Below are 221,390 nucleotides of genomic sequence, written 5' to 3'. Positions count from 1 at the left end.
GCCGCGGGGCTCGTGTCGCCGGGCTCTGTGGTGCGCAACGCCACGCGCATTACGCTGAACGGTAACGCCAGCGACGAGGAGGTGAAAGCCTTCGCCAAAGCCGCCGACGCCGCTTTTCCGCAGGCAGGCTGGGATTTGCGCACGCGCGACGCGGTCTCGCCGCAATTCTCGCGCAACCTCGATCGCTTCACCCAATTGCTGACGCTGGTCGCGCTGACGGCGCTGGTCGCGGGCGGCGCCGGCGTCGCCAACGCCGTGCAGGGCTTCGTCGAGCGCAAGCGCATGCAATTCGCCGTTCTGAAGGCGTTGGGCGCGACGGGCTCGCATGTCTTCGTCATCGCGCTCGCGCAGGTGCTGGCCGCGGCGGTTTTCGCGATCCTGCTCGGCCTTGCAGTGGGCGCCGTTATTCCTGTCGCCGCGGCGGAGACATTGAAGCAGCTTGCCGAGCTGCCCGTATCGGCGTCTCTCGATCTGCGCGGCGCGTCTTTCGGCGCGCTTTATGGGCTGCTCGTGACGCTGATCTTCGCGCTCGTTCCGCTGGGACGCGCGCATGAAGTCCCGGTCGCGGCGTTGCTGCGCGACGACACGCGCAGCATAAAGCTCACCCGCTACCGCGCCGGCGCCTGGGCGGCGGCGGCGTTGCTGGCCGCGCTGATCATCCTCTCCTCTCCCGATCTCAAGCTGGGGCTCGCTTATGTCGGGGCCGCCGCCCTCGCCTTCGGAGCCTTACGCGGAGCCGCCTGGCTCACCATGCGCGCGGCCCGCGCCGTGCCGCGTCCGCGCGATGCGCGTGTGCGTTTCGCCCTCGCCAATATCTGGCGGCCAAAGAGCCTCACGCCGGCGCTCGTCGTCTCGATCGGCCTGACCCAGACCTTGCTCGTCGCCCTCGCGCTCGTCGAAGGCTCGATCCACAATGAGCTCGCGCGCGCCGACGCCGGGGAAATCCCCAATTTCTATTTCATTGACGCGCCGAAAGCGGAGGCGCCGGCTTTCGCCGCCTTTCTGGCCGAGCAGGCGCCGGGCGCCAAGATCGAGCATGTGCCGATGATGCGGGGCCGCATCATCGAGATGAAGGGCGTTCCCGTCGAGAAAATAACCGTCGCGGAGGACGCCAAATGGGCGCTCGACGGCGATCGCGGCGTGACCTTCTCGACCGACCTACCGGCAAATTCTCGCCTCGCCGCGGGCGAATGGTGGCCGGCGGATTACAATGGCCCGCCGCTGGTCTCGCTCGAGGAGCGGGTCGCGGAGGGGCTCGGACTTTCGCTGGGCGACGAGATCAAGGTGAATGTGCTGGGCCGCGAGACAGTCGCGAAGATTACCAGCCTGCGCAAAGTCGACTGGCGCAGCTTCGGCATCAATTTCGTGATGGTGTTTTCGCCCAGCACTTTTGCGGCGGCGCCTTACATGGAGCTTTTCACCATCTCCTATGGCGCGCCGAGCGTCGCCGCGCGCGACGCGATGGACGCGCGCCTCGCGCGCGAGGCGGCGAAGCGCTTCCCAATGATCGTGTCGGTGCGCGTGAAGGACGCTTTGCAGGCGGTCGATAAAATCGCCGGGCAATTGGCGCTCGCCGCCCGGGCGGCGGCTGGGCTCGCGATCGTCACGGCTATTCTCGCCCTCGCCAGCGCCGTTGCGAGCGGTCAGCGGGCGCGGCTGCATGACGCCGTGGTGCTGAAGACCCTGGGCGCGACGCGTGGATGGCTTGCGACGACCTATGCGCTGGAATTCGGCCTCGTCGGGCTCGTCGCCTCGCTGATTGCGCTCCTTGCGGGCGCAGGCGCGGCCTTCGCCATGACGACCATGCTGATGAAGATCGACTTCGTTTTCCCGGTGGGCGCCGTGGCGGCGACAACCGCGGCGGCGCTCGCGGTCACGATCGCGCTCGGCCTTGCGGGCACCTGGCGCGTTCTGTCGCGTCGCCCGGGACCGGAGCTACGGGAGTTGTGAGCCTCAGGCGTCGACGAGCCGGAATTTGAAATCCGGAACGGCGGCGCTGCGGAGAACCTCTTCCGGCGCCTTGCGAGTCACGCTGCCCCAGCCCGTTTCGCTCGGGCCAAGATGGACGAAGGCCACGCGCTCATTGGCGTCGATGACCCAATATTCGCGCACGCCATGGCGCGCGTAGAGTTTGGCCTTCAAGTTGAGATCATAGGCGAGGCTGGAGGCGGCGACTTCGATGGCGAGCAGAATATCGGGGCCGCGAACGTCCTGGGTCCGGAGTCTCTTGGAATAGACCGCGATGTCCGGTTCGACGAAAGTGCTCGCAGACAAGAAGAAGGAGCTTTCGAAGCCGATCCTCAAAGTGTCCGGACACGATTTGGAAAGCGCCATGCCGAGCTCGGATTTGATCAGCTCATGCGCAGAATACTTCGGCCCCATGGGGACAATTTCCCCCTCGATCAGCTCAAAATTCTCATCTTCGGAAATGATGCCGGCGTCCTGCATGGCGACAATCTCGTCGACCGTGAAGGCGCGGCGGTAATATCCCTCGGCGGCTTTGGTGATGGTCGACGGCATTGAGCGACGGCTCCTCGCGCGTAACCTATCATAGGACAGGGCGCGCGGCGAGGAGCCGGCCGGCCGCCTCAACTTTGCGGCCGCTCATCCTGGAAATCCCGCGCCGGGTCCGCCGCGGCGCGCACCACGAAATCTACCTTTCCTTCCACAATATCGCCGTCGGTCGATAGCACCCGGTAACGAATTTGATAGGGCCCCGGCTTCAGCGCCGGCGCTGGAAGGGTCATTTCTCGCGAGGCTGTTTGCTGCGTCGTCTCGGCGATCACGGCGCCCTTGTCGTCGGTGAGCTTCACGACCGAGAAATGCGCGTCGGCCGTTGCCGAGAAGGCCAGCTTGATCCGCGACAACGGATGCATCACCTCCTGCCTCTTCGCCGGAACCGAGTCGATCAGATAAGCGTGAGCCAGAGCTGAAACCTGCGTTGCAGCCAAGGCGAGCGCGGCAATGGCGACCGTCTGCGGCAGCATCATGAGCCTTCCTCCTGCAAGGCCGCCACCTATCGCGGCCCGTGTGATTCAAACGTCTGGGCTGAGCCGTTGTTCGCTTCCAGTTTTGAATTTTTCTAAAAGGCGACCGCGACGCTCGCCCTTGCCCTTCCGCCCGCGCCGGACTAAAAGCACGCGATGCGTCGCCGGCCGAGAGGCCGTATCGGCGCTTTTTGGCTTGACCGCGCCGTATCCCGCGGGCGGGCCGCGGACTTCGACCCGGAAGCTGACGCCCGTGCCAGACAAGAGCGTGTTTTCGCTGCAGAATATCGGCGTTTCGATCCTCGCTGGCCTCGCCGCCGCGACGATCGCGCTCGTCGTCACGCGCGGCGGCGTCGGCGGGCTGATCTTCGCCCATCTCGCGCCGCTGCCGATCCTCATCGTGGCCTTTGGCTTCGGAATCATCCACGGCGCGACCTCGGCGATCCTCGCGACGCTGATCCTCTCGATCTACCCCCACCCTATCGTGGGCATGGGCTATGGCTTGCTGGTCGCCGGCCCGGCCTGGCTCGCCGCCTATGCGGCGTCGGGCGCGCCGCGAGGCGGCCGCGATCTGATCCGGGCGAATTTTTCGAGCTGGGCCTGTCTCGCCGCCGGGGGCGCGATCGCCTTCGCCGTCATCCTGTGGCTCGTCGTCGCCTCCGTCAGCAATGGCTCGCTCGACGAGGCTCTGAACCCGATCCGCGCCCGCGCCTTCATATTGCTCGACAATATGCGGCGCGACCAGCAGCTTCCCGAATCCTTGAACCCGACCGAGCTTTCAGGCCAGGTCGCCCTCGCCGTGCCGGCCTTTCTGGCGGGTTACGGGCTCTTTGTGCATGTCGCCAACATCTGGCTCGGCGCGGCCATCGCCCGCGCCTCCGGGCTTCTGACGCGTCCCTGGCCCGACATCGCCATGGAGTTCCGCCTTCCCCGCAGCGTGGGCGGGCTTTTCCTGACCGGCCTCGCGCTGACGTTTTTCCCTGGCCCGTCGGGAGCGATCGGCCTGGTTCTGGCCGCCACCATGGGCATGCTGCTGATGCTGCAGGGCCTTGCTGTCGTTCACATTTTCGTGCGCGGCTCCAAGTCCAGCGCATTGGTCCTCGCGATTCTCTATTTCATGCTCGGCTTCCTCGGATGGCCGATCGTGCCTCTCACTGTGCTCGGCGGCGCCGACACAATCTTCAACTATCGCGACCGCAAGACGGCCGCGGCGCCTGAAAATCCGGCGAAAAGCGATTGACAGAAGCCGGATTTTCCTGACAAAGGCGCCAACTCTCGGAGAAGAAGAAAATGGAAGTCATTCTGCTCGAACGCGTGGCCAAGCTCGGCCAGATGGGCGACACGGTGCGCGTGCGCGACGGCTACGCCCGCAATTTCCTCCTTGCGCGCGGCAAGGCGCTGCGCGCCACGGAAGGCAATAAGGGCCATTTCGAGACCCAGCGCGCTCAGATCGAGGCCCGCAATCTCGAGGCCAAGAAGGAAGCCGAGGCGGTCGCCGAGAAGCTCGACGGCCAGACCTTCGTGATCATCCGCCAGGCGGGCGAGAGCGGCCATCTCTATGGCTCGGTCGCCACGCGCGACGTCGCCGAGGCCGCGACGGCCGGCGGCTTCTCGCTCAACCGCAACCAGATCGTGCTGACCCATCCGATCAAGGCGCTGGGCCTGCACAGCGTGCCTGTGCATCTGCACCCGGAAGTCGACGTCAAGATCACGCTCAACGTCGCCCGTTCGGAAGAAGAAGCCGAGCGCCAGGCGCGCGGTGAATCGGCCACGGCGCGCGAAGAGACCTCCATGGACGATCTCGGCCTCGAGATCGGCGCGGCGCTGGCGGAAGCCGGCGACGTGGAGCTGTAAGAAGCTCTTCCGCTTTTTGGTTTTCGGCCCGGCGCTCGCAAGATCGCCGGGCTTTTTTCCTTGTCCGCCGAACCCGTCATTGCGAGCGCAGCGAAGCAATCCAGAGCCCCATCGCCGCCCTGGATTGCCGCGTCGCTGCGCTCCTCGCAATGATGATCGCGAAGCGATTCGCGCGGGCTGCAAGCCCTACAGCTTCCCCACAGCGTGATTCTTTTCTCCTCTGTGGAAAAGACTCGCAACTGGCGCCGCTAAACCATCGCTTAAGAGTCACGTCTGGCGCCCTTGCCTCGTTCATGCGAAGGTCACACTCGAACCGGCCGGCTTCCGCGTCGCGTGTTTGAAAGCTCCGGAATTTCATTCGCAATAAACGAGCCTCTATGCCGCCGATCGAACAATTGGCGGGCCGCCGCGCCTTTCAGGTCGCGCAGCCCGAGACGCCCGCCTATCGCACGCCGCCCCACAATATCGAGGCTGAACAAGCGCTGCTCGGCGCGATTCTCGTCAACAACGACGCCTTCGACCGCGTCTCGGATTTTCTCAAGCCCGAGCATTTCTCCGAGGAGCTGCACCGCCGCATCTATGAGACGACGGGTCAGCTCATCCGCGCCGGCAAGCTCGCGACCGTCGTCACCCTGAAGACCTTTCTCGCCGACATCGAGCTGCCGGCCGGCGTCACCATACAGGCCTATCTCGCGCGCCTCGCGGCGGAAGCGACGACCATCATCAACGCCGAGGATTACGGCCGCATCGTTCACGACCTCGCGACGCGGCGCGACCTCATCAGCATCGGCGAAAGCATCGTCAACACCGCCTTCGACTCGCCGGTCGACGCGAGCCCCCGCGCCCAGATCGAAGAGGCCGAGCGCAAGCTTTATTCAATCGCCGAGACAGGTCGATATGAGGGCGGCTTCCAGCGTTTCTCCGACGCGCTCACCATCGCGATCGACATGGCGTCGAGCGCCTATATGCGCGACGGCCACCTCTCGGGCGTTTCCACGGGGCTTGCGGATCTCGACGAGAAGATGGGCGGCCTGCAAAAGTCCGACCTCATCATCGTCGCCGGCCGCCCCGGCATGGGCAAGACGGCGCTGGCGACCAACATCGCTTTCAACATCGCCAAAGCCTATCAATATGAAACCGAGCCGGACGGCTCTCATAAGACCATCAATGGGGGAATTGTCGGCTTCTTCTCGCTCGAAATGTCGGCCGAGCAATTGGCCACCCGCGTCATCGCCGAGCAATCCGGCGTCGCGAGCTACAAAATCCGCCGCGGCGATCTCAACGAAGAAGACTTCCGTCGCATTGTCGACGCCTCGCGGGAGATGCAGAGCATTCCCTTTTACATCGACCAGAGCGGCGGCATTTCCATCGCGCAGCTTGTCGCCCGCGCTCGGCGCCTGAAACGCCAAAAGGGACTCGATCTGCTCGTCGTGGACTATTTGCAGCTCCTCTCCGGCTCGAAATCGCGCGGCGACAATCGCGTGCAGGAACTCACCGAAATCACCACGGGCCTGAAGGCGCTCGCCAAGGAACTGAACGCGCCGGTGATCGCGCTCTCGCAGCTCTCGCGTCAGGTCGAGTCGCGCGACGACAAGCGCCCGCAGCTCTCGGACCTTCGCGAGTCCGGCTCGATCGAGCAGGACGCCGACGTCGTGCTCTTCGTCTATCGCGAGGAATATTATCTGAAGAACCGCGAGCCGCGCGAAGGCACGGAAGAGCATATCCAATGGCAGGCCGAGATGGAGCGCGCTTATGGTCGCGCCGAGGCGATCATCGGCAAGCAGCGTCACGGCCCGACGGGCACGGTGGCGCTGGCCTTCGAGGCCGAGGTGACCCGCTTCTCCAATCTCGCGGACGAGGACAAGCTGCCGGCCCCGATGTAAATTAGCCTTGAAGAATACGGCAGTCTGCCGTATTCTTCATCCCATGCCCAAGAACGACACCGCCCGCCTTGAAGCCCGCCTCCCGGCAAGCGTCTACGCGACATTGAAGCGCGCCGCGGAGCTGCGAGGCCGGACGCTAACCGATTTCGTCGTATCGGCCGCGCATGAGGCCGCGCGTAAGGCAATTGAGGAAGAGGAAATTATTCGGCTTTCCGCGCAGGACCAACTCGCCTTCGCGCACGCCTTAATAAACCCGCCGGAGCCGAACGCAGCCTTGGAAAAGGCCAAGCGGGCGCATGCCAAAAATGTCGAAATGCGGTGACCCGCTTCTATTCGACGGCGCTCGGCGCCCGAGATCGCAGAGGCTTCTCGAGCGGCAACGCCAGGATTGACCGGTATTTCGCAAACGGCCTCGGACAGGACGTAAGGCGCAACTATGCGGCCTGCTACGTTCTCGTCGAAAAGTCCGATGAGAAGATCGCAGGATTTTATACCCTTTCATCAAGCGGCGTCCCGCTGCTCGAGGTTCCGCCCGACCTCGCCGGCAAGCTCCCCCGCTATCCGACCGTCCCCGCTGTGCTGATCGGCTGGCTTGCGCGAGATAAAGCCTACACTGGAGAGGGCGTAGGCGGCTTGCTCCTCTTCGACGCCTTCGCGAGAATTTGCGCGTCACCCATTGGCGCGCATGCGATTATCGTCGACGCCATTGATGATGCGGCGGCTGCATTCTACCGAAAATATCTCTTCAAGCCCTTCGCCAACAAACCTGACAGCCTGTTTCTACCGCTTACGACTGCTCGCCGCCTGATCGAAGCGGATCAGTAAAAAGGCCCCGCCAAAGAGCGAGGCCCAATGTCACAGCGCAGCGTCTGTCGCAGTCAGCGTTCCGCGACCGTCCACGTCTGTTTCGACCGATCGTAGCGGAAGCCCGGGGCCGAGCGGAGCTGATCCTTGTTGACGTTCATCGCGAGCCAGAACTTATTCTCGCGCTGCGTCGGCGTCACGGCGTCGAACGAAACGGCGACGTCCTTCTCGCCCATGCCGAGGAAGCCGCCGACCGACACGATCACCGCCTGCACCTTGCCCTCGCGATCGAGGAGCATGTCCTTGATCTCGCCGAGCTTGTTATCCTGCTGGTCGTAGACGTTCTGATCGTACCAATTGGAGACCGCCGAGGCGTGCTGCGGCAACGTCGTCATCAATTGCGCCGGGGCGCCTGTCGTCCCCATGGTCGCATTCGGTCCGCGCGTGCTCGATCCGGCGCCCGGCCCCATGGTCGTGCCGGAGGTTCCGCCGGTCGTGCCGCCCGTCGCCTGTGCATAGACGGCGCCGGCCCCCGCCGTCGCCAGCGCAGCCGCGAACATAATCGCTTTCAACATGTCTGTTACTCCGTCGTCGCAAGCGCGAGCCGCGAGCGTGCGATGTCGCGCGCCCGTTTCATGACTTCACGCTCTTCGAGGCTCTAGGCACGTGAGACTAGTGTCACGTGCCCCTACAACAGACGGGCTCGGGCGTTGTTCCTAGCTTGGCGGGGAGCGGGAGACGAAGCGATCTTGCAACTCGTCATTGCGAGCGCAGCGAAGCAATCCAGGGCAGCTACCGAGGTTCTGGATTGCTTCGTCGCTTCGCTTCTCGCAATGACGGTCTGGCGTGTAACCGCTTACCGCGGCAGCACGGCCCAATAATCGAGGTCGAGCAGCACCGCCGGGTCCGGCTTGCCGTCGGAGCCGTTCAGCGGGAACTCGGCGCAGGGCTTGTCCTTGGACGCGACGAGGCGCAGGCGCAGCGCGCCAATGTCGGTGCGGCCGGGGATCTCCGCCTTATCCAGCACCTCGCTCCAGGCGAAGATGGTGCCGCCGGCGAAGAGCGGATTGACATGCTTGCCGCCGTTCACCGCCGAGACATGGAAGACATTCTCCAGCCCGTTGAAGGACAGCGCGCGCGCCATGGAGATCACATGGCCGCCATAGATGATGCGTTTCCCGAAGCGGCCCTGCGATTCGTAATATTGGTTGAAGTGCACCTTGGAGTTGTTCTGGTAGAGGCGCGTCGCAAGCATATGCTCGGCCTCCTCGACGGTCATGCCGTCGATATGGTCGATCTTCTCGCCCACCTCATAGTCGCCCCAGAAGAAGGGCGAGCCGGCGAGCGCCTTGTCATAAGCCGCGACATTGAGCGACGGGACGGCCTTGCCGAGCTCGGACGGCGTTACGGCCTTGGGGAGGTCCGGCACGACGGTCGGGCCAACGGGCGCATCCTTGTCGCGCTTCTTCACCATCACCCAGCGGGCGTAGGAGAGCACCGTTTCGCCACGCTGATTCTTGCCTGTCGTGCGCACATAGACGACGCCGGTCTCCTTGTTGGAATTCTCCTTGAGGCCAATGACCTTGGAGGTCGCGTCGAGCGTGTCGCCCGGATAGACCGGCGCGAGGAATTTGAAATCGGCGTAGCCGAGATTGGCGAGCGCGTTGAGCGAAACGTCGGGCACCGTCTTGCCGAGCACCAGATGGAAGACCAGCATGTCGTCGATCGGCGCTTCTTGATAGCCGATCGCCTGGGCGAAAGCCTTGGACGACTGCACGGCGAAACGCGGCAGATAGAGCGCCGTATAAAGCGCGACCTCGCCGACTGTGACAGTGCGCGGCGCGGCGTGGCGCAGCACCTGGCCGATCTTGAAGTCCTCGAAGAAATTGCCGACGTTGATTTTCGACTTGCTCATTTCCCTAGCCGTTTGTTGGCGCCAGCTTTGCCAGCGCATCGAGGTAGCGCGCGGGGTCGCCCGCGACAAAAAGCTTCTTCACGCGGCTCGTTTCGCCGGAGCGAATCGTCACCGCTTTTTTGGGCGCCGACAGCGCCTTGGCGATCAGCTCGATCAGGGCGGCGTTGGCGCGTCCGTCCTCGGGCGCTGAGCGCACCCGCGCCTTGAGAACGCTTTTGCCGTCCGAGAGCGTCTCGATCCCGTCTATGGCGTCGCGCCCGCCCTTGGGCGTCAATCGCAGCCAGAGCGTGACGCCGTCGGGCTCAACCGTCCAGGGCGGCTCAGCCATAGACCAGGGTGCGGGAAATAATGTCGCGCAGGAACTGCAGGGCGAGCAGCAGAATCAGCGGCGAAATGTCGAGGCCGCCGAACGCCGGCACGATGGAGCGGATCGGCCGCAACGCCGGCTCGGTGAGGGCGTCGATCGCGCGCCAGATCGTCTGCGCGGCCTGGGAGCGCATATTAATCACGTCGAAGGCGGCGAGCCAGGACAGGATGACAGAGATGATCAACACCCACCAATAGAGGTCGATGATGGTGAGAAGCAGATTCGCAACCGCGTAAGACATGCCTTCGTCCCGCAAATGATGGGCTCGGCGCCTTCCTAGCCTCCCCGCCCCCGCGCGGCAACCTTTTGCGACGCCGCAAGCTTATGTGCGAAAAATGACGTTCGGCGTCGATCGGCGATTGACAGAGAAAGGCGCGACCTTTATCCACCCGCCTCGGAGCGGGGCTGTAGCTCAGATGGGAGAGCGCTGCAATCGCACTGCAGAGGTCGGGGGTTCGAATCCCCCCAGCTCCACCAAAAGACCCCAACGAAATCATAGGCAAAGAAAGAAGCGCCTCAAGGCGGCGGGGAAGTGCGCGCGAACGCGTCGTTGCGAGCGCAGCGAAGCAATCCAGAGCCCCGTCCCTGCCCTGGATTGCCGCGTCGCTTCGCTCCTCGCAATGACGATCGCGCGACAATTGCCCTCGCCTCCCACCTCGCCGGCTACGCGATCCAAGTTCGAAAAGACCACTGCTCTGCCAGGCAGGCGTCTAGTTCACCAGGAATGGCGAGGACCGGTGTGAGCGCTCTTATCGTCGCACTCATCATGGTTTGCGTCGGCGGAATTTGCATGCGCCGCGCCCTGTCTCGCGCCTGGCGCCCGGACGAGCAAGAACGCTGGGCTTTCCTGCTCTTTTGCGGACTCTTCGGCGCCGGGAGCGTCATTCAGGGCTTGGCGACGAGCAGCGACGCGCCACTGCTTTCGGTGCGGGTCTTCGCCGGTCTTCTGCTTCTGGCGAGCGCCGGTATCGCGATTAAACGCGGTAACTAACCTCTGCGGCTGTCTGCCTTAGCGGCTGCCGCGCTCGCCAAAATACGGAGGCTCCGGCGGGCAGTCGGGCGTCGCGCACCTCGGCTTGTAGGCATAAGGGATCATCGCGACGATAAACATCGCGACGCCCAGGACGATGATCGCAAGTCTGTAATTCATGGCGGCCCTCTTCGTGATCTGTTTGGGCCCAGGGCGCCTTTGCGTCCGTGACAATGTCGCTCAATCGCCGGGCGAGCGTCCGCCTGCCTTTGGCCAGCGTCCATCAGCCACGTCATGCCCGCGCTTGTCGCGGGCATCCACGCCAGGACATTGCGACACGCGAGGAAAAGAAACGGCGTTGTTCCGCTCATCTTTTTAGGCTTTTCCGCGTGCGCGGCGTGGATGGCCGCGACAAGCGCGGCCATGACGTCGGGATAATCCGAATTCGGAGCCCTGCGTCAGCGTCGCCTTCAGTGACGGCGCCGCAGACGGCAATTTGAATTTAGGCAGGGTTGATTACGGCCAGCGCCCACCGATTTCCCCTCGCATGCTTGTCGGGAAAGCGCAGGCGAGAAATGGCCCGTATCCAGTTTTACAAATTAGCGATTGGCGGTGGCGTTGGGCGCCTCGTGGGGAGCGTCTCCATGCCGCCATTCGCCGATGAACCGGCGTTCGTTGCATGGGCGCAGGAGGAGCTTCCTGACAGACGCGCAAGCCCCAATATCTGGGAATGGCCCGAAGCGGTTCGCGCGATTGACGAATCCGGGGCCGAGCTATTCCGCTGGACCATCTGGATCAGATCCAAGCTGGGAAGCCGCTTACCAAAGCGAATTGAACTAGAAACGGGTCAGGACGAGCGCCGCACCGTCTTGATCGCCGCCATCGGCTGTCCCGAGCGCTCGGCGATCTCCCGGTCCTGCGCTTCGAGGGCTGCGCGCGCGGGCGCGTCGCCGTCGAGCCCGCCGAGAATTTCCTTCGGAACGCGGCGATTGGAGCGCTGGCTGCCGTCTTCATAGATCACATCGAAAAGGACGAATTCGCTCTTCGAAGCCGGTTTACGAGCCATGGCTGAGCTCTCCTTTGGTGCAATTAGCGCGCTTTCTCATCGCTCGCATGTTTCCATGCGAGCGGAAAGCGCGCTAGCAGCCGGCCACGACCGTGGCCGGCGTGAGCGTCAATTGGCCTGGGCTGCGGGCGCAGGCGCCGCCGGACGCGGCTTCGTGGGGCGGGCCTTGCTCTTGGGCGCCGGCAGGAGCCCCTCGCGCTGCGCCTGCTTGCGGGCAAGCTTGCGGGAGCGGCGAACGGCTTCCGCCTTCTCTCTCGCGCGCTTCTCCGAAGGCTTTTCGTAAGCGCGGCGCAGCTTCATTTCCCGAAACACGCCTTCGCGCTGCAACTTCTTCTTGAGCACACGAAGCGCTTGATCGACATTGTTGTCGCGAACCAGAACCTGCACGAGTTCTCCGATCTGAAAGTGAGGGACGGCCCCCCTACTGAGACGCCACATGACGCGCCCCGATGCTCCGGCATCGAAGCGAAAGCTGCGAGAACTCGGATATCGGGAAGATCTCAGGGTAGGGACTTCACGTTCGACCGCCGAACGACCCTGTCCCCTCTCCTGTATGGTACTGCGCCGGCGAGCGCCAGTCTAACAGCGCCTAACCGGGATAATTGGCGGCGTTTTCCCGGCGCCCGCTCATTTTGGGCCGGTCGCACGCCACCCAGGCCGGGGACCGCCGTTGGCGAGAGCGTGCAAAGACCGCGGTTGCGCGAATGATCAAAGCGTGCTCCAAAAGGGCAAAGCCTAAAATGGCCTTGACCAGCATGCGGCTGCGCCGCAATTTCCTGGTTTTCCGCGCCCCTGACGCTCTTGTCACCGCAGACTGACGGTGATTCGCCCCTATCCGCGCACGACAGAAGCGCCCTGTCGGCGAGACACTCAACTTTCCAGGCCCCTCACGCAATGACTTTCTTCGACGCGAGCCCCGCGCTCGCCCGTGCGCTCGAAGAGCGCAACTACACAGCGGCCACGCCCGTTCAGGCCGCGGTCCTGGCGCAGGCGCGCAGCGGCGACATGCTCGTGTCGGCGCAGACCGGCTCGGGCAAGACGGTCGCCTATGGATTGGCCATCGCCCCCACGATTCTCGGCGACACCGGGCAGATCGCCGACGCGCGCGCGCCCATCGCGCTCATTGTCGCGCCGACGCGCGAGCTCGCGCTTCAGGTCGAGCGCGAGTTGAGCTGGCTCTACAAATATGCGGGAGCGCGCATCGTCGCTTGCGTCGGCGGCATGGATGCGCGCCTCGAAAGACGCAAGCTGTCGGAGGGCGCCCATATCGTCGTCGGGACGCCGGGACGTCTGCGCGATCACATCGAGCGCGGCGGATTGAATGCGTCGATGCTCAAGGCGGTCGTACTCGACGAAGCCGATGAAATGCTCGACCTCGGATTTCGCGAGGACCTCGAGTTCATCCTGGAAGCGTCGCCTGTCGAGCGACGCACCTTGATGTTCTCGGCCACCATGCCGAAAGGCATCGCCGCGCTCGCCCGGCGCTATCAGCGCGACGCGCAGCGGATCGACGTCGCCGGCGGTTCGCGCGGCCACTCCGACATCGAATACAGGGCGATCCGCGTGGCGCCGCACGAGACGGAGCTGGTGACCGTCAATCTCTTGCGCTACTTTGAGGCGCCGACCGCGATCGTCTTTTGCAACACGCGCGAGTCGGTCAGGCATTTACACGCAACCTTGCTCGAGCGCGGGTTTTCAGCGGCGCTTTTGTCGGGCGAACTCAGCCAGCACGAGCGAAACCACTCGATGCAGGCGCTACGCGACGGGCGGGCGCGCGTCTGTGTCGCCACGGATGTGGCGGCGCGCGGCATCGACCTGCCGAATCTGGATTTGGTGATCCACGCAGACCTTCCGCACGACGTCGAAGCCCTGCAACATCGCAGCGGGCGCACCGGCCGCGCCGGCCGCAAGGGCGTCAGCGCGCTTCTCATCCCCGCCTCGCGGCGCCGACGCGCCGAGCGGCTACTGGCCGACGCGGGCGTGGGAGCGCATTGGAGCGGGCCGCCAACCGCCCAGCAAATCCTGGATTTGGACCAGGACCGGATGCTGAAGGATCCGCTTCTGACGGAAACTCCAACGGAAGACGACTTTCACATGGCGGAATTGCTTCTCGCCGAACGTACGCCGGAGCAGATCGGCGCGGCGCTGGTCCGACTCTACCGCTCCCGTCTTCCGTCGATCGAGGAGGTCGTGGATCCCGGGGAGGAACCTGCCCGCCGCGATACGCGCAGCAAGCCGCGTCTCTCCGCCACTCAAATGTGTGAAGAGGCGCGCAAACGCCCGCCTTCGGTCAGCCTGTCCGAACCCGGCGTGTGGTTCCGCCTCGATATCGGCCGCAAGAAGAACGCCGATCCGAAATGGCTGTTGCCGATGCTCTGCCGGAAAGGCGACGTTGCAAGGCAGGATATTGGCGTCATTCGTATTTTCGACCATGAAACGAAAGTCGAAATCTCGTCGCGCGCGGCGGCGCAATTCGCCGCGAACATGCGCCGTCCTGGCGGCGACAATATTCGCGTCGAGAGATTGAGTGGTTCGTCTGAGGGCAAGTCGCGCAATGACGCGACGCCCAAAAGGCAAAAAGAACCAAGAAGCAAAAGTCAAAAAACTGGTCAGAACCGAACGCGGTGACAATCGGACCGGCGGAGAATCGACTGCCCGCTCTTGAGCATCTTTTAATAACCAATCGGATACTTATCTTTGGCTGCATGGCCGATATTTGGCTTGGAAGCGCCGGAACGGGGCGAGACGCCCGGAGCGTCTTCCGGTTCGGGCTTACACAGGAACAGGAGAAACGAGTGGCTAGAGTGACAAACAAGCGGTCGTCTTATCTTTACGGCTTCAACGAGTATCGCCGCGGCGATGCGTTCATTTATCTCGGCGTTCCATTCGAGCGCGTGCGCAACGCGGCCAAAATGTACGGCTCTCGCAATAAAATGCGCTTCGAGATCACCGAGACAAAAAAAGGCGCGAGGGTCGAGCGCATCGCCTAACGCGCCTGTCTGAAGGCGGCGCATCAAAAGTTGGACAGATTTGGCATCAAGCGTCGGCTGAGTTGCTTCGACACAGCGGCGAGCAGGCGCTTTATCTGCAATCGATCGTGTGCGCTCATACGAATATCGCTTGGCGCGATGCGCAGATCCGCCAGCAGCGCCGCTGCTAGCCGATTGCCTGCAAAGCGGGTAATCGCGTAGCGTCGAGCCATAGCAAACGCCTGGAAGTGGCGCAGCAATCATGCTCGATCGAATGCTGTGGCCATTCGATACTCCCGCTCTTGCGACGCGCGCGAGGGCGCCATCGGCCTTGCCCTGGGAAGTTCAACAAACAGGCCCCGAAGCAGCGCGCAACGGGGCCGGCGTATTTCCGTAAATAAAGTGACGGTGCGCCGATCGCCGCGCGTCTACTTGCCCATGCGCCTACTTGCCCATGCGTCTACTTGCCCATCATGACCGCCATCGCGTCCTTGATGTCCTCGACGGTCACGAAGCCTTTGCGACCCTTGTCGATCTTCTCGAAATTTGCCGAAACGCGCGGCATGCCGGCCTTGGCCTCTTCCGCGGTGAGCTTGCCGTCGCCGTCCTTATCGGCGGCGGCGAATTTGCTCTCCATGGCGGCGAGCTGTGCGGCGTTCTGCGCCTGCGCGGCGCCCAGTCCGATAAAGATCGTCGCACCAACGGCCATTGACAGGCCGGCGTATCCTTTCCTCATCTCGTCATTCCTCCCTAACGCCCAGATTCAAAAGCTGGAGCGCATTCCTTTCGCAAGAGTCTACCAACTTTTGCGGAATGCGCTCTAGCGGCGATGAACGAGCGAGTGTCGCGCATGGCCGCCACGGCGTCAAAAAGGGGCCGATTCGCGCCCGGAGGCGCTTTTGGCCGATCGGAAAAAGCGCGCAGGGCGTTTGAGACGCCAACGGCGCCGCCCGCCGGGCACGGCGCCCGCGTTCGACGAAAGCCATGAAAATCCAGGGTGAAAGGCCACTCGTCGGCTGGCGGCGGCAAGGGCCTGAAACCGCTTGGCGTCCACAAACAAAGTCTCAGAATTGCTACGATCCTCCAATACACGTATCTGTGAGGCTGCTTGACACGGCAGCATGAGCACAGCGATTTTTTGGGAGGAACGCATCGAATGGCGCGTGTTTTATCGACCATTGTGACGGCTCTCGTCGCAGGCGCGATCGGCTTCGGCCTCGGCGTCTATGCGGCGCCGAGCGAGGGCGTCGCCTCTCTGAGGGCGGCGATCGAGAAATTGACGGCGCCGAAGACCGAAGAGGCGCCTGCTGGAACGGCCCCTGCGGAGCCCGCCGCGGCGGAGGAAGCGCCGAAGGAGTCGGACGTTTCGACCGCCCCCGCGGCCGAGTCCGCCCCCGCCGAGACGCCGGCGGCCGTCGAGGCGCCCGCGCCGCAGGAGCCGCAGCCTGCTCCCGCCGCTGCCGAGACCTTTACCCCCGCGCCCCTTCCCGCGCCTGCCGCCGCGCCGCTTCAAAGCGAGCCGGCCGCCGCCGAGGCGCCCGCGCCGGAAGCCGCTCCTAAAGCCGAGGCGAAGCCGAAACCCAAGCCGAAGCCCAAGCCCAAGCCCAAGCCGAAGGCCAAGCCCAAATCGGCTCCCGCCGACGCGCCGGCCGAGGCACCCGCGCCGCAGCAGTAATCGGCTAAAAATATTTTCGGCCGGCGCCCAGCGCCGGCCGTTTTGCCAAGCTTGTCGGAAGCAGCCTGAACCGCGCGCGGCTTACGCGCCCCTGCGAAACTTCGGCGACCGGCAGGTGACGTTCAATTCATCGAACGATCATCGCAGCTCCACAAAACTCTCATGGCTCTCTCACATGACGCCGCTAGCAATCTGGCGATGCGGTGCGATCGCGCGCTTTCTGGGCACCCGGAAATCGCGCCATTCCAACAATCGGGGGAATGTCATGGCGAATGAGACGACGCGGAACGCCGGAGCCGGTTCGGCGGAAAAGAAAGAAAGCTACACGGGCAAGATCGCCGGCGGCCTGGTCGGCGCCGTAATTGGCGGCGCAATCGGCGCCATCCTGCTCGGCGCTTACGCCGTCCTCCCGATCGCCGTCATGGTCGGCGTCGTCGGCGTGGGACTTGGCTCGGTCTTCGACTGAAAACAGTCGGAGGGCGTTTTCAGGCGTAAGCATTTGAGCGCGTGTTGCTCGAAAAATAACTTATCGTTTTCTGCGCGTAATCGCCTACTTGAGGCCTCGCTCCCGCGGCGGGGCCTTTTTTGTCCGGCCATGGACCGCGAGCCTTCAGGCTCGCTCGAGGAAATGCGAGCCTGAAGGCTCGCGGTCCTGCCACTTGACGCCGGGAGAAAATGTCTAGAACATTAGGAGAACAAAAATCTCCGTCCACGCCATGCCGCCGCCCCGTTACGCAGAGCTTGCGACCACCACCAATTTCTCCTTCCTGCGCGGCGCGTCGCATCCGGAAGAGATGGCGGCGACGGCGTTGGCGCTCGGGCATTGCGGCATTGGCGTCGCCGACCGCAATTCGCTCGCGGGCGTGGTGCGCGCCTTCGCCTATTTGCGGGCACATCAGGAAAGCATCGGGGATTTTCGCCTTGCGGTCGGCGTGCGGCTCGTTTTTCGCGACGAGACGCCGGACATTCTCTGCTACCCCAAGGACCGCGCCGCCTATGGGCGCCTGTGCCGGCTGCTGACGCGCGGCAATATGCGAACCGAGAAGGGCGACTGCGCGCTTTTTCTCGCCGATCTTCTCGACTTCGCCGAAGACCAGCACTTCATCCTCATGGAGAATGGCGCGCCGCCCCCCGCCCTGTTGGAGGCGGCGCGGGGCCGCGTCTGGCTGGCGGCGACCGCCCTTTTCGGCCCGCGCCCGCGCGCGCGGCTGCTCGGCCGCATCGAGCTTGCGCAAAATCTCGGCCTGCCGCTCGTCGCGGTGAATGACGCGCATATGCATGTCGTGGAGCGCCGCCCGCTCGCCGACGCGCTGACCTGCATCCGGGAGAAGACGACGCTCGACGAAGCTGGTTTTCTCCTCGTCGCCAACGGAGAGCGGCATTTGAAAAGCGCCGCCGAAATGGCGCGGCTCTTCATTGACGCGCCAGGCGCCGTCGACGAAAGCGCGCGCTTTCTGCAAAGGCTCGACTTCCGCCTCACCGATCTCGCTTACGAATATCCCAGCGAATTGCGCGAGGGCTTTGCAAGCGAGCAGGAAGCGCTCGAAGCGCTCTCGCGCGACGGCGCAAAGGCGCGCTACCCGCAAGGCGTTCCCGATCATGTCTCGGCATTGCTCGAACGCGAGTTGAGGCTCGTCGCCGAGTTGAAATACGCAGCCTATTTCCTCACCGTGCACGACATCATGCGCTTCGCGCGAAGCAAGGGAATCCTCGCGCAGGGGCGCGGTTCGGCGGCCAATTCCGTGATCTGCTTTTGTCTCGGCGTCACGGAAGTCGATCCAACGAAGCACGACCTGCTCTTCGAGCGCTTCGTTTCCGCCGCGCGCAACGAGCCGCCCGACATCGACGTCGATTTCGAGCACGAACGGCGCGAGGAAGTGATCCAATATATCTACAGCCGCTTCGGCCGCGAGCGCGCGGGGCTCGCCGCCGCCGTCACCACCTATCGCGGCAAGAGCGCTATTCGCGAGATCGGCAAGGCTTTCGGCCTGTCGAATGATCTCGTCGGCCGCCTGTCGTCGGCGGCCTTCGGGCGCGGCAGCGAGCGCGGTAAGCGCGGAGAGGATATTACGAAACTCGGCCTCGACGCATCCGAGCCGCGCTTCGCCAAGGCGCTGGCGCTCGCCGAGGAGATCGAAGGCTTTCCGCGTCATCTGACGCAACATTCCGGCGGCTTCGTCATCACGCGCGAGCGCCTCGATGAAGTCGTCCCCGTGGCGCCCGCCGCCATGGAGGGCCGCAGTACGATCGAATGGGACAAGGACGATCTCGATGCGCTGGGCCTGCTCAAGATCGACGTGCTGGCGCTCGGCATGCTCACCTGCCTGCGCAAGGGGCTCGATCTTCTCGCGCAGCATTACGGGATCGCGCATCGCCTCTCGTCGATCCCCGCCGAAGACGAGCGTGTCTACGCCATGATCTCGCGCGCCGATACTGTGGGCGTCTTCCAGATCGAAAGCCGCGCGCAAATGTCCATGCTGCCGCGGCTCAGGCCCGCTTGCTTTTACGATCTCGTCATCGAGGTCGCGATCGTGCGCCCCGGCCCCATTCAGGGCGACATGGTGCACCCCTATCTGCGCCGCCGCATGGGCAAGGAGCCGGTCTCCTATCCTTCCAAAGAGCTCGAGCAGGTGCTCGGCAAAACCCATGGCGTGCCGCTGTTTCAGGAGCAGGCGATGCGCATCGCCATTGTCGCGGCGGGCTTCACGCCCTCGGAAGCCGACCAGCTTCGCCGCGCCATGGCGACCTTCAAACGCGCCGGCCTCATCGGCGGCTTTCGCGACAAGATGATCTCCGGCATGACGCAGAAGGGCTATGCGCGGGAGTTCGCCGAGCGCTGCTTCAGCCAGATCGAGGGCTTCGGCACTTACGGCTTTCCGGAAAGCCATGCGGCCTCTTTCGCGCTGCTCGTCTACGCCTCGGCCTGGCTCAAATGCCGCTACCCGGACGTCTTCGCCTGCGCCTTGCTGAATTCGCAGCCCATGGGTTTCTACGCCCCCGCGCAGATCGTGCGCGACGCCAAGGAGCATGGGGTCGAGGTGCGCGAGGTGGATATTAATGCGTCGGATTGGGATGCGACGTTGGAGGCGGGTGAATCCCAAGGAGCAAATGACGGTCAGGGGAGCATGGCGACCAATACCTCCCCTTTACGGGGAGGTCGGCGGCCGCAGGCCGCCGGGTGGGGTTCGAGCCGCAACGACGCTGATGGGGCCTTACCCCACCCGTCGCAGCTTCGCTGCGCCACCCTCCCCGTAAAGGGGAGGGATGAACTCACCCCCAGCGTCCGTCATTCCCCCAAGTCTCTCCACCCCCGCCACGCCGAGATGGAAGGCGACATTATCGGCGACCGCGCCATCCGCCTCGGCTTCCGCCAGATCAGGGGCGTCGCGGAGGAAGACATGCGCCGTCTCGTCGCGCGGCGTGGCAAGGGCTACGATTCCGTTCGTGACGTCTGGCTGCGCGCGGAACTCTCCCCGGCGGCGATCCAACGCCTCGCCGAAGCCGACGCCTTCGCCTCTCTCGGCCTCTCGCGCCGCGATGCGCTCTGGGCGGCGGCGGGGCTCAATCGCGTCGGCGACAAGGACGATCTGCCGCTTCTGCGCGCGCTCTCTTTCACGCCGCTGGAGCCCGACGCGCATCTGCCGCCCATGCCGCCGGGAGAGGAAATCGTCGAGGATTATCGTTTCCTCTCCCTCTCGCTCAAAGGCCATCCCGTGGCCTTCCTGCGCTCCCGGCTGGAGGCGCGCGGCGCCCTGCCCTGCGAGGCGCTCTCGCGCTTCCCCGACGGCGACGGGCGGCGGGTCACGGTCGGAGGGCTCGTGCTGCTGCGGCAGCGGCCGGGCACGGCCAAGGGCGTTGTCTTCATGACGATCGAGGATGAGACGGGCCAGGCCAATATCATCGTCTGGCCGAAGCTTCTGGAGCGCCAGCGCGCCGAGATCATCGGCGCCCGCTATGTCGCCGTCACCGGCCGGCTGCAGAAGGAATCGGGCGTGATCCATGTGGTCGCGCAGCGCGTCGACGACCTCTCCGCCGATCTGCGCCTCCTGGAGGCGATGCGCGTCTCGAAAGGCGAGGCGATGCCCAAGGCCCGCAACTTCCACTGAAACGCAAGCGAAACCTTTTCACATTAAAAGCATTATCACTCGGCTGCTTGGCCGAAAACCAAAACAAATTTCGAAGGGAGTATTCGAATGCGACTCAACAAAAGCCTCGCTCTTGCTGCTATCTCTTTGTCTCTCGTCGCGGGCGCCGCCTCGGCTGCGCCCGTCACAAGCCCCGTCAATGTGCGGTCAGGCCCGAGCCCGAAATGGCCCGTCATCGCCACCATCCCGGCCGGCGCCGATGTGCAGGTCCTGCAATGCGGGGGCGGCTGGAAGCGCGACTGGTGCAAGGTCTCCTTCGGGCAAATCAGCGGCTATATCGCGGCGGGCGTGCTCGCGCCGTCCGGCAATAATGTCGAGATCGCGCCGGTCGTCACCTCGGAGCTCGCCAATCTCTATAAGGGCCCGGGCATGAAATATAAGGTCATCGGCGCGGTGCCGGGCGGTTCGAGAGTCAATAAGGGCGCCTGCTATGCGGGCTGGCAGGCGAACTGGTGCCAGGTCAATTACAACGGCACGGTCGGCTATATGATGGAAAGCCTGCTGCAGCGCGAAGGCGCCCTCTTCCCGATGTGAGCCGGGCGGCATCCGCCTTTTGAAAGACTGGCGCGAAACTTCTATCTTCCCCCCGATCCAGGGAGAAAGATGATGAACGCGCCAGTCGAACATGCCGCCGAGCGCGTCTCTGCGCTGCTGCGCCGCGTCGTCGCGCCGAACGGCGGGCCTTTCACCTATAAGGGAACCTGCAGCTATATCGTCGGGCACGGCGAGGTCGCCATTATCGACCCCGGCCCCGCCGATCCGCGCCACCTCGACGCCCTGCGCGCCGCGATCACGGGCGAGCGGCTGAAATATATTCTCGTCACCCACACGCATCGCGACCATTCGCCCGCCGCCCGCGCCTTGAAGGAAGCGACCGGCGCGACGATCGCCGGCTGCGCGCCCTATACCCCCTCGCCCAACATCGCCATCGTCGGCCCCGGCCTCGACGCCTCGCATGACGCGGCCTATGCGCCCGATCTCATTCTCAGAGAGGGCGACCGTCTCGATCTTCCCGACGCGACGATCGAAACGCTGGAGACGCCCGGCCATACGGCGAACCATCTCTGCTTCGCCCTGCTGGAGGAGAAAGCGCTTTTCACCGGCGACCATATCATGGGGTGGTCGACCACGGTGGTGGCGCCGCCGGACGGCTCCATGGCCGATTACATGGAATCGCTCGAAAATCTGCGGCTGCGCGACGATCGCATTTTCTGGCCGGGCCATGGCGAGCCGGTGCGCGATCCCACCCGCTATCTGCGCGCCCTCGTCCACCACCGCCACGCCCGTGAGGCGGCGATCCTCCAACGCCTGGCCGAGGGCGACGACACCATCCCCCAGATGGTCGCGCGCCTTTATGAGGGCGTCGACAAGCGACTCCACGGCGCCGCTGCCATGAATGTCTTCGCGCATTTGGAGGATTTGGTCGGGCGCGGATTGGTCGAAAGCGAGGGCCCGCCGCGACCTGCGGGACGATATTCGCTCAGGTGACACGAGATCCGCTTGATTGGTCGAGCGTCGTTCGGACACACAGGAATCACCGCCGTCATTGCGAGGAGGCGGAGCCGACGAAGCAATCCAGGGCCGCATCGCCGCCCTGGATTGCTTCGCTTCGCTCGCAATGACGGGCGTTGAGCAAAACCGGCGCTCTTGTGGCTCTGGATTCCCGGTCGGGCTTTCAATGACACGCGCCCGATGCGAGCTGTTCAAACGGAAATGGTAGGAGCGGACTACGGCGTCTCGCCTTCCGGGAGCAATATCACCACCTCGTTCTTGTGCACGCGTCCGAGGCTCTTGCGCGTTTCCTCGTCGAGAATATCGGCGTCGATATTCTCTCCCTTGATAAGCGCGATTCTGGCTTCCCATTGCATGCGCTGCAGCTTCAGCATGTCGCGTTCGAGGCGGAGCTGCGCGAGCTTCTGCTCATATTCTTCGCCGGTCTTGAGACCGCGCTGGCCGTGGACGCCATGCCAGACAAAATAGCTCGCGACCGCGCCGGCCGCACAAAACAGCGTGACGGGCAAGATCAGCGAGCGAAGAAACAGGCGGAGTCGGTGCATGAGCAAAACGCTAGCGCCGACTCCTATCGTTATCGTTAACGGGCCGTCAAAGCCGGGCCCGCTTTATCGGCGCCCGCCTCTCGCCACGCGCTCGATCTCGGCGCGCACCAGCCGCTCGACGATGACCGGAAGATTGTCGTCGAGCCATTGCTTGAGCATCGGGCGCAGCATCTCCTGCGCATATTTCTGAAGGAGGCCGCTGTCGTTGAGGATCATGCTCGCAGCGAGCGTCTGGAATTGCGAAGCGACCGAGGAGGCGGCCTCGGCCGAGACCAACGGCGCGTCTTCGGCTTCATATTCGACGAGGTCGGCGCTGTCGTCGTCGACGTCGTCCGCCGGGGCTTCGGGGGCGAAATCCACCGGCTCGGAAAGCTCCGGCTCCTCGAGATAATCGTCTTCTTCTTCCGCGTCCGTCTCCTCGACCAGTTGGACGGGTTCCGGCGCGCGGTTCAGACGCAGCGGCAGCGATCTGATCTTGGCCGCGGAAGCGAGATGCGGCTCTTCTTCGGCGGCAGGCGCCGGCTGCAGGGCGGCTTCCGGCGCAACAGCCTCCGGGACGAGAGCGGCGGATTGCTCTGCGATGGCGCGCTCGGCGTCGCGGCGGCGGCGCTCGTCACGCTCGCGCCGCGCGCCCGGAAGCGTGTCGTCGTCGGCGATGATGCGGCGGATGGAAGCGAGAATTTCCTCCATCGACGGCTCGTGCGCGCGCATCTCTTCATGGATTGAGGGCGACGGGGCGGAAGCGTTCGCTGCGCTCATGGAGTGCTTTCTCGAAATGGTTAGCGTTGTGTTCTAGGACGCAAAGGTCGATTAATCAGTGACCCTCGCCCGCCTCCGAATCAACACGGCGTTACCGAATTCCACACCTTTCGGGTCACGCTGTCACCATTTCAGATCATCGCCCGTCCGGCGTGTCCGTTCCGATCCACTTCAATTTGACTTGTTCGTAGTGGACGCCAGGGTCGTAAAGCGCCACGTCGAGATTGATCTCCTGCGCCGACAAACGGCCAATGGAGCCGAGCGCGGCGTAAGACGCCACCACGCGATCACGCTGCGAAATCACCAGCCCCACGCGCGCATTGAGCAACGCCTGCTGGGCGTTGAGCACGTCGAGCGTCGTGCGCTGGCCGACCTTCGCCTCCTCGCGCACGCCGGAAAGCGCGGTCTCCGCCGCCTTTACAGCCGCCTGCTGCGAGATGATGGAGGCCTTCGCCGTCTCGAGCAATCCGTAGCTCGACACCACGCTAGCGCGCACGCTGTCGCGTTGCAGGTCCGCGTTCAAGCGCGCCTGGCCGAGCTGCTCCTTGGCCTGGCGGATCGAGGCGTATTCCGCGCCGCCCTGATAGAGCGGCACGTTGAGCTGGCCGGTCGCCGCCGCCGAAAACTGCCGCGATCCGGGAAAGCCGAGGAACGAGTCATATTGGTTCGAGACCTGCGCATTGACCGACAGGGTCGGCGACAGCGCGCTCTCCGCGACCTTCACGGCGAGCTCCGCCGCATCGACCTGATGCAGCGCCGAAACGACGCCCGGGTGCTCCGCGAGCGCGATGGCGATGGCCTCGTTCAGCGATTTGGGAAGGAGCGGCTCCAGCGAACGGCCGGGCTCGAGATGGCTCGGGTCATTGCCGATGAGCTGATGATAATTGGCGATGCTCGTCTTGAGCTGCGCTTGCGCAGCGTAGAGATCGGAGCGCGCCTGGGCGAGCGAGGCTTCGGCCTGCGCTACGTCGGTGCGCGTCACCTCGCCGACATCGAATCGGTCGCGGGTCTGCTTGAGCTGCTGTTCGAGAACCGAAATGTTGTTCTTGCGCAGATTCACCACCGCCGTGTCGCGCAGCACGTTCATATAGGCGGTGGCGCCGTTTTGCAGGATCGCCTGCTCGGTGAGACGCATCGTGGCGCGCGCGGCGAAGACGCCGGACTCGGCCTGGCGCATGGAGTTCGCGGTGCGTCCGCCGTCGAAGACATTCTGCGTGATGTTGAGCGTGGCGCCGCGCGGCCAGCCGACGAATTCGTCGCCGAAATATTGCCGCTGGCCGGTCGTCGTATTTCGCCCGCCGGGGATGCGCAGATTACCGTATTGGGGGCCGGCAGAGGCCTGGATGTTCGCTTTCGGCCGCATGCCGGCGGCGGCCTTGGGCGTCTCCTCGTCGCGCACGCGCACATTCGCGCGGCTCTGATTGAGATCTGGATTGCCGGCGTAAGCCCGCGCGAGCGCCGAGAGAAGCGATTCGGCCTGTGCGTCGCTGATCGAAGCCGAAATCAGCGCCGCCGCGATGAGGGCGCTCTGCGCAACAGTCGCAAGGCCCTGCCCCGGCGACCGTTTAGACGCCACATCCATACTGAACGCTCCTCATCACAATCCGGCTTCCGCCAGAAGCACGACAGCGAGAACGCCCTGCCCAGCAGGCGATTCTCCACAAGACGCGGCACAAGGAACGCAAGGTACGCGAAAAAGCTGAATGTAGACGCGTCAGAAGACGAAAGACGGCGCCTTCGCAAAACCCTCGAGAACCGGCGCATTCGCGCTGAGCAATGAGATTCGTCCGGCGAGCTGGCCGTCCTGACGCTCGAACCGCACAACATGCTGTCCGGCGCCCGTCTCCGGCGTCACGATCGCAAGAAGGCGGCCGTTCGGCGTCAACTGAGCGAAGAGCGTGTCGAGACCCGCCTCGACCGCGCCATGGACAAAGATGACGTCATAAGGCGCAGCGGCGGCGAAGCCCTGCTGATGCGGACCCGTCACGACGCGCGCATTGGCGGCGCCGAGCGCCGACAGGCCATCCTTGGCGCGCGCGGCGAGTTCCGGATCGGATTCGAGCGCGACCACCTCGCCGACAAGGCCGGCAAGAAGCGCCGCCGAATAGCCGGCGCCGCCGATGTCGAGCGCCCTCTCGCCCGGGCGGGGTTCGCCCCCTTGCAGGAGGCGGGCGAGAATGAGCGGCGGCAACAGCGTGCGCTTGTTTCCGCCAGCGCCGTTCACCGTGATGGCGAGGTCCGAATAGGCCAGCGGCGCCTGGCTCGCAGGCAGGAAGAGCTCTCTGGGAATCTCGATGAAGCGCGCGAGGAGCGGCACGTCCGTGACATCGAAGGGACGAAGCTGACGCTCGACCATCGTGCGGCGCAACGCAGCCGCCGCTTGTCCCTGCTCCGCATCCCGACGAACCGTCGCCACCGCTGCTTCCGACATTCAATTCCCGGCGTCAGGCCGGCCTCTAATTTCGCAAGATCGCCCGGCGCGAAAAGCCGGCGCGGGCTTTATAGGTTCAGCCTCACGCCATGTCCATGGCCGCAGCCGGCGCGGATTTCGCCGCTTTGCCTTCGGCCGGGGCCAAACCCGCCTCTCCGAGCGCGCGCATTTGAGCGAGCGAGGTGTTGTCGAGCACCTGAGCGATGGCGTCGCGCGCTTTGAGCATGACCAGGCGGACGGGGCAGCGACACTCGTCCGGACAGTCGTCGCATTTGCGATAAAGCCGCTTGCTGGCGCATTGAATCGGCGCGAGCGGCCCGTCGAGAACGCGCACGAGGTCGCCGACGGCGATCTGCTCCGGCAGGCGGGCGAGCATGTAGCCGCCGCCCTTCCCCTTCTTGGAATGGACAAAGCCCGCGTTGCGCAATTCGCTGAGGATGGCGTCCAAAAATTTCTTGGGGATTTGATTGCTGGCGGCAATATCCGCGACAAGGGCCGTCTGGCCCGGCTCAACCCCAGCGAGATAGGACATCGCCTTCAGTCCGTATTTTGCTTTTTTCGTGAGCATTCGACAGCTTACCACAGATTTCGCGCCAGGCGCGGCCCCCGCCGCGTCGGGAGGCTTACCCTATTCTCCCGCTCGGCGGCGCGACTAAATCACATATTCGACGCCTTTCATATAAGAGCTTGACGGCCTCCCTCCAGTCACTCTAGCTTTCAACTAGAACAGTAGACATTTGACGCGACAAACTTTTCCGACAATATACATTAGAAGATGGTGGCTCCCGTGTTTGCACGGGATGTGGATGTGAAATAGAAAGGAGCCCATCCCAATGGTCTCGGTCGCCGATGCGCTCCATGCCTTCAACCCTCTGTATTCGCTGTCAGGATTCGTCGTCGGCTCGCTCGTCGGGCTCACTGGCGTCGGCGGCGGATCCTTGATGACGCCGATCCTCGTGCTGCTTTTCGGCATTGCGCCGACGACGGCGGTGGGGACGGACCTGCTCTACGCCGCCGTCACCAAGAGCGGCGGCACGATCGTCCATGCGCGCAACGATACGGTCGATTGGCGCATTACGCGGCGGCTCGCCTGTGGCTCGGTTCCGACGACGATCGCGTCGCTCCTCCTGCTCTCCTGGCTCGGCAAGACGGCCGGCCATGCGGCGAACGGCCTCATCACATCGGCGCTCGGCGTCGCCTTGCTGCTGACCGCCGTGGCGATTCTCTTCCGTGGCTGGATCCTCAATTACATCGCGCGCCACACCGACAATCTGACCGACAGCCGCGCACGCTTTCTGACAATCGCGCTCGGCGCGTTCATTGGCGTGCTGGTCTCGGTCTCCTCGGTGGGCGCCGGCGCCGTCGGCATGACGGTGTTGCTCGCCCTTTACCCACGCATGCCGACGGTGCGCCTCGTTGGCTCCGATATTGCTCACGCGGTGCCATTGACGCTGGTCGCCGGCTTCGGGCATTGGCTGATGGGCGGCGTCGACTGGCTGTTGCTGTTCTCCCTGCTCGTGGGCTCGCTGCCCGGCATCTGGCTGGGAAGTCATCTGGCCGCTCGCGTTCCCGACCACTATTTGAGGCCCGCGCTTGCGACAATGATGGCGGCGGTGGGGGCCAAGCTGTCGATCTGAAACTCGTTCCGGAGCAAGACATGTCGAAAGACACGCCGTTCACGCCGCCCGCAAAGCCGGGCCGCGGCCGCATTTACGACTCCATCACCCAGACGATCGGCGACACGCCGCTCGTGCGGCTCGACCGACTGGCCAAAGAAAAAGGCGTGAAGGGCAACCTTCTGGCCAAGCTCGAATTCTTCAATCCGATCGCCAGCGTGAAGGACCGTATCGGCGTCGCCATGATCGACGCGCTGGAAAAGAGCGGGAAGATCACCCCCGGCCAATCCGTGCTCATCGAGCCGACCTCCGGCAATACGGGCATCGCGCTCGCCTTTGTCGCGGCGGCGCGCGGCTACCGGCTTATCCTCGTCATGCCGGAATCGATGTCGATCGAGCGGCGCAAGATGCTCGCATTGCTCGGCGCCGAGCTGGTGCTGACGCCCGCCGCCCAAGGCATGAAGGGCGCGCTCGCCAAGGCGTCGGAGCTCGCCGCCGAAACCCCCGGCGCGGTTATTCCGCAGCAGTTCGAAAACCCCGCGAACCCCGAGATTCACCGCGTCACCACGGCGCAGGAGATCTGGAACGACACCCAGGGCCACGTCGATTATTTTGTCTCGGGCGTGGGCACCGGCGGCACGATCACCGGCGTCGGCCAGGTGCTGAAGCAGCATAATCCGGCGCTGCGCGTGGTGGCGGTGGAGCCGGAGGATTCGGCGGTGCTCTCCGGCCGCCCGCCGGGACCGCACAAGATTCAGGGCATCGGCGCCGGCTTCGTGCCGCCGATCCTCGATCGCGGCGTCATCGACGAGATCGTCACCATCGGCAATCAGACCGCCTTCGACACCGCGCGCCTGCTCGCGCGCGTGGAGGGCATTCCGGTGGGCATTTCCTCGGGCGCGGCCGTGGCCGCGGCGCTGGAAATCGCCGGCCGTCCGGAGGCCGAGGGCAAGAATATCGTGCTGATCATCCCCTCCTTCGCCGAGCGCTATCTTTCCACGGCGCTGTTCGAGGGGCTGTAAGCAAACCTAGCTGCCTCGCCGTCATTGCGAGGAGCGTAGCGACGAAGCGATCCAGAGCAGCTATCACGGCCCTGGATTGCTTCGCACCGCTCGCGATGACGGACTAAACTCGAGCGATCCCTCTCCGGCCATCTCCTTCATTCGCGTTCGCCAAGTGAGCGGGCGCACGGAACTCTCTGGACGCCTGGCTACCATTGCGAATTGCGCAGTGGAATTGCGCGGTCAGGAGTTGGTTATGCGCAAATCATCTTCAGCTTTCTTTGCGGCGATCATCGCCACGGGGAGTCTCGCCCCGAACATTTCTCATGCCTCGGGCGCGCTCCCGCGCGCCTGGGCGTCGGCACAGTTCGGCGCCGACAGCGCGAGCTGCGGCGCCCTCACGAGCCCCTGCAAGACCTTCCAATATATGCACGACGCCATCGTCGCCGTCGGCGGGACGATTCTGGTGCGCGATCCGGGCGCCTATGGGCCGGTCGTGATCAAGAATGCGCTGTCGATCGTCAATGCGAACGTCGGCGACGCCAGCGTGTCGGTCTCCTCCGGCGACGCAATCGCCGTCCAGGCCCCGACGACGGCGTCGATTCTCATCAAGGGTCTCGTCATCGACGGGGGTGGAACCGCCACCAATGGCGTCAACGCCACGGGCTTCGGCAACATCGCCATCCAGGACTGCACGGTCATCGGGTTCAAGGGCAATGGCCTCGCCATCGTCCCGCAGGCGGGCCCTGGCCTCTTCGCTGTCGCCGAGACGCTCGTGCGCGACAACGGGACTGGCGTTCTCGTGCAGGGCAATATCGCAAACGCGCAGAATATGAACTATGTACAGCCGACCGGAACGCTGACGCGCGTGAAGGCGAACGCCAACGGGGTCGGCGTGCTCGCGACGAGCCTCGCCTATGTCGAAATCGACCAGGTCGACGCGACCGCGAACGCGACCACCGGTCTTTCGGTCACGAATAACGGCTTCATCTATCTCACGAAATCGACTGCCGTTGGAAACCCGACCGGCGTCAAAGTCTCAGGCGGTTTCGCCTCCACTTATGGCGACAACAGCTTCATCCGGAACGGCGTCAACGTCAGCGGATCGCTGACGGCAATCGCTCACAATTGAGCGCGACAGGCAACGCAAATCTCGCCGTCATTGCGAGGAGCGTAAGCGACGAAGCAATCCAGAGCCACATCACGGCCCTAGATTGCTTCGCTTCGCTCGCAATGACGGCTGGGAGAAGGTCACTCCTTCGCGGCCGCCGCCGTGACGCGCTTGCGCTGGTAATGGCGCCCATAGGCGCCGACGATATAGCCGACCGCGCAGATCACGAAATACACGACGATCAGAAAGCCGCCGCGCTGATTGGCGGAATGCGCCTTCTCCAAAAGCCCGGTGACAGAGTCCTGATCGAGCAATTTGTCTGAAACGACGCCGCAGACGACGGCGAGAATCGGCACCGACCACGACGGCAACCGAAAATAGCCGATCGCCGCCGCCGCCGCGAAGGCGACGAAGCCGAACACATGAGCGAACTGGATCATGATCGACTGAGACACTAATCCGATGAAGCGGATCAATTTGAGCATTTCGCGCCCCTTTTTGGTTCTTTTCGACCGATCTTACACATTGGGCAGGTGCTGCGCGAGGGCCTCCAGAACGGCCATTCGGACGGCGACGCCCATTTCGACCTGCTCGCGGATCAAGGAGCGGCCGCTGTCCGCGACGGCGGAGTCGATCTCGACGCCCCGGTTCATCGGGCCCGGGTGCATGACCAGCGCGTCGGGCGCGGCAAAAGCGAGCTTTTCCTCGTCGAGACCGAAGAAATGATAATATTCCCGGGCGCTCGGCGTGAGCGCGCCGGCCATGCGCTCGCGCTGCAGCCGCAGCATCATCACGATGTCCGCGCCATCGAGCCCGCTGCGCATGTCGTGATGGACCTCGACCCCGAGACGGGAGAGGCTGTCGGGGGCCAGCGTCGACGGCCCCACCACCCGGAGCCGCGCGCCGAGCGCCGACAGCAGCAGAATATTCGAGCGCGCCACGCGCGAATGGAGAATATCGCCGCAGATCGCGACAATGAGCCCCTCGATGCGCCCCTTGTTGCGGCGAATGGTCAGCGCGTCGAGCAGCGCCTGGGTCGGGTGTTCATGCGCGCCGTCGCCGGCGTTGACGACCGAGCAGTCGACCTTTCGCGCCAGAAGATGCGCTGCGCCGGCCTGGGCATGCCGCACCACGATGATGTCCGGGCGCATGGCGTTGAGGGTCATCGCCGTATCGAGCAGCGTCTCTCCTTTGGATTCCGACGAGCGCGCCACCGACATGTTCATCACATCTGCGCCGAGGCGCTTGCCGGCGATCTCGAAGGAGGCCTGCGTGCGCGTCGAGGCTTCGTAGAAGAGATTGATCTGCGTGCGCCCGCGCAGGATCGACCGCTTCTTCTCGACCTGCCGCGACACTTCGACCGCCTGCTCGGCCATGTCGAGAAGCATTTCGATCGTCGGCCTCGACAGGCCTTCGATGCCGAGGAGATGGCGGCGCGGGAAAACAGTTGGGACATCTGGCTGCATGGCCATGTCTATAGCGGGGTTTGACCGCCGCCGCGACCCCTCGAAATATCCGCGCGGTCACCCCGCCGCAGCGAGGCGTCCGGGCTCGTGCTGGGACGTCGGCGCTCGCGCCTCCTCGACGATCGGAAAGCCGCCGAATAGGTCGCCGATCTGCCGCACCGGGCGCGGCGCGCTGAACAGATAGCCTTGAACCTCGCGGCAGCCGAATTCGCTGAGCATTTTCAGTTGGCGCGCGGTTTCGACGCCCTCGGCGGTGACCGAAAGCGAGAGGGAGCGCGCCAGCTCGATCGTCAGCTTCACCACCGAGGCGCACATCGGATTGGTTTCCAGATTGGCCACGAAAGAGCGGTCGATTTTCAGCCTGTCGAGCGGCAGGCCCACGAGATTGGCCAGGGAGGAATAGCCTGTTCCAAGATCGTCGAGCGCCGTCTTCACGCCGAGCTGGCGCAGGTTGGCGAGCATGTCGTAGGCTTTTTCGCCGTCGAGGATCATCGCCGTTTCGGTGAGCTCGAGCTCCAGCCTGCCCGGCTCGAGGCCGCTCGCATTCAGCGCCTCGCGGACAATCTCCTCGAAATCATGTTTGCGCAATTGCAGCGCGGAAACATTGACCGCGAGCCTGAGATGCGACGGCCATTCTTGCGCCGCGGCGGTCGCTTCCCGCAGCGCCCAGGAGCCGACCCGCTCGATCTGGCCTTCACGCTCGAAGAGCGGCACGATCTCCGCGGCGCTGAGCACGCCGCGCACCGGATGGCGCCAGCGCAAGAGCGCTTCGAAGCCCGTTGTTTCGCAGCTCTGCGAATCGACGAAGGGCTGATAGACCATGAAGAGTTCGTGCTCGGCGAAGGCGCGGTCGAGCTCGGCGCCGAGCGTGTTTCGCTCGGCGATGAAGCCGAATCGGTCGCGAAACAGCGTATATCCGCAACGGCCCGCCTGCTTCGTCGCATACATTGCGCTGTCGGCGTTACGCATGATGCTCTCCGGATCGACGCCGTCGCTCGGCGCGATGGCGACGCCGATGCTGGTGGAGATTTGCAGGCTGCGTCCCTCGACCTCGAATGGCGCGCGAAAGCTGGCCAGGATGCGTCGCGCGATCGTCACCGCGTCTTCGACGTTGCGAATATCGACCGCAATGAGCGCGAACTCGTCGCCGCCGAGGCGCGCGACAAGATCGTTTTCGCGCGTGGACGCCTTCAACCGACGCGCGGCTTCGACAAGAACGAGGTCGCCCGCCTCATGTCCCATCGAGTCGTTGACGTTTTTGAAGCCGTCGAGATCGAGGCACATCAGCGCGAAGCGTTCGTCCTTGCGCGCCAAACGCGCGAAGGACCGCGCCAGCTCTTCACGAAAAGCGACCCGGTTGGGCAAAAGGGTGAGCTCGTCACGAAGGGCCCCTTCCTGCGCCGCCGCCTCGGCCGCGCAACGCTGCGCCGCCGCCTCCGCGCGTTTGAACGCGCCGTTGATCATCACCAGGCTGTAGAGCGTCGTGGCGAAGCCGACAACGTCGAACACAGGATCGTGCTTGCTCAAGAGCGCGACGGCGAAGCCCGCCCAGATCGGCGCGACATGGGCCAGCAAGGCGCCGGGGATCATGCACAGCGCAAAACCGCCGCCGAACAAGGTCGACAAGACAAATCCGACGATGACAAGTTGCTGCGGCAGCGGCGAGTCGGCGAAGAAAAAGGCCGGAAAAACGCCCCATAGCGCGCCATGCAGAAACGCATTCGCCGTGGCCCGCCACACGCCATTCGCGGAAACGGCGCTGCGGTGACGCTGCGGCGCGCTCACCCGCCGGGCGTAAACGATTCCCGCAAGGCAAAATACCAGCGCTGTCCAGACTTCGACCTGCCCGGCGACGGGGGTTTCCCACATCAGCAGCAAAAAGGTCAGCGCGCTGAAACAGGAAACGAGCAAAATGACCGGCGTCCCCCGTTCGAGATCGGTGAGTTGCTCGGCGCGGAAACGCCCCCGAACGGAAGGCGAGAGCGGACAAGCCTCGAAAGCCAGCGGGTCGCCCTCGAGAAAATGGCGTAGACGCGCGAGGCATGATTTGTCGGAATCGAAAAAGTAAGCGCGCAGGCGCGACAGCGCGCCAGAAAATGCGGATAAAAACATCATGCCATCCCGCGGCCCATTTTTCCCTCGGCGTCATGCCGGGAGAGAATCCGATCGGATGTTCCGCCGCAGACGTTGACAATTGTTAAAGCTGTGCCGGGCGCGCGCCTGAAAAGGAGTTAATGTTTTCTTTTCCGGGGTCTGGCCTTGACTTATGCTCGCCGCGAGAACATGTGTCGGATTGCTAGGGTTGCGGGTGCGGACAAGTATCATTAAGCTCTGGCGAATGAGCGCTCCGGGCGGGGTTCGCCGCGGAGTTTTTGTAGGGCCACCTTATACTCACTTTGAGTATATAGGCCGCGTAGACGTCGACTACTGTGAGGGGCAAGCGAGCCATGACGTCCCAAACCGCCGAACTGACGAGAGACCTCGCGCCCGCGCCGACGATCCGTCCGCGCGCGCTGGGCCTGGGGCCCGAAAGCCGCTTTCCGATCCTTCCCCGCCCCAATCTGGAATGGACCCCGGAGGTCGAGGCGGCGACGGCGCATCTCTATGAGCGCGTCTCCAAGGTGATTCCGGCGATCGAATGGCCGTTTCACGCGCCTTACGTAAAGGCGATCAATGACATCAAGAAGACGCGCAATGCGGTGATTCTGGCGCATAATTACCAGACGCCGGAAATCTACCACTGCGTCTCGGACTATATCGGCGACAGCCTGCAGCTCGCCAAGCTTGCGGCGAAATCCGACGCCGAGGTCATCGTCCAGGGCGGCGTCTATTTCATGGCCGAGACGTCGAAGATCCTGAACCCTGAAAAGACGGTGTTGATCCCCGACGCCGAAGCCGGCTGCTCCCTCGCCGCCTCGATCACGGCTGCCGACATTCGCGCGCTGCGCCGCAAATATCCGGGCGTGCCGGTGGTCGCCTATGTGAACACCTCCGCCGAAGTGAAGGCCGAGGTCGACATCTGCTGCACCTCCTCCAACGCCGTGAAGGTGGTGGAGAGCCTCGGCGTCGACCGCGTCATCATGGTTCCCGACCGTTTCCTGGCGCAGAACGTCGCCGCGCAGACGAAGGTAAAAATCATCGCCTGGAACGGCGCCTGCGAAGTGCACGAGCTTTTCACCGCCGACGAAATCCTCGGCTTCAAGGCCGATCATCCGGGCCTCAAGGTCATCGCCCATCCCGAATGCCCGCGTGAGGTCGTCGAAGTATCGGACTTCTCCGGCTCCACGGCGGCGATGATCGATTATGTGCGCACGAAAAAGCCGGCGCGCGTGCTGCTCGTCACCGAATGCTCCATGGCCGACAATATCGCGGCGGAGACGACGGGCACGCAATTCGTGCGGCCCTGCAATTTCTGCCCGCATATGAAGCGGATTACGCTGCCGAAGATTCTCGACGCGCTGCTCGACATCCGCGAGGAGGTCTTGGTAGACCCGGCCGTGGCCGCCCGCGCGCGGCAAAGCGTGCAGCGGATGATCGATCTGGGGTGAGGCCCCTCCCTGTCCCTCCCCCGCAAGCGGGAGAGGGGACGCTCACGATCGGCGCTGTCGATGAAGGCCTCAACCTGCTCCCTCTCCCGCAAAGCGGAGGAGGGTTGGGGAGGGGGCGCAACGGGAAAACCACATGCCCTCTCTCGACGCGGCCCTCGCCGCCATCGACGCCGCCAACGCCGAAGATCCCCGCAAAGTCGACGGCCGCGCCGTCGAGACAGTATATGCAGAGCGCATGAGCGCGCGGCTCGCCGCGCTCTACCCCAACGCCTCTGACCTTTTGAAAATCGCCGCCCGCGCGCAGCATCTGCGCCGCTGGGAGATTGCGCGCGGCGACTACCCCGAAGGCCGCAAAGGCTACAACGACTGGCGACGCACGTGCCGCGCTCATCACGCCGAGCTCGCCGGCAGGATCATGCGCGCGAGCGGCTACGACGAAGCGGCGATCGCCCATGTCGGCGCGCTGATCCGGAAGGAACAATTGAAAAAAGACCCGGAATCGCAGGCTTTGGAGAATGTCGCGGCGGTCGTCTTCCTCGAACATTACTTCGAGGAGTTCCTCGCCAAATACGACGGCTACTCCGACGACAAGATCGTCGATATTCTCGGCAAGACCCTTTGCAAGATGTCCCCCAAGGGCCATGCTGCAGCGCTTGCTTTACCCCTGCCCGAGCGCGCCCGCGCGCTCGCCGCCGCCGCCGTGGCGCGCGAAGCCGCCGCGCTCGAACGGCTCGCGGCCGTCTCACTCGATTAGCCTATGCCGAAAAAGCTTCCTCCCATCATCATCGTCGGCGGCGGTCTCGCCGGGGTTTTCTGCGCGCTGAAGCTCGCGCCGCATCCCGTCGCCATTCTGGCGCCGACGCCGCTCGGCTCGAGCGGCTCCTCCTATTGGGCGCAGGGCGGCATCGCGGCGGCGGTCGAGGAGGGCGACACGCCGGAACGGCACGCCGAGGATACGATCGCGGCAGGCGCCGGCGTCGTGGACGCTGAAATTGCGCTCGGCATGGCGCAGGAAGCGCGCGCGCGCGTCGAGGATCTCGCCGCCATGGGGGCGCCCTTCGATCGCAAGGATTGCGGCGCTTTCTCGCCCTCTCGCGAGGCCGCCCATTCCCGACGCCGCGTCGTGCGCGTCATGGGCGACGGAGCCGGCCGCGCCATCATGGAGACGCTGGAACGAAAGGTCGCCGAGACCCCGTCGATCACCGTCGTCGACGGCTATTCCGCGCAGGAGATCATCACGCGCGACCGTCGCGTCGTCGGCGTGCGCGCGCGCCATGCGTCGGGGCGCATCTGCGACATCCCCTGCTCCGCGCTGGTGCTCGCGACCGGCGGCGTCGGCCATCTCTACCGGCTCACCACTAATCCCATCGAGTCGCGCGGTGGCGGCCTCGCCATGGCGGCGCGCGCCGGCGCCATCGTCGCGGACGCGGAATTCGTGCAGTTCCACCCCACCGCGATCGATATAAACGCCGACCCGGCCCCGCTCGCGACCGAAGCGCTGCGCGGCGAAGGCGCCATCATCGTCGACCGGGACGGGCGGCGCTTCCTGCTCGACGTCGACCCGGCGGGAGAGCTGGGCCCGCGCGACATCGTCGCCCGCAGCGTCTTCGCCAGCGTCAAGGCGGGACGCGGCGCCTTCCTCGACGCCCGCGCCGCTGTCGGCGCCGAATTCCCCGCGCGTTTCCCGACCGTTTACGCGAGCTGCAAGGCGGCGGGAATCGACCCGGTGCGCGAACCCATCCCGATCGCGCCCGCGGCCCATTACCACATGGGCGGCGTGTGGACCGACGCGCGCGGCCGCACCAGCGTCTCCGGCCTCTGGGCGATCGGCGAAGTCGCCTCGACAGGCGTGCATGGGGCGAATCGTCTCGCGTCCAATTCTCTCCTGGAGGCCGTCGTCTTCGGCGCGCGCGTGGCCGCCGACATCGCCGCGACGCCTTTGCAGGACATCGATTCGCGCGTCGCCGCGGAGCGCGCCGAGGCTTCAGCGCGCGAGAGCGATTTTGCGATCATCGAGGAATTGCGCGACCTCATGTCCGCTAATGTCGGCGTCATCCGCGATGCGGCCGGGCTTTCCGGCGCGATCAAAGCGATCCGCCGGCTATCGAGCCGGGCGCGGGACATCGAGGTCTCGAATATGCTGACCACAGCGCTGATGATCTCCGCCTCGGCGCTGATGCGGCGCGAGAGTCGCGGCGCGCAATTCCGCTCGGATTATCCACAGCCGGACCCCGCCTTCGCACGGCGCTCACAGATGACGCTCGCCGAGGCCCTGCGGATCGCCGATGAGGCGGGGACGTGACGGCGCGCGCTAATCTGCGTCGTGATCCCCATCCCTCCCCCTCGCGGGGAGGGTGGCCCGGCGAAGCCGGGACGGGTGGGGCCCGAGCCCGATCACGCCCGAGATTGTCGCCCCCCACCCCTGCCCCTCCCCGCAAGGGGGAGGGAGGGATGCTGCGGGCGCCGGCGATGCATAACTTGGACGCGCGAGCGAGAGACGCTCTTCGCAAACGCGCCGAGGACAATCTCGCCCGCGATCCCCATCCCTCCCCCTCGCGGGGAGGGTGGCCCGGCGAAGCCGGGTCGGGTGGGGCCCGGCCGCATTCACGCCCAAGATTGTCGACCCCCACCCCTGCCCCTCCCCACAAGGGGGAGGGAGGGATGCTGCGGGCGCCGGCGATACATAACTTGGATGCGCGTGCGAGAGATGCTCTCCGCAAACGCGTTGACGACCATCTCGCCCGCGATCCCCATCCCTCCCCCTCGCGGGGAGGGTGGCCCGGCGAAGCCGGGTCGGGTGGGGCCCGGCCGCATTCACGCCCGAGATTGTCGACCCCCACCCCTACCCCTCCCCGCAAGGGGGAGGGAGAGATGCGGCCAGTCATGTGGCTCATTGGAGACGGCGCATGAGCTTCGACCTCTCTCCTCTTCTCGTCGACGACGCCATATCCGCCGCTCTGGCGGAGGATCTCGGCCGCGCCGGTGATATAACGACGCAGGCCACGATCCCCGCGCGCGCCACGGCCCGCGCCGTCATCGCCGCGCGGGAGACGGGCGTCGTCGCCGGCCTGCCCTTGGCGCGCGCGGCCTTCCGGCGGATGGATCAAAATATCGGCTTCGAAGCGTGGCTCGAGGACGGCGCCAATGTGGCCCCCCGCGCCATCGTCGCGCGCATCGACGGGCCGGCGCGCGCCATTCTCTCCGCCGAACGCGTCGCGCTGAATTACCTGGGCCGGCTCTCCGGCGTCGCCTCGCTCACGGCCCAATATGCCGCCCGTGTCGCGCATACGAAAGCCAAGGTCTGCGACACGCGCAAAACGACCCCGCTGCTGCGCGCCTTCGAGAAATACGCCGTGCGCTGCGGCGGCGGCGCCAATCACCGCTTTGGGCTCGACGACGCCGTGCTCATCAAGGACAATCATATCGCGGTCGCCGGCGGCGTGGTCCCCGCCCTGCGCGCGGCGAAGCGCTTCGTCGGCCATCTCGTCAAGATCGAGATCGAGGTGGACACGCTCGCTCAGCTAAAAGACGTCCTCGCCGAGGGCGCCGACGCCGTGCTGCTCGACAATATGACGCCCGACGATCTGCGGCGCGCCGTCGAGATGGTCGGCGGCCGAATGATCTGCGAAGCCTCGGGCGGCGTCACGCTCGACACCGTCGCCGAGATTGCCGAAACCGGCGTCGATCTCATCTCGGTCGGCGCGCTGACGCATTCGGCGAAAGTGCTCGATCTCGGGCTCGACATAGAAATAGCCTGACCGCTGGACCGCGCGCCTTCAGGCGCGCTCAAAAAAATGCGCGCCTGAAGGCGCGCGGTCCATTCGATCACCTCAACGCCGCGCTCAGCCGCCCGAGTTTCAGCCCCCGCCTCTCCAGCATCTCCGGCATGCGCGACGACAAGAGAAAGGCCAGCTCCTGCTCGCGCGTGATCGTCACCGGGTCGAGCGCCTTCAACTCGTCGTCCACGTGGCCGGGATGGCACATGATGAGGTGACGCCGACCCGGCGCGCGCAGAAATGTCTCGAAAGCCTCGGCGTAATCCTTCCCCGGATCGAAATCGGAAAAGCCGGAGAAGCCGTCATTGACCGCAAAGCCGCGCCATTTCGCGGCGCGCCGCAGACCCGAGGTCAGCGCGCGCACGGCGAGCGCCTTGCCGATATGCGCGCGGCGCAGCGCGATGCGGTGCGGCCCGTCGGCGGCGTCGCGCACCCAGGCGCGGCCGGCGAGCTTACGCGCGGCCATGGCGTCGAGCAGCGCTTCGCGAATCCCCGGCAGCCCATGGATATGTTGATGCCCGTCGACGAAATCGGGCCGGCGCTCCATCACCGCCTCGAAACGGTCGAGCTGGCGCTCTATTTCACTGCGAATCTCCTCCATGGGGAGCTTGCCGCCCATAGCGAGGCCGATGAGCTGCCGGACCGCGGGAAACGCCCCAGTCGGCGCAAGCTTCGGCATGGGCGAGAGCGGGCGGCCGAGCGTGAGGTTGAAATGCAGGCCCACGTCGGCGTTTTCGCAATGGCGCAGGAGATCGCGGCCCATCGCCGGCCAATGCGATCCGTTGACCAGCGCCGAGACGGCCGTCAGCCTCCCGGCGTCGAGCGCTTTCAAAATGCCGACCGAAACCCCTTGGGAGAGGCCATAATCATCCGCGCAAAGCGCGACGATCCGCTCATTTGCCTTGGCCATCCCGCCTCCCATCTATGCCGCGCCACGAATTTCTGCTTGAAGCCTGCGTCATGAGCGACACCATCGAGACCCCTGATATATCGGTCGTCATCCCTGTCTTCAACGAGCGCGCCAATTTGCGCCCGCTTGCGGCGCGGCTCACGCATGCGCTGGCGCAGGCGGGCGTGAGCTTCGAAGCGATCTTCGTCGACGACGGCTCGCATGACGCCAGCATGGAAGAATTGCGCGCCCTGTGCGCGCAGGAGCCGCGTTTTCGCGCCCTCTCCTTCTCGCGCAATTTCGGCAAGGAGGTCGCGATTGCGGCGGGTCTCGACGATGCGCGCGGCCGCGCCGCCGTCATCATGGATTCCGACCTGCAGCACCCGCCCGAAGTCATCATCAAATTCGTCGAGAAATGGCGGGAGGGTTATAAAAACGTCTATGGCCAACGCGCCGACCGGACGAGCGACCCGAAGATGCGCACCATCTTCACGGAGGTTTTCTACCGGCTGCTGGCGAAATTCGGCGACGTCTCGCTGCCGCCCGGCGCCGGCGACTTTCGTCTGCTCGATCGGCAGGCGGTCGACGCCTTGCTCTCCATGCGCGAACGCGCCCGTTTCAATAAAGGCCTCTACGCCTGGATCGGCTTCAAATCGATCGGCGTGCCTTTCGAGGTCGACGCGCGGGCGAGCGGCGTATCGAAATTCAACTTCACCCGTCTCGTCAGCTTCGCGCTGGACGGGCTGATGTCGTTCTCCTCGATTCCCCTCAAGGTCTGGACCTATGTAGGGCTCGCGATCTCGATCTTCGCGCTCGGCCTCGCCGGCTATTATTGGGTGCGGACGATGCTTTTCGGCGTCGATACGCCCGGCTTTCCGACGCTTGTCGTCTCGATCGCCTTCTTCTCGGGCGTCCAGCTCATCTCGCTGGGCGTGCTCGGCGAATATGTGGCGCGCATTTTCAACGAGGTGAAAGGACGTCCGCTTTATCTCGTGGCGGAGCGGGTGGAATCAGACAAGCAATCTGGACGCGCCAAAGAATGAGGAAGGCGCGCCGCGCCTTCACCCACGCAATTGCGTCTCGCGGCTCAAGCGGCGGCCTTGTCGCCGCTGGATTGATCGGCACCGTTCGGGCCAGGAATTCTGTCGAGCACGGATAGGGCTTCGATTCTGGCCAGTTGAAGAAGATGGGCGACCGTCGGCAACTGGGACCGTATCGCCATGTCGGCGAGCTCGGCGCTCATGTCGCTGATATAGATTACAGAGTCTTCCTGAAATTGCGGCTCGAGGCTAACGTCGGACATATTTCAGCTCCTGGCGACATATCTGAAATGGAAACTACGAGACGTCGAACAACGCATCTGTCTGATCCGTAATTTTCCCAGACCGGGCATCCGCCCTGGGATTTGCGTGGCTCCTCCTGCTCTCGCGCCGACCCACCGCCGCGCCCCGGCCTGATTGTGCCTCGAGCCGACGTAAGCTTGGCCATAATGCCTGATCAGCGGTCCAAGACTATTGCGAAAACGCGCCCGTATTGTGTTTCGCGCGGATAAACCGATTGGATTTCACATGTTTGCCGGTTTGGTTTCCCCTTCCTTACCCCGGAGCGGCGCTCGGTCGGTTGGCCGGAAGGACAGTCGCTCTCCGGATAGAAGGGTGATATTTTGATCCGATCATGACGATCGCAGCGCGCCCCGCCGGCTCTCGGCTGGGAATTATTCTCGGTTTCTCGGCCCTGCTTTTCCTGGCCTTCGCCTTCGGGCTACGCCTCGTCTGGTTCGGGGCCGAAGCGCCCTTGCCCCCGCTTCTCGAAAATCTGCCGGATTCGAAAACCGAAGCGGATCAAGAACTCTTCCTCGCCCGCCTCGATCGCGCCTTTCCCGCGGGCTTCGCCGAATCGGACCTTCTGGATGCGCTGGCCGCGCAGGGCTTCACCCGCGCCGCCGCGCCGGAGCGCGTCGCGACTTACGATCGCGGCGCGGGGTTGAACGACAAATGCCGACGCAGTGGAAACCTGCGGTGGAGCGCCGACGCCGCCGGGCGCGTGACCAAGCTCACGGGCGGCTATTATCAGCATTGCCCAACTCATTAGCGCTTGCTTAACAAGAGCGCGATAAATCCCCGTTTTGGGGATGGCCTTGAAATGGAGCGTCAGCTTCCAGCAAGGCTACCGATCCATCCTCGCCGATGCTTCCCGATTCCTTCCTGCAGTCGGGAAGCGGACGCCGGCGTGTCGGGTCGGATCCCCATGCGTCGGCCTTCTTCTTTCTTTTGGTTGTCGAGCGAATTGGAAGCCCCGTGAGATCCCTACGGTCCATCGCCCCCTTACTTTCGATTTTCGCGCTCATTTTCTGCGCGGCGTTCTTCGCTGGAATGACGGTGAAGGCGCAAGCGCAAGGCGCGTCGGACATTTCGAGCCTTTGGTCGTGGGCGGTCCAGTCCTGGACGACCGAAACCACAGCCGACGGCAGGATCATCAAGGTCGTTCACGAGCCTTTCGCCTTGACCCGGAATCTCGCCCTGATCGCGCTGACGATGATCGGCGGGACGATATTGGTGACGGAAAAATCGAGCGCCTCGAAGATCACGCCGGCCAAGCTTGCGATCATGCGGGGCCAGCTCGACGAGGGGATCGGCGCCATCATCGATCTCCTCCAGGGCTATGCGGAACGCAATCAGAAATTTGCGGATTCCGTGCTCAGAGGCAGCGCCGAGCTCGCGAAAGCGAGCAGCCCGGATCGCCTGAGATCCGCCATCGAATTCCTCATCTCCGAAAACCAGAAGATGTTGAAGGAGACCGAGGCCTATCAGGCAAGCCTGCGCAACTCGCGCGATCAGATCAGCAAGCTTCGCTTCGAGCTGGCGGAAAAGCAGGCCGAGACTCAGAAGGACACTCTGACGTCGGCCTTTAACCGGCGATATTTCGACGCCAAGCTCGCCAATGTCCTGGCGGACGCCAACCGGCGCGCAACATCGATCAGCTTGATCCTGGCCGATCTCGATCACTTCAAGAGCATAAATGACGAGCATGGGCACCTTGCGGGCGACGAGGTGCTGAAGATGTTCGCCGATCAGATGCAGAAGCATGTGCGCGCGGAGGACACCGTCGCCCGTTTCGGCGGCGAGGAATTCGCAGTCATCCTTCCCCACGCCAACATCGAGGCCGCCGTCGCGGTCGCCGAGAAAATGCGGCGATGGCTCTATGGCAATAATTGGAAGATCGCCGGCAAGCCGCAGACCCAGAAAATAACGGCGTCGTTCGGCGTCGCCCAGTCGCGCGCCAATGATACGCCCGACGAACTCATCAAACGCGCCGACTCCTGCCTCTATGCGTCGAAATCCTCGGGCCGCAACCGCGTCACCCCCAGCCACGTCTGAGGCGGCGCGCGGCTATCTCCCGTAGCCGAGCGTCTCGATCTTGATAAGACGGCCGTTCTCGAAGGTGAGCGTCGGCATGAGCCGGGTCGGGCCGAAATTATAGACCCATTGCTCGATCCGCACTTCGCGCGCCACGGGAAGCGGATAGGTTTGCTCGAACGAGTCGAGCGGCCTCGGTATGGTCGGGTTCGTCCCGCCGGCCCGATATTCTGTATGTTCATCCGTATAGGCTGGCGCGCCGCAGCGCTGCAGCACCTCGAATTTGGACTGCCCCTCGACGACAAGCTCCGAGCCGCAGCGTAGCGCCGCGGCGGGGACAACACTCGCCGCAAGCAAAGGGATGGCAAGGAGCAGGTTTAATCTCATGTTATACTTATTCCCATTTGAGCAGCTTGCATTGGGGCTTGTCATTCCCGGCGGGCTGAAAGCCCGACCGGGAATCCAGAGCCACAGAAGCGCTGGTCTTGCTCTGGATTCCCGATCGCTCGCTGCGCGAACGTCGAGAATGACACCGAACCGATCAAGTGGATCTCGTATTACTGGCCCAGTCGACGCGGCGCGCTTAAGAACCGCGCCAGAGAAACGCCCGATCCGGAAATTAGAGATTCTCCACGCGGCGCGCCACCGGCAGCGGAAGAGACGCTGATTTTGAGAATGATCCTGTTAAAAGGCAGGCAATGATTCGCAATCTTCTCTCGGTCGGCGGTTTCACCCTGCTCTCGCGGCTCACGGGCTTTCTGTCGCTCGCGATGCAATCGGCGATCATGGGCGCGGGCGTCGTCTCCGACGCTTTCTTCATCGCCCAGCGCCTGCCCAACAGCTTCCGCAGCATTTTCGGCGAGGGCGCTTTCAACGCCGCTTATATCCCCTGCTACGCCAAGGCGCTGGAACAGGACGGCCCCGAGCCGGCCGAGGAATTCGCCGGCGAGGTCTATACGCTGCTCCTCGTCTCGCAGATCGTGCTGCTAGCCCTCGTCTGGCTCTTCGCGCCGCAATTCGTCGGGCTGCTGGCGCCGGGGCTCGGTGATCGGCCGGAAAAATTCGCCCTGGCCGTGAGCCTGACGCGCATCACCTTTCCCTACCTCGTCTTCATGACGCTCTTCGCGCTGCACATGGGCACGCTCAACGCCCATGGCCGTTTCGCGCTGCCGGCCTTTGCGCCCAACCTCATGAATCTCACTGTGATGGCGGCGCTCGCCGTCGCCTTTCTGTTTCCGAACGCCGGCTATGCGGCGAGCTGGGGCGTCACGATCTCGGGCGCACTGGAGCTGGGCCTCCTCATGTGGGGGGCGCGGCGCATCGGCGTGTTGCGCGGCCTGCGCAAGCCGCATTGGCCGCGCGTGCGCGAGTTTTTCATCAATCTTGGCCCGGCTGTGATCGGCTCGGCCAGCCCGCAGATCGCCGTCTTCGCCGACACGATTCTTTCCTCCATGCTCGCGGATGGCGGCGTATCGGCGATCTCCTATGCCGAGCGGCTGTATCAGCTTCCCATTGGCGTTATCGGGATTGCGGCAGGCACGGTGCTGCTCCCCGAGATGAGCCGCCGCATCGCCGCCGGCGACGTCGACGGCGCGCATCAGGCGCAGAGCCGGACCATGGCGCTGACCATCGCGCTCGCCGCGCCCTTCTTCATCGCCTTCGTGACAATCCCCGAGCTCATCGTCGCCGGGCTTTTTATGCGCGGTAGATTTACCGCCGCCGACGCCATCGCCGCCGGCGACGTGCTCGCCGCTTACGGCGGCGGGCTGATGGCGCTGGTGCTGATCGCGTCTGCAAAGGCGAGCTTTCAATCGCGCGGCGACACGGCGACGCCGATGAAGATCGCGCTCGCGGCGCTCGCCGTGAATGTCGCGCTCAAAATTGTGCTCTTCCAGCCGCTCGGCGCCGTCGGGCTCGCGACGGCGACCTCGGTCCAGGTCTGGGTCAATCTCGGCGCGCTCCTGGCGATCGCCATCGAGCGAGGATTTGTCGACTTCGACCGCGCTTTCGCCAAGACCCTGGCGGCGACCGTCGTCGGCTGCGCGCTGCTGGCGATGGTCGCGGCTTTCGGCCGGGCGCCCGCGCTGGCCTTCGGGGCGCATTTCGGCTCTCAGGCCAATCTCACGGCGCTGGTCGTTTTGGGAGCGGCGGGGGGGATCATCTATGGCGCGGCGCTCGCGGGCGCGCTGCACCTTATGGGGATCAAAATCGGCGCCCTGCGCGCGCGCGCGAAGCGATCGCCGGCTTTAGTCTGACGCTCGACCCTTCTGCGCCTCCAGCTTGGCGAAGCGGACCAGCACCTCGGCGCCGTCTTCCGGCGGCGACGCAAGGCGGGCGCGGAACGCGATCTTCTCGCCGGCGTCCAGCCGCGACTTCGGCGCCGAAGTCGTCCAGCGGTAGCGATCGAGCCCATTCGCCCCCCGCACGGCGAGCGAGATGGCGGGAACGGCGTTGCGCTCGCGGCGGATATTGACGATCTCGCCTTCGGTGACGAGCACCCGGCGCGCGCCGTCCATCACGATGCGCGAGCGCACCTCGCGCAGCTCCAGCCCCGCGAGATTGACCGGCATGCCGAGCGCGCGATAGCTCGACGCGAGTGGCGGGGCGATGCGGACGATCCGCTCCCGCATGGCGATCATCGCCGTGGCGCCCATGATGATCGCGATGATGGCGGCCACGATTGGCGCGCGGTCCCGCTTGACCTGCCGCGCCTGATGGGCGACGGGACACGAGGGCCTGCCCCACATCTCCTCATAGCTTGGAGCGTGCGGGAACTCGCTCGAGGCTTCGGCCGCGATTTCCCGCCGCGCGCTGCTCCGGTGGATGTCCTCTCGAGTAAAGCTCATTTCAGGTTTCCGCTGTCGCAACGCTGATCGGCGAGCCGTCGCCACCGGCAGGGCAACCGGATGAATGCCGGACGTCAGCCGATCCCTCCCCTTTACGGGGAGGGTGGCCCCGCGTAAGCGGGGTCGGATGGGGCAAAGCCCCACCGCTACCGTTGCGGCGCGAGCCCCACCCGGCGGCCTCCCCGTAAAGGGGAGGTATCTGGGCTAACGATACCAGAGCGCCATTCACCCGATGGCCCTGCGTCCATTAGGCGCTGTTATGGTTAAGAGCGCGTGAACTGCTATCCTTCGACGCTGATTCCCAGCAACCCAACCGCCGCTTTTGACGCGGCTCGATCGCCTGGAGCGGCAAACCGGTGCTGAGCTTCGAGAATGTCGGCTTGCGCTATGGCGTCGGCCCGGAAACCCTACGCGACCTCACCTTCCAGATCGCGCCGCGGTCCTTCCAGTTCCTTACCGGCCCGTCGGGCGCCGGCAAGACGACGCTGATGCGGCTCATCATCATGGCGCTGAAGCCGACGCGCGGTCTTATCAATATTTTCGGCCGGGACGCGGCGACGCTCGAGACGGATGAGATCGCCGACGCCCGCCGGCGGATTGGCGTCGTCTTCCAGGACTTCCGCCTTCTCGACCATTTGACCGTCTATGAGAATGTCGCGCTGCCGCTACGCGTTCTGGGGCGCGAGGAGGCAAGCTATCGCTCGGAGGTCATCGAACTCCTGAAATGGGTTGGCCTCGGCGAGCGCAAGCATAGCCTGCCCACCGTGCTCTCGGGCGGCGAGAAGCAGCGCGCCTCCATCGCGCGGGCGCTGATCTCGCAGCCAAAGCTCCTGCTCGCCGACGAGCCGACCGGAAACGTCGATCCGACTCTCGCCCGCCGCATTTTGAGGCTCTTTGTGGAGCTGCATAAATCCGGGACGGCCGTGGTGATCGCGACGCATGATCTGAGCCTGATGGACCAATATGAAGCCGCGCGGCGCCTCGTGCTCGCGGACGGCCGTCTGCATATTTTCGAGTGAGGCGAATGGAGCTGCCGCCTTTCGTCGCCGATCTCCTCGCGCGCGCCGGCGTCCTGCGCCCGCCGGCGCCCGCCGCCGAGGAGGACGCCGCCGCCTTCCGCTCGCCGCTCGTGCCGACCGATTCTGTCGCGGGCCGCTCGCTCGTCATCGTCATTGCGATCATGACCTTCCTCGCGGCCCTCGCCGCCGGCGCGGCGCTGCTCGTCTCTCAGGCGAGCGTCGAATGGCGCGCCGAGGCGTCGAGCGAAGCCAGCGTCCAGGTACGGCCCACGCCGGGTCGCGACATCGACGCCGATCTCGCGACGGCGGCCGAACTTTTGCGAAAAACCCCCGGCGTGCGCGAGGCGCAGGTCTATACGAAGGCCGAGTCGGAATCGCTGCTGTCGCCCTGGCTCGGCGAGGGCCTCGACCTCTCCGAGCTTCCCACGCCGCGCATGATCGTGGTGAAGCTCGATCCCAAGCAGCGGCCCGATCTCTTGGTTCTACGCGCGGAGCTGACCGAGGCTGTCCCCAACGCCGTGCTCGACGATCACCGTCTGTTTCTCGAACGTCTCGGAGATATGGCGCGCGCGGCCGTCGCCGTCTCGACGATGATTTTCGTCCTCATCCTCGGCGCCATGGGCATCGCTGTTGCATCAGCGACGCGCGCAGCCGTCGCCACCAACCGCGAGATCGTCGAGGTGCTGCATATCGTCGGCGCGGCCGACACTTTTATCGCGCGCGAGTTCCAGCGCCGCTTTCTCGCCTTGGGGTTCCGCGGCGCGCTGATCGGCGGCGGCGCAGCGATCGGCTTTCTCTTTCTGGCGCGCGCCTTGACGCATCATTGGCGCGCGACGGCGGGCGGGGAACAAATGGAGGCGATGTTCGGGGACTTCTCCATCGGCGTCGACGGCGTTGTCACGATCCTTTTGCTCGCGGGCGGCATTGCGCTTCTCACCGGCTTTCTGTCCCAGGCGATCGTGTTCCGTTACTTGAGGCGGCTGGGATGACGGCGATCATCCGGTACGCCGCCTTATGACCATATATCTGTCCAGAAACCGCGCCTCGATGCGCGGTCGACGAAACCGGCGGGAGGGAGGCAGGGTGGCGGGGCCAGCGCGTCAGGCAGGCACGGGACAGGCCAATATCGGGCGCGCCGTCGGCCTCGTCGCACTCGGCGGCCTTGCGTTCGGATTTCTGCTTTTTGTCGCGGGATATGTCTGGTTCGCGCTCTCGCTGGCGCGCAACGAGCCGCGCCTGACGGTCAGGGCGGAGGGGATCGTCGTCTTCACCGGAGGGTCCGACCGCGTGCAGGAGGCGGCCGAGCTTCTGGCGCGCGGCCAGGCGAACCGCATGCTCATCACCGGCGTCAATCGGGCGACCCGCAGCTCGGTTCTGGCGAGATTGCTGCCCGTCTCACACAGGCTGTTCGATTGCTGCGTCGATCTTGGCTATCAGGCGCAAGACACGATCGGCAACGCTCGGGAAACGCGCGAGTGGGCGCAGACGCGCAATATCTCCCATTCGCTCATCGTCGTGACCTCGAATTACCATATGCCGCGCGCCCTCGCCGAGCTCTCGGCCGCGCTGCCGGAGGTGACGCTGCACCCCTTCCCGGTTGTGAGCGATCATGTAAACGTCGCCGGCTGGGCGAGCGACGTTGGCGTCATCAGGCTCGTGGGCGGCGAATATCTCAAATATCTCGGCGCCCTCGCGCGCATCACCCTGCGCCAGAACGAGACCGGCCCCGATATGACCGCGCTGCGAGGGGAGCCGGCGTCGCCGTAGGACCGCGAGCCTTCAGGCTCGCTCAGACTGTTTGACAAAGTGGCGATGACGCCCCTCGTGCTTCGAGACGGCTGCTGCGCAGCCTCCTCAGCATGAGGGACTTCTGCTTCTAGGCCAAACACTTAGGCCTCATCCTGAGGAGCGAGCGAAGCTCGCGTCTCGAAGGACGAGGCCGCCTCGGAGGTTTGCCAACAAACGGCGCGCGCCTTCAGGCTCGCTGGTAGAATGCGCGCCTGAAGGCGCGCGGTCCATTTTCCGGCGGCTTGTTAAGCCGGGCGCCGCTGGCGTAAAAGGCGCGGGTCTGCCGCAAGGAAGCGCCGCCCCATGATCTATCTGCGTTCGCTGGTCTTCCAGATTCTCTTCTTCCTGGCCATGGTCGCGCTGATGCTGATCTGGCTGCCGGGCCTTTTCATGGGCCGGCAGGTCTCGCAGGAGCTCGGACGCACTTGGGGCCGCGTGTCTTTGTGGCTGCTCGACAAGATTTGCGGCACGAAGGTCGAGTTCCGCGGGCTCGAAAACAAGCCCAAAGGCGCGGTGATCGTCGCCTCGAAGCATCAGTCGATCTGGGACACTTTCGTCCTGCCGACCCAATTCCCGGACTTCAGCTACATCCTCAAACATGAACTGGTCTGGCTGCCTTTCTTCGGCTGGTATCTGCTCGCCGCGGAGCAGATCGCCATCGACCGCGCCAAGGGCGGCAAGCTGCTGCCGCAGCTCATCGAGAAGTCGAAGACGCTCTTTGCACAGGGACGCCAGCTCTTCATCTTTCCGGAAGGCACGCGCCGCCCGGCTGGCGCGCCGCCAGCCTATAAGATCGGCGTCGCCCATCTCTACGCCGCCGCCAATGTGCCGGTGCTGCCCGTGGCGCTCAACGCCGGCCTGTTCTGGCCCCGGCGCTCATTCCTGATCTATCCGGGCACGGTGGTGATCGAATTCCTGCCGCCCATCCCGCCGGGTCTGCCGACGCGCGAATTCTTCGAGAAGCTGCAAAACGACATCGAGACGGCTTCCGACCGGCTGATTGCCGAGGCCGTCGCCGCCGATCCGAGCCTCGCGCCCCGCGTCGCGGAGAACCGGGCGAAGGCAATCGCCAAGGATAAAGCTCGGGCGGAGAAAAAGGCGGCCGGACGCGGCCGAAGCTCCGCGACGGGCGAGGCGTAAGCGGACACGCAGCCCTGTGACGAATGGCCCTGTCCCAGCGGCGGGACGCCTCCTAGATAAAGGGGCGTCGCGAAGAGCGTCGTCTCTCAGGGAGGCATTTGATCATGGGCTTATTGGATTTTCTTACCGGCAAGAGCAAAGCAGCCCCCGCTCCCGCGGGCGCGACGGAAACCTCGGCCGCGTCGGCCGAGGCGTTGACGAAGGAATTGGAAGCCCACGGCTTCGACGTATCTGGCGTCGACATCGAGGTTGACGGCGGCAAAGTGACGCTGAACGGCGCGGTGGATTCACGCGCCACGCTCGAGAAGATCGTCCTGGCGGTCGGCAACACCAAGGGCGTGGCGCAGGTCGAGAACAATCTCATCGCGCCCGACGCCGACCCGGAAGCCCCCTCGGGTCTTTATGTTGTGAAGCAAGGCGATACGCTCTGGAAGATCGCCGCGGAGAATTATGGCGACGGGGCGCGTTACAAAGAGATTTTCGAGGCCAACAAGCCGATGCTGAAGGACCCCGACAAGATCTATCCTGGCCAGCGCCTGCGCATACCCGGCGTGAGCGGGCCAAGCGCCGCGAGCGCAATCGTCTGGGCGCCGCCGGCGGAGATCGCCGGGAAGAAAGCCTGACGCGCTCTCCTCGGCAGTCCGCCGGAGCGATCGCTCGCTCCGGCGTTTTTAGAATTTACGCCTTCGTCGCCTCGAAGGCCGGCGCGCACGCCGAGAAATCCGCAAGCCAGGCGACGAGCTTGGGATATTTCGCCCGCCATGCGCCTTCGAAGCGCAGATCGAGATAACCGAGCGCGCAGGCGACCGCGATCTGACCGATCGTGATGTCGCCGACCGGCGGCGTCGCTTCGAGCGCCGCAAGCGCGCGGTCGATTTTGCCCTGCTGCAGGTCGATCGCCTCCTGATCGCGCAGCTCGGGGCGGCGCATGGCGGTTTCGTAGCGCATCAGCAGCGCGGCGTCGTTGATCCCGTCTCCGAGCGCCTGCAGGCGCAGCGCCTCGAAGCGCCGCGCGGGATCGCTAGGGAAAAGCTTTCCGCCGCCGAGATGGTCGAGATATTCGGCAATCACGCGGCTGTCGTAGAGCGCCGTTCCGTCGGCCAGAATAAGCGTCGGAATTTTGCCCAGTGGATTTTGGCTGCGCAACGTGTCGTCCGGATCGGTCGTGCTGGCAGGCACGACGTCGATCTGCGCGGTAAGTCCAACCAGATCGGCGACAATGCGGATTTTGCGCGCATAGGGCGAGGCGGGGGAATAACGAAGGATCATCATTTGCGGACCACCGCCGTTTTGCTGAACGTCGGCGCGTTCCTTATCCCGACCGCGCGCCCCTGCGCAAGGAAGTCAGGGATGGCCCTCCCCGGCTACTTTTAGCTCGGTAAGCTTTTCCGCTTTGGCGCCGTCGTCCGGTTGGAGGGAAGGCAATGTGCGCTCCAGGCTGAGAAGGGCGTCGCGTTTTTGCCGTGGGAGGCGCGAATCGGCCAAGGCGACAAAATCCTCATCGCTGTGCGGGCAGCCGATGCGGCCTCGGAATATCAAAATCCCCGTTGGCGTCACGACGCTATCGCCCGCCCGCAAGGTTGCGTCGTGCAAGCGCAGAAGGGATTTATCCGCAGCGGCGGGCTGAAGCGGCTCCGCCCCGCAAAATAAGGGTTTTGACAGCCTGGCTCCCGTCGAATCAGAGCCTTCGGCGGTTTCCATCGCGTGAGCGCGCTCTCGCGCATTCTTTTTTGGAGAATTGTCGAAGCGCAAAGTGAAAGAATGACGTCGCGTGGCGCTGTGCTGGACGCGCGCTTGCGGCCGCGGCGCGCCGCGCGCCTCATCGGCGCCGCCCAGGCCGAAAAGCTCTTCAAAGAATCCGGCGTTAGCTGGAGTGGCGAGACTCGCGAAGAAGAGTGCGCGCATAAAAAAACGGGCGATCTTTTCGACTGGGCCACGCTTGTGAATGCTCATGGAATACATACGAAATGCCTCCACAATAATGCATCCGAGTATAACGATGACAGGTCGCGCTAATGACGGATTGACCCGTTCGCGAGAGACACACTCTCGCAACGACAGGTAAACAATCGAGATGAGAATTCGTTTCATCTTATGTATTGGGCGCGACATCTTGTCCCGCGATGAGGCTCCCTCGTTCCGGCGAATGATTCACCTCAGCCCTCAAATCGCGGTTCGTTGTCATTCCCGACGCTCGCGCAGCGAGCGATCGGGAATCCAGAGCGAAACCAGCGCTCTTGCGGCTCTGGATTCCGATCGGGCTTTCAGCCCGCCGGGAATGACCCTCCCCCAATGCGAGCTTTCAACCGGAAATGGCGTTACTCCCCCGTCAAGCGATCGATCTCGAAGCCCGCGCCTTCGGCCTGGGCCAGTTTCGGCGCAAGGAAAGCGAGAATTTTCCGCGCCTCCTCTTCGAAAACGAAAGGCGGATTGACGACAACCAATCCCGTCCGCCGCAGACCTTCGCCCCCGCGCGCAACCGCGAGCGACAGGCGTAGCGCGCGCTTCACGCCCTCGCGCGCAAAGCGATCCAGAAATGCACGCTCGGCAATGGCGTCCTTCGACGGATGCCAGAGCGCGTAAACGCCGTTCGGCCACTTGCGATAGGCGCGCAGAAAGGCTGAGAACATCGCGTCGAATTCATCGGTCCGCTCGAAAGGCGGATCGATCAGCACAAGGCCCCGCTTCTCCTTGGGCGGCACATAGGCGCTGAGCCCGGTGTAGCCATCGATATGGATCGTCTTCACCCGTGCGTCGCGTCCGAAGCGATAGCGCAGCGCTTCGAAAGCGTCGGGGCGCAACTCGCAAAAAATGGCGCGGTCCTGCTCGCGCATCATCCGCGCGGCGATGAGCGGCGAGCCGGGATAGAGCCCCGGCCGCCCCTCGGCGTTGAAGACGCCGACGCAATCGAGATAGGGCGCGAGAAGCGCGCGCGTCTCTTCGTCCGCGCCGGAGAGATCGGCAAGGCGCCCGATTCCGCCGCGCCACTCCAGCGTGCGCTCGGCCGCGTCGGCGGAAAGGTCATAGGCGCCCTCCCCCGCATGGGTGTCGATGACGCGGAAGGGCGCGTCCTTGCGCAAGAGATAGGCGAGCAGGCGCGCGAGCAGCGCATGCTTGAAGACGTCGGCGAAGTTGCCGGCGTGAAAACCGTGGCGATAGTTCATGCCGTTCTATCGGCCGGTTGCCGCCGAGCCGCAAGCGCCGCCGCGGGCGCGCGCGTCAATCCACGCGCGCGTCATGTCTGCCCTGGATTCCCGCTTTCGCGGGAATGCCATTCACAAAGGCGCCGGCACCGAAATCTCTCGCTGGCGGCAGCCGTGCTGCACGACCTCGGGACAGGCGCGGAACTCGCGCAGATCCTTCGACAAGCAGATGCGCACTTCCTCGAAGACATTGCGACGGCAGGAGACCGCCATCATGCCCGGCCGCAGCCGCGGATTGGCGTCGTAAAAGGCGCGCTCGACGTCGATGGGCGTGAAGGTCTGGTCTCCCTTGGGCCTCACGAAAGCCGCGGGGATCGTCACCGCCTCGCGCGCGCGGGCCACGTCGCCGAAATAGTCGCTCGGGCTTTTGCCGCTGCAGGTTCCGTGCTTGCGCCATTCGTAGCGCGCAAGGCGCTCGTCGGGGAAGAGCCCGTCGGCGCGCTGCAGAGCGATGCGAGAGGGCGTGCGCGGACCGTCGCAGTCGCTGGGGAAGCCGTGCTCATATTGCGGCCACAGCCCATGCACGACGAAGCCCAGCCCCTTCCCCGGCTCGCATTGATCATGCGAGCCGCCGACGCTGTCGCAAAAGCCGGGAGACCAGCTCAAGGCGAGCACATAGAAATCAAAATCCTTGGAGGGCGCGCCGCCCCGGAAGCCGGCGTCGCGCTTCGCTTCAGGCGTAGGCGCGGGCGTTGTGTCTTGCGGCTTCGGCGGAAGCCGATCGGCGCAATGGTCAAGGATACAATCGTCGTCCTTGGCGCTCGCGGGCGCCAGAAAGAGGAAAGCAACGCAAAACGCCGCCGCGCGCGCGGCAGTCAAAAAAATGCTGGTCATCGGAAAACCTCGGAGCCGCTTTGTTGAGCGGTCGGGCTCAAGGTCCGGCCGCGCGGCAATTCGGACTGAAGGCGTGGTTGCGGTCAAGCCCCTCGACGCACCAGGTGACGCCCGAACCAATGCCGATGAAGCCCAGATCCTCGCCGATATTGTAGACGACGCGGCGGCGCTTGCCGTCGTTGAAATAGGCCTCGGCGCGGCAGTAGCGGCGCGGAATATAGCTCAGCCCATCCGTGCGATAGCCAAATTCGGCGGCGCTTTCATAGCCCTCGATCACAAGGCCGGAATTCCAATATTCGGCCTCCCGGCTGCCAAAGCTCGAGGTGATTTCCGTCAGCACCAGTGGGTCCGAGCACAAAGGCAAAATCCCGCTGTAGGGCGGCACTCGGAACTCCGCCGGCTGGTCGTGCTCGCGCGGCGCGGCGAAGGCCGAGGTTGCGCCGAGGAGCCAAAATAACGCCAGGTGACAAACAACGCGGCGAAAAACGGAGCCTGTCATGGGAATCCCCTCGATCGAGTCGGCCGAATTGGGGCGAATGCGCGCCCGCGCGTCAAGCGGCGATTTGCGAAGCTGCGAAAAAGCCCTTTATACTTTCCACATGGTTGACGCACGCAACGCTCGTCCCGTCACGCTGCGCCGCGCCCTGGCGCTCGCTGTGATCGCGCTCGCCGCGCTCCTGGCGAGCCCGGGCGCCTCACTGGCGCAGGACCCCTTTTCCGATTTCTTCGGCGGCCTGTTCGGCTTCAAGCGCGCGCCGGTTCAGCGCCCCGCCGACGAGCCGCGCGTGCGCCGGATCATGCCGCACCAGGAAAACCGGCCGCCGACCTATTGGCGCGGCGGCGAGGCGGCGCGCTCCACGCCGAAACGCGCCGTGAAGCGCAGCGAGCCGTCGCCGGGCGCGGGCGAAGCGGCAAAGCGCGAGACGCCCGAGGTCGCGGCGACTTATTTCGTCGCCGTGATGGGCGATACGCTGGGCATATTGCTCGCTAATGGCCTGGAAGAGACGTTCGCCGACAAGCCCGAGATCGGAATATTGCGCAAGGGCAAGGAAAGCTCGGGCCTCGTGCGCAGCGATTTCTACGACTGGCCGAAGGCGGCGAAAGACATCGCCAACGGGTCGCAGAAGATCGACGTCGCCGTGATGATGATCGGCTCGAATGACAGGCAGTCGCTACGCGAGGGCGCGCAGAGCGACGAGCCCTTCTCTGCGCATTGGCGCGAGACCTACGCAGCCCGCATCGACGCGGTGATGGCGCCGTTCCGGGAAAAGAAAATTCCGGTGGTCTGGGTCGGCCTGCCGATGATGAAGAACGAGAGTTTTTCCGCCGACATGGGAAAGCTCAACGATCTCTTCCGGGTGGAGGTCGCCAAGAACGACGGGATTTACGTCGATCTTTGGGAAGCGCTCGCTGACGAGCGCGGCCGGTTCAACGCCTTCGGCCCCGACATCAACGGGCAGATCGTCAAGCTGCGCACGGCGGACGGCGTGCATTTCACCGAGGCCGGCGCGCTCAGCGTCGCGCATTTCGTCGCCACTGAAATCAAGAAGCTTTACGACGAGCGCAAGCAGCCGGAACTGGAAGCCGCTCCTGACGCGCCGGCGGTAAAAGCGCAGCCGCCCGCCTCGGCGGCCGCCCCCTCGGCCCCGCTCATCTTCCGCTCGCCGGAAAAGCCTCTCTCGAGCGAGGCCCCGGCGCTTCCCGAGCGCCCCGCCATCGGACCTGTCCAGACTTTGACTGGCGCGCCGGCTCCGGCCGGGGCGCCGGAACTGGCGCGACGCGCGCCTGCCTCTGCCCCGGCGCCCGCCGGCGCCGACGCGCAGGCGCTCGCGCGGCATGTGTTCATCGAGGGAGGCGATCAATCGCCGCGTCCCAATCGAGCGGACGATTATTCGTGGAAACCCGCTGCGCCCTGACGCTCGATTGCGCTTTTACGCGATCGAGCGCGATTTCGATTTTTTGAAGGAAATTTTACCCTATCGGCCAATGTGCGCAGGCATATGGAACGCTTTGCCAGGCTCCGGCATTTTCCTGCCCAGATAAGTCTGGGGAGCTATTCAAATGCATCTTTTCGATTTCCGGCCTCTCGCCGCCGCGGCCTTCATGCTGACTGCCGGCGCCTTCTCAACAGGAGCCTCGGCGCAAGACCGTAGTTTCCTGGCGCTTTTCGAAGAACCGAGTCCCACCGCGGCAGGAAATGAGGATGCCTCTTACGGCCGCCAACAGGCCTCCTACGAGCAGCAGGACGACATGCGCGTGCAGCGGGACTATCCCACCGTAACGCGCGAGATGGTCTCCGACCCGACGAAGGAACGCCCCGGCACGATCACCGTCGATACCGAAAACCGTTATCTCTATCTCTCGCTCGCCGATGGACAAGCGGTGCGCTACGGGATCGGCGTGGGCCGTGAAGGATTTACCTGGAAGGGGCGCGTCCGCGTCGGCCGCAAGGAAACCTGGCCTGGCTGGACGCCGCCGAAGGAAATGCTGAAGCGCCGTCCCGATCTGCCGCGCCACATGGCCGGCGGCGAAGAGAACCCCCTCGGCGCGCGCGCCATGTATCTCTACTCGGGCGCCAAGGACACCATGTTCCGCATCCACGGCTCGAACGAGCCTTGGACGATCGGACAGGCAGTCTCCTCCGGTTGCATCCGTATGACCAATGACGACGTCACCGACCTTTTCAGCCGCGTGAAGATCGGGACGAGTGTCGTGGTGCTGTGATACGAGATCCGCTTGATTGGGTCGGCGTCATTCTCGACGCTCGCGCCGTTTGGACACACAGGGGCTCACCGCCGTCATTGCGAGGAGGCGGAGCCGACGAAGCAATCCAGGGCCGCATCGCTGCCCTGGATTGCTTCGCTTCGCTCGCAATGAGGGCTCTGGGCAAAACCAGCGCTTTTGTGGCTCTGGATTCCCGATCGGGCCTTCGGCCCGTCGGGAATGACAAGTCCCCACGCGAGCTATTCAACCGGAAATGGTATGAGTTATTTCTCCTCCGAAACGACAAAAGCCCCGGAAATCCGGGGCTTTTTTTGACTGTCGTCTGGCTGGACGCTTATTCCATATTGCAGTCGAAGACGAAATTGGTCAGCCCCGACAAGGTGATTTGAATGACGACCCAGGCCGCGATCAAAATCCAGGCGATTTTCTTCTGGTCACGCCCGTAGAGAAAGGCGCCCGCCAGCGGCAGGACCAGAAAGAAGAACTGCCACGGCTGGGTGACGAATGTGTCGCAGTACCAAAGGTTCAATTTTTCGCTGACCATTTTTTTCTCACCTTGGCAGATTTGTTTCGCCCATCAAATGCAGGTCGACCGCATGGGCGCATTGGCGCCCCTCGCGAATAGCCCACACCACGAGCGATTGTCCGCGCCGCATGTCCCCGCACGCGAAGACTTTTTCGCGCGATGTCTTATAGGCGCGCGTATCCGCCGCCACATTGCCGCGACCGTCGAGATCGACGCCGCTTTGTTCGAGGAGCCCTTCCTTGATCGGCGAGACGAAGCCCATGGCGAGCAGCACCAGATCGGCCTTGATCGTGAAGGCGCTGTCGGGAATCTCCTGCATCTTGCCGTCGACCCGCACGCAGCGCAGCCCCTCGACCGCGCCGCCCTCGCCGATGAACTCCTTGGTCAGCACGGAGAACTCGCGCGCCGAGCCCTCCTCATGCGAGGAGGAGGTGCGCATCTTCAGCGGCCAGTCCGGCCAGGTCAGGAGCTTGTTTTCCTTTTCCGGCGGCTTGGGCATGATTTCGAGCTGCGTCACCGACAGCGCGCCATGGCGCACCGAGGTGCCGATGCAGTCCGAGCCCGTATCGCCGCCGCCGATGACGACGACATGCTTGCCGGTCGCGAAGATCGGCTCATTGGTCGTGAGCGGCTCGCCGGCGACGCGACGATTCTGCTGGGTCAGGAAATCCATGGCGACATGCACGCCGCGCAGCTCGCGCCCGGGGATCGGCAGCTCGCGCGGCTGCTCGGCGCCGCCGGCGAGAACCACCGCGTCATGGCTGGCGACGAGGTCGCGGACGTTCATGTCGACGCCCACGTTGACGCCGTAATGGAAGACGACGCCCTCGGCCTCCATCTGTGTGACGCGGCGGTCGATGAGATGCTTTTCCATCTTGAAGTCTGGAATGCCGTAGCGCAGCAGACCGCCGGCCTTGGCGTTCTTCTCGTAGAGATGGACGTCATGGCCCGCCCGCGCGAGCTGCTGCGCGGCGGCGAGGCCCGCGGGGCCCGAGCCGACGACGGCGACCCGCCTCCCGGTCTTGCGCTTCGGCGGCTCGGGGACGACCCAGCCCTGCTCGAAGCCGCGGTCGACGATCGCGCATTCGATCGTCTTGATGGTGACGGGCTGGTCCTGGAGATTCAGCGTGCAGGAGGCCTCGCAGGGCGCGGGGCAGATGCGGCCGGTGAACTCGGGGAAGTTATTGGTCGAGTGGAGATTGGCGAGCGCGCGCTTCCACTCGCCGTGATAGACGAGGTCGTTCCAGTCGGGGATCTGGTTATTGACCGGGCAGCCATTGTGGCAGAACGGGATGCCGCAATCCATGCAGCGCGCGGCCTGGCTTTTGGTCGCCTCTTCGGAGAGCGGGATCACGAACTCGTCATAGTGACGAATGCGATCGGCCGCCGGCTTATATTTGCGGTCCTGCCGGTCGATTTCGAGAAAGCCCGTGACCTTGCCCATATCGCATCCCACCTTTCGCATCGGGCTCCGGCTGGTCGAGACCCGCCGGATCAGCTCGAATTCCGCCAGTCCGCCGTCTGTTCAGCCCACTGCGTGATTTCGTGAGGAGTTCTAAACGCTTTCGCTTCGGCCCCGTCAAGCGAGTAAGCCGCGCTAATTTGATGCTATGCAAGACACACGCGGAGATATACATTTTGGAAAGCGTATATCCGGAGAACCCAATGCGCGTCTCACGATGGGGAAATAGCCTTGCCGTGCGCCTGCCCGCCGACCTCGTGCGGGAGAAGGGCCTGAAGGAAGGCGACGAGGTATCGATCACGGTCGAGTCGATGATCGACGAAAAAGCCCGCGCTCGCGCCGAGGCGATCGCTGCTCTCCGGAACCTTCGCGGGATGATCCCGGCCGATTACAGGTTCAAACGCGAAGACGCATATGACGACGAGGAATAGAAGCTTCTTCGATACGAACGTCCTTCTATACGCGGTCGCGACCTCCGGCGCCAAAGCGGATATCTCCGAAGAGTTGATTGCGCTCGGCGGCGTCGTCAGCATTCAGGTTCTGAACGAGTTCGCCGCCGTTTCTCGGCGCAAACACAATGCTTCGTGGCAGAATGTGAAGGCGAGTTTAGAATCGTTTCGAGCGACGCTCGACATCGTTCCCCTTACCCTTGAAACGCACCAGACCGGCGTCGCTCTTGCCGAGCGCTACAATTTTGCAATCTATGACGCCATGATCGTGGCGGCAGCTAAATTAGCGGGCTGCCGGACGCTCTATACGGAGGACCTGCATAATGGGCAGATCCTCGATCAACTAAAAATCGAGAACCCGTTTGTCTGATTTTAGGCGCGGGGGCTAAGCCCCCGCCCTCTTACTCGCCCGCAGCCTTCAACCGCCCAGGCTGCGCCTTCTTGGCCATCTCCGTCAGCGCGCGGCGGTATTCGATCGGCATCACCTTGCGGAACTTGCCGCGATAGTTCTCCCAATCGTCGAGAATCTGCCGCGCGCGGGTCGAGCCCGTGTAGCGCAGGTGCCGCTCGATGAGCTGGCGCAGGCGCTCGGCGTCGAAGCGCGTCATGTCCGACATCACATCGACCTTGCCATGCGTCTCAAGATCGCCGGTCTGATGATAGTTCTCGGTCATGAGCGTCTCTTCGGCGCTCACGGGTTCGAGATCGACCATCGCGAGGTTGCAGCGGCTCGCGAAGCTGCCGTCTTCGTCGAGGACATAGGCGATGCCGCCGGACATGCCCGCTGCGAAGTTGCGTCCCGTCTGGCCGAGCACAACCACGACGCCGCCAGTCATATATTCGCAGCCGTGGTCGCCCGCGCCCTCGACCACCGCGACGGCGCCAGAGTTACGCACAGCAAAGCGCTCGCCCGCGACGCCGCGGAAATAGCACTCGCCCGCGATCGCGCCGTAGAGCACCGTATTGCCGACGATGATCGAGTTCGAGGGATCGATCTTCTTGGCCTCGCGCGACGGATAGACGATCAGCTTGCCGCCCGAGAGGCCCTTGCCGACATAGTCGTTCGCTTCGCCTTCGAGCTGCAGCGTCACGCCGCGCGCGAGGAAGGCGCCGAAGCTCTGCCCGGCCGTGCCGACGGCGCGGATGTTGATCGTATCCTCCGGCAGGCCCGTGTGACCATAGATACGCGCGACCTCGCCCGAGAGCATGGCGCCCGTGGTGCGGTCGACGTTCTTGATCGAGGTCTCGATCGACACTTTCGCGCCGCGGTCGAGCGCCGGCCGCGCCTCCGCGATGAGCTTGTTGTCGAGAACCTTGTCGAGGCCGTGGTCCTGGAATTGCGAATGGCGAATCGCCGCGCCCTCGCCTTCCGGCTTGTAGAAGAGCTTCGAGAAGTCGAGGCCCTGCGCCTTCCAATGAGCGAGAGCCTTGGTCTTGTCGAGCATCTGCATCTGGCCGACGAGCTCGTCGAAGCTGCGGTAGCCCATCTGCGCCATCAGCTCGCGCGCTTCTTCGGCGACAAAGAAGAAGTAGTTGATGACATGCTCCGGCTGGCCGGCGAAGCGCTTGCGCAGCACCGGGTCCTGCGTCGCGACGCCGACGGGGCAAGTGTTGAGATGGCACTTGCGCATCATGATGCAGCCGGCCGCAATGAGCGGCGCCGTCGAGAAGCCGAACTCGTCCGCGCCGAGCAGCGCGCCGATAATGACGTCGCGGCCCGTGCGCAGGCCGCCGTCGACCTGCACGGCGATGCGCGAGCGCAGGCCGTTCAGCACCAGCGTCTGATGCGTTTCGGCGAGGCCGATTTCCCAGGGCGAGCCCGCATGCTTGATGGAGGTGAGCGGCGAAGCGCCCGTGCCGCCATCATAGCCGGAGATCGTCACATGGTCGGCGCGGCCCTTGGAGACGCCCGCCGCAACCGTGCCGACGCCAACCTCGGAGACGAGCTTCACAGAGACGCCGGCCTTCGGGTTCACATTCTTCAGATCGAAGATGAGCTGCGCCAAATCCTCGATCGAGTAGATGTCATGGTGCGGCGGCGGCGAGATGAGGCCGACGCCCGGCGTCGAGTGACGCACCTTGGCGATCACCGCATCGACCTTGTCGCCGGGTAGCTGGCCGCCTTCGCCGGGCTTCGCGCCCTGCGCCATCTTGATCTGGATCATATCGGCGTTGACGAGATATTCCGTCGTCACGCCGAAGCGGCCCGAAGCGACCTGCTTGATCGCCGAACGCATCGTGTCGCCATTCGCGAGCGGCTTGAAGCGATCCGGCTCCTCGCCGCCCTCGCCCGTGTTCGATTTGCCGCCGATGCGGTTCATGGCGATGGCGAGCGTGGTGTGCGCCTCGCGCGAGATCGAGCCGAAGGACATGGCGCCGGTCGCGAATCGCTTCACGATCTCGGAAGCGGGCTCCACCTCATTGAGCGGAACCGGCTTGCGGCCGTCTTCGTCGGCGCTCTTGATGCGGAACAGGCCGCGCAGATTGAGCAGCTTCTCGTCCTGCTCGTTCAACGCCTTGGCGAAGGCGCGATACTGCTCCTGCGCATTGCCGCGCACAGCGTGCTGGAGCAGCGAGATGGTCTGGGGCGTCCAGCTATGCGCTTCGCCGCGCGTGCGGAAGGCGTAATCGCCGCCAACGTCCAGCGCGTCGCGATAGACCGGCGCGTCGCCGAAAGCGAGGCGATGGCGACGCACCGTCTCCTTGGCGATCTCGTCGAGGCCAACGCCCTCGACGCGCGTCGTCGTGCCGGTGAAGAACTCGTCGACGAAGCTCTGCGCAAGGCCCACGGCGTCGAAGATCTGCGCGCCGCAGTAGGACTGATAGGTCGAAATGCCCATCTTGGACATGACCTTCAGCAGGCCCTTGCCGACCGCCTTGATGTAGCGCTTGATCGCCGTATCCGCATCGACGTCGGCCGGGAATTCGCCGGCCGAGGCTTCCAGCGTGTCGAAGGCGAGATAGGGGTTGATCGCCTCGGCGCCGTAACCCGCGAGGCAGGCGAAGTGATGCACTTCGCGCGCTTCGCCGGTCTCGACCACGAGGCCGACCGAGGTGCGCAGGCCCTTGCGGATCAGATGGTGATGCACCGCCGCCGTCGCGAGCAGCGCCGGAATCGGAATGCGATCCGGCCCCGCCATGCGGTCGGAGAGGATGATGATGTTGTAGCGGCCGGAAACAGCTTCTTCCGCGCGCTGGCACAGACGCTGGATGGCGCTGCCCATACCCGCCGCGCCTTTGCTGGAATCATAAGAAATTTCCAGCGTCTTGGTGTCGAAGCTGTCCTCCACCATGCCGATCCAGCGGATCTTTTCCAAATCCTCATTGGTGAGGATCGGCTGGCGCACTTCGAGCCGCTTCTTATTGGCCGAGCCCTCGTGATCGAGAATGTTCGGACGCGGGCCGATGAAGGAGACGAGGCTCATGACCAGCTCTTCGCGGATCGGGTCGATCGGCGGATTGGTCACCTGCGCGAAGTTCTGCTTGAAATAGGTGTAGAGCAGCTTCTCCTTGTCGGAGAGCGGCGACACGGGCGTGTCTGTGCCCATGGAGCCGATGGCCTCCTGACCGGTGACGGCCATGGGGAACATCAGCGTGTAGAGGTCTTCCTCGGTGTAGCCGAAGGCCTGCTGGCGATCGAGCAGCGTGACGTCGGCGCGCGCCGGACGCGCCTCGACGGGCCGCAGCTCCTCGAGTTGAATCTGCGTGCGCGCCAGCCATTCCTTATAGGGATGCGAGAGCGCGAGCTCTTTCTTGATCTCGTCGTCGGAGATGATGCGGCCCTGCTCCAGATCGACGAGCAGCATCTTGCCCGGCTGCAGGCGCCATTTGGTGACGATCTTCTCTTCCGGAATCGGCAGCACGCCCATTTCGGAGGCCATCACCACGAGGCCGTCGTCGGTCACGAGATAGCGCGCCGGACGCAGGCCGTTGCGGTCGAGCGTCGCGCCGATCTGGCGACCATCGGTGAAGGCCATGGCGGCTGGGCCGTCCCACGGCTCCATGAGCGACGCATGGTGCTCGTAGAAGGCGCGGCGGTCGTCGTCCATCAGCGGATTGCCGGCCCAGGCCTCGGGGATCAGCATCATCACCGCATGCGCCAGCGAATAGCCGCCGCGCACCAGGAATTCGAGCGCGTTGTCGAAGCAGGCGGTGTCGGACTGGCCCTCATAGGAGATCGGCCAGAGCTTGGTGATGTTGTCGCCGAAGAGCGGCGAGGACACCGACGCCTGACGCGCCGCCATCCAGTTGAGGTTGCCGCGCAGCGTGTTGATCTCGCCGTTATGCGCGACGAAGCGGTAAGGATGCGCGAGGCGCCAGGACGGGAAAGTGTTGGTCGCGAAGCGCTGATGCACCAGAGCGATCGCCGAGACGAAACGCGGGTCCTTGAGGTCGCGGAAATATTCGCCGAGCTGCGAGACCAGCACCATGCCCTTATAGACGATGGTGCGCGTCGAGACCGAGACCGAATAGAATTCGCGGCCGTTCTCGAGCTTGTAAATCTCGTTGGAAGACGACTTGCGCGCGAGATAGACGCGCCGCTCGAAATCCGCTTCGTCCTTCACATCGGGACCGCGGCCAACAAAGAGCTGCATGTGGTGCGGCTCGACGGCCTTCACCGCCTCGCCGAGGTCGCTCGAATCGACCGGCAGATCGCGCCAGCCGAGCACGACGACGCCCTCGTCCTTCATCTGCGCGTCGAGAATCTCGCGCGCCTTGGCGCGCACTTCCGGATCGCGCGGCATGAAGAACTGGCCGATGGCATATTCGCCCGCGCCCGGAAGCTGAAAGCCGAGCTTGGCGCATTCGGCCTTGAAGAACTCGTGCGGGATTTGGACGAGAATGCCGCAGCCGTCGCCGAGCTTCGGATCGGCGCCCACCGCGCCGCGATGGTCGAGGTTGAGCAGGATCTGCAGGCCCATCTCGACGATGGCGTGCGACCGCTCATTGTGCATATTGGCGACGAAGCCGACGCCGCAAGCATCGTGCTCTTTCGACGGATCGTAGAGCCCCTGCGCGGCCGGCAGGGCCGGATCGCGCCCGATGGCGATCTCTTGGCCCAGGGCCTCTTGCACGGCGTTATCAACGACCTTCGTCATGGCGGCGTCTCCTCGACGCGGCGCGGCGTGTTTCTGCGGCCGGCGCCTCGTCACATTCGTTTTCCAAAAACTGCATAGAGCAAGTTCGCGGTGGATTGAAGCGCGCTTGCGCCCCCTCCAGCGCCTGCTTGCGCGCGCATTCTTGCGCCTTCCCTTCGGCCAGGCCGCCGCGCCTCAGGCAAGAGGCGCGCCAAACCGTCTCGATCGTCGGTCGTTCGGCCCGCGCCGCCGGCTCTGACCGCGGCGCGATGGAAAATGGCGACTATCGAAGGGCGACGGCGCCGAAAGGTCAGCAGCACTGACATATCGACGCCCATGATTTTTGCCAGATTTATGCTCCGGTGACAAGCAACCGCCTCCCGCGAGCGCCGTTCTTACCGGCAATTAATGTTGCGCGTCCAAGGCTCGCCGCAATCCCGGAGAAGATGGTAAGCGTGAGGGGGCGACGGTTTAAGGAAAAGTGTGCATGTCTTCTACCCGGCCGAAATGGGGAACCCCTCTTGCCCTCGGGCTCGCGCTGGCCTGCGGGTTCGGCGCCGACGCCGCGACGGCGCAGTTCTTCTTCCGCCCTTTCGCCTATAGCTGGAGCTATCAGCCGCCGCCTGACGACGAGGATTTCGGCGAACCGCGCTTCGCCTCGCGCGGCGCCGTGGCGCGCATCCTCGCCCGCGAGGGTTTCCAGCTCGTAGGGCCACTTGGCCGGCGCGGCGATCAGATCGTCGCCACGGGCGTAAGCCGCCGCGAAGGCGAGACGCGCTTTTTCATCGATCCTTACGAGGGCGCGATCCTCCACGCCATGCGGATTGGCCCGCCGCCGGCCGCCGAGCGTCCTCGCCCGGACGATAACGGATTCGTTCCGCAGCTTGGGGGCTCCCACCCGGTCGTCAAGGAGATCGGCAAAAACCGAGCGCCGCTCGACGAAGGGCGCGGGAATGGGCGCATTATGCGCCTGCCGCAGCCCGCCCCGGAGGCGCCCGCCGCCCAACAGACGCAGCGGCCCGCCAGCGGCGCGGCGCGTCCCACACCCACACCGCCGGCAGTCGCACTACCGACTCCGACCGCCAAACCCGCCGAAACGCAAAAGCCGATCGAATGGGCGAAGCCGGCCGAGATTGCGAAGCCCGCCGAACCGGCCAAGCCAACGGAACCGCCCAAGGGGCCAGAAGCCGCCAAGGAGGCCCCTAAGCCGGCGGAGGCGCAAAAACCGGCTGCGGCCACGCCGCCTGAGGCGGCTCCTGCCCCAGCAAAACCGGCTCCGGCGCAAAAGCCGGTCGAAACCAAGGCGGAGGCCGTCAAGCCGCCGCAGCCGGGGCCGCTCGCCGACCCCGCCAAATCTCCGACCGCAGCGGCAAAGGCGCCGGCGCCGCGCGCTGTCGCCGCGCGCTCGACCGCCGCCTCGCATCGCGCCATCGTCCCGCCGAAGGCGACCGAAGGCGCCGCCGCCGTCACCCCATCGGCGCCGACGACCGCCACGGCTCATGCGGCGCCCAGCGCCAAGACGCCACAGAAAACGCCGTAAGAGTATCGCGCCCCGGCAAAATAAAAGAGGCGCCCGAGCGGGCGCCTCTGCAGGACCGATCGACGAACGGCCTTACGCGGCCTTGGACTCGACAACCTTGGCGGTCGGAGCGCTGCCGCCGATCTCGATGCGACGCGGTTTCTGCGTCTCGGGGATTTCCCGCACCAGGTCGACATGCAGCAGGCCGTTGACCAGGCTCGCGCCCGTCACGACCACATGGTCGGCGAGCTGGAACCGTCGCTCGAAGGCGCGGGCGGCGATCCCTTGATGCAGCATCTCACGACCCTGGGCGGGCGGAGTCTGATCCTTGGAGCCTTTGATCGACAGCGTATTTTCCTTGGTCTCGATCGTCAGCTCCTCGCGGGAGAAGCCGGCAACCGCCAGCGTGACGCGGTAGGCGTTCTCGCCGGTGCGCTCGATATTATAAGGCGGATAGGTCGACGCGCCGTCGACGCCGCCGCCCTGGTCGAGAAGATTGAAGAGACGATCGAAGCCCACGGTCTGGCGATAGAGGGGCGAAAGATCGAAGTGACGCATGACATATCCTCCGTATGAAGCGACATGCGGCGCGCTGCGTATCGCGCCGCGCCTATTCGCGCGTCCAGTGCGGCCCGCGCTGAATTCGATTTGGGAAGCGGCTCGAGGGAGTTCAAGGGCCGGCTTTTTGTTGCTGGCCGAAAATAGGGTTGCCGAAAAGACACAGTTGAAGCAAATACGACTCTTATATGACCTAAGTCGCTAGCTAAGCCACGAACGCCTTAGCATAAATCCGCGACATGCGGATTCGAGGCCACATTTCCCGCGCGAATAGGAGCGGCGTCGTCATTGCCGGCTGGGCGCGTCACGCGCTCGCGCTGGCGATGACGCTGTTCCTTGTCGTGCAGGCTGGCTCCCCGCAGTGGATGCGCGGCGGCTCCGGGCACGGCTCGGCAATGGCCGCTGCGGAGTGCCAGCGTCCCGGCGTCGCGCTGGGCGCGGGCGCGCCGCATCTGCCGGGGACAAGCGCTGACCATGATTGCAGCGCGTGTCTGGCCTGCGTCTTTTCAGCGATCGACGCGCGCCCGTCCGCTCAAGTCGCGCCCGCCATTACGAGCCGGCTCGTCTTCTTCTTGCCCAGCGGCGTTGCGACGCCTCACGCGCGGCGGCGTGCAGCCCATCCCGCGCGCGCGCCGCCGCTTTTCTCCTGACGGAACCAGCCAACGCGAATCCAGTCTAACCGCCGTCATCCGGCGGATCAGGAGAAATTTGTCCCATGTCACGTCTTGTCTTGGCGCGCGGCGCATCCGCCGGCGCGATCGCTCTTGCCTGGTTCGGCTACGCCCAAGCGCAAACGCCCCTACCCGCAATTACGGTGGGCGCGGCCAGCCGCGGCGCCGCCGCCGCCGCGCCGCGGCCCAACACGGTTGTCGCCCAGCCCGACAAGCTGCAGGACGCGACCGTGATCGGTCCGCGCGAGATCGCCAATGAGCTGCCGGCCGCCGCCGACACAGTGCAGCTCCTCCAAAATGCGCCGGGCGTGAATTGGTACGAAGCGGGCGGCGTCTCCCGATTGCCGGTCATTCACGGCATGGCCGACGATCGGCTGAAGATCCTCGTTGGCGGCGTCGAGGCGACCTCGGCCTGCGCCAACCATATGAATCCGCCGCTCTCTTATATCGATCCGAATAACGTCCAGAATATTGAAGTGCACTCCGGCGTCATGCCGGTGAGCAAAGGCGGCGATTCGATCGGCGGCTCCATTCTCGTGACGCCGCGGCAGCCGGCCTTCGCGCCAAGCGCCGCCGCCGCCCCGGGGGTCGTGGAACCCACGGGCCCGTTCCTGCTCGGCTCGCCCTATCCGCCCTTTTTGCCTTTCCGCGGCCAGGGCCTGCGCTTTGGCGCCCAGAACGAAATCCTCGCCACGGGCGCCATCTCGGCCTTCTTCCGCACCAACAACAATGGCATCACCGTCTCGGGCACGGCGAATGTCGCCAATGAGCATTGGAGCGTGCTCTACAACGGCGCCTGGTCGCGCGCGACGGATTATCATCAGGGCGGCGACGGCAGGAAGGTGCTGTCGACCAACTTCATCTCCGAGCAGCATTCGGTCACGGCGGCCTATCAGAACAACGGGCACCTGTTCTCGCTGCGCGGCGCCATCGAGAACATTCCCTATCAGGGCTTCCCCAATCAGCGCATGGATATGACCGGCAACCGCGCCTATACCGCGGACGCCAAATATCAGGGCGCATATGATTGGGGCGCGGTCGACGCGCGCGCCTTCTATCACTATGTCGCGCATACGATGGGCTTCCTGCAGGACAAGCAGCCGTCGAACATGCCGATGAACACGATCGGCAAGGATTTCGGCTATTCGATCAAGACGGAAATCCCCTTCACGCAGCTTTCCGGCCGCGACCTTCTGCGGCTCGGCAGCGAATATCACGGCTTCCGGCTGAACGATTGGTGGGAGCCCATCTACCGCTCGATGATGATGGGCCCCCTCACCTTCTGGAACATCAACAACGGCGATCGCAACCGCGTCGGTCATTTCGCCGAATGGGAAGCCAATTGGACGCCGCAATGGTCGACCTTGCTCGGCGTGCGAAACGACGTCGTGTGGATGGATACGGGCAATGTCTCGCCCTACGATCCGCGCGCGCGCATTCCGATGGGCATGATGATGGGCATGCCCATGTATATGAATAACCCGGACGCCATCACGGCCGGCATTTTCAACAGCCGCAACCGTTCGCGCACCGACGTGAACTTCGACATGGTGGCGAAGGCCCGTTACCAGCGCGACGAAACGAGCGCCTATGAGGTGGGCTATTCGCGCAAGACCCGCTCACCCAGCCTCTATGAGCGTTACGCCTGGCCGGTGGCGATGGGGACCACGATGAACAATTGGTTCGGCGACCTCAACGGCTACACCGGCAATATGGACCTCAAGCCCGAGGTCGCCCACACGTTCGGCGTCACCGCCGAATGGAAGGACCCGAGAGGCAATTGGGAAGCGCGCGCCAATCCCTATTACACCTATATCGAAAACTTCATCACCGCCGAGCGCTACGGCAACACGACCGGCCCTGCGGGCCTCGTCTTTCCTGTGCTGCAGTTCCGCAATCACAAGGCCCAGATTTATGGTTTCGACATCTCGGGCCGCGTGAAATTGTGGGAGACGCCGGAATACGGGCAGTTCTTCGCGTCCGGAAACATCAACTACGTCTTCGGCCGTGACTTCGAAATGCCGGATTACACGGCCTGCGGCCTCTCGGGCTTCAATTGCTATATGCTGGCGAAGAATGCGCGCAAGGGCGATGGCCTTTATCACATCATGCCGCTCAACGCGCGCGGCGCCATCGAGCATCGCCTGGGCGGTTGGTCGAATGTGGTGGAGCTGCAACTCGTCGACAGCAAGACGCATATCTCCGTTGCGCGCAATGAGCTGAAGACCGGCGGCTACGCCTTGCTCAATCTGCGCACGGCCTATGAGTGGGGCAATGTGCGTTTCGACCTCGGGTTAGAGAATGTCTTCGACCAGAAATATTTCTCGCCGCTCGGGGGAAGCTATTTCACTTTGGCCAAGGTCACGAACAACGCGGCTAATTACGGGCCTGTCCCGGGCATGGGCCGTAATTTCGTGGCCGGGATGACGGTGAAGTTCTGAGAACGGGGGCGGCGCGAAAGCGCCGCCCCAATTTTTTGGCGCTGTTACGCCGCATATCGAGAGACGAAGTCCTCACATCTCTCCGGGGTTTGACGCAGATGCAGAAGCCCCTCATTCTGTGGCTGCTGCGACGCAAAAGCGTTGCTCAGTTCGTTGACAAACCTCCGAGGCGGCCTCGTCCTTCGAGACGCGAGCGTCGCTCGCTCCTCAGGATGAGACCTAAGTGTTTGGCGAAGTTGCAGAAGCTCCTCATGCTGAGGAGCCTGCGCAGCAGGCGTCTCGAAGCACGAGGGGCATCACCGCCACTTTGTCGGCAATCTGAGCGGCGCGAAAGCGTCGCCCTTTCGTTACGGAAGCGGCCAATGATATTCCGGATTGCGTTCTTTCTTATTTTTGCCTGCGCCGCCACTTTTGCCCGCGCGGAGCTCCTTGGCATGCAGGTCGAACGCTCGGTGACAGAGGCGGAGATGAAAGCCTCCTTGCGGGAGGTCGCGCTCGTCGACGAAAAAGGCGCCCCGCTCGATCTGCGCGCGCTCATGGCGAATGGCAAACCGACGCTTGTTTCCCTTTGGGCCTATTGGTGTCCCAATTGCCTCGGGGAGGTCTCCGGCTACAAGGCAATTGCCAAAGCCTGTCCGCAACGCTGGAACATCGTCGTCGTTTCGGCGATCGCAAAGGACTTCCCCAAGGACCTCGCGAAGTTCAAGAGCTACGGTCTGCCCTGGCAAATCTACCGCGTCGGCGATTCGAGCAAAACCGACCTCGCCAAGGCGAAGGCCGCGCGCGCCTTCTACGGCGAGACCAAAGCGGGCGGCGTGGCGACGCCCCTGCATTATTTCCTCGACGCCTCCGGCGCCGTCTCCGCCATTGTGACAGGCAAGATGAACTTTGCGGAGCCTGACCGGCTCGCGGCGCTCTGCTCGATGTGACAGCTTTCCGCCTGTTCCGGCGCCGCGCGAAAATGCACTATGGTCGCGCCGTTGGATTCGGGCCGCCATCGCCATGGAGGACACATGCTCGAGCTGGTCGCGACGTCAGATAATCCCATTCCCGACGGCGCCATCGTTCAGCAGTTGAAGGCCTATGATGGCAGACGCCTGCGCGCCGCGATCTTCCCCTGCCCGACGACGGCGCGCGGCACGGTCGCCGTTTTCCAGGGACACAACGAGTTCATCGAGAAATATTTCGAGACGATAGAGAATCTGCGCAAGCGGGGCTTCGACGTCGTCGCACTGGATTGGCGCGGACAGGCGGGCTCGGAACGCGAACTCGCCGATCCGCGCAAAGGCCATGTCGACGATTTCTCGCAATATCAGCGCGACCTCGACGTCTTTGTCGCAGAAGTGCTGAGCCCCCGGCCGCAGCCCTGGTTCGCGCTCGCCCATTCGATGGGCGGCGCCATCATGCTCGATCTCGCGCATTCCTCCCGCCCGCCTTTCGAGCGCATGGCGCTCATCGCGCCAATGGTCGACCTCGCCAATCTGCCTTTCCCGCGCGGCGCGCGATGGCTCGCCGATACGCTCGATATGCTCGGCCTCGGCGCCCAGTTCATCCCTTTCGGCGGCGGGCGCAACTATCTCGAATTAGCCTTCGAGGGAAACAAGCTCACGACCGATCCAGTCCGCTTCGCCCGCAATGCGCGCATTATCGCGGCGGCGCCGCAGCTCGTCATCGGCGATCCGACGATCGGCTGGGTCAACGCCGCCTTCCGCCTGATGAAGCGTTTCGAGGCGCCGGAATTCGCGCGCGCCATTCGCACGCCGACGCTGATTTTCGAGGCCGGGCGAGAGAAAATCGTATCGAACGCCGCCATGGAGCGCTTCACGCAAAATCTCGACACGGGCGCGCTGCTCACCATCGCAGGCGCCAAGCACGAGATTTTGATGGAGCGCGATGAGTTGCGCGGGCAGTTTTGGCGGGCGTTCGACGCGTTTATTCCGGGGTCGGGAGCCATCTGACACCATTTCCGTTCGAACAGCTCGCATCGGACGCGTGTCATTCCCGGCGGGCTGAAAGCCCGACCGGGAATCCAGAGCCACAACAGCGCTGGTTTTGCGCAGAACCCGTCATTGCGAGCGAAGCGAAGCAATCCAGGGCAGCGATGCGGCCCTGGATTGCTTCGTCGGCTCCGCCTCCTCGCAATGACGGCGGTGATTCCATGGGGGTCCAAATGGCGCGAGCGGCGGGGATGGCGCCGAACCAATCGAGCGGAACTCGTTTGATTTTTGTGATGTCCCGCGCCGCGTCGACAACGCGTACGATGTGAGGCGCCCGCAAGCGCGCGCCTACTGGCTAAGCAACCTCATCGCCGCCTCGTGCAGCGCCTTGTCGCCCGCCGCGACAATCGCGCCGCCTTTGGCCGGATCGCCGCCATCCCATGTCGTGACGACGCCCCCGGCCCCTTCGACGATCGGGATAAGCGCGACAATGTCATAAGAATTGAGCCCCGCTTCGATCACGAGATCGACATGGCCGGCGGCGAGCGCGCAATAGGCGTAGCAATCGCCGCCATAGCGCGAGAGGCGCACTTGCGATTCCACGCGGTGGAATTTATCGCGCAGCGCCGGCTCGATGAGCAGCGGCGAGGTTGTCATCAGCGTCGCCTGGGCGAGCGTCGGGCAAGGGCGCACGACGAGTTTGCGCCGCTCCTCCGCTGCCTTGCCATGGCGCGCCGGCCCGCGCCAGAAGGCGGCCTCGCCGTCGCCGTGGAAACGCTCGCGCGTGAAGGGCTGATGCATCAGGCCATAGCAGGGGCGCCCGCGATGTGAGAGGCCGATGAGCGTGCCCCATGTCGGAAAGCCGGAGATAAAGCTCTTCGTTCCGTCGATCGGATCGAGCACCCAGACATATTCAGCGTCCTGGTTCTTCGAGCCGAATTCTTCGCCGATGATTCCGTGACTCGGGAAGGTCCGCTCGATCAGCCGACGCATCGCGATCTCGGCGGCGCGATCCGCCTCCGTCACCGGATCAAACGCCCCGCCATGCGCTTTATCGTCCGCGGCGATCGCCGTGCGAAAGAACGGCATGACGGCCTCGCCGGAAACGTCGGCGAGCTCTTCCACGAATTTTTCGAAATCGACGACTGTCATAGATGCTCCAGCGACGAGAGGCCGCGTTTATTCTGCGGCCATCCTGCGCGGGCCGCCAAAGGATTCGCCCAGTTCGACATCTTGAGCAAGCCCGGCGACGACCTCTGCGAGGTCGGCGGCGACCGACACAAAGCGGTCGTTCTTTTCCAGAGTCGCCTCATTCATGTAAAGCCCGCGCGAGACTTCGATCTGCAGCGCGTGCCAGCCGGCGCGCGGGCGGCCGAAATGCTCGGTGATGAAACCGCCGGCATAGGGGCGGTTGCGTTGGACATTGTAGCCCCGCGCGGAAAGCCGCGCCTCGACGCCGTCGACGACGCTCGGCGCAACGCTCGCGCCATAACGATCGCCAATGACGAAATCGACCCGCTTCTTTTCCGCGCCGGCGAGCGGCGACGCGCCGCGCGCGCCGGAGGATGGCATGGAGTGGCAATCGACGACGATGGCGACGCCGAAGCGGCGGGCGGCGCGCTCCACAAGCGCGCGCAGCTCCGCGTGATAGGGCTTATAGAGCGCTTCGATCCGCCGCAGGCCTTCATCGAGCGATATGCGGCCAGCGTAGATTTCCCGAGCGTCGGCCGCCACCCGCGGAACGGTGCCGAGCCCCGCCGCGACCCTGAGCGAGCGCGTATTGGCGAACTGCGGCAAAGGCCCCTCGAACAGCTTCGGGTCGAGTTCATAGGGCTCGCGGTTGAGATCGAGATAGGCGCGCGGAAACAGCGCGCGCAGCATCGGAGCCCCGACCGACCGCGCCGACTCGAATAATTCGTCGACATAGGCGTCTTCGGAACGGCGCAGGGAAAGGGCGTCGAGTCTTGCGGCGTCGAGGAAGCGCTGAGGATAGACCCGCCCGGAATGGGGAGAGGAGAAAACGAGCGGCGACAGGAGTTCGTCCGGCTCGATCACCTGGAAAGGCGGCGACAGCTCGGGGTCGAGAGGCGACTCTTCGCGCGCGCCCTCTTCCCCTTGTGCTAAGTTTCGGCCATCCATCGAATCGTCCCGGCCCGCTCCGACCCGCCTGGCGCGCCGCCATGGCGCGCCGCAAGCTTTGAAAGGTTCTATCGTCCAGCCTTCTAAGTTACCCTCACGCGGCCGGGTTTTCACCCGATATTTACAGGCTGGGGTTCATATGGAAAAAACCCCCTCGAGAGGACTGAGATGAACGAGAGCCCGACGGCGAAGATCCTGCTCGCCGAAGACGACAACGACATGCGTCGCTTCCTGGTGAAGGCGCTACAGCAGGCGGGTTTTTCGGTGACCTCCTTCGATAATGGGCTCTCCGCCTATGACCAGCTCCGGGTCGAGCCTTTCGAGCTGCTGCTGACCGACATCGTCATGCCGGAAATGGACGGGATCGAGCTCGCCCGCCGCGCGACGGAGCTCGACCCCGACATCAAGGTCATGTTCATCACGGGCTTTGCCGCCGTCGCGCTGAACCCCGACAATCAAGCCCCGCGGCAGGCGAAGATTCTCTCCAAGCCCTTCCATCTGCGCGACCTCGTGACCGAGGTTCAACGCATGCTCGCCGCCTGACGCGCGGACTCCTCGGCCGTCATCTCGCGAAAAGAGCTTCATAGACCCGGCGCGACAAAGATGGCGGCCGGTAGACCATGATTCCGGCGATCTCCAGCGTCTGCTCCTCGAAAGGAACATGCGCGGGCCCCTCCATCAAGGTGAGATCGCCGGGAAGCCCCATCAACGCCGCTTCCGATTCCGGCATGTCGAACACGACGCTTTCGCCCGCTGGGAGCGCTTGCGCGACGTAATGGAGAATAATCAGATTCTCCACAGCCTCGCGCGCGAGCGACTGGGCATTTTTGCGGATCGTTCGATCGCCAGCCCTAATCGCATAGCAACCGCTTTGTTCGGTCGACCGCAGAAGAGCGGCGACGAGGCGGCCGCGAATATTCCATTGGCATCCGCCGCCCCGGGCGATCTCAACGAATGCCCCCTCGAACACGGTTGCGCTGCGTTGCAGACGGGAGACCGGCCCCGAAATCGACGCCTGCGTCGCATCGGCGTAGCAAAAGCGCATGTTGAGCGCCGCTCCCCGCGGCGTCGGGATCGGCTCACGCAGACGCTCGGCGACCGCTTGCGCAACGCGGCCGAAAGAAGCGGCGTCGAGATGCTTGTGGTCGACAAACTGACTCGCATCGATATGGCCGAGTATGTCGGAGAGAAAGAGGCAGGCTGCGCCCCGCTTTTCCGCCGCAGTCCTGTAGATATTGTCGAGGAACAACGATCCTTCAGCCTCGCCCTGCCCTTCGTGGGGCCGCAGACAAAGGCAGAGGAACAAAACCGCGATCCGTTCGCGCGCGCAGAAGGTCAGGACGTCGGTGAGCGTATCGGCGATGATCCGGGGATCGAGGCTCTCGCCCGCCAGCCAAACAGTGTCGTTCAGCGTATATTCGAAAATGATCGCGTCAGGCCTCGGATCGCCGTCCCGCGCCATTTTGAGCAGGCGCAGGAGCCCGAAAAGCGAGCCGACCGCCCCGAGGAACTTGTTGTCGAAAACATGCTCGGGCGCAATCTTCGCCAGCTCCGCCGCCCAGCCGTGCTTCGGACTGGAATTGGAGCCGCCGAGAATCATGATTCGCAAGGTCTAGCCTCCGTGCGCTGGCCATGTCCGACGCACTCTTTATGGTGAAGCGTCGAGGCCCGCCAGACTTGAGTCAGAAGGGCTTCTCGGATAGAGGACATCGAAACCAGGGATTGGCCGGGAATCGTCGCGATCTTCTCCCGGATGCCGCCGACAACGCTTCCTGATAGCCAGCCAGAACGCCCCAAATATGCATTTTATTATTGACGCCGACACCGGTGATCAGATCGTAGGTTGGCTCGCGCCGGATAATCCGTCGGAGATACCGAAATTCATTATTTCGATCCCCGGACGCGATGACATCGAGATCTCGGCAAATTTGCTCAGAGCCGACATCCGCGACTTCGGCCTCCATTCGACGGGTCAATGCGGCTTCTCCATCGGCCCGGATATCGTGCCCGACCTCGCGCATCTGCCCGAGGTCGAGATCATCGAAGGCGACAACCATCTGCCAATCTACCGGCGGTTTCAGCCGGACCACGTCGAGCGCAAAATATTCCTGTTCGACTGCACGCTCATTCCACAGCGCCGTATCCTGCAGGAAATCAACAATCGATTCAGCCTCAGCTACTTCAATTCCGAGCGCAACGGTCTCGAAACGACCATCGCGCTCATCGCCAACCCCTTCTGCAAGTCCATTTTCATCTCGGGTCGATCCCTGCTGCTGCGCTACAACGACCTTCTGAAAGAAAAGGGCTATCTGCGGATGGCCCTGCTGCGCGAGCCGCATGAGGAGCTGGCGGAGCGGCTTTATTTCCTGAACTTCCTCGTCAAGGAGGGAAGCGCCGACTCCTCCTTCGCCGGCTATACGACCGGCGTGAAGTCCCTTCTCGAATTCGCCGCCAACCTGCCCTTCAACGATCAGAAGGCCCTGACCAGCGCGTTTCGTGGCACGACCGAGCAACAACGCCGCGAGCTCATGAGCCCGATGACCAAAGTCTTTGGCTGCGACGTCGATGAAATGCCCAAGAACGCCAATGTTTCCCGAGCGCTCGACGCCCTGGCGGACTTCGACGTCGTCGGCACGCGCGAGCGCTTCCCGCTTTTCAAGGATCTCGTGACAGCCGCCGCCGGGGCGAACATTTTCGGGGACGAAGAGCCCGTCTTTTTCCAGAGCGTGAAGACTTTGGCCGAATCTCTCGCAAAGATCGGCATCGTGAACGACCTTCTCGCCGACGATCTCGCGCTCTTTAAATATGTCGACGAAGCGATTGGCGAGAGCCTGAGTGACCCCGATATGCTCATGCAGGGCGGGAGCTAGGTTGAGCCGCCGCTTTTTTGCCCGGAAACCTTGCCGACGACCAAGCATTGCGCTATGAGCGCACCAAATCGTCAGCTTCGACCGGCCGCCCCGCGCCGACAGGCGTCTCGGGGTCGTGACCGTTTCAAATCGCAGGAAGGACGCGTTCGATGAAAAACGAAATCCACCCCGACTATCACACCATCAAGGTGGTGATGACCGACGGCAGCGAATATTTGACGCGCTCGACCTGGGGCAAGGAAGGGGACACGATGAATCTCGACATCGATCCCAAGACCCATCCGGCCTGGACCGGCGGCTCGGCCCAGCTCCTCGACCGCGGCGGCCGTCTCTCCCGCTTCAACTCGCGCTTCGGCGGCCTGAGCTTCGGCAAGAAGTAAGCTTCTGCCTGCGTCTATTTAGACAGATCAAACGCCGGAGCGCCCTGCCGCTCCGGCGTTTTTCTTTTGATCCCAAAAATAAAAACGGCGGGACTGCCGTCCCGCCGCCGGAATTTCGACAAACCTACCGAGGCGGCCTCGTCCTTCGAGACGCGAGCTTCGCTCGCTCCTCAGGATGAGGCCTAAGTGTTTGGCCTAGATGCAGAAGCCCCTCATGCTGAGGAGGCTGCGCAGCAGCCGTCTCGAAGCGCGAGGGGCGTCGACCCCACGTCGATCTGGCGGAGCCGGCTTCTCTATTGGGCGAAAGCGTCGCGCAGCTTGGCCAGTTGCTCCTGGACCGGGCTTGGCGCGGGCGTCGCATTGGCGGGCGCAGCCTCGGGGCCGGCGTAAATCAACTGATCGAGGTGGATGATCCGGGCCTGCAGGCGCAGCGAATGCAGCGCGAGGTCGCGCAGACGCTGCGGGAGGCGCTGGAAGACATCCGGCGCCGACGCCAGCTCCTGCTGGTGCAGCTTGACGCGATGCCGGTCGCTTGCCGCCTGGCTGCGGGTGAGTTCGCCTTGGTTCACCGCGCGCTGCAAGAGGAGCCACGAGGCGATCTGCATCAAACGGGTCGTCAGCCGCATGCTTTCGGCGGCATAGGCCAGCGCTTCGGTGCGCGGCAGCTCTTTCGCTTCGTCGCGGCCCGCGCCGTCGAGATAGGCCGCCGCCTCTTCCACGAGGCCCATGCCTTCTCTGAACATCATGCCGAAAGCTTCGGAGCCCGCGAGCTTTTCGACGAAGGATACGGGCTGATTCTGTTCACCCCGACTGTCACTTACACGACCCATGATACGCTCACGCCCATGCCGGTCTTCGAGCCCCGGCGAAATTCGATATATGGGACCTTAGCTCAATTGACAGAGACGCGCTTGCTTAAGCGTTTTTTAACCTTAACAGTGACGCCTATTCCACGGCGATAAAAAGCGCCCCGGCGCTACACCGGATTCACCATAGGCAAAGCTCGTTCGACGCGAGAGGCGCCTTCGATAAATCAATCACTTGCAATGAGTAGCGCGCACTCTCTCCTCAAAAATTGATAGACTTTTGCGGAGAGAAAGCGCTCCAGCCTTTATAAATCCGCGCACGTCCTCATCGCTCGCATGATTGCGAACGGAGAACGCGCTAGCGCATGAAAAACGCAGTGGCGTCGAGCTTTTCGTGCTGCGCCTTTTCGGCGCGCGGGAGCTGCAAAGCGCCAAAGCAGAGGGCGAGAAGAACAACCGTCCGGAGAAATTGGCCGGCGTCGATACGCGTATATTTCGGCGTCGCTTTCGGCTGCCGAAAAGCCGGGGGCTGGCTGCGGAGCGCGGAACGATAGAGCGCAATCATGGCCTGAGGCCGATCGTGACGCGTCATTCCGAAATCGACGTCCATGTTCGCCATCGGCGATGCTCCGTTCAAACGCGATTATGTAAAGAATTTGACTAAAATGCTTAACACACAGTTAAGACCCTGCCAGCCCCCATGCTAATCCCTCGCAAATGCTTGACGTATGGACCAGCGAAAGGCATGTCGTGGCTCCCCCCTGCGCGCCCCGAGGCTTCTTCCGATGATTCGCTCCGCTTTGATGAATGTGATGACCGCCGCCGCCATCAAGGCCGGCCGCGGCCTGAAGCGAGATTTCGGCGAAGTCGAAAATCTCCAGGTGTCGGTGAAGGGACCGGGGGACTTCGTTTCCGCCGCCGACAAGCGCGCCGAGAAGACCCTTTTCGAGGAGTTGTCCAAGGCCCGCCCCGGCTATGGCTTCATCATGGAGGAAGGCGGGACGGTCGAAGGCTCGGACAAAAGCCACACCTGGCACATCGATCCGCTCGACGGCACGTCGAACTTCCTGCACGGCGTCCCCGTCTTCGCCGTCTCGGTGGCTCTGGAGCGCGACGGGCAGCTCGTCGCCGGGCTGGTCTATAATCCCGCGACGGACGAGATGTTTGTCGCCGAAAAGGGCCAGGGCGCCTATTTCAATAATCGGCGCATGCGCGTCGCCGCGCGCCGGTCTCTGGCGGAGTCGATGGTCGCCTGCGGCATCCCGCCCCTCGCCCGCGCGCGCGACCATGAATCCTTCAAGAAGGAGCTTTCGGCCGGCATGGCCAAGATCGGCAATATCCGCCGCATGGGCGCCGCCGCCATGGATCTCGCCAATGTCGCCTGCGGCCGTTTCGATGGCTATTGGGAGCGCGGCATCAATTCCTGGGATGTCGCGGCGGGCATTGTGCTCGTGCGCGAGGCCGGCGGCTTCGTGAGCGACCTCTCGGGCGGGTCCGACATGCTGACCAAGGGCGAAATCTGCGTCGGCAACGAGGCGATCCACCGCCAGCTTCTCGACGTGATGAGGAAGGCGTGAGCGCCTGCCCGGGTCCGGACGCGGCGGCCTGCGCGCCGCCCGCGCCGCGCCTGCGCCGTCGCGAGGACGCCGATCTGGCTGAGATGCTCGATCTTTGGGTCGCCTCTTGGCGCGCGGCCTATCCGGAGATCGATTTCGACGCCCGGCGGGATTGGCTGACGCAGCAAATCGCAGCGCTGGAGGCGAAGGGCGCCGCCACCCTCTGCATTTTCGCTGAGGACGGAGGGCCGCTCGCGGGATTTGTCGTGATCGACCCCGAAACCGGCTGGCTCGACCAGATTTGCGTTGGTCCCGCCTATCAGGGCGACGGCTATGCGGACGCGCTGATGGCGGCCGCCCGCGCGCTGTCGCAGGGTGTCATACGTCTCGACGTCAATGCGGACAATATGCGCGCGATCCGTTTCTACGAGCGCCGCGGCTTCGCCGAGATCGGCCGCGGCGCCAACACGCTCTCAGGCCGCAAGACGATCATGATGGAGTGGCGGGCCGCGGAATAGGCGGCCCTTCTTCCGATCAGGGAGCGTCCTCGTCGGGGATCGCCGCCTCTTCGCCCAGATGCGCGATGCGAATCATATTGGTCGCGCCGGGTGAGCCGAACGGCATGCCGGCGACGATGATGACGCGGTCGCCGTCCTCGCCGAAACCCTCGCCCTTGGAATATTCGCAGGCGCGCTTCACCATATCCTCGATGTCCGTGGCGTCGCGCGTCTCGAGCGCGTGAACGCCCCAGACCAGCGCCAGCCGCCGCGCGGTGTCGCGCTTCGGCGTCAGGGCCAGGATCGGCGATTGCGGACGTTCGCGGGCGATGCGCAGGGCTGTCGTGCCCGACGACGTCCAGGCGCATATCGCCTTCGAGTGCAGCGTCTGCGCGACGTCGCGCGCCGCCACGGCAATGGCGTCGGCATAGGTCGGATTGGCCAGCTCGCCGCGCTGAGCGTTGATGATCGAGCGGAACACCGCATCCGTCTCGACCTCTTCCGCGATGCGGCTCATGGTCGCGACGGCGTCCTGCGGATATTGGCCGGCGGCGCTCTCCGCCGAAAGCATCACGGCGTCGGCGCCCTCGAAGACCGCCGTGGCCACATCCGAGACCTCGGCGCGCGTCGGCAGCGGCGACAGGATCATCGACTCCAGCATCTGGGTCGCGATGACGACCGGCTTGCCGAGCCGGCGCGCCGAGCGGTTGATGCGCTTTTGCAGCCCCGGCACGCGCTCGAGCGGCACCTCGACGCCAAGATCGCCGCGCGCCACCATCAGCGCGTCGGAGACCTCGATCACCTCGTCGAGGCGGTGGATCGCCTGCGGCTTTTCGATCTTGGCCATCACAAGGGCGCGTCCCTTGGTGATCCGCTTCACCTCGACCACGTCCTCCGCCCGCTGGACGAAGGAGATGGCGACCCAATCGATGCCCTGCTCCAGCGCCGCGTCGAGATCGGCGCGGTCCTTCGTGGTCATCGAGGTGATCGGGATTTCGGTATCGGGCAGGCTCACGCCCTTGCGGTTGGAGAGCCGGCCCGCGACGTCAACAACGGCGTGGGCGCGGTCCGGCGCAGCCTCGACCACATGCATCCGCACGCGGCCGTCGTCGATCAGCACGGTGTCGCCCACTTTGAGCGCCGCGAGGATTTCAGGATGCGGCAGACGCACGCGCGTGACGTCCCCGGGGGTGGGGTCGGAGTCGAGGATGAAAACGTCGCCCTTACGCAGATGGACGGAGCCCTCCTCGAAAGCGCCGATGCGCAGCTTCGGGCCCTGGAGATCGACCAGAATGCCGATCGCCTGCGACATCTCCGCCTCGATCTCGCGGATGACGCGGACGTAATTGGCGAGAGCCGCATGGTCGGTGTGGCTCATGTTGATGCGGAATACGTCGGCGCCCGCGCGCACGAGACCGGCGATGACCGCCTTGTCGACCGTCGCCGGTCCGAGCGTCGCGATGATCTTGGTCCGCCTGAGCCTTCTCATTTTCGTTCCTGAATCCTTTTGTCGTGTCCGCTATAGCGCGGCTCTATGTCATTGGGCGGACGGCGCGGCGTTTGGATCGGTGAGCTGCACCGTCCAGCTTTTGGCGTCTCGTCCGGTGTCGATCTCGAAGAAACCCGTCCGCTCGAAACCTCGTGCGAAGCAATCCTCGCGTCCGTCGATTCGGAATTCGCGGTCGCGGGTGCACATGAAGGCCTTGCCCTTCCACTCGCCGCCGCGCTCGTCCATCGCATAGACATAGTAAAATTGCGCGGCGAGGGGCCCGCGCAGCAGGGTCTCGCAGATGGTGGGCCTCAGGTTCCACCAGCCTTCCGAAAGCCAGTTTTTCCCGTCCGTATAGGCAATTGCGACGCTCACCCTGACATTCGTGTTGTTGCACAGGCGAAAATCGGCGCGCGCCGGCGCCGTCTGGGCCAGGCCCATTGCAACAACGGGGAGCAGCAGGCGTCTCATCATCGTCGGGGCTGAACCGGAGAGGTTGGCGCATGACGGCGATCAAGCGCCGTCTTTGGCGAACAGGCAAACCACGCGCGGCAGGCTTTGGCAACCCCGTTCGGCGCCGAAACGCCCGGACGACCAGACGGGACCGCTCTGGTTTCCCGACGGCGCCCCGTTCGCGCCCTGCCCTGGCCTGCGCGCGGCTCCCGAGACGCTGATCGGCTTCGCCAGAGGAGCGGCGCGCGCGAATGCAGAGATTGGCGCGAGACGATCGAGGCTCCCGGCGCGCGGCGCGCTGATCGCCGGAACAAAGCCTCTCGCCTCTTGTTTCCGTCGCACGCGAGACCCAACGGCAGGAGGCGCGCGATGGAAAACAAAGAAGTCATTCAGACGCTCAACAATCTCGTCGAGATCAGCCGCGACGGCGAGAAAGGCTTTCTCACCGCGGCCGAGCAAGCGCGCGACCCTCAGCTCAAAACCGTCTTCCAGAGCGCGGCCCAACGCTGCGCGACCGGCGCGCGCGAGCTCGAGTCGGAGATCGCGCAGCTCGGCGGCACGCCGGCGCAGTCGAGCTCCATCACGGGCGCGCTGCATCGACTCTGGACCAATCTCAAATCCTTCGTCACCGCGCGGAGCGACAAAGCGATACTGGAAGAGGTCGAGCGCGGCGAAGACGTCGCCAAATCTGCGTATGAGATCGCCGTCGCCAAGCCGCTTCCGCCGCGCGTGCACGCAATCATCGATCGGCAATATCGCGGCGTGCGGGAAAACCACGACCGCGTGCGCGATCTGCGCGATCGCGCCGCCTGATCCTCATTTCGCGTCCCGCAAAAGCTCTGCCGCGCGCGGCGCGAAATAGGTGAGCACGCCAGCCGCGCCCGCGCGCTTGAAAGCGAGCAGGCTCTCCATCATCGCGCGCTCCTCGTCGAGCCAGCCGTTTTGCCCGGCGGCCATGATCATCGCATATTCGCCGGAGACCTGATACGCGAAGGTCGGCGTGTGAAAGGTCTCCGCGATGCGATGCACGATGTCGAGATAAGGCATGCCTGGCTTCACCATCACCATATCGGCGCCCTGCTCCAGATCGAGCGCCACCTCGCGCAACGCTTCGTCGGTATTGGCCGGGTCCATCTGATAGGCGCGCTTGTCGCCGCGCAACGTCTTGTTGGTGCCGATCGCGTCGCGGAACGGTCCGTAGAACGCCGAGGCATATTTCGCGGCGTAGCTCATGATCTGTACATTCTGAAAGCCTTCAGCGTCGAGCGCCGAGCGGATGGCGCCGACGCGCCCGTCCATCATGTCGGAAGGCGCGATGATGTCCGCCCCGGCGCGCGCTTGCGTCACGGCTTGCGCCGCGAGCACGGCGACGGTCTCGTCGTTGAGGATTTCGTCGCCCGAGAGAAGCCCGTCGTGGCCGTGACTCGTGTAAGGATCGAGCGCGACGTCGGTGATGACGCCGATGTCGGGCGCCGTTTCCTTGATGGCGCGACAGGCCCGGCAAACGAGATTATTCGGATCGAGCGCGACGCTCGCCTTCTCGTCGCGCAGCTTCGGATCGGTGTTGGGAAAAAGCGCCACCGCCGGCACGCCGAGCGCGGCGGCCTCTGCGACCGCCTGCGCGGCAAGATCGATCGACTGCCGAAAAACGCCGGGCATGGAAGAAACGGGTTCTCGCCGGCCCTCGCCTTCGATCACGAAAATCGGCCAGATGAGATCGGAGGCGTCGAGCGTGGTCTCGCGCACGAGGCGGCGCGACCAATCGCTTTTGCGATTGCGCCGGGGTCGCTGAACCAGCGGCAGCCGCGTCGAAGAAATCTCCCTGTCCGTCATTCATGCCTCCTCTTGTCGCGGACGCCTTATCACGCGGGACGGCGCCATTCGACTCCGCTATAGACAGATATGGCGCGTGAGCCTTGCGCGCATTGGAACATGCAATGATCGCCGTGGAACGCCTCCGGCCAACGCTCTCCACCAGTCCCGCCGCCATTTTTCGTTGCGCCATTCTCGGTGCCAGCCTCCTTGCAGCCGCGCCGGCATTTGCGCAGCAGACGCAGCCCACGCAGCCTGCTGCGCCCCGTCAGCCGAAGAGTCAGGCGGCGAAGCCCAAGGCGCCTGCGACTGCCGTACAGAAGTCGCCGGCGACGAAACCGGGAACAGCGAAACCGTCGACGCCCACGACGCCCCAAGGCGTCGTGAAGCAACCGCCGGCGGCGCCGCCAGCCGATGCGGGCGCCCCATTGGCGCCGCTGCCGCCGGTCGATACGTCGACGCCGCCGCCCATGCTGCCGCGCGCCGCGCGCGAACGCATGCGCATCTGCGCCGAGGAATGGGAAAAGCACAAGCGCGCGTCGCGCGCCGCTCAGCCGCTGTGGCGCGAATTCGCGACAGAATGTCTGACGCGCTGAGCGCCGAAAGCTGGCCGCAAAAACAACTTCGCCCGGGCCGCGCGATAAAACGCGCGCCCGGGCGATTGCGATCTTGCGCAAAAAACGCATTCGTGACGCGCGACCCTCTTCCGATCGCGCATGACGAACACGCCTTTAGGCGGCGCCTTCGGTCGGCGTTTCCGGCGGAGCGATCTTCACCTTGCGGGGAGCGCGCTTCTTGGCGGCCGCCTTCTTGACCGTCGACTTCTTGACAGTCGATTTCTTGGTCGCGCGCTTTTTCGTCGCCACCTTCTTGGTCGCGGCGCGCTTCTTCGTCGCTACCTTGCGGACAGCCTTGCGAGCAGTCTTCTTCACGGCGGTCTTGCGGGCGCCCTTCTTCGCGGCCGTCTTCTTCGTCGCGCGTTTTTTGGTTGTCGCCTTCTTGGTGGCGGCCTTGCGCGCACCCTTCTTCGCCGCTGCCTTCTTGGCCGGCTTACGCTTCGTTGTAGCTCTCGCCATAATAAGTCCCCTTGATCCGAATTGCCGGAATTATGGTCGACCGACAATACGCGCAATTAGCGTAACGTGGTTAATTGCTGGTTCAAGTGGCGCCACCGGACAAGTAAGCGTTACAACGCCTTTCGCATCGCCGCATTGGATGATCGACAATGAAGATGAGCGCTTCCGATGTCTTATCGAAACGCAATCTGAATGCTTTCGCCGACGTCGTCGCATTCGAAATTCGCGCGCGTTTTCGCGCTTCACAGCACGCAGGCGACAAGCGATCCAACGGCGAACCAAGACGACAAAGCGAGACGCTAATGTATTTCAATTATTTGTTTTTCTTCGAAGTCGCTTGCGTCGAGATGCATTTTGTCAAGGCAGCGCGCAACGCTCGAGCGGCTCCTGAAATACATCGACGCAGCGGATCGCACGCGATCTGCGGCGAATGATTTGGAGCGCAGAACTCGGCGCGTTCGCCAACGGCTGAGTCGCGTTATCAGATGCATTGTCGCTTGAACGACACAACGAAAAAAAATTGTGCGAAGGCCGCCCAACAGCAAAAAAATATCGGCTTCGGCAGTGCGCTAAATGAAAAATCGCGCAAGCCGAAGCCGATTGTGATTCGATTCAGATCGAAAAGGGCGTCGCTCAGATGCCCAATTTCTGTTTCAGCAGATCGTTCACGGCTTGCGGATTCGCCTTGCCGCCGGTCTGTTTCATCACCTGTCCGACGAACCAGCCGAGCATGGTTGGCTTTGCCTTCGCCTGTTCGACCTTATCGGGGTTCGCGGCGATGACGGCGTCGATCGCGGCTTCGATGGCGCCCGTATCGGTCACCTGCTTCATGCCGCGCGTCTCGACGATCTCGCTCGGATCGCCGCCTTCGGTCCAGACAATCTCGAAGAGGTCCTTGGCGATCTTGCCCGAGATGACATTGCTCGAAATCAAATCGACGATGGCGCCGAGCGCCTGCGCCGACACGGGCGAACGCGTGACGTCGAGACCTTCCTTGTTGAGCCGGCCGAAGAGCTCGTTGATGACCCAGTTCGCCGCGAGCTTGGCGTCGCGACCCTTTGCGGTCTCCTCGAAGAAGTCGGCGCTGGCCTTCTCCATCACCAGCACGCCGGCGTCGTAGGGTGGCAAACCATACTGCTCGATAAAGCGCGCGCGCTTGGCGTCGGGCAGCTCGGGCAGCTCCGCCTTCAGCGCATCGACGAATGCCTGGTCGAATTCGAGCGGCAGCAGATCGGGGTCGGGGAAATAGCGATAGTCATGCGCTTCTTCCTTGGAGCGCATGGAGCGCGTCTCGCCCTTGCCGGGATCGAAGAGACGCGTCTCCTGATCGATCTTGCCGCCGTCTTCGAGAATGCCGATCTGGCGGCGCGCCTCGACCTCGATCGCCTGACCGATGAAGCGAATGGAGTTGACGTTCTTGATCTCGCAGCGCGTGCCGAGCGGATCGCCGGGACGGCGCACCGACACATTGACGTCGGCGCGCAGCGATCCCTGCTCCATATTGCCGTCGCAAGAGCCGATGTAACGCAGCAGCGCGCGCAGCTTGGTCACATAAGCGCGCGCTTCTTCGGCCGAACGCAAATCGGGCTTCGACACGATCTCCATCAAGGCGACGCCGCTGCGGTTGAGATCGACGTGGCTTTCGCTGGGCGAGAGATCATGCAGCGACTTGCCGGCGTCCTGCTCGAGGTGCAGGCGCTCGATGCCGACGGTGATGCGCTCGGTCGGCGACACGTCGACAATGACCTGTCCCTCGCCGACGATCGGATGCTTGAACTGCGATATCTGGTAGCCCTGCGGCAGATCTGGATAGAAATAATTCTTACGGTCGAAGACCGAGCGATGATTGATCTGCGCCTCGAGGCCGAGCCCGGTGCGGACCGCCTGCTTGACGCATTCCTCGTTGATGACGGGCAGCATGCCCGGCATGGCCGCGTCGACCAGGGAGACGTGGTCGTTCGGCGCGCCGCCATATTCCGCAGAGGCGCCCGAGAAGAGCTTGGCCTTGCTCGTCACCTGCGCATGGATTTCCATGCCGATGATCACTTCCCAGTCGCCGGTCGCGCCTTTAATGAGCTTCGAAGGAGCCGCCTGTGTCGCCATATTTTCCTCACTAGACCTTTGGCCTTTCATATAGACCACGGCGCGCGCGAGCGGAACGGGCGAGAAGGCGCACATGGGAGACTGGCGCATGGCGAAAAACAACGAGCAGCCTGCGAACCGCAAAAACGGCCTGATCGCCCGCTTTCGCGACGCGCCGCCTCATATTGCCGTGCCGGTCGGCGCAGGCCTCATCATCGGCGGAACATTGCTGTCGCCGCTGCCATTCTTTGGCCTCTGGATGGCGCCGGTGGGGCTGGCGATCTTGGCCCCGCATTGGCGCGCGGCGGACAGGCTGTCGCGGCGACTTCTGAGATGGTCGATCAAGAATGGCTTCGTGCGGATCAAGCGGACGCCGCGCCAAGGGAAAGAGGAGCCGCCTGCGACGGAGGGCTAGAGCGCATTCCGGAAAAGGTTGACAGACTTTTGGAAAAGAATGCGCTCCGCTTTTTGAATCTGCCGAGCTTTCTCATTACTGGCATGATTCCGTTCGAGCGATGAGAAAGCGCGCTAGAGACGCGCAATCAGGCGGTGAAGGGATCGACCAAAGCGACGTCGAGGCCGTCGAAATCGCTGGTATTGCGAGTCGCGAGCGTCATTGTGTGAGCGGAGGCGATTGCGGCTATCATAATATCGACCACTGCAAATGAGCGCCCGCGCCTTTGCCGGTCAGCGCGAAACACGCCATATCTATGGGCCGAGGGTAGATCAAAAACGAGGATCCGACCTCGGAATATCTCCTGTTCGAGGCGATCGAAGCTTTCTTCGAAGGCCTTTTTTCTCCTGCCCGCCGCCAATAAAGCCGCGCCGTAACGCAGCTCGGCCAAAACGGGGGTGCAAAGGAAGAAATGTTCAAGGGGGCGGGAGTCCAGCCACGCCTCGACGCGCGCGTTCGGCGTGGGCTTGATGAACTCCGAGACAATATTGGTGTCGAGCAGGATCATTCGACAAACGGTGGCGGCCGCTCCGTTGGGTCGCGGAGAGACACAAAATCGTCGCCGCGATATTTGACGGGAAACAACCCAGCCAAGAGTGCGCCGAGCCGCTGCCGGGGCTCCGCTTCTGAAGATTCTGCCTCCGCCAGAGCGCTCTCCAAAAGCCGTTCAGCCTCGTCGGCGAGAGTGCGCCTGTGGGCGCGCGCTCTTTCTTCGAGCTTTCGTCTCAGATCGTCTGAGACGTCATGCAGAAGGATGTCCGACATGGAGCGCGCCTCCGGTTATCCGAAATGAAGATAACGAGCAGGCGACCTCTCTGCAACGCCGGGCGTCAGTCGCAGGGGCTCACTCCCCCTTCGGCGCCCGATCCCCCATCAGCCGCTCCTCATAGGAAATCGACCACTCGATGATCGCCGTCCATAGATTCATGGCGACCTCGACCGAGAGCCCCTCGCGCCGCGCGGCGCCGAGCACGCGCGCCAGCACTTCGTCCACACGGTCCGGCACGCGCGCCGGAACGCCGAGCGCCGGCTTTACTTTCGCGGCGCGCTCGATCTGGCGCTGGCGCTTGGCGAGCAGCGCGACGAGTTCATCGTCGAGCGCGTCGATGACACGGCGCACGTCGGACATTTCGTCCCGCATCGCGTCGATGTTTGGCTCCGCGGCGGCCTTGTTCATTAGCGCCACCACGGTTCGGGGAAGTCGAATTTCGGCGCCGCCTGCTCGAGCGCATGCGCGAGCGAGAACAACGTCTCTTCGTCGAACGGGCGGCCGATGAGCTGCAGACCGAGCGGCAGGCCGTTGGCCGCGAGCCCGCCCGGCACGGCGATGCCCGGCAGTCCCGCCATGTTCACCGTCACCGTGAAGACGTCGTTGAGATACATTTCGACCGGGTCGGTCGAGCCCTGCTCGCCTTGCGCAAAGGCGGTCGATGGCGTCGCCGGCGTCAGCACGGCGTCGACCCCAGCCGCGAAAGCCTGATCGAAATCGTGCTTGATGAGGCTGCGCACCTTCTGCGCGCGCACATAATAAGCGTCGTAATAGCCGGCCGACAGCACATAGGTGCCGATCATGATGCGCCTGCGCACCTCCGCGCCGAAGCCCTTGGCGCGGGTCTTCTCATACATGTCGATGATGTCGCGGCCCTGCTCGCGCAGCCCGTAGCGCACGCCGTCGTAGCGCGCGAGGTTCGACGAGGCTTCCGCCGGCGCGATGATGTAATAGGTCGGGAGCGCGTATTTCGTGTGCGGCAGAGAGATTTCGACAATCTCGGCGCCCGCGTCCTTCAGCCATTGGACGCCCTGGTCCCAAAAGGCGGCAATCTCGGCCGAGATGCCGTCGAGGCGATATTCCTTCGGCACGCCGATGCGGCGGCCCTTCACCGAGGCGCCGATCGCCGCTTCGTAATCCGGCACAGGCGCATCGACGCTCGTCGTGTCTTTCGGATCATGCCCCGCCATGGAGCGCAGCATGATCGCCGCATCGCGTACCGTGCGCGTGATCGGCCCGGCCTGATCGAGCGACGACGCGAAGGCGACGATGCCCCAGCGCGAGCAGCGGCCATAGGTCGGCTTGATGCCGACCGTGCCGGTGAACGCCGCTGGTTGGCGGATCGAGCCGCCCGTGTCGGTCGCCGTGGCGCCGAGGCACAAACGCGCCGCGACAGCCGCGGAAGAGCCGCCCGAAGAACCGCCGGGAACGATCTTGGCGTCGGGATCGCCCTTGCGTTTCCACGGCGATATCACCGGACCGAAAGCGCTCGTCTCATTGGACGAGCCCATGGCGAATTCGTCGAGATTGAGCTTGCCGAGCGTCACCGCGCCGTCGCGCAGCAGATTGGCCGAAACCGTCGATTCATAAGTGGGCGTGAAATCATCGAGGATGCGGCTCGCCGCCGTCGTGCGCACGCCCTTCGAGCAGTAGAGATCTTTTATGCCGAGGGGCAGACCTTCGAGCGGGCCTGCTTGGCCCCCCGCAAGCCGCGCGTCGCTCGCCTGCGCCTGCTTCATCGCGAGATCGGGCGTCTCGGTGATGAAGCAGTTGAGAAGCCGCGCGCTCTCCATGGCGGAAAGATGCGCCTTGGTCAGTTCGACGGCCGAGATTTTCTTCGACTTCAGCGCATCGCGCGCGTCGGCGAGAGTGAGATGGATGAGATCGGACATCGAGTCTCTTTATATATAAGGAGCGGGACGTTTCGGCCGGGGCGACGATTTTACTCGATCACCTTGGGCACGACGAAGTAGTGATCTTCCTTGGCCGGCGCATTGACGAGAACGTCCTCAGCGATGCCGCCGTCCGTGACCACGTCGACGCGCTTTTTCATTTGCATCGGCAGAACCGACGCAATCGGCTCGACGCCTTCGACATCCACTTCGCTCAGCGTCTCGACGAAATGGAGAATGGCGTTGATCTCGCCGCGCAGGCGCTCGACCTCGTTCTCGTCGACGGCGATGCGCGAAAGATGGGCGATGCGGCGAACCACCGCGGAATCGACAGACATTTGAGAGCTCCGCCGGGATGAACCTGTTACGGCGCTATAGCGCTTGGGGCGCAGGGGCGCAATGCGGGTGGATAAAGAGAGGGGCGGGAGTTTATCCTGAGCCGACGGCATGGTAGCGCGGAGAGCATGAGCAATAAGATCGCGACGATCGAAGAGCTGGGAGGCGCCCTGCCCCCAAAAGGCCGGCTGATGGGCCTCGATCTCGGGACCAAAACCATCGGCCTTGCGCTCTCCGACGTCGAGCGCCGCCTCGCCTCGCCGCTCGACACCATCCGGCGGGTGAAATTTTCGACCGACGCGGACGCGCTCCTGAAACGCGCCGCCGACTTCGACGTCCAGGCGCTGATCTTCGGCCTGCCCCTCAATATGGACGGCACGGAGGGTCCGCGCGCCCAGGCGACCCGCGCTTTCATGAGAAATCTGCGTAAGCTGACGTCCCTGCCCTTCGCCTTCTGGGACGAGCGCCTCTCCACCGCCGCCGTCACCCGCGAGCTTATCGCCCAGGACGCCTCCCGGGCCAAGAGAGCCGAGGTCGTCGATCGCATGGCGGCGGCCTATATTCTGCAAGGGGCGCTCGACCGGCTGTCGCGCCTCGACTGAATGTTTACGCTCGCGGCGCTATTGCAGGCCAAAGGTCGAGCGCTAGAGTTTATTCAAGACGCGACCCCGATTGTATGTATGCAACTCTTCCGCGAAAACTGAAACTTGACATCCATAGGCTGCGCTTTAAGAAAAAGACACGTCAAGGTCGAGTTTTAATTACCTTCGCAGAGGCGCTGCGTCGGCGGGAGGCAAACTGAATGGCTCGTTCTACTGCGCCTATCCCGCCCGCATCCCATGCAGGGAAAAAGGCGGGCGAAGCCGAAACGCCCGAGCGGCGCGCCGAGGAAGACGCGGCCGCATTGGCGAGCTATATCGCCGACATGGCCTCCGAGCTTTCGCAATTGGCCGGACGATCCGAAATGCCGATGGTCGCCTATTTCCTGAACCTCGCCCGCGTCGAAGCCGAGACGCATTCGCGCGAGATTGGCGAGCGCGAGCGCGCGATCGAGCCGGAAGAGTAGCTCCTACTTTCGGTTGCCGACGAGCGCGACGCAATTCGCGCCATGCCGCTCCAGGCGGCCTTCAAGATCGAGTTCGACCAGCGCGCCCTGCACGTCGCGCGCCGATAGGCCGGCGGTCCGAATGAGGTCGTCGATCGCCACCGGCGCCGGTCCGAGAAGCGACATAACGCGCTCACGCGGGTCGGTGAGCTCAGCATAATTCGCGTCCGCGTCCGGCAAATGCTCGCGCGCGTCAGCAGCGGGTTGGCTAAGCGCGAAATTGCCAGAAGCAATTTGCTCCTGCTCGAACAAGGCCTCGAATTCTTCGAAGAACGGCCCTTGATCGGCTCCGCCGGCCATGTCGAAAAGCGACCCCGCCGATCCTCCGCCGCCGCCCGCCGCCAAAGCGTCGACGACGTCTTCCGGCCGCGCGCACAGGGTCGCCCCCTGGCGCAGCAGATCATTCGTCCCCTCCGCGCGCGGATCGAGCGGCGAACCTGGAACCGCGAAGATCTCCCGGCCCTGCTCATTGGCGAAACGCGCGGTGATCAGCGAGCCCGAGCGGCGCGCCGCCTCGACCACGACCGTCGCGCGGCTCAGCCCGGAAATGATGCGGTTGCGGCGTGGAAAATCGCGGCCGCGCGGCTCCCATTCAATCGGCATTTCCGAAACGAGAAGTCCGCGTTCTGCGATCTGGGCGACGAGCTTTTCATGTTCGGACGGATAAGGGCGGGCCTGCCCGCCCGCGAGGACGGCGATGGTGCCGGTTTCGAGGCTCGCGCGATGCGCGGCAGCGTCGATTCCCCTCGCGAGGCCGGAGACAATCACATAGCCCTCCCGTCCCAGGCCACGGGCCAGTCTCTCGGCGAAGGCGAGGCCGGCGATTGACGCATTGCGCGAACCGACGAGCGCCACCCCGTCACGCTGCATGGTCTCGGCGGCGCCGCGGATGGAAAGGACCGGCGGCGCGTCCGGGATTTCGCGCAGAAGCAACGGATAGTCGCCGTCGCAAATCGGGATGAAACGCACGCCCATTCTCGCCGCGGCGTCCATCTCACGCAGGATGTCGTCGCGCGGCGCAATGCGGATCGCGCGCCCACGCAGCGACTTGGCGGCGAGCGCCGGCAAGGCCTCCAACGCCGCGCCGGCGCCGCCGAAGCGGTTGACCAGCGCCAGAAAGGTGCGCGGACCGATATTTTCACTGCGGATGAGGCGCAGCCAGTCGACGAGCTGCTCGTCGCTGAGCCGCGCCCCGCTCAAGCTTTTTGGCCGATGCGGCTTTCCGTGCCGGCGCGCAGGCGGGCGATGTTCTCCGCGTGCTTGCGCCAAAGCAAGGCCGCCATGGCGCCGACGACGAGGGCTTCGCCGCCATGGCCGAGGAACAGCAAGAGCAGCGGCGCCGCGGCGCTGGCGACAAGCGCCGAAAGCGACGAATAGCGGGTGATCGCCGCGACCGAGAGCCATATGACGCAAAAGGCGAGCCCCACTGGCCAATGCAGGCCGAAAAGGCACCCAAAGAATGTCGCGACGCCCTTGCCGCCTTTGAACTGCAGCCAGACCGGCGCGATATGCCCGACAAAGGCCGCGAAGCCCGCGATTATGGCGCCTTCGGGCGAGAGATCGGCGCCGATGAGCACGGCGGCCGTTCCTTTGATCGCATCGAGAACGAGCGTCGCCGCCGCGAGGTCTTTGCGGCCGGTGCGCAGGACATTGGTCGCGCCGATATTGCCCGACCCAATGCCGCGAATGTCGGTGGTGCCAGCGAGGCGCGTGAGCACCAAGCCGAAGGGGATGGAGCCGAGGAGGTAACCGAGAATGAGCGCAAACGCGTCGGGCGGGAAGGACATCGGAAACGCTGAAACCTGTTCTCGAGAAGCGCGGGCGGAGGCGCCGCAGATGCTAACGGAGGCGCGGCGGGGCTGCAACCTGATACGAGATCCGCTCGATTGGTTCGGCGCCATCACCGACGCTCGGCCTTTGGACACGAGGAAATCACCGCCGTCATTGCGAGGAGGCGGAGCCGACGAAGCAATCCAGCGCCGCATCGCCGCCCTGGATTGCTTCGCTTCGCTCGCAATGACGGCGGTCGGGCAAAACTAGCGCTCTTGTGGCTCTGGATTAAAATAGCAATCCGAGCTGTTCAAACGGAGACGGTAGACGCCCAACGCGAAAATGCCGGTTCCAGTCTCGCCCTTCGTAAAAGAGGCGCAGAACCGCAACAGTTAGCGGAGGCCCGCGAAAACCTCCTCTGCGGGGATAGCAGTCTGAGGCTGGGACTTCATTTGGTCGTAAACCGAAGCTACGTCTCGGGTTAGCCACTCTTCGAGCCGGGCGTCGCGCTCCGCCAAAGCCTCTAGCGCGTCGCAAACGACGTCGCTCGTCGATGCATAAGCCCCGGAGGCGACTTTTGCGTCCACGAAACGCGCCTCTTCCAAGCTTAGATCGATTGTCCGCGTTTGTGGCCGTTTGGACATTTTGCCAGCTCCGGTTTCCGCCAAAGAGGATAGTTCTCGCGCGCGAAAAAATCGACTCGCGTGTCTCGTCATCATCCCGCTCCCGTTTTGCCGCCGGAAGCGTTAAAGGGAGGGGTCGAAGCCCGGACCGAACACATGAGCGATTCAGAGCGCAGACCCCGCCCGCGCGCCTTCCGCCTCAATGGCGACGAGACCGTGACCTCCAAGCCCGCGCCGCAGGTCGAGGAGGAGGCCGATATTTTCGCGCAAGCCGCCGAGCTCGCCGACGTCGCGCAGGGTGGCGAAGAGGCGGTCGAGGCCGTCCGCGCTAAGGGCTTCCTCGATCGCTATGTTTTCTCCTCTGGCGGCGTTTTCCTGTCGGCTCTCACCGGTCTGATCACGCTCGCGCTCAGCGTCTGGATCTGGAACTTCGTCGAAGATCTCTTCGCCCGTTCGCCCATTCTCGGGACGATCGGCCTCGCGCTCGCGTCGGCCGCCGCACTGACGGCGCTGCTCTTCGTCGCGCGTGAAATCCGCGCCATCCTGCTGCAAAACCACGTCGCCAAGCTGCACGCCGACCTCGCCGCCGCGCGCACGGCCGACGACGTCGCCGCCGCGCGCACGCGCGTGCTGGACCTTTGCAAGCTTTACGAGAGCCGCGCCGAGCTCGCCCGCCCGCGCGCCCTCGTCGCCGACTATGTGAAGCAGATTATCGACGGCAAAGACCTCGTCGATCTCGCCGAACGCAGTCTCGTGGCGCCGCTCGACGAGATTGCGCGTCGCGAAATCGCCGCCGCCGCCAAGCGCGTTTCCGTTGTGACGGCGATCAGTCCGCGCGCCATCCTCGATGTTATTTTCGTCGCCGGCCAGGCCATCATGCTGATGCGGCGCATCGCCGAAATCTATGGCGGCCGCCCCGGCCTTCTCGGTTTCTTCAAGCTCGCGCGCTCCGTTGGCGCGCATCTTGCCATTACCGGCACGGTCGCCGTCGGCGACACGCTGTTGCAGCAGGTGTTGGGCTATGGCGTCGCCGCGCGTCTTTCCGCAAAGCTCGGCGAGGGCGTGCTCAACGGCCTGCTCACGGCGCGCGTCGGCCTCTCCGCCATGGCGGTGTGCCGCCCTACTCCCTTCGTCACCGAGAAACAGCCCGGCGTGAAGGACGTCGCGCCTTTCCTGTTCAGTGGCGACAAGACCAAGGCTCAATAAATTGAAGATTACGACGTGGAACATTAATTCGGTGCGGCTGCGCATGCCGCTCGTCGCGCAACTCCTGAAAGACAAGGCGCCCGACGTTCTCTGCCTGCAGGAAACCAAATGCCGCGACGCGGAATTCCCCATGAAGGATTTCACCGCGCTCGGCTATAAGCACGCCGCCATCAATGGACAGAAGGGCTATCACGGCGTCGCCGTCGTCTCGAAAAAGCCGCTGCGGCTGATCGAGAAGCGCGACTTCTGCGAAAAGGGCGACGCCCGTCATATCGCCGTCGAGGTCGAGGGCGCGGGTGGGCCGATCACGCTGCATAATTTCTATGTGCCTGCCGGAGGCGACGAGCCCGACGTCGAGATCAATCCGAAGTTTGCGCATAAGCTCGGTTTTCTCGACGAGATGACAGAATGGGGCGAAAACGGCGCCGCGAAGGGCCGCGTGATGCTCGTCGGCGATCTCAACATCGCGCCGCTGGAGCATGACGTCTGGAGCCACAAGGCGCTGCTGAAAGTCGTCAGCCACACGCCGATCGAGGTCGAGAAGCTCACCAATGTCGTCCGCGCTGGCAATTGGGTCGACGCCATGCGCCATTTCGTGCCGGCGGAAGAAAAACTTTACACATGGTGGAGCTATCGTGCGGCGGATTGGGCGGCCTCGAACCGCGGCCGGCGCCTTGACCATATTCTGGTGAGCGAAGCGCTCGGCGGCGCGCTCGGAAAGCTCGAAGTGCTTACCGAGGCGCGCGGCTGGGAGCGTCCGTCCGATCATGTGCCGGTGACGATAGAGTTGTCGGAGTAACGGCGCAGCGACGGGAGGCCAGATGATTGCGCGCGAGTTGATGACGCGGCATTTTCCTTTTGTCACGGCGGATGCGGACCTCGATTACGTCGCGAAGCTTCTTTCGGAATGCGAGGTCGGCGTTGTGCCCGTCGTCGACGAGCAGTTGGCGCCGATCGGGATCGTCACGCGCAGCAATCTCGAAAAGGCGCGCCCTCTCCCCGACGCCGGTCTCGGGCCCATTCCGGCGTTCTTGCTGCAAAACCGGCGTAACGCGCCCTTCCGCTCGAATGGCCGGGCGCTGCGCGAGGTGATGACGGCGCCCGCGATCTCCGTCCCCAGCGGCGCCAAGCTTTCCGACATCGCGAAAGTGATGCAGGAGCATCATCTCAAACGCGCGCCGGTGGTCGACGGCCACAAAATCATCGGCGTGCTCTTGCGCCGCGAAGTGCTGCACGCGCTCTCCGAGCGCAAACACCCACAACAGCAGGACGTTCTCAGCCAGCCCAAATCCATCCTTTCGGAAACGCGACGCGAACCGGAAGCCTGCGACATCGCAACAGCCGAAGAGTTTCGCGATCTCGTCGCCGCGCATGAGCGCCAGCTCGATAAGGAGCGCGACGACCGCCACCGCGCCATGTTGGAATTGCGCGAGCAGCGCATCAAGGAGCTCGCCGCCCAGCGCCTCACCGAAGGGCAATGGCGCGAGATGGTTTCTCAGGCCCGCCGCGCCGCCGCCTCGGGCCTAACCGAGCACATGCTCATCCGATTTCCGGCCCAGCTCTGCCTCGATGGCGGGCGCGCGATCAACGCGCCCGACTCGCACTGGCCGGAAACGCTGCGCGGCGAGCCGGCTGATGTCTTCAAGCGCTGGCGCAACGAGCTGCAGCCGCGCGGCTTCAAAATTGCCGCGCAGATCGTCGATTTTCCCGAGGGCCTGCCCGGCGATGCGGCGCTGTTTCTGATGTGGGGCAAGCGGACTTAGAGCGCATTCCGCAAAAGTTGATAGACTTTCGAGATCCGCTTGTTGGGCCGGTGTCATTCCCGACGCTCGCTTGAGCGAGCGATCGGGAATCCAGAGCCAAACCAGCGCTTTTGTGGCTCTGGATTCCCGGTCGGGCTTTCAGCCCGCCGGGAATGACATTTTCCCAATGCGAGCTGATCAAACGTCAAAACGCGAAGAATGGCCAGTCGGGCGCAAGGCCCAGCATGATCTGCCCGACCGGCTGCAGTTTCGCGGCGTTGATGAAGCCGTGCTGCGTGATGACGTGGACATCGCGGAAATGCTGCGCGAAACGAAACTCCTCACGTATGCCGGAGGCGCCGACAATCTCATGCACGATGTCCACCGCCGCCGTGGCTTCGAGCATGGCGTGGGTGATGGCGAGCTGCAATCTCCCCTTTATTTTTGTATCGATTGGCTGGCCCGCGACCGCTTGCGCATAGGCCTCTTCAAACGTCTGATAGAAGAAGGCGCGTCCGGCGCCGAGCCTCGCTTCCGCGCGCGCCAGTTGGGACTGCACGACGCCGTTGTCCTCCAGCTTCTTTGCGCCAAAAGCTGGCGTCTTTTTCGTGATGAGCGCGATCGCCTCGTCGATGGCCGCCCGGGCGATGCCGAGCGCTGGCGGCGTCAGCGCGGCGATCGCCGGCCAGACTGTCAGGCGATAGAGCGGCCCGTCATAGGCGCTGCCCGGTTTGCGCAGCGGCTCCCAAGGAACGGCCCAATTGGCGGGGACGAATGCGTCATGCACGTCGACATCATGACTGCCCGTCCCCCGCATGCCGAAGACGTTCCAGTTGTCGACGATCGTCGCGTCTTTCGCCGAGCAGGCGACCAAAAGCGTTTCCGGCGCGCCGTCGGCGTTACGGCACAGATCGCCATCCTCAACGATGTTGGCATAGCCCAGATAAGCGGTCGCCTGATGTGCGCCGCTGACAAAAGGCGTGCCGCCCGAAAGAAGATAGCCGCCCGCCACGGGAACTGCCCGACGCGCCGGCTGCTGGCCGCCGACGACGATGGCGTCGCCCCCAAAGATTTCGCGCGCGGCGTCGTCGGGGAACCATGGCCCGAAAAGGTCGTGGGCGATCGACACCTGCAAATTCCAGCTTGCTGCGCTGTCGATGCGGCCGAGTTCCTCGATGACGCGGAAACCCGTCTTGGGATCGACTTCCAGCCCGCCGAGCGCCTTGGGCCGCCAGAGTCGGTAAAGGCCCGCCTCGCGCATCGCCGCTGCCGCTTGCGGCGACAATCGGCGATCACGCTCGGCCGCCGCAGCATTTTCGCGGATGATGGGCTCGATCCGCCGAACAGCGTCTAAAAGAGAATCCGTCCCTGGCATATGCCTCCCCGGCGACGATTTTGTCGTTGTTATCGCGGCAGGATAGCGACGCTGGCGAGGCGCCGTGAGGCGGCCAATGGCCGCATACAGCGAGGCAGGTTAGCGCTGTCGCGACTCGGCCTCGGCCCTCAAGGCGGCGAGCGAGGGATAGCGCTGCGCGCCTTCGGGACCGCGCACCTCGACCGAACCGTCGGACATCATGACATAGGTCGAGTCGCCCGCCGTATAGCGGTCGACCTCCGTCGGCTCTTCGGCCGGCGGTCTCAAGAGGGACGAGAAGTCCGGCCGCGGCGGCTCGGCGGTGACGACATTCGCCTTGGGAGGCTCGGGCTTCGCCGGAGCGGGGCTCGCCCACATCTCCGCCTGAACCGCCTCTACAGGAGCCGCATCCTCAACTGGCGCATCCTCAATTGGCTTGGGCGCGGCCGGTTGCGCGGCGGGGTCCGTCACCGCGCCGAAGCGGGCGAGATGGGCGACGACCCGACCGAGCGCCGTGGTCACCACGCCGCCCGACAAGGCGACCGAGCCGGCGATAAACAGGCTCCAGCCGCGCTCGACCATGATCATGTCCCAGCCGGCCCACATTCCATAGGCCCCGCCGCCCGCAAGCAGCAGGCCAGCGGCTGTCACGCCCCATCCGGAAAGATTGCGCTTCATGCGGCTCCCATCGTCGTCGCCGCCCTTCTAGCACATACCGAGAGGCCGCGCGCAAGTCGCCGGGAAGGCGCGCGCGAATCTATACTTTCTATACTTATGAAAGCCGTTCATGCCCAAAGCCAGAGGGAAGACGGTTTTTCTACTAATATGGTCATTAACGCACTGCAGTTCAAGATGTTGATCGTCCGGACAGGAGGCGCGCTGCATTGTTGACATTGTAAATTATTGTATTTCATATAGTTACATGTATTGGTAAGCATGCGGCCTGATGACGCATGGTAAAAGCAACGCCCCGCACAAAGCTCTTGTATTGGCCGTGAGAGCGGCGGGCGACGGCGCAGGCGCTGTCGAACCAAGCGGCCGGTTCTCAACCTGATTAGGAGACGGACATGAGGGGGTTATCGAAGCGCCGGATTTGGGCCGCCGCTGTGGCTCTTATCGGAGCTTTGGGCATTGCATCGACAGGCGCGCTAGCGCATGGCGGCGTGAAGCTCGAACAGGATGAATGCGTGTTCAAGATCGGCCCCAGCAACATGCATTTCATCGCCTATCAGCGCACGGGCGAGGAAGAGGAGTTTTGCGAGGCGGTCGCCAAGACCGGTCCAACCGTGATCGCGCTCGAAGCCGTCTCGGACGAGTTGCGCGACATGGCCATGGGCGTGCGCATCGTCAAGAGCGAAGGCGATGCGACGGAAGCGAGCAATGCGGCGGCGGCGACCGTCTTCAAGCTCGAGCCGAAAATCTATCGCAACGGCATCATGACCTTCGAACATAATTTCAAGGATGCCGGCCACTATGTCGCAATCGTCACAGTGCGCGACGATCTCGGCAATGAGTTCGTGTCGCAGTTCCCCTTCTCGGTGGGGCTCTATACGTTCTGGGGATTGATCGAATACATCCTTTACGGCGTCGGCTTCGTGTCGCTCGTCGCCGTCATGGTGGTGGCCCTGCGGGCAAAGTCCAAGAAATACAAGGAGGAAGCGGCTAGCCAGCCCGCCTGATTTCCTCTCTCGCGCAAATGCTGACGGCCCGGCCCCCGCCGGGCCGTCTTTCCATGTCACGCGCCCTCTATACGGAATCCTTATTGCTTGTTGCCGCACGGCGGCGCCGGGTCTAGTTAACCGCGGGGCCCTCGAGCCCTATTCCTGTTCAGGAGAGCATTGATGTCCTTCACGCTTGAAGATCTCCCCTACGCTTACGACGCCCTGCAGCCTTATTTGTCGCGTGAGTCGTTCGAGTATCATCACGACAAGCACCATGCGACCTATGTCACCAACCTCAATAATTTGATCAAGGGCACAGAGTTCGAGGGCAAGTCGCTCGAGGAGGTGGTTGTCGCTTCCTTCGGCAAGAACACGCCGATCTTCAACAATGCCGCCCAGCACTACAACCACCACCACTATTGGAAGTGGATGAAGCCCAATGGCGGCGGCGCGATTCCGGGCAAGATCGAGAAGCTGATTGTCGATTCCTTCGGCTCGGTCGACAAGTTCAAGGAAGACTTCCAGAAGGAAGGCCTGGCGCAGTTCGGCTCGGGCTGGGTGTGGCTGGAGCTCAAGGACGGCAAGGCTGCGATCCGCAAGACCCCGAACGCCGAGAGCCCGCTGGTGCATGGCGCGCAGCCGCTGCTCGTCGCCGACGTGTGGGAGCATTCCTACTACATCGACTACCGCAACCGCCGCGCCGACTATCTCAAGACCTTCCTCGAGCATCTCGTGAACTGGGAACATGCCGAGGAAATGCTCGACGCCGCCAAGTAAGGGCGCGATCGATCTCTTGCGCGCGGCGGAACGCCTGCCGCGCGCCTAATTTTTTGTCAGTATCAGTAGCAGACCGTGCGGCGCACGCGGCCGGTCCAGACGGTGCGGCAGACGCGCGCCGGAGCGCGATGCACGACGGCCGCTCCGCGATAGCCGACGCAACCGGCATGATAGCGCCCCACCGCGCAGGCCGCGGCGCTCGCCTCTTGCGGCATGACAGCCAGAGTCGCAGCGAAAGTCATGGCGCCAAGTCCAGCGATAAACAGTTTTTTCATAGGCTCTTCTCCTGAGATGCAAACGGCGCCGTCACGCCTCGACGAGCGACTTCAAATTGGCGAGGCCCTGCTCGAACTGTCCCCCGACCATCTTGTCCATGTTCGTGAAGACATGCATGGCCTTGCCAATGAATTCATTGTGGCCGGACATCGCCCAAGTGACCTCGGTCTTCGCCTCGCCGATCGGCTTGAGATCAAATTGCACCTCATTGGTCGCGGACATCGGCCGGGTGAATTCCAGCTTGAGACGAATGCGCTCGTTCTGGCTGCTTTCCTTTATCGTCATCTTCCCCGCGCCAACCTTTTTATTGCCAGACCAGCTCATGCTGGCGCCGGGCCCGAGCGGCGAGCCGTCGAATGTGTTGGTTGCGGCGGGATCGAGCCTGGCCCAGGGCGACCAGGCCTCCCAGGCGTGCAGATCATTGATGCGCTGATAAATCGCCTCCGGCGGCGCATTCACGACCGCCGAGCGGACGATTTTGAACGTATTCGGTCGCAAGGAAATATAAGCGATGAGCCCGCTCACAAGAGCGAGCGCAACGAGGAAAAGAAGGGTCATCTTGGCGCTCCCCTGAGGCGCAGGCTCACAGGCCCGCGCTTTTCTTCATATTAGAGCGCTACGAACGAAAGCGTAAAGTTAGGGTGGCTTGCGAACGCAAGCCGGCGAGACTGTCTTTCAACCAATCGAAAATGATACCGCGTGGTCACTCCCGACGCCCGCGCAAGCGGGCGATTGGGAATCCAGAGCAATGTCACGGCTTTGGGGCAGTATTCCCGATCGGGCCTTCGGCCCGTCGGGAACGACATCCGCGACCTTACTTCAGGCTCGCGCAGAAGGACTGGATCTTCTCGCAGGCCGTCTCCAGCGTCAGGGCCGACGCCGCGTAGGAAATGCGGAAATTCGGCCCCGTGCCGAATGCCGAGCCATGCACCACGGCGACGCCTTCGGCCTCGAGCAGCTCGGTGACGAAATCCTCGTCGGTCTCGATCACCTTGCCCGCCGGCGTCTTGCGGCCGATCGCCTCGGCGCAGGACGGGAAGACATAGAAAGCGCCTTCCGGCGTCGGGCACTTCAGATATTTCGCCTGATTGAGCATGGAGACGACGAGGTCGCGCCGCTCCTGGAACGCCTTGCGGAAGGTCGCGAGATGCTCCTGCGGCCCGTCGAGCGCCTCGACCGCCGCCCATTGCGCAATCGAGCAGGCGCCCGAGGTCTGCTGGCCCTGCAGAAGATCCATCGCCTTGATGAGCTTGCTCGGTCCAGCGGCGTAGCCGATGCGCCAGCCGGTCATGGCGTAGGCTTTGGAGACGCCGTTCATCGTCAGCGTGCGCTCGATCAGATTGGGCTCGACCTGCGCCGGCGTGACGAATTTGAAGTCGCCATACACGAGATGCTCATAGATGTCGTCGGTGAGCACATGCACCTGCGGGTGGCGCAAGAGCACGTCGGTCACCTTCTTCATCTCGTCATAGCTGTAAGCGGCGCCCGATGGGTTCGACGGCGAGTTCAGCACCAGCCACTTCGTCTTGTGCGTGATTGCGGCCTCGAGCGCCTCCGGCTGCAGCTTGAAGCCGTCTTCCATCTTGGTGTCGACAAAGACGCTCTTGCCGCCGCAGATCGCGACCATCTCCGGATAGCTCACCCAATAGGGCGCGGTGATGATCACCTCGTCGCCGGGGTTGATGGTGGCGAGAAAGGCGTTGAACAGAATGTGCTTGCCGCCGGTCGCGACGATCGTGTCCGAGGCCTTGTAGTCGAGCCCGTTCTCGCGCTTGAACTTGCGGGCCACGGCCTCGCGCAACTGCGGAATGCCGAGCACCGGCGTGTAGCGGGTCTCGCCGCGGTCGATCGCCGCCTTGCCGGCGTTGCGGATGTGCTCGGGCGTGTCGAAATCCGGTTCGCCGACCGAGAGGCTGATCACCTCCCTGCCCTGCGCTTTCAAATCGCGCGCCTTCTGCGTCACGGCGATCGTGGCGGAGGGCTTAACGCGCGAGAGAGCGTGGGCGAGAAAGGTCATTTCCGTCTGTCCTGTAGGGGGAGTGTGCATCGCACCATAATTAGCGGGGCCGCGGCGGGCAATGAAAATCCGCGGTCGTCGCTCACCCTGGGCGATTCCGTCGCATTAACCCGCGCCCACTATGGTCTCGCCCTGTCGGGGGAGTGGCGAATGCTGGGGACAATCAGAAGCGGCGATTGGCTGACTGCAGAGCGGCTGCGCGTCTACCCGCTTATCTTCCTCGCTATTTTCCTGCTCGCTATTGTCGGAGCCATCGCGACCTCCCATGACCGCATTGGGCCGAACAATCTCCCTCTCGGTTCCGATTTCAGCCAGGTTTGGGTCGCGGGCCAGGAAGTTCTCGCGGGCCATCCCGAGGCGCCGTTCGACATAACGCGCCACGCCGAGGCGCAGCGCAAAGAATTCGGCCCCGAGACGGGAATCTTCGGCTGGCATTATCCGCCCTATTTCCTGGCGCTCGCCGCGTTTTTCGCGACTTTGCCCTATCTGCCGGCGCTCGCGCTCTGGCAGGCCGGAACGCTCGCGCTCTATCTCATCCCCATCGTCGCGATACTGGGCAAATCCGGCGTCGCCCGGCGCAACGCGTTGATCGCAGCCCTCGCCTTTCCCGCCGTTATCGTCAATCTCGGACATGGCCAGAACGGCTTCCTCACCGCGGCGTTACTCGGCGGCGGCTTCCTGCTGCTCGACCGGCGCCCGCTTGTCGCCGGCGCGCTTTTCGCCCTTCTCGCCTATAAACCGCAATTCGCCCTCGCCCTTCCGCTTGCGCTCCTCATTGACCGCCACTGGCGCGCGCTCGCGAGCGCCGCTGCGACTCTCGCCGTCATGAGCGCGATGAGCCTGACGGCTTTCGGCGCAACAAGCTGGCGCGCCTTTTTCGAAAGCCTCGGCTTCACCCGCAGGGTTGTCGAGGACGGCGGCCCCGGCTTCGAGAAAATCCAGAGCGTCTTCGCCGCTGTTCGGCTGCTCGGCGGCGACATTTCGACCGCCTATTTCTGGCAGGGATCGGCGAGCTTCTGCGCGCTCGCCTGCCTCATATGGGTGCTGCGTTCAAACGCCGACGCAAGGGTCAAAGGCGCCGCCACGATAGAAGCGACGCTGCTCACCACGCCCTATCTACTGGATTACGACCTGATGGCGCTCGCCCCGGCGATGGCTCTGCTCGTCTCGCGCGGGATAGACGAAGGCTTCCGCCCTTACGAAAAAACGGCGCTCGCGCTCGCTTATGTCGCCCCGCTCGTCGCAAGGCCGGCCGCTATGGCGCTCGGGATTCCGTTCGGCGTCGCAGCGCTCGTCCTACTCTTTGCTGTGACAGCGCGGACGGCCCCAGAAATGGAGGCGCAGAAGCTGGAACCGAACCCGAAACACGGGTGATTTCCACCTCGTAAACCCCATTCGGACCCCGATTTAAAAAAATTGTGAAATTGTCCACAGCCCCATGCAACTTTTCGGGCTTGTGCTCGTTTCTATCCGGAGGGCGCAAGCAGGATGACTTTGCGCCGTCGCCGCCGCGGCGCAGAGGGAGAGCCCAGGCGGAAGGGGAATGCGAGGGCGATCACCCAGGGGAAGTAACAACCATGTCGCTCGTTGATAAATTCGACGATCAGATTGAACCAGCGTTCACGCGTCACTTCGATCGCGAGTCGGCTCGCCGACAGTTCCGCATCTCCATCCTGCTTGTCGCAGCGATGGCCACGGCCGCTTTCGTGCTGGGCTTCGCGCTGCCGCTGAACACGACTCACGGCCACGCGCCGATCGCCGACAATCCCGGATTCTCCGGCCGTCTCGTCAGCGTCGATCGCTGAGCGTTCAAGACTGTCGACGTAAAACGCGCGCCGCCGGGCGCGCGTTGTTTGTTTTGGGGCGTTCCGCCGCTGCGGCGGAGAAAGGGCGTTTGTTCGCCCTCCCCGGCAGCACGCTGTCAGTGCGATTTATCCGACTTATCCATGTCGTGATGATGCTCGTGCCCGTGATGGTCGTGGCCAGCATCCTTTGGCCCGGACGTGTCCTTATTGTGCGCCTTTTCCCAGCGCTCCATGGCCTCGGCGTCATGCGCATGCTGGGCGTCGGGCGCGTCGATGGCGGCGTCGATCACGACCTCGCCCGCCTTCTCGAAGACGAGCGTCATTTCGAGACCCCAGCCGATCTCCAAATGTTTCTTGGCGCCGAGCAGCGCCACGTAAACGCCGCCCGGCGCGAGCGTCGTCTTCGACTTGGGCGGGAGAACCACGGGCGTCTCGAGCTCGAGATGCTTGGGGTCGCCGTGGATAACCGCCTTCTCGAACTTCTCAACCTTCACGCCGACGAGCTTGTCGGGCGTGTCGCCGCTATTGTGAATGAAGGCGTAGAAAGTCGCGTTCTTCTCGCCGTCGGCCGGGACGCGCAGCCACGGGTGCTCGACTTTGAGCTTGCCGACGTCATATTCATGCGCTTTGGCCGAACGGGCCGGGGCAAAGACTCCAAGAAAGGCGCCGGCGAGCAAAGAGCCGCCTGTCGCCAAAAGATCACGCCGCTTGATGATCATGTCTCTCTCCCTTTCAACGGCCGGCTCGATTGCCGGCTCGAAAGCTCGCCTGCGCCTCAATGCGAGTGCAGGTTGATCTCGATCAGCGGCTCATTGGCCATCATCGCGGCCTGTGCGGCGAATTGCGTCGTGTTTCCGTCGCCCTCGCCGAACTGCTTGAATCGCGCGCGCACATAGCCCGAGCGATCGATGAGGAAATGCGCCTGCGAAATTTCGTTCGTATAAGGTACGTTGGGATAGCGGTTGATGATCGAATAGGCTTTCTCCGCCGCCGCCGGGTGAAGCGCCTCGCGACCCTTCGCCGCCGCCGGGCAATCGCCGCTATAGACGGTGACGTGATTCACGCCCGCCGATTTCGCCGCGCCTGCCGCAGTCAACAGACTTGCCTCCAGCTCCTTTTCGCCGTCGGCGCCCGCCGTGCAGCGCGCGAAGGACAAAAGCGTCGGCTTACCCCGTAGCTTGAAGAGGCTCGTCACCTCCTCCTGCGGATCGATCAGCGCGAAATCCGGCGCGATCAGCCATTGAACCATGGCCTGCGGCCCGATGAAGCGCGACTGGTTCGTGCTGGAAAGCATCAACAGATAGTTGATCATATCCCAACGATCATCGACGTCGAGCACATGGGCGAAGCTCGGCATGACGCCGCTCTGCCCGCCAAACGTCAGCCAGTGGAAAATATCGCCGATCGTATGCGTGCCGACATGCGGCGCGGTGAGATCCGCCGGCTGGATCGGCAGGCCATCCTTGTTCTTCAGATCCTTCGCCATGGGGCCGTTGCCCTCGCCAATCGGACCGTGGCAGCCGACGCAGTTCTCCTGAAAGGTCGACATGGCGCGCGCAACGGATTCGGCGGTGAAATCCTGCGTGGGATCGTTGTAGGTGTCGATATAGGCCTCGGTGGAGAAGGACACCGCCAGGCAGAACAGAGCGGCGATCGTCGCCGCCGGCGTGGCGTAGAGACGCTTCTCGCGGGTCGCCGGCGTCCACCAGATGAGCGCGGCGGCAATCGCAAAAACGCCAGAGCCGATGGCCCACCACCAGATCGCAGACGGAAAGACCGGCTTCTGCCCCCATGTCGCGATGTAAGACAGACGGAACGGCAGCGGCCAATAAAGATCGGTCTCATGCGAGGCCGGCGTGATGACGGCGATATAGCCGGCGATCGCCAGCAGGCCGACGCCGAAAACCGCCTCGAGGCTGCCGATCTTACCGACCCAGGCGACGTCGAATTCGTCAATGGGGCGCGCGCGCATATAGCGCACAATGGCGAGCGCGCAGAGCAGCACGGCGACGAGCAGAGTGAGCTTCAGCGTCAATAGGCGGCCATAGGGCGTTGCGAGCATGTTCGGCACGCTGCCGACATTCTCATAGGCCATGGCGACGCCGGTGACGGCGACGAGCGCAATCGCAACCTTTGCGATCCTCGACCAGCGTTCCGCGAGTTTGGCGGCAAGGTGAGGCGGCTTGTGATGCGCCGTGAACATCCACCAGATCAGGCCGAAGAGCCCGCCGAGCCAGGTGAGCCCCGCCGCCGTGTGCAGGAGGAAGCTGAGCTGCGTCCAGAGCGGCAGACCGTCGTCGATGGCGTGGCCGGTGACCGAGACGACGGCGAGCACGCCGACGCCGGTCCAGAGCGTGACACGGTCGAGGAGATCGGACGCGCGGAACAAGCGCGCGATCGTCATTCCCGCAAAAACAAAGGCGAGAAGCTGCGTGCCGACCCACGCCTTGCCGACGCTGGTCCCGAAGGCGAACTCCTGCAGCACAGCGGCGTCGATCGGCCGCTCCGCCGGAATAATCGCACGGGCGGTCAGATAGAGAAGCGCAAAACCCAGCAGCGCGCGAAAAACCGCCGCCGCGGCGACCCAGGGCTTGAAGCGTCCGCCATCCTCATCGATGAGCCGCGGCAGAAGCAGCAGACCGACCGCGAGCGCCGATGGGACGCTCTCGAGAAAGCGTATGAATGCCAGAGAAAGATACATAGACGGGTCTCGCCCCTTGGCTCTTTCGCGTTTCGTTCAGGGACGCCGCTTGTGCGGCCGGTCGTAGGGCCGCCGGCGCTGGTCAGCCGGCGCGCCCGACATTGAGCGCCTCGAGAGGAGAAGCGCTTACTTCGGATCGACCGTGAACTCGTAGCTTCCTTCGACGATGTGGCCGTCGGTCGACAGCACGCGGTAGCGCACGACATATTTTCCGGCCGCGAGCTCCGGCGCGTCCATCGACAGCTCGCGCGGCTTGTCGGGCACGCCATTGGCGCCCTCGCCGAGCACCTTTCCGCTGGCGTCCTCGATGCTGAGCTTGGAATATTTCGGCTCCACGCCGCCGCCGAAACGCAGCTTGACAGTCTTGGGCGCCGTCGCGACGTGGTCCTTCGAGGAGGGGTTCGCCTCGACGAGGAAGGAATGCGCGCGCGCCGGCGCGACGACGCCTGCGGCGATCATCGAAGCGGCGGCGAAAATGGCGGCGCGCCGCGAGAAAATAAACAGTCCCTTCATGAGATTTCCTCCCGGGCTTTTCCGCCCTTTTTCGCAGTTATTTTATGAGATGCGATCGACAGCGCCTCCGTTCAAGACGCGACCGTCTCCGTGGCCTTTTTCTTCGAGGACGGATGGGTGTGCTTCCAATAGACGAAGACCATCCCCGCGATGAGGATCGTGCCCGCAATCTGCGGCACCCACGCCCACAAGGTCTCGCCGACCCGGAATTTGAACTGCTCGGTCTGCTGCTCGCCATTATCGCGCGTGAGCGTCACGAGACCGATGTAATGGCCGTTGGCATCGAAATTATGCTCGAGGCTGAACGTGCCCTTCGTATATTTCTTCGCGGGAAGATGCAGCACCGTCAGCGCCTCGAGATCCGTGTCCTTGGTGATCGGCGTCACCGGATCGCGAATGATGCGTAGCTCGAGGGGAAGGTCGCGGAAGGCCGGCGTCTCGAGATCGAAGACCATTATCGTGCGGCCGGTGGCGGGAATCTCATCGCAATATTCGCTGCGCGATTTATCCGGCTGAAAGGCAGTGATGTGGATCATGTCATAGCCGAACATGACCATGCACATATTGCCCATGGACATGGCCTCTGGGCCCGCGCCGCCTTCCGCGCGCGTCTGCGGCGCGAAACTGAGCGAGAGCGCCAAGCCAAAGAAGGCGGCTGCAAGGCTGCGCCAATTCATCATTTCTTCCCTCGATTTCTTATCGAGGCGCTTTTACCGCGCCTCTTTTGATTTTGCCGTGCGCCGCTTTGCACGGTCGATCACGAACCCACAGTCGTTTCATTTAGCCAAGTAACACATGCGCCAATTAACACATGCGCCAGCGATAGCTGCGCTAATTGTCGCGACGATACTTAACGCCTCGCGCGCCGCGCCTGCAATGCCGTCCTTGGCAAAACGGCGCCTGCTCCATTGCTAGATTGCATCGAAAATATGCGCAGGCGCGAGCGAAAAACCCGAGTGTCGTTTGCGTCGAAAGGACGCAGGAATTGATTTTGAGCAAAAACTGGGAACGAAGGCGCAAACGCGTGCGCGAGCGCCATCCCAAGCGTCCCCCCAAAACGCGACCGGCCGGACTTTCGTCCGGCCGGCGCATTAGTTCAGGCTACCGAGTTTCGCTTAGGGCATGTCGCCGGCGACGAACTTCGGAATGACCGGGCCGCCGATTTCAGCCGCAAAGCGCTTGCCGTCCGGCGTGAAGAAGAACAGCAGACCGCCGACCTGGCTGTCCGTGTCGTAGGCGAGGTCGGAGAGACGCTCGATGTCCCAACGCGCGTCCTGGATCTTCACGACGATTTCCTTCGACTCGCCCGGCGCAATCACGTCGTCGTTCGACAGACCACGGTCAGCAAGCAGGTAATCCGGGAAGTCAGGCTTCTGCGTGAACACGGTCGGGTTCAGGAAGCGCAGGCCAGCCGCCGTATATTCGCCGAGGCGAACCGGCTGCGACGTGCCGTTCTTGACCTTCACGTTGATCGTCAGCTCGCGGCCCGGAACCTTGTAGACGCCGCCGTTCAGCTCGGTCGACACCTGCTCCTTGCCCACGCCCACGGTGCCTTCCGTCTCGATCGGCGTCAGCGGCTTCTGCAAGCCGGCCTGAAGCGGGATCGTGCGCGGGAAGGTCGAGTTCGTCACGGCGTAGCCGACGATCGTCGCGAGGATCGTCAGAGCGAGAACGATCGCGCCGATGCGGCGGTCGTCATCGCCGATGACGTCGTCAGGACGGCCTTCGGCAACACGCAGGTAAGAGGCGATGATGCCCTTCCGGATGAACCAGAACAGGATCCACGCGGCGCCAACCGCCAGCCACGGCAGATGCCACGCGTAAACGCGGCTGATGCCGTAGTTCTCGAGGTCGACCGTCGAGCCGTCGAGGAGCGTCACCGGATCGGTGAAGTCCTTCATGTCGCCCTTGATCTCGATCCACTGGCCGGGTCCGATGATCGGGCCGCCGCCTTCGACGTTGATCTGAGCGTGAACGTGCCAACGGCCGGCGCGACGACCGCGCAGGTTGATCGAGAAGGCGTAGTCCTTGCCGATCTCCAGAGACACCGAACGAGGAGCGAACTGCTCGCCGATGAACTGAGCGGTGCGGACCAGAACCGGACCCGGCTCGCCGGCGTTCAGGAACGACACCTTCGGATTGGCGACCGCCTGCGGCCACGCCGAGAAGACGTGAACCTTGCCGGACAGGACCATGTCCTCGTTGACGTTGACCGTCGTCTTCGACCACTGAACGTCATACCAGTTCAGCGTGCGCATGCGAAGGAACGCCTGCTGGGACTTCTCGCCGTGCGCCGAGGCCGGAGCGACCGCTCCGAGCGTCGCCGCCACAGCAGCCGCCGCGCCGAAGGCGGCGAGCTTGACTAGCTTTTTCATGAACAAACCTCCCAGGTTCTTCTTCCGGCCGGCGCCTCGCGCGCCAGCCGATTTATTCATCCGCGACAGATCAGGCCAAACCGATGATCCAACCAATTTCCGCCGCGTCTTTTTGGGTGATTAGATCTGCTCGATCCGCTTGGTCGTGGAATACCAGCGACCCATGAACCACCACAGGAAGTACACCATCATCGAGACGAAGCCCGAGAAGAACGCCGCAACCGGCACAACGTCCTTACCGAAGGTGCGCAGCGTGCCGCGCTCGACCATGCGGATGTATTCCGGCATCGAGGTGCGGACGAAGTGCAGACCGATGAGATCGGCCAGCGTCATCAACTGACCATGCTGCTCGGTCGCCTGGTGGAAGGCGGCGATCGCCGGCCAGTTGTTCGGATAGAACAGCAGACCCCAGCCGAGCGAGCCGACAACCGCGGTGATCACATAGGAACCCGACAGGAGCAGGATCACGTCGAGCCAGATCGCCGGAACGATCAGAGCAGACGGGAACACGAGGCTGATCGGGAAGTAGGTCCAGCCCCAGAAGTTGACGTAGCGGTTGATCCACTCGCCGATCATCAGGCCCAGAACCGCGAAAACGGCGCCGAACGGAAGACGGAAGTTGACCCACCAGAAAGCCTGCGACGCCGCGCAGAAGGTCACGCCGAGGATCGGAATAACCGTCGGCCACATACGACGATCCTTCCAGTCGACCCAGAAGTCCCAGTCGCCCGCCGTCAGCATGAAGTGGACGTGGTAGCCGCCCAGGACCGCAAAGAACAGCAGAACCAGAAGCATCCAGTCCGTCGTCGCGACGCAACCCGCCGCCTCGGCGACGGAGTTGAACGGACCGACCGCCCCCCCGCTTTTCGATTGTGACATCACTCTTCTCCTTGGTGTTTCTCGAGCGCCTTAAGGCCCCGAGTTTCTTTTTGCCGCTGACCGGAAGCGTCGCGCCTCCGGACCGCGCCCGGACGATCGCCTCTAGGGCCCCGCCCGGCATTTCCTTTGGGCCGCGCTTGCGCGCCGCCTGAGCGAAGTCTTGCCTTTTCAGCCAGGGAACCCCCTGACTGCGACGCGAGAAGAACCACCCCAGTCGCCAATGGCGGCCAGAAAACGCTCCGTCTCTTGTCTAAAGAAAAGTCCCGCGCCCGAACCTTCCGCCCGCGCCCTTTCCGGGCGCGAGCGGGTCGTCACATTTTACTCGGTGAGGAGGGCGACGCCTTCCTTGCCGATCAGCGCATGGATGCGGCCGAGGATCTGCAGCACGACGCCGAACACGCCGAGCGCCATCCAGCCGAAGAACACGAAGCCCCAGTGCAGCGGCGCAACGAACAGCTCTTCCATGAACCAGAAGGTGTGGCCCCACTCGTTCAGGCCGACGTTCGGGATGATCATGAACGGGCCGATGGCGACGATCAGGAACGCCAGCGAGTAGCCATGAGCAAAATACGGAATGCGGGTCTTCGCATAGAAGAACGCGCCGACCGCGATCACCGAATAGATCGGGTAGCTCATGTAGAACTCGATGATGTGCGACGGCGTGAAGTCCGTGTCACGGATAACCGTCATGTGCCAGGTGCCGTCCTGCTCGGTGAAGAACGAGGCGCCCCAGTAGATGGCGATGCCGTAAACGACCAGCCACTGAACGAGGACCACCAGGCGGCGCATCTCTTCGCGCGGGGCCACGGCGTCGACGTTACGGTCGCGGGTCTTCCACAGGAAGCCGGCGAGCGCCAGACCGGAGACGAGCTCCAGCGGGATTTCGGTCCAAAGGATCGACATCCAGTAGGTCTGGAATTCCGGAGCGAACGAGTCGAGGCCGGCGCGCCAGCCGAAGACCTGCTCGTAAATGCGGACGATCAGATAGAAAACATTCAGAACCGCAAGGCCGATCCACATGCCGCGCAGATCGACTACGGACTCTACTTCAGCGGCTGCGCCGGCAGCCGTGCTAGTCGTCGAGCTCATATTTAACTCCTCCTATGTGCTCCCAGGGATGCGCGTGACCGGTAAAAAAGCTCCGCCTCCCGGAACGGAGCCGCTTCGTCCTCGTTTGATTAACGTGAGGCCGGACCCGCTGTTAACGGAGCCCAGGACCGTCCCGCCCTTTCTTGCCGCAGCTCTCGGACCCCGAACCCAAGAGAGAAATTCTCCCGAGAAGCTCGAACATCCAATAGGGCCGCCTTGTTGTTATCGGACGAACACCGACGTCGCCGCCTAAACAGAGACCCAAACTGGCCCTCCCGAGCCAAGCCAACAGACCCCGTTTAGCGTGGCCCAACCATTCCCTCTCACCAACATAATGACAATACCCATCAGGATAGCATTCAACTGTCTATCGAATAGTCCAAACAACCCCAGTGGATAGGGAATTGACTACCCTGTTCGGTAGTCATAGGTAATTATCCGTAGCGGCAGGGTGACGCTTAAGTGTATGATTTTCACTAGTTTAGACGCACGTCGCCGCGTTTGCGGCCAATTCGCGTGCAAATTCAGGCGCGACATGCAAGCGCCCCGCCAACAGGATTGCGACTCCAAGCCGCGACCAAGAAATAATTCAGGCCGGCGGCGCCCGCCGCGAATGGATGAATAGACCCGTCATATCGACGGGCTGGCCCGCCCGACGTCTCGAACAAAAAACCCCTGGCTTTCGCCAGGGGCTCGTCGATCGCACGAGGCGAACTTTGCTTTGCAATGGCCTTATTGCGGGCGCGGCGTGTCCTTGGTGCGCGCCGGCAGGAGCGGATAGGCGACCTTCGGCTGATCGCCGGTCAGCGCATTGAGGAACGCCACGATGGCGGCGTTCTCATCCGGCGACAAAGCCGCGCCGAGCTGGGTCTTCGCCATGACGTCGACGGCTTCCTCCAGCGTCCAGACGGCGCCGCTGTGGAAGTAAGGCGCGCGCAGGGCGACGTTGCGCAGCGGAGCCGAGCGGAAGGCGAAGGCGTCGGCGTCGCTGTTCGTGACCTTGGCGCGGCCGCGGTCGGCGACGGGCAGGATGGCCGCGTCGGGCTTCTCGGCGACGCCGAAGGGGAAGTAGCCGTTGCCGCCGACGTTCACGCCGCTATGGCAGCCGCTGCAGCCCTTGTCGATGAATAGGCGCAGGCCCTTCTTCTCGGTGTCGTTGAGAGCGTTGACGTCGCCCGCAAGGAACTTGTCGAATTTGGCGTTCGGCGTCGTCAGCGTGGCCTCGAAAGCCTCGATGGCGTTGGCCATATTGTCGAAGCTGACCGGGCTCGCGTCGTTGGGGAAGGCCGCCTTGAACTCGGCGACATAGGCCGGCATGCTCTTCAGCGTGGCTTCGACGGCGGCGGGCGTATTGTTCATCTCGACGTCGGCCTGAACCGGACCCTTTGCCTGCGTCTTGAGGTCGACGGCGCGGCCGTCCCAGAATTGGGCGACGTTGAAAACCGCGTTCAGCACGCTCGGGGCGCGGCGCGGGCCCTTGGCCCAGCCATGGCCGATCGAGGTCGGGCCGGCGTCGACGCCGCCCGTGCCGAGATTATGGCAGCTATTGCAGCTTATGATCTGGCTCTTCGACAGGCGGGGATCGAAGAACAGCTTGTGGCCGAGCTCGATCTTGGCGGGGGTGATGGCGTTGTTTTTGACGACCGAATTCACGCTCGCGGCGTCGATCGGCTTGAAGACCGCATTGGCGTCGGCGCGCAGGTCGCCGGCGTGAGCCAATACGGGAAATAGCAGCATCGCGCCGGTCACGGCGAACCGAAGTGCGGACATATGATTCCCTCCCCTTGCAGCTTTGTCTTTGAAAAGCTGGGCAGCCTCGCTGCGCGAGAGCGCGCGAAGCTCGCGTCTTCGGCTAGCACAACCCCTAAGACGGCGGAAGCCCTCGCCGATTGAACCGTGGCGGCGTTAGAGCAGATGCTTGGCCACGGCCGTATGACAAAGGAGCTGCAAATTACTTAGGCGACTCCGGCGCCGCGGCGGGCGAGGTCAATGGAATGCCGAAAAAGCTCTCCTCGTCGGCGCCCCCGGCCTTATGCAGCGCGAAGGCGTCCTTCCAAATGGCGTTCTCGACCGCATCGGCAGGGCGATAGGTGCATTTGGCTTCGGGATTGCCTCCCTGTAGCCATTTCTTGCCGTTGCGCACGAATCGGTCGAGGCTTTTCTGGTCGGTCGGGCGAATCACGCATCTGGGAACGCCATCGACGAGAATGACTTGCGGGAGCATGTGCGATCTCCGACAAATGGGGGCGCCGCCCCCTGATTGCCTTGTTGGAAATCAGTTCAGCAATCGACGTGCCATTTTTGATTTTTTTCAAGGAAGAACGGAATGACCAGCTTCGCCACCGACGCCGCAATCGAGCGAATTGTCTTGGGCGTAATCGACCGGACGCCGTGCAAGCCTCGCTGTGAAATCATGCCGGCGAGAGCGTCCGCAACGTGGCGGAAGGTATCTCGGCGAGACGGGGAACTGGGCAGAAGACGCCCCGTGCGTGGGATTGCTGGGCGGGAACACCCGATGAATGTGGCCAATTTTTAGATTTTTTGCACAATTCCGGATTATTGATTAACCAGCGTCCCTCCGTTTAAAGTGTTGCCATGTTCGTTTTTATGGTTGCCAGCAACGTCCAGAATCCCGAGCTCGAAGCGAAAATTATGGAGGCCTATCCCTCTGACAATTTACGCTTCAGCTCGACCGTTTGGTTCGTTGCCGATGCCGGGGTAACAGCCAAAGAGGTTTGCGAAAAAATAAATGTAATTCCCGGCGGGCTCGCGGGAGTTGTCGTTACAAAGGTCGAAACTTATTTCGGATTTGCGCCGACTGTAACATGGGAATGGCTAAAGGCTAGAATGGGCATAGTTTAAATGTCTGATTCCGCTCCTGATCTTGGTAGTAACTCGTCGCCAAACGTTTATGATTTCAGGCGCCCAACGGACCCCCGCACCAGCCCCCGCGGCAGGGATGGTGGGGACGGCGGGGGAGGCCATATGAATGGCATGGAACATTACGATAACCGTCTTCGCGCACTAGAAAACGACGTTCACGCGATAAAGGGCGCGGTTGATTGGGCGAAGGTCGCTTTTGCGATCCTCGCAACGGTTACACTTGGCGGTATGGGAATTTTGATTTCTCTAAATCTTTTTCTTTCGTCGAAGGTCGGCGGCATTTCTGACAAAATAAGTGAGGAGTTTCGTGCTCAACGCTTAGAACAAGCAGCACAGATTTCGTCTGTCGCAAACGCGATCACAGCGACTAAGCAGCAGGCCCCGCAGGTCATCCTTGTTCCCGCGCCAAAAAATGCTACGCCACCTCAAGCAGAAAAGAGAGGCCCTTAAGCGGCCTTCACATGGCGCTGCCAATATCTCGTGAAGTAGTTGGACGACGTGCGACGAAAGGCGACCCGCCGACGGTCTGAACTCGTTTGCCATTCGCTATGGGCCGCGATGTTAGCGCCAAGAAGTTCCCCAAGAGTAGAGAAGCAGATGTTGGCCAACGATGCTGTGAATGCCGTTGTCCGCGCAGGGCAGGCGCGTTGCCTCGTTCGTGCACGCGCGTTCAGCTTTTTCCAGTGTTGACGCTTCGTCGGCGTGCAAGACTGGCCCTTGGTTACGCACAAGCGAACGACGTTTAATCTCCAGCTCTGCCCGCCTCGCACGATGTCAGGCATGCCAACGCTCCAAATTGCGTGCAGAAGGTTCCGCAGCGCGCTCCAGCCCCATTGCCGTTCTGATCGGCTCTGTCCCGACGCTCGAGAAGCCGGCGATCAGTAATCCAATGCAAAATCACCGCTGTTGCGGCTCTGGATTCCCGGTCGGGCTTGCAGCCCGCCGGGAATGACACGGCCCCAACGCGCACGGTTTAAACGAAAATGGCGTCACACACCCGTCGGATAATTCGGGCTCTCGCGGGTGATGGAGACGTCGTGGACATGGCTTTCGCGCAGGCCCGCGTTGGTGATGCGCACGAATTGCGCACGCTCCTGGAATTCGCGGATCGTCGGCGCGCCGACATAGCCCATGGCGGAGCGCAACCCGCCCGCGAGCTGGTACAGGATCGGCGCGATCGGGCCGCGGTAGGGCACCTGCCCTTCGATGCCTTCCGGCACGAGCTTGAGCTGATCCTTCACATCGCCCTGGAAATAGCGGGTGGCCGAGCCCGCCACCATGGCGCCGACCGAGCCCATGCCGCGATAGGACTTGAAGGAGCGGCCCTGATAGAGGAACACCTCGCCGGGCGATTCCTCCGTGCCCGCGAAGAGCGAGCCCATCATCACCACCTCGGCGCCTGCGGCGACGGCCTTGGCGAGATCGCCCGAATATTTCACGCCGCCGTCGCCGATCACCGGCACATCGGCTTTGCGGGCCTCCTCCGAGGCCTCCATGATCGCCGTGAGCTGCGGCACGCCCACACCCGCGACGATGCGCGTGGTGCAGATCGAGCCCGGTCCGATGCCGACCTTGATGGCGTCGGCGCCCGCGTCGATCAGCGCCTTGGCGGCCTCGGCGGTGGCGATATTGCCGGCGATGATCTGGACCTTGTTGTTCTCGCGCTTGACGCGCGCCACCTGATCGATGACCGCCTGCGAATGGCCATGCGCAGTGTCGATGACGATGCAATCCGCGCCGGCGTCGATGAGCTGCAGCGCGCGCTCATAGCCATAGTCTCCGACAGTCGAGGCGGCGGCGACGCGCAGGCGCCCTTCCGGATCTTTGCAGGCGTTGGGGTGTTGCGTCGCCTTTTCGATGTCCTTCACGGTCACGAGGCCGACGCAGTGATAATCGGCGTCGACGACCAGCAGCTTCTCGATGCGGTGTTCGTGAAGCAGACGCTGCGCCTCGGCCTGGTCCACGCCTTCGCGCACGGTGACGAGCTTCTTGGTCATGAGCTCGGCGATCGGCTGGCGCTTGTCCTGGGCGAAGCGCACGTCGCGGTTCGTGAGAATGCCGACGAGCTTGCCCTTCCCGCTTGTGGCGCCACGTTCGACGACCGGAATGCCGGAAATACCGTTTTGCGCCATCAAATACAGCGCGTCGGCGAGCGTCGCGTCGGGGAAGATGGTAATCGGATCGACCACCATGCCGCTCTCATAGCGCTTGACCTTGCGCACTTCGGCGGCCTGATCCGAGGGCGTGAGATTTTGGTGGATGACGCCGATGCCGCCGGCCTGGGCCATGGCGATGGCGAGCCGCGCCTCGGTCACCGTATCCATGGCGGCGGAAACGATCGGCAGGTTGAGCGTGATCTCGCGGGTGAGGCGCGTCGTGATGTCGACGGTCGAGGGCATCACACGGGAGTGACCGGGCCGCAGCAACACGTCGTCGAAAGTAAGCGCTTCGGTCAACGTGGCGGGCAGACGGGCCATGGGCCAACTCCTTCATGAGTGCGATGGGGCGGCGTAAACGAGCGCGCCGCCTGAGAGGGTTGGCGGGTGCTCATAGCATTTATCCTTGCAAAGGCAAATGGCGCCGCCACGACGGGCGGCAATTGACTGCGTCCGCCCGTCAGAGTCATCGCTGAGCGGATACCACCAGGAGCTGGCCTTCCCGTAACATGGAGGGATTAGCAGTATTGCGCAGCAAGCACGCCTGCGCATAAAAGCCCTTAGATGCTTGCTAGATCAGCAAGCATCTGCTCCATTGTGTCAAGCAAGCAGGAGCGATTCGCATGGCCTCAAAAAAATCTCCACAAAGCCTCGGCGGCAAGGCGCGAGCCGATAAGCTGCCGGCGCAAGCCCGGAAAGAGATCGCGCGCAAGGCCGCGCTAGCTCGCCATTCAGCTAAGACAGATCCAGAAACAGGTCTTCCGCTGGCGAGATCGGAGGGGACACTTCCTATCGGAGACGTGAACATTGACGTTTATGTTTTGTGGGATCGCCGCCGACTCGTTTCAAAGCGCGCGATGGCCCGCGCTCTTGGCCTCAAATCTGAAGGTGGCAATGCCTTTCTAAAAACTTTGTCCGGAAAAACTATCGGATCTGCGATCCCTGAAAATCTGTGGGAGAAAATTAATAACCCTGTTATTTTCAAGCCGTTAAGCGGGGATCCAGCTCACGGTTACGAAGCGGCTGTTCTGATCGAAGTATGTGACGCGCTTATCGATGCCCGAGACGATTTGCTGCCATCTCAAAAATTCTTGGCGCGACAAGCCGAAATCATTATCCGCGCGGCTGCCAAGATCGGGATTATCGCGCTCATCGATGAAGCCACAGGATTTATAGAGGATAAGCGGAAGGAGGAATATAGAGAACTTTGGCGCGACTTTGTTCGGGACGAATTCCGCCAATGGGAAGGTGCAGAGTTTCCAGACGATATCTTCGACCTGATTTATAAGCTCTATGGCCTCAAGCGGTTCAATCCAAAGAGCACACAACACCCAAAGTTCTTTGGGAAGATTCTTAGGAAATACATTTGGATTCCGCTCGCCAATAGCAACGGTGCCATCCTTGAACAATTGGACGAGAAGAACCCAGTGATCTACGCGAATGGTGGACGCAGATATAAACTGTTTCAGTTCTTGAGCGACGAAGTCGGCCTTCCGGCACTTAAGCAACACATCTGGCAAGTCGTTGGTATTGGCCGTTCGGTCAAAACTAAAGAACAGTTCGACCGCTCATTCTATGCCGCGTTCCCCCAAGCCATCCCGAACAAGGGCGGCGGTCAGCTCTCATTGTTCGATGAGCCTTGAGAATTAGGCTCAAGCGTTAAGCGCTCGAGCCCCTGTGGGGGTGGCGTGCGTCACCCACCTACGCGTAGGACCGGCTCAGGGGGAGTCGAAATTCTCGGCGTTTTCCTTGCTGACGACGACCGTCACAGAAGGGCGTCCGCTGTATGGGCCCTCTCCGTATCGAACTGCAGCTTAGCGAGCCGTGCATAAAGCCCGCCGGCGGCCGTGAGGGTCGCGTGGGTCCCCTCCTCCACGATGCGGCCCTGTTCCAGAACCACGATACGATCGGCTTCCAGCACCGTGGCCAGACGATGCGCGATGACGATGCTGGTGCGCCCGGCCATCACGTCGTGCAGCGCCTCTTGCACGGCGGCTTCATTTTCGGCGTCGAGCGCGGAGGTCGCTTCGTCGAGCAGCAGCACGGGCGCGTCCGCCAGAATGGCGCGGGCGATGGCGAGGCGTTGCCGCTGGCCGCCGGAAAGCGTGACGCCGCGCTCGCCCAGGAGCGTGTCGTAGCTTTGCGGCAGCGCCTCGATGAAATCATGCGCCTGAGCGCGCTTTGCCGCGGCGACGATCGTCTCGCGCGCCGCGCCCTCGCGGCCGTAAGCGATGTTCTCGGCGACCGACAGCCCGAAGATCACCGGGTCCTGCGGCGCGAGCGCCATCGCCGCGCGCAAATCGAGCGGATCGAGGTCGCGCAGATCGACGCCGTCGAGCGCGATCGCGCCCGCGTCGACATCGTAGAAGCGTAGAAGCAGCGCGAAAAGCGTGGATTTCCCCGCGCCGGACGGACCGACCAGCGCTACCCGCTCGCCGGGCACGATGGTCAGCGACAGATCGTGCAGCGCCGACCGATCGGGCGCGGTCGGGTAAGCAAAGCTCACACGGTTGAAGGCGATGCGGCCCTGCCAGCGCGCGGGCGCCGGGGTGGGATGCGGGGGCGCGATAATCTTCGGCTTCACAGCCAGAATTTCTGCGATGCGCGAGGCGGCGCCGGCCGCAGCGCTCACCTCGCCCCAGACGGACGAAAGCTCGCCGAGCGAACTGGCGCCGAGCACGGCGTAGAGCACGAATTGCGACAGCAGGCCCGAGGTCATCCGCCCCGCGAGCACGTCCTGCGCGCCGAGCCACAGAACCGCGACAACGCTCGTGAACACGATGAGAATCACGCCCGCCGTCATAAAGGCGCGCAACAGCGTCGCCGCCTGCGCGGCGTCATAGGCGGCCTCTGCCGCGCGCTTGAAACGCGCCACGGTGGAAGCCTGCGCGCCATTGGCCTGCATGGCGCGGACGGCCGCCAAATTCTCGCCGGCGTAAGCCGCGGCATGGGCGAGCGTATCCTGCGCATGCTTCGAGCGACGGCGCACGCCGCGACCCGATGCGATGAGCGGCAGGACGATGATGGGGATCGCCGCAAGCGCAAGCCCCGCGAGTTTCGGGCTCGTCGCAAACATCATCACGACCGCGCCGATAAACATGAAGATGTTGCGCAGCGCGATCGAGGCCGAGGAGCCGAAGGCCGATTTGAGCTGCGTCGTATCAGCGGTGAGGCGCGAAAGAAGCTCGCCGGTCTTCGCCGTGTCGTAAAAGGAAGCGTCGAGCGTCGCGAGATGCTTGAAGAGATCGGCGCGCAGATCGGCGACCACGCGCTCGCCGAGCGTCATCACGAAATAATAGCGCGTGGCGGAAGCGAGCGCGAGCGTCGCGGCGACGGCGATCATGGCGCCGAAATAGGCGTTCACCGTTCCGGCGCTATCGGCCGAGAAGCCGTGATCGATCATGCCGCGCACCGCCGCCGGCAGCGTCAGCGTCGCGCCCGAGGCCAGAAGCAGAGCGGCGAAAGCGAAGGCGATCGTTTGCTTGTAGCGCAGCGCATAAGGCAGCAGCGGCCGCAAGGGCGCGAGCGTCGCGCCGAAACGGCGCTTCGATTCGCCCGCGGGAGGCGGAAGGGGGGCCGCATCTTCGATTCCGGTCATAAACGTGACCCTCTCCTGCGCCGGCAAAGCCGAAAATGCCGCGCAGCCTGCTCCTACGCCTCGAATCGCTGCGACGCAGCAAAAATATTTTACGGCCAAGCCTGAGACAAATGCTTGGAAAAGAATGTCTTTTCGATTTCTTTTCAGATATGTATGTCCTGCGACAGGATGTCGCAATTTGATGCATCCAACGCTGGACAGGCCCGAAACTTGTGCTACCTTTTCCCTGCGTCGAAATGACGCGCCCGCCAAACAACCGGGGGGCCACGCGCCACAAAAACAAAAAAACCTGGCGTGCAATGGGAACGAAAGAGGAGTGAAGGTTATGGCTGACAAAGAACTCGAGATCACCACCAACACTTACATCTTCGCTGGCGTCGGCGCCGTGATTCTCGGCGGCCTCGCGGCTGCGGCGCTCGGCGGCCTGCCGAACACCATCGCGGCTGGCGTCGTGGGCGCGCTCGCGGGCGGCTGCCTCGGCCTGTTCTTCTAACCGACGCCTTCGACGCGGCGCTGGTCTGGCCGCCAGCGCAGCGCCAAAACGTCGACAGCCAGCATTCGGGAGACGAATGCTGGCTGCGTTTTTTTGTAGATTGTGTTCTTTGAAAGGCAGCCGAAACCGGCTGCTCAGATTGCTGACAAAGTGGCGATGACGCCTCTCGTGCTTCGAGACGCCTGCTGCGCAGGCTCCTCAGCATGAGGCAACTTTCCAAACACTTATGCCATTTCCGTTTGAACAGCTCGCATCGGGCGCGCGTCATTCCCGGCGGGCTGAAAGCCCGCAGAGCCACAAAAGCGCTGGTTTTGCCCAGAGCCCGTCATTGCGAGCGAAGCGAAGCAATCCAGGGCGACGTGGCCCTGGATTGCTTCGTCGGCTCCGCCTCCTCGCAATGACGGCGGTGATTTCCTGTGTGTCCACACGGCGCGAGCGTCGGGAATGGCGCCTGAGGAGCGCGCGAAGCTCGCGTCTCGAAGGACGAGGCCGCCTCCGAGGTTTGTCAAGAAACTAGGCGGCCGAAACCGGCTCTCGGACGCTCTGCTCAGAGCGTCGCCGCCGTCGCCCCGCCCGGCCACATCTCCCGCGCCTTCGCGCGCAAAACATATTTCTGGACCTTGCCGGTCGAGGTCTTCGGCAGCGCGCCGAAGACGACATGGCGCGGGCATTTGAAATGCGCCAGATGCTTGCGCGACCAGGCGATGATCTCCTCCGCCGACGCCAGCTCGCCGTCCTTCAGCTCGATGAAGGCGCAAGGCGTCTCGCCCCATTTGTCGTCGGGCGCGGCGACCACCGCTGCGGCGGCCACTTTCGGATGTTTGAAAAGAACGTCCTCGACCTCGATCGACGAAATATTCTCGCCGCCCGAGATGATGATGTCCTTGGAGCGGTCCTTGAGCTGGATATAGCCGTCGTGATGGATCACGCCCAAATCGCCGGTGTGAAACCAGCCCCCGTCGAAGGCTTTCTCGGTGGCCGAGGCGTTCTTGAGATAACCCTTCATCACCACATTGCCGCGAAACATCACCTCGCCCATTGTCGCGCCGTCGCGGGGCACGGGCTGCATTGTCTCGGGGTCGATCACGTCGAGATCGTCCAACACGACATAGCGCACGCCCTGGCGCGCCTTCATATGCGCCTGCTCCTTGTCGTCGAGCGCGTCCCAGCTCTCCTGCCATTCATTGACGGCGGCCGGCCCATAGGTCTCGGTCAATCCATAGAGATGCGTCACCTCGAAACCGGCTTCCTTCATGGCCGCGAGCACGGCCTGAGGCGGCGGCGCAGCGGCGGTGAAGAATCGCACCGTCTCCTTCAGCGGCTTCTTTTCCGACTCTTTGGCGTTGAGCAGCGTCGACATGACGATCGGCGCGCCGCAGAGATGCGTCACGCCATGCTCGGCCATGAGCTCATACATATGTCCCGCCCGCACCTGCCGCAGGCAGACATGCGTGCCGGCTGCGACCGAGATCGACCAGGGGAAGCACCAGCCATTGCAGTGGAACATCGGCAAGGTCCACAGATAGACCGGATGCCTGCCCATATCGCCGGTGAGGATGTTGCCGAGCGCCAGCAGATAGGCGCCGCGATGGTGGTAGACGACGCCCTTGGGATCGCCTGTCGTCCCCGAGGTGTAATTGAGCGAGATCGCGTCCCATTCGTCCTGTGGCGGCGCCCAGGCGAAGTCGGGGTCGCCGGAGAGCACGAAATCCTCATAGTCGATCGAGCCCAGCCGCTCGCCCGGCCCCGTATATTCGGGATCGTCGTAATCGATGATGAGCGGCTTGGATTTGCAGAGCGCCAGCGCCTCGCGGATCAGGCCCGAATATTCGCGATCGACGATCAGGGCCTTGGCCTCGGCATGATCGAGGGTGAAGGCGAGGACCGAGGCGTCGAGCCTCGTGTTCAGCGTATTGAGGACGGCGCCCATCATCGGCGCGCCATAGTGGCATTCGAGCATCGCCGGCGTATTGCCGAGCATGACGGAAACCGTGTCGTTGCGTCCGAGCCCGGCTTTGGCCAGCGCGCTCGCGAGGCGCCGGCTGCGCGAATAAAAGTCACGATAGCTGCGCCGCAAGTCGCCATGAATGATCGCAACGCGGTTGGGGAAGACCGCCGCCGCGCGCGCGAGAAACGTCAGCGGCGTCAGCGGCTGGTAATTCGCCGGATTGCGGTCGAGATCGCGGTCATAGGCGGATGCGGTCATGAAGGACTCCGAAACGGGGCCGCGAAGGCCGGCCACGCAGTATGCAAGTTCTGGAGAAGGCGGCGAACCTTTTCGTCCATGCGTTTCCGCCTGCAAGACCGCCAGCCGCAAGGACGAGCCGGAAGGACCGCGAGCCTTCAGGCTCGCCTTGTGATGCGAGCCTGAAGGCTCGCAGTCCATTCGGCCTGTCGCGTTCCGACAAACGCACAGCGGGCGCGCCTGCCCCATGAGGATAGGTGCGCCCGCCAGGCAAATCAATTGCGCTCGCTGGTCTCGGCGTGACCGGTCACTCGCCGAAATCGAGGTCTTTCAGCTTGCCGAAGACGCGATCGGCGTCGAAATTATCTTCCTCTTCCTCCACCGGACGCGCGGCGGGCTTGCCGAACACGTCCTCGGTGGTCACCGGCTCGCGCACGCTGGTCGTCACGGCGGCCGGCACGAGAGTCTGGCCCTGATCCTCGACGACGGCGGGTCTGTCCTTGGCGGCGCGATTGACCTCGAAGTCGAGATCGATCTGCGAGCAAAGGCCGAGCGTGACCGGGTCCATCGGAGTCAGCGAGGCTGAATTCCAATGCGTGCGTTCGCGGATCGCCTTCAGCGTCGCCTTCGTGGTGCCGACGAGGCGCATGATTTGCGCGTCCTTGAGCTCCGGATGGTTGCGCACGAGCCAGAGAATGGCGTTGGGGCGGTCCTGGCGGCGCGACAGAGGCGTATAGCGCGGACCGCGCGCCTTCTTGACCTCCGGGACGACGACCTTCGACACGGATAGCCTGAGGTGATGCTTGTTGTCGCGCTCGCCGCGCGCGATCTCGTCGCGCGTGAGCTGGCCCGAGGTGATGGGATCGTGGCCGCGAATGCCCGCTGCGACTTCGCCGTCGGCGATGCCCTTCACTTCCAGCGGGTGAAGCTTACAGAATTCGGCGATCTGATCGAAGGTCAGCGAGGTGTTTTCGACGAGCCAGACTGCCGTCGCCTTCGGCATCAAGGGGGCGTTGCTCATCTCGAAGAATCTCCTTGGGTCGGGACATGGCGGGAGCGTCCGGCGCCGCGCTTCTCCTGCGCTGGCGACCCATTAGGCTCGACCGTCCATGATGGGAATGACGGCACATATACGCCGCCATGAGCAAAAGCGCAATGATTCAACCCGCCCACGCAGGGCTTCGAATTCAGGTTAACGAGCGGACGCGTTCCCGCGTCATGGCCGCGCTTGTCACGGCCATCCACGCCGCGCCGACGCAGAAAACTGCGAACATGAGCGGGAGCAACGCCGCTTCTTCTCCCCGCGTGTCGTAATGTCCCGGCGTGGATGCCCGCGACAAGCGCGGGCATGACGGCGGCGGCGGAGGATTTGTTCACCTGCATTCGGAGCCCTGTGCCCGCCCAGGAGTGAACGCCGCTGCGCCCCCCGGACCTGCTAACGGACCCTCCCCCGCGCATGGGCCGGCCGCAGCCCGGAAAGATGCTCGGGCAGCAAGTCGCCCAAAGCCGCCCCGATCGCCGCGCCATATTTGTGGAAGAAGAGGCCGAAGGCGATGAGCAGCACGCCGATGCCGGACAAAGCGAAGGGAAAAAAGATCGAATTCTTGAAGACCTCGCTGGCCAAATAGCCAAGATACATCGTCACGCCAATGGCTCCGAAGACCGCATAGACGCGCCGCATCATGAAGAGGGAGAGAAATACGAGGCCCGCGTTGACGGCGCAATAAATCGCCTTGCCGAATTCGTCGCCAGCATGCTGCGCCGTCAGGCCGCCCCAGAAGGCCAGAAGGCCGCCGAGATGCAGCCAAAAGGCGAAATCGCCATTTCGCCAGCGCTTGAGATCGATCAGCCAGGCCACGGCGATGACGGCGAGGCCGAAATACATGCTCACCGAGGCGCGCTGTTCCCAATCGAAGGTCTCGGTTCCCATGAGCCAGGGCGTCAGGTCCATGGACATGAACCACAGGCAGAAGGCGATGACCATGGTGAGGAAGGGGAAGGGAAAGAATGCCATCGCCGCGAGCGCCGAGACAATGGTCCCGACCTCCATCGGCAGCCAGCTCGATTTGATCCAGATATAGAAATCGCGATAGCCGCCGGGCGCGTCGACGGGGCTGTGGCCCCAGAGCGATTGCAGCGCGAAAATGGCGAGCGGCGCCATGCCCACCGCGCAGGTGACAAGCAACCCGCCAGGCGTGCGCAGATCGCGCCGCCACAGATAGGCGCCGGCGTAAAGAAAGCCCCCAGCGTAAGCGAGCGCCGTCGTCAGCAGCGCCTTCTCGCCCCAAAGGCCGAAAGCGGTCGTCGAAAAGAGACCCATGGCCGACAGCACGATCAGCGCGCCGGCATACCAGAGCACATGCACGAAGTCGTAGCGCGGCGGCTGGGAGGCCGGCGCGGGCGCGGCAATGCGCGCTGCGAAAAACGCCGCGAGCGTTTCGAATGTTGCGGCGTCGATGACGCCGGCGTCCCGCGCGGCGGCAATTTCGTCGATGATCGAGCGTGGCTTCATGATCTGACTCCTTCCATCGACCCGAATTCGTAAGATCGCGTCACAGAAAGCGCGATGCGCGGGCGCACGCCTCCGGGCGCGCCCGTCTGGTGGATCGTATATGAATCTCGCTCAGGCTTCGATTCCAACGCCTGTAAGGCGCGCGAGGATACATGAAAGAAAGAAACGCGAATGAGGCGCTTGAAATGAACTCGCTCGGCCGTCTTGTCGTCCTCGTGCCGGATTACGATGAAGCAATTCAATTCTATCTTAGCGTTCTCGGAATGCGGATCATCGCCGACATACCGGCGGGTGCGCTACGCTTCGTTCACCTCGGTTTTGCCGCCGAGCCGTCCATCGGCCTGTGGCTGCTGAAAGCCACGACAGCCGAGCAAAAGGCGCGCGTCGGCAATCAAACCGGCGGGCAACCTCTCGCGGTGATCTATACGTCGGACCTCCACGCCGAGGGCGACCGTCTGACCGCCAAAGGCGTCCAATTCGTCTTACGCCCAACGGAGGAAGCCGATTCGATTTACGCGCAATTCCGCGACATTTACGGCAACATCTTCGTGCTCGTGCAGTTGAAAGCCTGACGGCGGCTCATTTGACAGCCGGGGGCGCATTGCCCATACCGCAATTGGGCGGGAGGCCCGACGGGACAAGGCCATGCAACAGAAAGCCAAAGGGCTCACCTATTCCGATGCGGGCGTCGACATCGATGCGGGAAACCGACTCGTCGATATGATCCGGCCGGCCGTACGCGCGACGCGGCGTTCCGGCGCCGACGGCGAGATCGGCGGCTTTGGCGGCGTCTTCGACCTCAAGGCGGCAGGCTATGCCGACCCGCTGCTTGTCGCGGCCAATGACGGCGTGGGCACCAAGGTCAAGATCGCCATCGAATCCGGCCTGCATGGCACGATCGGCATCGACCTCGTCGCCATGTGCGTCAACGACCTCATTGTCCAGGGCGCCGAGCCGCTGTTCTTTCTCGACTATTACGCCACCGGCAAGCTCGACCCCGCCGTCGCCGCCTCCGTTGTGAAGGGAATCTCCGACGGCTGCGTCAAAGCAGGCTGCGCGTTGCTCGGCGGCGAGACGGCGGAAATGCCGGGCCTCTATTCGCGCAGCGACTATGATCTCGCCGGCTTCGCCGTCGGCGCCGTCGACCGCCGGCGCCTGCTGCCGCACGAGGTCCACGTTGGCGACGTCGCCTTCGGCCTGCCCTCGTCAGGCGTGCATTCCAACGGCTTTTCGCTCGTGCGCCGCATCGTCAAGGACACGGGCCTCTCCTGGAACGCCACCGCGCCCTTCGCCCCTGAAATGACGCTCGCGCGCGCCCTGCTCGAGCCGACGCGTATTTATGTGAAGCCGCTGCTCGCCGCGCTGAAGCGCACGAACCACATCCGCGCGCTCGCCCATATCACCGGCGGCGGCTTCCCGGACAATTTGCCGCGCGTGCTGCCCAAGGGGCTCGGCGTATCGTTGGATCTAAGCGCCTTCGACGTTCCGCGCGTGTTCAAATGGCTGGCCAAGACGGGCGATGTGGCGGAATCTGAAATGCTGCGCACCTTCAACTGCGGGATCGGCATGGTGATCTTCGCCGCGAAGGAAGGGGCGGATGAGGTCGAGACGATCTTGCGCGATGTCGGCGAAAAGCCCGTGCGGATCGGCGAGGCCACTGAAGCCGAGGGCGATGCGCGGGTCGTGATGAAGGGTCAGCTCGGGCTGTAAGAGCCCCCTCCCCCGCTCACGCGGGAGGGCGAGTAGAACGCGGCCTTCATCCGGAGCGCTGATCGTGAGTATCCCCTCTCCCGCGTGCGGGAGAGGGTGGCCCTCGCGTTAGCGAGGGTCGGGTGAGGGCCCGCCCTCATCCGTCACCGCTTCGCGGCGACACCTTCTCCCGCAAGCGGGAGAAGGAACTTAAACTACCAAGGTCGGAGACTATGACCCGCCTGCGCACCGCCATTCTCGTTTCCGGCCGCGGCTCCAATATGGACGCGCTGATCGCCGCCGCGCGCGCGCCGGATTTCCCAGCCGAGATCGCTCTCGTCCTCTCCAACCGCCCCGACGCGCCCGGCCTCGCAAAGGCGAAGGCCGCCGGCATCGCCGTCGCCGCGGTCGATCATAAGATTTATGCTGGCCGAGAGGAGTTCGAGCGCTCGCTGCAGCTCGTTCTCGAAACCTACCGCATCGAGTTCATTTGCCTCGCGGGCTTCATGCGCCTCTTCACGCCCTGGTTTATCGGCCAATGGACGGGACGGATGCTCAATATCCACCCTGCTCTGCTGCCGTCTTACCGCGGCCTGCACACGCATGAGCGCGCGCTCGCCGACGGCGTGAAGATTCACGGCTGCACGGTGCATTTCGTCGTGCCGGAGATGGACGAGGGCCCGATCGTCGCCCAGGCCGCCGTGCCAGTGCTCGACGGCGACACGCCCGACACGCTCGGCGCGCGCGTGCTGGCGCAGGAGCATGTCATTTATCCTTTGGCGTTGCGGCTCGTCGCGTCGGGCTCCGTGCGGATCGAGGGCAATCGCGTGTTGGGCGCGATGGCGGAAAGCCGGGAGGCCCTTGTCGCGCCGAAACCTAATTGGGAATAAGTATAGCCGCCCGTCATTGCGAGGAGCAAAGCGACGAAGCAATCCAGGGCCGCAGTCGCTGCTCTGGATTGCTTCGCTTCGCTCGCAATGACGGGGCTCCGCTGTCATTCCCGACGCGCGGAGCGCAATCGGGAATCCAGAGCGGAAATCTTAGCCGACGATCTCATTGCCGGAGAAGAACTGGGCGATCTCGATGGCGGCCGTCTCCGGCGCGTCGGAGCCGTGCACCGAGTTCTCGCCGACCGAAAGCGCATGCTCCTTGCGGATCGTGCCCGGCGCAGCGTTGGCAGGATTGGTGGCGCCCATCACTTCGCGGTAGCGCGCGATGGCGTTCTCGCCCTCGAGCACCTGCACGACGACCGGCTCGGAGATCATGAAATCGACGAGCTCGCCGAAGAAGGGGCGCTCCTTATGCACCGCGTAGAAGGTCTCGGCCTGCTCGCGGGTCATGCGGATGCGCTTCTGCGCGACGATGCGCAGGCCCGCGCCCTCGATCAGGGCATTGATGGCGCCGGTGAGGTTGCGCTTGGTCGCGTCGGGCTTGAGGATGGAGAAAGTGCGTTCGATCGCCATGAGAGCGCATCGCCTCGTTGTTGGAGTGCTGAAAGGGTAAGCGCCGCGCTTATACCGGCGGCGCCGCGACGCGGCAAGCCTAGGCGATCACCGATACGCCTCGGCGATCGCCATGAAATCCCTCGCCGTCAGACTCGCCCCGCCAACCAGCGCGCCATCGACGTTGGGGACGTGCATCAGCTCCCGCGCATTCGCGGGCTTCACCGAGCCGCCGTATAGAATGCGCACATCCTCGCTCTTGCCGCCGCCGAGCCGCGCCTCGATCCGCTCCCGCGCGAAGGCGTGCATTTGCGCGACATCCTCCAGCGTCGGGGTGAGCCCCGTGCCGATCGCCCAGACCGGCTCATAGGCGACGACGATCGTTCCCGGCGCGTCGCCCGGAAGCGACGCCTCGATCTGCCGGCCCACGACCGACAGCGCTTCCCCCGCCTCCCGCTCATGGCGCGTCTCGCCGACGCAGATGATCGGCTTCAACCCGGCGCGCAGCGCCGCCGTCGCCTTCACCCGCACGATGTTATCGGTCTCGCCGTGATCGGCCCGGCGTTCGCTATGCCCGAGGATCACATAAGTCGCGCCCGCGTCCTTGAGCATTTCGGCGGAAATATCGCCGGTATGGGCCCCGCTTTCGGCGGCGTGGCAATCCTGCCCGCCGAGCCCGATCCCGTTGAGCATGGCGACGTCGAGCGCCAGCCCGATCAGCGTCGCAGGCGGACAAATGATCAGCTCGACCTTTTTCTTCAGCGCGAGATCATAAGCCGTCCCCATCGCCGCAATTTCCGCAAGCGAGGCGATGAGCCCGTTCATTTTCCAGTTTCCGGCGACGAGCGGGCAGCGATCCATGCAGGAGAATCCTTCGAGCGTGGAAATGTTACGTAACAGAAGCTGACAGACTCGCAATATGGCGCATGTGGCGGCGCCATCGACTTGTCACAATAAATCGATATATCCAGAATCATGGAAATAGAAACCGCCCTCGCCTGCCTTGCCGCGCTCTCGCAGCAGACGCGGCTCGAGGCTTTTCGAGCCCTTATCCGCGCCGAGCCCAAGGGCCTCCCGGCCGGCGAGCTCGCCCGCCTTCTCGGCGTGCCGCAAAACACGCTCTCGGCCCACCTCAACGTCCTCTCCCACGCAAAGCTGGTCACCAGCGCCCGTAACGGACGCAGCGTCGTCTACCGCGCCGATCTTTCGCAACTGAACGCGCTCAGTCGCTTCCTCGTCGAGGACTGCTGCGGCGGAGCCGGATGCGCGCCGGCTCAAATCCTCAACCTCTCGAAATGTGAATTTGGACAATGACAGAGAAGACCTACAACGTATTGTTCCTGTGCACGGGCAACAGCGCCCGCTCGATCATGGCCGAGAGCATTCTGCGCCAGCTCGGCGTCGGCCGATTCAAGGCATTTTCCGCCGGCAGCCATCCGAAGGGCGAAGTAAACCCCTATGCCCTGCTGACGCTGGAAAAGATGGGCTTTCCGCATGACGGCTTTCGCTCCAAGAACTGGGACGAATTCGCCGTCCCCGGCGCGCCGCAGATGGATTTCGTCTTTACCGTCTGCGACAACGCCGCGGGCGAAGCCTGCCCGCTCTGGCCCGGCCAGCCGATGACCGCGCATTGGGGCATCGAAGATCCCGCCACGGAGGACGGCTCGGACATCGAAAAGCAGCGCGCTTTCGCGCTCGCCTTTCGCTACCTCAAGAACCGCATCGAGCAGTTCTGCGCGATCCCGCTGCATCGTCTCGATCGCCTGGCGGTCGGCGCGCGCCTGCGCGAAATCGGCGAGAGCGAGGGCGTGACCCATCGAGAAGCGGAGCAAACGCCGTGACGATCTTCGAACGCTATCTGACGCTTTGGGTCGCCCTCTGCATCGTCGCGGGCGTCGGGCTCGGGCACTTTCTGCCGGGCTTCTTCCACGCGCTCGGCGCGCTCGAAATCGCGAAGGTCAATCTGCCTGTCGCGGCGCTGATCTGGCTGATGATCGTGCCGATGCTCATGAAGATCGACTTTGCCGCGCTGAGAGAAGTGGGGCGCCATTGGCGCGGCATCGGCGTGACGCTTTTCGTCAATTGGGCGGTGAAGCCCTTCTCAATGGCGCTGCTCGGCTGGCTCTTCATCGGCCATCTGTTTCGGCCCTATCTGCCCGCCGAGCAGATCGACTCCTACATCGCCGGGCTCATCCTGCTCGCGGCGGCGCCCTGCACGGCCATGGTCTTCGTCTGGTCGAGCCTTACCAAGGGCGAGCCGCATTTCACCTTGAGCCAGGTTGCCCTCAACGACGCCATCATGATCGTCGCCTTTGCGCCGATCGTCGGGCTGCTGCTCGGGCTCTCGTCGATCACCGTGCCTTGGGACACGCTGTTGCTCTCGGTGGTTCTTTACATCGTGGTCCCGGTCATCGCCGCGCAGCTCGCGCGCAGCCGCCTCATCGCCTCTGGCGGCGAGACGCGCCTCTCCCAGGCGCTTGCCAAGATTGGCCCGCTGTCGCTCGTCGCGCTGCTGGCGACGCTGGTCCTGCTGTTCGGCTTTCAGGGCGAACAGATCATCCGCCAGCCGGCGATCATCGGCTTGCTCGCGGTTCCGATCCTCATCCAGGTCTATTTCAATTCCGCGCTTGCCTATGCGCTCAATCGTCTATTCGGAGAAGCGCATTGCGTCGCCGGCCCCTCGGCGCTGATCGGGGCCAGCAATTTCTTCGAGCTCGCCGTCGCGGCGGCGATCAGCCTCTTTGGTTTCGACTCCGGCGCCGCGCTGGCGACTGTCGTCGGCGTGCTGATCGAAGTGCCGGTGATGCTCAGCGTCTGCTCCATCGTAAACCGCAGCAAGGGCTGGTACGAGCGCGGCGCGATACGCGAGACCCAAGTCGCGCCGGCCGATTAGCCCTCGCTGCCGCTTATTCGGCGCAGAGACGATAGCCGAGGCTGGCGAGCTGGGCGCCGCTGATCTTCAGCAGCGGCCCCGGCACCGCGCCGCGCGAATTGCGCACGTGATTGAGGAAGATGCGCCGCAGCGGCGGCTTATAGGCGGAGGCGAAAACCGCCGTCATCTGCGGATCGACGACGCCGCTGGTCGGCCCGCCCACCCATGGCGCATGGAAGCCGAAGACAGCGCCCGGCGACACGCAGGAGCGCTTGGCGGCAAGATAAAGCGTGCAGGACGAATCGCATTCGACCGCCCCGATGCGCACCGGCTCCCCGCGCGCCTGCGCCTCCTGAACGCGCGCCACATAGGGCTCCACGCGTCCGCCGTAATCGTGATCCACCACATCGAAAGCCTTTGCGGGGACAGAAAAGAGTACGAGCGTCATCATTCCTGCAAGACCGAAAGATCGCAGCATAGCTGTTCCTTTTGAGGCGCTTGGGCGTTGCGTTAATCGCCGCACATTTTTTCGTCGAGCTCCGTGGGCCAAGCGCTCGCCCCGGAGCCGTTGCCCGGGCGAATTCGGCCCCGTCAGCTTCAGCGTCTCAACCGTTACGCGAGCGCTTGCCTGCCGGCAAGTAGGCCGCTGTTTTTGAACGAAGTTTCAGAGAAAAAATTTGCGTGAGGGCCTTGAAGCGCGCGAATCGCGCTCTTTATCGGGCGAGACTTAGGCGACGCGGCGCCAAAAGGCGCGCAAGGATGGGGCGCAGACGCCGTCGCAGGGGAACGGCGTCTGCTGCGAGCGGAAAGCGCGCTATTGGAGCGCCGCGCCGATCGCCAAAGCCGCTCTCACGACCCCTGCGATCAGGATCACGCCAAGCGCATTGCGCAGAACGACGCGCAGCCGCGCCGACGGCGTGTTGCAGTAGAATTTGGGAGCCACTCTGTGCCCTCCGTCCTCGATTCCATCAGCAGCCGTAGGGCCCGCAGTCGGGCGACTGATAATAGTAGCCTCTCGAACGGCGGTAGCCGCCATAAGCTGGCGGCGGGGCGTCATAATAGTATTCGGGCGGCGGCGGGGGCGGCGGCGGCGCGGTCAAGGCCCCGGCGGCGGCGCCAGTCGCGCCGCCGATCAGGGAGCCGGCAAGCGCGCCACGGCCGCCGCCGGCCAACCCGCCGATTCCGGCGCCGGCCAGCGCCCCGATGGCGCCGCCGCCCACCGCCCGGCTCTCGGGCGTGTAGCAGCCCGCAAGCGGCGCAGCGACAGCAACGACGGCGACGAGGGCGAATGTCTTTTTCATTTTGAGTTCCAGGTCGGTTCCAAAAGGTCGGGCGAAAGGGCCGCCCGGAGAACCTCGGGCGACTGCGGCTCACGGAAGCCATCTCCAATTGTCCTGTGCGGAACCTTAACGCTGCATGTATGAGCGCCGGGGCGCGTGTCGTTCGCGCTTGTCATTGCCACGGCCCGCGCCCCTCCCTATAGTCCGCGCCAAAATGGGAGCAGAAAGCTCCCGAAAACACGAACGGGGAACCGGAATATGCTCGAGGGCCTGCGCGTCGCTTCGCAGAACTGGATCGGCCGCGCCATCATGGCGGTTGTGATGGGCGTTATCGTCATCAGTTTCGCGATCTGGGGCGTCGGCGACGTCTTTCGCGGCATGACCTCCCAGCGCCTCGCCAAGGTGGGCTCGGGCGAGGTCACGGTGGACCAGTTCCGCACCGCCTTTCAGAACGATCTGCGCCGCATCCAGCAGCGCCTGCGCCGCGCCGTCACCGCCGAAGAGGCGCATAAGGCAGGCATGGACCTTCAGGTGCTCGAACGCCTCGTCACCGACGTCGCGCTCGACCAGAAGGCCCGCAACCTTGGCCTCGCCGCCAGCGACGACACGATCCAGCGGCTGATCTCAAATGAGAAGGCCTTCCAGACCAACGGCAAATTTGACGCCGAGAAGTTCAAGGCCATCGCCCGCGACAATGGCTATACGGAGCGCAGCTTCGTCGCCGACCAGAAGGGCGCCTATCTGCGCAAGACGCTCACCGACCTCGTCATCAACGGCGTCGAGCCGCCGCGGCTGATGATCGAGGCGATCCATCGCTTCCGCAACGAGGCGCGCTCCGTCGATTATGTCATCCTGCCGGTCTCCGCCGCTGGCGAGGCCAAGGCGCCGAGCGACGAAGAGCTGAAGAAATATTTCGACGATCGCGAGCAGAGCTTCCGCGCCAAGGAATATCGCAAGGTCACGACGCTGGAAGTGAGCCCGGCGACCGTCGCCAAGCCCGCCGATATTTCCGACGCGGACGCCCGCAAGCTCTACGACGACGTGAAAACCAAGCGCTTCGGCGCGCCGGAGAAGCGCGAAGTCCGTCAGCTCGTCTTCAAGACCGAGAAGGAAGCCGAAGAGGCGCTCGCCAAGCTCAAAGGCGGCATGGACGTCGACGCGCTCGCGGTCGAACTCAAGCGTAATCCCAAGGACGTGGACCTCGGCTTCGTCGAGCAGCGCGACTTTGGCGACTCCAAGGTGGGCGCAGCCGTCTTCGCCCTGCCCCAGCCTGGCGTAGCCGAACTTGTGACCACCGCTTTCGGCACGGTCGTCTCGGTCGTGAAGAAGATTTCGCCGGCCGTCGTCACCAAGACCTATGAACAGGTTGCGGACCAGCTCAAGGCCCAGGTCGCCCAGCAGAAGGCCGCGCCGGAAGTGCGCCGTCTGCACGAGGCGGTGGAGGATCAGCGCGCCTCCGGCAAAACGCTCGCCGAAGCCGCCGCCGCCGTCGGCCTGAAAACCCGCACGATCGACGCCGTGGACGACGCCGGCAATGGCAAGGACGGCAAGTCGGTCGACGCCCCGGCGGGCGCCGATCTGCTCAAGGCCGCCTTCGCCTCCGACGTCGGCGTCGACAACGAAACGGTCGGGACGCGTGACGGCGGCTATGTCTGGTTCGAGATCAATGGCATCGAGCCCGCCCGCCAGAAGACCTTCGACGAAGTGAAGGGCGCCGTCGCCGAAGCCATGCGCGCCGAGAGCGCCCAGAAGGCGCTCACCGCCAAGGCCGAGGACGTCGTCGCCAAGATCAAGGGCGGCCAGCCGATCGACGCCGTCGCCAAGGAGCTGAACCTCGACGTACAGCGCGCAACCGACGTGAAGCGCGCCCAGCGCCCGGACTTCAACACCAATACGATCGTGCAGTTCTTCGAGGTCGCGCCGGGCGGCGCCGGCTCGGTCTCCGTCGACGGCGGCCGACTGATCTTCGTCGTGAAGGACGCGCAGACGCCGCCCTTCGATCCGAACTCGATCGAATCGAAGACGATCGCCGAGCAGTTGAAGCCCGCACTGCAAAACGACCTGCTCGAGCAATATGTCGGCGGCCTCGAAAAGGCGCTCAACGTCGAGATCAACGAAAAAGCCCTGCAGATGGCGACGGGCGCCGAAAAGGAATGACCGGCGCTACATTCGAGCCGGACGTCGAGGCCTTTGCCGCCGATTACGACGCGGGCCGGCCGAGGCTCGTCGTCACGCGCCTTGTCGGCGATCTGGAGACGCCCGTCTCCGCCTATCTGAAGCTCTCGCGCGAACGCGACGGCGCGGCCTTTCTGCTGGAATCGGTGGAAGGCGGCGCGGCGCGGGGCCGCTATTCGATGATCGGCCTCGACCCAGATGTGATCTTCCGGGCCGTGGGCGACAAGGCCGAGATCAACCGCAACGCGCTCGGCAATAAGAACGCCTTCGTTCCCTGCGATGCGCCCCCTCTCATGGCGCTGCGCCAGCTCATCGCCGAATCCGCGATTCCCGCGGCCACGCAGCTTCCGCCCATGGCGGCGGGCGTCTTCGGCTATCTGGGCTATGACATGGTGCGCCAGATGGAGCGTCTGGCGCCCGCCAAGGAAGACAAGATCGGCGTCCCCGACGCGCTGCTGCTGCGCCCGACCGTCATGGTCGTCTTCGATACTGTGAAGGACGAAATCTCCATCGTGACGCCCGTGCGCCCGCGCGAAGGCGTCACTGCGAGGGCGGCTTACGAGGCGGCGCTGACGCGTCTCGACAAGGTCGTCGCGACGCTGGAGGCGCCGCTCGACCACCGCGACGCGGGCTGCGATCCGCAGCTTTTGGCGCAGGAGTCCGTCTCCAATACGCCCAAGTCGCGCTTCCTCGAAATGGTCGAGCGCGCCAAGGAATATATCCGCGCCGGCGACATCTTTCAGGTCGTGCTGTCGCAGCGCTTCACGGCGCCTTTCACCCTCCCCGCCTTCGCGCTCTATCGCGCGCTGCGCCGCGTCAATCCGGCGCCGTTCCTGTGCTTCCTAGACTTCGGCGATTTCCAGATCGTCTGCTCGAGCCCCGAGATTCTGGTGCGCGTCGCGGACGGCAAAGTGACGATCCGCCCCATCGCCGGCACGCGCTGGCGCGCCGAGACCAAGGTCGAGGACGAGCGCCTTGCCGCGGAGCTTCTCGCCGACGAGAAAGAGCGCGCCGAGCATCTCATGCTGCTCGATCTCGGCCGCAATGACGTCGGCCGCGTCGCCAAGACCGGCACTGTGCGCGTGACCGACAGCTTCACGATCGAACGCTACAGCCACGTCATGCACATCGTCTCGAATGTCGAAGGCGAGCTGGATGACGCGCGCTTCGATTGCATCGACGCGCTGGCGGCGGGCTTTCCGGCCGGCACGGTCTCCGGCGCGCCCAAGGTGCGCGCCATGGAAATCATCGACGAGCTGGAAACCGACAAGCGCGGCATCTACGGCGGCTGCATCGGCTATTTCGGCTCGGGCGGGCAGATGGACACCTGCATCGTGCTGCGCACGGCGATCGTCAAGGACGGCAAGATGCATGTGCAGGCCGGCGCGGGCGTCGTCTATGACAGCGAGCCGGAATATGAAAACCGCGAATGCGTGAACAAGGCCAAGGCGCTGTTCCGCGCTGCGGAGGAAGCCGTACGCTTCGCCTCCCGCGCGCGCCGCGGCCAATAGTAAGGACAAGCGAGCGGGCCTCTTTCTAAAGGCCCGCTCAGCCGTTAAGGACCGTTGATGGCCGACCCCACCATTTACGACGACGGCGACGATCCTTACCGGCCGATCCGCGTCGGCGATCCCGGCCCTGCGGGCGAAGCGGCGAAATGGGGCATGCTGCTGTCGCGCTTCATGCGCATTGTGGCGCTCTTCTGGCTCCTGCAGGGGCTGATGCATTGGCGCATCGTGCTGACGGCGCAGCAGTCGATCTTCGACGCCATGCCGTTGAACGCCGCCCTCTCGATCGTCTTCTTCGCAGTGCTCGACCTCGTCGCGGGCGTCGGCCTGTGGCTTGCGACCCCTTGGGGCGGCGTGCTCTGGCTTCTCATCGCCAGCGCGCAGATTTTCATGACGCTGAGCACGCCGGGCTTCTTCATCGGCGGCTATTGGCTCATCGGCGTCAACGCCATCCTCATTCTGATGTATTTCGCGCTGACCTTCGAGGCTGGCCGTGACGTCGAAGCCCAGCGTCTGCGCGAGCGGCGCCGGCGCAAAGCGCAAGCGCGCGCCTCGGCCGGGGAAAAACCTGCGCAAGAAAGCTGAGGCGCTTTCCGCTCAGCCTGTTTCTGGCGCGGGGCTGCGGCGCCCGTTAGCCGCCAAGGCCCAACCGCCAACGAAAACGACGCCTTAGGCAATGAACCACCAGTAGGCCAAATGCGACGGCGGGACGCGCTCATTCACGTGATGATCGGCAAGGCTCCGGTAAATCGCGCTCCGGACCGCGCAAAATAAACGTCATTGCGAGCCGAAGGCGAAGCAATCCAGAGCCGCAACACGCGTGCTGGATTGCTTCGTCGTTTCGCTCCTCGCAATGACGCGTACTACCAAGCTGCTCCGAGAAAATGTTCGAGGATGAAAAAATGATCCTCGAACAGGCATGGGCGCATGTTCTGAAGCTCCGAGACGGGAATCCAGCGCGCCCGCGCCGCATCGTCTGCGCCGCGCACGCTCGGCAGCTCCCCGAAAGGAAAATCGAAGTAGAAGGCGTGCGTGATCGTCCGACCGCGCAGCGAACGGTCCGGATGATCGAAAACCCTCTGCCCGCGCAGGCTGCCGCGCAGCACGGGCGCCGGAATTTTGAGCCGCGTCTCCTCGCGCAGCTCGCGAATAGCGGCGTCGCGCAGCGTTTCGTCCTCGTTTACGAAGCCGCCCGGCAAGGCCCATAGTCTCCGCCCCGGCTGCGCCTTGCGCTTGATGAGCAGCACATGGCCGGCATGCGCGACGACCGAATCCACGGTCACGAAGATGGGCGGATAAGGCGCATCTGCCCAGGCGGCGCGATAGCTCTCCACATGGCGAAATTCATCGAGCGTTTGCCGATAGGCGTCCGTCTTGCGAAAGGCGTCGATAATCTCGAAAACCGGCCCCGGCACATTGGCTTCGATCAGGCGCAGCGCGCCGGGCTCTTGCGAAAAGAGCCGACGCCGCAGCTCGGTCGCGGACAAGAGCGGGACAGACGCGGCCTCCACCAGCTCCCACTGCGGGAACGCTTTCAGATAATAGCTCGAGGCGTCTTTGCTGGAGCCGAAAAGCGCGATGGATTTGGCGTCGCCAGCGACGCGCGCCACTTGCGCCTGCGCTTCCGCAAGCCAAGCGTTTTCATTGTAGAGATGGTCACGCAAAGGCAAAGCCGTCAGACGGGCGGCGTCGGCGCCCAGCGCCGCCTCGATCATGACGACGCGCTCCGTGAAGCTCCAGGGGTTCTTTGCCGTGCGCGGCGCTTCCGCCGAGCCGACAAGCGCGACGACGCGGCTGGAGAGCGCGAGCGCGCGCTGCAAAATCGTAAGATGTCCGAGGTGAAATGGCTCGAAACGGCCGATGAAGACCGCAAGATCGTAGCGCATCATGCGGCTCCCTCATGGCATGAGAGCGGTCGGTCCTCCCGGCCGCATGGCGCGCCGCCAATATGGGAAAGTTAATCTCGCCGACCGTCTCTATCAAGCACGCGAGGGGTTTTCGTCGAACGCCGGTCGCTCTACGTTAAGATTCTACATAAAACTTTATACAATCCACGAAATGTTTAAGACAGATTCAGCTTAAATCGACTGTTAGAATTTAGCCCCTGTTCACCGAAAGCCGCCTTTAGTCGGTAAACAAGGGATTCAGTCTGTTATTTAAACTCAAGTTCATTCGTATCGGTCTAATTTGAGTGCATCAAAGATCAACATGCTATCGAACGATGGAGGAGAAGATGAACGTCGCAACGAAGTCTGCACCCCAGCCGACCCGCGCGGAACGCATCGGCGAGGTCCGCCCGGTATATCTCGAGGCGCTCACGCTCGTCGAACGTCTTCACCGTCGCCTTCTCGACGTGATCAAGGATGAATTCGACCGCCGCGACCGCGGCGACGTCAATTCCGTTCAGGCCCTGCTGCTCTACAACATCGGCGACAAGGAGCTGACCGCCAGCGAGCTGCGCACGCGCGGCTATTATCTCGGCTCCAACGTCTCCTACAACGTCAAGAAGCTCGTCGAGATGGGCTATCTGCATCACGCGCGCTCGCGCCTCGACCGCCGCTCGGTGCGCATCAGCCTCACGCCCAAGGGCAAGGAAGTTCACGACATCGTTGCGCAGCTCTACGACAAGCACGCCACGACCATCGAGCACATCGGCGGCGTCTCGGTCGACGAGTTCCGCAACCTCAACCAGTCGCTGACCCGGCTGGAGCGCTTCTGGACCGACCAGATTCGCTATCGCCTCTGATTTTTCTGCTCATCCTTCCATCGTCGACTTCGCCGGCGCGGCCCGCTCAGGGCTTCGCCGGCGCTTTTGGCTTCCTGGGGGGCAAAGCTCTGGCCTGCTCTGGCGAAAAGCCCCGGCGCGCCCTATGTTTCAGCGGATCGTTTACGCTTCGGGGGCGTTGATATGCGCTGGTCGATTACGCTCGGCACGTTCAAGGGAACGGCTGTGCGCGTTCACGTTACCCTGCTGCTTTTCCTGGCCTGGATCGGGATCGCCGCCTATCAACGCGGCGGCGGGCAGGCCGCCGGTGAAAGCGTGCTGTTCATCTCGGCGATCTTTCTTTGCGTGGTGCTGCACGAGTTCGGGCATATTCTCACCGCGCGGAAATTCGGCGTCGTCTCGAAGGAGGTGACGCTGCTCCCCATCGGCGGCGTGGCGGATATGGAATCCATGCCGAAGCGGCCGTATCAGGAGCTTCTCGTCGCCGTCGCCGGCCCCTTCGTCAATATCGTCATCGCCGCGGTTCTCTTCGCGGTCTCCGGGGCCTTCAATCTCGGCCATGCCGCCCATATCAGCGACCCGAATATCGGCATGCTGGAACGGCTGGCGGCGACCAATATTTTTCTCGCCATCTTCAATTTGATCCCCGCCTTTCCCATGGACGGCGGGCGGGTGCTGCGCGCGGCGCTCGCCATGTGGCTCGGCCAGGGTCAGGCGACCCGCATCGCCGCCCAGATCGGCCAGGGCTTCGCTTTCTTCCTGGGCTTCGCCGGGCTTTTCGGCCATCCCATGCTGATCTTCATCGCCATCTTTGTGTATATGGCGGCGGCGGGCGAGGCTCAGATGATGTCGCTTACGGAGGCCGCGCGAGGATTGCCGGCGGTAGACGCCATGGAGACAAGGATCGCCGCCATCGGGCGCGGAACGACGGTGAGCGAAGCAATCGAGGTTCTCCTCGCCACCTCTCAGGATGATTTTCCGATGGTGGATCAAGCCGGGCGACTTGTCGGCCTCCTGTCGCGCGGGGAGATTGTCGAAGCCCTTCGGGCGTCAGACCCCGGCGCGCCGGTCGCGCCATTTGCCCGGAAGGAAGTCGAGACCATCGGATCGGACCAGATGGTCGACGCAGCCATTCCCAAGCTCAATGCCGGCGACCCGGTGGGCGTCATCGACCCTGAGGGGAGGCTCGTCGGCCTCCTCACCCGCCAGTCGATCGCGGAAATTATGATGATCCGCGACGCGCGGCCGGACTGGCGCTTCGGACGGCGCCGGCTGCAGCCTCTATAAAAGCAGTCATACGAGATCCGCTCGATTGGTTCGGCGCCATCCCCGACGCTCGCGCGTTTGGCACCCGTCATTGCGAGGAGGCGGAGCCAACGAAGCAATCCAGGGCCGCATCGGCGCCCTGGATTGCTTCGCTTCGCTCGCAATGACGGGCGCCGAGCAAAACCGCCTTTTTGTGGCTCTGGATTCCCGGTCGGGCTTTCAGCCCGTCGGGAATGACAAGTCCCCACGCGAGCTATTCAACCGAAAATAGTATAAAGCCTCCGAGGCGGCCTCCTCCTTCGAGACGCGAGCTTCGCTCGCTCCTCGGGATGAGGCCTAAGTATTTGGTCAAGAAGCAGAAGCCCCTCATGCTGAGGAGCCTGCGCAGCAGGCGTCTCGAAGCACGAGGGGCGTCAACCCACTTTATCAAAAAAGCAACGCTCAGCTTTTACCCCTCAGCGCTCCCCGTCATGGCCGCGCTTGTCGCGGCCGTCCACGCCGGGCCGACGCCGAAAAGCTCAGAACCCATGAGCGGAACCACGCCGCTTCTTCTCCCCGCATGTCGTAATTGTCCCGGCGTGGATGCCCGCGACAAGCGCGGGCATGACGCGGCTTGAGTAGGGTTTGTTGAACTGCAATTCCGGCCCTGTTTTACCCCTGCCCCTCCGCTTTCTCGGCCTCCGCTTTCGCCAGCGCATTGAAGCGCTTCACGCTGAACGGGATGGCGGCCAGAAATGCGACGCTGACCACGGCGAGCAGCTCCATCGGATAGATCGCCAGGAGCAGCGCCGTCACGCCCACGCCGAAGAGCACCGGTATGAGGAGGTCTCGGGGAATGCGGCCCATGCGCTTGCCCGAGAAATGCGGAATGCGGCTCGCCATCAGGAAGGCGATGGCCAGCACATAGAGAATGTAGAAGGGAACGAGCGCCTTGGACGCCGGCAGCTCCAACGCCGAGAAATGCAGATAGAGCGGCAGCAGCACGGTGACCGCGCCGGCGGGCGCAGGCATGCCCACGAAGAATTCCGCGTGCCAAGCCGGCTTGGCCGGGTCGTCGATCATCACGTTGAAGCGCGCGAGCCGCAGCGCCCCGGCGATGGCGAAAGCGAGAACCGCAAACCAGCCGAGGCCTTTGATCTCGTGCAGGCTCCACAGATAGAGCAGCAGCCCCGGCGCGACGCCGAAATCCACGAAGTCCGCCAGCGAATCCAGCTCTGCGCCGAAGCGCGACGTGCCCTTGAGCGCGCGCGCCAGCCGGCCGTCGAGACCGTCGAGCACCGCCGCCGCCATGACGGCCGTCACGGCTTTCACGAAATCCTCCTCGATCGCATAGCGGATCGCGGTGAGGCCCATGCAGAGCGCGAGCAGCGTCACGAGATTGGGCAGCACCACCCGGATCGGGATCCTGCGGAAGCGCAGGCGGCGCAGCTCGAGTGGCGAAAGCTCGAGGTTCTGAGGATCGTCGCTCATATTTTTCTGCCTCAGCCGGTCTTGAAGGTCAGCGCCGGCGCCTGCGCCGTCATGTCGGCGAGCACGGTCTCGCCGGCGACGGTCCGCGTGCCGATCGCCACCATGGCCCGGGCCGATGACGGCATATAGACATCGACGCGCGAGCCAAAACGAATAAGGCCGAAACGGTCGCCGACGCCGAGATTTTCGCCTTCCTTGACGAAGCAGACGATGCGGCGCGCGACGAGGCCGGCGATCTGCACCACGCCGAAGCGGCCGCGCGGCGTCTCGATGATCAGGCCGTTGCGCTCATTATCCTCGCTCGCCTTGTCGAGATCGGCGTTGACGAAAATGCCGGGCTTGTAGGCGATCTTGGCGATGCGGCCCGTGACCGGCATGCGGTTCACATGGCAATCGAAGACGCTCATGAACACCGAGATGCGCTGCAGAGGCTCGGCCCCCATGCCGAGCTCCGGCGGCGGCAGAAAGAAGCCGATGGAGCAGACGACGCCGTCGGCCGGGGAAACGACAATCCCCTCGCGCAGCGGCGTGACGCGCGGCGGATCGCGAAAGAAATAGACGCACCAGGCGGTGGCGATGAAGCCGATCCAGCCGAGCGTCGGGGAAATCCAGTCGAGCACAAACGCCGCGACGGCAAAGCCCGCGATGAAGACATAGCCCTCTGGATGGATGGGGACGAGGACCTTGCGAACGGAGTCGATGACGGACATTTAGGGCTCCCGCAGCGCGATTCCTGAGCAGAGACGCGACGGGGCCTCTTTGCCATGTTGCGCCGCCAAAGTCACGGGCGAGCGTTCGGTTTCGCGGGATCGGTTTAATTGCAACGCGATGCCGTTAGCCCCCAAATACCTCCCCTTTACGGGGAGGTCGGCGGCCAAAGGCCGCCGGGTGGGGCTCGCGCAGCGACGACAGTGATCGGGTTCGGACCCCACCCGTCGCGCTTCGCGCGCCACCCTCCCCGTAAAGGGGAGGGATTCGCTGACGCCCAGCGTTCCCGTGACTGTCCCTCCGAAGGCCGTTGACCATAATTCGCCCTCGGCCCACCCACGCGACCTCTTGTGGGATAGGCTTGCGCGTTCCGATCCGCTATTCAGTTATTGAATCAACGGCGGGGCGCGGCGCCTCCCGCTTTGGGCAGAAGACATGACCGATATTCTCGACCGCATTGAAGCCTATAAGCGCACCGAAATCTCCGAGGCCAAGGTGCGCATGCCGCTCGCGACGCTGGAGCGCAATGTGCGCGACCATGATCCGCCGCGCGGCTTCGTGCATGCGATCGAGACGAAGCTGAACGAGCGCCGCATCGCCCTCATCGCCGAAATCAAAAAGGCGTCCCCCTCGAAGGGCCTCATCCGCGCCGACTTCGATCCGCCGAAACTCGCCCGGGCCTATGAGAAGGCCGGCGCCGCTTGCATGTCTGTCCTCACGGATGGGCCGTCCTTCCAGGGCAAGCTCGAGGATCTGGAGGCCGCGCGCAAGGCGGCGCATCTGCCGGCGATCCGCAAGGATTTCCTTTACGACCCCTATCAGGTCTTCGAGGCCCGCGCCTATGGCGCGGACTGCATCCTCATCATCATGGCGGCCGTCAGCGATGAAGAGGCGAAGGCCCTTAACACCGCCGCCCATGATCTGCGCATGGATGTTCTGGTCGAGGTGCATGATGAGCGCGAGCTCGATCGCGCCTTGGCGCTGGAGACCCGGCTGATCGGCATCAACAACCGCAATCTCCACGATTTCTCGGTGTCGCTCGAAACCAGCGAGCGCCTCGCCGAGAAAATCCCGCAAGACAAGATCATCGTCGCCGAGAGCGGCATCGAAACGCACGACGACTGCCTGCGTCTCGAAACGTCCCGCATCTTTACCTTCCTCGTGGGCGAAAGCCTGATGCGGCAGGACAATGTGGAGGCGGCGGCGCGGAAGTTGCTGAACGGCTAAGCCAACCCTTCTCGGACGCATGACCAAGCTCACCCATCTCTCCGCGACCGGCGACGCCCATATGGTCGACGTTTCCGCCAAGGCGGATACGAAACGCCTCGCCCGGGCGCGCGGGCGCGTGGTCATGGCGCCTGAGACATTGGCGCTCGCCGTTGCTGGGCAAGCCAAGAAGGGCGACGTCTTCGGCGTCGCGCGCGTCGCCGGCATTATGGCCGCGAAAAAGACGAGCGAGCTTATTCCGCTCTGCCACCCCCTGCCCCTGTCGAGCGTCTCTGTAGAGATCACGCCCGACGAGTCGCTTCCAGGACTGCGCGTCGACGTCGAGGCGGGCGTCACCGGCAAGACGGGCGTCGAGATGGAGGCGCTGACCGCGGTCTCTGTCGCCTGCCTCACGATCTACGACATGCTGAAAGCCGTCGACCGCGGCATGCGCATCGATGGTGTTGAGCTTGTTTCAAAAGAGGGCGGCAAGAGCGGCGATTGGCGGCGGGAATGACTGTCTGGCGTTGTGAGCCTCTCATACCTCCCCTTTACGGGGAGGTCGGCGGCCGAAGGCCGCCGGGTGGGGCTCAAGCCGCAACGACAGTGGTGGGGCCTTACCCCGCCCGACCCCGCTTTCGCGGGGCCACCCTCCCCGTAAAGGGGAGGGATGAGTTCACGCCCAGCATTCACGCAAGGCCCGTCATTGCGAGCGAAGCGAAGCAATCCAGAGCCGTGATGGGGCTCTGGATTGCTTCGTCGCTTCGCTCCTCGCAATGACGGCAGACTGCAGCGCATCGTCGAGCAAAAGAGAATCCTATGGCCGATAACAAGCTCCTCTCCGTCGACGACGCTCTCGCGCGCGTTCTCTCTGAGGCCGCCCTTCTCGGCGAGGAAGAAGCGCCGCTCGCCGCAGCGCGCGGCCGCACGCTCGCCCGCGACCTCGTCGCCAAGCGCACGCAGCCGCCGGTCGATGTCTCGGCCATGGATGGCTATGCGCTGCGGAGCGCCGACCTCGCCGCAGGACCGCTGAAGCTCGTCGGCGAAAGCGCCGCCGGGCATGGCTATGCCGCGGCATTGAACCCCGGCGAAACCGTTCGCATCTTCACGGGCGCGCCCGTGCCGGCCGGCGCCGACGCCATCCTCTTGCAGGAAGACGCCGACGTTGCTGAGGGCGCCATTCGCGCCAAATCGGGCGCAGCGCCGGGCCATCACATACGCGTGGCGGGCCTCGACTTCCGCGCGGGCGCCGCCGGGCTCGTCGCCGGAACCCGTCTCGGTCCCGCGGAACTGGCGCTCGCCGCCGCCATGAATCACCCCGCTCTCCCCATCGCCCGCCGGCCGCGCGTGGCGCTGCTGGCGTCCGGCGACGAGCTTGTGCCGCCCGGCGCCGAGCCCGGTCCCGCGCAGATCATCGCCTGCAACAGTTTCGCCGTGGGCGCGATCGCCGAAGGCGCGGGTGCGGAAGTGGTCGATCTGGGGCTGTTCCGCGACGATCTCGCCGATCTGGAGCGCGGCATCGGCCTCGCCCGCGCGGCCAAGGCGGATATTCTCGTGACGCTCGGGGGCGCCTCGGTTGGCGATCATGATCTTCTGCGCCCGGCGCTGGCCCGCCAGGGCATGACGCTGGATTTCTGGAAGATCGCCATGCGCCCCGGCAAGCCGCTCATCTCAGGCCGTCTGGGCGAGGCGCATATTCTCGGCCTGCCGGGCAATCCAGTCGCCTCGATCGTCTGCGCTTTGGTGTTTCTGGCGCCGTTGATCCGCGCGCTGCAGGGCGATCCAAAAGCTGGCGCCGATCCGACGGAGACCGCCATCGCCGGCGCGAACCTGCCCGCCAACAAGGGGCGGCGCGATTATATGCGCGCGCGGCTATCCATCGACGCCGAGGGACGCCTAATCGCCACGCCGCAACCGATGCAGGATTCCTCGCTGCTGACGGAACTGGCGCAGTCGCAGGCGCTGCTCATCCGCGAACCGGGCGACGCCCCTTTGCTGGCCGGCGCCCCCTGCCGGATTTGGCGCCTGCCCGGCTAAGGCGCGCGATTACACGGCGGCGTTGGAGTGCTTGACCAGCGCTTCGAGCTTTTCCGCCGCCGCGCCCGTATCGAGCGCCTTCGCCGCCAGCGCCGCGCCTTCGCGAAGGTCGGCGGCGCGCTCGGCCACCACCAGGGCGACGGCCGTATTCAGCGCAGCGATGTCGCGATAGGCGTTCCGCGCGCCGGCGAGCACCGCCCGGAGCGCCTTGGCGTTATGGGCGGGATCGCCGCCCACGAGCTCCTGCGTCGTGGCGCGCGGCAGGCCCGCATCCTCTGGCGTGATGTCGAAGGAGCGGATCGCGCCATATTCCAGCGCGACCACATGGGTGACGCCGGTGGTGGTCGCCTCGTCGAGGCCGTCGCTCCCATGAAGCAGCCAGACCCGCCGTGAGCCCATCTCGCGCAGCACGCGCGCCAGCGGCTCGAGCCAATCGCGGGAATAGACGCCGAGCGCCTGGCGCTCGACCCGGGCCGGGTTGCACAGCGGCCCGAGCAGATTGAAGATTGTGCGCACGCCGAGCTCGGCGCGAACCGGACCCGCATGGCGCAGCGCCGGGTGATGCGTCGGCGCGGCCATGAAACAGATCCCTGCGTTGCGCAGGCAGGCGGCCGCGGCGGCGGGGGGAATGCCGACCTTCACCGAAAGCTCGCCGAGCACGTCTGAAGCGCCAGAGCGCGAGGAAGACGCCTTGCCGCCATGCTTGGCGACGACTGCGCCGCAGGCGGCGGCGATAATCGCGGCGAGGGTCGAGATGTTGAACGTGCCGGCGCCGTCGCCGCCAGTCCCGACAATGTCGATCGCGCCGGGCGGCGCCTCGACCGGGGTCATGGCGGCGCGCATCGCCTGCGCCGCGCCGATGATCTCCTCCACGGTCTCGCCGCGCATGCGCAGGCCCATGAGAAAGGCCCCGAGCTGCGCCGGGGTCGCAGCGCCCTCGAAAATGAGAGAGAAAGCGGCGCGCGCCTCCTCGCGGGCGAGCGGCTCGCCTTCGGCGATGGCGGCGATATAGGGTTTGAAGTCTTGCATAGAGGGTTTGCCCGAGGGGCTGCCCCCTCCCTGTCCCTCCCCCGCAAGCGGGAGAGGGGACGCTCGCGATCGGCATTGTCGATGAAGGCTACGGCCTGCTCCCTCTCCCGCTTGCGGGGGAGGGTTGGGGAGGGGGCCCTACGCCACCTTCGCCCGACCACGCTGCGCCGCATTCCACTCCGCGGCAATGTCCAGAAAATTCTGCAAAATCTTGTGCCCGTGCTGCGAGGTGATGCTCTCGGGGTGGAACTGCACGCCATGGGTCGGCAGCGTGTTGTGCGAGAGCGCCATAATCAGCCCATCAGGCGTCTCGGCGGTAACGCGCAAGCACGCCGGCAAGGTTTCACGCTTGACGACGAGCGAATGATAGCGCGTGGCCTGGAACGGCCCCTCGATGCCGCGAAACACGGCGTCGCCGTGGTGCAGGATCGTCGCCATCTTGCCGTGGATCGGCAACGGGGCGCGGATCACCTCGCCGCCGAAAACCTCGCCGATCGACTGATGGCCGAGGCACACGCCGAAGATCGGCACGGTCTCGGCGGCGGCCCTGATCAGGTCCATGCAGATGCCCGCCTCGTGCGGCGTGCAGGGGCCGGGCGAAAGCACGATGGCGTCCGGCGCGCCGGCCAGCACTTCCGCGACCGAAACCGCGTCGTTGCGATGCACCGTGACATTCGCCCCGAGCTGGCCGAAGTAGTGGACCAGATTGAAGGTGAAGCTGTCGTAATTGTCGATCAGCGTGACATTGGACATGGCTTTTCCGGCGCCTTGGCGTTTCGCGGCGAGAAGTTGAATTTCCCAATAGGCCGCGGGGGCGCGTTAGGCAACCTTTCCAGCCGTCAGCGCAGGGCTCCGAATCCAGGTTAACAAAGCCTACGCAGCCGCGTCATGCCCGCGCTTGTCGCGGGCATCCACGCCGGGACGTTACGACACGCAGGAAGAAGAAGCGGCGTTTGTTCCGCTCATGTTCTCAGCTCGCCGCGTCGGCGCGGCGTGGATGGCCGCGACAAGTGTTCAGTCCGGGGACATAGCCGACATATGTTCGGAGACATGACCGACGCCTTCGGGTTCGGTCAAGTCGATGGTTGCGATCAAGTGCGAGGCGAAGCAGATGGCGAATTGGCCGTCCTTGTCGCGGGGGCGGATGGCCAGGCGCTCTCCCCGAAAGGCTTGAGGCACTTTCCACAGACGGCCCTTGAAGCTGATGTAGTCTTTGGAGCGCGGCACGATGCGCAAGATCTCGCCTTCGTCATATTCGGGCGCGGGCAGGCGCTTTGGCATCGGCCGCGGGCTTGGGCGATAGCGGCTGGCGGGAGGCTTCTGGCCCAGGGCTTCATGGGGGCGTTCGAAATTATAGACCTCGCGCCAAGCGTCGAAGGCGCGCTGGACCTGGGCTTGGTCGGCGAAGCGCTTGGCGAAGACTTCCGCCTTGAGGGTGCGATGGAAGCGCTCGTTCTTGCCGCGGCCTTGCGGGTGATAGGGCCGGGAGTAGATGACTTTAACGCCCAGCTTCAAAAGCCAGAGCCGTAAGGCCGTCCAATGGCCCGAGGCGTCCCCCCACGGCGCGCCGTTATCGACGAACAGAGCGTCGGGCAAACCATAGCGTTCGAAAGTCGTCGTCAGATGGCCTTGAACTGTCGAACCTTGTTGATTCCCACAGGCTTTGAGGCAAGGCGCAAAGCGGGAGTGATCATCGACGATGGTCAAAGGGTGGCAGCGGCGGCCGTCGGCGAGCTTGACCCAACCTTTGAAGTCCATCTGCCAGAGCTGATTGGGGGCGTCCTTCTCGAAGCGCTGATAGGGCCCGCCCGGCGCGCCTGCGGGCAAGACAATGCGGCCGCGCCGGCTCAATATGACGTGGATGGTCGAAGAGGCGGGAACGGCGTGGCCGCGCTCTTCCAGAACGCGCCGGATTTTGCGCGCGCCCCAGGCTGGATGGTCGTCCCGCACCGACAGCACCAGCGCTTCGGTCTCGGCCGCGCTCCGCGAGGGGCTGTTGCGCGGCCGGCGGGAGCGATCGGCCAGCCCCGCCTCGCCTTCGGCCCAGCGGGCCAACCAATTGTAACCCGTATCCGGGTGTATGCCGAACCGGCGGCATAGTTCCCGACGGTTCGCCCCCTCCTGGCTCGCAAGCCGCACAAACTCCCGACGCTGTTCCACGATCGACACCTCCAGCCACGGCATGGACGGCCCTCCAAATTGCCAATCCAAGCCATTGTGAACGTGTCGGCTATGTCCCCGAACACCCGTCGGTCATCTATCCGGACTGAACAACAAGCGCGGCCATGACGGTGGAACACATCCGCTCGTTAACCCGAATTCGGAACCCCAGCCGTCACCGCCCCGCAACCGGCGGCAGCGGCGATGTCTCGACTTTCTGGACGGCCCCCGGAGGCGGCGGGGTCTGCGGAACGGTGGTGGCTCCCGTATCCTCGCCCCTGAAATCCGGGATCGCCTGCTTGTCCGCGTCCTGAACGCGCGGCGCGGCGATATGCGCGCCGATCTTTCGCACCACATCGGGCGCCTCGGCGAAGGCGCCATGGCCGATGAAGTCCGTCGAGAAGGACGAAATATCATGCACGGCCACGCCGAGCCGGTCGATCTCGGCCTTATCCTGCGGCTTCGCGGGGTCCATCGCGCCGAGCCGCGGCCGGTCGCCGGCGATCCGCGAAGAAAGCGACAAGGCGCGGTCGTTGTTGGCGACGAAAATCGAGACGCGATGCGGATCGAGCCGCGCGACCTGCTGACGGAAGACGTTCAGGTCGATGTCGGGATTGGCGAGCATCACCTCGCCGAGCTTGCCGTCGAGATCGGGGTGGCCCGAGAGCGCGATGCCGCGCAGCGTCTCCATGGTGAGCCAGGAGCCCATGGAATGGGCGAGGATGTGAATGCGCCCTACCCCAGGCGTCCTGGCGAGCGAGAGCACCACCTTCTCGAGCGCGTCGCGCGAGACGGTCGCGGCTTCCTTGTCGGACTCGTAGTTGAAGAGCCCGCCACGTGAATTCCAGGAGAAAAGCGTCGGGACGCCGGAAAAGCCGCCATCGGCCACGACTTGGGCAAGGCGGAACCGCGCCTCGTCATGGCTGGTGTTGAAGCCGTGCACATAGAGCAGAATGTCGCGCGAGACGCCGATGCGGCCGGAGACATGAGCGGCAAGCTCGCCGTAGAACTCCTCCTCGTCCATGTTACGCTTGGAGAGCACGGTGAAATGGCGGCTCTTGTCCGCGCCGCCGAAGCTCGGCCGCTCCACCGCGCCGGGGCGATGGTTTTGCGGCACGCCGATGGCGGTGAGAGAGAAATGCGCACGCCCGTCGTCAGTCGCGCCCTCCCCGCGCCGTGTCGAAGCGACGAAGAGCGGGATGCGATTGGGCTCGCCCTGCGGGCCCGAGACCATCGAGACGGCGTTGGTCCAATGGCCGTCAACGGCGCGCATGCCGTCGGAGACGCAGCCTGAGAGCAGCGTCGCGGCGAGGAGGGTCGAAAGCGGAAGCGTGATGCGCAAAGTGGTTCGATCCGGCGCAGCCGGGAAAGTTTCCCGTAAGAGAGGTGGTGCGATGCGAAGCCTTGGCCCGGCGCTTTCCTTCTTACGCGAGAAAGCGACGAAAGCGGGGCGAGTCGGCCCGCGGTCCCGAGGCAAAGTTGCGAAGATAGGTTAAACAAAGGCGAACATATGCCGCACTTGCGCGGCCGCGCCGAGGGTGCATAGTGCGCGCCCAAAAGAAGACTGGGCAATTGGCTGAACGCCGGGCGCGATCCCATCCCTCCCCTGTACGGGTCGGGTGGGGCAAGCCCCAACCACTGTCATCGCGGAGAGAACCCCACCCGGCGGTCTACGACCGCCGACCTCCCCGTAAAGGGGAGGTAGTGGGCGCCCGAGCGAGACAGATTGCGTTCGCCCGATTGCTCTCACAAGGGAGAACGGCGCTCGTTAGGAAGCGCTGTAGACGCGATGCGGATCAGAATCCTGGGCTCGGGCGCCGGCGGCGGTTTCCCGCAGTGGAACTGCAATTGCGCGAATTGCCGCGCGGTGCGCGCTCGCGCGCCGGGCTTTACGCCGCGCACGCAATCGTCGCTCGCCGTAAGCGCCGACGGCGCCAATTGGGTTTTGCTCAACGCCTCGCCTGATCTGCGTGAGCAGATCGCCGCCGCGCCCGCCCTTGCGCCGGCTGAAGGCGATCCCGTGCGCGCCAGTCCGATCAAAGCCGTTGCGCTCACCAATGGCGACGTCGATCACGTCGCCGGCTTGTTGAACCTGCGCGAAGCGCAGCCCTTCAGCGTCTACGCCGCCGACCGCGTTCTGCAGGCGCTGGCGGCCAATCCGATCTTCACGATCCTGCAGACGCAGCTCGTGCCGCGCAACGAATTGCATATGGACGAGGCGACCCCGCTCACAGGCGCCGGCGTCGATCTCGGTCTTTCGATCCGCGCCTTCCCCGTGCCGGGCAAGATCGCGCTCTATCTCGAAGACCAGAACGCGCCGAATTTCGGCACCTCGGCAGGCGATACGCTGGGCCTCGAAGTCAACGAGACGAAGACCGGCAAATCCTTTTTCTACATCCCTGGCTGCGCCAAGATCGACGCGCCGCTCGCCAATCGCCTGCGGGGCGCCGCGCTCGTCTTCTTCGACGGCACGCTGTTCCACGAGAACGAGATGATCGAGCAAGGTCTCATGGGCAAGACCGGCTCGCGCATGGGCCATGTCAACATGAGCGGCGAGGACGGTTCGATGGCCGGCTTCGCGCCGCTCGACGTCGCGCGCAAAATCTACGTGCACATCAACAATTCGAATCCGGTCCTCGACGCAAACTCGACGCAGCGCGCCGCCGTGCAGGCGGCAGGCTGGGAGGTCGGCGCGGACGGCATGGAGGTGACGCTTTGAACGAGATCGCTACCGATTGGCGCGACGCCGCGCCCCTGTCCAGGACCGATTTCGAGGCCGCGATCCGCAATGTCGGCGTCGAGCGCTACCACGACAAGCATGAGTTCCATAAGCTTCTGCATGGCGGCAAGCTGCAAAAGCACCAGGTCGCCGCCTGGGCGCTGAACCGCTACTGCTATCAGGAGGCCGTGCCGCGCAAGGACGCCGCCTTCATGAGCCGCGTGCATGACCGCGAATTGCGCCGTGAATGGATTCACCGCATCCATGACCACGACGGGCTCGGCGACGAAGCCGGCGGGATCGAGCGCTGGCTGGTGCTCACCGACGCGCTGGGCTTTACGCGTGAATATGTCGCCTCGCGCCGCGGCGCCCTGCCCGCGACGAAATTTGCGGTGGAAGCCTATGTGCGTTTCGTCGTGGAGCAGCCGCTCGTCGTGGCGGTGGCGTCGTCGCTGACCGAGCTTTTCGCGCCCTCCATCCATCGCGAACGCATCGTGGGAATGCTGGAGAATTACGACTTCGTCGACGACCATGTGATGGCATATTTCAAGCGCCGTCTGTCGCAGGCGCCGCGCGACTCGGAATTTGCGCTGGGCTATGTGCTCGACAATGCGAAAACCCGCGCAGAGCAGGAAGCCTGCGTCGGCGCCGTGCGGTTCAAATGCAATGTGCTGTGGGCGCAGCTCGACGCGCTGCATCACGCCTATGTGACGCCGGGGCTGATCCCGCCGGGTGCCTGGCGGCCGGGGGAGTAACCCCCTTCACCGTCATTGCGAGGAGCGCAGCGACGAAGCAATCCAGAGCCGTAGCGGCTGCCCCTGGATTGCTTCGCTCCGCTCGCAATGACGGCGGCGACCATGGTAAATGTCCCTCAAGAGGGACTGGGGGCATGGGAGCCCCGACGTAACCGGGTAACAAATGACCACACGCTACATCATCGGCCCGGACTCCCGCCCCGGCTTCACGCGATATTCGCGGCTGCACGACGACCGCCCACGCGCCCGCACCGTCATCCTCGCGCCCGAACGCGCCTATGAGCTCGACCCGATCGGCCTCATCGTGCTCAAAGCCATCGACGGCAAAACGCGGCTCGCCGATCTTTGCGAGAGCCTCGCGCAGCAATATGCGGCGCCGCTCGACGTCATCACGCGCGACGTAACGAACCTGCTGCAAGGCCTCGCCGACAAGCGCCTGCTGCGCGACGGCGTCGATCCCTTCACGCCGCCCAAGCTCTCCGATTTTGCCTCCACCATCGCGCCCTTCGCAGGCGGACCGGCTGGCCTTCTCGCCGAGCTGACGCATCGCTGCCCGCTGCAATGCCCCTATTGCTCCAATCCGCTGGAGCTGGAGCGCTCGAATGTCGAAATGACGGCCGAGCAATGGGGCGAGACCTTCCGCCAGGCGGCGTCGATCGGCGCGCTGCAACTGCATCTCTCCGGCGGCGAGCCCACCGCGCGGCGCGACCTCGAAGAAATTTTGGCCTATGCGGTCGAGGCCGGCCTCTACACTAATCTCGTCACCTCCGCCGTGCTGATCACGCGCGAGCGGTTGGAGCGGCTGGCCGAGATCGGCCTCGACCATGTGCAGGTCTCGATCCAGGACATCGTGCCCGAGAGCGCCGATCGCATTTCGGCCTTTGAAGGCGGCGTGCCGAAGAAGCGCGACGTCGCGCGCTGGGTGCGCGAACTCGGCATGGGGCTCACGATCAATGCGCCCATGCACCGCCAGAACATCGCGCATCTGCCGCAGATCATCGACTTCGCCGTCGAGGTCGATGCGCAGCGCATCGAGATCGCGCATATTCAGTACTACGCCTGGGCGCAGCTCAACCGCGCGGCGCTCATCCCGACGCGCGAGACCTTCATGGAGACGGTCGGCGTCGTCGAGGACGCAAAGAAGCGCCTGCAGGGCGTGCTCAACTTCGACTTCGTCATCCACGACCATTACGCGACGCGTCCGAAGCAATGTACCGGCGGCTGGGGCCGTTCGATCCTGGCGGTGACGCCCTCCGGCAAGGCCCTGCCCTGCCATGCGGCGCAGACTCTGCCGGGCCTGACCTTCGATGACGTGCGCGAGCGCAGCCTCGGCGATATCTGGGTCAATGGCGCGGCCTTCAACGCCTATCGCGGCACAGGCTGGATGAAGGAGCCCTGCACGTCCTGCGACCGGCGCGAGATCGATCTCGGCGGTTGCCGGTGCCAGGCTTTCGCCGTCACCGGCGATCCCGCGGCGACCGATCCCGCCTGTCATCTCTCGCCGGAACACGCCCGTTTTGCAGCCTATGCCGAAACGGAGTCGCACGCGCCGCCGCCGGACTTCATCTACCGGCGCGTCGGCGGCGCGCCGCAGAACTCTTAAACCAGAGCGCGGAATAGCGAGCCTGCGACGCGTGTCATTCCCGACGCTCGCTAGCGAGCGATCGGGAATCCAGAGCAAAACCGGCGCTTTTGGGCTCTGGATTCCGGTCGGGCTTTCAGCCCGCCGGGAATGACACGTCCCCATGTGAGCTATTCAAACGGAAATGATATGATTGGCAGCCGCCAAAAGCGGCTGCCTTGGCTCAGTCGCGCATCGCGCCTTTCTCCCGAGGATCGTCGCGCGGATCGAGATATTCGATCTTCCACGGTCCCGTGCCCGACACCTGCACCACCGCGTCCTCATTGACCGTGAACCAATGCCCCATGCCCGGGGTCGCGACGATGAAATCTCCTGCGTGCAGGAATTTCTCCGCGCGTGGGTCCAGACGCGGGCCTTCGCCGAACCGCAGCGTGCCGGAGATCACCGTCGCCGTTTCCATATCCGAATGCTTATGCGCCGGCACTTGATAGCCCGCCGGCGCGCGCAGCCGCATGACGAAAGGCCCAGACTCCTGCGGATCGCCGAAGAGCACAGCGACGTCTGCGCCACGGGGAAGATCGGCGGGCGCCGGCTTCCATTCGAGATCGTCCGCGAAACGTAAGCCGCTTGTCTGCGCGGCGGCGCCGTAAACTCCGAAGGCGCAGAGCGCGCCAAAGGCAAGAACAACAGACCGCATAGGCTCCGCCTCCCTTATCGCCCCCCGGGCGGAACATAGGGCGGCTCTCGACATCCGCGCTGGATACCCCTCGGATTCTTCGAACCCGGTAACCAAGGAGCAACCTACAGCGTGCATAGTTAAATTGTCTCGCGGAGTTAACGATTTGTTTTGCATGAGCGTCGCGTCAACGGAGTTCGAGGAATGAAATCGCGGGATACACTTGTCCGCCTGAAACGCTTTCAAGCTGAAGAGAAGCGCCGGCGCGTCCTTCAGCTCAACACGATGATTTCAGAGTTCACGCGCATGTCGAATGAACTCGACCGCGAGATCTCGACCGAAGAGCAGCGCGCAAACATCTCCGACCCCAGCCACTTCGCCTATCCGACCTATGCGCGCGCCGCGCGTGGTCGCCGCGACAATATCATGGCCTCGATCAATGAATTGCGCGGCCAGCTTGCGGAGGCGGAAGCGCAGCTCAAGGACGCCAATGACGAGCTCGCCAAGGCGCAGAGCCAGGAAGCGCGCGATCGCGGCGCCGAGCGCATGATCGACGTCGTCGCCGAGCGTCGCCACGCCGAGCACGCCTTCCGGCGCGGAGCCTAGAATAAGCGAAAGAACAATCTGCCGCGCGGCGCCCGTAGCCAAAGCCCGACGCGCTGGCGGGAAGTGACATCGACGCGCGCGCCAGTCAAAAGCTGGCGCGCGATCTCGTCTATGGGATAGGCGAAGCGCCGCATGAGAAAAAAGGCGCCGGGCCGCGCGGCGGCGACGAAGCCCATCTCATAGCGCGCCAGACCGCCGATCCATGGCGGGTCCATTGGCCGCGAGACCAGAAGCCTCGTCAGCGCAGCGGCGTCCGCGCGGTGGCGCTGTGGCTGTGGCGGGCCATCGATCGCCTCGAAAAGCAGCCGGTCGAACTCTTGTCCCAGGGCTTTCGCCGTCAGCGGCAAGGTTTTGCGGGCATCGAGCGCACGCTTGCCGAGGAGGCTGCGCGCGAAGGACTCGACCTCGCGTTTGTCGAGAGCCGCAATCGTTTCCGTTTCGGCCTCACTGAGGCCGAAGGCGCGGGCCCCGCGCGGAAGATCTTCGAAAAATTCGCGTCGCGCCTTGGCGTCAGTGAAGATGCGCGCAAGCAGCGCTTGCGTCTCCTTCAGGGCCATCGTCCGCAGTCCCGCATCGTCGCGCGGGCGCGCGCGACCTCGTCGAGCAACTCGGCGAAGATCGGCAATCGCTCGTCGCGCTCCAAGATAACGCCCTTCACCGGCGCACGCGCGACGATGCGGTCGTAGAGCGCCCAAACGGCTTCGCTCGTCGCCGAGTCGTGGCTATCGATCAAGACTCCATCCCGCCAGCGCCCGCCCGCGTAATGAATCTGCACGAGCCGCTCCCAGGGCCAGCGCTCGAATGTCGCGTCGATGTCGACCTGCTGATTGACGGCGTTGGTGTAGAGATTGGCGACATCGCAGAGCCAGCCGCAACCGGTCGCGTCGAGCGTGCGGGTGAGGAACTCGGGCTCGTCCATCTCCGCGCCCGGAACGCGCACCACCGTCGTGATGTTTTCGAGCAGGAGCGGCGCATTGATGCGCTTGCGCACAGTGTCGACATTGCGCGCGACGACGTCGATCGCCTCTTGCGTATAGGGCAAAGCGGCGAGATGGCCGATGTCGACGCCGCCGGCGCGGGTGAAGCACAGATGCTCGCTCCACCAGGGCGGATCGAGGCGCTCGATCAGGCGCGCGAATTTTTCGAGATAGGCGCTGTCGATCGCTTCCGCGCTGCCGACCGAAAGATCGAGCCCATGCGCGACAATGGGGAAATGCGCACGCAATAGATCGAGCTCTGCGAGCTTCTCTTTGGGCGCGTCGAAATAATGATCAGCGATGATCTCAAGGAAATCGACGCGCGAGCGATTGGCGAAGAGATCGGCGCGAAACGGCGGTCGATAGCCGAGCCCGGAGCCGAGCGCCGGCGCCTCAGTCCCCGCCGCCGCCACAGCCGCCACACCCACTGCCGCTATCGCCGTTTCCGCATGAGCCGCTGCAGCTCGAGCCGCAACTGCCGCCGCTCTCGCTGGAGGCGCGCTTGAAATGCCGCGCGAAGGCGGCGTCCGCCGTGCCCCTCAGCGCAGAGAAGCCGTAGAGCCCGAGTAGAAAGAGCGACGCGCCCTCGAAAGCTTTTGTCTGCGTCGGTGCGCCGACAGCAAGCAGCGCCGCATCGAGCCGCGGGCGATAGGCAAGCTCCATCGCCTCGAGATAAGCGCGCCCGCGTCGACTCGCATGGCTGCGCGTCGTCACATAAGCCAGCGCGAAAAGCGCAGCGACCGAAGCGATGCTGAGGAAGATGAGATAGGAGACGTTCGTGTGCCCCGTGCTCAGCGCCACATAGATTTTGGCGCCGGCGAAACCGAGAAGCGTGAGCGTGCCGAATAGTTGCGCGCGCGTGCGCCAAGCCTTCACGGACTCGGGCTTCACGAGCCCTTGCGCCGCAAGCCTCGCGTGCACAGGGTCCAGCAATTGGAGCAGCTCCTTGCGCGCCGCGCGGTTGCTGAACAGCTCATGCGCCTTTGGGCTCGCCTGGATCATTTGCAAAACGCGAATCTGCAAAGGATTGAGCGCGCCGGGCTCCGGCTTCTTGCCGGTCGGGACGACGCGATCGTCTTTCGCCAGCGCCGCATAGCCATGCTGCACGAGATCATAGCAGAGGGTGCGGATGACCTGATTCACCCCGCCTTGCAGGAAGGCCACGTCCACAGCGTCGGGGCTCTGCGGCACGGGCGGCGGATGATCGCCCGTCCGATCGGCAAAGCGGATGACAAGCCAGGCGGCGGCAAGCGTCAGAATGACCACCACGCCGTAGACGTTGAGAAAATCAGGGCCGGGAAGAGAGAGGACGTTCTCCAAGGCGCTTTGCTCCGTCAGACGATCTCCAGATCATTCGCCAGTCTACGCGCCTGCAACGTCGCCACAGCAAGCACGCCCAGGCCCACCGCCTGATGCGCCAGCGCAACAAGGAGATGCGGCGTTCCCGCATAAGGCGGCTCGACGAGCAGCAGCGTCGCAACGCCGAGCGCAATCTGTCCCACGACATGGCCGAAAACGATGACCGCGCCGCTGCGCGCTCTGCCGCCGGCGTTCATCAGCGCGTCGCCGAGATGCAGCGCCGCGAGGATGAAGATCAGATAAGCGATCATGCGGTGGAAGAATTGCGCCGTGAGCGGCGTCTCGAAAATATTCGCCCACCAGGGGTCTTTGGGGAAGAGAACATCGGCCGGCGGAATGAAGGCGCCGGCAATGAGCGGCCATGTGTTTTCCACGAGCCCGGCGCGCAGCCCCGCGACAATGCCGCCCATGAAGAGCTGCACGAAGACCAGCGCGAGAATAACGAAAGCCAGCCCGCGCAGGCGCCCCGGATGGTCATGCGCGCTCGACGGCCTGCGCCACCCGAGCCCACCGGCGACCCAAAGGCAGGTGGAGAAGATGAACGCCGCGATGACCAGGTGAATGGCGAGCCGCTCCTGCGCCACTTCCGTGCGATGCACGAGGCCGGATGAGACCATCCACCAGCCGACGCCGCCTTGCAGCGCGCCCAAAGCGAGTATGCCGATGAGCTTCGGCTTCACCGAGGACGGAAGCGCGCCCTTCACCCAGAACCAGATCAGCGGAACCACGAAGACCACGCCGATGAGGCGCCCGAGCAAGCGGTGCGCCCATTCCCAGGCGTAGATGTATTGGAATCCCGCGAGGTCCATGTCCGGAAACAGCTCTTTGTACTGCGGGATCTTCTTGTAATCCTCGAAAGCCGCAATCCATTCCTGCTGGGTCAGCGGCGGGATGGCGCCGGTCACAGGCTTCCATTCGACGATGGAGAGGCCCGATTCGGTCAAGCGCGTCGCGCCGCCGACGATGACCATCAGAAAGACGAGGCCCGCGACAATCCAGAGCCAGTTGCGCACCGCGACGGCGTTTTCCTCTGTCGCGCGATGCCTCACCTCGGGCACGGGATGCGGAAAGAGAAGCCAATCTTCCATGTCGCTCGCCTCAAGGGTTCCTCTGCCTCGGCACTTAAGGGATGCCGAAGACGCTTGTCCACACCTAGCAGCGCGCGGCGCCTGCGAAGCGCCGGATTTTAGGCTGATAGGACGCGCTTCGAGTGTAAGAATGAACGCTCTTTCGATCGGGGGAGCAAAGGTGGCCGGCAGAGGCGCGTTGACACGGGAAGAGATGGCCTCGCTGCGCACCATCGGCGAGGTCGCGGAATATCTCGACCTGCCGCAACATGTGCTGCGCTTCTGGGAAACGCGCTTCAAGGAGATCGATCCCGTGAAGCGCGCCGGCGGACGGCGATTCTACCGCCCGCGCGACATCGAGCTCGTCGAAGCGATCCGGCATTTGCTGTATCGCGAAGGCTACACGATCAAGGGCGTTCAGCGCATTCTCGCCGAGCAAGGCGTCGAGGGCGTTCTCGCCGACGCGCGTCGGCGGCAGAGCGACGAATCGCCGGCGCCCGCGCCGCCCGCTCGGGAGCCTGCCGCCGCCCGCGCCGAACCTGCGCCGCCGGAGATGGCGCCAGCCCCGCCGCCGGTCACGCTGCAGGAGACGCTCGACTTCCCGGAGCCCGAGCCGTCAGAAGCGACGGCAAGCGCCCTGCCCGCGGCGGAGGCTGTCGAAGCGCGTGGCTCAGAGGCGATCATTGAAATTCTTCCCCCGGGCTCCCCGTTTACCGACGCCTTCACCGCGCCCGCGCCGCGCCCCGTCTTCCATGCGCCAGTGGTCGTCACTCGCCGCGAGGACCAGGGACAGGCGCAAATTTTGCGCAAAGCGCTGGCGCAGATCGAGGAATGCAAGCGGCTGCTCAATCTGACCCGGCGCTGAACCGCCCGGAAACCATGGGCCCGCGCGGTCGATCGATCTTCCCGGGGGGCAAAATGTCACATCCCGTTGCAACCGGGCCGTCGCCTCTCTATAAGGGCGGCCAGTCGGAGTGTAGCGCAGCCCGGTTAGCGCACTTGTCTGGGGGACAAGGGGTCGTGGGTTCGAATCCCGCCACTCCGACCATTCGCGCCGCGACGCCCCCGACCCGTCCCGACGCCAGTTCCTGCCTGATTTCTCGCCAACATCCGCAGCTCAACTGAGCGCTATCGCCTAGGCGTCGAGCCAAAGCGACTAAGGTCTGCGTCCTACCCGGTTGCGGCGTAAGGCGAGAACTTAGCGTCTTGCCGTTATGGTAGCGGCAATGCAGCGTTGCATGCGGCCAGACCGCGAATCTGCAAATTCGAAATTTAAAGCGGTGTTGGGATTGATACGGAAGACGATGACTCGGCCCCTACAAGCCGAGGAAATGGATCAACCACCGACGAGCCAAAAAAGCGGGCTCGCGACCGCCCTCCTGGCCGTAGCGCTCGTCACCCTCGGAGCGCTGCTCTACGCCGTGGCGGTCGGAATCATCGGCAAGATCGGCCAATGGGCCCTGCGATCATTGGCAGGAGAGGAAAACGCCGGCGCCGACGCGCTCGTGACCTGGGCCAATGGCAAGACGATCCTCGCGATTCTCGTCTTTCTCGGCACTTATCTCGTCATCGCCATCGGCAAATTTCCCGGCCTGCGGCTCGATCGCGCCGGCGCGGCCCTCGTGGGGGCCAGCCTCATGGTGGGTTTAGGCGTCCTGCCGCTAGAGGAGGCCTATCGCGCCGTCGATTTCGACACGATCACGCTTCTCCTCGGCATGATGATCGTAGTGGCCAATCTTCGCCTCTCGGGCTTCTTCCGGCTGGTCAGCGACTGGGTCGTGGCGCGCGCCGGCCATCCGCTGCTGCTGCTGATCGCGATCGTCCTGGTCTCCGGCTCCTTCTCGGCCTTCCTGGTCAATGACACGATCTGCCTCGTCATGACGCCGCTCGTCGTGGAGCTCGTGAAGCGGCTGAAGCGCGACCCTGTCCCTTATGTTTTGGCGATCCCCCTCGCCTCCAACGTCGGCAGCGCGGCGACGATCACCGGCAATCCGCAGAACATGATGATCGGCGCGTTCTCGCACATTCCCTACGGGACTTTCGCCGGCGCCTTGTGGCCAGTGGCGCTCTTCGGGCTGCTGCTGTGCGTGTTGTTCCTCACGCTGGCGTACCGGGGCGAATTTCTGACGCGCGAGCGCCTGCTGAGCTTGCCCTCCCCGCCGACGCGCTACCACGGAGCTTTGATTGCCAAATCCGTCGTGGTGACGCTCGTCATGATGGTTTTGTTCTTTGCCGGGCAGCCCGTCGCCAAGGTCGCAATCGTCGGCGGCGCGGTCCTGCTGCTCACGCGCAAGGTCAAGGCCGATAAGGTCTACCAGGAGATCGACTGGCCATTGCTGCTCATGTTCGTCGGTCTCTTCATCGTCGTCGCCGGCTTAGAGAAGACCGTGGTGACGCCCGAGGTGGTGGCTGCGGTCGGGCGTTTCGATCTCGGCGCGCCATTCGTCCTTTCGGCGATTACCGCCGGTCTCTCGAATATCGTCAGCAACGTCCCAGCGGTCCTGGTCCTGAAACCCTTCGTCGCCCGCGCAGGCGATCCGGAAAGGTCCTGGCTGATTGTCGCCATGGCCTCGACCCTTGCGGGCAACTTCACCTTGCTCGGCTCTGTCGCCAATCTGATCGTCGCGCAAAGGGCTCGGACTCAAGGCGTCGAGATCGGCTTTTGGACCTATTTCAAGATCGGCGCGCCGCTGACTGTCGCAACGATCATCTTCGGCGCCTGGTGGCTTTGATTTTGACCGCGTCCCGGCGACACGAAAGACGCATCAAACTGAAAACAAAAGATTTTTCTCAGCCATCCACAGGCTTGTAATTTTCGTGACGCCGCCTGTTGCAAAGCCAGATCGTTTGTTGCATAAGACCCCTGCGACGGCGACGCGACGCGCGAAACCGAAGCGACGGATGCGGGTGTAGCTCAGGGGTAGAGCACAACCTTGCCAAGGTTGGGGTCGAGGGTTCGAATCCCTTCGCCCGCTCCAAAGAAGCTCCGCGATAACCCTAAAGCGGAGGTCGGGGTACGATGCTGGTGACGCGCGCCCCCGCGAAGATCAATCTTACGCTTCATATTCTCGGCCGCAGAGACGACGGCTATCACGAGCTCGAAAGCCTCGTCGTGTTTAGCGGCGCGGGCGATACGCTGTCTTTGTCTCCCGGCGACGCTCTCTCGCTCGAAGTTTCCGGCCCCACGGCCCCGGCCGCCGGCGCGGGCGACGACAATCTCGTCCTGCGCGCCGCACGCAATCTGGCCGAGCGAGTCGAAGGGCTGACCCTCGGCGCCTTCCGTTTGGAGAAGCGTCTCCCCGTTGCGGCCGGAATCGGCGGCGGCTCCTCCGACGCCGCGGCGGCGCTGCGGCTTCTGGCCCGCGGCAATGGGCTGACAGCCGACGATCCGCGCCTCTACGACGCCGCCCGAGTCACGGGCTCGGACGTGCCGGTCTGCCTTGCCAGCCAGGCCCGGATGATGCGCGGAGCCGGCGAATCGCTTGGTCCGCTGCTGCGCCTGCCGCTGCTTCCGGCCGTGCTGGTCAATCCGGGCGTGCCGGTGGAGACGCGCCCGGTCTTCGCGCGCCTCGGCCTTCAGCCCGGCGAGCGCGTCGAGGCCGCCGCCCATCCGATCGTCGGCGACGGCGCCCCTGCATTGGAGCTTCTGGCTTTGCTATCGAGGGGTCGCAACGATCTCGAAGACCCGGCCTGCCTTCAGGCGCCGGTCATTGTCGATACGCTGGCCGTGCTGCGCGCCGCTCGCGGTTGCAAGCTCGCGCGCATGTCCGGCTCGGGCGCCACATGCTTCGCGATCTTTTCGACGCCCAAAGCAGCCGCCAGAGCCGCCCGCGCCATTCGGACGCAACATCCCGAATGGTGGGTGAAAACGGCGGCGCTGCGATGAGCCGCCGTCCGCCGCCAAAGGAGCGCGCAAGAGGCGAACCGAGAGAGCGCGCAAGAGGCGAGCGTCCGAACGATCAGCGCCCGAGAGGCGAACGGCCGGCCCCGCGCCCGCGGCCCGAGCCGCAACGCGGCCCGTTTCGCTCGGCCTCGCCTGATCTGGTCACGCTCTACGGCGCCCATGCCGTGCGCGAGGCGCTCAAAGGCGGGCGCCGCAAGCTGCTCGCTCTTTACGCAACCGAGACCGCCCTGCCCCGGATCGCCGATCTCGCCAAAGCGGCGGGCCTGGAGCCGCGCCTCGTGGACGCGCGCGACCTCTCCCGCCATCTCGGCGAAGAGGCCGTCCATCAGGGACTATTACTGGAGGCCCGGCCATTGCCGGAGGCCGACATCGCCGACATTGTCTCTACAAGCGGCGTGGTGCTGGCCCTCGACCAGATCACGGACCCGCATAATGTCGGCGCGATCCTGCGCACGGCCTGCGCCTTCGGCGTCGACGCGCTGATCGTCACTGAGCGCCATAGTCCGGAATTCACCGGCGTCCTGGCCAAGGCCGCCTCCGGCGCTCTGGAGCATGTGACGATCGTCTCGGTTGTCAATCTCGCGCGCGCCTTGGACCAGTTGCGCGAGCGCAGCTACAGCGTCGTCGGCCTCGATTCGGAAGGCGCCGAGCCCATCGAAACCATCCCGCTGGCGAAACCTTTGGCGCTCGTGCTCGGCGCCGAGGGCAAGGGCCTGCGCCGCCTGACGCGCGAGCGATGCGACCTCATCGCGAGGCTCGATCTTCCCGGCCCGATCAAGAGCCTCAACGTCTCCAACGCCTGCGCCGCCGCGCTGAGCGTCGCGCATTTACGCCTGCGCGACGCGGCGCGGGATTGACCTTACGGCAGGGTTGGGGGATTAAATGCGGCAGGGAACGCCGGTTTAGCTCAGCTGGTAGAGCAACTGATTTGTAATCAGTAGGTCGGGGGTTCGAATCCCTCAACCGGCACCAGTTTCTGAGCACGAGACAATCGGCGCTTCGCCAAAAGTCCCTTCCAGAATTATTCGATAAAAACAAGATGAGGGGCTGACGAAAGTCAGCGCGACGCGCTCCTGTTACGGATGCCCTCGCCCTCCTCAATCCCTCAAGTCCGCCAGGGTCTTGTTTTCGAGCGTGTTTCCGGTAGAGACGCCCTCAAAACACGTCCTGGAGGTCATGGAATGCGCGACGAGTTCGCCAACTTGTCGGATTTGGAGCTTTTGTCTCTGATCCACCGAGCCCAAGAAGAGGTGGCTCGGCGCAAGGAGGCAGTTAAAGAGCGCCTGAGAGCCAAAATCGAAGAAGAGCTCAGACAGGCCGGATTGGGTCTAGGCGACATATTCCCGGAGTTCGAGGCGGACGGCCCACGAGATGATGCGCCGACCGAATCTCCAAAGCCACGCTTGGCGAAATTCAAGAATCACGTAAGCGGCGACGCCTGGTCAGGAAGGGGCCCGCACCCACCGCAATGGGTGAGGTCTGTTATGGCCGAGCGCGGATGGACCCTCGAGGAGTTCAAAGCCTCGGATGAATTCCTGGCTCAGAACTAGGCGCATACTTGCGCTGAACCCGCCCCGCGGTCTGCGTCGTCGTCGAAAGCACAGAGCGCGGCCTGCGAGTCTGGTGAAAGTTTCCAACACCTCCGGGCTGCCTCTACGTATTTCTCACAACTTGATAAGGAGCCCATTACCCGTCAGCCTGACAGGCTGTCTCCTTTTGCATGAAGCGGATTCCGACATGGACGAGCGCAGTCCGAAGCCGTTGATCGTGGCGATTGCCGGCCTCATCTCAGCAATCATGAGCTTCTATACGCCCCACGAAGGCCTGAGCGTCTCCCTGCTCGGCGTCGGGCTGATCACGGCGGGTTTCTGCGCCCTATATTGGCTCGCCGATCCCGACCAGAATCTGGATTGACGCGCACACGGCCCTGAATGCGCGGCGCCCGATACAACAGATGCTTCAGCGCTGAGCAAGGCACGCCGTCTCTTCGAGCGCCTCCCCGAGCGCCTCCAGGCTGGCCGGCTTGGTAATCTGCAGATCGAATCCCGCGGCGCGCGCGCGTTGAAAGACCTGCTCGCGCCCCCATCCGGTCAGCGCGACGAGCTTGACGCTGCGTCCCTCCGGCAGCGCGCGGATGCGTTGCGCCGTCTCGTAGCCGTCCATCTCGGGCATGCCGAGATCGAGCAGGACCAAATCCGGTTTGAACAGGGACAAGGCCGCGACTCCCGCAGCGCCGCTGTAAGCGACGCGCACGCTCGCGCCGGATATTTCCAGCAACGCCTTCTGGCTGTCGGCGACGTCGCGATCGTCGTCGATGACGAGAATGCGCAGACTCGTGCGCATCGTGTCGAAAGCCGCCCCCTGCTCGCGCGCTTCTGCGGCGGGCGCTGACAGCGCGGGCAGGCGCACGATGAAGGCGCTGCCCTGCCCGAGCCCCTCGCTCTGCGCCTCGATCGAGCCGCCGTGAAGCAGTATCAGATGCTTGACGAGCGCCAGACCAATGCCGAGGCCGCCCTGCGCGCGTCCCAAGGTCCGGTCGATCTGCGTGAAGAGATCGAAAACGCGCGGCAGCATTTCAGCCGGAATGCCCACGCCATTGTCCTTGACGACGATGCGCGCCTCGGCGCCCAACCGCTCGGCCGCAAGGCTGATCCAGCCGCCATGCTCGGTATATTTGGCGGCGTTGTTGAGAAGATTGGCGAAGACCTGCGTGAGGCGCACACAATCGCCTTCGACAATGAGCGGCGCATCCGGAATGTCGGCTTCGAAGACATGGCCGCCGGCGTCGATCATCGGCTTCGACATGTCGATCGCCTGCCGCAGAATGTCGGCCAGATCGACGCGCTGTTTCCGCAGATCGATTTTGCCACGGGTGACTCGCGATACTTCCAGCAAATCGTCGACGAGACGCACAAGATGCGTCACCTGCCGTTCGACCATCGACAACAGAGCCGCGTCCCGATCTCTCTTGCTCGAAGCGGCAAGCGCGTCATGACGCAGGACATGCACGGCGTTGCGGATCGGCGCGAGCGGATTGCGCAGCTCATGCGCGAGCGTCGCCAGAAACTCGTCCTTGTAAGCGTCCGCCTCGCGCAGCTTTTCGGTCGCCTCACGCAGACGCTTCTCCGCTTCCTCGCGTTCCGTGACGTCGATCGCGACGCCGCCTGTGCCTTTGGCGGCGCCTTCGGAGTCCGCGATAGCGAATTTGCTGACAAGGAAGTGATGGACGACGCCGTCGGTCTCCTTCAGCGTCTCAATCGCCGTAATGCCGGATTTGCTCTCACGCGCTTCTCCGTCATGGCAGCGAAATTGACGCGCTGCGTCGGCGTCGAAAATCTCCTCGTCCGTCTTGCCGTAGACCTGCTCGCGCGGGACCGGAAAGACGCGAAAGGCGGCGCAATTGGCGTAAGTGTAGCGCCCCTCGTGGTCTTTGATCCATGCAAGCCCCGGCAAGTGCCGCATGAAGCTCGCAAACCGTTCCTCGCTCTCGCGCAATCCTTCCTCGGCGCGTTTGCGCTCGGTGATGTCGGTGTGGCTGACGACGGCGGCGGCGGCTCCGCCATCGGCCCGCGCGGCGTTCATGACGAACCACAACGTCCCTTCCGGCGTCTGGCAGGGATATTCCATCGTAAACGCGCGCCGCTCACCGGCGAGCAGCACCCGAAGCCCCTCGAAAGCTTTGCTGGCGAAGCGGTCCCCCGCCGCCGCAGCGCCGCGGATAGCTTCCAGATAATTCATGCCCAGGAAGGTCGCGCTTGGCGCGAAACCATTCTCGCGGGCGAAGCGCTTCCAGGGTTCGTTGACGGCCAAAATCACGCCCGCCTGGTCGATCACCGCAATCTGGTGCGGCAAAGAGTCGAGAATCCCGCCGAGCAATGTGGCGCCTTCCCGCCGCGCCGCTTGGGCGATTTCATCGGCTTGCGCCTGCGCGAGCTGAATTTGAGCCGCGACCTCCCTCTTGCGCGCTCTGGTCTTGGCCTGTGTCAACGCCACGATGCCGAGCCCGATCACAATGAAAATCGCCAGGCGCAAGTGATCGCCCGGGAGCGCGATCATGAAGGAGCCGACCGGCTCCATGAAAAAAAATGCGGCGATCGCCGCCGACAGCGCAGTGGCGAGCAACGCGGGGCCCGCCTCGGAAGCCGCTGCGGCGAAGAGGACGGCAAGAAAGAAAGGCGCCATTGGCTGAGACTGAAGCTGATCGCTGAGCTTTACGCGCACCGCCGCCGCGATCCCTACCGCCAAAATCGCAATGCCGTAATCCAAGGCGCGCTGTGCGACGCGCTTCTCCGCATCCTGGTTCAACCGTCCGCTCCGGGCAAACTTTCGCAATCCTGATCGCTAAAGTAAGGGAAACTGTTTGAAAAGCTTAGCTTTATGGACCAACGCGCGACGCGCTGAGCCGCCACGACGTCTCGCGCCGCCAAGCCCTGGCCAGAAAGCGTCAGCCCCGCGCGTAAATACCGCCAGCTTCGATCTCGTCGTTCAATCTTTCGGCTTCGTCCCCGACCAAGGGGAGCGTGAAGCTGAAGATCGCGCCGCGGCCTTCGGGGTTCCCTTCGGCCCAGATGCGTCCGTGATGCGCCTCGATGATTTCGCGGGAGATCGACAGCCCCACGCCCATGCCGCTCGGCTTGGTCGTGGCGAAGGGCACGAACAAGTCGCTGCGCCTTTTTTCGGTCAGCCCGACGCCCGTGTCGGCGATGTCCACCCTGATGTCGGCGTCGGTCGAGCGCGTCGAAATCACGAGCCGTCGTTCGGAGACCGGCTCCATCGCCTCTTTCGCGTTGCGCATGAGATTGATCAAGACCTGCACGATCTGGACCCTGTCGGCGAGCACCTCATCTGAGGCGGCGCAGAGGTCGAGCGTGACGGCGATCTTCTTCTCTTTGGCGACGGACAGGATCGTCTCCATCGCTTCGAGGATCAATCCATGCATATTCGCCCGCACCTTGTCGGGCTCGCCATGCGCGATGAAAGACCGCAAGCGCGAGACGATCTCCCCCGCCCGCATCACTTGAGCGACAGTGTTGTTCACTGTGTCCAACACGCTCGCCGGCCGCTTTTCGGGCGCGAGCTCGAGCAATCGCGGCAGCACGCGCAGATAGGCCACCGTCGCGGCGAGCGGTTGGTTGATTTCGTGAGCAATGCCCAAAGCCATGGAGCGCATCATGGCAAGCTGCCCCCGATGCGCCTCCCGCAATCTGGCCTCTTTCTCCTTCAGCTCGGAGATGTCCAAAATAAACGCCACGCCATCGAGCGTGTGTCGATCAAGAAGGGCCCGTGCGACGAGGACCGGCAGGCGGCTTCCGTCCTTGCGGAAATATTCCTTTTCGGTTGGCCGCTCGTTCTTTCCCGTCTCGATCAACTCCACGATCGCCGCGTCATTCATGACGCGATACTCGGGCGGCGTGAGATCGCGCCAATTGATGCGGCCGGCGTTCAAATCCTCGCGCGTGTAGCCGAGCATTTGGAGATACCGATCATTCGCCTCGACGATCGTGGCGTCCTTGGCGTTGGCGTAGCAGACGCCGATCAGATTGGCGTCGAAAAAGGCGCGATGCCGCGCTTCGCTGAGGCGAAGCTCCTCTTCGGCGCGTTTTCTCGCCGTGATGTCGCAGACGTAGCCATGCCATATGATCGAGCCGTCCGGCTCGCGGTTCGGCATGGAGTGGACTTCGATCCATATCGCGCCCCTGACAGGGTGCAGGAAGCGATATTCCTCGTGATATTTCGTCAAATGCTCGGCTGACGCTGCGATCGCCGCGTCTATGCGCGCCACGTCGTCGGGATGGATACGCGCGCGCATCGTCGCGAGATCCGCTTTGCTCTCCTCGGGAGAAAAGCCGAAGATGTCCTCGAAATTCGCCGACCCATAGGGAAAGCACCCCGTTCCATCCGGGCTGAAGCGGAAGGACGCAATCGCACCCGGCATGGCGTCGACGCAGGCGGCCATCATGGCAGGCGCGCTCAGCTCGGCTGTTGAAGCGGCGCGCGATGTTTCTCCCTTATTCTGCCGCGTCCCTCGATGATCCGGGACCGGTCCAGCCTGGCCCGGCCGGAAGATTGTGTGAGGCATCGACGCTCCATGCTCTATCCGCGCAACCCGGCGCAAGTGTGCGCCGGATTCAGCTTTGTTGTCCAATATTTAGTGTGACAGCGCAGGGGCGCCTCCGCCTCCGACGCCCCTCGCGTGTCGACGCCATGCGGCCAGGCAAGACGATGGCCCAAAGCAGCAGGGAACCCTGTCCAGCCGATGGAAGTTAGCGCCCTGAAAGCTGGGTATGACCTCCTGACATGCCCGGCGTCCTGAAGCGCCTGCAGCCGGGTAATCACACGGGTAATCACATGGTCGAGGCCCTGACAACTGAACTGACGGATTACGCGCTCGCGGTATCCTATATGACGGTTCTGACAATATCCGTGACGGCCACGCTGATGGTGCGAGCCGCGACATTCCCTCTCATCCGAGGTTGAGTCCGTCGGCTCGCTTTAAGCCGCTCGCAACCCTCTCTGGGCACGCGCGTTGCAAACCGGCGGATCGCGAGGTCGCGCCATGGACGCCGTCGCCAGCAGGCTCAGGCCGGAACAGAGGCGTGTGGCAACTGTTCCCTGATGACAGGAAGCCTTCACCATGAGGAAAACCGCCATTCTACTATCCGTCTCTTTGTTTGCTTGGCTGCCGCAGCAGCCGGCCTACGCCAAGGGCTGCATCAAAGGCGCTCTGGTCGGTGGCGTTGTGGGGCACTATGCTGGCCACCATGGCGTTCTGGGCGCAGTCGCCGGATGTCTCTACGGCCGGCATGAAGCGCATAAATACGGAAGGCGTCCACAACCAAACGGCGGGTGGATAGCGCAGACGAACCATGCGCCGAAATCGTGGAAGACAGGTAGCTGAGCCGCACCCACGCGCACGGCAATGGCTGACAAGCGCTTGGCGCCAACACTCGAACAAATGACGTGGTTGGCTATTCAGTCACCAGGGCCTGCAAAGGCCCTGGGCTCACGCGCGTCGTGACGACGTCGTTCTCAGTAATAGGGATAGCCCCAGCCGCCCAACGCCCAAAACGGCGCCGTCGCCAAGCCCACCGCCGCGCCCGCGACAGCGCCGGCCGGGTTGTACCAGGGATAATAGCCGTAATGGCGGTAATAGCGGTAATGCCTGTGCCGCCAGTAATGATGATGATAATGGTGGTGACGCCAACGGCGGTAATGGGCCTGCTCCAGCGACGAAGACGTCCCGATGATCTCCGCCCTGGGGATGCTCATGACGCCCGCCTGAGCCTGGGGCGCGGGTTGAGCGAATCCGGCTACGACGCAAGCTGCCGCGAGGGTACAAGTTTTGATCGAGCCACGCATAACGGCCTCCTTGGGGTCGCGACGCGCGAAACTCGATTGAAGTCTTTGTGCAGCGTTCGTGAACCCTGCCGCCTAGCTAGATCGTCGATCACTTGGGGCAAGGGCAGGAGCGCATCTTCGTGATGCTCTCAGCGCCGGTCGAACTAGCGCAGGCACGCGCCGCGCCGCGCCCATTCCGCTTCCTGAGCGTCGGCCGGAGTGGCGGGCTCCGCATCGCAGGCCTTGAACACTTTGCCCCGCTCGCCCATCGACACGCCGGCCGGAAACTGCTCCTGCGCGACATAGAAGCCCGCCTCGAGGTCTTGGCCGACCTTGGCGCGCGCCGCCTTGATCGCGGGGCTGCTTCCCCCAGGCTGCGGCGCCGGAAGGTGATACCAGCGGCTGGCCGTCGTCAGATTGCACTCGCTTTGCGCGAGGCTTTTCGCGCAGACGAGAATCCAGGTCTGCATCCCGCCTTTGGCCGCGGCCGGGGCGATCATCGTCGCCGCAAAAATCCCGGCGAGAACATATTTCTTCATTGCGCCTTCCCTGAACTGTCGAATCGCCGCGCGATCATAGGATGAGAAAACCGGCCAGAAAGTGAAGCCGCCGTTCACAAGCGCTGATCTTTCTTCGCCGCGGCCACAGCGGCGCGCGCCTTGTCGACCGCCTCCGGGTGAGTTTTCTCCAGCATGCTCAGCACCGCCTCGAGCATTTCGATGTGGTCGACGGCCTCCTCGAGCGCGTCGGCGAGCGTCTGCAGCCGCTCGACAAGCTTGCTTTGCACCTTGCAACTCCTGTTCGCCACAAACCGGCTGGGTACAGCGCGATCGGCCCAAAGCGCAAGCGCGCGTTCCGGCGACGTAGCGCGCTCGCCGGGCGCCCTGGAGGAGACGGACGCACGGCGGTTGCCGAGATTATGCGCCCGCACTATCCTCCCCGCGCCCCGCGCATTCACGGAAAGCGCTTCTCGATAAGGAACTTCAGATGTCCAAGAGCCCAGAATCGGCAGGCGGCCACGCAGCCGGGCCTCATGCGGGAGAGCCGCAGGAGAACGTGCAAGAGCAGACCTGGGTAACGGCGCTCGAGGAAGGAATCGAGGAGATCAAGACGCAGCCGCCGGAAGTGCTGTTCGTCGACGTACTGAAGATCGACCTGCCCTATATCGTCATGCTGGCCATGGCTGTGATCGGCGTCGGTCTCGTCACTTTCACCGGCCAGTCCGTCGCCTGGTATTGGGAGCTGCTCACGCCGGTCTATTGCGGCATTTGCATATATATCGGCTGGCGACATGCGGAGACCAAGCACGAGCGAGTCAAGCTGGTCTGGACGCAAATCCTGCACTGGGCCGCCTTCCTCGCGGCGATGGCGCTGATTTATTCGCCGGCCATGCGCGCGCTGGTCGACGTCAACGCCACGGGCCTCAATCTGATGGTGATCCTGGCGCTCGCGACCTTCGTCGCCGGCGTTCACGCCGAGGCCTGGCAGATTTGCGTCGTCGGCCTGATCCTCGCGCTTTTCGTGCCGGGGATGGCGCTCATCCAACGCGGCTCGCTTTTCATCATGGTCGCTCTGATCGGAGTCGTCTTCGTCGGCGCCAGCCTGTGGTTCACGATGCATGCGCATCGGCGCGCGGCGAAGGAAGCCGCGTAGTCACCGTCGTCGCCGCAGGCGGCGCATAGCGCGCCCCGTCATTGCGAGGAGCGCAGCGACGAAGCAATCCAGAGCCGCTGTAGCTGCTCTTGGATTGCTTTGCTCCACTCGCAATGACGCCAAGAGCGGTTGCTCTGGCTTCCCGGCCGGGCCTTTGGCCCACCGGGAATGACAGGCGCCTCAGATTTTCGAGGTCTGCGCCGCGAGCGTGGCGCGAATGGCCTCGTCCATGGATTTTTCGAAAGAGGTGCGCAGCACCGTTCCGCCGACGCCCTTGAGGCCTTCCAGCACCTTGTCCGAGGTCATCTTGCGCACGAGGACGAAGAGCGCCGCGCCGCCCGGCGGAATCGCTTCCGCGACGTCCTTCATGAATTTGTCGTCGATTCCAAAATCGGTGAGCGCGCCGGAAACGGCGCCGGAGGCCGCGCCGAGCGCAGCGCCGGCCAAGGGCATCATGAAGATCAAGCCGATGAGCGCGCCCCAGAACATGCCGGAAACGCCGCCGATCGCCGTCGTATTGAAGAGCTGGTTGAGCTTGATGTGGCCTTCGGCGTCCTTAACGGCGACGACCGCGTCGCCCATCTCGATCAAATATTCCTTCTGCATCTGAAATAGCTTCTGCCTCACTTCCTCGGCCTTTTGCTCCGAGGAGAAAGCGATGACGAGCAGATCATTCATGAGAACTCTCCCGATAGGGCGGCGGCCTTCGACGGCGCGCCCGTTCCCGATCTAGTCGAGCACCGTTAAATTACAATGCAGGCCGGGAGCCCGGGACAAACAAAGCCATAGCTCGGCCACAACCGGCCAAAGCTGAGCTTACGCGCTTTAGGAATCTTTTACCTTGCGGCGCGGCGCCTGGCTGGCGCGGGAACCCGGCGCGGCGCGGCGAGCCAAAAGGCCAAAGGCGACAGCAGCGACGCCAACATCAGCAGATTGAACATCATTGGGCTTGCCTCCCTTATCGTCCGCCCGCGCCCTTAGAGGGGCGCGAGCGGGTCGTCACATTTTACTCGGTGAGGAGGGCGACGCCTTCCTTGCCGATCAGCGCATGGATGCGGCCGAGGATCTGCAGAACGACGCCGAACACGCCGAGCGCCATCCAGCCGAAGAACACGAAGCCCCAGTGCAGCGGCGCAACGAACAGCTCTTCCATGAACCAGAAGGTGTGGCCCCACTCGTTCAGGCCGACGTTCGGGATGATCATGAACGGGCCGATGGCGACGATCAGGAACGCCAGCGAGTAGCCATGAGCAAAATACGGAATGCGGGTCTTCGCATAGAAGAACGCGCCGACCGCGATCACCGAATAGATCGGGTAGCTCATGTAGAACTCGATGATGTGCGACGGCGTGAAGTCCGTGTCACGGATAACCGTCATGTGCCAGGTGCCGTCCTGCTCGGTGAAGAACGAGGCGCCCCAGTAGATGGCGATGCCGTAAACGACCAGCCACTGAACGAGGACCACCAGGCGGCGCATCTCTTCGCGCGGGGCCACGGCGTCGACGTTACGGTCGCGGGTCTTCCACAGGAAGCCGGCGAGCGCCAGACCGGAGACGAGCTCCAGCGGGATTTCGGTCCAAAGGATCGACATCCAGTAGGTCTGGAATTCCGGAGCGAACGAGTCGAGGCCGGCGCGCCAGCCGAAGACCTGCTCGTAAATGCGGACGATCAGATAGAAAACATTCAGAACCGCAAGGCCGATCCACATGCCGCGCAGATCGACTACGGATGTTTCGGCAGCCGCGCCGGCTGCGGTGCTTGTCGTCGAACTCATAAGATTTCTCCCTTGAATCGCTCTCGAGGGGCTCGCCCCCGAAGCTGACGCAGCGTGCGCGTCACAAGCCGTTTCGACAGCGACTTTGTCGCCGACGCAAAGGAAAAAACGGCTATCCGTCGGCGCAAAAGAAAAGGCCCGGCGCGTGGCCGGGCTCAGACTGTTGAGAAAGTGGCGATGACGCTCCTCGCGCTTCGAGACGCCTGCTGCGCAGGCCCCTCAGCATGAGGAGCTTCTGCATCTGCCTCAAACACTTAGGCCTCATCCTGAGGAGCGAGCGACGCTCGCGTCTCGAAGGACGAGGCCGCCTCGGAGGTTTGTCAACAAACTGAGGCCCGGCGCATGGCCGGGCCCTTCATCGTTCAAGTCGACGCCGATCAGACCGGCTGCGGCGCGACCCCGCCATCGACATCCGGCTCCGGCTTCTGCCCGGTCGTGGGCACAGCGGAGCCGCGCGGCGGCTGCGGCGTCGGGGCGCTCGTGTCCTCGCGCACGGGGCGCTTGCCGGTGAGCAGACCCTTCATCTCCTCGCCCGTCAGCGTCTCGAACTCCAAGAGGCCATTGGCCAGCATGTCGAGCTGCGCGCGCTTCTCGGTCATGATCTGCGTCGCCTTGTCGTAAGCCTCCTGCACCAGACGCCGCACTTCCGCGTCGATCGTCTGCTGCGTCTGCTCCGACAGGCTCTGCTGGCGCCCGAGCGAATAGCCCAGGAACTGCTCCTGCTGCGGCTCGGCGTAGGCCACCGTGCCGAGCTTATCGGAGAATCCGAGCTGCGTGATCATCGCGCGCGCCACGCGCGTGCACTGCTGAATGTCCGAGGCCGCGCCCGACGTCACCTTGTCGTGGCCGAACACCAGCTCCTCGGCCACGCGGCCGCCCATGGCGATGGCCAGCATCGCCGTGAGCTGCTCGAAGGTCTGCGAGACCTGGTCGCGCTCCGGCAGGCCCTGCACCATGCCCAGCGCACGGCCGCGCGGGATGATCGTCGCCTTGTGGATCGGCATCGCGCCGGGAACGGTGAGCTGCACCAGCGCATGGCCGCCCTCGTGATAGGCCGTGAGCTTCTTTTCCTCCTCGGTCATGGAGAGCGTGCGGCGCTCCGCGCCCATCATGATCTTGTCGCGCGCGTCCTCGAACTCCTGGTTCGTGACGATGCGCTTCGAGCGCCGCGCCGCAAGCAGCGCCGCCTCGTTGACGAGGTTCATGAGATCGGCGCCCGAGAAGCCCGGCGTGCCGCGCGCCACGACCTTGAGGTCGACGTCCGGCGCCAGCGGCACCTTGCGGGCGTGGACCTTGAGGATCTTCTCGCGGCCGATGAAGTCCGGGTTCGGCACCTGGATCTGGCGGTCGAAGCGGCCGGGACGCATCAGCGCCGGGTCGAGAACGTCCGGGCGGTTGGTCGCCGCGATGAGGATGATGCCTTCATTGGCCTCGAAGCCATCCATCTCGACGAGCAACTGGTTCAAGGTCTGCTCGCGCTCGTCATTGCCGCCGCCAAGGCCGGCGCCGCGATGACGGCCGACCGCGTCGATTTCGTCGACAAAGATGATGCAGGGCGCGTTTTTCTTGGCCTGCTCGAACATGTCGCGCACGCGGCTCGCGCCGACGCCGACGAACATTTCGACGAAGTCGGAGCCCGAGATCGAGAAGAACGGCACGCCCGCCTCGCCGGCGATGGCGCGGGCGAGCAGCGTCTTACCGGTGCCGGGCGGGCCGACGAGCAGCACGCCGCGCGGAATACGCCCGCCGAGCCGCTGGAACTTGCCCGGATCGCGCAGGAATTCGACGATTTCCTGCAAATCTTCCTTGGCTTCGTCGACGCCCGCGACGTCCTCGAAGGTGACGCGGCCCTGAGACTCGGTGAGCAGCTTCGCCTTCGACTTGCCGAAGCCCATGGCCCGGCCGCCAGCCCCGCCCTGCATCTGACGCGCCATATAGATCCACACGCCGATGAAGAGCAGCAGCGGCAGACCATTCACGAGCAGCGTCGACAGCCAGCTCGGATTGTCGCCCGCCGGCTTGGCGCTGATCTGCACCTTCTTGGCTTCGAGCTTCTGCACCAGCGACGGATCATTCGGCGCATAGGTCGTGAAGCTGCGATTGTCGCTGAAATGGCCGGAGATTTCATTGCCCGAGATCACCACGTCATGGACGCGGCCTTCGTCGATCTGCACGAGCAGCTCGCTGAACGTGATCTCACGCGCCGGCGTGCGAGTCTGCTGCTGCTGGAACATGGCAAACAGAATGCCTGCGACGGCGACGAAGACGACCCAAGGCAAATATTTCTTCCAATTCGCCTTCATTTGCACCTCCTGGGACGAGACCCGCTGTATCTGGGGGGCGCTTCGTCCGATTATTAGCCCTGCGGCTGAGGGCATAGCCCTCGCCTGCCTGGATATGTGGTTGCCCTCATCCTAGGTCAGGATGGCGAATTAGCCAAATCAGATCCATAATTCGCCTAAGATTCAATTGCTGCAGTGCAGGTCAGGTCATTGAGGCAGCCCCCCGAGCGTGTTCTCGAGCCCAACAACGCAATTTCAGGGCCAGCTCCCGAAGACCCGTAGAAACATCCCCGCGCGTGGGAAAGATTATGAGGGTGCAGATTATTTCTTAGGCATATTTTTGGGCCATTACTCGCCAGCCTAATTTGTAGGCAGCCTCAAACCCCCTGTTTTGCACCTTATTCAAAACAAAGCTTTGGGCAGCCGCTTGATCTGCGTCAGTCACCACTGGGGGATCGTCGTTGCGCCGCGGCGTGCGTCGTTCAGCGTTCATTTCGTTGACGCTCGGCCCGCGACGCTGCCGCTCGGAACGGCGCTCGAATACTCTTTTGGCGTGCATCGCAACAACTTTTCCCGCTTGCGCCTTTCGGGAAAGGGGCGCGTTATTTCGTCGCGCCCTTGATGGAATCCAAAAACAAAAAACCGTCAACGGCAAAGCAACAGGCAGAGGGAAGCGCCATGAACTCGTTCGCCGCCATCGTCTCGATCCTTGCCGCCGCCGCGGCCGTTACCTTCGCGATTACCGCTTACGTCAACTGATATGGAGACGCGCGTCCACCGGCGGACGCGCGTCGATGATCTCACGGCTCCCGACGCCGCGGGCGCTTCCTCGGCGCCGTTGGCGTTGCGCGCCCTGCCCTCCGCGATGGGCTTCGCCGCCGACCGCCCGGCTCTCTTGAGCTTTGCGCCAAAGCGTCCACGTCCCTGCGCAAATTTCTCAGCCAGTTGCGGCCCTTCTCATAACGTCGCCGCCGATCGAGCAGCGCGATCAGAAGCGCGCGCTCATCCAACGCGTCGAGCAGGGCGCAGGGATAAAAGCCTTGCGCGTTTGGGCCGCGCGGACGCCGACAGGCGTCCTCCAGCTTCGAGTCGCGTTGCGCCGATCTTTTGAGCGTCACATCCTGAAACATGCTTGGCCTCCTTCGCCGCCGGAAATTCCTTTCGCCTGTGAGGAAAAGGCCGAACCCCGCCGCGCCAGCACGGCCGCCCTGTCCTCAGGTTCGAGCGTGACGCTGCCGCCCGCCAGGCGCCCCACATGCGGATCCCAACCGGGCCCGACCTCGTAGAGGACCGCATAGGTCTCCACGCCGCCGATGGTTTGCGGAGGGCCCAGCGGCTCGCCGGCGCAGCCGACGCGCATCAGCATGCGATGCATGACGCGGTCGTAAACGGTGACGACATGCGTGAGCGCCGCCGCCTTGCCGATTTCGTTGAGCGCCATGCCGAGCTCGGCGGTGGCGCGGCTGATGATCCGCGAGTCGATCCCGACGTCGCCGGTCATTCGCACGGCGAAACGGCTGGATTCCCAAATGAGCGGACTTTGAATCCGCGCGCCCTCCGGCAGCAGTTGCGGGAAGGTGTCGTTCAGCATGTTGAAGCCGGTGGTGGGCAAGAGCCTCAGCCCGCCGATGACGCGCTCATTTTCGTCCAGGGACAGGACATAGAGCGGATCGAGCGCGTCATAGCCGTCTATTTCCCAACGGTTGATGACCGTCACCTGCCATTTGAGACGTTCGTAAAAGACGCCGCGCCGCAGCTTATGCATTTCATCGATGAGACGCGGGAAACGTCCGCGCCACTCTCCGGGTATGATCTTGATCATTTCCCAACCCCGCTTGCGTTTCTGCGGGCGAAAGCTGACTTGAACTTAACTATTTAATCACCTCCCAGAAATGGGGGGTCCTCCGTTATCCGGTCGATTACGTTTCTTCGCGAGCAGATGGTTCGGCTCGTAGGACATGCTGATGAGACCGAGCGCGAGCGCCTTCGCCACCGTATGCGTCGTGTTGGCGGTATTGAGCCGGGCGCGCGCAGATTCGAGGTGGAAACGGACCGTATGCGAGCTGATGCCGAGAATGCGGGCGATCTCGTCATCCGTCTTGCCGAGCGCCTTCCAACGCAGACAGGCGGCTTCGCGCTGCGGCAAATGAATAGGGGCTTCCGGCCCGGGCGCGCATGAGCGCAGCGCGGCTGCATGGAAGTTGAACGCCAGCATGACGAGATCGCGCAGCAATTCCTGCTTCAGGGACCGCCAGGCCGCGCCGGTCTCATTGCTCGTGACGGTAAAGAGCGCAAATTCTCCCGCGCGGCCACGCATCGGAATAGAGAGGCCATTCAGGCCCACGTCCAATTCCTGCGCCTCGCCGAAAAATTTTCGGATGACCGGGTCGCTGCGGTCGATCTCCGCCCAGTCGATGGGCAGAAAGCCGCCCAGTCCAGCGCGAACGATCGGGTCGAGATCGACGTAGCCGCTCTGGGCGTAATGCTTCTGCCATTCGCCGGAATAGGTGACCGCAAGGAGCGGCCGCGCGCCGCCGGGCGTCGGCATGTTCAAGGCTGCGTAAGCGCCATTATGGAGCCCCCGCTCCTGCAGGAAACGCTCCATAATTTTCGAGGCTGTTTCAATACGATCGGCCTGAGCCAGCCGATCGATGAGATCGAAGAAATCGTCGCTGTGCATGATGCAAAACGCGGGGTTGCAAAAGAAAGAAAGAGAATATTTGCCTCAACTCTACTCTCCAGTTTGAATGTAAACAACGAGAATTGGAGTCCTCTCGCGAATGCTCGGCGGCAAAGAAAAAGCCCGGCATTGCGGCCGGGCTCAAGTTTTTGGCGAAGTCTTTATTGGCTAATGCATTCCACCAAATCCGGGCGGCGGTCCTCCAAAACCTCCCCCGGCGCCATGCGGACCCGTGCCTTCTTTGTTCGGCTGAGGATGTGGCGGCGCTGCGGCTGGGCGCGGCGCCGGCGGCGCGGCTTGAGGCGGCGGCGCGGGCGGTTGTCGCATGAAGGCGGCGGGCGGCGCCGGCGAGGGCGCGGGCGGCGGCGCATGCATCGCGGGCGGCGCAATTTGATGCGTCTGCGGCGGCATGCCGTAGCCGGGCGGCGGCGCGGCGCGAACATGTGGCGCCGCCGCGCCTTCCGGCCGCGGGGGCATGGCGTCATTCGGAGCGGTCCGCATCGGCGGAACCGCGCCGCGCGGCGCCGTCTCCCGCAAACCGCCCGGAGGCTCCCGCATCGGCGAGGGCGCCATATGGGGCTGTCCGCCCGCCGGACCGCGCATCATCGGCTCATGTGCAGGCTCGATCGCCCGATGCGGCGCCGCAGTCGGGCCACCGAGGACGCCTTGCGGCGCCGGCGGATGCGGCTGCCCGGGCGCGAGGTTTTTCGGTCCCGGCCCATGGGGCGCCATCGCACCGGAAGGATCGAGCCCGCGCGCCGGACCCATCGCGGGCGTCCCTCGCGCCGGCTTGTCGCCAACTGGTCCCGCTGGTTCGCCGCCAAGCGGGGGAAGTCCGCCCGACCCAACGGGCGGCGAGGGGGCATGGCGTCCGCCAGCGCCGCCGATCGGCTCGCGGCCGGACGGAAGCTGCTCCGGCTGATGCGCCGCGCCAGGCGCCGCGTTGCGGCGAGCGGGCAAGGCTTGACCCGGCATCTCCGCTGCGGCGGGCGTATGCCCGCCGGGAGGCGAAAGAGGCGCCGCCTTTTCTGAGGCGCCCAGACCAGCGGGGCCAGCGCCAGCCGGCGTGGGAAGCACCTGATTTTTGAGCGCGCCCTCGGCCGCCGGCGGCGGCGTGAGCGGGGCGCCCGGCTTGCCGACCTGCGGCGCGCCGTTGGGATCGTGGGCCGCACCGCCTGCGGCCGGCGGAAGCGGCAGCGCATGATCCTTCAACGGCTGAGCGCCCGGCGACGTCGCTCCGGCGGGGCCCGCCGGCAAGGTCGCGGGCGCGCCGATTCCGTGCGGCGCGCCGACGGGCGCGTTTGGGTTAGGCGCTCCCGACCCGGCAGGCGGCAGCGCATTTGGCGCGACAGCCGCCGGGGCCGGCGCCAGCGGAGCGGCGCCGATCGGAGCCGCCGGGGCAGCGCCAGCAGGAACGCCTGCCGTCCCTCCCGGCGCCTGTGGCGTCGGTGTCACATAGGCAGGAGCGACCGGCGCCGGCGCTGTTGGAATAGCCCCCGGCGCGCCGATGGGCGGCTGGGGCGCGCCGGCGGGCTGGACCCCGTTGCGCTTGGCGATGAAGTTCGGCAGCGCCGCGCCGACGGCGACTGCAGCCGCCCCTACCCCCGCGGCGGTGAGCGTCTCCGTCGAGATGACGCCGCCGCCCGGCTTGCGCACGATGACATTATTGGCCTGCGGGTCCACGACCACGGAGTTGTGAGCGTTGGCGTAGATGAAATTATCCGGCGGCGGGGCGATGTAATCCGGCGCCCGCTGCCAGGCAGGGATCGGGACATATTGCGGCGCCGGTAGCGCATAGGGCTCCGCGATGACGACGGGCGGCGGCAGGACCACGAAATCCGGCGGCGGCGGCGGCAGCAGATAGACCGGCGGAGGCGGCGGCGGCGCGAAGCCCCACATCGGATCGTCGAAGAAGACGACCGGCTGCTCGACATAGATGATCTCGTCGGGCGGCGGCGGCGGATAATCATAGTCGATCATCGCGAAACGCGGCGGCGGCTCGAGCTCGTAGCGCAGCTCCGCAAGGCGACGGCGCGCGTCCCAGGCATGCGGGCCCTTGGGATAACGGCGCAGATAGGTCCAATAGGCGTTGGGCGTATCGACGACGCGCGACCGGCGCCAGGTCAGGGCCTCGCGCCGCGCCGCGAGAATGGCCCGCGCCCGCTTGGCGTAGGGCGCCGCAGGATAGGTCGCCACATAGTCCTGGTATCCCTGCAGCGTATCGCGGCGGATCGCCGCCGAGAAACCCGCTTCCGGCCCGAGCGCGCTGATCGGCTTCGCCAGCCGCGCCACATCCTCGCTGCGCACAGGCGCATTGGCCTCACGCTGGAAGAACAGGAAATCCGTGTCAACGCGCTGGGAATTCCACGGGATTTGCGCGCCTTTGGTGACATCCGAAACGCGCAGGCGCGTGTTTTCGAAGACATCCATCAGCGGCCGGCCGCCGTCGCGGATCATTTCCGCGAGCGCATGTGCGTAGGCGCCATAGTCGCCGGTCTCGCCCGGCGCGATTGTCCCCGGCGCGGCGTTATAGGCGAGCAGCGCCCTGCCCCCCGGCTCATAAAGCGCAAGGCCGCCGGCGAGCGGCTGGCCGGATAGTTGGAAGGGATTGGCGCGCGCGGCGTCGAGCGCGACAACGGCGAGCTTTGCGCCCGACGCCGAAAGCGGCTTCAAATAGTCGGAGACGCGCAGCGTGCGCATGGGGATGTCGACATCGCGCGCCAAAGCGGCGTCGACCGGCACGAGGTAATTTTCGCCTTCGAGCTGCAGGCCGTAGCCGGAGAAATAGACGAAGGCGACGGCGTCCGGCCCGGCGGCGGCAGTCTTGTCCAGGAAATCTCGGAACGCCTGTTTCAGCGCCGCCTCGTCGAGATCGCGCGCCCCGGTGACGTCGAAGCCCGCCGCCTGCAAGGTCTGCGCGACGAGCCCGGCGTCATTTGCGGCCGTGGGCAGCGGCTTCGCCGGATAGGCCGACTCGCCGATGACAAGCGCCAGCCGCCGTTCGGCGGCCAAGGCGCCCGATCCGGCGGCAAGCGCCAATAGCGCGGCCGCCGCAGCCAAGAGCGCTCGAATTCGAAGCATGCACAATCTCCCCTGGCTCCCCTGGAGTCGCTGACCCGAAGCATATTCTTGTTATTCAGCGTCTTTCGCTGAACCTGCGCTGAACGATAAGGAGCACGCAGAGGGCGGCAGAGCGGTGAGCTGCAGCCATTTTCTTGAACAATTTGTGGAATTTTTAAGCGATAGGCGCCCGCGTGGCGATCAATCGAGCAGTCTGACGCCCTGATAGGCGTCGCTTCGTATAGATATTGCGCAGGCTGGCACAAGCATTGCTGACAAAACGGCCATCCTGCTGGCAATGAAAGCAAAATGCTCGAATGAAGATCATCACCGCCATCATCAAACCCTTCAAGCTCGATGAAGTGCGCGACGCTCTTCTGGCCGTCGACGTCCATGGCATGACGACGACCGAGGTCAAGGGCTATGGGCGCCAGAAGGGCCACGCCGAGATCTACCGCGGCGCGGAATATATCGTCTCCTTCCTCCCGAAGCTGCAAATCGAAATCGCCACGACCGACGACCGCGTCGAGGGCGTCGTCGCGGCGATCCGCAAGGCCGCCTGCACCGGCCATATCGGCGACGGCAAGATTTTCATCACGCCGCTCGAAAGCGCCATTCGGATCCGCACCGGCGAGAAGGACGAGGAGGCGCTGTAGGGCGTCACCTGTGACAACAGGCCGTCATTGCGAGCGCAGCGAAGCAATCCAGAGCGTCATCCCAGCCCTGGATTGCTTCGTCGCTTCGCTCCTCGCAATGACGGCGGCGCCCCGAAGAAACGCTCAAAAATCAACCAAGAAGCTGAAAGCCCCCAATGAAGAAACTGTTCTCGGCGCTTGCGGGCGCCCTCATCGCCACCCCTGCCCTTGCGCAGGACGCCCCCAAGATCGACGGCGCCGACACGTCCTTCATGATCGTCGCGACCGCGCTCGTGCTGATGATGACGCTGCCCGGCCTCGCGCTTTTCTACAGCGGCATGGTGCGCAAGAAGAACGTGCTGGCGACAATGGCGCAGAGCCTCATCGCCACGGCGGTCGTCTCGCTGCTGTGGATCGCCATCGCCTACAGCCTCGTCTTCTCGGGCGACGGCCCCGTGATCGGCGATACGGCGCGCGTCCTGCTCTCGGGCGTGGGGATCGACACGGTGAGCCCGCTCGCCAAGAGGATTCCTGAAATCCTCTTCATGGCCTATCAGATGACCTTCGCGGTCATCACCTGCGCGCTGGTCGGCGGCTCGGTCGCCGAGCGCATGAAGTTTTCCGCCTTCATCGTCTTCAGCGTCGTCTGGCTCTTTATCGTCTATGTGCCCTCGGCGCATTGGGTGTGGGGCGGCGGCTTCCTGCAGAAGATGGGCCTCCTGGATTTCGCCGGCGGCACGGTGGTGCATATCAACGCCGGCGTCGCGGGCCTCGTCTGCGCGCTGGTGATGGGCAACCGCGTCGGCTTTGGGCGCGAGAACCTCTCGCCCTTCGACGTCTCGCTCGCCGTGGTCGGCACCGGGCTCCTTTGGGTCGGCTGGTTCGGCTTCAACGGCGGCTCGGCGCTCGGCGCCAATTCGCGCGCGGTCTTCGCCATCGTCGCCACCCATCTCGCCGCCTGCTCGGGCGCGCTGGTGTGGAGCGGGCTGGAGTGGCTCGAACGCGGCAAGCCCTCCGTGCTCGGCGTCATCTCCGGCGCGGTCGCGGGGCTTGGCACCATCACCCCCGCCTCGGGCTATGTGCTGCCCTGGCATGGCGTGGTCATCGGACTGATCGCCGGCGGTGTCTGCTATTGGTTCTGCACGGTCGCCAAACACAAATTCAACTATGACGACACGCTCGACGTCTTCGGCGTCCATGGCGTCGGCGGCATCATGGGCACGCTGATGGCCGGCGTCTTCGCGACCCGCGCGATCACGGCCTCGGACAGCGATCCGGGCGTGGCGGGGCTGCTCGAAGGCGACGCGCATCAATTCGTGGTGCAGGCGATCGGCGTCGGCGTGACGATCGGCTGGTGCGTGATCGGGACGCTGATCTCGCTGAAGATCGTGTCGCTCTTCACGAGCCTGCGCGTGACCGGCGACGACGAGCGCGAGGGGCTGGACATCGCGTTGCATGGCGAGGCGCTGCATCATCAGTAGCGGGCCGGTGTATGTAAAAATGGCCCTCTCTCCGGGAAGCCGGTGGGAGGGCCTTCGTTTTTCGACCAACTGCCGGCGCCTATAGCCCCCGCACCTCCGCCGCGCCCATCCTTTTCGCCGCTTTCGCTAGTCGCGCATCGAAGGTCGCGAAGGCCTCGCTCTGCCCCATTTGCGCGAGATGCAGCGCGTCAGCAAAATCCATCCCGGCTTCCGCCCAGGCGATGGCCTTCGACAGCGCGCGCGGGTCCTGGATCACGACGGTTTTTAGGCCCGCGAATGCGCGGAAGGCTTTCAGGAGCCGCTCCCGCTCGAACCGATAGGCGCTGCGTAGAACCCATTCGGCTTCGAGCAACACGGTCAACGCCACGAAAATCGTTTCCTGCTCGATCAGCGCCCGCGCCTTCAGCGACTGCTCGGGATCATCCTTCACCAGGAAGCGCACGAGCACATTCGTATCAATCGCGAGCATGACGACGCTTCGCCTCTGCAAGGACGGCGGCGTCCATCTCCTCGATCGTCTTGGCGGGGCCGGCGTATTCGAGCATGCCGAAGACATCCTCGACACGCGTAGGGGCAAAGAGCGGGGCCTCTTTCAGCAAAACGCCCTCGGGCGTTTCCTCTACGGTCAAAGCGGCCCCAGCATCCCAATTCCGGCTTTTTCGGATTGATTTGGGAAGGACAACCTGCCCTTTCGTCGACAGCCGCACCGTTCGCTTTTCGGCGGAACCCATTTGACCACCTCAAAAGTAAGACGCGGTAAGATAGCCCAGATCATGGGGTGGCCGCAATATGCGGTATTAAGATACCATAACGCTCGCGCACCTTGTTTTCTGGGCGACACAGACCGAACAATCCATATTATTTGCTTGACCCCCGCCCCCGCATCCAATATCCACCCGCATCCGAACAGTTCGTTCAGACGGAACTCGCATCCCATGTTTGGCAAGACCTATTCGGCGAAGCCCGCCGACATCGAAAAGAAATGGGTGCTGATCGACGCCTCCGGGCTCGTCGTCGGCCGCCTCGCTTCGCTCATCGCGCTGCGCCTGCGCGGCAAGCACAAGGCCACCTTCACCCCCCATATGGACGATGGCGACAACATCATCGTCATCAACGCCGACAAGGTGGTGCTGACCGGCCGCAAGCGCGACCAGAAGGTCTATCACTATCACACGGGCTTCCCGGGCGGCATCAAGGAGCGCTCGGCCAAGTTCCTTCTCGAAGGCCGCTTCCCGGAGCGCGTCCTGGAGAAGGCCGTGCAGCGCATGCTGCCGCGTGGCCCGCTCGGCCGTCAGCAGCTCGGAAACCTGCGCGTCTACAAGGGCGCCACGCATCCGCACGAGGCGCAGAGCCCCGTGACGCTCGACGTCGCCGCCCTGAACGCCAAGAATAGCCGGAGCGCCTGATTATGGCCGAGACCACCCTTTCCTCGCTCGCCGACCTCAATCAGGCGGCCGTCGCCGCCGCGGTCGAAGCGCCGAGATACGAGCAGAAGCTCGACAAGTATGGCCGCGCCTACGCCACCGGCAAGCGCAAGAACGCCGTCGCCCGCGTGTGGATCAAGCCGGGCTCCGGCAAGATCACGGTCAACGGCCGCGACATCGAAGTCTATTTCGCCCGTCCGGTGCTGCGCATGATCCTGCAGCAGCCGCTCGGCGTCGCCAAGCGCGTCGACCAATATGACGTCATGGTGTCGGTCGCCGGCGGCGGACTCTCGGGCCAGGCCGGCGCGGTGCGCCACGGCCTCGCCAAGGCGCTGACCCATTACGAGCCCGAGCTGCGCTCGGCGCTCAAGAAGGAAGGCTTCCTCACCCGCGACTCCCGCGTGGTCGAGCGCAAGAAATACGGCAAGCGCAAGGCTCGCCGCAGCTTCCAGTTCTCGAAGCGCTAAAGCGACAGGCGCCGCGGCGCCTTCCCTCGAATCACCGATGCGACGAAGCCGGGCTCTGCCCGGCTTCAGTTTTTTGGCAAACCACCGAGGCGGCCTCGTCCTTCGAGACGCGAGCGTCGCTCGCTCCTCAGGATGAGGCCTAAGTGTTTGACGCAGATGAAGAAGCCCCTCATGCTGAGGAGCCTGCGCAGCAGGCGTCTCGAAGCACGTGGGGCGTCATCGCCCGCTGGGGATGACAAAGCCCGAACGCGAGCTGTACAACCGGATCGGGCCACGAGGCGGTTCAGCAGGCGCTCGACAGCCGTCGAGCGCGCGCAGAACCCCTAACCCTCGGGCGCTTCAAGCGCCGAGACGACGCCGCGGCAAGCTCTACCTCGGCGCACATTGAACGGGTAAAGTGCCAGCTCCCGGCATGCAGGCGGTCTGCCCGCGGTCAAATTGGAGTAACTGATGAACCCGTTGTTCGTCAGCGTTCTATCCTTCCTCGCTTTCATGGCCTCCTCGCTCGGCGGCCTGTGGCTCGCGCATAATCTGCCCGACACGCAGATGACAGACCGCAATCGGGACCTCATCAAGGAGGCTCGCCGCATGCTGGTGGCGCTCGCGTCGCTGACGCTCGGTCTGATCATCGCTTCCGCGACCACGTCGTTCGAGCAGCGCAGCAATGAGGTAGAGGACAGCGCGTCCAAGATCATCGCGCTCGATTCCACCCTTGCGAAATATGGCGCAGCCGCCAATGAGAGCAGGCAGATGCTGCGTGATCTGGTGAAACGCGGCGTCGAGCGGATCGACATCGCCGCGGCGGAAGGGTTCAATACGGAGAAGACGCGGAAGGGAATCGGCGTCAACAAACTCCAGTTGAAACTTTTGCAACTCTCGCCGCAAAACGAGCGTGAGACATGGCTTCGCTCGACGGCGCTCGGCCTGGCGAATGACCTCGGCGCGTATCGTTGGTTGAAATATTCCGGCTCGGATGGGCGGATACAATGGCCGTTTCTGGCCATTCTGATCTTCTGGCTTTGCGGCGTTTTCGTCAGCTATGGAGTCGTGGCGCCCTCCAACGCTACTGCGATCGGCACAATGACGGTGGTGGCGCTGTGCATGGCCATGGCTATCCTATTGACCCTCGACCTCGACACGCCCAATCGTGGCCTGATCAGAATGTCCGCGGCGCCCCTGAATATGGCGCTGGAACAGCTCGGCGCACTCGAGCCGGCAGCGGCGCCCGGCCGACCATGAATGACCTGCGGGGACAGAGCCTTGCGTTGCGCCATCGAAAAACCGTAAGAACTCCCTCGGTTACAATAAAATCAAAGACTGGCGGCGCATCGCCTTTTTCTCGGCGAGATGGGTCGCCGTCGCCTTCCAACTCAATCAATCTGTCCAGAGCTTGCCCCATGCGCCTTTCGATCGTCACGCTCGCCTTCTTCGCCATAGCCGCCCCGGCCCTCGCCGGCGATCCACAAATCATCGGCGCCAAGGACGGCAAGGATGTCGTCACCGTCCGCGTGGGGGAGGCCTCGACCTCGAAACAGGCCCTGCCCTTCTTTCCTGGGATTTCGGGGAAAAACGCCGGCGCCAAGGGGCTGTCTTTGCTCAAGGTGGTCATTCCGCCGGGCGCCTCGGCGCAGGCGCATGTCCACAAGGGCTATGAGTCGGCGATCTATCTGCTGCAGGGGACTGTCGAAACCAAATATGGCGAGCATCTCGAAAAGAGCGTCGTGAATGTCGCCGGCGATTTCATCTACATCCCCGCCGACGTGCCGCATCAGCCGACCAATCTCAGCAAGACCGAGCCGGCCATCGCCATCGTGGCGCGCAATGACGGCGAGGAGCAGGAACATGTGATCCTGCTGCCGAAGAAGTAGAGAAACGATAAGCCCGCATTTCGCTGCGCAAGCAGCGATCCGACGAGCGAGCTGTTTTGGAAAATCGGGATTCAGTTTGCCAGCGCGAGCGTTTCAAGCCGCGAGTGGGATCAAACTGCCAAGTCCTGACCAGAGACGATGATATTCTGCCGTCATGTCTCGCACGCATCGATTATTCGAACTCTTACAGATGCTGCGCCGCCGCCGCGGACCCGTGAGCGGGGCGGAGCTCGCGCGTGAGGCGGGCGTCTCTCTGCGAACGCTCTATCGCGACATCGCCGCCTTGCAGGCGCTAGGGGCTGAAATCGAAGGCGAGCCAGGCGTCGGATATGTGCTTCGGCCCGGTTTCCTTCTGCCCCCGCTCATGTTCTCACGTGAAGAGATCGAAGCGCTGGCGCTTGGCGCAAAATGGGTGGCGCGACGCACCGACGATTCGCTTTCCGACGCGGCGCGCAACGCCATAGCTAAAATCTCGGCCGTTCTGCCTGGAGACCTAAAAGCCCGATTGGACGACGACGCGCTTATCGTCGGCTCAGGAAGGGAACGACCGCAGCATGTCGAATTAGCGGCGCTACGGCGGGCGTTACGCGAAGAGCGCAAACTCGCCCTGTCCTATCGCGACGAGAAAGGTCTGCGTACCGAGCGCGTCGTGTGGCCAGTGGCGCTCGGCTTTTTCGAGTCCGCCCGCGTTCTCGCCGGCTGGTGCGAGTTGCGGGAAGCATTCCGTCATTTCCGCTCCGACCGGATCGAATCCGCGCGGATTTTAGAGGAACGCCCACCGCGACGGCGTCAAACGCTGTTGAAGGAGTGGCGGCAAAATATGCTGACAGAAGCTGACAGTGTGCTTGCTTATGGTCGCCGCGTCTCAGCACAGGCGAAGGGATCAGCCATGACGAAGGAGCTTGTTTTCTACACCCATCCGCAATCGCGCGGCATGGTCGTTCATTGGGTGTTGGAGGAGATCGGCGCGCCTTATTCGATCGACGTGAAGGAATACGGAACAACGATGAAGGCGCCGGAGTATCTGGCCATCAATCCGATGGGCAAAGTCCCGGCTATCCGGCACGGGGATACGGTGGTGACGGAAACCGCCGCAATCTGCGCCTATCTCGCCGACGCCTTCCCACAAGCCAGGCTCGCGCCGGCGCCTGAGGCGCGCGGCGACTACTATCGCTGGCTGTTTTTCGCGGCCGGCTGCGTGGAGCCGGCGATGAGCAATCACGCTGCCGGCTGGGATCCAGCGCCGGACATGCGGGCGCGCTTTGGCTATGGCTCTTACGACGCCGTGATCGAAACGCTGGCAAAGGCTTTGGCGGGTCGTCGTTATATCGCCGGCGACGCTTTCACCGCCGCGGACGCTTACGTTGGTTCGATGATCGGCTTTGGAATGCGCGTTGGCGTGATCGACAAGCGTCCGGAGTTCGAGGCTTATTGGAGCGGCTTGGAAAATCGCCCAGCACGGCGGCGCGCCGCCGCGCAGGCGGAAAAGCTTGCGTCCAAGCAGGCGTGGGAGCCCGCATGAGCGCGCGTTGATCTCCTTTCAACGATAAGGCTGTGCAGCGACTTCATAGGTATAATACGAGGTCCGCTGTTAGGCGCCATTCCCGACGCTCGCGCAGTTTCGACGCACAGGAAATCACCGCCGTCATTGCGAGGAGGCGGAGCCGACGAAGCAACCCAGGGCCGCATCGCTGCCCTGGATTGCTTCGCTTCGCTCGCAATGACGGGTTCTGGGCAAAACCAGCGCTTTTGCGGCGCTGGATTCCAGATCGGGCCTTCGGCCCGTCGGGAATGACAAGCGCCCGACGCGAGCTATTCAAACCGAGATGGAATAAAAAGAAGCAGATCCAGTAAAAGCGCCCGGCGAGAAAATAGGCTCGAGCCTGCGGCGCCAGCGGCCCGGAAGCCTGCGCGGATGGCCGGGAAGACAGCCGGCTTCGTGTACATTTCCAGAGGCCGCCGCGCGACCGTGATTCTGTGCATTCGTAATGCTTTAGCAGCAAATCTTGCGATTGTTTAAACCAAAGGTCACGGTCGCAATACGGATTGTTACTTAGTAATGCTTTAAAACGAATAGCAAAGCCACAGGCTATCTGTATCAAATATGCCACATCAATACAATAACTGACCGAGTCCCTCACCTGGAAACACCATTCAAACCAATTCTGGGCTAAGAAACGGATGCATGAGTGTTCGGCCCCCAAGCGGACCGCCTCCTCAAATTCAGAGAAAGGGCAATAAAATGAAAAGAATATTCTTAATTGCGACGGCCTCACTCCTCGCGCTCGGGTCGGCGCTGGCCGCGGATCTTCCCTCCCGCAAGGAAGCCCCCGTTTATGTCCCGCCGCCGCCCCCGCCGCCGTTGTGGACGGGTTTCTACGCCGGTTTGAACCTAGGCGGCGGTTGGCAGGACCACACCTCCTCCAATGTCTGGGGCTGGGGCTGGAATAATGGCGGCAACAACACCGGCGGCGTCGTCGGCGGCGGCCAGATTGGCTATAATTATCAGTTCGGCCAGAGCTTCCTCGTCGGCATCGAGACCGACTTCCAGGGCACGAGCATCGGCTCGGGCGGCAACAACAACAACCCCTGGCTTTGGGGCGGCTTCGGTCCCTGGGGCGGCTGGGGCGGCCTCAACGCTACGGCCCGCATCAACTGGTTCGGCACGGTTCGCGGCCGTCTGGGCTGGCTCTTTACGCCCACCCTGCTGGTCTATGGCACGGGCGGCTTCGCTTACGGCGACGTGCAGCGTAACTTCTGGTGGAACCAGAACAGCGTCGTGCAGACCGGCTGGACCGCCGGCGGCGGCGTCGAGTGGCTGTTCCTGCCGAACTGGTCTGCCAAGGCCGAATATCTCTACACGGATATCAGCGGCAACAACCAGAACCAGTTCTTCAACCCCGGCTTCGGGCTGAACAACGTCAACAACCACACCCGCTTCCACACGGTTCGCGCGGGCGTGAACTATCACTTCAACCTGTTCGGCGGGTCGGCTCCGGTCCTCGCGAAATACTGATACGGCTTTCCGGCCGACAAGAACCCGACCTCCCGGCCGGGTTCTCTTCAACGCAACCCTCGGCTTTCGCGCAAGCGAAGCTGGGGGTTTTGTCGTAATGGGGATTGCGCCCCAAAGTCTTCGTGCAGCCGGCTCAAAACACCCCGGCGTCCAATCCCGCCGCGGCCAGCGCGCCCAACTCCCGACATTGCTCGACAAAATCCTCGCGCCAGTCGCCGCGGCAGATCAGCGGCGGCTGGATCGCCCGCCATCGCAGCCCCGTGACGATCGTCTCGACGCCCCGCCGCGCGCCCGTCCCGTCGCTGCCAGCGCGGATGCACAAGGCGTAGGGAAGCCCTTGCGAATGGTCGAGGCACGGATAGTAGCAGCGGTCGAAGAAATCCTTGAGGGCGCCGCTCATGTAACCCAGATTCTCAGGCGTCAGGAGAACGACCGCCTGGGCCGCCAGCACGTCTTCGGGTTGCGCCTCGAAGGGGCTTAGAAGGCGCGTCTCGACGTTCTCGATCTCGGGTGCGCTCGCGCCTTCGACAATCGCGTCCCGCATGCGCTGCAGATTGGCGGAAGGCGCATGCGCGATGAGAAGGAGCTGCTTCTTCACCTGAACACACTCTATGTTGACAAGGCGTCACGCAGCCATCATCCAAGCCGCGCATAAACGCGCGCTTTCCGCGAGACGAAACGGCCAATGACCACCAAAATCTTCATCGATGGCGACGCCGGCACGACGGGCCTCGAAATCCGCGAGCGGCTCGCCGGCCGCGCCGACATCGAAATCGTCGCGATTCCGGCCGAAAAACGCAAGGATGTCGAGGCCAAGCGCGCCATCCTCGCCGCCGTCGAGATCGCCATTCTCTGCCTGCCCGACGACGCCGCCAAGGAGACCGTCGCGCTCTGCGACGCGCTCGGCGACAAGGCCCCGCGCCTGCTCGACGCCTCGACCGCGCATCGCGTCGCGCCCGGCTGGGTCTATGGCTTTCCAGAGCTCTGCGCCGGCCAGCCGGAGGCGATCGCCAAAGCGGCGCGCGTCGCCAATGTCGGCTGCTACGCCACTGGCTCCATCGCACTGCTGCGCCCGCTCGTCGACGCCGGCCTCATTCAGCCCGACCAGCAACTCACGATCAACGCGGTCTCCGGCTATTCGGGCGGCGGACGGCAGATGATCGAGTCTTACAAGAAGGGCGAGGCTCCGGCCTTCGAGCTTTACGGGCTTTCTCTCGAGCACAAGCATCTGCCCGAGATCATGGCCTATGCGAAGCTCTCCGTGCGCCCGCTGTTCGTGCCGTCGGTCGGCAATTTCCGCCAGGGCATGCTGGTGTCGATCCCGCTCGCGCTCGACGCTTTGCCGGGCAAGCCCGAGGCGGCGGATGTCGAGGCCGCCTATCGGCGCCATTACGAGGGCGCGCCGCATGTGCGCGTCGTGCCGGCGCCGGCGGCCGGCCGCCTCGACGCGCTCGCGCTCAACGGCACGGATGACATGGAGGTTTTCGTCTTCGCCAATGAGCCGCGGCGCCACGCCGTGCTGGTTGCGCGTCTCGACAATCTCGGCAAGGGCGCGTCAGGCGCGGCGGTGCAGAATCTCGATCTGATGATCGGCGGCGGCAAGCGGGCCTGAAGGCCCGCGGTCCATGGCGGCGTCCGGACCGCGCGCCTTCAGGCGCGCACGGGCATCACTCCCTAACGCACGGATGACATGGAGGTTTTCGTCTTCGCCAATGAGCCGCGGCGCCACGCCGTGCTGGTTGCGCGTTTCGACAATCTCGGCAAGCGCGCGTCAGGCGCGGCGGTGCAGAGTCTCGATCTGATGGATCGGCGGCGGCAAGCGGGCCTGAAGGCCCGCGGTCCATAGCGGCGTCGGACCGCGCGCCTTCGGGCGCGCATCGAACTCACTCGGTATAGGCCGTCACGCCCGCCGGCAGCTTCTGCGCCACATCCTCGTAGCGGCTGGTGCGCGTGCCCATCATGGTCTCGAAGGCCTCATGCACCTCGCTCACCGATTTGGCTTTGAGCTTGCGGCCCTGCTGTGCGTAGAAGATCGGCCTGTTGGCGCGGGCGGGCTTGGGCAGCAAAGCGGCGGCCGACATCGTCGGCTTCTCGATCAGCGCCTGCATGAAGCGTTCGGTGTCCTCCGGCCCGAGGAAGTGGATGAGATAGGTCTCGCCCGGGGTGAGCTGGCGACCGATCTTCTCGGCGATCTTGGAGCCGTCCTTCTTCAGCATCTGCGCCGCCAGCGCCGCCGAGAGATAGGGATCGTTGCGCAGGCCGAGGATTTTGGCGCGTTGCTGCGGCGCGACGCGCCCGATGGCGTCTGCGCCGTCGGCGATGGCGTTCGCCTCTTCCTCGCGGCCGTAGAGATGCCCGAAATTCTTGACCGCCTGGAGCCAGGTCTTCTCGACGAATTGAAAGAGCCCGCTCGCCGAGGAGGTGCGCGCCTTGGCGGTGGTCGAGAAGGCGGATTCCTTGTCGGCGATCGCCATGAGCAGCGCCGGGTCCATCTCGGTCTGGTTCGCGGCCTTCACGACGCGCTCGACGATCGACTTGTGCACCTTCACCGAACCGAAGCGCATCACGCCGGGCGCGTCGGAGGCGGTCTCGCCCTCCGCGCCGAGGCGATGCGCCCAGGTCAGCGCCGCCTGCTCGAGCGAGAAGTCGCTATCGAGCGCGGCCTCGTCGTCACCCCGCGTCAATTGCATGAAAGGCGTCGGGGGCGCATGCGGCTTCGCGGCGCGGGCGACGCGCTCATAGCGGGGCGCCGCCACGCGCTTGGCCGAGAAGCTCAGCGCCGCAAGCGTCGAAAGGACGACGCCGACACAAGCCGTGCGAAGAATGATCGGGAAAGCGCGGCCTTCAAGGATCGACGCCCAGCGGTCGCCCAAACTCATGCCGGGCGCGGACCCCAATGCGGGCTGCGAATACTCCGTCATTCTTCTCGTCGACTCCCTGCGCCGCAACAGCGGCCTTAACAAGAAGTTACGCAGAAGGAACGGCGAAAGAGCGACGGCGCGCGCCACCCCCGCGCCATATTCGGCGCGGCGGCGTGCTGGAGAAAATTCAGCAAAAACCCGTGTGTTCCGGACGCTTTAGGTGCGACAACGCGCGTGCGGCCTTATTTGCGCCATCAAACCAGCAGGCGCTTCCTTGTTAGAATGGCACCTTCGAGAGCAACGCCTGAATCAGGTGATAATCCGGGCCGGCGACAGGGGTCGTGCGCGCCAGGAAATCGACGGGCTTGCCGTCTTCCATCCCATAGTCCGCAATTCGGGTCACTTTCCTCGATTTGTCGAAATAGACAGCGAGCACATGCTGATCCGTGATGTTTTGCGGCATGAAGGCCATGGAGCGCTCGAGTCGCTGGCTGACGTAATACCAGGCGTCGCCGCCGATCGTGGACGTCGTGGAAGGCGTGCCGAGCAGTTGCATGACCTGCGGCGCCGCCATGCCCGGCTTCACCTGCATGGCCTTGCGCGAGTCGATCACCGCGCCGCGATTGATGACGCCGTCATAGCCCAGGCAGCCGGAGAGCGAGGCCGCGACGCCGAAGGCCGCCAACATTCTCACGGCCGACGAACCGAAACAGCCCCTCGAAAAACCGCGCAAGCCCAGCCCCGCCATATCGATCTCCAAGCTACTTTCCCGCCGGCGACGCGACGCGCGCCGGTATCCTGCATCGCAATTCGGCTTGCCTAGCCTTCGATTGGCGCGAAAGCAAGACGATCGTGGCCGGATAGATCAGAGAACTGGCGCCAATGAGGCGGCCAACGTATCTAAAAGCCATGAATGCGCCTGAAGGAGAGAAGAGAGGGCAAAATGATTGACGAACATAATATGGCCCTCGGCGAGAAGCCGCCATTCTCGCGCCCGCTGACCCTGACCGAAGTTCCGCCGGAAGGTCTCGAGATAAAAATCGCCGCCACGGACGCCGAGCGCGCGGCGCTGGCGCAGATGAACGGCCTGCCCGCCGTTCTTTCGCTCGAAGCGGCGCTCCGCGCACGGCGCTGGCGCAGCGACGGGCTGGAGGTGACCGGCGAGCTGCGCGCTCATGTGCGCCAGACTTGCGTCGTCACGCTCGACGAATTCGACTCCGAGGTCGTCGAGCCCATCGAGCTGCGCTTCGCGCCGCCAAAGGAGGCCCCCAAGCCCCGCTCGCGCCGCCACGAGCCCGAGCCGGAGGCGATCGAACAGAACATGCTCGACGATGATCCGCCCGACCCGCTGCTCGGCGGCGCGGTCGATCTCGGGGCGGTGGTCTCGGAGTTCCTCACTTTGACGCTCGATCCCTATCCGCGTAAGCCCGGCGCCGAATTTATCGAGCCTGCTCCCGAGGCGGAGCAGGAAGGCGGCGTGGTCTCGCCTTTCGCGAAGTTGCGACCCGCGGGGAAGTAGTATGGCGCGGGCCTGAAGGCCCGCGGTCCTTTGCGGCGCCCGGACCGCGCGCCTTCAGGCGCGCATGAATCAGCCGTACGCCTGGCCCCGGTCAAGCAAGCGCCGCGACGTGGCACTTGCGCGGCCGCGCAGCAAATGGCAATCACCCGCGCAGAACGCGGAGCCATGGCGGAATCGTCGGTTCGGCCAGATGGCGTCGCCGGTCACAGTCTCGCGCCCGCGAGCTGATCATTCGCCTGCCGTCCGCGGGCGCGCCGGCGCATCGCCGGCATGCGAGGGAAACAGGAAGCAATGGCGGAGAAAGTTCGGATCGCGGTCGACGCGATGGGCGGCGATTTCGGCCCGTCGGTGACGATCCCCGGCTGCGCCCTCGCCCTCGAACGCATGCCCGGCAGCCATTTTCTGCTCTTTGGCGACGAGACGGCGATCCGCGCCGAGCTCGCGAACCATCCGCGCCTCGCAGAGCGCGCCGAAATCCGCCACTCGAGCGTCAATATCCGCATGGATGACAAGCCAAGCCAGGCTTTGCGCTATGGGCGGCGCGTCTCCTCGATGTGGATGGCGATCGAAGCGGTCAAGAAGGGCGAGGCCGACGCCGCAATCTCCGCCGGCAACACCGGCGCGCTGATGGCCATGTCGAAAATCTGTCTACGCACCATGGCCCGCGTCGACCGGCCGGCGCTCGCCTGCCTGTGGCCGACGCTGCGCGGCCAGTCCATCGTTCTCGACGTCGGCGCCTCGATCGGCGCCAACGCCAGCCACCTCGTCGATCTCGCCATCATGGGCTCGGCGATGGCGCGCATCATCCTCGGCCTGGAGCGGCCGACCGTCGGCCTGCTCAATGTCGGCACCGAGGAGATCAAGGGCGTCGAGGAGGTCAAGGCCGCCGCCGCCATCCTGCGCGAATCCGACCTTCCTGGCCTCGAATATGCGGGCTTCGTCGAGGGCGACGGCATCGGCATGGGCGCCGTCGACGTCGTCGTAACGGAAGGCTTCACGGGCAATATCACGCTCAAGACCGCCGAAGGCACGGCGAAGCAGATCGCGGCCTATCTCAAAGCCGCCATGAGCGGCTCGCTCTTCGCCAAAATCGGCTATCTCTTCGCCCGCGGCGCCTTCGCCGAGCTCAAGGGCAAGATGGACACGCGCGCCGTCAACGGCGGCGTGTTTCTCGGCCTCGAAGGCATCGTCATCAAGAGCCACGGCGGAACGGACTCTGTGGGCTTCGCCCGCGCGATCGAGATCGGCTACGAAATGGCCAAGAACGATCTCATGAACCGAATTCGCGACACGATCGCGCTCGCTCACCAATTCGAAAGCGGCGCCGCCGATCCGGCCAGCCCGTCGCAGGAAACCGCTCAGTGACGTCACATCCCCTGCTCCGCTCCGTCGTTCTCGGCGTGGGCTCCTATCTGCCCGCCAAGACGCTGACCAATGACGACCTCGCCAAGATCGTCGACACCAGCGACGAGTGGATTTTCCAGCGCACGGGCATCAAGGAACGCCACATCGCCGCCGAGGGTGAAACCACCTCGATGCTCGGCGAGAAGGCGGCGCGCGCGGCGCTCGCAAACGCCGGCCTCACCCCCGATGACATCGACCTGATCATCGTCGGCACCTCCACTCCCGACTGGACCTTCCCCTCGACCGCGACGCAAATTCAGGCGGCCCTCGGCGTCGCCCATGGCGTGGCCTTCGATCTTCAGGCGGTTTGCTCAGGCTTCGTTTTCGCGCTCTCGACCGCCGATAAATTCCTGCGCTCGGGCTCGCACAAGCGCGCCCTCGTCATCGGCGCGGAGACATTCTCTCGCATCCTCAACTGGGAAGACCGCACGACCTGCGTCCTCTTCGGCGACGGCGCCGGCGCGATGGTGCTGGAGGCCCGGCCCTCCAGCGGCGCCTTGAGCGAGCGCGGCGTGCTGACGACGCATTTGCGCTCCGACGGCCGGCATCGGACGAAGCTCTATGTCGACGGCGGTCCTTCCGCCACGCAGACGGTCGGCCATCTCCGCATGTCCGGTCAGGAAGTCTTCAAATTCGCCGTCGGCAAGGTGACCGACGTCGTCGTCGACGCTTTCGCCGCGACGGGCCTCTCGGCCGCGGAGCTCGATTGGTTCGTGCCGCATCAGGCCAACCGGCGGATCATCGACATGTCGGCGCAAAAGCTCGGCATCGCGCCGGAAAAGATCGTCGCCACCGTCCATCTGCACGGCAACACCTCGGCCGCCAGCATTCCCCTCGCCCTTTCGGTCGCGGCGGCGGATGGCCGCATCAAGCAGGGCGATCTCGTCATGCTGGAGGCGGTCGGCGGCGGATTCACCTGGGGATCGGCTTTGATCCGCTGGTAAGTCGGCGAAACGACAACGCAATTGTTTTCGGCCCCGAAATGCGCCCGATTCACGCTCGGGCGCTGCAACTTGCGCTTGATTTTTTGCAGCAATTCTGAATAATTCCGACAACGGATGAGCGAGCCGGGCTTCGGCGACGGCTAATGGTTCTTTGGCGGTATTTGCTGATTGCGCTCCGACCGATTGCAGTAAAAGCAACTATCCGCGCAAACTATCTCCGCCTCCAATATTTTTGCAACGAAGAATTACAAGGTTCCAAATGTCCCAGGAGCAAATCCTCTTGCCGAACGGCGATGGCGCTAGCGCTTTTGTCTACGGCGACCAATCGATCAGAACGACGACGCGCGCGGATCTCGCCGAGGCAGTTCATCAGCATACTGGTCTAGGCCGCAGTGAAGCCTCCAAATATGTCGAAATGGTGCTCGACGAGATTTTCGAAAGCATCGTCTCGCGGGAAGACGTCAAACTGTCGTCCTTCGGCGCTTTTCTCGTTCGCGCCAAGCGGGAGCGGCAGGGCCGCAATCCCAAGACGGGAGAGTCGGCGAAAATCACGGCGCGGCTGGTCGTGACCTTCAAGCCCTCCAACGTGCTGCGCGCGCGCATCAACAATGGTTTGGAGGAGCCGGCGGCCTTGCCCGGCAAGAATGGCCAAGCCCCGAAGCCGAATGGGAAAAGCCCCCCGAACGAGAGAACGGTCTGATACCATTTCCGGTTGAATAGCTCGCACGGGGACTTGTCATTCCCGGCGGGCTGAAAGCCCGACCGGGAATCCAGAGCCACAAAAGCGCTGGTTTGGCTCTGGATTCCCGGTCGCTCGCTGCGCGAGCGTCGGGAATGACAGCGAACCAATCAAGCGGATCTCGTATGACGCCTCGCGACGGCGAGGGCGCAAGCGCCTCTTGACAAGACTTCCCGGCGCATGCGCCAAGCGCCTATGGCCAAGTCCCGTTCTTTCTTCGTCTGCCAAAACTGCGGCGCCGTCGCCGCGCGCTGGCAGGGACGCTGCGAATCTTGCGGCGAATGGAACTCGATCGCCGAGGAAAGCGATCCGGGTCCGACGGCGCTGCGCGTAACGCGCGGGCGCGCGATCGAGCTCGAAGGGCTCGCCGGGTCGGATCGGCCGGCCGAGCGCATCGTCACCGGGATCGATGAATTCGACCGGGTGACGGGCGGCGGATTCGTGCCGGGCTCGGTCCTGCTGCTCGGGGGCGAGCCCGGCATCGGTAAATCGACCGTGCTCATCCAGGCCTGCGCGGCGCTCGCGCGGCGCGGGGAGCGGGTCATTTACATTTCCGGCGAAGAGGCCGTGGCGCAAGTGCGGCTGCGCGCGGCCCGCCTCAGCCTTGCCGACGCGCCGGTCGAACTCGCCTCGGCCACGCAGGTCGAGGATATTCTCGCCACCTGCGCGACGGGCAAACGCGCCGCGCTGATCGTCATCGATTCCATTCAGACCATGCACACGGAAGTCGCGCCCTCGGCTCCCGGCACGGTCACACAAGTGCGGGCGAGCGCGCAGGCGCTGCTCCGCCACGCCAAGACCAGCGGCTCGACGATCATCCTTGTCGGCCACGTCACCAAGGACGGTCAGGTCGCCGGACCGCGCGTCGTCGAACATATGGTCGACGCAGTGCTGTCGTTCGAGGGCGATGCGGCGCATCACTTTCGCATGTTGCGGGCCTCGAAAAACCGTTTCGGCGCCACCGGCGAAATCGGCGTCTTCGAAATGACCGGGCTCGGGCTCGCCGAGGTGGCCAACCCCTCGGCGATCTTTCTTGCGGGGCGCGACGCCTCCGCGCCGGGCGCGGCGGTCTTCGCCGGCATGGAAGGCCAGCGCCCCATGCTGATCGAAATCCAGGCGCTCGTGGCGCCGACCTCGCTGGGCACGCCGCGGCGCGCCGTCGTGGGTTTCGACCAGAATCGCCTGTCGATGATTCTCGCCGTGCTGGAGGCGCATGGCGGTTTGAAGCTCGGGATGCACGACGTTTATCTCAATGTCGCGGGCGGCCTGCGCGCCGACGAGCCGGCGGGCGATCTCGCCGCCGCGGCGGCGCTCGTTTCCTCGCTGACGGGCGCCGTTCTCCCGGCCGATCAGGCGTTTTTTGGAGAAATCGGCCTTTCCGGCGCCATCAGGCCCGTCATCCACGCCGGGATGCGGCTACGCGAGGCCGCCAAGCTCGGCTTTCACCAGGCGGTGCTGGCGCAAAGCCAGCAGATCAATGACGACGAGCGGCGCGCCGGGCTGATCTTGCGGCCCTGCGCCGACGTCGCCCAGCTCGTTGCGGCGATTGCTCAAACTGCGCCCCGGGCACGTTAAGGCTGAAATTTAAGCTTTCTACTTCCCGCCGACGGCTGAGTTGCGCTAGAAGCAAGCCGTCGTACGTTCCCGCGGCCATCGACCCAGCCGCCTTCGATCAGCAGAGCGCGCTTGCGAAAGCGAATGGCGTATCGGGCGCGCAAAGCGCGCCGGCGAAGCGTTGGGATTTCCGAGCGTCAGGGCGAAACGAAGAGGACTTCGATGCCGTCGTACCTTGATCTGGCAGTTATTATTATCGTTCTGGTCTCCGGCATGCTCGCCTTGCTGCGCGGATTCACCCGCGAAGTGCTGGCGATCCTCTCATGGGTGGCGGCGGCCTTCGCGGCTTACTATCTGCACCCCATGGCGCTGCCCTATATAAAACCTTACCTCGCTAAGGACGAGCTCGCGCTCGCCGCGTCGGTCGCGGCCGTTTTCTTCGTGGCGCTGGTGCTGGTGTCGATTTTCACCGTGAAGCTTTCCGACGTGATTCTGGACTCCAAGATCGGCGCGCTCGACCGTTCGCTGGGCTTCGTCTTCGGAGCCGTCCGGGGCATGCTTCTCGCGGTGGTGGCCTTTCTGTTCTACGGCTGGCTGGTGCCCGACCCCAATCAGCCGGAATGGGTCCGCAGCGCCCGCGCCAAGCCGCTGCTCCAGGCGGGCGGCGAGAAGCTGCGCGAATGGCTTCCCGACGACATGGACAGCATCGTCGCCAAGATCAAAGCCAAGAAGGGCGGCGCGCCTGTCGAAGAGACCCCGCCCGCCGAATCCGAGCTCGAGAAGGCGCTGCCGCCGAGCGAGAAGCAGTAAGAGGGATGACGCGCAAAGGGCCGAAAAACTTGCCGGCGTTCGCGCCGATTGGCAAAGATGATGCTAGAGCGCAGCACCGCGCTTCGATAGGGGAGACAGCGCAATGACAGACAGCCAATCCATTGCCGGCCCGATCGAAACCACCGACGATCTCGACGGCGATCGTCTGCGCGAATATTGCGGCGTTTTCGGCGTCTTCGATTTCGAGGACGCCGCCGCCATCACCGCTCTCGGCCTTCACGCGCTCCAGCATCGCGGCCAGGAAGCCGCCGGCATTGTCACCTATGACGCGGGCGGCCGTTTCCACGCCGAGCGGCGCCTCGGGCTTGTCGGCGATCACTTCTCCAAGGAAAGCACGATCAAGCGCCTCCCCGGCTCCGCCGCGATCGGTCATGTCCGTTATGCGACGACCGGCGAAACCATTTTACGCAATGTTCAGCCGCTTTTCGCCGAGCTCAACACCGGCGGCTTCGCCGTGGCGCATAACGGCAATCTCACCAATGCGCAGGCGCTGCGCCGCGACCTCATCAAGGAAGGCTCGATCTTTCAGTCGACCTCCGACACGGAAGTCATCCTTCACCTTGTAGCGCGAAGCCGCAAGCCGCAGCTTATCGACCGCTTCATCGAGGCCCTGCGCGCCATCGAAGGCGCCTATTCGCTCGTCGCCCTGACAAACAAGAAGCTTATCGGCGCGCGCGATCCGCTCGGCATCCGCCCGCTGGTGATCGGCGAGCTGGACGGCAAATATATCCTGGCCTCGGAAACCTGCGCGCTTGACATTATCGGCGCGCGCTTCGTGCGCGACGTCAAGAACGGCGAGATCGTCATCATCTCGGAGTCGGGGATCGAGAGCATCGAACCCTTCCCCGCCCGGGCGGCGCGGCCCTGTATCTTCGAATTCATTTACTTCGCTCGGCCGGACTCTCTGGTTCAGGGTCGCCCCGTCTATGAGGTCCGCAAGGCCATGGGCCGCGAATTGGCGCGCGAGCAGAACATCGCGGCCGATGTCGTGGTGCCGGTGCCGGACTCGGGCGTTCCGGCGGCGATCGGTTATTCGCGCGAGTCGGGCATTCCTTTCGAGCTGGGCATCATCCGCAACCATTACGTCGGCCGCACCTTCATTCAGCCGACGCAATCGGTGCGCGAGGTCGGCGTGCGCATGAAGCACAGCGCCAATCGCTGCGTGGTCGAGGGCAAGCGCGTCATCCTCATCGACGACTCGATCGTGCGCGGCACGACCTCGGTGAAGATCGTGCAGATGATGCGCGACGCGGGCGCCACCGAGGTGCATTTCCTCATCTCCTCGCCGCCCATCACCCATCCGGACTATTACGGCATCGACACGCCGCAGAAGGAAAAGCTCCTCGCCGCGACGCATTCGCTGGAGGAGATGCGCGCCTATATCGGCTGCGATTCGCTGTCTTTCCTTTCGGTCGACGGCATCTACCGCGCGATGGGCTTCGACGGCCGCGACAAGACGCATCCCCAATTTACCGACCATTGCTTCACGGGCGACTATCCGACGTCGCTGACGGACCTCGTGGAGGAGAACCGCGCGCAGCTCTCGCTGCTGGCGGAGGCGAGCTGAGGCCTTTTTATCGACAGAGGCAAACTCATGGCCGCACCCGCAAAAAAGCCGATGACGGCGGCCGAATTTCTCCAATGGGCGCAGGAGACGGAGCGCAAGCGCTGCGAGCTGGTCCGCGGCGAGATCATCGCTATGGCGCCGGAGCGCGCGGAGCACAGCCGGATCAAGGCGCGGATCTGGCGCGCGCTCGCCGACGCCGTCGAACGCACAGGCGCAAACTGCGAGGCTTTTATCGATAGCCTCGGCGTGGCGGTCGACGATTACACTGTCTATGAGCCCGACGCCCTGGTGAACTGCGGCGACGCCGTCGCGCCCGATTCACTTCTCGCAACTTCGCCGATTGTCGTTGTCGAGGTGATCTCGCCTTCCTCGCGAAGTCTCGACACCAACGCAAAGCTTTCGGACTATTTTCGCGTGCCGACCATTGCGCATTATTTGGTGGTCGACTCCAAACGGCGTCTCGTCCTGCATTATTCCCGCGACGGCGATCGGATCGCCGTCGCCTTCGTCAAGGAAGGCGCGATCGCGCTGATCCCACCCGGTCTCTCCATCGAGATCGCCGACATGTTCCCCTAACCGGATTATCAGTTGGAAGCCTCCCCCATCATCGCTCTCGTCACCGGCGCCTCCCGCGGCGTCGGCCGCGCCATCTCTCTCGAACTCGCGCGCCAGGGCGCGCATATTGTGGCGCTTGCCCGCACGCAGGGCGCGCTGGAGGAGCTCGACGACGAAATTCGCGCGCTCGGCGGGCAAGCAACGCTTGTTCCCTGCGACGTCACCGATTTCGACGCGCTCGACCGTCTCGGCGCGGCGCTCTTCGAGCGCTGGGGCAAGCTCGACGTCTTCGTCGGCAACGCCGGCGTGCTCGGCCCCCTGTCGCCGCTCGCCCATGTGGACGTCAAGGATTGGAACCGCGTCGTGGCGGTGAATGTCACGGCCAATTGGCGGCTCATCCGTTCGCTTGATCCGCTGCTGCGGGCGTCTGGCGCCGGGCGGGTTCTTTTCGTCACCTCGGGCGCGGCGCACAAGGCGAAGCCCTTCTGGGGCCCCTACGCCATCTCCAAAGCCGCGCTCGACGCCATGGCGCGCACTTATGCGGCGGAGGTCAAGGATGACGGCGTCACGGTGATGATCGCCAATCCGGGCCCGTTACGCACCCGCATGCGCGCCCAGGCCATGCCGGGCGAAGACCCCATGACGCTGCCGGCGCCTGAGGATTTTGCGAAAAAATGCCTCCCGCTGTTGGCGCCCGAGTGGCGCGAGACCGGGAGGCTCTATGACTTTCCCACCGACCGGCTGATGGACTTCCGCCCGCCGGCGTGAAAAGCGCGGGGTCGCCCCCGCGCTTCGCCATCAATGATGGTGGTGATGATGATGGTGGTGGTGATGGTGATGACCGTGGTGGTGCCTATGGAACACGGGCGCCGGCGCCGCGACATAGGCGAGCGTGAGGCTCTCGACGCCCGCGTTCCAGCCAAGACCCGCGCCCGCTTCGATCTGGAAGGGCTGCAGCGAGAAGGTGTTGTCCGAGCCGCCGACGAGGACCGCGCCGCCGCCGCCGACGCCGATCTTGGCCGAAACGCCCGGGCCGACATAGTTGCCGGCCAGCGCGCCGGGGCCGACCTTGCCGGTGGCCGCGATCACGCCCCAGGCGAGCTCGCCCTGGCCGTTGATGGTGATGTTCGGGCCGACCTTGGTCAGCGTGCCGACGTAATGGACCGGGAGGGCGCCTTCCTCGTCGTCGCTATAGGCGCAGTCGATCTGCTGGTTCTCGACGATGACGCTCAGATCGTTGCCGAGCAGCCTGCACTGAAGCGTGCCAACGCGGCCGTCGGCGAGAGCCGCTGCCGGAGCCAGAAGCGCCAAAATCGCGGCGCCGCCGAGCGCGTGGCTCAGTTTGAAACGGACAGACATAGAACTCCTCCTCTTTTTCTCTTCGAGCCGTTAAAGCTCTTACCGCGATCGCAAACTTCAGCAGAATGCTACGCATAAGGCGCAGTATATGACAACCGGCTGGATCGCTACAGTGGTAACGAGAACGGCGCCATTTCGAACGTGCGACGTCGCACGCAGCGACGATCGCGCCAGTAATCCCTTTGATTGCAGCCCCTTGCAAACGGCGATCGGGCGGGCGATCTTGAGGTAAGCCAACGCGGCCTGTTATGCGGCGCTTGGACGCGGCGGCGGAGACGGAGCGATGAGCGCGCAACCCCCTGTTTTGTATGAATCACAGCTTTCGAGCGCCGACATCGAGGCGTTGCGCGCGGCCGTCGCCGCACTGGAGCGCCAGAGCTTTGCCGGACGCGTCGCGCGCCTTGCCGGCCGGCGCATGGGGCTCGTCAGCCGTCCCCTGCCCCCGCAGCTTCAGGAAATGGCTGGATTGGCCGCGCAGAAGGCGCTGACGACCGCCTTGCGAGTGGCGCTGTCGAGCCTCGAAGGCGCGCCGCCAGGCGACACCACGCGGTTTCACCGCCGCCTCGCTGCGCTCACAGGCGGCGTCGGCGGCGCGGTCGGCCTGGCGAGCCTCCCTGTGGAGCTGCCTCTCTCGACCACCATCATGCTGCGCTCGATCGCCGACATCGCGCGTAGTCACGGCGAAAATCTGCGCAACCCTGAGACGGGGCTCGCCTGTCTCGAGGTCTTCGCGCTGGGCGGCCATGCCGGCGACAATATGCTCGAAGGCGGTTATCTCGCCGTCCGCGGCCTGCTCGCCAAGTCCGTCAGCGACGCGGCGCGATATGTGGCGACGCGCGGGGTCTCGCAGGAGGCCGGGCCGGCGCTGGTGCGGCTGGTCGGACAGCTCTCGGCGCGCTTCGGCGTCGTCGTCTCGCAGAAAGTCGCCGCCCAGGCGGTGCCGATCATCGGCGCGGTCAGCGGCGCAGCGATCAATCTGGCCTTCACCGAGCATTTCCAGACGCTGGCGCGCGGCCATTTTGCGGTGCGCCGCCTGGAGCGCATCTATAATCCGGCGCTGGTGCGCGCCCAATATGCCCGCATCGCCCGCGAAGAAGGCTATTGGGACGCGCCGCTCAACGCCTAGGACACGGTCTCCCGAACCGCCATCTTGTCCGCCATCCTTTGCCCGTGCGTCGCCGTCACCCTGTCGACCAGCGCGCGCAAGGCGCGACGCGCATCCTCCGTCCGCGCCTCCGTCAATCGCGAGAAGCCATATGCAAAGGCCACGGCGAGCCCAGTCAGGCAGGCAAAGGAAAGGATTTGCAGCGACCCCGGGCAGTCGTGGGGCATCCATTCCTCGCCAGCGAAACCACGGATTGCGCCAGCGCCCAGGAAGACGACGGGATTGTGAACCGCATAGAGGGAATAGGAAAAATCCGCGAGCTTGCGATTGATCTCCGCCGCGCGGCCCTCCTGGAATGGAGATCGGTCGAAACGCAGGGCGACGATCACATTGGCGAAGAGGAAGGCGTTGAGCACATCGACGAATTGTTGAAGCTGAGGGACCGCCTCCAACGCCGGGCCCCTCACCGTCAGACGCGTAACCACGACCGATACGATGAGAATCGCCAGCGCCAGCTTGTAGTTCCCAATGAGCGGACGTGTCGCGACGCGGGCGACGGCGCCCATGACCCAGATCAGGAAATAGAAAGCGAACAGCGTCTGGGGCGCGCAAAGCGCCGCAAATAGGGCGACCCCCGCCGTGAAAGCCGCGGCTTTCGCCCGCCAGCTCAGCCCGCGATGCAGGGGCAAAAGCAGCAGCGGGAAAACAATATAGCTCCAAAATTCGCAGGCCAGCGACCACAAAGGGGCGCTCGTGCCATAAAAGGGCGAATAGATCTCCTGCAAGTTCAAGAGATTAGGAGGAATCAGGTTCAGGCCGAAATGCCCATCGAAGAGCTTGTTCTCGTAGAAAGACTTGCGGAACAGCGCGCGGCCGAGCGTGTCGAAAGTGAAGGTTACCAATAAAGCCGGGATCAAGACGACGTAAATGCGCGTCACACGATTGATGAGATAGCTTTTCAAAAAGGATTTCTCTTGCAAGATCGCGGTCAAAGCGTTGCCGCCAACGAGAAAACCCGAAATGACAAAAAAGCCGATGACCGCAAAATGCGCGAACTGAAAGTGGCTGACAAACCACCAAATGTAATTGGTCGCGCTCTGAGGCGTAATCATCATACCGCTAAAACGATTGAAGAGCGGCGTTTCGTGCCCGATCAAGACGACAAAGGCGAAGAGCCAGCGGCCGCCGTCGAGAAAATTCGAAAGTCGGGGCTCCAGTCTCAAATTATTTTTCTCCTCTTATAGCTAAGCTCTCCTTTCATTTTTACACACTCGCCGACCGAGGCGGAAGTCTCTGCTTGTGCCTATTTGCCGCCCACCCACAGGACCCGTCTTGCGCGTATGCGCCCCAGACCCTATCACCCTGCCCTATGGCCGACGCATTCTCCCCCAAATCCGACTTTCTGCGCGTTCTTCTGGAGCGCGGCTTCGTGCATCAGTGCTCCGACTTCGAGGGGCTGGACGAGAAGGCGGCTGCCGGCGGACTGGCGGCCTATATCGGTTTCGACTGCACGGCCTCTTCGCTTCATGTCGGCTCGCTTCTGCCGATCATGCTGCTCGCCTGGTTTCAGCGCACCGGCGGCAAGCCCTTGCCGCTCATGGGCGGCGGCACCACGCGCGTCGGCGATCCTTCGGGCAAGGATGAAAGCCGCAAGCTTTTGACGATCGAGCAGATCGACGCCAACAAGGCGTCGATCAGGCGCGTTTTCGAGCGCTTCCTGACCTTCGGCGACGGGCCGACCGACGCCTCGATGCTCGATAACGCCGACTGGCTCGCCGGGCTCAATTACATCGACTTCCTGCGCGACGTCGGCCGGCATTTCTCCGTCAATCGCATGCTCACGATGGATTCGGTGAAGCTGCGGCTGGAGCGCGAGCACGAGCTCTCCTTCATCGAATTCAACTACATGTGCTTGCAGGCCTATGATTTCGTCGAGATCAACCGCCGCTATGGCGCGCTGCTGCAGATGGGCGGCTCCGACCAATGGGGCAATATCGTCACCGGCCTCGATCTCGGGCGCCGCATGGGAACGCCGCAGCTTTACGCGCTGACCTCGCCGCTGCTGACGACGGCTTCCGGCGCCAAAATGGGCAAGACGGCGGCGGGCGCCGTGTGGCTCAATGCCGACATGCTGTCGCCCTACGATTACTGGCAGTTTTGGCGCAACACCGAGGACGCCGACGTCGCGCGCTTCCTGAAGCTCTTCACTTTCCTGCCCATGGAGGAAGTCGCCCGGCTGGCGGCGCTCGGCGGGGCTGAGATCAACGAGGCCAAGAAAACCCTCGCCACAGAGGCGACCGCGCTGGTTCACGGCGGCGAGGCCGCCGACCAAGCGGCGGAAACGGCGCGCGCGACCTTTGAAGAGGGCGCGCTGGCTTTGTCGCTCCCGAAGGTTCCCGTCTCGGCTGAGGAGATCGCCGCCGGGCTCGGCGTGCTCTCCGCCTTCGTAAAGGCCGGCCTCGTCGCTTCGACCGGCGAAGCGCGGCGGCAGATCAAGGGCGGCGGCCTGCGTTTGAATGACGCCGTCGTGACCGACGAACGCGCGACGCTCTCGCAGAAGGACTTCGAGAAGGACGGCGTAGCGAAACTTTCGCTCGGCAAGAAGAAGCACGTGCTGCTGACCCGCGACTAAGTAAATTTGCGCGAATAGCTCGCATTGACGCTTGTCATTCCCGAGGGGCCGAAGGCCCGATCGGGATTCCAGAGCCAGAAAGCGCGCGTTTTACTCTGGATTCCCGATTGCTCGCTCATGCGAGCGTCGGGAATGGCGCCGCGAATCCCGTGTAAAACGGCTGCGGGCATGACTTTCGCCATTATCCAACGGCAGAGCTGCCGCTAACTCTCTCCCGCGACGGGAATCCGATTCGGGAGTTATCTAATGAAAAAGTGGATTTATGTTCTGGGCGTTGCCGCCGTCGTCGCCGCGCCGGAAGCAATGGCCCGCGCGGTCCGCGCCCCTGCGCCCGCCCCCGAGGCCCCGCCAAGCCTCGCCCCCTCCCCGCTTCTCGCGCTTCCGCAACCCAATTTCGACGTTCTGGGCGGCCCTGTCCAATATAAAGCCGGCGTCACCTTCATGTCGGAGAATATCTGGCGCGGCATTTCGATCACCAACCACCGCCCCGGCGCGATGGCCTATGGCGAGATCGGCAAGGGCTGGTTCTATCTTGGCGGCGATGTGCTGAACGTCACGCTGCCGACGTCGCCGGCCGCGCAGCTCGACATTTATGGCGGCGTGCGCCCGAACTTGGGGCCGCTGACGCTCGATTTCGGCGCCGTCTATCACGGCCGCCCGGGCAATCAGCAGCAATATTTCCTCGGCGGCCTGTCGCCGGTCCTCACGTACTTGACGCCGGGCGGCATGCCGACGACGCCCTTCGACCAGAGCTTCGTGGAAATTTATGCCAAGCCGAGCTGGGCGCTCAACGACTATCTGACCATTGGCGCGGAGATCGGCTACAATCCGAGCTGGGCGAATTACAACGCCCATGCGCTCTATTCGGGCGGCAACGCCAAGCTCAGCCTGCCCGGCACGGGCGCCTCGATCTCGGGCGCCTTCGGCCATTATTTCCTTGGCATGGGCGACCCCACCTATGGGCCGAGCTATATTCAGCCGGGCGTCAAAGGCATCCAGGGCTTCAAGCTGTCGAGCTACAACACCTGGAACATCGGCGCCTCCTATAAGTGGAAGGCGATCACGCTGGACGTCCGCTATCACGACAATACGCTGACGCGCCGCGGCTGCTTCACTAACGTCGCCAATCCCGCCGGCAATTTCGCCGCCGCGGTCTGGGGCCAGGGCTATTCCGACTGGTGCGACTCGCGCGTGGTCGGCTCGATCAATGTGGAGCTGGATTCGACGATGTTCCAGTGACAAACCAGGGCTTGGTGGGCCTCCTCCTCCACACCATTTCCGTTTGAACAACTCGCATCGGCGCCTGTCATTCCCGGCGGGCCGAAGGCCCGACCGGGAATCCAGAGCCCAAAAAGCGCTGGTTTTGCTCTGGATTCCCGATCGCTCGCTGCGCGAGCGTCGGGAATGAGACTGAACCCCAGCAGGCGGATCTCATATGAGAGACTCGCAAAGCCTTTTGGATGTTCTCGGCTACCGCGTCTCCGGCATCCGCGCCGTTCCATCCAGCACGCCCATGATCTTGCGCATCAGGCCGGGCGCGATCGCCGACAGCGGATTGACGCTGACGACAGGCGCTGAAAGCGCCCCCGCCACGCGGTAGTTCAGCGCAAAAATCCCCTCATTCTGCCCGCCGGTGATGACCAGATTGAGCACCGGAATATTGGAGAGCAGGCTGTTCAGCGCATAGGCCGGCACATAAGAGCCGGAAAGGTCGAGCCGGTCGCGCGGGAAGTCGATGAAGCCGTCGAAGGTGAGGCCGATCTCGGGGCCGGACATCACCCCCTCGCGCACCGACAGGCGCCCGCCGCTCCATGTGAAATTGGATTGCAACCGGCCAACGCGCACAAGATCGGGATCGAAGCGCAGATTGCCGCGGTCGTCGGCGCGCGCCGTTCCACCCTGCGCCATGAGCTGACGCATCGTCGGCTCGCCTTTGACGAAGAAATCACGGATGCGGATGGCGCCGTCGGCGCGGTTCTGGCCGAGCGCGACATTGGCGTTCAGGACGCCGTTCTCCATCTTGCGGTAGAGATCGAGGAAGGCCAGGAAGGAGCCCGCGTCATTCGTTGAAATGTCGAGCTCCTGTGCGCCGTTTTGACCGCGCGTCATCGCGACGGCAAGGTCCTCGCGGCCAAAATTGCCCGTGAGCGCCACGGTGCGCGGGCGCCCGCCACGCGATTCATATTCGAAGACGACGCCCGAGAGAATTTGCTTCCCGTGGCCGGTGACGATCGGCAGTTTGACGTCGACGCTGACGTCGTCGCCGGCGTTCCGCTGGCTTCCGGAGGGCTTGTCGGCGCCGCCGCTCCCCGAGCGAATGAGCGAGGCGAGCATCGGCCGCGCGTCGAAATTCGCGCCGCGCACGACAATCTTCATCGCCTCCCCGCCGCGCGAGACATCGACTTTCATGTCGTCGCCGGTGGAGAGCCGCACCGGAGCGAGCCGGGCGCTGCGGAAGCCGCCTTCTTTGGCGAGTTCGATCACGCCCTGCGCCTGCATGGGGTTGGCGTCGAAGTTGAACTGATCGAGCGCGATGGACTCGCCGCGCTTCACCGCGAGAAAGGTGGCTTTGGCGGCCTTGCCGACCGGCTTCGCGACGCCGGGAATGGGATTGTCGAAGCTGGCGCGCGTCAGGTCGAGTTCGACATGGGCGTTGAGGTCGTCGGCGACAGGAAGCTGCGTTTTCACGATCGCCGAGACCGGCCCGCTCACCCCCGCGACGGCATAGCCCGCCCGCTGCCGCGCGGCCTCGTCGAAGGTCAGTGTCAATTGCGCCTGCGCCGGCCCCTTTTCGCCGAAGCCGCGCCTGAGTTCGAGCGTCGCCGGCGCGCCATAGAGCCGCCCCGTCCCATTGACGCGCAGGCCGCTGCGATCGGAGAGCACATGTAAGGCCGCGCCCTCGAGCCGCTCCTTGCCGATGAGTTTCTCGACGACGAGATTGGTCGTGTTCGCGTCGACGCCAAAGGTAGTGCGGTCCCCGCGCGCCGTGTCGCCGATTTCGAAATCGACCCTGACGCGGCCGTCGATCTGCCCTTTGAGCGTTGCGCCGTCGACGGGAACGGTCGCATGCGCCGCGACGATGGGCATGGAGAGAATATCGGCGGCGGCTTCGATGTTGCCCGCAACCTTGAGATCGAGCACGGCGGGGGTCGGCAGCAGCGCATTATCGGCGACGGAGAAACGCCCTTCGGAGAGAGTGAGGCGATGTCCCGGCGCGGTTTCCATCATGCCGGATGTCGCGTCGAAGGCGGAGGTCCGGCCGGTGACGCGGAGCTTCCCCGCGACGCCGGTCATCGGCGCCAAGCCTGGCAAGACGTCGATCAATGTACAATTCGCGACGTCGCCGACGATCTCGAGGGACTTCTCCGGCGGCGGACGCTCGTAGCGCATGGCGGTAATCGCGTCGTCGTCGAAGTCGCCGGTGGCATGCGCATGTTTCACCACGCCGACGGGAATGTGGTCGATAAACCACGCGCGCACGGGCGCCGCGACATGGGTCGGCCAAAGCCGCATGAGGGCGCGCGCCTCGACGTCGTCGACGTCGAGCGTATAGATCACGCGCGGCGCCCCGCGATAGGTCGCCGCAACGCTCGCGGATGCGTGCAAGTCCGGGCCGGAGACAGCCAAGCGGTCGAGCAGCAAGCGCCCCTGGCCGTGCATCAGGCGCGCCTGGAGCGCGGCCTCCTCTATAAGGACGCTTTTCTCCCCGGCGCGATCCGGCGCGATTTGAGAGGGCTTCACCAATTTGGCGTTGATCAGCCAGGCGTCGGCCCCCGGATCGGCGCCGGGAGGAAGCTCCGCCGGCGCCTCGGCCGATCCGGCAAGGGCCAGATCGAAACCGCCGGCCTTGAGTTCGAAAGGCGCGACGACGAGCTTGCGCTCGCGCCGACTCCAGCGGGCCTGGGCCGCGATGCGCTGGACCATGACCGGCTCATAGTCGGGCTCCTCTAAACGGAAGAAGCCCTTGCCGATCTCCAGGCCGCCGGTCGCTTCGAGCACGATGCCGTCGGGCGAGAGCGAGAAGCTCAGATCGACGCCGAGGGGCGAGTCCGTGTCGAAATGAAGATTGCGGGCGCCCGCCACCAAAGAGATTTCGTCGATCGTGATGTTGCGCAGCTTGGCCACGAGGGCGCGGTTGCGACCCGGCGCGCCTTTCGCCGCCGCCGTCACGCTCCAGCGCTGTGACGGTCCCGTCGCGGCCAGGCTGAACCGCATGCTGCCCTGAGCCTTTGCGAGGCTCAGCGAAACATCCTTGTATTGGATCGTGCGGTCGATGGTGCGGTCGTCGATGGTCAGCCGCCCATGCAGCACGCCGAGCTTGTCGAAGCCGCCGATCGGACTGTCCGGGCTTATCGCGAGATCCATCAGGGCGCGCAGGGCGCCGGCGGCGGATTTCAGCAGGGCCACGCGTTCGACCGGCGCCGGCGCGTCCGGATTTGGCTGGAGCGGTGAATCATTGGGGCTTTGCGGGACCGCAGGCGGCGGAGCGACCCTGGCCGTCGCCACGGGGTCTCCGCCCGCCGAAACCGCGATGGCGCCGTCCGCCTGGACGGAAAGACGCACGTCGAGGTCGAGCGCCTCCAAGCGGCGGGGCTGGAGACGGCCGAGCAAGATCGACGGCCAATCGAGGGAGAGCTCGGCGCGCGGCGCCGCGAGAATGGCCCGGTCGCCTGATTTTACAACGAGCCCGTTGACGGTCAGGGTCGGACCATGGTCCGAGTTGGCCAGGGAGACGCCCGCGAGCTGAAAGGCGAACTGCCCCGCGAAGCGTTCGTCCAGCGCGGCGACGATGCGCGGCGTGAGCCAGCCAAAGTCGATCGGCCCATGCGACAGCGCCAGGAAGAAGGCGCCGATGGCGAGACAAACGAGCGCCAATCCGCCGAGCCCGCAGGAGGCCCCGGTCCGAACCGCCCTCGGGACGCGCACGCGCCGGCGCCGTTTCGGCGGCCGCCGTGGGACGGCCGGCCGATCGCCGCTATGCTCGCGCCCTGTCTGGTCGCTCAAATACCCTCGCTTCGCCCTGTCATTCCGACGCGTCGAAAAATGGCGCGTCCCCTCGAGACGCGCACTTGCCCGACCGGCGCCGTCTCTGCATTGTCCAACCGGATTCTAAATGCGCTTGCGACGAAAGGAAGGCGCAATGGCGACGAAAGCGTCGACGACGAAACCTGCGGCGGCTAAATCCACAGAGAAAAAGCCGGCGGAGAAGGCCACAACCGCCAAAGCGACGGCTGCAAAGCCCGCCAAGGAGGCGCCGGCGCCGAAGACGGCCCCGGCTCCAGCGGCCTCTCTTATGCAACTGAAAGAAGGCGATTCGGCGCCCGTCTTCACGCTGCCCGGCGCTGGCGGCGAGACGCTGTCGCTGGCGGCGCTGTCGGGCAAGAAGATCGTTCTCTACTTCTACCCCAAGGACGACACCTCCGGCTGCACCAAGGAGGCGATCGAGTTCAACGCGCTGCGCGACAAATTCGCCAAGGCGGGCGCGGTTATTGTCGGAATGTCGCCAGATTCGGCCAAAAGCCACGACAAATTCCGCACCAAATATGAGCTCGCCTTCCCGCTCGCGGCCGACGAGACCAAGGAGACGCTCTCCGCCTATGGCGTCTGGGTCGAGAAGAGCATGTACGGCCGGAAATATATGGGCGTCGAACGCTCGACCTTCCTCATCGGCGCGGATGGCAAGATCGCGAAAATCTGGCGCAAGGTGAAAGTGCCGGGTCACGCCGAGGAGGTGTTGGCGGCGGCGCAGGGGCTGTAGCCCCCCTCGCAGATCGACGACCTAAGGGCCCCCTCCCCAACCCTCCCCCGCTTCGCGGGAGAGGGAGCAGATGGCAACCTTCATCGGAGATGTTGATCGTGAGCGTCCCCTCTCCCGCGAAGCGCAGGGCTGTCCGGGGAAATCATAGGGCCGCGAGCTGGAGCTGCAGACTAGAGAAGTCTCGGCCGGGCTTGGGCCTGATTGGCGGCTTGTCGATAAGCGCGATCGGCCGGCGGTCGAAGAGGAAGCGGCCGACGAGCTCGGCGAAACGCAGTGCCGCCATGTCGATCTTGTGGACGCAGGCGGCGATGCGCAGCAGGGTGAAGGCGATCATCGCGGCGAAGAGCTGCAGGCGCACGGCGTTTTCGGCCTCGCCGATGAAGCTCTTGATGTTGAGATGCTGCTTGATCCAACGGAACAGCAGCTCGATTGCCCAGCGGCCCTTGTAGAGCGCGGCGATTTCCGCGGCCGGGCGGCGCATGTCGTTGACGATGAGGACGATGCGGCCTTTGGCCTCGTCTCTTTCCACGGTGATGCGCCGCAGCGGCATGGGCAGCTTGGAATCGCCTTTGCTGGCCAGCGCCACCTCCTCGTCGGCGATCACGGCGAAGCCGTCGCCCCGCGCGCTTTCGGGGTCGAGCGGGCGGGCGGCGATCGCCCGGAAGCGGGCGTTCGCCTTCGGCCGGGTGACGAAGAAAGCGCCTTGCGCGGCGATCTCGGTCCACCAGCGATAGTCGCAATAGCCTTTGTCGAAGACATAAGCGGCGCCCGGCTCGATATCGGTTTTCTTGCCGATCTCTATGTCGTTCACATTGGCGGGCGTGACTTCCGCGCGAAGGGGCCGATTGGCGCGCGGGTCATGGACCACGTGCATTTTGAGGCCGTGAGTGCGGCCGTTGGAGCGGGCGTAATCGAGGAATTTGCTCAAAGGGATGGGCGTCGAATCGATGAGGCGGATCATGTCCGCGCCCTCCCGGCGCGTATGACGGTCGAGCGCGCCGGAGAGCATGGCGAAGAGATCGGCGAAGACGGCGACGGGCCGGCGGGCGTTGGCGTCGGAAAGGGTCGTGCGCGCGAGCCGCCGCGTCCCGAGGTGATAATGCGCGCGCGCGTCGGCGTTGAAGGCGGGAACGAGGGCGCGCAGGCTGGAGACCCCGGCAAGCTGGGCGTAGATGAGCGCGACGAGGTGATCCCAGCTCTTGAAGGATTTGTCGTAGGCGTCGCCGCCATGCCGCTCGACGATCTGCTTGAAGGCGCGCCGATCGACCGGCTTGAGCAGTTGGGCGAATACAGTAGAGTGCACGGGCATGTCCGGTCCTTTTTTCCAGTCTCGACAACCGGAAAATACCCGACAACCGTCGGGAAAACCGGGCATGCGCCCGCGACCTTTCGACTCATTCCCCGGACAGCCCTGCGCGAAGCGGGGGAGGGACAGGGAGGGGGTCAGCCGGAAACGACGCTTCCGGCTAAATCGTCAGTTATGCTCATGCTCCGCGCCCGCCGGCGCGGCGTCGGCCGGCGCGGCGCCGGTGGCCTTTTTGGCGATGATTTTCCCCATATCGTCCGCGCCCTTCTTCGCCGCGGCGAGGTCCGGCTTCACCGCCAGCGCAGCCTCATAGTCCGCCTTGGCGCGCTCGAAATCCTTTTTGGCGCGCCAGGCGTTGGCGCGGTCGAGGAGCGCGATGGCGTTCTTGGCGTCGGCTTTCACAGCCGCGTCGAAATCGGCGAGCGCCTTGTCGTATTCGGCCTTCGCGTAATAGCAGCCGCCGCGCCCGATCAGAGCGGCCACGAGCTTGGGATCGCGTTTCAGCGCCTCGGAATAATCAGCGATCGCGTGGTCGTGGTCGCCCTTGGCATGATAGTAATTGGCGCGCGCCGCGAGCGGGGCCGGGGATTTTTTGTCGAGCTTGAGCGCTTCTTCGATGTCGGCAAGCGCCTTATCCGCCTCCCCTTTCACGCGCCAGGCGGACGCGCGGGCCATGAAGGCGGCGGCGTTTTTCTTGTCCTTCGCGATGGCTTTGCCATAATCGGCGATGGCCGCGTCGAGGTCGCCCTTTGCGTGCTCCGCGGCGCCGCGCGCAAACAGGACGACGGCGGAAGCCTCGACCTCCAGCGCCTTGCCATAGTCTTCGATCGCATGGGCATAATCGCCCTTCGCCTGATAGGCGCCGGCGCGGTTCACATAGGCGGCAAGCTGATTTTTCTTCGGTTCCTTGGCGATCTCGGCGATGACCTGCGTGCAGCCCGCGATGCGCTCGTCGGGATTGGTCGACTTACAGAGCTTCCAGCCCGGATTTAGCGCGGGCGGAGCCGCAAACGCTTGGGAGCCTGTCAGAAGGCCGGCGGCAAGCGCGAAGGCCGCCGCGGCGCGCGCGGCGCTGAAAGAATAAGAAAACATGTCCCGGATTGGCTCCGTCGGTCTAGAGTGTGCTTAATCCTACCGCACTGGTGGCCTTCTGCAACCAGCAAATCTCGGCTGTTTGCGCTAATCGCGCGGGCCGCTAGGCTAGCGACGATTTCGAATCGAATTTTGCCGCCGGAGGAGTAATGATCGTTTCGACGACCAATGACATCGCAGGCTATCGCATCGTCCGGCATCTCGGGCTCGTCCGCGGCGTGACCGTGCGCTCGCGTTCGGTGGTCGGAAATTTCTTCGGGGGCATCCAGACTATTTTCGGCGGCAAGCTTTCCGTCTATGTGAATCTGGCGGAAGCAACCCGGCAGGAGGCCTTCGACCATATGTGCGCGCATGCGGCCGACGCGGGCGCCAACGCCATCGTTGGGATGCGCTACGACGCCAATGAAATCATGGACGGCGTGACCGAGGTCCTCGCCTATGGCACGGCTGTGATCGTCGAACGCGCATAAACCGCGAAAATGCTTCTTCCTTCCAGCGAAACTGAGTAAACTGGCGCTCGATGAGCCTTCTAACCACTACCGACGAACTCGCAGCCGTCTGCGACCGCTTTTCGCGTCACCCCTTCGTGACTGTCGACACAGAGTTTCTGCGCGAGACGACCTTCTGGCCGAAAGTCTGCGTCATCCAAATCGCTTCGCCCGAGGAGGCCGTCGCCATCGACGCGCTTGCCGACAGCGTCGACCTCTCGCCCTTCTTCGAGTTGATGGCGAACCCCGAGGTCGTCAAAGTGTTCCATGCCGCGCGGCAGGACCTCGAGATTATCTGGCGGCTCGCGCGCCTCATTCCGGCGCCGCTCTTCGACACCCAGGTCGCCGCCATGGTCTGCGGCTTCGGCGAGCAGGCCTCCTACCTCGAGCTCGTCAAGGCGATCACCCGGGCCAATCTCGACAAATCCTCGCGCTTCACCGATTGGTCGCGCCGGCCGCTCTCGGCCGCGCAGATCGAATATGCGATCGCCGACGTCACCCATCTGCGCGACATCTACCTCTCGCTGCGGGCCCGGCTCGAACGCTCGAACCGGCTCGACTGGCTCGCCGACGAGATGCAAACGCTCACCTCGCCCGCGACCTATGAGCAGCATCCCGAGAACGCCTGGGAGCGGCTGCGTCACCGCGCCCGCAAGCCGCGCGATCTCGCCGTGCTGATGGAGCTCGCCGCCTGGCGCGAGTCCGAGGCGCAGAGCCGCGACGTGCCGCGCTCGCGCGTCCTCAAGGACGACATGCTGATCGAGATCGCGCAATCGGCCCCGCGCAGCCCCGAGGCGCTCGCCAATCTGCGCTCTTTCCCCAAGGGGATGGAGCGTTCGCGCGCCGGCGCCGACATCGTCGCCGCCGTCGAACGCGGCCTCGCCCGCGATCCTGCGAGCGTTCCGCGCATCGAGCGCGAGCGGCGCGGCTCGAACGGCGCGACGGTCGAGCTGCTGAAGGTTCTGCTGCGCCAGGTGACGGAGCAGACCGGCGTCGCCGCCAAAATGATCGCCACGGTCGAAGACCTCGAGGCGATCGCCGCTGACGACCGCGCCGACGTGCAAGCGCTGAAGGGCTGGCGGCGGGCCATTTTCGGCGAAAAGGCGCTGGAGCTGAAAAGCGGCCGACTCGCGCTCGCCATCGAGAACGGCAGGGTCGTCACCTTCGATTGGCAGGACGCCGGCGAAGCCCCCGCGCAGGCGGAAGCCTCGGCTGAAACGCGCGAAGAAGCTTCCGCCTCGGGCTGACATCCCAGCCTCTCGCCCTAACTAGCCATTGCGCGCCGGGGCAAGCCTCTCGGCGTCTGACCGAAGTCGGCCGTGCGCTTTCGGCGCGCGCCGCGCTTGGTCGCGTCCGGGCCGTGCGCTCTGTCGCCAGCACTGGAGGGAAGCGCCGTGAAGCAGGGAAACCTTCGCATTATGGCGCTCGCCGGCGTCGGGCTGGCCGCGTCCGCCGCGCTCGCCCGGGCGGAAGCGCTTGCCGCTCTGACCTTATCCCCTGGCCACGCGCTCAACCTCGACGTCGGCGGCACGCATATCGCCGGCTATTTCATCGATCGTGGAAATCAGTGCGCCTTGGTCCTGACCGTCGTCGGCGCGGGGGATCTGCAGCAGGCAAGCGTCTCCCATGTCGAGATGACAGTGGGCGGCGGAGGGGTCGCGCGTCTCCAATCTGACCCCGAGTCCAGCCTTTCCTTTTCCTGCGACAATGGGGCGCAGCGGATGCGCGTCTGGAAAAACGACGGCCTTTCAGGGGCCGGGAGCGTCGAATGAGGCGGTTTCGGCAGGGCAATTTCTAGGCAGATTAATAGAATTTTTCTATCGTAAAGACCCACACATGCTTGTCTCTATGGGGCTTTTGCATTTCTTGAGCATAATCTGGATTTGCCCGCAGGGGAGGCACCCGACCCGGAAGCTGCGCCATTGTCGCCACTTTACGATCACATTATAGAACAAAGCAATATGCGATTTTATTGCAACGCGGTATTGAAATGCTGCGGCGCAGTGATACCTTTGCCTCAGCGAAGGAGACAGCGGGTTTGACACATTGTCGTCCGCGTTTTGGAGAGGTCGAGCCTAGCCCTTCGCTGCTCTGGTTCATAGAAGAAAGGAATAGATCATGAAAACACGGAATATCGCACTGACGCTCGGCGGCGTTCTGGCCCTGGCGGCTGCGACGCCCGTGTCGGCGGCGGACGCCTGGTCGGAGACCAAGATGAAGCCGCTGATGGCGGCCAGTCTGGACGCCGGCGGCGCCCATGTCGTGAGCTATTTCCAGCCGGCCAATGGCGCCTGCCGTCTGACCATGATGATTGCGGACCGAGAGATGGAGACCAAGGGCGGCGCGCCGACCCGCGTGCAGCTCACCGTGGAGCCGGGCCGCGCCGCCTATGTGGATGACGCCGACGGCAAATCCTCGCGCTTTACCTGCCTCTACGGCGCCGAGGCGATGAACGTCATCCGCGTCGATCGGGTCGCGCTCTCGCCTGAGCGCTGATCCGCCACACTCACACTGGCGGCGGCGCGGCCTCGATTCCGAGCTTGGCCGCGACGCCCGGGGAGGATTTCACGACATCCTCCAGAGTATAGCGGTCGAGCACGGAAAAGAGCGCGCCCAGAGATTCGTTGAAGACGCGCTGCAGGCCGCAGAGACCGAAAATGACGCAGCCATTCTGCGCCGCGCCCAGACAGTGCGCATCGGCGAAAACGCTCTCGAACTGGCGCAACAGCCCCCCGATCGTGAGTTCAGCCGGCGAAGCGGCGAGGCGCAGCCCGCCGCTTCGGCCGCGAGTCGCCGTCACCAGATTTAAGCGGACGAGCTCCAGCGCCACCTTACGAAGATGGTGCTCCGAGGCGCCGAAAGCGGACGCAATTTGCGCGATCGTGGCGCCATCCTCCCCAGCAACTGCCAGGAAAATCAGTGTTTTGAATGAAAGGTCGCTGTGCGTTGTCAGCCGCATCTGTGGTCCCATTGCAAGGTTCGTGGATCCCGTTTACAAAAAGAAGCATCAAAAATACTTCTTTAGGGAGGGAAACCCGATGTCCAGCCTCTATGAACGTCTCGGCGGCGAAGCTGCCGTCAACGCCGCTGTCGAACTCTTCTATCGCAAGGTTCTCGCCGATGGGCGCATCGCGCGCTTTTTCGACGGCGTAGATATGGAAAATCAGATCGCCAAGCAGAAGTCCTTTCTGACAATGGCCTTCGGCGGCCCCAATAGCTACACCGGCCTCGACATGCGCAACGCCCACAAGCGCCTCGTCGCCAAGGGCCTCAACGACTCCCATGTCGACGCCGTGATCGAGAATCTGGACAGCACGCTGCGCACGCTCGGCGTCCCCGAAAAGGAAGTTAGGGAGGTCGCCGCCATCGCCAATTCCGTACGCGACGACGTGCTCTGCCGGTGACGGGCGCCCCGTCTCTTTCATTCCAGGATCGCCCGGTGACATTGTCACCGGGCGAGACTGTCCTCGAGGCGCTGCTGCGGGCCGGCGTCGAGACGCCGCATTCCTGCCGCGCCGGCCAGTGCCAATGCTGCATGCTGCGCGCGATCGAGGGCGCGCCGCCGGAAGAATCGCAACGGGGCCTGACGGAAGCGCAAAAGGCGCTGGGCTTCTTCCTGCCCTGCATCTGCCGCCCGACTGCTCCGATGAAGATCGTCCCGCCAGACGACGCCGGGGCCCCGCAGGAGGCGACGATCCGCGCGATCGAGCCGCTCTCCGAGGACGTCGTGCGGCTGCGCATCGAGACCGAAAATTTCGCCTACCGACCGGGGCAATTTCTGGAGCTGATCGCCGAACCTGGCCTCAGCCGCCATTATTCGCTGGCGAGCTGCCCCGAGGAAGACCCTTTTCTCGAAATGCATGTCCGCCTGCATCCGAACGGCCGCATGAGCCGGCGTCTCTCCGCCGACCTTCGCGCGGGCGACAAGCTCCATATCGCCGGCCCGCGCGGGACGTGCTTTTACGAGGGCGTCGCCGCAGATCAGCCGCTGACGCTCATTGGCGCGGGCACCGGTCTCGCGCCGCTTTATGGCGTGCTTCGCGACGCGCTGCGCCAAGGCCATCGCGGGCCGATCCGGCTTTACCACGGGGCCCGGGACAGCAAGGGGCTCTATCTGACGGACGAGCTCCAGGCCTTCGCGCGCGCCCGTGATTTCACTTACATCCCCGCGACCTTGGACACAGGCGGCGATGTGGCGACGCTGGCGCTCGCGGCCGAAGCCCCGCGCGCGGCGCATACGGCCTTCTTCCTGTGCGGCGGCGAGAACCTCGTGAAGCGGCTCAAGCGCGATCTCTTCATGGCGGGCGCGAGCATGAAGGCGATACGGTCGGACGCCTTCACGCCGGCGGGTTAGACGCCCTCACCACGGCCGAGCGCCCGCACGAGGCGCTGCGGCGGTCGGCGCGGCGCGCGCCTCCGGCGGTTTCAGAAAATCACGCGCGGCGCCCCGGGATTTCGCGATGCCTTGCGGGTAGCCGCTGCGATCGCGGTAAGAACGCTGTGCGCCGCGGCTTCGGCTCTCGTTGCTCTTCACCCACATCGCCCCGACGATATCCAATAGAGTGACGCCCAAGACCGCGGACATGGCGAGGCCCAGATTGCCTTGCTTCGAGCTACGCGGCTTGAGCGCCATCAAGGTCACAATGTCGAGTGCGTCTCCCGCGACCCGGCTTTGCAGGCCGGCGCCCTTGTCAGCGGACAAGGACATGATCCCCGCGCCGATCTCGCGCAGGCCGTAGGCGCGCAGCAGCGTCTCCTTGCCCCGCACGCCCATCATCCGCGTCAACATCCGCGGCGCCAACAGCTCGGCGACTCCAAGGCCGATGCTGAACCAGCCGAGCCCGCGCGCAAGCCGGTCCGACCCGGAGAGCGAACTCGGACCGGTGCTGAGAACCCTGGGATCGCCCTTGGACCGCACGATGTTCGAGAGATTTGCGACGAAGGTCATAACCGCCTCCCCTCTCAAGGCGTCAAAACGACTTTGATGCAACTGTCCTGCTTGTTGCGGAACAGCTTATACATATCGGGCCCCTCATCGAGCGAGGCGGTGTGGGTGACGACGAAGGACGGATCGATCTGGCCTTCCTCGATGCGGCGCAAGAGATCGTCGGTCCAGCGGTTCACATGGGTCTGGCCAGTGCGGATGGTGAGGCCCTTATTCATCGCGAGGCCCATCGGAATCTTGTCGATCAGACTGCTATAGACCCCGGGAATCGAGATTATCCCCGCCGGACGGCAGACATAGATCATCTCCCGGAGCACATGCGGGCGGTCGTTTTCGAGCCCAACCATTTGCTTGGCGCGATCGACCAGCGTGTCGGGCTGCGACCAGCCGACATGGCTTTCGAGCCCAACGGCGTCGATGCATTTTTCAGGGCCCTTGCCGTCGGTGAGTTCCTGCAGGCGCTCGATGACGCTCTCGTCCTCGAAATTGATCGTGATCGCGCCGCCGGCCTCCGCCATCTCCAGACGTTCCGGCAGATAGTCGATGGCGACGACCTGCTTCGCGCCCAGTAGTATCGCGCTGCGGCTCGCCATCTGCCCAACCGGCCCGCAGCCCCAGATCGCAACCGTGTCGGTCGGCTCGATGTCGCATTGAACGGCGGCCTGCCAGC

226 protein-coding genes and 4 tRNA genes (2 of these 230 cut by a window edge) are annotated in these 221,390 nt (G+C 64.1%); 120 read left to right on the top strand and 110 right to left on the bottom strand.

The window, feature by feature from the left end:
- Nucleotides 1-1,950, top strand: partial view of an ABC transporter permease gene (locus tag QMG84_RS09635; RefSeq protein WP_281927528.1) — the 3' portion only. Its footprint begins 609 nt before the window's first position; only the last 1,950 of its 2,559 coding nucleotides appear in the window; the start codon falls outside the window, past its left edge; it ends in the stop codon at nt 1,948-1,950.
- 3 nt (nt 1,951-1,953) lie between these two features.
- On the opposite strand, the gene QMG84_RS09630 is transcribed toward QMG84_RS09635, so the two are convergent.
- Entirely contained in the window at nt 1,954-2,520 is a 567-nt protein-coding gene (locus tag QMG84_RS09630; RefSeq protein ID WP_281927527.1) for a Uma2 family endonuclease, read from the bottom strand.
- A 68-nt stretch (nt 2,521-2,588) separates the two neighbouring features.
- Nucleotides 2,589-2,990, bottom strand: coding sequence for a copper resistance CopC family protein (locus QMG84_RS09625; protein WP_281927526.1), 402 nt, complete (start codon nt 2,988-2,990; stop codon nt 2,589-2,591).
- 250 nt (nt 2,991-3,240) lie between these two features.
- Here QMG84_RS09625 and QMG84_RS09620 point away from each other — a divergent pair, with 250 nt between their 5' ends.
- From QMG84_RS09620 to QMG84_RS09600, 5 genes are all read left to right on the top strand, one after another.
- The gene (locus QMG84_RS09620) at nt 3,241-4,227 is read left to right on the top strand and encodes a DUF2232 domain-containing protein (RefSeq protein WP_281927524.1); all 987 of its coding nucleotides are present in this window, start codon (nt 3,241-3,243) and stop codon (nt 4,225-4,227) included.
- 50 nt (nt 4,228-4,277) lie between these two features.
- Nucleotides 4,278-4,841, top strand: coding sequence for a 50S ribosomal protein L9 (gene rplI, locus QMG84_RS09615; protein WP_202071651.1), 564 nt, complete (start codon nt 4,278-4,280; stop codon nt 4,839-4,841).
- Nucleotides 4,842-5,218: 377 nt separating this feature from the next.
- Nucleotides 5,219-6,724: a replicative DNA helicase gene (locus tag QMG84_RS09610; protein WP_281927521.1), complete on the top strand. Its 1,506-nt coding sequence runs from the start codon at nt 5,219-5,221 to the stop codon at nt 6,722-6,724.
- A 43-nt stretch (nt 6,725-6,767) separates the two neighbouring features.
- The gene (locus tag QMG84_RS09605) at nt 6,768-7,046 is read left to right on the top strand and encodes a type II toxin-antitoxin system TacA family antitoxin (protein ID WP_281927520.1); all 279 of its coding nucleotides are present in this window, start codon (nt 6,768-6,770) and stop codon (nt 7,044-7,046) included.
- On the top strand, nt 7,043-7,549 hold the full coding sequence (locus tag QMG84_RS09600) for a GNAT family N-acetyltransferase (protein ID WP_281927519.1): 507 nt from the start codon (nt 7,043-7,045) through the stop codon (nt 7,547-7,549). The genes QMG84_RS09605 and QMG84_RS09600 overlap by 4 nt, the downstream gene beginning before the upstream one ends.
- Nucleotides 7,550-7,602: 53 nt before the next feature.
- Here the strand turns inward: QMG84_RS09600 and QMG84_RS09595 are convergent, their stop codons facing one another.
- The 4 genes from QMG84_RS09595 to QMG84_RS09580 form a co-directional block, all read right to left on the bottom strand.
- A complete protein-coding gene (locus QMG84_RS09595) occupies nt 7,603-8,103 on the bottom strand; it encodes a PRC-barrel domain-containing protein (RefSeq protein WP_281927518.1) in 501 nt (166 codons plus the stop codon).
- 281 nt (nt 8,104-8,384) lie between these two features.
- The gene (locus QMG84_RS09590) at nt 8,385-9,443 is read right to left on the bottom strand and encodes a MaoC family dehydratase (protein ID WP_281927517.1); all 1,059 of its coding nucleotides are present in this window, start codon (nt 9,441-9,443) and stop codon (nt 8,385-8,387) included.
- Between the two features lie 4 nt (nt 9,444-9,447).
- Nucleotides 9,448-9,771 (bottom strand): DUF167 family protein, encoded by a 324-nt coding sequence (locus QMG84_RS09585; RefSeq protein ID WP_281927516.1) that lies wholly within the window; start codon nt 9,769-9,771, stop codon nt 9,448-9,450.
- A complete protein-coding gene (locus QMG84_RS09580) occupies nt 9,764-10,051 on the bottom strand; it encodes a YggT family protein (RefSeq protein ID WP_281927514.1) in 288 nt (95 codons plus the stop codon). Before QMG84_RS09580 ends, QMG84_RS09585 begins: the two co-directional genes overlap by 8 nt.
- 160 nt (nt 10,052-10,211) lie before the next feature.
- On the opposite strand from QMG84_RS09580, the gene QMG84_RS09575 reads away from it, so the two are divergent.
- Together QMG84_RS09575 and QMG84_RS09570 are read left to right on the top strand one after the other, a co-directional pair.
- A tRNA-Ala gene (locus tag QMG84_RS09575) sits at nt 10,212-10,287 on the top strand.
- A gap of 313 nt (nt 10,288-10,600) precedes the next feature.
- On the top strand, nt 10,601-10,801 hold the full coding sequence (locus tag QMG84_RS09570) for a hypothetical protein (RefSeq protein ID WP_281927512.1): 201 nt from the start codon (nt 10,601-10,603) through the stop codon (nt 10,799-10,801).
- Nucleotides 10,802-10,819: 18 nt separating this feature from the next.
- Here the strand turns inward: QMG84_RS09570 and QMG84_RS09565 are convergent, their stop codons facing one another.
- From QMG84_RS09565 to rpsU, 3 genes are all read right to left on the bottom strand, one after another.
- Nucleotides 10,820-10,960, bottom strand: coding sequence for a hypothetical protein (locus tag QMG84_RS09565; protein ID WP_281927511.1), 141 nt, complete (start codon nt 10,958-10,960; stop codon nt 10,820-10,822).
- A gap of 667 nt (nt 10,961-11,627) precedes the next feature.
- On the bottom strand, nt 11,628-11,846 hold the full coding sequence (locus tag QMG84_RS09560) for a hypothetical protein (protein ID WP_202071641.1): 219 nt from the start codon (nt 11,844-11,846) through the stop codon (nt 11,628-11,630).
- A gap of 108 nt (nt 11,847-11,954) precedes the next feature.
- Entirely contained in the window at nt 11,955-12,233 is a 279-nt protein-coding gene (gene rpsU / locus QMG84_RS09555) for a 30S ribosomal protein S21 (protein ID WP_281927510.1), read from the bottom strand.
- Between the two features lie 507 nt (nt 12,234-12,740).
- On the opposite strand from rpsU, the gene QMG84_RS09550 reads away from it, so the two are divergent.
- Both QMG84_RS09550 and QMG84_RS09545 read left to right on the top strand, forming a co-directional pair.
- Nucleotides 12,741-14,474: a DEAD/DEAH box helicase gene (locus QMG84_RS09550; RefSeq protein ID WP_281927508.1), complete on the top strand. Its 1,734-nt coding sequence runs from the start codon at nt 12,741-12,743 to the stop codon at nt 14,472-14,474.
- 167 nt (nt 14,475-14,641) lie between these two features.
- On the top strand, nt 14,642-14,836 hold the full coding sequence (locus QMG84_RS09545) for a hypothetical protein (RefSeq protein WP_202071638.1): 195 nt from the start codon (nt 14,642-14,644) through the stop codon (nt 14,834-14,836).
- 23 nt (nt 14,837-14,859) lie between these two features.
- Here QMG84_RS09545 and QMG84_RS09540 read toward each other — a convergent pair whose 3' ends face one another.
- Both QMG84_RS09540 and QMG84_RS09535 read right to left on the bottom strand, forming a co-directional pair.
- A complete protein-coding gene (locus tag QMG84_RS09540; RefSeq protein ID WP_281927507.1) occupies nt 14,860-15,075 on the bottom strand; it encodes a hypothetical protein in 216 nt (71 codons plus the stop codon).
- A gap of 200 nt (nt 15,076-15,275) precedes the next feature.
- Nucleotides 15,276-15,551, bottom strand: coding sequence for an EF-hand domain-containing protein (locus QMG84_RS09535; protein ID WP_281927506.1), 276 nt, complete (start codon nt 15,549-15,551; stop codon nt 15,276-15,278).
- Between the two features lie 420 nt (nt 15,552-15,971).
- On the opposite strand from QMG84_RS09535, the gene QMG84_RS09530 reads away from it, so the two are divergent.
- The 5 genes from QMG84_RS09530 (at nt 15,972) to QMG84_RS09510 (ending at nt 22,123) form a co-directional block, all read left to right on the top strand.
- Complete coding sequence (locus QMG84_RS09530; protein ID WP_281927504.1) at nt 15,972-16,490, top strand: hypothetical protein; 519 nt, start codon at nt 15,972-15,974, stop codon at nt 16,488-16,490.
- Between the two features lie 265 nt (nt 16,491-16,755).
- Entirely contained in the window at nt 16,756-16,956 is a 201-nt protein-coding gene (locus QMG84_RS09525; RefSeq protein WP_281927502.1) for a hypothetical protein, read from the top strand.
- Between the two features lie 250 nt (nt 16,957-17,206).
- Nucleotides 17,207-20,596: an error-prone DNA polymerase gene (locus QMG84_RS09520; RefSeq protein ID WP_281927501.1), complete on the top strand. Its 3,390-nt coding sequence runs from the start codon at nt 17,207-17,209 to the stop codon at nt 20,594-20,596.
- 87 nt (nt 20,597-20,683) lie between these two features.
- Nucleotides 20,684-21,169 (top strand): SH3 domain-containing protein, encoded by a 486-nt coding sequence (locus QMG84_RS09515; protein WP_281927499.1) that lies wholly within the window; start codon nt 20,684-20,686, stop codon nt 21,167-21,169.
- Between the two features lie 72 nt (nt 21,170-21,241).
- Nucleotides 21,242-22,123 carry an MBL fold metallo-hydrolase gene (locus QMG84_RS09510; RefSeq protein ID WP_281931959.1) on the top strand — a complete coding sequence of 294 codons (882 nt, stop codon included), beginning with the start codon at nt 21,242-21,244 and terminating at the stop codon, nt 22,121-22,123.
- Nucleotides 22,124-22,362: 239 nt separating this feature from the next.
- Here the strand turns inward: QMG84_RS09510 and QMG84_RS09505 are convergent, their stop codons facing one another.
- The 5 genes from QMG84_RS09505 to QMG84_RS09485 form a co-directional block, all read right to left on the bottom strand.
- Nucleotides 22,363-22,692, bottom strand: a complete 330-nt coding sequence (locus QMG84_RS09505; protein ID WP_202071630.1) for a septum formation initiator family protein — start codon at nt 22,690-22,692, stop codon at nt 22,363-22,365.
- Between the two features lie 63 nt (nt 22,693-22,755).
- Nucleotides 22,756-23,382 carry a PopZ family protein gene (locus QMG84_RS09500; RefSeq protein WP_281927496.1) on the bottom strand — a complete coding sequence of 209 codons (627 nt, stop codon included), beginning with the start codon at nt 23,380-23,382 and terminating at the stop codon, nt 22,756-22,758.
- Between the two features lie 205 nt (nt 23,383-23,587).
- On the bottom strand, nt 23,588-25,033 hold the full coding sequence (locus tag QMG84_RS09495) for a TolC family outer membrane protein (RefSeq protein WP_202071628.1): 1,446 nt from the start codon (nt 25,031-25,033) through the stop codon (nt 23,588-23,590).
- A gap of 132 nt (nt 25,034-25,165) precedes the next feature.
- Nucleotides 25,166-25,882, bottom strand: a complete 717-nt coding sequence (locus QMG84_RS09490; RefSeq protein ID WP_281927493.1) for a protein-L-isoaspartate O-methyltransferase family protein — start codon at nt 25,880-25,882, stop codon at nt 25,166-25,168.
- Between the two features lie 82 nt (nt 25,883-25,964).
- Nucleotides 25,965-26,450 carry an RrF2 family transcriptional regulator gene (locus QMG84_RS09485; protein WP_281927492.1) on the bottom strand — a complete coding sequence of 162 codons (486 nt, stop codon included), beginning with the start codon at nt 26,448-26,450 and terminating at the stop codon, nt 25,965-25,967.
- 265 nt (nt 26,451-26,715) lie between these two features.
- On the opposite strand from QMG84_RS09485, the gene QMG84_RS09480 reads away from it, so the two are divergent.
- The 3 genes from QMG84_RS09480 to QMG84_RS09470 all read left to right on the top strand — a co-directional run bounded on the left by QMG84_RS09480 (nt 26,716) and on the right by QMG84_RS09470 (nt 29,631).
- Nucleotides 26,716-27,519, top strand: coding sequence for a sulfite exporter TauE/SafE family protein (locus tag QMG84_RS09480; protein ID WP_281927489.1), 804 nt, complete (start codon nt 26,716-26,718; stop codon nt 27,517-27,519).
- A gap of 20 nt (nt 27,520-27,539) precedes the next feature.
- Nucleotides 27,540-28,520 (top strand): cysteine synthase A, encoded by a 981-nt coding sequence (cysK, locus tag QMG84_RS09475; protein ID WP_202071624.1) that lies wholly within the window; start codon nt 27,540-27,542, stop codon nt 28,518-28,520.
- A 235-nt stretch (nt 28,521-28,755) separates the two neighbouring features.
- Nucleotides 28,756-29,631: a hypothetical protein gene (locus tag QMG84_RS09470; RefSeq protein ID WP_281927487.1), complete on the top strand. Its 876-nt coding sequence runs from the start codon at nt 28,756-28,758 to the stop codon at nt 29,629-29,631.
- A 119-nt stretch (nt 29,632-29,750) separates the two neighbouring features.
- On the opposite strand, the gene QMG84_RS09465 is transcribed toward QMG84_RS09470, so the two are convergent.
- From QMG84_RS09465 to QMG84_RS09455, 3 genes are read right to left on the bottom strand one after another with little or no spacing between them, the layout of a single operon-like run.
- On the bottom strand, nt 29,751-30,095 hold the full coding sequence (locus tag QMG84_RS09465; RefSeq protein WP_281927485.1) for a hypothetical protein: 345 nt from the start codon (nt 30,093-30,095) through the stop codon (nt 29,751-29,753).
- 33 nt (nt 30,096-30,128) lie between these two features.
- Nucleotides 30,129-31,076: an aspartate carbamoyltransferase catalytic subunit gene (locus QMG84_RS09460; RefSeq protein WP_281927483.1), complete on the bottom strand. Its 948-nt coding sequence runs from the start codon at nt 31,074-31,076 to the stop codon at nt 30,129-30,131.
- Between the two features lie 57 nt (nt 31,077-31,133).
- Entirely contained in the window at nt 31,134-33,191 is a 2,058-nt protein-coding gene (locus tag QMG84_RS09455) for a putative bifunctional diguanylate cyclase/phosphodiesterase (protein WP_281927481.1), read from the bottom strand.
- Nucleotides 33,192-33,523: 332 nt separating this feature from the next.
- Between QMG84_RS09455 and nadA the strand changes: the two genes are divergently transcribed.
- The 4 genes from nadA to nadC all read left to right on the top strand — a co-directional run bounded on the left by nadA (nt 33,524) and on the right by nadC (nt 38,382).
- The gene (nadA, locus tag QMG84_RS09450) at nt 33,524-34,624 is read left to right on the top strand and encodes a quinolinate synthase NadA (protein WP_281927479.1); all 1,101 of its coding nucleotides are present in this window, start codon (nt 33,524-33,526) and stop codon (nt 34,622-34,624) included.
- Between the two features lie 133 nt (nt 34,625-34,757).
- Nucleotides 34,758-35,378, top strand: coding sequence for a DUF4202 domain-containing protein (locus QMG84_RS09445; protein WP_281927477.1), 621 nt, complete (start codon nt 34,758-34,760; stop codon nt 35,376-35,378).
- Nucleotides 35,379-35,381: 3 nt separating this feature from the next.
- Nucleotides 35,382-36,926 (top strand): L-aspartate oxidase, encoded by a 1,545-nt coding sequence (locus QMG84_RS09440; protein ID WP_281927476.1) that lies wholly within the window; start codon nt 35,382-35,384, stop codon nt 36,924-36,926.
- 604 nt (nt 36,927-37,530) lie between these two features.
- Nucleotides 37,531-38,382, top strand: coding sequence for a carboxylating nicotinate-nucleotide diphosphorylase (nadC, locus tag QMG84_RS09435; RefSeq protein ID WP_281927474.1), 852 nt, complete (start codon nt 37,531-37,533; stop codon nt 38,380-38,382).
- A gap of 67 nt (nt 38,383-38,449) precedes the next feature.
- On the opposite strand, the gene QMG84_RS09430 is transcribed toward nadC, so the two are convergent.
- On the bottom strand, nt 38,450-39,310 hold the full coding sequence (locus QMG84_RS09430; protein ID WP_281927473.1) for a ChbG/HpnK family deacetylase: 861 nt from the start codon (nt 39,308-39,310) through the stop codon (nt 38,450-38,452).
- A gap of 50 nt (nt 39,311-39,360) precedes the next feature.
- Between QMG84_RS09430 and QMG84_RS09425 the strand changes: the two genes are divergently transcribed.
- Nucleotides 39,361-40,332, top strand: a complete 972-nt coding sequence (locus QMG84_RS09425; protein WP_281927472.1) for a glycosyltransferase family 2 protein — start codon at nt 39,361-39,363, stop codon at nt 40,330-40,332.
- 44 nt (nt 40,333-40,376) lie between these two features.
- Here the strand turns inward: QMG84_RS09425 and QMG84_RS09420 are convergent, their stop codons facing one another.
- Complete coding sequence (locus QMG84_RS09420; protein WP_202071613.1) at nt 40,377-40,592, bottom strand: hypothetical protein; 216 nt, start codon at nt 40,590-40,592, stop codon at nt 40,377-40,379.
- Nucleotides 40,593-40,963: 371 nt separating this feature from the next.
- Here QMG84_RS09420 and QMG84_RS09415 point away from each other — a divergent pair, with 371 nt between their 5' ends.
- Nucleotides 40,964-41,380 carry a hypothetical protein gene (locus QMG84_RS09415; protein ID WP_281927471.1) on the top strand — a complete coding sequence of 139 codons (417 nt, stop codon included), beginning with the start codon at nt 40,964-40,966 and terminating at the stop codon, nt 41,378-41,380.
- A 206-nt stretch (nt 41,381-41,586) separates the two neighbouring features.
- The gene (locus tag QMG84_RS09410) at nt 41,587-42,666 is read left to right on the top strand and encodes a sensor domain-containing diguanylate cyclase (protein ID WP_281927470.1); all 1,080 of its coding nucleotides are present in this window, start codon (nt 41,587-41,589) and stop codon (nt 42,664-42,666) included.
- 12 nt (nt 42,667-42,678) lie between these two features.
- On the opposite strand, the gene QMG84_RS09405 is transcribed toward QMG84_RS09410, so the two are convergent.
- On the bottom strand, nt 42,679-43,032 hold the full coding sequence (locus QMG84_RS09405) for a DUF2845 domain-containing protein (protein WP_281927469.1): 354 nt from the start codon (nt 43,030-43,032) through the stop codon (nt 42,679-42,681).
- 311 nt (nt 43,033-43,343) lie between these two features.
- On the opposite strand from QMG84_RS09405, the gene murJ reads away from it, so the two are divergent.
- Entirely contained in the window at nt 43,344-44,900 is a 1,557-nt protein-coding gene (murJ, locus tag QMG84_RS09400) for a murein biosynthesis integral membrane protein MurJ (RefSeq protein WP_281927468.1), read from the top strand.
- Here murJ and QMG84_RS09395 read toward each other — a convergent pair.
- Nucleotides 44,892-45,491, bottom strand: coding sequence for a hypothetical protein (locus tag QMG84_RS09395; RefSeq protein WP_281927466.1), 600 nt, complete (start codon nt 45,489-45,491; stop codon nt 44,892-44,894). The genes murJ and QMG84_RS09395 overlap by 9 nt on opposite strands.
- Before the next feature lie 356 nt (nt 45,492-45,847).
- On the opposite strand from QMG84_RS09395, the gene ftsE reads away from it, so the two are divergent.
- From ftsE to lysM, 5 genes are all read left to right on the top strand, one after another.
- Nucleotides 45,848-46,510 (top strand): cell division ATP-binding protein FtsE, encoded by a 663-nt coding sequence (ftsE, locus tag QMG84_RS09390; RefSeq protein WP_202071607.1) that lies wholly within the window; start codon nt 45,848-45,850, stop codon nt 46,508-46,510.
- Between the two features lie 5 nt (nt 46,511-46,515).
- Nucleotides 46,516-47,499 (top strand): cell division protein FtsX, encoded by a 984-nt coding sequence (locus QMG84_RS09385; protein WP_281927463.1) that lies wholly within the window; start codon nt 46,516-46,518, stop codon nt 47,497-47,499.
- Between the two features lie 94 nt (nt 47,500-47,593).
- The gene (locus tag QMG84_RS09380) at nt 47,594-48,277 is read left to right on the top strand and encodes a YdcF family protein (protein WP_281927462.1); all 684 of its coding nucleotides are present in this window, start codon (nt 47,594-47,596) and stop codon (nt 48,275-48,277) included.
- A 324-nt stretch (nt 48,278-48,601) separates the two neighbouring features.
- A complete protein-coding gene (locus QMG84_RS09375) occupies nt 48,602-49,438 on the top strand; it encodes a lysophospholipid acyltransferase family protein (RefSeq protein ID WP_281927460.1) in 837 nt (278 codons plus the stop codon).
- Between the two features lie 104 nt (nt 49,439-49,542).
- Nucleotides 49,543-50,061, top strand: a complete 519-nt coding sequence (lysM, locus tag QMG84_RS09370) for a peptidoglycan-binding protein LysM (RefSeq protein WP_281927459.1) — start codon at nt 49,543-49,545, stop codon at nt 50,059-50,061.
- A gap of 55 nt (nt 50,062-50,116) precedes the next feature.
- Here the strand turns inward: lysM and QMG84_RS09365 are convergent, their stop codons facing one another.
- The 5 genes from QMG84_RS09365 to QMG84_RS09345 form a co-directional block, all read right to left on the bottom strand.
- Nucleotides 50,117-50,710: a glutathione S-transferase gene (locus QMG84_RS09365; protein ID WP_281927457.1), complete on the bottom strand. Its 594-nt coding sequence runs from the start codon at nt 50,708-50,710 to the stop codon at nt 50,117-50,119.
- Between the two features lie 72 nt (nt 50,711-50,782).
- Nucleotides 50,783-51,529: a hypothetical protein gene (locus tag QMG84_RS09360; RefSeq protein ID WP_281927456.1), complete on the bottom strand. Its 747-nt coding sequence runs from the start codon at nt 51,527-51,529 to the stop codon at nt 50,783-50,785.
- Between the two features lie 227 nt (nt 51,530-51,756).
- Nucleotides 51,757-52,602, bottom strand: coding sequence for a 23S rRNA (adenine(2030)-N(6))-methyltransferase RlmJ (locus QMG84_RS09355; RefSeq protein WP_281927455.1), 846 nt, complete (start codon nt 52,600-52,602; stop codon nt 51,757-51,759).
- 111 nt (nt 52,603-52,713) lie between these two features.
- A complete protein-coding gene (locus QMG84_RS09350) occupies nt 52,714-53,475 on the bottom strand; it encodes a ribonuclease T2 family protein (RefSeq protein WP_281927453.1) in 762 nt (253 codons plus the stop codon).
- A gap of 37 nt (nt 53,476-53,512) precedes the next feature.
- Nucleotides 53,513-53,974, bottom strand: a complete 462-nt coding sequence (locus QMG84_RS09345; protein WP_281927451.1) for a hypothetical protein — start codon at nt 53,972-53,974, stop codon at nt 53,513-53,515.
- Here QMG84_RS09345 and QMG84_RS09340 point away from each other — a divergent pair.
- Both QMG84_RS09340 and QMG84_RS09335 read left to right on the top strand, forming a co-directional pair.
- Entirely contained in the window at nt 53,973-55,391 is a 1,419-nt protein-coding gene (locus tag QMG84_RS09340) for an SGNH/GDSL hydrolase family protein (RefSeq protein ID WP_281927450.1), read from the top strand. The two genes, QMG84_RS09345 and QMG84_RS09340, sit on opposite strands and share 2 nt — an antisense overlap.
- A gap of 145 nt (nt 55,392-55,536) precedes the next feature.
- Complete coding sequence (locus QMG84_RS09335; RefSeq protein WP_281927449.1) at nt 55,537-56,199, top strand: L,D-transpeptidase; 663 nt, start codon at nt 55,537-55,539, stop codon at nt 56,197-56,199.
- A 334-nt stretch (nt 56,200-56,533) separates the two neighbouring features.
- Here QMG84_RS09335 and QMG84_RS09330 read toward each other — a convergent pair whose 3' ends face one another.
- Nucleotides 56,534-56,743 carry a hypothetical protein gene (locus QMG84_RS09330; RefSeq protein WP_202071595.1) on the bottom strand — a complete coding sequence of 70 codons (210 nt, stop codon included), beginning with the start codon at nt 56,741-56,743 and terminating at the stop codon, nt 56,534-56,536.
- 7 nt (nt 56,744-56,750) lie between these two features.
- Nucleotides 56,751-58,169, bottom strand: coding sequence for a glutamate synthase subunit beta (locus QMG84_RS09325; RefSeq protein WP_281927447.1), 1,419 nt, complete (start codon nt 58,167-58,169; stop codon nt 56,751-56,753).
- 221 nt (nt 58,170-58,390) lie between these two features.
- Here QMG84_RS09325 and QMG84_RS09320 point away from each other — a divergent pair, with 221 nt between their 5' ends.
- Together QMG84_RS09320 and QMG84_RS09315 are read left to right on the top strand one after the other, a co-directional pair.
- Nucleotides 58,391-58,618, top strand: a complete 228-nt coding sequence (locus tag QMG84_RS09320) for an AbrB/MazE/SpoVT family DNA-binding domain-containing protein (RefSeq protein ID WP_281927445.1) — start codon at nt 58,391-58,393, stop codon at nt 58,616-58,618.
- The gene (locus QMG84_RS09315; RefSeq protein ID WP_281927444.1) at nt 58,602-59,006 is read left to right on the top strand and encodes a PIN domain-containing protein; all 405 of its coding nucleotides are present in this window, start codon (nt 58,602-58,604) and stop codon (nt 59,004-59,006) included. The genes QMG84_RS09320 and QMG84_RS09315 overlap by 17 nt, the downstream gene beginning before the upstream one ends.
- A 31-nt stretch (nt 59,007-59,037) precedes the next feature.
- On the opposite strand, the gene gltB is transcribed toward QMG84_RS09315, so the two are convergent.
- Nucleotides 59,038-63,735, bottom strand: a complete 4,698-nt coding sequence (gene gltB / locus QMG84_RS09310) for a glutamate synthase large subunit (RefSeq protein WP_281927442.1) — start codon at nt 63,733-63,735, stop codon at nt 59,038-59,040.
- A gap of 466 nt (nt 63,736-64,201) precedes the next feature.
- Between gltB and QMG84_RS09305 the strand changes: the two genes are divergently transcribed.
- The gene (locus QMG84_RS09305) at nt 64,202-65,254 is read left to right on the top strand and encodes a hypothetical protein (RefSeq protein WP_281927440.1); all 1,053 of its coding nucleotides are present in this window, start codon (nt 64,202-64,204) and stop codon (nt 65,252-65,254) included.
- A 72-nt stretch (nt 65,255-65,326) separates the two neighbouring features.
- Here QMG84_RS09305 and QMG84_RS09300 read toward each other — a convergent pair whose 3' ends face one another.
- A complete protein-coding gene (locus tag QMG84_RS09300; protein ID WP_202071589.1) occupies nt 65,327-65,791 on the bottom strand; it encodes an Hsp20 family protein in 465 nt (154 codons plus the stop codon).
- Between the two features lie 239 nt (nt 65,792-66,030).
- On the opposite strand from QMG84_RS09300, the gene QMG84_RS09295 reads away from it, so the two are divergent.
- The 4 genes from QMG84_RS09295 to QMG84_RS09280 all read left to right on the top strand — a co-directional run bounded on the left by QMG84_RS09295 (nt 66,031) and on the right by QMG84_RS09280 (nt 70,861).
- Complete coding sequence (locus QMG84_RS09295; RefSeq protein ID WP_281927437.1) at nt 66,031-66,441, top strand: hypothetical protein; 411 nt, start codon at nt 66,031-66,033, stop codon at nt 66,439-66,441.
- 65 nt (nt 66,442-66,506) lie between these two features.
- Complete coding sequence (locus tag QMG84_RS09290) at nt 66,507-68,903, top strand: TonB-dependent receptor (protein WP_281927436.1); 2,397 nt, start codon at nt 66,507-66,509, stop codon at nt 68,901-68,903.
- Between the two features lie 434 nt (nt 68,904-69,337).
- Complete coding sequence (locus tag QMG84_RS09285) at nt 69,338-69,832, top strand: TlpA family protein disulfide reductase (RefSeq protein WP_281927435.1); 495 nt, start codon at nt 69,338-69,340, stop codon at nt 69,830-69,832.
- An 84-nt stretch (nt 69,833-69,916) separates the two neighbouring features.
- Nucleotides 69,917-70,861, top strand: coding sequence for an alpha/beta fold hydrolase (locus QMG84_RS09280; protein WP_281927434.1), 945 nt, complete (start codon nt 69,917-69,919; stop codon nt 70,859-70,861).
- Between the two features lie 327 nt (nt 70,862-71,188).
- On the opposite strand, the gene hisN is transcribed toward QMG84_RS09280, so the two are convergent.
- Nucleotides 71,189-71,992: a histidinol-phosphatase gene (gene hisN, locus QMG84_RS09275; RefSeq protein WP_281927432.1), complete on the bottom strand. Its 804-nt coding sequence runs from the start codon at nt 71,990-71,992 to the stop codon at nt 71,189-71,191.
- Nucleotides 71,993-72,019: 27 nt separating this feature from the next.
- Nucleotides 72,020-72,979, bottom strand: a complete 960-nt coding sequence (locus QMG84_RS09270; protein ID WP_281927431.1) for an N-formylglutamate amidohydrolase — start codon at nt 72,977-72,979, stop codon at nt 72,020-72,022.
- Between the two features lie 168 nt (nt 72,980-73,147).
- On the opposite strand from QMG84_RS09270, the gene cpdR reads away from it, so the two are divergent.
- Nucleotides 73,148-73,522: a cell cycle two-component system response regulator CpdR gene (cpdR, locus tag QMG84_RS09265; protein ID WP_281927429.1), complete on the top strand. Its 375-nt coding sequence runs from the start codon at nt 73,148-73,150 to the stop codon at nt 73,520-73,522.
- Nucleotides 73,523-73,541: 19 nt separating this feature from the next.
- On the opposite strand, the gene QMG84_RS09260 is transcribed toward cpdR, so the two are convergent.
- Nucleotides 73,542-74,588, bottom strand: coding sequence for an SGNH/GDSL hydrolase family protein (locus tag QMG84_RS09260; protein ID WP_281927427.1), 1,047 nt, complete (start codon nt 74,586-74,588; stop codon nt 73,542-73,544).
- 190 nt (nt 74,589-74,778) lie between these two features.
- Here QMG84_RS09260 and QMG84_RS09255 point away from each other — a divergent pair, with 190 nt between their 5' ends.
- Together QMG84_RS09255 and rpmE are read left to right on the top strand one after the other, a co-directional pair.
- A complete protein-coding gene (locus tag QMG84_RS09255) occupies nt 74,779-75,849 on the top strand; it encodes a hypothetical protein (protein WP_202071579.1) in 1,071 nt (356 codons plus the stop codon).
- A 149-nt stretch (nt 75,850-75,998) separates the two neighbouring features.
- Nucleotides 75,999-76,229, top strand: a complete 231-nt coding sequence (rpmE, locus tag QMG84_RS09250) for a 50S ribosomal protein L31 (RefSeq protein ID WP_202071578.1) — start codon at nt 75,999-76,001, stop codon at nt 76,227-76,229.
- A gap of 293 nt (nt 76,230-76,522) precedes the next feature.
- On the opposite strand, the gene rcdA is transcribed toward rpmE, so the two are convergent.
- Together rcdA and QMG84_RS09240 are read right to left on the bottom strand one after the other, a co-directional pair.
- Complete coding sequence (gene rcdA / locus QMG84_RS09245) at nt 76,523-77,059, bottom strand: protease adaptor protein RcdA (RefSeq protein ID WP_202071577.1); 537 nt, start codon at nt 77,057-77,059, stop codon at nt 76,523-76,525.
- A 334-nt stretch (nt 77,060-77,393) separates the two neighbouring features.
- Nucleotides 77,394-77,654: a hypothetical protein gene (locus tag QMG84_RS09240; RefSeq protein ID WP_281927426.1), complete on the bottom strand. Its 261-nt coding sequence runs from the start codon at nt 77,652-77,654 to the stop codon at nt 77,394-77,396.
- A gap of 166 nt (nt 77,655-77,820) precedes the next feature.
- On the opposite strand from QMG84_RS09240, the gene QMG84_RS09235 reads away from it, so the two are divergent.
- Nucleotides 77,821-78,612, top strand: a complete 792-nt coding sequence (locus tag QMG84_RS09235) for an inositol monophosphatase family protein (protein ID WP_281927425.1) — start codon at nt 77,821-77,823, stop codon at nt 78,610-78,612.
- On the top strand, nt 78,609-79,109 hold the full coding sequence (locus QMG84_RS09230) for a GNAT family N-acetyltransferase (protein ID WP_281927424.1): 501 nt from the start codon (nt 78,609-78,611) through the stop codon (nt 79,107-79,109). The genes QMG84_RS09235 and QMG84_RS09230 overlap by 4 nt, the downstream gene beginning before the upstream one ends.
- A gap of 16 nt (nt 79,110-79,125) precedes the next feature.
- Here QMG84_RS09230 and pyk read toward each other — a convergent pair whose 3' ends face one another.
- The gene (pyk, locus tag QMG84_RS09225; protein ID WP_202071574.1) at nt 79,126-80,577 is read right to left on the bottom strand and encodes a pyruvate kinase; all 1,452 of its coding nucleotides are present in this window, start codon (nt 80,575-80,577) and stop codon (nt 79,126-79,128) included.
- 48 nt (nt 80,578-80,625) lie between these two features.
- Complete coding sequence (locus QMG84_RS09220) at nt 80,626-81,051, bottom strand: DUF1036 domain-containing protein (RefSeq protein ID WP_202071573.1); 426 nt, start codon at nt 81,049-81,051, stop codon at nt 80,626-80,628.
- A gap of 348 nt (nt 81,052-81,399) precedes the next feature.
- Between QMG84_RS09220 and QMG84_RS09215 the strand changes: the two genes are divergently transcribed.
- Nucleotides 81,400-81,843, top strand: coding sequence for a PA2169 family four-helix-bundle protein (locus QMG84_RS09215; RefSeq protein WP_202071572.1), 444 nt, complete (start codon nt 81,400-81,402; stop codon nt 81,841-81,843).
- Between the two features lie 3 nt (nt 81,844-81,846).
- Here the strand turns inward: QMG84_RS09215 and hemB are convergent, their stop codons facing one another.
- Entirely contained in the window at nt 81,847-82,863 is a 1,017-nt protein-coding gene (gene hemB / locus QMG84_RS09210; RefSeq protein ID WP_281927421.1) for a porphobilinogen synthase, read from the bottom strand.
- A 104-nt stretch (nt 82,864-82,967) separates the two neighbouring features.
- On the opposite strand from hemB, the gene QMG84_RS09205 reads away from it, so the two are divergent.
- Nucleotides 82,968-83,438 (top strand): hypothetical protein, encoded by a 471-nt coding sequence (locus tag QMG84_RS09205; protein WP_281927420.1) that lies wholly within the window; start codon nt 82,968-82,970, stop codon nt 83,436-83,438.
- 135 nt (nt 83,439-83,573) lie between these two features.
- Here QMG84_RS09205 and QMG84_RS09200 read toward each other — a convergent pair whose 3' ends face one another.
- Both QMG84_RS09200 and gatB read right to left on the bottom strand, forming a co-directional pair.
- Nucleotides 83,574-83,918, bottom strand: coding sequence for a hypothetical protein (locus QMG84_RS09200; RefSeq protein ID WP_202071569.1), 345 nt, complete (start codon nt 83,916-83,918; stop codon nt 83,574-83,576).
- A gap of 633 nt (nt 83,919-84,551) precedes the next feature.
- Nucleotides 84,552-86,021: an Asp-tRNA(Asn)/Glu-tRNA(Gln) amidotransferase subunit GatB gene (gatB, locus tag QMG84_RS09195; RefSeq protein ID WP_202072014.1), complete on the bottom strand. Its 1,470-nt coding sequence runs from the start codon at nt 86,019-86,021 to the stop codon at nt 84,552-84,554.
- 88 nt (nt 86,022-86,109) lie between these two features.
- On the opposite strand from gatB, the gene QMG84_RS09190 reads away from it, so the two are divergent.
- On the top strand, nt 86,110-86,415 hold the full coding sequence (locus QMG84_RS09190) for a DUF2264 domain-containing protein (RefSeq protein WP_281927418.1): 306 nt from the start codon (nt 86,110-86,112) through the stop codon (nt 86,413-86,415).
- Nucleotides 86,416-86,542: 127 nt separating this feature from the next.
- Here QMG84_RS09190 and QMG84_RS09185 read toward each other — a convergent pair whose 3' ends face one another.
- From QMG84_RS09185 to gatC, 4 genes are all read right to left on the bottom strand, one after another.
- A complete protein-coding gene (locus QMG84_RS09185; RefSeq protein WP_202071567.1) occupies nt 86,543-86,962 on the bottom strand; it encodes a type II toxin-antitoxin system VapC family toxin in 420 nt (139 codons plus the stop codon).
- Nucleotides 86,963-87,298: 336 nt separating this feature from the next.
- A complete protein-coding gene (locus QMG84_RS09180) occupies nt 87,299-87,631 on the bottom strand; it encodes a chorismate mutase (RefSeq protein ID WP_202071566.1) in 333 nt (110 codons plus the stop codon).
- On the bottom strand, nt 87,631-89,115 hold the full coding sequence (gatA, locus tag QMG84_RS09175; protein WP_281927416.1) for an Asp-tRNA(Asn)/Glu-tRNA(Gln) amidotransferase subunit GatA: 1,485 nt from the start codon (nt 89,113-89,115) through the stop codon (nt 87,631-87,633). Before gatA ends, QMG84_RS09180 begins: the two co-directional genes overlap by 1 nt.
- A 50-nt stretch (nt 89,116-89,165) precedes the next feature.
- Nucleotides 89,166-89,453 carry an Asp-tRNA(Asn)/Glu-tRNA(Gln) amidotransferase subunit GatC gene (gatC, locus tag QMG84_RS09170; protein ID WP_281927414.1) on the bottom strand — a complete coding sequence of 96 codons (288 nt, stop codon included), beginning with the start codon at nt 89,451-89,453 and terminating at the stop codon, nt 89,166-89,168.
- A gap of 126 nt (nt 89,454-89,579) precedes the next feature.
- Here gatC and ruvX point away from each other — a divergent pair, with 126 nt between their 5' ends.
- Nucleotides 89,580-90,053 (top strand): Holliday junction resolvase RuvX, encoded by a 474-nt coding sequence (gene ruvX, locus QMG84_RS09165; protein ID WP_202071563.1) that lies wholly within the window; start codon nt 89,580-89,582, stop codon nt 90,051-90,053.
- Between the two features lie 200 nt (nt 90,054-90,253).
- Complete coding sequence (locus QMG84_RS09160) at nt 90,254-90,517, top strand: hypothetical protein (RefSeq protein ID WP_281927413.1); 264 nt, start codon at nt 90,254-90,256, stop codon at nt 90,515-90,517.
- A gap of 3 nt (nt 90,518-90,520) precedes the next feature.
- On the opposite strand, the gene dprA is transcribed toward QMG84_RS09160, so the two are convergent.
- The 3 genes from dprA to QMG84_RS09145 all read right to left on the bottom strand — a co-directional run bounded on the left by dprA (nt 90,521) and on the right by QMG84_RS09145 (nt 92,970).
- Nucleotides 90,521-91,756 carry a DNA-processing protein DprA gene (gene dprA / locus QMG84_RS09155; protein ID WP_281927411.1) on the bottom strand — a complete coding sequence of 412 codons (1,236 nt, stop codon included), beginning with the start codon at nt 91,754-91,756 and terminating at the stop codon, nt 90,521-90,523.
- A complete protein-coding gene (plsY, locus tag QMG84_RS09150) occupies nt 91,753-92,343 on the bottom strand; it encodes a glycerol-3-phosphate 1-O-acyltransferase PlsY (RefSeq protein WP_281927410.1) in 591 nt (196 codons plus the stop codon). Before plsY ends, dprA begins: the two co-directional genes overlap by 4 nt.
- Before the next feature lie 375 nt (nt 92,344-92,718).
- The gene (locus QMG84_RS09145) at nt 92,719-92,970 is read right to left on the bottom strand and encodes a ribbon-helix-helix domain-containing protein (RefSeq protein WP_281927408.1); all 252 of its coding nucleotides are present in this window, start codon (nt 92,968-92,970) and stop codon (nt 92,719-92,721) included.
- 135 nt (nt 92,971-93,105) lie between these two features.
- Between QMG84_RS09145 and QMG84_RS09140 the strand changes: the two genes are divergently transcribed.
- From QMG84_RS09140 to QMG84_RS09130, 3 genes are read left to right on the top strand one after another with little or no spacing between them, the layout of a single operon-like run.
- Nucleotides 93,106-94,155 (top strand): YcjF family protein, encoded by a 1,050-nt coding sequence (locus QMG84_RS09140; protein WP_281927407.1) that lies wholly within the window; start codon nt 93,106-93,108, stop codon nt 94,153-94,155.
- Between the two features lies 1 nt (nt 94,156).
- Nucleotides 94,157-94,954: an exodeoxyribonuclease III gene (gene xth / locus QMG84_RS09135; RefSeq protein ID WP_281927405.1), complete on the top strand. Its 798-nt coding sequence runs from the start codon at nt 94,157-94,159 to the stop codon at nt 94,952-94,954.
- 22 nt (nt 94,955-94,976) lie between these two features.
- Complete coding sequence (locus tag QMG84_RS09130; protein ID WP_281927403.1) at nt 94,977-95,918, top strand: CBS domain-containing protein; 942 nt, start codon at nt 94,977-94,979, stop codon at nt 95,916-95,918.
- A 184-nt stretch (nt 95,919-96,102) separates the two neighbouring features.
- Here QMG84_RS09130 and QMG84_RS09125 read toward each other — a convergent pair whose 3' ends face one another.
- Both QMG84_RS09125 and QMG84_RS09120 read right to left on the bottom strand, forming a co-directional pair.
- Entirely contained in the window at nt 96,103-97,272 is a 1,170-nt protein-coding gene (locus QMG84_RS09125) for an acyl-CoA dehydrogenase family protein (protein ID WP_281927401.1), read from the bottom strand.
- A gap of 99 nt (nt 97,273-97,371) precedes the next feature.
- Entirely contained in the window at nt 97,372-97,929 is a 558-nt protein-coding gene (locus tag QMG84_RS09120; RefSeq protein ID WP_281927400.1) for a hypothetical protein, read from the bottom strand.
- Between the two features lie 389 nt (nt 97,930-98,318).
- Here QMG84_RS09120 and QMG84_RS09115 point away from each other — a divergent pair, with 389 nt between their 5' ends.
- Nucleotides 98,319-98,930 carry a hypothetical protein gene (locus QMG84_RS09115; RefSeq protein WP_281927398.1) on the top strand — a complete coding sequence of 204 codons (612 nt, stop codon included), beginning with the start codon at nt 98,319-98,321 and terminating at the stop codon, nt 98,928-98,930.
- Between the two features lie 162 nt (nt 98,931-99,092).
- The gene (locus QMG84_RS09110; protein WP_202071554.1) at nt 99,093-99,689 is read left to right on the top strand and encodes a superoxide dismutase; all 597 of its coding nucleotides are present in this window, start codon (nt 99,093-99,095) and stop codon (nt 99,687-99,689) included.
- Between the two features lie 62 nt (nt 99,690-99,751).
- Here the strand turns inward: QMG84_RS09110 and QMG84_RS09105 are convergent, their stop codons facing one another.
- The 3 genes from QMG84_RS09105 to QMG84_RS09095 all read right to left on the bottom strand — a co-directional run bounded on the left by QMG84_RS09105 (nt 99,752) and on the right by QMG84_RS09095 (nt 101,982).
- On the bottom strand, nt 99,752-99,964 hold the full coding sequence (locus QMG84_RS09105; RefSeq protein ID WP_281927395.1) for a hypothetical protein: 213 nt from the start codon (nt 99,962-99,964) through the stop codon (nt 99,752-99,754).
- 31 nt (nt 99,965-99,995) lie between these two features.
- Nucleotides 99,996-100,523 carry an SRPBCC family protein gene (locus tag QMG84_RS09100; RefSeq protein ID WP_281927393.1) on the bottom strand — a complete coding sequence of 176 codons (528 nt, stop codon included), beginning with the start codon at nt 100,521-100,523 and terminating at the stop codon, nt 99,996-99,998.
- Nucleotides 100,524-100,779: 256 nt separating this feature from the next.
- Nucleotides 100,780-101,982, bottom strand: a complete 1,203-nt coding sequence (locus tag QMG84_RS09095; RefSeq protein WP_202071551.1) for a pyridoxal phosphate-dependent aminotransferase — start codon at nt 101,980-101,982, stop codon at nt 100,780-100,782.
- Nucleotides 101,983-102,132: 150 nt separating this feature from the next.
- Here QMG84_RS09095 and QMG84_RS09090 point away from each other — a divergent pair, with 150 nt between their 5' ends.
- A complete protein-coding gene (locus QMG84_RS09090) occupies nt 102,133-103,356 on the top strand; it encodes a glycosyltransferase family 87 protein (protein ID WP_281927390.1) in 1,224 nt (407 codons plus the stop codon).
- A 203-nt stretch (nt 103,357-103,559) separates the two neighbouring features.
- On the top strand, nt 103,560-103,787 hold the full coding sequence (locus QMG84_RS09085; protein WP_202071549.1) for a hypothetical protein: 228 nt from the start codon (nt 103,560-103,562) through the stop codon (nt 103,785-103,787).
- A gap of 116 nt (nt 103,788-103,903) precedes the next feature.
- Here QMG84_RS09085 and QMG84_RS09080 read toward each other — a convergent pair whose 3' ends face one another.
- The 9 genes from QMG84_RS09080 to QMG84_RS09040 all read right to left on the bottom strand — a co-directional run bounded on the left by QMG84_RS09080 (nt 103,904) and on the right by QMG84_RS09040 (nt 113,568).
- Nucleotides 103,904-104,506: a copper chaperone PCu(A)C gene (locus QMG84_RS09080; protein WP_281927389.1), complete on the bottom strand. Its 603-nt coding sequence runs from the start codon at nt 104,504-104,506 to the stop codon at nt 103,904-103,906.
- Nucleotides 104,507-104,562: 56 nt separating this feature from the next.
- A complete protein-coding gene (locus tag QMG84_RS09075; RefSeq protein ID WP_281927388.1) occupies nt 104,563-106,488 on the bottom strand; it encodes a CopD family protein in 1,926 nt (641 codons plus the stop codon).
- A gap of 126 nt (nt 106,489-106,614) precedes the next feature.
- Nucleotides 106,615-107,001, bottom strand: coding sequence for a copper resistance CopC family protein (locus QMG84_RS09070; protein ID WP_202071546.1), 387 nt, complete (start codon nt 106,999-107,001; stop codon nt 106,615-106,617).
- A 71-nt stretch (nt 107,002-107,072) separates the two neighbouring features.
- Entirely contained in the window at nt 107,073-107,681 is a 609-nt protein-coding gene (locus QMG84_RS09065; RefSeq protein WP_281927385.1) for a hypothetical protein, read from the bottom strand.
- 435 nt (nt 107,682-108,116) lie between these two features.
- Entirely contained in the window at nt 108,117-109,376 is a 1,260-nt protein-coding gene (gene amoB, locus QMG84_RS09060) for a bacterial ammonia monooxygenase, subunit AmoB (protein WP_202074342.1), read from the bottom strand.
- Between the two features lie 120 nt (nt 109,377-109,496).
- The gene (amoA, locus tag QMG84_RS09055; RefSeq protein WP_202074341.1) at nt 109,497-110,255 is read right to left on the bottom strand and encodes a bacterial ammonia monooxygenase, subunit AmoA; all 759 of its coding nucleotides are present in this window, start codon (nt 110,253-110,255) and stop codon (nt 109,497-109,499) included.
- Nucleotides 110,256-110,573: 318 nt separating this feature from the next.
- On the bottom strand, nt 110,574-111,344 hold the full coding sequence (amoC, locus tag QMG84_RS09050) for a bacterial ammonia monooxygenase, subunit AmoC (RefSeq protein ID WP_281927381.1): 771 nt from the start codon (nt 111,342-111,344) through the stop codon (nt 110,574-110,576).
- Between the two features lie 732 nt (nt 111,345-112,076).
- Nucleotides 112,077-113,114 carry a cytochrome-c peroxidase gene (locus tag QMG84_RS09045; RefSeq protein ID WP_202074269.1) on the bottom strand — a complete coding sequence of 346 codons (1,038 nt, stop codon included), beginning with the start codon at nt 113,112-113,114 and terminating at the stop codon, nt 112,077-112,079.
- A 181-nt stretch (nt 113,115-113,295) separates the two neighbouring features.
- Nucleotides 113,296-113,568 carry a hypothetical protein gene (locus tag QMG84_RS09040; protein ID WP_281927377.1) on the bottom strand — a complete coding sequence of 91 codons (273 nt, stop codon included), beginning with the start codon at nt 113,566-113,568 and terminating at the stop codon, nt 113,296-113,298.
- Between the two features lie 371 nt (nt 113,569-113,939).
- On the opposite strand from QMG84_RS09040, the gene QMG84_RS09035 reads away from it, so the two are divergent.
- Together QMG84_RS09035 and QMG84_RS09030 are read left to right on the top strand one after the other, a co-directional pair.
- Complete coding sequence (locus QMG84_RS09035) at nt 113,940-114,206, top strand: hypothetical protein (protein ID WP_281927375.1); 267 nt, start codon at nt 113,940-113,942, stop codon at nt 114,204-114,206.
- Nucleotides 114,207-114,329: 123 nt separating this feature from the next.
- Nucleotides 114,330-114,677, top strand: a complete 348-nt coding sequence (locus QMG84_RS09030) for a hypothetical protein (RefSeq protein ID WP_281927373.1) — start codon at nt 114,330-114,332, stop codon at nt 114,675-114,677.
- 539 nt (nt 114,678-115,216) lie between these two features.
- Here QMG84_RS09030 and guaB read toward each other — a convergent pair.
- Nucleotides 115,217-116,704, bottom strand: a complete 1,488-nt coding sequence (gene guaB / locus QMG84_RS09025) for an IMP dehydrogenase (RefSeq protein WP_281927372.1) — start codon at nt 116,702-116,704, stop codon at nt 115,217-115,219.
- Nucleotides 116,705-117,006: 302 nt separating this feature from the next.
- Here guaB and QMG84_RS09020 point away from each other — a divergent pair, with 302 nt between their 5' ends.
- On the top strand, nt 117,007-118,026 hold the full coding sequence (locus tag QMG84_RS09020) for a P63C domain-containing protein (protein ID WP_281927371.1): 1,020 nt from the start codon (nt 117,007-117,009) through the stop codon (nt 118,024-118,026).
- A gap of 122 nt (nt 118,027-118,148) precedes the next feature.
- On the opposite strand, the gene QMG84_RS09015 is transcribed toward QMG84_RS09020, so the two are convergent.
- Entirely contained in the window at nt 118,149-119,981 is a 1,833-nt protein-coding gene (locus QMG84_RS09015) for an ABC transporter transmembrane domain-containing protein (protein WP_281927370.1), read from the bottom strand.
- 325 nt (nt 119,982-120,306) lie between these two features.
- Here QMG84_RS09015 and QMG84_RS09010 point away from each other — a divergent pair, with 325 nt between their 5' ends.
- Nucleotides 120,307-120,474 carry a hypothetical protein gene (locus QMG84_RS09010; RefSeq protein ID WP_165055642.1) on the top strand — a complete coding sequence of 56 codons (168 nt, stop codon included), beginning with the start codon at nt 120,307-120,309 and terminating at the stop codon, nt 120,472-120,474.
- A 547-nt stretch (nt 120,475-121,021) separates the two neighbouring features.
- Here QMG84_RS09010 and QMG84_RS09005 read toward each other — a convergent pair.
- From QMG84_RS09005 to QMG84_RS08995, 3 genes are all read right to left on the bottom strand, one after another.
- Nucleotides 121,022-122,680: an acyl-CoA synthetase gene (locus tag QMG84_RS09005; protein ID WP_281927368.1), complete on the bottom strand. Its 1,659-nt coding sequence runs from the start codon at nt 122,678-122,680 to the stop codon at nt 121,022-121,024.
- Between the two features lie 286 nt (nt 122,681-122,966).
- Nucleotides 122,967-123,680: a DUF1013 domain-containing protein gene (locus tag QMG84_RS09000; protein ID WP_202074261.1), complete on the bottom strand. Its 714-nt coding sequence runs from the start codon at nt 123,678-123,680 to the stop codon at nt 122,967-122,969.
- 414 nt (nt 123,681-124,094) lie between these two features.
- Entirely contained in the window at nt 124,095-125,171 is a 1,077-nt protein-coding gene (locus QMG84_RS08995) for a hypothetical protein (RefSeq protein WP_281927364.1), read from the bottom strand.
- Between the two features lie 152 nt (nt 125,172-125,323).
- Between QMG84_RS08995 and QMG84_RS08990 the strand changes: the two genes are divergently transcribed.
- The 3 genes from QMG84_RS08990 to purN all read left to right on the top strand — a co-directional run bounded on the left by QMG84_RS08990 (nt 125,324) and on the right by purN (nt 127,750).
- Nucleotides 125,324-125,743 (top strand): VOC family protein, encoded by a 420-nt coding sequence (locus QMG84_RS08990; RefSeq protein WP_281927363.1) that lies wholly within the window; start codon nt 125,324-125,326, stop codon nt 125,741-125,743.
- 73 nt (nt 125,744-125,816) lie between these two features.
- Entirely contained in the window at nt 125,817-126,881 is a 1,065-nt protein-coding gene (gene purM, locus QMG84_RS08985) for a phosphoribosylformylglycinamidine cyclo-ligase (RefSeq protein WP_281927361.1), read from the top strand.
- Nucleotides 126,882-127,093: 212 nt separating this feature from the next.
- On the top strand, nt 127,094-127,750 hold the full coding sequence (gene purN / locus QMG84_RS08980; protein ID WP_281927359.1) for a phosphoribosylglycinamide formyltransferase: 657 nt from the start codon (nt 127,094-127,096) through the stop codon (nt 127,748-127,750).
- A gap of 150 nt (nt 127,751-127,900) precedes the next feature.
- Here purN and ndk read toward each other — a convergent pair whose 3' ends face one another.
- Entirely contained in the window at nt 127,901-128,323 is a 423-nt protein-coding gene (gene ndk, locus QMG84_RS08975) for a nucleoside-diphosphate kinase (RefSeq protein ID WP_281927358.1), read from the bottom strand.
- Nucleotides 128,324-128,410: 87 nt separating this feature from the next.
- The gene (tpiA, locus tag QMG84_RS08970) at nt 128,411-129,163 is read right to left on the bottom strand and encodes a triose-phosphate isomerase (protein ID WP_281927357.1); all 753 of its coding nucleotides are present in this window, start codon (nt 129,161-129,163) and stop codon (nt 128,411-128,413) included.
- A 114-nt stretch (nt 129,164-129,277) separates the two neighbouring features.
- Between tpiA and QMG84_RS08965 the strand changes: the two genes are divergently transcribed.
- From QMG84_RS08965 to arsB, 3 genes are read left to right on the top strand one after another with little or no spacing between them, the layout of a single operon-like run.
- Nucleotides 129,278-129,616 carry an ArsR/SmtB family transcription factor gene (locus QMG84_RS08965; RefSeq protein WP_281927356.1) on the top strand — a complete coding sequence of 113 codons (339 nt, stop codon included), beginning with the start codon at nt 129,278-129,280 and terminating at the stop codon, nt 129,614-129,616.
- Nucleotides 129,613-130,143 (top strand): arsenate reductase ArsC, encoded by a 531-nt coding sequence (locus QMG84_RS08960; RefSeq protein WP_281927354.1) that lies wholly within the window; start codon nt 129,613-129,615, stop codon nt 130,141-130,143. Before QMG84_RS08965 ends, QMG84_RS08960 begins: the two co-directional genes overlap by 4 nt.
- The gene (gene arsB, locus QMG84_RS08955; RefSeq protein WP_281927352.1) at nt 130,140-131,195 is read left to right on the top strand and encodes an ACR3 family arsenite efflux transporter; all 1,056 of its coding nucleotides are present in this window, start codon (nt 130,140-130,142) and stop codon (nt 131,193-131,195) included. The genes QMG84_RS08960 and arsB overlap by 4 nt, the downstream gene beginning before the upstream one ends.
- A 13-nt stretch (nt 131,196-131,208) precedes the next feature.
- On the opposite strand, the gene QMG84_RS08950 is transcribed toward arsB, so the two are convergent.
- The 3 genes from QMG84_RS08950 to QMG84_RS08940 all read right to left on the bottom strand — a co-directional run bounded on the left by QMG84_RS08950 (nt 131,209) and on the right by QMG84_RS08940 (nt 132,475).
- The gene (locus tag QMG84_RS08950) at nt 131,209-131,652 is read right to left on the bottom strand and encodes a hypothetical protein (protein WP_246729853.1); all 444 of its coding nucleotides are present in this window, start codon (nt 131,650-131,652) and stop codon (nt 131,209-131,211) included.
- 336 nt (nt 131,653-131,988) lie between these two features.
- Nucleotides 131,989-132,117, bottom strand: coding sequence for a hypothetical protein (locus tag QMG84_RS08945; protein WP_255537342.1), 129 nt, complete (start codon nt 132,115-132,117; stop codon nt 131,989-131,991).
- 25 nt (nt 132,118-132,142) lie between these two features.
- Nucleotides 132,143-132,475 carry a YMGG-like glycine zipper-containing protein gene (locus QMG84_RS08940; protein ID WP_246744995.1) on the bottom strand — a complete coding sequence of 111 codons (333 nt, stop codon included), beginning with the start codon at nt 132,473-132,475 and terminating at the stop codon, nt 132,143-132,145.
- Nucleotides 132,476-132,712: 237 nt separating this feature from the next.
- On the opposite strand from QMG84_RS08940, the gene QMG84_RS08935 reads away from it, so the two are divergent.
- The 3 genes from QMG84_RS08935 to QMG84_RS08925 are packed head-to-tail and all read left to right on the top strand — an operon-like array spanning nt 132,713 to nt 136,722.
- The gene (locus tag QMG84_RS08935; RefSeq protein ID WP_281931881.1) at nt 132,713-134,611 is read left to right on the top strand and encodes a SurA N-terminal domain-containing protein; all 1,899 of its coding nucleotides are present in this window, start codon (nt 132,713-132,715) and stop codon (nt 134,609-134,611) included.
- Complete coding sequence (trpE, locus tag QMG84_RS08930) at nt 134,608-136,140, top strand: anthranilate synthase component I (protein WP_281931879.1); 1,533 nt, start codon at nt 134,608-134,610, stop codon at nt 136,138-136,140. Before QMG84_RS08935 ends, trpE begins: the two co-directional genes overlap by 4 nt.
- A 57-nt stretch (nt 136,141-136,197) precedes the next feature.
- Nucleotides 136,198-136,722 (top strand): DUF6163 family protein, encoded by a 525-nt coding sequence (locus tag QMG84_RS08925; RefSeq protein WP_202074248.1) that lies wholly within the window; start codon nt 136,198-136,200, stop codon nt 136,720-136,722.
- Nucleotides 136,723-137,000: 278 nt separating this feature from the next.
- Here the strand turns inward: QMG84_RS08925 and QMG84_RS08920 are convergent, their stop codons facing one another.
- Nucleotides 137,001-138,026, bottom strand: a complete 1,026-nt coding sequence (locus QMG84_RS08920; protein WP_281931877.1) for a bifunctional nicotinamide-nucleotide adenylyltransferase/Nudix hydroxylase — start codon at nt 138,024-138,026, stop codon at nt 137,001-137,003.
- 344 nt (nt 138,027-138,370) lie between these two features.
- Here QMG84_RS08920 and ldtR point away from each other — a divergent pair, with 344 nt between their 5' ends.
- Nucleotides 138,371-138,883, top strand: coding sequence for a transcriptional regulator LdtR (gene ldtR / locus QMG84_RS08915; RefSeq protein ID WP_202074246.1), 513 nt, complete (start codon nt 138,371-138,373; stop codon nt 138,881-138,883).
- A gap of 162 nt (nt 138,884-139,045) precedes the next feature.
- Nucleotides 139,046-140,149 carry a site-2 protease family protein gene (locus QMG84_RS08910; RefSeq protein WP_281931876.1) on the top strand — a complete coding sequence of 368 codons (1,104 nt, stop codon included), beginning with the start codon at nt 139,046-139,048 and terminating at the stop codon, nt 140,147-140,149.
- Between the two features lie 630 nt (nt 140,150-140,779).
- On the opposite strand, the gene pssA is transcribed toward QMG84_RS08910, so the two are convergent.
- Together pssA and QMG84_RS08900 are read right to left on the bottom strand one after the other, a co-directional pair.
- Complete coding sequence (gene pssA / locus QMG84_RS08905; RefSeq protein ID WP_281931875.1) at nt 140,780-141,598, bottom strand: CDP-diacylglycerol--serine O-phosphatidyltransferase; 819 nt, start codon at nt 141,596-141,598, stop codon at nt 140,780-140,782.
- 11 nt (nt 141,599-141,609) lie between these two features.
- On the bottom strand, nt 141,610-142,308 hold the full coding sequence (locus tag QMG84_RS08900) for a phosphatidylserine decarboxylase (RefSeq protein WP_281931874.1): 699 nt from the start codon (nt 142,306-142,308) through the stop codon (nt 141,610-141,612).
- 433 nt (nt 142,309-142,741) lie between these two features.
- Between QMG84_RS08900 and trpC the strand changes: the two genes are divergently transcribed.
- The 3 genes from trpC (at nt 142,742) to QMG84_RS08885 (ending at nt 145,549) form a co-directional block, all read left to right on the top strand.
- A complete protein-coding gene (gene trpC, locus QMG84_RS08895; RefSeq protein ID WP_281931872.1) occupies nt 142,742-143,533 on the top strand; it encodes an indole-3-glycerol phosphate synthase TrpC in 792 nt (263 codons plus the stop codon).
- Between the two features lie 19 nt (nt 143,534-143,552).
- Nucleotides 143,553-144,029 carry a cyclic pyranopterin monophosphate synthase MoaC gene (gene moaC / locus QMG84_RS08890; protein WP_281931871.1) on the top strand — a complete coding sequence of 159 codons (477 nt, stop codon included), beginning with the start codon at nt 143,553-143,555 and terminating at the stop codon, nt 144,027-144,029.
- A 302-nt stretch (nt 144,030-144,331) separates the two neighbouring features.
- Nucleotides 144,332-145,549, top strand: a complete 1,218-nt coding sequence (locus QMG84_RS08885) for a molybdopterin molybdotransferase MoeA (protein ID WP_281931870.1) — start codon at nt 144,332-144,334, stop codon at nt 145,547-145,549.
- Between the two features lie 9 nt (nt 145,550-145,558).
- Here the strand turns inward: QMG84_RS08885 and trpD are convergent, their stop codons facing one another.
- The 4 genes from trpD to QMG84_RS08865 all read right to left on the bottom strand — a co-directional run bounded on the left by trpD (nt 145,559) and on the right by QMG84_RS08865 (nt 150,080).
- Complete coding sequence (gene trpD, locus QMG84_RS08880) at nt 145,559-146,578, bottom strand: anthranilate phosphoribosyltransferase (protein ID WP_281931869.1); 1,020 nt, start codon at nt 146,576-146,578, stop codon at nt 145,559-145,561.
- A 138-nt stretch (nt 146,579-146,716) separates the two neighbouring features.
- On the bottom strand, nt 146,717-147,331 hold the full coding sequence (locus QMG84_RS08875; RefSeq protein ID WP_281931867.1) for an anthranilate synthase component II: 615 nt from the start codon (nt 147,329-147,331) through the stop codon (nt 146,717-146,719).
- 261 nt (nt 147,332-147,592) lie between these two features.
- Nucleotides 147,593-148,762 carry an IS481 family transposase gene (locus QMG84_RS08870; protein WP_281931866.1) on the bottom strand — a complete coding sequence of 390 codons (1,170 nt, stop codon included), beginning with the start codon at nt 148,760-148,762 and terminating at the stop codon, nt 147,593-147,595.
- A 151-nt stretch (nt 148,763-148,913) separates the two neighbouring features.
- A complete protein-coding gene (locus QMG84_RS08865) occupies nt 148,914-150,080 on the bottom strand; it encodes an alpha/beta hydrolase (RefSeq protein WP_281931864.1) in 1,167 nt (388 codons plus the stop codon).
- A 447-nt stretch (nt 150,081-150,527) separates the two neighbouring features.
- Here QMG84_RS08865 and pqqB point away from each other — a divergent pair, with 447 nt between their 5' ends.
- The 3 genes from pqqB (at nt 150,528) to pqqE (ending at nt 153,815) form a co-directional block, all read left to right on the top strand.
- Nucleotides 150,528-151,457 (top strand): pyrroloquinoline quinone biosynthesis protein PqqB, encoded by a 930-nt coding sequence (gene pqqB, locus QMG84_RS08860; protein WP_281931863.1) that lies wholly within the window; start codon nt 150,528-150,530, stop codon nt 151,455-151,457.
- Complete coding sequence (gene pqqC, locus QMG84_RS08855; protein WP_281931861.1) at nt 151,454-152,212, top strand: pyrroloquinoline-quinone synthase PqqC; 759 nt, start codon at nt 151,454-151,456, stop codon at nt 152,210-152,212. The genes pqqB and pqqC overlap by 4 nt, the downstream gene beginning before the upstream one ends.
- A gap of 163 nt (nt 152,213-152,375) precedes the next feature.
- Nucleotides 152,376-153,815, top strand: a complete 1,440-nt coding sequence (gene pqqE / locus QMG84_RS08850) for a pyrroloquinoline quinone biosynthesis protein PqqE (protein ID WP_281931859.1) — start codon at nt 152,376-152,378, stop codon at nt 153,813-153,815.
- Nucleotides 153,816-154,017: 202 nt separating this feature from the next.
- Here pqqE and QMG84_RS08845 read toward each other — a convergent pair whose 3' ends face one another.
- A complete protein-coding gene (locus QMG84_RS08845) occupies nt 154,018-154,491 on the bottom strand; it encodes a cupin domain-containing protein (protein ID WP_281931858.1) in 474 nt (157 codons plus the stop codon).
- Between the two features lie 183 nt (nt 154,492-154,674).
- Between QMG84_RS08845 and QMG84_RS08840 the strand changes: the two genes are divergently transcribed.
- Nucleotides 154,675-155,076 (top strand): flagellar export protein FliJ, encoded by a 402-nt coding sequence (locus tag QMG84_RS08840; RefSeq protein WP_281931856.1) that lies wholly within the window; start codon nt 154,675-154,677, stop codon nt 155,074-155,076.
- On the opposite strand, the gene QMG84_RS08835 is transcribed toward QMG84_RS08840, so the two are convergent.
- From QMG84_RS08835 to QMG84_RS08820, 4 genes are read right to left on the bottom strand one after another with little or no spacing between them, the layout of a single operon-like run.
- Nucleotides 155,073-155,633, bottom strand: a complete 561-nt coding sequence (locus QMG84_RS08835) for an SCO6045 C-terminal-like domain-containing protein (protein ID WP_281931855.1) — start codon at nt 155,631-155,633, stop codon at nt 155,073-155,075. The two genes, QMG84_RS08840 and QMG84_RS08835, sit on opposite strands and share 4 nt — an antisense overlap.
- Nucleotides 155,624-156,481 (bottom strand): MbnB/TglH/ChrH family RiPP precursor modification enzyme, encoded by an 858-nt coding sequence (locus QMG84_RS08830; RefSeq protein WP_281931853.1) that lies wholly within the window; start codon nt 156,479-156,481, stop codon nt 155,624-155,626. The genes QMG84_RS08835 and QMG84_RS08830 overlap by 10 nt, the downstream gene beginning before the upstream one ends.
- Nucleotides 156,447-157,373, bottom strand: a complete 927-nt coding sequence (locus QMG84_RS08825; protein ID WP_281931852.1) for a TIGR04222 domain-containing membrane protein — start codon at nt 157,371-157,373, stop codon at nt 156,447-156,449. Before QMG84_RS08825 ends, QMG84_RS08830 begins: the two co-directional genes overlap by 35 nt.
- 14 nt (nt 157,374-157,387) lie before the next feature.
- Complete coding sequence (locus QMG84_RS08820; RefSeq protein ID WP_281931851.1) at nt 157,388-158,500, bottom strand: COX15/CtaA family protein; 1,113 nt, start codon at nt 158,498-158,500, stop codon at nt 157,388-157,390.
- A gap of 193 nt (nt 158,501-158,693) precedes the next feature.
- On the opposite strand from QMG84_RS08820, the gene QMG84_RS08815 reads away from it, so the two are divergent.
- The 9 genes from QMG84_RS08815 to QMG84_RS08775 all read left to right on the top strand — a co-directional run bounded on the left by QMG84_RS08815 (nt 158,694) and on the right by QMG84_RS08775 (nt 164,297).
- Nucleotides 158,694-159,344, top strand: a complete 651-nt coding sequence (locus tag QMG84_RS08815; protein ID WP_434085988.1) for a MerR family transcriptional regulator — start codon at nt 158,694-158,696, stop codon at nt 159,342-159,344.
- A 105-nt stretch (nt 159,345-159,449) separates the two neighbouring features.
- A tRNA-Pro gene (locus QMG84_RS08810) sits at nt 159,450-159,527 on the top strand.
- A gap of 283 nt (nt 159,528-159,810) precedes the next feature.
- Nucleotides 159,811-161,211, top strand: coding sequence for an anion transporter (locus QMG84_RS08805; RefSeq protein ID WP_281931849.1), 1,401 nt, complete (start codon nt 159,811-159,813; stop codon nt 161,209-161,211).
- A 171-nt stretch (nt 161,212-161,382) separates the two neighbouring features.
- Nucleotides 161,383-161,457: transfer RNA gene (locus QMG84_RS08800), tRNA-Gly, on the top strand.
- Nucleotides 161,458-161,498: 41 nt separating this feature from the next.
- A complete protein-coding gene (locus QMG84_RS08795) occupies nt 161,499-162,365 on the top strand; it encodes a 4-(cytidine 5'-diphospho)-2-C-methyl-D-erythritol kinase (RefSeq protein WP_281931848.1) in 867 nt (288 codons plus the stop codon).
- Nucleotides 162,362-163,240 carry a 23S rRNA (guanosine(2251)-2'-O)-methyltransferase RlmB gene (gene rlmB / locus QMG84_RS08790; RefSeq protein WP_281931846.1) on the top strand — a complete coding sequence of 293 codons (879 nt, stop codon included), beginning with the start codon at nt 162,362-162,364 and terminating at the stop codon, nt 163,238-163,240. Before QMG84_RS08795 ends, rlmB begins: the two co-directional genes overlap by 4 nt.
- A gap of 39 nt (nt 163,241-163,279) precedes the next feature.
- Nucleotides 163,280-163,355 (top strand) — tRNA-Thr (locus tag QMG84_RS08785).
- Between the two features lie 209 nt (nt 163,356-163,564).
- Nucleotides 163,565-163,933 (top strand): H-NS histone family protein, encoded by a 369-nt coding sequence (locus QMG84_RS08780; protein WP_202074226.1) that lies wholly within the window; start codon nt 163,565-163,567, stop codon nt 163,931-163,933.
- Nucleotides 163,934-164,120: 187 nt separating this feature from the next.
- On the top strand, nt 164,121-164,297 hold the full coding sequence (locus QMG84_RS08775; protein WP_202074225.1) for a hypothetical protein: 177 nt from the start codon (nt 164,121-164,123) through the stop codon (nt 164,295-164,297).
- Between the two features lie 45 nt (nt 164,298-164,342).
- On the opposite strand, the gene QMG84_RS08770 is transcribed toward QMG84_RS08775, so the two are convergent.
- Together QMG84_RS08770 and QMG84_RS08765 are read right to left on the bottom strand one after the other, a co-directional pair.
- Entirely contained in the window at nt 164,343-166,688 is a 2,346-nt protein-coding gene (locus QMG84_RS08770) for a PAS domain-containing protein (protein ID WP_281931844.1), read from the bottom strand.
- A 139-nt stretch (nt 166,689-166,827) separates the two neighbouring features.
- Nucleotides 166,828-168,342, bottom strand: coding sequence for a PAS domain-containing protein (locus QMG84_RS08765; protein ID WP_281931843.1), 1,515 nt, complete (start codon nt 168,340-168,342; stop codon nt 166,828-166,830).
- A gap of 675 nt (nt 168,343-169,017) precedes the next feature.
- Between QMG84_RS08765 and QMG84_RS08760 the strand changes: the two genes are divergently transcribed.
- Complete coding sequence (locus tag QMG84_RS08760) at nt 169,018-169,281, top strand: hypothetical protein (RefSeq protein WP_281931841.1); 264 nt, start codon at nt 169,018-169,020, stop codon at nt 169,279-169,281.
- A 131-nt stretch (nt 169,282-169,412) separates the two neighbouring features.
- Here QMG84_RS08760 and QMG84_RS08755 read toward each other — a convergent pair whose 3' ends face one another.
- The 3 genes from QMG84_RS08755 to QMG84_RS08745 all read right to left on the bottom strand — a co-directional run bounded on the left by QMG84_RS08755 (nt 169,413) and on the right by QMG84_RS08745 (nt 170,508).
- On the bottom strand, nt 169,413-169,652 hold the full coding sequence (locus tag QMG84_RS08755) for a hypothetical protein (protein ID WP_281931839.1): 240 nt from the start codon (nt 169,650-169,652) through the stop codon (nt 169,413-169,415).
- Nucleotides 169,653-169,885: 233 nt separating this feature from the next.
- The gene (locus QMG84_RS08750; RefSeq protein ID WP_281931837.1) at nt 169,886-170,260 is read right to left on the bottom strand and encodes a hypothetical protein; all 375 of its coding nucleotides are present in this window, start codon (nt 170,258-170,260) and stop codon (nt 169,886-169,888) included.
- A gap of 74 nt (nt 170,261-170,334) precedes the next feature.
- A complete protein-coding gene (locus tag QMG84_RS08745) occupies nt 170,335-170,508 on the bottom strand; it encodes a hypothetical protein (RefSeq protein WP_281931835.1) in 174 nt (57 codons plus the stop codon).
- 200 nt (nt 170,509-170,708) lie between these two features.
- Between QMG84_RS08745 and QMG84_RS08740 the strand changes: the two genes are divergently transcribed.
- Nucleotides 170,709-171,374: a TgpA N-terminal domain-containing protein gene (locus QMG84_RS08740; RefSeq protein WP_281931833.1), complete on the top strand. Its 666-nt coding sequence runs from the start codon at nt 170,709-170,711 to the stop codon at nt 171,372-171,374.
- A 180-nt stretch (nt 171,375-171,554) separates the two neighbouring features.
- On the opposite strand, the gene QMG84_RS08735 is transcribed toward QMG84_RS08740, so the two are convergent.
- The 4 genes from QMG84_RS08735 to QMG84_RS08720 all read right to left on the bottom strand — a co-directional run bounded on the left by QMG84_RS08735 (nt 171,555) and on the right by QMG84_RS08720 (nt 175,989).
- The gene (locus tag QMG84_RS08735) at nt 171,555-172,052 is read right to left on the bottom strand and encodes a DUF1269 domain-containing protein (protein WP_202074219.1); all 498 of its coding nucleotides are present in this window, start codon (nt 172,050-172,052) and stop codon (nt 171,555-171,557) included.
- A 328-nt stretch (nt 172,053-172,380) separates the two neighbouring features.
- Nucleotides 172,381-173,148 (bottom strand): bacterial ammonia monooxygenase, subunit AmoC, encoded by a 768-nt coding sequence (gene amoC, locus QMG84_RS08730; RefSeq protein WP_281931830.1) that lies wholly within the window; start codon nt 173,146-173,148, stop codon nt 172,381-172,383.
- Nucleotides 173,149-173,525: 377 nt separating this feature from the next.
- Entirely contained in the window at nt 173,526-175,451 is a 1,926-nt protein-coding gene (ftsH, locus tag QMG84_RS08725) for an ATP-dependent zinc metalloprotease FtsH (protein ID WP_202072829.1), read from the bottom strand.
- 307 nt (nt 175,452-175,758) lie between these two features.
- Nucleotides 175,759-175,989: a hypothetical protein gene (locus tag QMG84_RS08720; RefSeq protein WP_281931827.1), complete on the bottom strand. Its 231-nt coding sequence runs from the start codon at nt 175,987-175,989 to the stop codon at nt 175,759-175,761.
- A 62-nt stretch (nt 175,990-176,051) separates the two neighbouring features.
- Between QMG84_RS08720 and QMG84_RS08715 the strand changes: the two genes are divergently transcribed.
- The gene (locus QMG84_RS08715; RefSeq protein WP_281931825.1) at nt 176,052-176,189 is read left to right on the top strand and encodes a hypothetical protein; all 138 of its coding nucleotides are present in this window, start codon (nt 176,052-176,054) and stop codon (nt 176,187-176,189) included.
- A 355-nt stretch (nt 176,190-176,544) separates the two neighbouring features.
- Here QMG84_RS08715 and QMG84_RS08710 read toward each other — a convergent pair whose 3' ends face one another.
- The 3 genes from QMG84_RS08710 to QMG84_RS08700 all read right to left on the bottom strand — a co-directional run bounded on the left by QMG84_RS08710 (nt 176,545) and on the right by QMG84_RS08700 (nt 181,191).
- Entirely contained in the window at nt 176,545-177,252 is a 708-nt protein-coding gene (locus QMG84_RS08710; RefSeq protein WP_281931824.1) for an acyl-homoserine-lactone synthase, read from the bottom strand.
- Nucleotides 177,253-177,309: 57 nt separating this feature from the next.
- A complete protein-coding gene (locus tag QMG84_RS08705) occupies nt 177,310-178,110 on the bottom strand; it encodes a helix-turn-helix transcriptional regulator (protein ID WP_281931823.1) in 801 nt (266 codons plus the stop codon).
- A gap of 168 nt (nt 178,111-178,278) precedes the next feature.
- Complete coding sequence (locus QMG84_RS08700) at nt 178,279-181,191, bottom strand: caspase family protein (RefSeq protein WP_281931822.1); 2,913 nt, start codon at nt 181,189-181,191, stop codon at nt 178,279-178,281.
- A gap of 296 nt (nt 181,192-181,487) precedes the next feature.
- Between QMG84_RS08700 and QMG84_RS08695 the strand changes: the two genes are divergently transcribed.
- Both QMG84_RS08695 and QMG84_RS08690 read left to right on the top strand, forming a co-directional pair.
- The gene (locus QMG84_RS08695) at nt 181,488-181,826 is read left to right on the top strand and encodes a P-II family nitrogen regulator (protein WP_281931821.1); all 339 of its coding nucleotides are present in this window, start codon (nt 181,488-181,490) and stop codon (nt 181,824-181,826) included.
- A 155-nt stretch (nt 181,827-181,981) separates the two neighbouring features.
- Entirely contained in the window at nt 181,982-183,286 is a 1,305-nt protein-coding gene (locus tag QMG84_RS08690; RefSeq protein ID WP_281931820.1) for an ammonium transporter, read from the top strand.
- A gap of 79 nt (nt 183,287-183,365) precedes the next feature.
- Here the strand turns inward: QMG84_RS08690 and QMG84_RS08685 are convergent, their stop codons facing one another.
- Nucleotides 183,366-183,755 (bottom strand): type II toxin-antitoxin system VapC family toxin, encoded by a 390-nt coding sequence (locus QMG84_RS08685; RefSeq protein WP_281931819.1) that lies wholly within the window; start codon nt 183,753-183,755, stop codon nt 183,366-183,368.
- Nucleotides 183,742-184,017, bottom strand: coding sequence for an AbrB/MazE/SpoVT family DNA-binding domain-containing protein (locus tag QMG84_RS08680; RefSeq protein WP_202072821.1), 276 nt, complete (start codon nt 184,015-184,017; stop codon nt 183,742-183,744). The genes QMG84_RS08685 and QMG84_RS08680 overlap by 14 nt, the downstream gene beginning before the upstream one ends.
- A gap of 204 nt (nt 184,018-184,221) precedes the next feature.
- Here QMG84_RS08680 and rplM point away from each other — a divergent pair, with 204 nt between their 5' ends.
- From rplM to QMG84_RS08650, 6 genes are all read left to right on the top strand, one after another.
- Nucleotides 184,222-184,692 (top strand): 50S ribosomal protein L13, encoded by a 471-nt coding sequence (gene rplM, locus QMG84_RS08675; RefSeq protein ID WP_281931818.1) that lies wholly within the window; start codon nt 184,222-184,224, stop codon nt 184,690-184,692.
- Nucleotides 184,693-184,694: 2 nt separating this feature from the next.
- Nucleotides 184,695-185,177 (top strand): 30S ribosomal protein S9, encoded by a 483-nt coding sequence (rpsI, locus tag QMG84_RS08670; RefSeq protein ID WP_202072819.1) that lies wholly within the window; start codon nt 184,695-184,697, stop codon nt 185,175-185,177.
- A 450-nt stretch (nt 185,178-185,627) separates the two neighbouring features.
- Complete coding sequence (locus QMG84_RS08665) at nt 185,628-186,416, top strand: bestrophin-like domain (RefSeq protein ID WP_202072818.1); 789 nt, start codon at nt 185,628-185,630, stop codon at nt 186,414-186,416.
- A gap of 158 nt (nt 186,417-186,574) precedes the next feature.
- Complete coding sequence (locus QMG84_RS08660) at nt 186,575-187,045, top strand: cupin domain-containing protein (protein ID WP_281931816.1); 471 nt, start codon at nt 186,575-186,577, stop codon at nt 187,043-187,045.
- A 154-nt stretch (nt 187,046-187,199) separates the two neighbouring features.
- The gene (locus tag QMG84_RS08655) at nt 187,200-188,567 is read left to right on the top strand and encodes an HTH domain-containing protein (RefSeq protein ID WP_281931815.1); all 1,368 of its coding nucleotides are present in this window, start codon (nt 187,200-187,202) and stop codon (nt 188,565-188,567) included.
- Between the two features lie 720 nt (nt 188,568-189,287).
- Nucleotides 189,288-190,061, top strand: coding sequence for an outer membrane protein (locus QMG84_RS08650; protein ID WP_202072816.1), 774 nt, complete (start codon nt 189,288-189,290; stop codon nt 190,059-190,061).
- 133 nt (nt 190,062-190,194) lie between these two features.
- Here the strand turns inward: QMG84_RS08650 and QMG84_RS08645 are convergent, their stop codons facing one another.
- On the bottom strand, nt 190,195-190,659 hold the full coding sequence (locus QMG84_RS08645; RefSeq protein ID WP_281931812.1) for a flavodoxin family protein: 465 nt from the start codon (nt 190,657-190,659) through the stop codon (nt 190,195-190,197).
- 87 nt (nt 190,660-190,746) lie between these two features.
- On the opposite strand from QMG84_RS08645, the gene argC reads away from it, so the two are divergent.
- Both argC and QMG84_RS08635 read left to right on the top strand, forming a co-directional pair.
- On the top strand, nt 190,747-191,673 hold the full coding sequence (argC, locus tag QMG84_RS08640) for an N-acetyl-gamma-glutamyl-phosphate reductase (RefSeq protein WP_281931810.1): 927 nt from the start codon (nt 190,747-190,749) through the stop codon (nt 191,671-191,673).
- A 78-nt stretch (nt 191,674-191,751) separates the two neighbouring features.
- Nucleotides 191,752-191,907 carry a hypothetical protein gene (locus QMG84_RS08635; protein ID WP_434085980.1) on the top strand — a complete coding sequence of 52 codons (156 nt, stop codon included), beginning with the start codon at nt 191,752-191,754 and terminating at the stop codon, nt 191,905-191,907.
- Nucleotides 191,908-191,944: 37 nt separating this feature from the next.
- Here the strand turns inward: QMG84_RS08635 and QMG84_RS08630 are convergent, their stop codons facing one another.
- Nucleotides 191,945-192,982: a transglycosylase SLT domain-containing protein gene (locus QMG84_RS08630; RefSeq protein ID WP_281931809.1), complete on the bottom strand. Its 1,038-nt coding sequence runs from the start codon at nt 192,980-192,982 to the stop codon at nt 191,945-191,947.
- Nucleotides 192,983-193,199: 217 nt separating this feature from the next.
- The gene (locus tag QMG84_RS08625) at nt 193,200-193,682 is read right to left on the bottom strand and encodes an outer membrane protein assembly factor BamE (protein ID WP_281931808.1); all 483 of its coding nucleotides are present in this window, start codon (nt 193,680-193,682) and stop codon (nt 193,200-193,202) included.
- Nucleotides 193,683-193,865: 183 nt separating this feature from the next.
- Here QMG84_RS08625 and QMG84_RS08620 point away from each other — a divergent pair, with 183 nt between their 5' ends.
- The 9 genes from QMG84_RS08620 to QMG84_RS08580 all read left to right on the top strand — a co-directional run bounded on the left by QMG84_RS08620 (nt 193,866) and on the right by QMG84_RS08580 (nt 202,803).
- Nucleotides 193,866-194,441, top strand: a complete 576-nt coding sequence (locus QMG84_RS08620; RefSeq protein WP_281931807.1) for a YceD family protein — start codon at nt 193,866-193,868, stop codon at nt 194,439-194,441.
- A gap of 291 nt (nt 194,442-194,732) precedes the next feature.
- Nucleotides 194,733-195,806, top strand: coding sequence for a phosphate acyltransferase PlsX (plsX, locus tag QMG84_RS08615; RefSeq protein ID WP_281931806.1), 1,074 nt, complete (start codon nt 194,733-194,735; stop codon nt 195,804-195,806).
- The gene (locus tag QMG84_RS08610) at nt 195,803-196,789 is read left to right on the top strand and encodes a beta-ketoacyl-ACP synthase III (protein WP_202072810.1); all 987 of its coding nucleotides are present in this window, start codon (nt 195,803-195,805) and stop codon (nt 196,787-196,789) included. The genes plsX and QMG84_RS08610 overlap by 4 nt, the downstream gene beginning before the upstream one ends.
- Nucleotides 196,790-197,048: 259 nt before the next feature.
- Nucleotides 197,049-197,489, top strand: coding sequence for an integration host factor subunit alpha (locus QMG84_RS08605; RefSeq protein ID WP_413661901.1), 441 nt, complete (start codon nt 197,049-197,051; stop codon nt 197,487-197,489).
- A 234-nt stretch (nt 197,490-197,723) separates the two neighbouring features.
- Entirely contained in the window at nt 197,724-199,103 is a 1,380-nt protein-coding gene (gene radA / locus QMG84_RS08600) for a DNA repair protein RadA (RefSeq protein WP_281931805.1), read from the top strand.
- Between the two features lie 201 nt (nt 199,104-199,304).
- The gene (locus QMG84_RS08595; RefSeq protein ID WP_281931804.1) at nt 199,305-199,892 is read left to right on the top strand and encodes a CvpA family protein; all 588 of its coding nucleotides are present in this window, start codon (nt 199,305-199,307) and stop codon (nt 199,890-199,892) included.
- Between the two features lie 103 nt (nt 199,893-199,995).
- Entirely contained in the window at nt 199,996-201,480 is a 1,485-nt protein-coding gene (purF, locus tag QMG84_RS08590; protein WP_281931803.1) for an amidophosphoribosyltransferase, read from the top strand.
- 27 nt (nt 201,481-201,507) lie between these two features.
- Nucleotides 201,508-202,056 (top strand): Uma2 family endonuclease, encoded by a 549-nt coding sequence (locus QMG84_RS08585; protein WP_281931802.1) that lies wholly within the window; start codon nt 201,508-201,510, stop codon nt 202,054-202,056.
- A 12-nt stretch (nt 202,057-202,068) separates the two neighbouring features.
- Entirely contained in the window at nt 202,069-202,803 is a 735-nt protein-coding gene (locus QMG84_RS08580; RefSeq protein WP_281931801.1) for an SDR family NAD(P)-dependent oxidoreductase, read from the top strand.
- Nucleotides 202,804-202,833: 30 nt separating this feature from the next.
- On the opposite strand, the gene QMG84_RS08575 is transcribed toward QMG84_RS08580, so the two are convergent.
- The gene (locus tag QMG84_RS08575) at nt 202,834-203,394 is read right to left on the bottom strand and encodes a DUF992 domain-containing protein (RefSeq protein WP_281931800.1); all 561 of its coding nucleotides are present in this window, start codon (nt 203,392-203,394) and stop codon (nt 202,834-202,836) included.
- A gap of 283 nt (nt 203,395-203,677) precedes the next feature.
- On the opposite strand from QMG84_RS08575, the gene QMG84_RS08570 reads away from it, so the two are divergent.
- Nucleotides 203,678-204,520 (top strand): EcsC family protein, encoded by an 843-nt coding sequence (locus tag QMG84_RS08570; protein WP_281931799.1) that lies wholly within the window; start codon nt 203,678-203,680, stop codon nt 204,518-204,520.
- Here QMG84_RS08570 and QMG84_RS08565 read toward each other — a convergent pair.
- Nucleotides 204,517-205,656, bottom strand: a complete 1,140-nt coding sequence (locus QMG84_RS08565; protein ID WP_281931955.1) for an acyltransferase family protein — start codon at nt 205,654-205,656, stop codon at nt 204,517-204,519. The two genes, QMG84_RS08570 and QMG84_RS08565, sit on opposite strands and share 4 nt — an antisense overlap.
- Before the next feature lie 212 nt (nt 205,657-205,868).
- Between QMG84_RS08565 and tyrS the strand changes: the two genes are divergently transcribed.
- Together tyrS and QMG84_RS08555 are read left to right on the top strand one after the other, a co-directional pair.
- On the top strand, nt 205,869-207,131 hold the full coding sequence (gene tyrS, locus QMG84_RS08560) for a tyrosine--tRNA ligase (RefSeq protein ID WP_281931798.1): 1,263 nt from the start codon (nt 205,869-205,871) through the stop codon (nt 207,129-207,131).
- Nucleotides 207,132-207,377: 246 nt separating this feature from the next.
- Nucleotides 207,378-208,370 (top strand): TorF family putative porin, encoded by a 993-nt coding sequence (locus QMG84_RS08555; RefSeq protein ID WP_281931797.1) that lies wholly within the window; start codon nt 207,378-207,380, stop codon nt 208,368-208,370.
- Nucleotides 208,371-208,601: 231 nt separating this feature from the next.
- Here QMG84_RS08555 and QMG84_RS08550 read toward each other — a convergent pair whose 3' ends face one another.
- A complete protein-coding gene (locus tag QMG84_RS08550) occupies nt 208,602-212,057 on the bottom strand; it encodes an AsmA-like C-terminal region-containing protein (protein WP_281931796.1) in 3,456 nt (1,151 codons plus the stop codon).
- Nucleotides 212,058-212,424: 367 nt separating this feature from the next.
- Here QMG84_RS08550 and QMG84_RS08545 point away from each other — a divergent pair, with 367 nt between their 5' ends.
- On the top strand, nt 212,425-212,889 hold the full coding sequence (locus QMG84_RS08545) for a peroxiredoxin (protein WP_281931953.1): 465 nt from the start codon (nt 212,425-212,427) through the stop codon (nt 212,887-212,889).
- A 142-nt stretch (nt 212,890-213,031) separates the two neighbouring features.
- Here the strand turns inward: QMG84_RS08545 and QMG84_RS08540 are convergent, their stop codons facing one another.
- The gene (locus QMG84_RS08540) at nt 213,032-214,198 is read right to left on the bottom strand and encodes an IS4 family transposase (protein ID WP_281927877.1); all 1,167 of its coding nucleotides are present in this window, start codon (nt 214,196-214,198) and stop codon (nt 213,032-213,034) included.
- A gap of 165 nt (nt 214,199-214,363) precedes the next feature.
- Nucleotides 214,364-215,287, bottom strand: a complete 924-nt coding sequence (locus QMG84_RS08535) for a tetratricopeptide repeat protein (RefSeq protein ID WP_281931795.1) — start codon at nt 215,285-215,287, stop codon at nt 214,364-214,366.
- A gap of 149 nt (nt 215,288-215,436) precedes the next feature.
- Between QMG84_RS08535 and QMG84_RS08530 the strand changes: the two genes are divergently transcribed.
- From QMG84_RS08530 to QMG84_RS08515, 4 genes are all read left to right on the top strand, one after another.
- Nucleotides 215,437-215,757: a YbjQ family protein gene (locus QMG84_RS08530; RefSeq protein ID WP_202072796.1), complete on the top strand. Its 321-nt coding sequence runs from the start codon at nt 215,437-215,439 to the stop codon at nt 215,755-215,757.
- A 50-nt stretch (nt 215,758-215,807) separates the two neighbouring features.
- Nucleotides 215,808-217,022, top strand: a complete 1,215-nt coding sequence (gene rnd, locus QMG84_RS08525; RefSeq protein ID WP_202072795.1) for a ribonuclease D — start codon at nt 215,808-215,810, stop codon at nt 217,020-217,022.
- Nucleotides 217,023-217,169: 147 nt separating this feature from the next.
- The gene (locus QMG84_RS08520; RefSeq protein WP_281931794.1) at nt 217,170-217,547 is read left to right on the top strand and encodes a hypothetical protein; all 378 of its coding nucleotides are present in this window, start codon (nt 217,170-217,172) and stop codon (nt 217,545-217,547) included.
- A gap of 346 nt (nt 217,548-217,893) precedes the next feature.
- Nucleotides 217,894-218,271: a hypothetical protein gene (locus tag QMG84_RS08515; protein WP_246744829.1), complete on the top strand. Its 378-nt coding sequence runs from the start codon at nt 217,894-217,896 to the stop codon at nt 218,269-218,271.
- Nucleotides 218,272-218,281: 10 nt separating this feature from the next.
- Here QMG84_RS08515 and QMG84_RS08510 read toward each other — a convergent pair whose 3' ends face one another.
- Nucleotides 218,282-218,734 (bottom strand): RrF2 family transcriptional regulator, encoded by a 453-nt coding sequence (locus tag QMG84_RS08510; RefSeq protein WP_281931793.1) that lies wholly within the window; start codon nt 218,732-218,734, stop codon nt 218,282-218,284.
- 79 nt (nt 218,735-218,813) lie between these two features.
- On the opposite strand from QMG84_RS08510, the gene QMG84_RS08505 reads away from it, so the two are divergent.
- Complete coding sequence (locus QMG84_RS08505) at nt 218,814-219,179, top strand: group I truncated hemoglobin (protein ID WP_202072792.1); 366 nt, start codon at nt 218,814-218,816, stop codon at nt 219,177-219,179.
- A gap of 35 nt (nt 219,180-219,214) precedes the next feature.
- On the top strand, nt 219,215-220,129 hold the full coding sequence (locus QMG84_RS08500; RefSeq protein ID WP_281931792.1) for a 2Fe-2S iron-sulfur cluster binding domain-containing protein: 915 nt from the start codon (nt 219,215-219,217) through the stop codon (nt 220,127-220,129).
- A gap of 6 nt (nt 220,130-220,135) precedes the next feature.
- On the opposite strand, the gene QMG84_RS08495 is transcribed toward QMG84_RS08500, so the two are convergent.
- On the bottom strand, nt 220,136-220,723 hold the full coding sequence (locus QMG84_RS08495; protein ID WP_281931791.1) for a hypothetical protein: 588 nt from the start codon (nt 220,721-220,723) through the stop codon (nt 220,136-220,138).
- 14 nt (nt 220,724-220,737) lie between these two features.
- Nucleotides 220,738-221,390 carry the 3' portion of a zinc-dependent alcohol dehydrogenase gene (locus tag QMG84_RS08490; protein ID WP_281931790.1) on the bottom strand. It continues 523 nt past the right edge of the window, so only the last 653 of its 1,176 coding nucleotides appear in the window; the start codon falls outside the window, past its right edge; its stop codon occupies nt 220,738-220,740.

The organism is Methylocystis iwaonis (assembly GCF_027925385.1).
GTDB lineage: Bacteria > Pseudomonadota > Alphaproteobacteria > Rhizobiales > Beijerinckiaceae > Methylocystis > Methylocystis iwaonis.
The sequence above is the reverse complement of the archived record's forward strand: the minus strand, read 5'-3'. Positions and strand labels throughout refer to the sequence as shown.

Bases quoted from the DNA above. Each gene is read 5' to 3' on its own strand.
- QMG84_RS08820 (WP_281931851.1), bottom strand. From the start codon at position 158,500: ATGGAAGATTGGCTTCTCTTTCCGCATCCCGTGCCCGAGGTGAGGCAT.
- murJ (WP_281927468.1), top strand. From the start codon at position 43,344: ATGATTCGCAATCTTCTCTCGGTCGGCGGTTTCACCCTGCTCTCGCGG.
- QMG84_RS09095 (WP_202071551.1), bottom strand. From the start codon at position 101,982: ATGACCTTTCTCGCCCACGCTCTCTCGCGCGTTAAGCCCTCCGCCACG.
- QMG84_RS09295 (WP_281927437.1), top strand. From the start codon at position 66,031: ATGCGGATTCGAGGCCACATTTCCCGCGCGAATAGGAGCGGCGTCGTC.
- QMG84_RS08655 (WP_281931815.1), top strand. From the start codon at position 187,200: ATGTCTCGCACGCATCGATTATTCGAACTCTTACAGATGCTGCGCCGC.
- trpD (WP_281931869.1), bottom strand. From the start codon at position 146,578: ATGCAAGACTTCAAACCCTATATCGCCGCCATCGCCGAAGGCGAGCCG.
- QMG84_RS09520 (WP_281927501.1), top strand. From the start codon at position 17,207: ATGCCGCCGCCCCGTTACGCAGAGCTTGCGACCACCACCAATTTCTCC.
- QMG84_RS08925 (WP_202074248.1), top strand. From the start codon at position 136,198: ATGGCCGACCCCACCATTTACGACGACGGCGACGATCCTTACCGGCCG.
- QMG84_RS09535 (WP_281927506.1), bottom strand. From the start codon at position 15,551: ATGAGGAAAGGATACGCCGGCCTGTCAATGGCCGTTGGTGCGACGATC.
- QMG84_RS09300 (WP_202071589.1), bottom strand. From the start codon at position 65,791: ATGCGTCACTTCGATCTTTCGCCCCTCTATCGCCAGACCGTGGGCTTC.
- QMG84_RS09525 (WP_281927502.1), top strand. From the start codon at position 16,756: ATGGCGAATGAGACGACGCGGAACGCCGGAGCCGGTTCGGCGGAAAAG.
- QMG84_RS08665 (WP_202072818.1), top strand. From the start codon at position 185,628: ATGAACCCGTTGTTCGTCAGCGTTCTATCCTTCCTCGCTTTCATGGCC.
- QMG84_RS09395 (WP_281927466.1), bottom strand. From the start codon at position 45,491: ATGAGCTTTACTCGAGAGGACATCCACCGGAGCAGCGCGCGGCGGGAA.
- rplM (WP_281931818.1), top strand. From the start codon at position 184,222: ATGTTTGGCAAGACCTATTCGGCGAAGCCCGCCGACATCGAAAAGAAA.
- QMG84_RS09240 (WP_281927426.1), bottom strand. From the start codon at position 77,654: ATGGCGAACATGGACGTCGATTTCGGAATGACGCGTCACGATCGGCCT.
- QMG84_RS09190 (WP_281927418.1), top strand. From the start codon at position 86,110: ATGGCGAAAAACAACGAGCAGCCTGCGAACCGCAAAAACGGCCTGATC.
- QMG84_RS09420 (WP_202071613.1), bottom strand. From the start codon at position 40,592: ATGTCCGACGTTAGCCTCGAGCCGCAATTTCAGGAAGACTCTGTAATC.
- QMG84_RS08605 (WP_413661901.1), top strand. From the start codon at position 197,049: ATGTCCCAGGAGCAAATCCTCTTGCCGAACGGCGATGGCGCTAGCGCT.
- QMG84_RS09290 (WP_281927436.1), top strand. From the start codon at position 66,507: ATGTCACGTCTTGTCTTGGCGCGCGGCGCATCCGCCGGCGCGATCGCT.
- QMG84_RS08575 (WP_281931800.1), bottom strand. From the start codon at position 203,394: ATGTCTGTCCGTTTCAAACTGAGCCACGCGCTCGGCGGCGCCGCGATT.
- QMG84_RS09340 (WP_281927450.1), top strand. From the start codon at position 53,973: ATGGGAATCCCCTCGATCGAGTCGGCCGAATTGGGGCGAATGCGCGCC.
- hisN (WP_281927432.1), bottom strand. From the start codon at position 71,992: ATGACAGTCGTCGATTTCGAAAAATTCGTGGAAGAGCTCGCCGACGTT.
- QMG84_RS09455 (WP_281927481.1), bottom strand. From the start codon at position 33,191: ATGATGTTTTTATCCGCATTTTCTGGCGCGCTGTCGCGCCTGCGCGCT.
- QMG84_RS09315 (WP_281927444.1), top strand. From the start codon at position 58,602: ATGACGACGAGGAATAGAAGCTTCTTCGATACGAACGTCCTTCTATAC.
- QMG84_RS08960 (WP_281927354.1), top strand. From the start codon at position 129,613: ATGACAGAGAAGACCTACAACGTATTGTTCCTGTGCACGGGCAACAGC.
- QMG84_RS09500 (WP_281927496.1), bottom strand. From the start codon at position 23,382: ATGGAGGAAATTCTCGCTTCCATCCGCCGCATCATCGCCGACGACGAC.
- QMG84_RS08495 (WP_281931791.1), bottom strand. From the start codon at position 220,723: ATGACCTTCGTCGCAAATCTCTCGAACATCGTGCGGTCCAAGGGCGAT.
- QMG84_RS09285 (WP_281927435.1), top strand. From the start codon at position 69,338: ATGCAGGTCGAACGCTCGGTGACAGAGGCGGAGATGAAAGCCTCCTTG.
- QMG84_RS09105 (WP_281927395.1), bottom strand. From the start codon at position 99,964: ATGAAAAAACTGTTTATCGCTGGACTTGGCGCCATGACTTTCGCTGCG.
- QMG84_RS08510 (WP_281931793.1), bottom strand. From the start codon at position 218,734: ATGCGGCTGACAACGCACAGCGACCTTTCATTCAAAACACTGATTTTC.
- QMG84_RS09010 (WP_165055642.1), top strand. From the start codon at position 120,307: ATGGCTGACAAAGAACTCGAGATCACCACCAACACTTACATCTTCGCT.
- QMG84_RS09015 (WP_281927370.1), bottom strand. From the start codon at position 119,981: ATGACCGGAATCGAAGATGCGGCCCCCCTTCCGCCTCCCGCGGGCGAA.
- cpdR (WP_281927429.1), top strand. From the start codon at position 73,148: ATGAACGAGAGCCCGACGGCGAAGATCCTGCTCGCCGAAGACGACAAC.
- QMG84_RS08690 (WP_281931820.1), top strand. From the start codon at position 181,982: ATGAAGAAACTGTTCTCGGCGCTTGCGGGCGCCCTCATCGCCACCCCT.
- QMG84_RS09320 (WP_281927445.1), top strand. From the start codon at position 58,391: ATGCGCGTCTCACGATGGGGAAATAGCCTTGCCGTGCGCCTGCCCGCC.
- tyrS (WP_281931798.1), top strand. From the start codon at position 205,869: ATGGCCGACGCATTCTCCCCCAAATCCGACTTTCTGCGCGTTCTTCTG.
- QMG84_RS09205 (WP_281927420.1), top strand. From the start codon at position 82,968: ATGATCGCCGTGGAACGCCTCCGGCCAACGCTCTCCACCAGTCCCGCC.
- QMG84_RS09115 (WP_281927398.1), top strand. From the start codon at position 98,319: ATGAGGGGGTTATCGAAGCGCCGGATTTGGGCCGCCGCTGTGGCTCTT.
- amoA (WP_202074341.1), bottom strand. From the start codon at position 110,255: ATGTCACAATCGAAAAGCGGGGGGGCGGTCGGTCCGTTCAACTCCGTC.
- gatC (WP_281927414.1), bottom strand. From the start codon at position 89,453: ATGTCTGTCGATTCCGCGGTGGTTCGCCGCATCGCCCATCTTTCGCGC.
- QMG84_RS09480 (WP_281927489.1), top strand. From the start codon at position 26,716: ATGGTCTCGGTCGCCGATGCGCTCCATGCCTTCAACCCTCTGTATTCG.
- amoC (WP_281927381.1), bottom strand. From the start codon at position 111,344: ATGAGCTCGACGACTAGCACGGCTGCCGGCGCAGCCGCTGAAGTAGAG.
- QMG84_RS08555 (WP_281931797.1), top strand. From the start codon at position 207,378: ATGAAAAAGTGGATTTATGTTCTGGGCGTTGCCGCCGTCGTCGCCGCG.
- pqqB (WP_281931863.1), top strand. From the start codon at position 150,528: ATGCGGATCAGAATCCTGGGCTCGGGCGCCGGCGGCGGTTTCCCGCAG.
- QMG84_RS09120 (WP_281927400.1), bottom strand. From the start codon at position 97,929: ATGAAGCGCAATCTTTCCGGATGGGGCGTGACAGCCGCTGGCCTGCTG.
- QMG84_RS08540 (WP_281927877.1), bottom strand. From the start codon at position 214,198: ATGCCCGTGCACTCTACTGTATTCGCCCAACTGCTCAAGCCGGTCGAT.
- QMG84_RS09185 (WP_202071567.1), bottom strand. From the start codon at position 86,962: ATGATCCTGCTCGACACCAATATTGTCTCGGAGTTCATCAAGCCCACG.
- QMG84_RS09595 (WP_281927518.1), bottom strand. From the start codon at position 8,103: ATGTTGAAAGCGATTATGTTCGCGGCTGCGCTGGCGACGGCGGGGGCC.
- QMG84_RS08805 (WP_281931849.1), top strand. From the start codon at position 159,811: ATGGATCAACCACCGACGAGCCAAAAAAGCGGGCTCGCGACCGCCCTC.
- QMG84_RS09040 (WP_281927377.1), bottom strand. From the start codon at position 113,568: ATGCTCCCGCAAGTCATTCTCGTCGATGGCGTTCCCAGATGCGTGATT.
- QMG84_RS08695 (WP_281931821.1), top strand. From the start codon at position 181,488: ATGAAGATCATCACCGCCATCATCAAACCCTTCAAGCTCGATGAAGTG.
- QMG84_RS09280 (WP_281927434.1), top strand. From the start codon at position 69,917: ATGCTCGAGCTGGTCGCGACGTCAGATAATCCCATTCCCGACGGCGCC.
- QMG84_RS09530 (WP_281927504.1), top strand. From the start codon at position 15,972: ATGGCGCGTGTTTTATCGACCATTGTGACGGCTCTCGTCGCAGGCGCG.
- QMG84_RS09080 (WP_281927389.1), bottom strand. From the start codon at position 104,506: ATGATCATCAAGCGGCGTGATCTTTTGGCGACAGGCGGCTCTTTGCTC.
- QMG84_RS08765 (WP_281931843.1), bottom strand. From the start codon at position 168,342: ATGATGGCCGCCTGCGTCGACGCCATGCCGGGTGCGATTGCGTCCTTC.
- QMG84_RS09485 (WP_281927492.1), bottom strand. From the start codon at position 26,450: ATGCTCACGAAAAAAGCAAAATACGGACTGAAGGCGATGTCCTATCTC.
- QMG84_RS09030 (WP_281927373.1), top strand. From the start codon at position 114,330: ATGAATGGCATGGAACATTACGATAACCGTCTTCGCGCACTAGAAAAC.
- QMG84_RS09430 (WP_281927473.1), bottom strand. From the start codon at position 39,310: ATGGCCAAGGCAAATGAGCGGATCGTCGCGCTTTGCGCGGATGATTAT.
- QMG84_RS09330 (WP_202071595.1), bottom strand. From the start codon at position 56,743: ATGGTCAGCGAAAAATTGAACCTTTGGTACTGCGACACATTCGTCACC.
- QMG84_RS08595 (WP_281931804.1), top strand. From the start codon at position 199,305: ATGCCGTCGTACCTTGATCTGGCAGTTATTATTATCGTTCTGGTCTCC.
- ldtR (WP_202074246.1), top strand. From the start codon at position 138,371: ATGAACGTCGCAACGAAGTCTGCACCCCAGCCGACCCGCGCGGAACGC.
- QMG84_RS09610 (WP_281927521.1), top strand. From the start codon at position 5,219: ATGCCGCCGATCGAACAATTGGCGGGCCGCCGCGCCTTTCAGGTCGCG.
- QMG84_RS08720 (WP_281931827.1), bottom strand. From the start codon at position 175,989: ATGCACGCCAAAAGAGTATTCGAGCGCCGTTCCGAGCGGCAGCGTCGC.
- QMG84_RS08840 (WP_281931856.1), top strand. From the start codon at position 154,675: ATGAAATCGCGGGATACACTTGTCCGCCTGAAACGCTTTCAAGCTGAA.
- QMG84_RS09220 (WP_202071573.1), bottom strand. From the start codon at position 81,051: ATGATGAGACGCCTGCTGCTCCCCGTTGTTGCAATGGGCCTGGCCCAG.
- QMG84_RS08505 (WP_202072792.1), top strand. From the start codon at position 218,814: ATGTCCAGCCTCTATGAACGTCTCGGCGGCGAAGCTGCCGTCAACGCC.
- radA (WP_281931805.1), top strand. From the start codon at position 197,724: ATGGCCAAGTCCCGTTCTTTCTTCGTCTGCCAAAACTGCGGCGCCGTC.
- amoB (WP_202074342.1), bottom strand. From the start codon at position 109,376: ATGAAAAAGCTAGTCAAGCTCGCCGCCTTCGGCGCGGCGGCTGCTGTG.
- QMG84_RS09000 (WP_202074261.1), bottom strand. From the start codon at position 123,680: ATGAGCAACGCCCCCTTGATGCCGAAGGCGACGGCAGTCTGGCTCGTC.
- QMG84_RS09425 (WP_281927472.1), top strand. From the start codon at position 39,361: ATGAGCGACACCATCGAGACCCCTGATATATCGGTCGTCATCCCTGTC.
- QMG84_RS08750 (WP_281931837.1), bottom strand. From the start codon at position 170,260: ATGAAGAAATATGTTCTCGCCGGGATTTTTGCGGCGACGATGATCGCC.
- QMG84_RS08940 (WP_246744995.1), bottom strand. From the start codon at position 132,475: ATGAAAAAGACATTCGCCCTCGTCGCCGTCGTTGCTGTCGCTGCGCCG.
- QMG84_RS08740 (WP_281931833.1), top strand. From the start codon at position 170,709: ATGTCCAAGAGCCCAGAATCGGCAGGCGGCCACGCAGCCGGGCCTCAT.
- QMG84_RS09550 (WP_281927508.1), top strand. From the start codon at position 12,741: ATGACTTTCTTCGACGCGAGCCCCGCGCTCGCCCGTGCGCTCGAAGAG.
- QMG84_RS08585 (WP_281931802.1), top strand. From the start codon at position 201,508: ATGGCCGCACCCGCAAAAAAGCCGATGACGGCGGCCGAATTTCTCCAA.
- QMG84_RS09270 (WP_281927431.1), bottom strand. From the start codon at position 72,979: ATGGATGGCCGAAACTTAGCACAAGGGGAAGAGGGCGCGCGCGAAGAG.
- QMG84_RS08835 (WP_281931855.1), bottom strand. From the start codon at position 155,633: ATGGCCCTGAAGGAGACGCAAGCGCTGCTTGCGCGCATCTTCACTGAC.
- QMG84_RS08920 (WP_281931877.1), bottom strand. From the start codon at position 138,026: ATGATGCGCTACGATCTTGCGGTCTTCATCGGCCGTTTCGAGCCATTT.
- QMG84_RS09045 (WP_202074269.1), bottom strand. From the start codon at position 113,114: ATGTCCGCACTTCGGTTCGCCGTGACCGGCGCGATGCTGCTATTTCCC.
- QMG84_RS08515 (WP_246744829.1), top strand. From the start codon at position 217,894: ATGAAAACACGGAATATCGCACTGACGCTCGGCGGCGTTCTGGCCCTG.
- purN (WP_281927359.1), top strand. From the start codon at position 127,094: ATGACCCGCCTGCGCACCGCCATTCTCGTTTCCGGCCGCGGCTCCAAT.
- QMG84_RS09415 (WP_281927471.1), top strand. From the start codon at position 40,964: ATGACGATCGCAGCGCGCCCCGCCGGCTCTCGGCTGGGAATTATTCTC.
- QMG84_RS09090 (WP_281927390.1), top strand. From the start codon at position 102,133: ATGCTGGGGACAATCAGAAGCGGCGATTGGCTGACTGCAGAGCGGCTG.
- moaC (WP_281931871.1), top strand. From the start codon at position 143,553: ATGACCAAGCTCACCCATCTCTCCGCGACCGGCGACGCCCATATGGTC.
- QMG84_RS09365 (WP_281927457.1), bottom strand. From the start codon at position 50,710: ATGATGATCCTTCGTTATTCCCCCGCCTCGCCCTATGCGCGCAAAATC.
- QMG84_RS09560 (WP_202071641.1), bottom strand. From the start codon at position 11,846: ATGGCTCGTAAACCGGCTTCGAAGAGCGAATTCGTCCTTTTCGATGTG.
- QMG84_RS09305 (WP_281927440.1), top strand. From the start codon at position 64,202: ATGTCTTCTACCCGGCCGAAATGGGGAACCCCTCTTGCCCTCGGGCTC.
- QMG84_RS09495 (WP_202071628.1), bottom strand. From the start codon at position 25,033: ATGGATGTGGCGTCTAAACGGTCGCCGGGGCAGGGCCTTGCGACTGTT.
- rlmB (WP_281931846.1), top strand. From the start codon at position 162,362: ATGAGCCGCCGTCCGCCGCCAAAGGAGCGCGCAAGAGGCGAACCGAGA.
- QMG84_RS08935 (WP_281931881.1), top strand. From the start codon at position 132,713: ATGCTCGAGGGCCTGCGCGTCGCTTCGCAGAACTGGATCGGCCGCGCC.
- QMG84_RS08950 (WP_246729853.1), bottom strand. From the start codon at position 131,652: ATGCTGCGATCTTTCGGTCTTGCAGGAATGATGACGCTCGTACTCTTT.
- QMG84_RS09065 (WP_281927385.1), bottom strand. From the start codon at position 107,681: ATGATGAATTGGCGCAGCCTTGCAGCCGCCTTCTTTGGCTTGGCGCTC.
- QMG84_RS09085 (WP_202071549.1), top strand. From the start codon at position 103,560: ATGTCGCTCGTTGATAAATTCGACGATCAGATTGAACCAGCGTTCACG.
- QMG84_RS09630 (WP_281927527.1), bottom strand. From the start codon at position 2,520: ATGCCGTCGACCATCACCAAAGCCGCCGAGGGATATTACCGCCGCGCC.
- tpiA (WP_281927357.1), bottom strand. From the start codon at position 129,163: ATGGATCGCTGCCCGCTCGTCGCCGGAAACTGGAAAATGAACGGGCTC.
- QMG84_RS08755 (WP_281931839.1), bottom strand. From the start codon at position 169,652: ATGAGCATCCCCAGGGCGGAGATCATCGGGACGTCTTCGTCGCTGGAG.
- QMG84_RS09625 (WP_281927526.1), bottom strand. From the start codon at position 2,990: ATGATGCTGCCGCAGACGGTCGCCATTGCCGCGCTCGCCTTGGCTGCA.
- QMG84_RS09590 (WP_281927517.1), bottom strand. From the start codon at position 9,443: ATGAGCAAGTCGAAAATCAACGTCGGCAATTTCTTCGAGGACTTCAAG.
- purM (WP_281927361.1), top strand. From the start codon at position 125,817: ATGCAACAGAAAGCCAAAGGGCTCACCTATTCCGATGCGGGCGTCGAC.
- QMG84_RS09020 (WP_281927371.1), top strand. From the start codon at position 117,007: ATGGCCTCAAAAAAATCTCCACAAAGCCTCGGCGGCAAGGCGCGAGCC.
- QMG84_RS09215 (WP_202071572.1), top strand. From the start codon at position 81,400: ATGGAAAACAAAGAAGTCATTCAGACGCTCAACAATCTCGTCGAGATC.
- QMG84_RS09510 (WP_281931959.1), top strand. From the start codon at position 21,242: ATGAACGCGCCAGTCGAACATGCCGCCGAGCGCGTCTCTGCGCTGCTG.
- QMG84_RS08870 (WP_281931866.1), bottom strand. From the start codon at position 148,762: ATGCCGTGGCTGGAGGTGTCGATCGTGGAACAGCGTCGGGAGTTTGTG.
- QMG84_RS08570 (WP_281931799.1), top strand. From the start codon at position 203,678: ATGAGCGCGCAACCCCCTGTTTTGTATGAATCACAGCTTTCGAGCGCC.
- rpsI (WP_202072819.1), top strand. From the start codon at position 184,695: ATGGCCGAGACCACCCTTTCCTCGCTCGCCGACCTCAATCAGGCGGCC.
- QMG84_RS08660 (WP_281931816.1), top strand. From the start codon at position 186,575: ATGCGCCTTTCGATCGTCACGCTCGCCTTCTTCGCCATAGCCGCCCCG.
- QMG84_RS08710 (WP_281931824.1), bottom strand. From the start codon at position 177,252: ATGATCAAGATCATACCCGGAGAGTGGCGCGGACGTTTCCCGCGTCTC.
- trpC (WP_281931872.1), top strand. From the start codon at position 142,742: ATGACCGATATTCTCGACCGCATTGAAGCCTATAAGCGCACCGAAATC.
- QMG84_RS08685 (WP_281931819.1), bottom strand. From the start codon at position 183,755: ATGCTCGCGATTGATACGAATGTGCTCGTGCGCTTCCTGGTGAAGGAT.
- QMG84_RS09180 (WP_202071566.1), bottom strand. From the start codon at position 87,631: ATGAACAAGGCCGCCGCGGAGCCAAACATCGACGCGATGCGGGACGAA.
- QMG84_RS09125 (WP_281927401.1), bottom strand. From the start codon at position 97,272: ATGCCAGGGACGGATTCTCTTTTAGACGCTGTTCGGCGGATCGAGCCC.
- trpE (WP_281931879.1), top strand. From the start codon at position 134,608: ATGACCGGCGCTACATTCGAGCCGGACGTCGAGGCCTTTGCCGCCGAT.
- QMG84_RS09345 (WP_281927451.1), bottom strand. From the start codon at position 53,974: ATGACAGGCTCCGTTTTTCGCCGCGTTGTTTGTCACCTGGCGTTATTT.
- QMG84_RS09140 (WP_281927407.1), top strand. From the start codon at position 93,106: ATGAGCGATTCAGAGCGCAGACCCCGCCCGCGCGCCTTCCGCCTCAAT.
- QMG84_RS09585 (WP_281927516.1), bottom strand. From the start codon at position 9,771: ATGGCTGAGCCGCCCTGGACGGTTGAGCCCGACGGCGTCACGCTCTGG.
- QMG84_RS09005 (WP_281927368.1), bottom strand. From the start codon at position 122,680: ATGACCGCATCCGCCTATGACCGCGATCTCGACCGCAATCCGGCGAAT.
- QMG84_RS09100 (WP_281927393.1), bottom strand. From the start codon at position 100,523: ATGACCCTTCTTTTCCTCGTTGCGCTCGCTCTTGTGAGCGGGCTCATC.
- QMG84_RS08775 (WP_202074225.1), top strand. From the start codon at position 164,121: ATGGACGAGCGCAGTCCGAAGCCGTTGATCGTGGCGATTGCCGGCCTC.
- QMG84_RS09460 (WP_281927483.1), bottom strand. From the start codon at position 31,076: ATGCAGCCAGATGTCCCAACTGTTTTCCCGCGCCGCCATCTCCTCGGC.
- gltB (WP_281927442.1), bottom strand. From the start codon at position 63,735: ATGACGAAGGTCGTTGATAACGCCGTGCAAGAGGCCCTGGGCCAAGAG.
- QMG84_RS08705 (WP_281931823.1), bottom strand. From the start codon at position 178,110: ATGCACAGCGACGATTTCTTCGATCTCATCGATCGGCTGGCTCAGGCC.
- gatA (WP_281927416.1), bottom strand. From the start codon at position 89,115: ATGTCCGATCTCATCCATCTCACTCTCGCCGACGCGCGCGATGCGCTG.
- QMG84_RS08735 (WP_202074219.1), bottom strand. From the start codon at position 172,052: ATGAATGATCTGCTCGTCATCGCTTTCTCCTCGGAGCAAAAGGCCGAG.
- QMG84_RS09070 (WP_202071546.1), bottom strand. From the start codon at position 107,001: ATGAAGGGACTGTTTATTTTCTCGCGGCGCGCCGCCATTTTCGCCGCC.
- QMG84_RS08620 (WP_281931807.1), top strand. From the start codon at position 193,866: ATGATTGACGAACATAATATGGCCCTCGGCGAGAAGCCGCCATTCTCG.
- QMG84_RS08995 (WP_281927364.1), bottom strand. From the start codon at position 125,171: ATGAAGCCACGCTCGATCATCGACGAAATTGCCGCCGCGCGGGACGCC.
- rnd (WP_202072795.1), top strand. From the start codon at position 215,808: ATGAGCCTTCTAACCACTACCGACGAACTCGCAGCCGTCTGCGACCGC.
- ruvX (WP_202071563.1), top strand. From the start codon at position 89,580: ATGAGCAATAAGATCGCGACGATCGAAGAGCTGGGAGGCGCCCTGCCC.
- QMG84_RS09160 (WP_281927413.1), top strand. From the start codon at position 90,254: ATGGCTCGTTCTACTGCGCCTATCCCGCCCGCATCCCATGCAGGGAAA.
- QMG84_RS09235 (WP_281927425.1), top strand. From the start codon at position 77,821: ATGATTCGCTCCGCTTTGATGAATGTGATGACCGCCGCCGCCATCAAG.
- nadC (WP_281927474.1), top strand. From the start codon at position 37,531: ATGAGCTTCGACCTCTCTCCTCTTCTCGTCGACGACGCCATATCCGCC.
- QMG84_RS09570 (WP_281927512.1), top strand. From the start codon at position 10,601: ATGCGCCGCGCCCTGTCTCGCGCCTGGCGCCCGGACGAGCAAGAACGC.
- QMG84_RS09490 (WP_281927493.1), bottom strand. From the start codon at position 25,882: ATGTCGGAAGCAGCGGTGGCGACGGTTCGTCGGGATGCGGAGCAGGGA.
- purF (WP_281931803.1), top strand. From the start codon at position 199,996: ATGACAGACAGCCAATCCATTGCCGGCCCGATCGAAACCACCGACGAT.
- QMG84_RS09505 (WP_202071630.1), bottom strand. From the start codon at position 22,692: ATGCACCGACTCCGCCTGTTTCTTCGCTCGCTGATCTTGCCCGTCACG.
- QMG84_RS08545 (WP_281931953.1), top strand. From the start codon at position 212,425: ATGCAACTGAAAGAAGGCGATTCGGCGCCCGTCTTCACGCTGCCCGGC.
- QMG84_RS09375 (WP_281927460.1), top strand. From the start codon at position 48,602: ATGATCTATCTGCGTTCGCTGGTCTTCCAGATTCTCTTCTTCCTGGCC.
- pqqE (WP_281931859.1), top strand. From the start codon at position 152,376: ATGACCACACGCTACATCATCGGCCCGGACTCCCGCCCCGGCTTCACG.
- QMG84_RS08795 (WP_281931848.1), top strand. From the start codon at position 161,499: ATGCTGGTGACGCGCGCCCCCGCGAAGATCAATCTTACGCTTCATATT.
- QMG84_RS09470 (WP_281927487.1), top strand. From the start codon at position 28,756: ATGCGCAAATCATCTTCAGCTTTCTTTGCGGCGATCATCGCCACGGGG.
- pyk (WP_202071574.1), bottom strand. From the start codon at position 80,577: ATGAGAAGGCTCAGGCGGACCAAGATCATCGCGACGCTCGGACCGGCG.
- rpmE (WP_202071578.1), top strand. From the start codon at position 75,999: ATGAAAAACGAAATCCACCCCGACTATCACACCATCAAGGTGGTGATG.
- guaB (WP_281927372.1), bottom strand. From the start codon at position 116,704: ATGGCCCGTCTGCCCGCCACGTTGACCGAAGCGCTTACTTTCGACGAC.
- QMG84_RS09110 (WP_202071554.1), top strand. From the start codon at position 99,093: ATGTCCTTCACGCTTGAAGATCTCCCCTACGCTTACGACGCCCTGCAG.
- QMG84_RS08780 (WP_202074226.1), top strand. From the start codon at position 163,565: ATGCGCGACGAGTTCGCCAACTTGTCGGATTTGGAGCTTTTGTCTCTG.
- QMG84_RS09405 (WP_281927469.1), bottom strand. From the start codon at position 43,032: ATGAGATTAAACCTGCTCCTTGCCATCCCTTTGCTTGCGGCGAGTGTT.
- QMG84_RS09580 (WP_281927514.1), bottom strand. From the start codon at position 10,051: ATGTCTTACGCGGTTGCGAATCTGCTTCTCACCATCATCGACCTCTAT.
- QMG84_RS08965 (WP_281927356.1), top strand. From the start codon at position 129,278: ATGGAAATAGAAACCGCCCTCGCCTGCCTTGCCGCGCTCTCGCAGCAG.
- QMG84_RS08530 (WP_202072796.1), top strand. From the start codon at position 215,437: ATGATCGTTTCGACGACCAATGACATCGCAGGCTATCGCATCGTCCGG.
- rcdA (WP_202071577.1), bottom strand. From the start codon at position 77,059: ATGGGTCGTGTAAGTGACAGTCGGGGTGAACAGAATCAGCCCGTATCC.
- QMG84_RS09200 (WP_202071569.1), bottom strand. From the start codon at position 83,918: ATGGCGAGAGCTACAACGAAGCGTAAGCCGGCCAAGAAGGCAGCGGCG.
- plsX (WP_281931806.1), top strand. From the start codon at position 194,733: ATGGCGGAGAAAGTTCGGATCGCGGTCGACGCGATGGGCGGCGATTTC.
- QMG84_RS09325 (WP_281927447.1), bottom strand. From the start codon at position 58,169: ATGGGCAAGGTCACGGGCTTTCTCGAAATCGACCGGCAGGACCGCAAA.
- QMG84_RS09440 (WP_281927476.1), top strand. From the start codon at position 35,382: ATGCCGAAAAAGCTTCCTCCCATCATCATCGTCGGCGGCGGTCTCGCC.
- QMG84_RS08535 (WP_281931795.1), bottom strand. From the start codon at position 215,287: ATGTTTTCTTATTCTTTCAGCGCCGCGCGCGCCGCGGCGGCCTTCGCG.
- QMG84_RS09445 (WP_281927477.1), top strand. From the start codon at position 34,758: ATGCCCTCTCTCGACGCGGCCCTCGCCGCCATCGACGCCGCCAACGCC.
- amoC (WP_281931830.1), bottom strand. From the start codon at position 173,148: ATGAGTTCGACGACAAGCACCGCAGCCGGCGCGGCTGCCGAAACATCC.
- QMG84_RS09035 (WP_281927375.1), top strand. From the start codon at position 113,940: ATGTTCGTTTTTATGGTTGCCAGCAACGTCCAGAATCCCGAGCTCGAA.
- QMG84_RS09355 (WP_281927455.1), bottom strand. From the start codon at position 52,602: ATGAACTATCGCCACGGTTTTCACGCCGGCAACTTCGCCGACGTCTTC.
- QMG84_RS09335 (WP_281927449.1), top strand. From the start codon at position 55,537: ATGCATCTTTTCGATTTCCGGCCTCTCGCCGCCGCGGCCTTCATGCTG.
- gatB (WP_202072014.1), bottom strand. From the start codon at position 86,021: ATGGCGACACAGGCGGCTCCTTCGAAGCTCATTAAAGGCGCGACCGGC.
- QMG84_RS09605 (WP_281927520.1), top strand. From the start codon at position 6,768: ATGCCCAAGAACGACACCGCCCGCCTTGAAGCCCGCCTCCCGGCAAGC.
- QMG84_RS09515 (WP_281927499.1), top strand. From the start codon at position 20,684: ATGCGACTCAACAAAAGCCTCGCTCTTGCTGCTATCTCTTTGTCTCTC.
- QMG84_RS08815 (WP_434085988.1), top strand. From the start codon at position 158,694: ATGGCCTCGCTGCGCACCATCGGCGAGGTCGCGGAATATCTCGACCTG.
- pssA (WP_281931875.1), bottom strand. From the start codon at position 141,598: ATGAGCGACGATCCTCAGAACCTCGAGCTTTCGCCACTCGAGCTGCGC.
- QMG84_RS08715 (WP_281931825.1), top strand. From the start codon at position 176,052: ATGGAATCCAAAAACAAAAAACCGTCAACGGCAAAGCAACAGGCAGAG.
- QMG84_RS09465 (WP_281927485.1), bottom strand. From the start codon at position 30,095: ATGCTCAAATTGATCCGCTTCATCGGATTAGTGTCTCAGTCGATCATG.
- rplI (WP_202071651.1), top strand. From the start codon at position 4,278: ATGGAAGTCATTCTGCTCGAACGCGTGGCCAAGCTCGGCCAGATGGGC.
- ftsH (WP_202072829.1), bottom strand. From the start codon at position 175,451: ATGAAGGCGAATTGGAAGAAATATTTGCCTTGGGTCGTCTTCGTCGCC.
- lysM (WP_281927459.1), top strand. From the start codon at position 49,543: ATGGGCTTATTGGATTTTCTTACCGGCAAGAGCAAAGCAGCCCCCGCT.
- argC (WP_281931810.1), top strand. From the start codon at position 190,747: ATGACCACCAAAATCTTCATCGATGGCGACGCCGGCACGACGGGCCTC.
- QMG84_RS09350 (WP_281927453.1), bottom strand. From the start codon at position 53,475: ATGACCAGCATTTTTTTGACTGCCGCGCGCGCGGCGGCGTTTTGCGTT.
- cysK (WP_202071624.1), top strand. From the start codon at position 27,540: ATGTCGAAAGACACGCCGTTCACGCCGCCCGCAAAGCCGGGCCGCGGC.
- QMG84_RS09385 (WP_281927463.1), top strand. From the start codon at position 46,516: ATGGAGCTGCCGCCTTTCGTCGCCGATCTCCTCGCGCGCGCCGGCGTC.
- nadA (WP_281927479.1), top strand. From the start codon at position 33,524: ATGACGTCCCAAACCGCCGAACTGACGAGAGACCTCGCGCCCGCGCCG.
- QMG84_RS08760 (WP_281931841.1), top strand. From the start codon at position 169,018: ATGAGGAAAACCGCCATTCTACTATCCGTCTCTTTGTTTGCTTGGCTG.
- QMG84_RS08900 (WP_281931874.1), bottom strand. From the start codon at position 142,308: ATGTCCGTCATCGACTCCGTTCGCAAGGTCCTCGTCCCCATCCATCCA.
- QMG84_RS08885 (WP_281931870.1), top strand. From the start codon at position 144,332: ATGGCCGATAACAAGCTCCTCTCCGTCGACGACGCTCTCGCGCGCGTT.
- QMG84_RS08650 (WP_202072816.1), top strand. From the start codon at position 189,288: ATGAAAAGAATATTCTTAATTGCGACGGCCTCACTCCTCGCGCTCGGG.
- QMG84_RS08630 (WP_281931809.1), bottom strand. From the start codon at position 192,982: ATGACGGAGTATTCGCAGCCCGCATTGGGGTCCGCGCCCGGCATGAGT.
- QMG84_RS08990 (WP_281927363.1), top strand. From the start codon at position 125,324: ATGAAAGAAAGAAACGCGAATGAGGCGCTTGAAATGAACTCGCTCGGC.
- QMG84_RS08680 (WP_202072821.1), bottom strand. From the start codon at position 184,017: ATGGGTTCCGCCGAAAAGCGAACGGTGCGGCTGTCGACGAAAGGGCAG.
- QMG84_RS09255 (WP_202071579.1), top strand. From the start codon at position 74,779: ATGCATTTTATTATTGACGCCGACACCGGTGATCAGATCGTAGGTTGG.
- hemB (WP_281927421.1), bottom strand. From the start codon at position 82,863: ATGACGGACAGGGAGATTTCTTCGACGCGGCTGCCGCTGGTTCAGCGA.
- QMG84_RS09145 (WP_281927408.1), bottom strand. From the start codon at position 92,970: ATGTCCAAACGGCCACAAACGCGGACAATCGATCTAAGCTTGGAAGAG.
- QMG84_RS09360 (WP_281927456.1), bottom strand. From the start codon at position 51,529: ATGAAACGAATTCTCATCTCGATTGTTTACCTGTCGTTGCGAGAGTGT.
- plsY (WP_281927410.1), bottom strand. From the start codon at position 92,343: ATGTCCTTCCCGCCCGACGCGTTTGCGCTCATTCTCGGTTACCTCCTC.
- QMG84_RS09565 (WP_281927511.1), bottom strand. From the start codon at position 10,960: ATGAATTACAGACTTGCGATCATCGTCCTGGGCGTCGCGATGTTTATC.
- ndk (WP_281927358.1), bottom strand. From the start codon at position 128,323: ATGGCGATCGAACGCACTTTCTCCATCCTCAAGCCCGACGCGACCAAG.
- QMG84_RS08635 (WP_434085980.1), top strand. From the start codon at position 191,752: ATGGAGGTTTTCGTCTTCGCCAATGAGCCGCGGCGCCACGCCGTGCTG.
- QMG84_RS08845 (WP_281931858.1), bottom strand. From the start codon at position 154,491: ATGCGGTCTGTTGTTCTTGCCTTTGGCGCGCTCTGCGCCTTCGGAGTT.
- QMG84_RS08700 (WP_281931822.1), bottom strand. From the start codon at position 181,191: ATGCTTCGAATTCGAGCGCTCTTGGCTGCGGCGGCCGCGCTATTGGCG.
- QMG84_RS09130 (WP_281927403.1), top strand. From the start codon at position 94,977: ATGATTGCGCGCGAGTTGATGACGCGGCATTTTCCTTTTGTCACGGCG.
- QMG84_RS08910 (WP_281931876.1), top strand. From the start codon at position 139,046: ATGCGCTGGTCGATTACGCTCGGCACGTTCAAGGGAACGGCTGTGCGC.
- QMG84_RS08875 (WP_281931867.1), bottom strand. From the start codon at position 147,331: ATGTCCAATGTCACGCTGATCGACAATTACGACAGCTTCACCTTCAAT.
- QMG84_RS09075 (WP_281927388.1), bottom strand. From the start codon at position 106,488: ATGTATCTTTCTCTGGCATTCATACGCTTTCTCGAGAGCGTCCCATCG.